A 178306-nucleotide genomic window follows, 5' to 3' on the forward strand; every position below is an offset into this window, starting at 1 on the left:
GGTCCGTCCAGGCTGCTACCGGACCTGTGGTCTACTACGACATGCCAATGCGCCGCTTTGGACTGAAGGCAGACGACAAAATGCGCCAGCTGATGCTGCGTCTGGCCAAGCACCAATACCACTTCCTGTTCGGTTCAAACATGGCCCTCCGGCGCACTGCCTGGGAGACCATCCGGGACGAAACATGCCTCGATGAGAAGGATGAGATGCACGAGGACATCGACCTCTCACTGCACCTCGCCGAGCACGATCTCCACGTCCGGTATTGCCCGCAAATGGTGTCCGGCATGTCCGCCCGACGCCTTGAGGACTCTCCGCGGGACTACCGCTATTACGTCACGCGCTTCGACCGGACGTACAAAGCGCACAACGTTAAGAAGATGGCCCTGAAGGCGCCCATGGTGGTTTTCTTCTCGGTCTATTTCCCTGCCAAGCTCCTGCGGGCCATTCATACGGCCAACACGGCGCAGGGCATTCGGCGCAGCAGCCTGTAAGCCCCCGGCAGTAGAAGCCCGACGGCGGAAGCTCAGTCAGTTCCCAGCTCGGCCTCCCGCTGGTCTGCTTCGCCCTTGCCACGCCGTTGCCCGGAGACCACCACCGCGAGTCCAATGAGAATGAGCGCAAGGCCGGCGTATGTCCCAGCGGGGAGTGTCTCGTTGAGGAAAATGGCCGCCAGGATCGCTGCCCCCGGAATTTCCAGCAGGATGATCATGGAAACGAGCAAGGGGCTCATTGTGGCCAGCAGGTGGTTGAAGGCGGTGTGCCCTACCAACTGTGCACACACGGTGATGGCGAGAATCCCAAGCCAGCCTCCGGCGTCGAACCCTGCCAACGGTTGGCCACTGAGCAAAGCCAACACGGCAACAATCGCAGCACACATTCCATAGCAGAGCGTGGTGTACGTGCCCGTTCCCATGGACTGGCGGGCCTTGCCGCCAGCCAAAGTGTACAAGCCGGCCAGGGCTCCACCAGCCAACGCGAGGACGTCGCCCAGCAGGGCTTGCGGTGAGGAGCCCATATCGAATCCTGTAATGGCTACGACTCCGCCAAAGGCTATCCCCAGGCCCAACAGAACCGGCCAGCGATGGCGGGCGCCCCTGAACAACTGGAAGACCGCGATCCATGCCGACTGAAGGCAGACCAAGGCAGTGGCTGCAGCTACCGAGGTCAGCTGCAGCGCCGTGATGAAGCAAGCGAAGTGAAAGGCCAGAGCGACGGCGGCAACCGTGGACCAGCCAAACTCGCGCCGGTTGATCTTCCCAAACTGTTTGGGCTCCCGGATGGCCACCGGTGCGGCCATCACGACTGCGCCGATCGCGTTCCGCCAGAAGGCGATCGCCAACGCCGTCACGGACGTGGCACCCAAGGTGCCGGCGATCAGTGGTCCTGAGGAAGCCACGCCCAGGACTCCCAGCGCGGAAATGAGAAGGTTCACGGATCAACCCTAGTTTGGTGAGGCGCACGTCCCGCCCTCTATGTGCGGCGCGGACAGTGTGGTTGTCTTGAGTCAACATTCCAGACAGTCGGCGACGGCTTTCCCAAGGGGACATCTGATTGAACACAACGCCCGTCCGTGGAGCTAGACCGAGGCGATCAGTGCTGCTGCTGATCGCAGTTGCGGCTCTGGCTGTCGCTCTGGTTGTTACGGGCTGGTTGGTGGTTTCCCGGGAACGGTCCGGGGGCCACGGGACGGGCAAGATCGAAATCCCAAGCATCTTTCCGATCCCACAACATCTCCAGGCCGGAGTGGGGGACCCCGTCCCTCTGAACGGCCACGTTTACATCGTGGCTTCCCCAGGCACAGACCAGGCGTCCATCACCGCCCTCCAAGACCTGGTGACAGGAGCAGGGGGTACTGCAGAAGCGGTGACAGCCCTGAACAGCGCAGCGGCCGGCAGTTCGGCCGTCTTCCTTGGCACCGCATCGGATCCCACAGTAAGCCCGGTACTCAAAGAGCTGGGGAAGGAAAGTGCGGCGGACAACCAGAACGCAGTCAGCCGAGCCGAAGGCTACGCCATAGCCACCGGAAAAACTTCAGGGATTCCGACGGCGGTACTCGCCGGAACGGATGCCGACGGCGTTTTCCATGCCGTGCAGACCGCACGCCAATTGCTCAAGGATGGGGCAATGGCGGCCGCACGCGTCAGTGACTGGCCGTTGATGGAGACCCGTGGCGTCATCGAAGGTTTTTACGGGACGCCTTGGTCCCATCAGGCCCGTTTGGATGTCCTCAAATTCGCAGGACGCCAAAAAATGAATACCTACATCTATTCCCCAAAGGATGATCCACAGTTGCGGGAGAAGTGGCGGGAACTGTACTCGAACGAGGACCTCAAAGAACTGCAGGAGCTGGTGGATACCGCCACGGCCAACCACATCCGCTTTACTTACGCGCTGTCCCCGGGCATCGATAGTTGCTACTCCAGCGAGGCAGACCTCAACTTTGCAGTGGCCAAGCTCGAATCCCTGTATTCGATCGGTGTCCGTTCGTTCGTGATTCCCCTCGATGACATTGCCACGAAGGTCCAATGCGCCGAAGACCTCAAGGAGTTTGGCGCAGGCCAAGCCAATCTGGCCAAGGCACAGGCTTCGTTCCTGAATGACGTCAATGACCGGTTCATTTCTGCGAAGGCGGACATCCAACCCCTCCAGACGGTTCCTACGTTCTACAACGGTTCCGCCAGCAATGCGTACAAGAAGGAGCTTGGCCGGGCCCTGAACCCCGGGATCGTGGTCCAGTGGACCGGTGAAGACGTGGTCTCCCACAGGATCAGCGCCGACTCAGCCGAGACCGCCCGGCGGACATACGGGAGTCCGGGTTCTCCACGCGACTTGGTCATTTGGGACAACTACCCCGTGAACGACTTTTCGCAGGACCACCTGTTCATGGCACCGGTGATCGGACGCGACTCGGAGCTGTACAAATCTGTCCGTGGACTAGTCACCAATCCGATGATCGAGCCCTACCTGTCTTTCCCCGCCATCTTCAACTACGCCGATCTCTCATGGAATGGACCGGCGTACGATCCCGGCAAGTCCATGGATGCAGCCCTGAAACAGGTTTCGGGGCCAGATCCGGAGGTCCTCGCGGCCGTGAAGGCCTTCGTGGACCTCAACCAAGACTGGCAGGACGATGAGCTCACTCCGTCCGCTCCTGAGCTCCGGCGGGATATGGAGCAGTTCTGGTCCGATTACGACGCCGGAAGGTCCCCTTCAGGCGGCTTGAAGGCCCGAGCTGAGCTGCTGCAGAGGCTGCCGGAACTGTTACCCAAGATGGCAGTGCCGGGGTTCGCAGCGGACGCCACCCATTGGGCAACTGCGGCAGCCAATTACGGACGAGGCGTGGAAGAAGCCCTGATCATGCTCGACGCTGCCAAGCGCGGGAATTCCCCGGCCGTGGCCGAAGCCCGCCGGAATCTCCAGGCAGCGTTGGCGGCCGCCGGCGCCAAGACGCAACCGACGCTGGAGCTCGGGGTGGTGACTCCTGTGCTGGGGGATAGTGAACTGAAGACATTTCTGGAGCGGGCGCTGAACACCGTGGCTCAATCCAAACTCAGTTGAGGCCAGCTGAGTTAAAAGCAAAAGTCCCGGTCATTTCTGACCGGGACTTTTCTTATGGTGGAGGCACGGGGACTCGAACCCCGAACCCCCTGCTTGCAAAGCAGGTGCGCTACCAATTGCGCCATGCCCCCATAAGAAGCAACCCGTCAATCATACCCCATGTCAGGACCGGCTTTTACCAGTCCCGGACCTGGCTCCGGGCTAGTCGACCTTGTCGGTTGACTTGCTCCAGAGATCTTTCCGGGCTTCGGATTCCTGCGCCTTTTTATAGACCAGGACGCCTGCGACCGCCGCTGCGACTACTACCAGCAACTTCTTCACAAGCACCTCATTCCGATTCAGTGTTACCTGAACCTGTTAGGTTCCGTGGGCGTACCAGGACTTGAACCTGGGACCTCTTCGTTATCAGCGAAGCGCTCTAACCGCCTGAGCTATACGCCCCGATGCCTCATCGGGCCGAGATATGACTGTACAGCACATCCCGACCCGATCTCAAATCGAGGCATTCTGACCGCTGAATCTCACCGTTTTCGGCGTGAATCCGCGGTTTTTTGCTAGTCGTCCGTCAGCGTGACGCCAATGCCGCCAACCAACGTTGCCGAAATGTTATAAAGCACGGCAGAGAGCATCGACAGGGCGGTCAGCAGAACTACGTTCACCACGGCAATAATCGTCGCGAAGGAAGCCACCTGACCGAGCGAAGCAATCTTCTTCAACTCGAAACCACTGCCTTCAGAACCTGCCAAAGTCCCCAGCAGGCTGTCCACCTGGTTGAAGATACCTGTGAGATCCAACACGGTCCACAGCACGATGGCGGCGACAACGGTGACGATGCCCAGCGCCACAGACAGCAGGAACGCCATCTTCAGTACTGACCAGGGGTCGACCTTGCTTACCAGGAGGCGCGCACGGCGCACCTTCGCCTTGGGGGCCGGCTTTACAAGTCCCGGGCTTCCCTGGGTGGGGCGTTGACCGGGCGCACCAGTTGGACGCTGCCCGGGTTGTGCGGGCCGCTGGCCAGGCGCTCCGGCGGGGCGTTGCCCGGCAGAGGCCGGGCGTTGTCCAGGAGCTCCTGCTGGCCGCTGGGCCGAATTGGTGGTCGTTGCCGGCCGGGCCCCGGTAGCTCCGGCGCCGGCGGAACCGGCTCCAGGGCGTTGCTGGGGCCTTGCAGGCGCTCCTGCCTGCGGGCTGCCCGAGGGCTGCCGGAGTCCGCCGGGGACACCTGTGCTCGGCTTGGGATATGAGTCGGAATTACTCACTCGTTACCTCCGGTGTTGTCTTCGTTCAGCTCCGCGCCCGATTCTGTATCCGGGTCCGCGTCGTTTTCCGTTTCTGACGTGACGGTCGCCTCAGTGGCTCCGTCTTCTGCAGCCAACGTTACGTCATCGTCCTGTCCGTCCCCGGACTCTTCGCCTTCCAAACCGCGTTCGCTGTTGCGGGCGACCTCAATAATGCGGTCATTCTTGTCCGGCTTGGCAAAGATGACGCCCATGGTGTCACGGCCCTTTGCGGGGACGCCACTCACGGCAGAGCGGACCACCTTGCCGCCCTCCATGACCACGAGGACTTCGTCTTCTTCCTGCACAATCAAGGCGCCTACAAGGTCACCGCGATCCTCCGCGAGCTTCGCCACCTTGATGCCAAGGCCGCCACGGCCCTGCAGGCGGTACTCATCCACGGCTGTCCGCTTGGCGTAGCCACCCTCAGTCACGATGAACACGAAGGAGCCGTCCTGGACCACATCTGCGGCCAGCAGTTCGTCATCTTCACGGAACTTCATACCCGTCACACCGGACGTTGCCCGGCCCATCGGACGAAGTGCATCATCCGTGGCGGTGAAACGGATCGACTGGCCCTTGCGTGACACCAGCAGGAGGTCATCGGTCTCACTGACCAATTGTGCAGAGACCAGCTCGTCACCGTCGCGCAGGTTGATGGCGATAACACCAGCCGTGCGGTTGGTGTCATAGTCCTCAAGCCTGGTCTTCTTGACCAAACCGTTCTTTGTTGCGAGAACCAAGTAGGGGGCTTGCTGGTAATCGCGGAGATCCAGGACCTGTGCGATGTGCTCGTCGGGCTGGAATGCCAACAGATTTGCAACGTGCTGTCCCTTGGCGTCACGTCCCGCTTCTGCCAGTTCGTATGCCTTGGCACGGTACACACGGCCGAGGTTGGTGAAGAACAACAGCCAGTGGTGCGTGGTAGTCACAAAGAAGTGCTCAACGACGTCGTCGCCGCGCAATTGGGCACCCTTGATACCCTTCCCGCCGCGTTGCTGGGAGCGGTAGTTGTCACTTCGGGTGCGCTTGACGTAACCACCACGGGTAATGGTGACAACCATTTCCTCTTCGGGGATCAGGTCCTCCATGGACATGTCGCCGTCGAAGCCCATGAGGATGTGCGTACGGCGGTCATCGCCATGCTTGGCCACAATCTCTGCGAGTTCCTCGCTGATGATCTGGCGCTGGCGCTCTTCCGAGGCCAGAATCGCGTTGTACTCCGCGATCATGGCTTCGAGTTCGGCGTGGCGGTCCTGGATCTTTTGGCGTTCCAGGGCGGCCAAACGGCGAAGCTGCATGTCCAGGATGGCTCGGGCCTGGAGTTCATCGATCTCCAAGAGCTCCATGAGTCCCTCGCGGGCTGCCTCGGTGGTGTTCGATGCGCGGATGAGGGCGATGACCTCATCCAGCATGTCCAGCGCCTTGAGGAGTGCACGCAGGATGTGCGCTTCTTCCTCAGCCTTGCGCAAGCGGTAACGCGTCCGGCGGGCGATGACGTCCATCTGGTGGGTCACCCAGTGCCGGATAAAGGCGTCCAGGCTCAAGGTGCGGGGAACGCCGTCGACGATTGCCAGCATGTTCGCTGAGAAGTTGTCCTGAAGCTGGGTGTGCTTGTACAGGTTGTTCAGGACAACCTTGGCCACAGCATCGCGCTTCAGCACGATCACGAGTCGCTGGCCGGTACGGCCCGAAGTTTCATCGCGGAGGTCCGCGATGCCTTGGATCTTGCCGTCCTTGACCAGTTCGGCGATCTTGATGGCCAGGTTGTCCGGGTTGGCCTGGTAAGGCAGTTCGGTGACCACCAGGCAGGTGCGGCCCTGGAGTTCTTCCACGTTGACCACGGCGCGCATGGTGATGGAGCCACGACCGGTACGGTAGGCGTCCTCGATGCCCTTGTGGCCAAGGATGGTTGCACCTGTGGGGAAGTCCGGTCCCTTGATCCGCTGGAGAAGCGCCTCAAGGAGTTCCTCACGTGAGGCGGTGGGGTTGTCGAGGGCCCACTGCACGCCCTCGGCAACCTCGCGCAGGTTGTGCGGCGGAATGTTGGTAGCCATGCCCACCGCGATACCAGAGGAACCATTCACCAGCAGGTTCGGAAAACGCGCCGGCAGGATGGTGGGTTCCTGGTTCTTGCCGTCGTAGTTGTCCTGGAAGTCGACGGTTTCTTCGTCGATGTCTCGGACCATTTCCATGGCCAGTTGGGCCATCTTGGTTTCGGTATAACGGGGAGCAGCAGCGCCATCGTTGCCGGGGGAACCGAAGTTGCCTTGGCCCAGGGCCAGCGGGTAACGCATGGTCCAGTCCTGGATCAGGCGGACCAGGGCGTCGTAGATCGCCATGTCACCGTGGGGGTGATAGGTACCCATGACGTCACCCACAACACGGGCGCACTTGTTGAAAGAGCGGTCAGGACGGTAGCCGCCGTCGAACATCGCGTACAAAACGCGGCGGTGCACCGGCTTGAGGCCGTCGCGGACGTCCGGGAGGGCGCGTCCTACGATAACGGCCATGGCGTAGTCCAGGTAGGAGCGCTGCATTTCAGTCTGCAGGTCCACCTGCTCCACGCGGTCAGTCAGCACATCGCCTTCAAGGATGACGTCATCGACAGTGGGTTCCGCCGGGACTTCGGGAGTTTCGTCACTCATAATCTAAGTTTTCCGTTTCAGGTATATGTCAGCTCTGGAATATCTATCGCCTTGTAAGGCACTAGATATCCAGGAACCTGACGTCCTTGGCGTTCTGCTGGATGAAGTTACGGCGCGATTCCACGTCTTCGCCCATCAGTACCGAGAAGGTCTGATCGGCAGCCAGGGCATCGTCCATGGTGACCTGCAAAAGAGTGCGGCGGTCCGGATCCATGGTGGTGTCCCACAACTCGGTGTAGTCCATTTCTCCGAGACCTTTGTAGCGCTGGATGCCGTTGTCCTTGGGAAGGCGCTTGTTCATGGCCGCACCCTTACGGATGGTGTCGTCCCGTTCGCGATCGCTAAAGACATAATCGTGGGCGGCATTTGACCACTTGATGCGGTACAGCGGCGGCTGCGCAAGGTAGACGTACCCGTTCTCGATCAGCGGGCGCATGTAGCGGAACAGCAGCGTCATCAACAGCGTGGTGATGTGCTGGCCGTCGACATCTGCATCCGCCATCAAGACGATCTTGTGATAGCGCAGCTTGGCGATATCGAAATCTTCGCCAATGCCGGTGCCGAAGGCCGTAATCATGGACTGGACTTCGGTATTACCGAGTGCCTTGTCCAGGCGCGCACGTTCCACGTTAAGGATCTTGCCTCGCAGGGGCAGGATGGCTTGAGTTTCCGGGTTGCGTCCCCGCTTGGCCGAGCCACCTGCGGAGTCACCCTCCACCAGGTAGACCTCGCAGCGCGAAGGATCCTTGGAAGAGCAGTCGGACAACTTGCCGGGCATGCCGAAGGATTCCAGCGGACTCTTGCGTCGGGCATTATCGCGCGCTTTGCGGGCAGCCATACGTGCCTGCGCAGCGGAAATGGCCTTTCGGATGACGTCCCGGGCGGGACCCGGGTTGCGCTCCAGCCAGTCGCCCAATTGGTCCGTGACAACGCGCTGGACGAAGCCCTTGACCTCTGAGTTGCCCAGTTTGGTCTTGGTCTGGCCTTCAAACTGGGGCTCGGACAGCTTGACCGAGATGACGGCCGTCAGACCTTCACGGATGTCATCACCGGTCAGGTTGTCTTCTTTTTCCTTGATGATGCTTTTCTCCCGTGCGTAGCGGTTGATCAGCGAGGTCATCGCGGCACGGAAACCTTCTTCGTGGGTTCCACCCTCGTGGGTGTTGATGGTGTTCGCGTATGTGTGGACGCTTTCGGAGTACGCGGTTGTCCACTGCATGGCGACCTCCACGGCGATGTGCCGCTCCGTGTCTTCAGTTTCGAACGCGATGACGTCCTCGTGGACGATCTCCACCTTCTTGCTCGAGTTCAGGTGCTTGACGTAGTCCAACAAGCCGTCCGGGTACTCGTAGACCACCGTGCGGTGCTCGGCAGCGACTTCGCCTTCGGTAGCGACGGCGTCGAGATCCAGATCGTCCTCGCCTTCCCGGGCGGCGGGACGTTCGTCAGTCAGGGTGATCCGCAAGCCCTTGTTGAGGAAGGCCATCTGCTGGAAGCGCGCACGAAGCGTCTCGAAGTCGAATTCGGTGCTCTCGAAGATGGTGCCATCAGGGTAGAACGTCTGTGACGTCCCTGTTTGGTCCGTCTCTTCTCCCTTGACGAGTCCGCCTTGGGGCTTGCCGCCGTCGGCGAATGACATACGCCATACGTGGCCCTGGCGCCGGACTTCCGTGTTCACCCGGCGGGACAGTGCGTTCACCACGGAGATACCCACGCCGTGGAGACCACCGGAAACCGCGTAACCGCCGCCGCCAAACTTACCGCCGGCGTGCAAGATGGTCATCACGACTTCGACGGTGGGCTTGCCCTCGGTGGGGTGGATGTCAACAGGGATGCCACGGCCGTCGTCAACAACCTGGACACCTCCGTCTGCGCGGAGCGTGACTTCAATGTGGCTGCAGAAGCCGGCCAGAGCTTCATCTACAGAGTTGTCCACCACTTCATAAACCAAGTGGTGCAAACCGCGGGGACCGGTAGAACCGATGTACATGCCGGGGCGCTTGCGTACTGCTTCGAGGCCTTCAAGAACGGTGATATCGCTGGCACCGTACTCCCTGGGGGTTTCCGCGGGCGTGTCAGGCTTAGGAACAGTGTCCTCTTCGGGCTCTACTGCCAAGGTCTCTGCATTGTCGTTAGCCACAGGCGCTTTCGACTCCTCTGTATTCGATGACGGCCGTTCCCGTTGAAGGCCGCGGCAAACCGAGTCCTTCAACGAACACGTGACTGATTGCGCCGTTTACTCCGACGAAGAGGGTCCTGGAAACCATGAAAGTGCTTCCAGGACCCCGACGACGTTTCACCGGCGCTCAGTGATCTACGCCAATTCTATCGTGGAAATGCGGGAATCCTTGCAAATACGGGGGCAGCCGAGAGCTGAATATGCCTATGGGAGGCCACTGGCCCTATCTGAAATGGCCCTACGGTGGTCCTGATGGGGGCCTATACGACTCGGGGGCGTTGAATCGCCCTGCACGCCGTTCAGCCGTACGTGTCCCGGGGTCCCCGACCGTTGACGCTGCGCCCACCTTTCCGCCAACTTGGCGCAGACGGACCCAGCACGTGGATGCTGGTCACCACGCCTTCCCCCAGTTCATTCCGGAACATCTCCAGCAGGCTCGTACTCAGTAACCGCAGTTGGGTTGCCCATGCCGTGGAGTCGCAACGGACATGAAGTGTGGTGTCAGTAAAGCTTTCCGGCGTGCAGTGTGCAGAAATGTCCGCGCCTACCAACGTTTCCCACTCGGCCATGACCGAGCCAACGGCCACGGGAGACGTCCAACCACGTTCTGCCACCAACCGGCCAACGACTTTCCCCAAGCCCAGCGGGTCACGTCCGGTCCCATGAAACTGGGTAAAACCCCTGGTGTCGCGAAGGCCCTTGCGTTTTGCCGCGGATCCGGGCCGGGGCGCCCGCTGCCGGACTTCGCCTCGAGCCGCTGCGGCCTCCCGCATCCGATTCAGCGCGGCTTGGGCAGCATCGATTTCGTCCGGATCGCGGCCGGGTTGAAGTCCGTCGTGGCTATCCTTCACCATCGATGCCTCCCGGAACAACGGTTATGCGCCGCCCGGCCAGCTCCTCGGGAATATCGGCGATGACGGCGGCCGTGACCAGTACCTGTTCGGCGCCGGCCACTATTGCTGCCAGTTTACGCCGGCGCTGGACATCGAGTTCTGCAAAGACATCGTCAAGTATGAGGATCGGCGCGGTACCGCCGGTGCGGGCATCATCCAGCATGACGTAGTAGGAAGCGAGGCGCAGTGACAAGCACATGGACCACGTTTCACCGTGCGAAGCGTAGCCCTTGGCCGGTGCTTGACCGAGCACGAGCTCCAATTCGTCCCGGTGCGGGCCCACCAGGGAGATGCCCCGCTCCAGTTCCTTCTTGCGGGATGCGGCGAAAGCCTGGACGTAGCGGTCGGTGAGTTGATCCACCGACAACAGCCTGAGGTCCTCGCCCGACGCCGAAGGTTCCGTTGGGCGATCGGCCGGCCCGCCGTCGTCGTCGAGTACGCCCTGGATGGTTGAGCGGTACACCGCGCCGGCATCTTTTGAACCGTCAGTGAGCTGCGCGTAGGCACTGTTCAGATGAGGGCGGAGCCGTTCCACAAGTTCGAGCCGCGCATGCAGGAGTTCGGCACCGGCGCGGGCCATATGCTGGTCCCAAACATCCAGCGTGGCCTCGTGGCCTGCGGTAAATTTGCCCGTTCGCGCGGATTTCAGCAGGGCGTTGCGTTGCTTCAACACTCTGTCGTAGTCGCTGCGGGTGGCAGCATGGCGCGGAATCAGGCTGACCAGGAGCTCGTCAAGGAAGCGTCTGCGGTTGGAAGGATCGCCCTTTACCAAGGCCAAATCCTCCGGCGCGAAGAGGACCGTCTGGCAAATGCCCAAGATGTCCCTGGCACGAACTGGGTTTCCGCGATTAATCCGGCCACGGTTCGCACGACCCGCGTTGATTTCCAACTCGATAACAGTGGACTGCTCGCCACGGACCAACTTGGCCCTGATCATTGCACGTTCCGCGCCGAAGCGAAGAAGTGGAGCATCGGTGCTGACTCGGTGCGAGCTCAGGGTTGCCAAATATCCGATGGCTTCCATGAGGTTGGTTTTGCCGATCCCATTGGAACCCACCAGGACAGTAACCCCGGGACCAAGCTTCAAGTCAACTTGGGCGTAGCTCCGGAAATCGGTTAGCGAAAGATGTTCGAGGTACACGCCGTTTGCTGGACTCCTGCAGCCTAGTTGGAAGGACGGGTGGCGTGTCCGCCGAACTGGTGGCGCAGCGCGGAAACCATCCTCATAGCCGGCGAGTTGTCTTCGCGGGAAGCGAACCTGGCAAAGAGTGCTGCGGTGATGGCAGGCGCCGGCACAGCATTGGCGATCGCTTCCTCCACCGTCCAACGGCCCTCGCCGGAGTCCTCAACGTAGTCGTCGATCGAGGCCAGTCCCGGATCTTCGTCGAGTGCTTTGACCATGAGATCCAGGAGCCAGGAACGAACGACGGTTCCTTTTTGCCAGGCTCGGAAGGTTCCTGGAAGGTCCTTCACGATGTCCTTGGCTGCCAGCAATTCATAACCTTCGGCATATGCCTGCATCAGTCCATACTCGATACCGTTGTGCACCATTTTGGCGTAATGGCCTGCACCCACTCCGCCGACATGGACGAAGCTGTCTGCCCGTTCTCCCTCGGGACGCAGGGCATCGAAAACGGGCAACGCCAGTTCGATGTCTTCGTCAGCGCCCCCGGCCATCAGTCCGTAGCCGTTCTGCAATCCCCATACGCCACCGGATACACCGCAGTCGGCGAAGCGGATGCCCTTCTCTGCAAGTGCTGCAGCGTGCTTCTGGTCCTCGGTGAAACGTGAGTTCCCGCCATCGATCACTAAATCACCGGGGCTGAGCTTTTCGCTGAGTTCGGTGATGACAGCATCTGTGATCTCGCCGGATGGAACCATGACCCATACGAGCCTCGGAGAGGGCAGGGCAGCTATGAGTTCGTCGACGGAAGCGACGTCCGTAACGTCGGGATTCCGGTCAAATCCAGTTACCTCAATGCCGCCATTCCGCATGCGCTCCCGCATGTTGAAACCCATTTTTCCGAGGCCGATCAGTCCGATGTGCACGGGATGAACTCTTTTCTGCGCTAGTGGATATGTGGCGGATCGCTAGTTTGGCAGGCGAACCGGCATCACGAGGTAGCGGTAATCGTCCTGGTCATCGCCATCAGCTTCAGCCTGGGCCGTGATCATGGCCGGTTTGGGAGCAGTGGTGAAGGAGAACCGAACGTATTTGGTCTCGATGACGCTCAGGCCTTCAACGAGGTAGTGCGGATTGAATGCGACGGTGATGTCTTCGCCGGAAAGCTGGGCTTCCAGTTCCTCAGACGCCTGAGCATCTTCACCGGTACCGGCGTCGAGGTTCAGCAGACCCTGGCTGAAGGCCAGGCGGACCGGTGTGTTGCGCTCAGCCACAAGCGAGACACGACGCACTGCTTCAACGAGTTCCTGTGTTTGGACCGTTGCGTGGATGGGGGTGGAATCCGGGAAGAGCGAGCGGATTTTTGGGTAGTCGCCATCCACCAGCAGGGATGTGGTGGTACGGCCTCCGCTTTCGAAGCCGATCAGGCGGCTGTCGTCGTCAGCGAGGGCAAGGTTGATGTCGCCACTGCCACCGAGGGTCTTTGCCACCTCGTTCAGGGTCTTCGACTTGACCAGCGCGCTGGTGGAAATGCCCGGAGTGACAGGCTTCCACGGGACTTCGCGCATCGCGAGGCGGTAGCGGTCGGTGGCCAGGAGGGTGATCATGTCATCCTCGATTTCCATGCGCACGCCGGTGAGGATCGGCAGGGTGTCGTCCTTGCTGGCGGCGATGATCACCTGGGAAACAGCCTGCGCGAACGCGTCACCTGGCAAAGTGCCACTGATGGCCGGCAATGCCGGAAGAGCCGGGTACTCAGTTTCAGGCATCGTAGCCAGGTGGAAACTGCTTCGGCGGCAGGTGAGAGTGACTTTGCTGCCGTCGGTCTCAACTTCCACTGGAGCCGAAGGCAGGCTGCGGCAAATGTCTGCCAAGAGACGGCCGGACACCAAAATAGTGCCTTCCGTAGCGATATCCGCAGGGATCTCGAGGCGGGCGGAAGTCTCGTAGTCAAAGCTCGAGAGGCTTACGGTTCCAGCCTCGGCTTTGAGGAGGAGACCGGAAAGCACAGGTACGGGCGGCCGCGGAGACAACGACCGCGCGGTCCACGTAACGGCTTCTGCCAGGACGTCGCGGTCGACTCTGAACTTCACGGAAGGGTGCCGCCTTTCATTGCTGCTGCCAAGTAGTAGCTGCGAATTCCTGCTTGGAACCCGCCAAACCTTTGCTGTCCGATACCGGAACCTGCATGGTCCGCACTCAAGCGAACTACAAACAGACCCAAGGATGGGAGCGCTGCTGACAGCTTAGCCGGAAGATCCGCGATTAACCCATCCCCGGCAGCACTCACCTCTCGTATGTGGACAGCCGCAGGCTGGCCTTGGCCTGGCTGTTCGGCAGGCCTTGGTGTGGGGCAGAACGAGATTGTTATTTGAGGGATTTCAATTTTTTGGGATTCGTAGTGTTAATAACTGCTGTGGAAACTGTGGATAACCGGGTCTGGCCGCGCAGTTTCGGGGTTAAGCCCTGTTCATGGACTGTGCGTTAACTGGGTTTTAAACAGGGTGTGGATGGGGACAACTCCCAACCCGGTTTTTAACGATCCACAGATGCCTTAAGGGTTTTAAGCCCATTAACCGCGCTTGTCCCCTTAAGTATCCACAGGGTTATCCACACGCACCTGTTAATAAGGTATGTAGTGCGCGGAGGAATGTGGATTCAGGAGTCGCGCTGCTGCTGTTTGATGCGGTTAGTGAGTTCAGTGACCTGGTTGTAAATCACACGACGCTCGGCCATCAGCTCACGGATCTTGCGGTCGGCGTGGATCACAGTGGTGTGGTCGCGTCCGCCAAGTTCCTGCCCGATCTTCGGCAAGGACATGTCAGTGAGCTCGCGGCAGAGGTACATGGCGATCTGTCGCGCCGTGACGAGCGTGCGCGTACGGGACTTGCTGCAAAGCTCTTCCATGCTGAGCTTGAAGTAGTCAGCGGTCTGGTCCAGGATCTGCTTTGCGGTGATCTCCTGGGCGCCGTCGTCAGTGATGAGGTCCTTGAGGACCATCTCGGCCAGAGCCACGTCCACAGGCTGACGGTTCAGGCTGGCAAAGGCGGTGACGCGGATCAAGGCACCTTCAAGTTCCCGGATGTTGCTGGAGATCTTGGAAGCGATGTACTCCAGGGCGTCGTCCGGTGCAGACAATCCTTCGCTGAGGCCCTTCTTGCGGAGGATGGCAATGCGTGTTTCCAGTTCCGGCGGCTGGATGTCCGTCAGGAGGCCCCACTCGAAACGGGAGGTCATCCGGTCCTCGAAGCCCGCCAACATCTTGGGAGGCTGGTCGGAGGTAATGACCACCTGCTTGTTGGCGTTGTGCAGGGCGTTGAATGTGTGGAAGAACTCCTCCTGGGTCCGGTCTTTGCCCGCCAGGAACTGGATGTCGTCGATCAGCAGCACATCCACGTTTCGATAAGTGGTCTTGAAGCTGGTGCCTTCGTCATCGCGGATCGAGTTGATGAAGTCATTGGTGAACTCTTCGGAGTTGACGTAGCGTACGCGAATTCCGCTGTACAGGCGTCGGGCGTAGTGTCCGATCGCGTGAAGAAGGTGCGTCTTGCCGAGTCCGGAGTCGCCGTAGATGAACAACGGGTTGTAGGCCTTGGCAGGTGCTTCGGCTACTGCAACGGCGGCCGCGTGGGCAAAGCGGTTGGAGGAACCGATCACGAAGGTGTCGAAGATGTACTTCGGGTTCAGCCGGCCGAATTCATGTGAGGTGCTGGGCGGTGTCGGCTGAGGCTTCGGCTCTGCGGCCAGGTCCGGCATCGCGGAAAGCTCGACGGCGGGTTCCGGCTCTTCGTGGATGGGCACAAGATCGGTGTCAACGTCGATCGCGCAACGGATGTCATCGGAAAAAACGCCGCGCAGGGCATCGTCAAGTGCGTCCTTGACCTGGGTCTGCAGGACTTCGCGGGTGAGCTCGTTGGGAACGGCGACCAATAGCGTGGAGCCGATGAGGCCTTGGGCCTGGGCGAGGATGACGAAACCGCGCTGGCGGGGTGTGACCCGGTCGTCTTGTTCGAGAAGGCTCAGCACCCTGCGCCAGGAACTTCCGACAGTATTGGCGTGGTTGGCTTCGTCTACTGTCATCAATCAGTTCCTAAATACTTGCTTGCCGGCGTTGCTGGCAGCCGAAGTGTCTCCGACTGGCGATGTTTCCGGGGTTAATCCACAGAGTTATGCACAGCGGGTGGACAATGGGCTACTGAGCCACTCTAGGGGATGGAATCGCTAGAAGATAGCTGGGAAGTTGCTTGTGGATAATTACACCGTTGTGGTTCTGATTTGGGCCTTGTGAGCCACTTCATCCACAGGCTGTGCAGCGTTCCTTGACACAACTGTGGATAGCTGTGGGAATGGCTTCCGGTTTGACTGAGGGTGCCTTTTTGCCCTAACGTTGTGAAGTCCTCTGTGTCCGCTTTTGTGATCAGTTGCATCGACGTACGTTTATCGTGCGGCAGGCAACGGCGGCAGGCACATACAAAACTTAGCGTCGGCCAGTTCTTCCCCTTTTGATCGGGTGGGCGCACCTTTGATCCACTGGAGTAACTAACGTGAGCAAGCGGACTTTTCAGCCGAATAACCGCCGTCGGGCCAAGAAGCACGGCTTCCGCCTTCGTATGCGCACCCGTGCCGGCCGCGCCATCCTGGCTGCACGTCGCGGCAAGGGCCGCGTCGAACTGTCGGCGTAAATAACTGACTTGTCGGTCAGGGTCTTTTTGCGGGTTCGACGGTGCTAGCCACCCCAAACCGTCTGCGGACGTCTACCGACTTTTCAACAACTGTACGTTCCGGCGTCCGCAATGGACGCCGGAACTTAGTGTTATATACGGCCCCTATTGGGGCCGCGGAGCCGAGTCGAATCGGCTTCATTGTCTCCAAAGCCGTCGGGAACGCCGTGACCAGGAACCTCGTTAAGAGGAGACTGAGAGAAGCAGGCGCACTGTCCTTGCACACGCATGGAACGGGCCTGGCGGTCGTGGTCCGGGCACTGCCCTCAGCTGCATCTGCCAGCTGGGAGCAACTGCTTTCGGATTACAACGCCGCACTGGCAGTAACGACGAAGCGACTGGGTGGATCAGTTCCACGCAGCGCTTCGCCAGAACACAACGGCACCACAAGGGAAGGGACACCGCGTGCATGACATAAGCACCGCCGTCGTTCCTTCCTCAGGTGACCCCTCTGGTTTAAGCAACCCCACCGGCAAGGTTCCCCACGGGAACCCGTGGGCGGCGGTGGGCAAGTTCATCTGGGAGCTGCCTCGGAATATTCTCATTCTCCTGCTGAAGACGTACCGCAAGGTCGTTTCACCCCTGTACGGCCAGGTTTGCCGGTTCTTTCCGTCCTGCTCGGCGTATGCCCTGGAAGCAGTGACGGTGCACGGCGCCATGAAGGGTAGCTGGCTCGCAGCCAAGAGGCTCGCCAAATGCCATCCTTGGAATGCTGGCGGAGTGGACCATGTCCCCGCCGGCCATCGTCATTGGCCTGAAGGCCAGACGCCCACAATTGTTGTACTGAACAATCCGGACCAGTTCCTGGCTGCTCAGGCTGATGAAGAAGGCCGCACTGCGGCCTAACGAATAGGGATATCGTATGGACTTCTTTGGAACAATCATGTTTCCGTTCAAGTGGCTGGTGTCAATCATCATGGTTGGCTTCCACGACGGACTGAGCTTCATCGGGCTGCCCGCCGCCAACGGCTGGACCTGGACGCTGTCGATCATCGGCCTCGTGCTGGTGATCCGTGCCGCCCTGATTCCCGTCTTCGTCAAGCAGATCAAGGCCCAGCGCGGAATGCAGCTGCTGCAGCCTGACTTGAAGAAGCTGCAGACCAAATACAAGGGCAAGACTGATCAGCTCTCCCGCCAGGCAATGGCGCAGGAGCAGATGGCCTTGTACAAGAAGCACGGTACCAACCCGTTCTCCGCATGTTTGCCCATGCTGATCCAGATGCCGTTCTTCTTCGCGCTGTTCCAGGTGCTGTCTGGTATCTCGACCGCCAAGAACGCCGGCGAAGGCATCGGTGCGCTGAGCCACGATCAGGTCATCGAGTTCGATCAGTCGAGCATCTTTGGTGCGCCACTCTCCGCATCCTTGCTTCATGGCGGTGCGCCCGGCAGTGAAGTTGCCGTCTGGACCCTGTCCATCATCATGATTCTTGCCATGACTGCGTCGCAGTTCATTACGCAGAAGCAGATCATGGCCAAGAACATGTCCGAAGAAGCATTGGCCAGCCCGTTCATGCGCCAGCAGAAGATGATGCTCTACATCCTGCCGCTCGTGTTCGGTATCGGTGGTATCAACTTCCCCATCGGTGTCCTGATCTACTGGACCACCACCAACCTCTGGACCATGGGACAGCAATTCTTCGTTATTCGCCGCATGCCCACTCCGGGCTCGCCTGCCGCGAGGGCACTGGAAGAGCGCCGCGCCGCGAAGGGCCTGCCGCCGCTGCTGGGTGGCAAGAAGAAGGACGACGACGACGCCGAGGCTGCCGCCGCCGCTGCTGCGGCCGAGATCAGGGCCCAGCGCGTCCAGCCACAACGTAAGAACAGGAAGAAGAAGTAATGTCTGCTGAGAGCACTGAAGATGTAACTGCCGCCGCGACTGAGGAACAGGACGACACGCAGGAAGAGTCGCTGTCCAAGACGGCCAGCCGCCTCGAAGAGGAAGGCGACATTGCTGCCGACTACCTCGAGGAACTCCTTGATATCGCTGACATTGATGGCGACATTGACATTGAGGTCCGTAACGGTCGTACCTACATCTCCATCGGAACTGATGAGGAATCCGCCGCCTTGGATAGCCTCGTAGGTCGCGACGGCGAAGTCCTCGAAGCCTTGCAGGAGCTGACCCGACTGTCGGTCCTTTCCGCAACTGAAAGCCGGTCCCGTTTGGTGTTGGACATCAACGGATACCGCAAGGAACGTGCCGGCGTCCTTCAGCAGATCGCAGAAGACGCCGTTGCCAAGGTCAAGGAATCCGGTGGGACCGTTGCACTGGAGCCGATGAGCGCCTATGAGCGCAAGATCGTTCACGACGCCGTCGCTGATCTCGGATTCGTCTCCGAATCCGAGGGCGAGGGCGCTGGCCGCCACATCGTGGTCTCGGCTGACTAGCGGCTCATGGTTGAAGTTACCGCAACTGAACTGCAGGCGGCAGAGAAGATCTTTGGGGAGCGCCTGGATCTCGCCAAGCGCTATGTAGAACATCTGGCTACGTCCGGGACCGAGCGCGGGCTGATCGGTCCTCGTGAGATCCCCCGCTTGTGGAGCCGCCACGTTCTGAACTGTGCAGTCATCGAGTCAGCCATTGCCATGGACAGCCATGTGGCAGACGTTGGGTCCGGTGCCGGACTTCCTGGCCTGTGCCTTGCAATTGCCCGTCCAGACCTTGAGTTGACTTTGATTGAACCTCTTGAGCGTCGAGTCATCTGGCTTCAGGAAGTCGTGGACGACCTTGGCCTGGACAATGTGACCATCATGCGAACCCGCGCTGAACTGGCTGTGGGATTGGTGGACGCAGACGTCGTTACGGCACGCGCAGTTTCGGCTCTTTCCAACCTGGCTGGCCTGACCATCCCCCTGCTGAATGGCAAGGGGGAGGTTGTGGCGATCAAGGGTCGCAGCGCTGCCGAAGAAATTGAGAAGGCCAAGAAGGTCATCCGTAAACTTGGCGGCGTGGAAACGTCCGTTGTGGTTTGTGGACAGGAGCTTTTGGAGGAACCCACCACCGTGGTGAGGATCATCGTCAACAAGCCCGGAAAGACGGGCTAGTCTCCGCTCGGTTTCCCGCGTGTCGGCGGCTGAGCAGTTAGGCTAGAGAACGGCAGCAAGCGCCGAATGAGAGTGAGAGTGTGACCAGTGGGCAGTAGCGAAACCTCCACGCAACGGATCCCCCCCTTTATGTCCTTGGGGTCCGCGCGGGCCATGGCCACACCCTCGGCGTCACTGCAATCCGCCATTGTGCGAACGAATTCAGTTGAAAATGCTGCCGTTTCACGTGAAACGCTGACGGATGAGGTTCACAACGTGATGGACTCCATCGATGATTCGAGCCCCATCGCTCGCCAACTGGCCAACGAGACGCGCCGACGCGAGCGGCTGATCGGACGTGAACTCCCGAAACCTGATCGGACCCGGATTTTCACGGTCTCCAATCAGAAGGGTGGCGTTGGCAAGACGACCACCACCGTCAACATTGCGGCTGCCCTGGCGTCTGCCGGTCTCAACGTCCTGGTCATTGACATCGATCCCCAGGGAAATGCCTCTACGGCCTTGGGCATTGAGCATCACGCAGACGTGGACAGCATCTACGACGTCCTGATCAACGATCTTCCGTTGAAAGACGTAGTGGCTCCTTGCCCTGACATTCCCAACCTCATCTGCGCTCCTGCGACCATCCACTTGGCCGGCGCGGAAATCGAGTTGGTTTCATTGGTGGCCCGGGAACAGAGGCTTCGTCGCGCCATTGACGTCTACTCCAAAGAGCGGGAGAAGAACGGTGAGGGACGTTTGGACTTCATCTTTATCGACTGCCCGCCCAGCCTGGGTCTATTGACTGTCAATGCGTTCTGCGCCGCCAGCGAGGTCCTGATTCCCATCCAGTGCGAGTACTACGCCCTGGAAGGCTTGAGCCAGCTGCTGAAGAATATCGAGATGATCCAGAAGCACCTCAATGCTGACTTGGTGGTTTCGACCATTCTCCTGACGATGTATGACGGCCGGACCAACCTGGCCGCACAGGTAGCCTCCGAGGTTCGGCAGCATTTCCCTGAGCAGGTTCTGAGCGCTGTGGTTCCCCGTTCGGTACGCATCTCTGAAGCGCCGAGCTATCAGCAGACCGTCATGACCTATGATCCTTCTTCGAGCGGCGCGTTGTCCTACATGGAAGCCGCCGCCGAGATCGCTGAACGCTAGAATTCTTGAAACACTGCAACAGCCTGGGCCGGTCCGCGCTCGGCTATTCCATCGGAGGGATGAATCAATGAGCGAAAAGCGAAGGGGCCTCGGCAGGGGTCTTGGGGCTCTCATTCCTAGCTCGCCCGCGGCGGCCCAGGGGAACGGCGCTGCGCCCTCCCGCCCAGTGGATCTGTTTTTTCCGGAAGCCCGTAAGACAGCGGAACCGGTGGAAGCGGCCGATGCGACGACGCCCGCCACTACGGCCGACTCCGGGACTTCGAGTGGAGCTGGCGGTTCGCGTTCCGACGCTGCGAAGGAAGCATCCCAGTCCGCTTCCAAGGCACCTGCCGCAAGCAGGTCCAGTGAGGCAAAGGCCCCGGCGTCCAAGCCATCCACTAAGCGCTCTTCATCTCCCGCGGTGAAGTCCGCCGATGCAGAGACGAGTGCCACGGCGTCTTCTGCTCCTGCTGCAGCTACTTCACCCGAGGTGGAGTTGGTCGAAGTTCCGGGAGCGAGATTCGCTGAAATACCGGTCACGGACATTCACCCCAACCGCAAACAGCCTCGATCTGTCTTCGATGAAGACGACATGGCCGAGCTAGTGCACTCCGTCAAGGAAATCGGAGTCCTCCAGCCAATTGTTGTACGTACTTCAACCGAAAAGGGTGGAGAACCGTACGAGCTCGTAATGGGTGAGCGTCGTTGGCGTGCCGTTCAGGCCGCTGGTCTGGAAACGATCCCCGCGATCGTCCGTGACACCACTGACGACGACCTTCTGCGCGACGCGCTGCTGGAGAACCTGCACCGTAGCCAACTGAACCCCTTGGAAGAGGCAGCCGCATACCAGCAGCTCCTGGAGGACTTCGGCACCACGCATGAGCAGCTGGCCGATCGCATTGGTCGCTCCCGCCCTCAGGTGTCCAATACGCTGCGTTTGTTGAAGCTTCCTCCGTTGGTGCAGCGCCGCGTCGCAGCCAGTGTCTTGTCAGCCGGCCACGCGCGTGCTCTCTTGGCGTTGCCTGATGCGGCCGCCATGGAGCGACTGGCACAGAAGATCGTCGCTGAGGGGATGTCTGTACGAGCCACTGAGGAAGCCGTGGCTTTGTATCAGGACCCGACGACGCCAGCAAAGAGTGTTATTCCCAAGCCCAACGCCCGGCACGAGCGGCTGGACTATTTGGCGTCATCCCTTTCCGATCGTCTAGACACCAACGTGAAGATTACCCTGGGTGCCCGCAAGGGCCGCGTCAGCATCGAATTTGCCAGCGTGGAAGATCTCAACCGAATCATGGATGTTTTGGGACCGGGTTCCGAAGACTAGTTCTTCGGTCCAACTGAATGGGGTTTGCCTTGTGGCAGGCCCCATTTTTGTTCTGGAGTGACTTTTTGTTCACAGCGCGGATTGTTGGGCTTTCGGGGGTCGTGCAGCTCAGTGGTGTCTATGGTTTCACGTGAAACATGCCGGAGTTGCCGTCGAAACCGCTGAGGATACCTGTTTCGGGTCTAGCCGGCTTCTGCGTTGTGGATACATGTCGCTCGATGCTTCGTCCCGGAAAGCGCGTCCGGTGCTTCGCGTGGTCCCTTCGGGATGACAACTCAAAAGCCGATTCGTTCATTTCGCTGGCGCAGCCTATGTCCACGCATTCGTGCCCGCGCCAGCCTGGTCGGTCTTTGAGCTTGCTTTCCTGGGGAAGGATCCATCTGGTGCAGGTGCTGCTAATGGCACTGGAGGATTCTGGTCTATTGCTCTAGCGCTTCTCTATTGGGATGATCCTGGCTCCGCAGGGACCGGAACGGCTCATGAACGGCAGTCGTTTCACGTGAAACGCGCCCGCCGGTGAGGATGCCAATCTGCCCGCTTCCTTTCTCCCGCGCTCGGCACTGAGTTTGGGACTTGCAGGCGTAGATTTCTGCATCTGAAGTCGCCGGAGAGAGCTTCAATCCATTAGCTGCCTGACAATCGCAAATGAACCATTTGTCCTATCCCGATGATGCGGTGATGCGGTGAGGCGTTGCCTGCACGATCCCATCCGTAGCCCCGACACAGGCTCTACAAGCCGCTAATCTGACGTCCGCGGGGGTAAGACCCTCCTTTGAACCGGAGTGCTCCGAACTCTGATCTTGATGTGAGCTTGCGTGTCCCGGAGCGGAACCACTTTAGGGCTTCGGAGCTTGCGCCCGTGCTCGTGCTTTGCTCTATCGCGGACGTCATGAGGTCTTGCCCCTCGTGGATTGTTTCACGTGAAACGGAACCTCCCCCTGTGAACTCAGCGGACGGACTATCCTCGTCTAGGCAGGGAACAGAGTGAATCCGACAGCGGCACACTAGAAATGCTGACTACGATCCGCGCCGTCTTATAGTGTGGGTCTTCGTAGGGAGGCACTGGAGTGTTTCACGTGAAACACGCAGATCTTTAGCCGGGCTGAAGTAGATGGCGGGTGGGAACCCAGGAGCGTCGGGACAGAACGAAGAATCGAACTACAAGCCTGCTATTCGTGTTCGTTGGGAGGGCCGAAACACCGTATCGCGGTAGGCGTCGACCATGACTGCCAATTCCAAGACCCTCCATGGCCGGACAGTTCTACGTAGGGTCAGGGAATGTCTCCGCTCGTTAGATGCTTACTGAGAGACGACTCCCTGTTGAGACGGTTCATGCTTTCAGTGCCTGCCATTTCTGAAATGGTTCGTGCTCTCGTGATCCAACTGCGCCTGCGTGTTCATGTAGTTCAGAGGCGTAGGGGGCGGAAGCACAACGGCCGACTGGCGGTTTAGTAAGCTAGTCGGCCTTGGATTTTCCTGTAGGTAGCCGGCGGGCTGCAGCACCGCAACCACACTTCCTCGCCGAAGGCAGTGGCGGTTTTCAAGCCGGTACTTCAGTCCATGTCGATCTAGGATGTTCTGCTCACGGCACGGGCGGCTCCTGAACTGTCGTCCTGTGCTGCCGACTGAGTGGTTGTATGACCTGGCAGGCCCTGTTGCCGGCGGCGACCAAAGGCCTCGAGCGTACTATGCAGGTGGACCGTCGAGTCGGCAGAGTCAGAGAGGACGAAGGTGTCCCTCCCCATGTCCTGAGACCAGACGAACGATTGAGGCAGGGAGAGGCTCGGGGCTCCGTCCAGGAGACGTCTCCCCTGTTGCGTCTCCCACAGGGGCGACAGTCATTCCTCCGTGACTTCTGGGCGGCACGGCCTGGAGGTACTGGCGGTCGAAGCCGTGCCCTTGGTTCATCTAAGCCCTTCGTGCAAAGTAGCAATTCCAATGGTGATCTCTCTGGCTATTCCAGGTAGATGGCTTGCTCCACGGCTTGACCTGGGCTGCCACACAGCTAGACCTGGCCCGGAGACGCCGTCTAACGCTGGGGGTCCTTCATGCGGTCCACGTAGACCACGGTCCCACGGCTATGGACACTGAGTGATTTGGGGAGTGATGCCGCAACATCAGGCCTAGCGCTGGTTGAATGGGACGGCAGGGCTGTGGATAGATCTGATGTTGTACGTCTCTCTGAAAGGGCCGTGTACTGCTTCTGGTCTCAGCTATAGTTCGAGTTGTGCAAGTCGAGCATCACCCCGTCTTTGAGAACATCCTTAAGGGACAATACTGAGTCGTCGCTGAGCTTCGTCGCCGAAGAGTATTTGTTTCACGTGAAACACGGTCCCACCCTCTACTGCGCGACGGAGCGGCGTGTGAGGCACGGAGAAAGCACATGTTTGGGCGGTGGATAAGCCTGTGGATAACTGTGGGGATAAGCCTGTGGATGGTTCGTGGGTACACGCCCCTTGGCGAGAGCAGTTTCGTTGCGAGCGAGGAACACCTTGACCACGCTCGACCCTGAGTAGACGGCCGTATGTTCCACGTGAAACGCTCCACCGCCGCAAGGGGTGTAGTTCATGTCACATGACCCCAAAACACTTTGATTTGCGGGGAATTTGGCGCACTTCCTAGCAGCGGCGAGACTCAGTATGCCGCTGCTTTCGAGAACGCACCACGAAGGCGAAATTTAGCGACCAGAATGAGCCGAGCGCCGAGCTTTCCAAAAGATGCCTGAATGCTCTTGTGGGCAGTGGAAAAGCCTGTGGATAACATTGTGAATAACGCGACCCGTTCTTCCAGCCTTTCTCTCGCTGCTGCCTTCACGCGACATGGGTGTTTAGGGCCTCCTCACAATTAGACGGAAGCTAGACTCCATCTCCGAAGCGACTGCCGTGGAGGCGGTCCAGCCCGATCACCACCCAGGGCCCTTCCGTCACCCTTTACATCGGTCCATCAGCTTTCCTAGAGAGTCACGCTCCATGAGGGGCTGGTTCTACAGAGCTGCCAGATTCGGGTGTCGACAGTCAGCAGGGGCATCTTTGATCCGATGTCTCCGGGCAGGACATGACTGACGGGTTACGCAGACTGCGCTGAGCTGGACAGCCGCCCCAGGGGCTGGCACTGATCCAGAGAACACTGGGTCCTGCCCAGGAGTCGCTGTATGGCGGCTCGCCAATAGTTCAGGCAAGGAGCACAGTCTCGACGACTATGCGAGTTCGTGATGTTCGTTCGGGCATCGCAGGAACCCACACGGCGTTTGTTATGGGCGTGGTTGGATGCAGTCGTCCTCTAGATTTGCGTGCTATTGGACCAGGCCACCCTCGGCCCATGCACGGCCAAAGGCTGTCGGATGTTAGTCCCGCTGACAGTATCTAGCAAGACAGTCAGGTTCCTGACTATGCCCCCCGACTCCGTTCGTGTTTCACGTGAAACAGCACTGCCTCTAGGTGCCCGTCGCGGCCGTGAGATGAAGTGAAAGGCCTGGTTCCCGAGAGTGAGTCCGCAGGGTCGTGGCGTACTGAACGGCGCGGGTAGCTCTCTGGTTGAGACAATGCACTAGGCAGTTCAGACTCATGTCTCTATTTGAAGGTATCGAGCCTTATCCCTTCCTGGGTTTCGTCTAAGCTGAGCGGGAGCCGTGGCTGAATCACCCAACAGTAGGCTGGCCAGCCCCTAGGCTCCGCAAGAGGTGACATGCCAATAGGGAGTCCGCCTATCGATAGGTGAGAAAACATCGAAAACATCGATGATCCCGCCTGGAGGGACCGATAAGACATCGGGGTACCTTTCCAAGGCGTCTGTTCGACCCTCGAAGAGCCCCCATGGCCCTGTGAGCGGCCCCGTTGTAGTGCAGGCCTCTAGCCCCACCTGTCGTGCCTCCGTTCTTGTGGGGCGATATTAGGTCTTGGAAGCGCCGAAGGTACTGGGAGGCAAGGGCGACAACGAACGAGGCGTAGGTGCAAAACCAGAAGCTGCCGGGCACCGGTCCTTATGTTTCACGTGAAACGGATGTCCGTGTCAGGTGATCCATTGTTCCGAACGAACTAGGACGAAGCAGTGCTGATCCACATGGACAGATTATGCAGTTGGCCTTGTCAGCGGAGTGGCATTAGGCGCGGGACAGTGCGAAGAGTCCGTAAGTCACCATCGACGGTCTGAGATCGAACGCCCATGACGGATTGAAGTTCGACGACCCTCCAACGATGGGACATGAAGCTTAAGTATTGCCTCACTAGGGCCTCGAATATCCACGCACATCCAGGGTCTAGTCCCCAAGTAGAGGAGGGACAATTTGTTGCTCGCTGAGGCTGCAAGAACGTGTAAGGCTCGAGAGTCACTGCCTCCGGAGTGGTTCACATAAGGCTCGGATTGGCCGACTGGAGTGAACGACGTGGCTGTTTGACTGTGGGACGGAGCGGATTTGAAGCGTGGCGGCCGCTCTCAGGCGTATGTCCATAACCTTCGGGCTATCTCTGGCTGGGTGGAGGGCAGTCGGCTACTCCCCCCCGGGGAGGCCTATTCGCAGAGAGAACAGTAGATACGATGCTTCCCGGATGTTTGTACTACATTCGGTGGGCATTATTTCTGAGACCGTCAGGGACGGCGGTTCGTTCGGGTGTCAGTTTTCGCACTCCGATAGCCCATCAAGTAGGTGAGCGTTCGTCTGAGACGGTCAGACAAGAGCGGGGTGCGAACCAAGGCTACCTAGATCCCTGAGTCGCCCGCCGTTGCGTTCGGACAACTTGTCGTGCTGCGAAGTATCAGGGCCTATTTTTACTAGGACCGGCCCCTTCAAAGCCACTCCTATCCTGAGTTGGATCCCTAGAATTCGCAATTCCGGTCAGGGTGCATGGGTGCGTTTCACGTGAAACATAGTGGAGACCGCCTGCCTCTACGATGAACCCACCGCGCCTAACGCAGCATCTATCCTAGGTGAGGAAGGTATGGAACCCAGGCAATACCGAACCTCGGCCGTTTCACGTGAAACATCTACACCGACGCCTCCCTGGTGACAACAGAGGCATCGACTATAGAGAGACGCCAACTCGCGTCCGGGATGCTTCTCAAAGCGCGAGCAGCATGAATTCACTGCTGTTGATTTCGAAATTCTCTTGTATGGGGGCTTAGCGATGCAAACAGGAGCCGCGGAGGGAACTGAAGGACCCCCATTAGGGCACTTGAGACTCGTGGGTGTTGTTTGACATGACCGTACGTTCCCGCGAGGGCGTTGAGTCCAGAGGCGAGGTTCGATGTTGTCACAATGAGGACCGTTGCGGAATCGCAGATTCAAACGAACGCAGCTGATCAACGGAAGGTCTTGTCAGGGTGTCCTTGACATGTTGCTATCCGAAAGACCGTCGGTCGTGACGCAAAATCCGAAGTCCACAGGCATTGAAGCACCATGGGAAGTCGTCCAGGCGCGACTGATGGATTGCATCAGTGGTAGTTTCCCCGTCGATCTAGGTGCGAGCTGAGGCTTGCCGCCCGAGTTGGAGTTAGCTCTGTCCGATTGAACATGACTCCGACAGAACGTCCAGCCGGGGATCATCACTGGACACCGACGACATTCTTCATGGCCCGTGGGGATGTGAGAGAGGATCGGCTGGGAGGGGGTGGGGATGTGAGCGAGGATTGGCTGGGTGGGGTGGGGATGTGAGAGAAGATCCGAGTTTGCCTACCCCAGGTAAGGGGAACCCGGAACCCTGTGCCTGGAGAGCGGGCAAGGCGTCTGGCGCAATCCGACGCTAAAAAACAAACTGTATTGGGTTCAAATTGGCTAAATGCAAGAAGCCGGCGGCTCCCACTCCTTCAGGAGCGACAGCCGCCGGCTTTTCACTGACTAACTAAGGGAACCTAGGACAAGACGTCCGCAAATTCCTTCTCGAAGAACTGCTTCGGCTTGGCGCCGATGACCGTGCTCTTCACTTCTCCCCCGCTGAAGAGGTAGACAGCCGGGATGGACGTGATGCCGTACTCGGCGGCGATGGCCGGGTTGTCGTCGACGTTGAGTTTCACGACGTCAACCTTCTCGCCGTACTCAACGGAGATCTCGTCGAGGATCGGGCCGAGTTTGCGGCAGGGTCCGCACCACTCTGCCCAGAAGTCCACGATAACCGGCTTCTCGGAAGCCAGGACGTCCGTGCTGAAGCTTGCGTCAGTTACGTCTTTAGCGTTGCTCATAACTTTTCCCTTCGTATGGTTGCTGGTCTGGTGAAGCTCAGGATTGCAGGTCTGCGAGGTAGTGCTCGACATCGAGCGCAGCCACACAACCGGAGCCCGAGGCCGTGATGGCCTGGCGGTACGTGGGGTCGATGACGTCGCCTGCGGCGAACACACCCTTGATGTTGGTACGGGAAGTCCGGCCCTCTACGGCGATGGTTCCTTCGGGGGTCAGATCAACTTTGCCCTTCACAAGTTCCGTGCGGGGATCGTTGCCGATGGCGACGAAGACGCCGGTAACGTCGAGTTCAGACTCCGTGCCGTCCACCAGGTTCTTGAGCTTGAGGCCTGTGACCTTGTCACCGCCGAGGACATCCTCTACGGCCGTGTTCCAAATGAAGTTGATCTTCTCGTGTGCTTGGGCACGGTCACCCATAATCTTGGAAGCCTTGAGCGTGTCGCGTCGGTGGACCACTGTAACGGACTTGGCGAACTTGGTAAGGAAGAGCGCTTCTTCCATGGCGGAGTCGCCGCCACCGATGACTGCGATGTCCTGATCCTTGAAGAAGAAACCGTCGCAGGTTGCACACCAGCTAACGCCGTGACCCGACAAGCGCTTCTCGTTCTCAAGTCCGAGCTCGCGGTAGGCGGAACCGGTGGACAGGATGATGGCCCTCGCCTGGAAGGTCTCCCCCGTGCCGATGGTGACCGACTTGATGTCGCCGTCGAGGTCCAATTCCGTGACATCCTCGAAGAGAATCTCGGTACCGAAACGGGCCGCCTGCTTTTCGAAGTTTTCCATGAGATCCGGACCCATGATGCCCTCGGGGAAGCCTGGGTAGTTTTCAACGTCCGTGGTGTTCATCAGTTCGCCACCAGCAGTGACGGAGCCGGCAATGAGCAGAGGCTTCATGTTGGCGCGGGCGGTGTAAACAGCGGCTGTGTAGCCGGCAGGGCCTGAACCTACGATGATGACGTCACGCACCTGAGATGCGTTGTTTTCTGCAATGCTCACTTGGCGTGAACCTCTTCCTTAGTCGATGCTGCGTCTTTCGGGGCAGCCATCTGACTCAACCCCTGTTGCGTTCCAAATATTCCGTTGGAATTGGGGACCCTCAAAGCCACCATCATTCAGGGTACCGTCTGGAGTGGTGGCGAATCGAAGCGGGGACGCCGGATGACTGGTGGCCACATCGGTCACAAGGCCTCGCGGACATGCAAGAAGTAGGTAACAGCACATGCCGTTCTGAAGGCTCAAAACGCGCTCTACTGCGACCTAGTTGGGTAAGGGGAGCGAAAACGGAACTACTGGACCCTGACCTCGGCCAACCGCAGACCAAATCCGAACTGTGTCTTGGGGGCAGCAAGTTTAGGCAGCGTCTTGATGACCACTATGACGTACTGGGTCTGCGTGGGCGCGGCCAGCGGCATCGTCAGTTCCGGGGACGTGAAGCTGTTGGTGCCCACGAGCTTGGCGCCGTCCATTGCGGGACGATCGTTGGTGTAAACGCTGATGCTTCCACCTGATCCGCCCAACTGGTTCAGCACCACTGACTTGACCTCTGTGGGCTCCTTGAGCTTCACCACCAAGGGCATCTCACCTGAGAGTCCACCCCAGTTGGCGGAAGCGAACTCCATGTCGGACCAGTAACTGGCCGGGTTCCCATCAAATGCTTTGGGAAGGTCTTTGTCGAACGATGCAGCGAACGGGAAATCGCCGAGGCGGGTAATGCCATCGATGGCCGGAGGCCTTGCGGGAGCAGCGGTCTCGCTGGGCGTCGGTTGTTCCGATTCGGTGCCCGCTGATGGCGATGACGCTGTTGTTTTGTCTGAGGCCGCGGGAGCGCCGCTCGGCAGGAGGCTGCCCAGATTGGTGACCGCCAGGACAAGGCCCACGATCAATACGGCAGCAAGCAGACCGCCTACGAGCCAACGCATGGACCGCGGCTCGCGTTCCGGGGTTTCGTCCTCGTAGACCTCTTCATCTTCGTAATCTTCAGTGGCAGCAGCCGACGCTGGGAAGCTGGTAGGAGCACGATCGTAACCAGGGTCCGAGCTTCCTCCAGCGGCTTGAGCCGCGCCACCGGCAGCGAGGCCGTAGTCCTCTTCAGACCAGAGGGAAACCTTTGGTTCCCCGGCAGGCTCGCGAGTCGGTGCGGGCTGCGGGTTCACAGGTTGTGAAGCGACAGGCTGCGAAGTGACGGCTTGGGTAGGCGGCTGAACCGGTGCAACGGGCGTGGTAGCAGGCGAAGCTCCGGACGACGGCGACTGTACAGCCTGCGTCGCAGGCTGGGTTCCCGTAGTAGCAGCGGCACCAGAAGCCCCAGCACCGGCAGCCCCATTCGCGGCAGCCCCGGCGTCGTGGTTCTTGGATCCGGCGTTCTTCAGCGCGGCAGCGGCGGCAACTCCTGCTGCCCCGGCGCCAGCCGCAGCAGCAGCGATCTTCCCCGCGAGACCGCCCCTGGCCGATGACGGGCTGGAAGAAGGCATAGGCGGAAGGTTGCTGGCCTGCGTGGCCGGCGCTTCGTGGTCAGCATCCGATTCCGATTGGACCGGGTAGCCATTTTCGTCGTACTGAATGTACTCGGCTTCGTGCTCATCGTCTTCGTAGAGGCCGTCATAGGTTTCGGGCTCGTACGTGCGGGCCTGGCCAAAGATCTCGCTGCCGAGGGTTTCCGTGAAGAACGGTTCCACGTACGGCGGGTGGGTTGCGACCACCAGGTCCAGGAGGTCCGGCGCAGTGCTGTGGTTGGTAATCAGGTACGTGGTGTTGTCGCTGACTCCGAGGTCCAGGATCTGGACATGGCCAGGACGCTCCCCCGTGGCGACTTCGCGGGCGCTCTGAGCTACCTGCTCGGCATTTCCGGGACCGGCAACGAGGATGCTGACGGGGCGGTTGAGGACCTGGTCCACGCCGTCGAGCACCAGATCTTGGTCATGCGAGGTCAATACGGTGGCCGTGACCTTATAGCGGCCGCCAAGCACTGATCCGACGTCGATCGGGTGGGACACGTGTTCCTCCTAGGCTGTCCGGGAGCTGCGGGGCCCTGCACGCGGTCCGCCCGGCGAGCCGGTTGTACCGCTTTTGCAACTACCTGTATTCATTTCTAGCCTAGCCGATTGGCGCCCGCCGCCCATGTTGGCGGCACCGGTTCACTTCTTCCGCTTCTGCCTGGCGTGCTGTCCAACGTCCCCGTCGGCGGGAAAGTAGGGATTTTGGCCAGGTTCGCCTTGGTAGGTTCGCCTGCCTGGCAACGGGACCTGCGGGTGGAACCTTCCTCCTCTGGCCGTGCCCGGTACGTCCTCATCCGGCAGATACTTCGCGTGGGGTTCTTCAGAGCGGGATGTGTCAGCAAAGTCTGGAGTTTTGGCTGGAGCCTCGACGGCGGGCTCCGGTTCGAGTGCCGGGCCGGCCCTGAAGGAGGCAGCGTCGAACTCGCCCGAGATGCGCGGAATCAAACCGGTATCGTCCGAGACCGTGGCGCGTGCCGCCGTCGTGGGTTCAACAGCGGCCCCCGCAACGGCAGGTGCGCCGCGGCCAAAGCGGCCCATCAGCGGGCGCATCAGATCGCGCAGCTCGGTGACATGGAAAACGCGAAGCAGGAGCAGGTAGGCCACCAGCATGACGGGCCCGACGACGACCACGGTCACCAGGGCCGCTGGCCTGCTGCTCCACGCGAAACCATCGGCACGGTAGCTGCCCAGAAGCCACAGCGCCAGAGCACCCGCAATCGCAGAGCCCAGGCCCGCGTAGCCCATGCGGATGTAGGAGTTAGCGATCCGGGGACCATCGAGATGGCCCAGCATGCGGCGCAAGAACCACACGCTGATCACCACGGAAAGAATGTTCCCCAAGGTGTAGAGGACAGCGATCGCATAGATGATCTGGCCCACCGGCAGGAACTGGATGATGAACGCGCCAACAACATAAACGACGGCAAGCAACAGCTGCACATAGAGGGGCGTGCGCGCGTCCTCGTTGGCGTAAAACACGCGCGACATCATGAAGTTTGCGCTCATGAACGGCGTGCTCAACGCCAGGATGGTGAGCGTCTGGGCAAGCATGACGCCGTCCTGGGGCTTCCCGCCGGAGAAGAACATGCCCAGCGGGCCAGCAAGCGCGAACAGCGCCAGTGCTCCAAAAACTGTTGCCACAGCCATGGTTCGCAGCCCATGCGAGAGCGCGTCACGCAGTTCGGCCTTGTTGCCATCCTGTGACGCCCGCGTCATTCGGTTAAAGAGGACAGTGGCCAGCGACAGGGCAATGATCGAGTGCGGCAACAGGTAGAGCTGGCTCGCAACTTCAAGGACGGCGTTACCTGGGAGAGTGGAGGGCGCTGTGGTCTGGCCTGAATTGTCCAGCCGGAGCCGCTCGGCGCCGGGAATTGTGGCAATTTTCATGACGTACAGGAACGCCAACTGCCCGACGGCGGCAGTCAGCAGCGTCCACACGCTCAGCTTGGCTGCCTGGCCCAGTCCGACGCCGCACCATCCGAAACGGGGCCGCAGACCCAGCTTCAGCCTCATGACGGGAATAAGAAGGATGGCGGTTTGGGCGATGACTCCGAAGGTGGAGAACCCGGCAATCAGGAATGTCTGGGTTGGTCCCCAATTATCGAGTGTGTGCGGATTGGTGTAGTTGGCACCCAGGATCCAGATGAACATACCCAGGCCGGCAATGGCCACGACGTTGTTCAGGATGGGGGCCCACATGGCGGGGCCAAATGCGCCGTGCGCGTTCAGGACCTGTGTCAGCAGGGCATAAAGGCCGTAGAAGAAGATCTGTGGAAGGCACCAGAATGCGAAAGTGACTGCCAGAGCCTTCTGCTGTTCCGAGTAGCCCTGGGTCGTTAGGTCGATAACGATGGGCGCGGCCAGGGTCACGAGGGCCGTCAGCGCCAGCAGTACCAGAACAGCGAGGGTCAGGAGTCGGCTGATGTAATCAGCGCCGCTGTCCGCACCCTTGCTGGCCTTGATGATCTGCGGGACCAGGACGGCGTTGAACACTCCGCCAGCCACCAACAGGAAGATCAGGTTGGGAAGGTTGTTCGCGTTGATGAACGTGTCATTGACCGTTGAACCCAGGCCGAGTGCAGCGCCGAGCATCCACGTTTTGGCGAAGCCAAGGAACCGGGAAACCAACGTTCCCGCAGCCATGATGGCGCTGGAACGTGCTTCTCCGGATTGAACGGACTGGGTAGTTTTGGCTTCAGACATCGCCTTTATCGTCCCATGTAGCCGGGTCAGAGGTGTTCGGGGAGCACTTCCCGTGCCAAGTCGGCGATGCGGCGTTCATTTGGGAAGGACAATTTGCGCGCCAATTCCTGGATGGGGACCCATGCGGCGTCCACTGCCTCCTGGTCCGGGTCGTTCTCGATGGTGAGCTCGCCGCCAGTGGCCCGGAGCAGGAAATGGTGAACGGTTTTGTGGACCCGGTGGCCGCTCACGGTGAACCAGTAGTCAATGCTGCCCAGGGGCGCCAGGATGTTGCCCTCGATGCCGGTTTCCTCGGCGATCTCGCGGACGGCAGCTTCCTCGTTGTTCTCCCGGCCTTCCGGATGGCCCTTGGGCAGGCACCATTCAAGCCGGCCACCCCTATTAAGGCGGGCGATAATCGCGACCCGGAGCTCGCCGTCGGACGTGTCTACTACGACACCGCCCGCAGACACTTCCTCCACAGTGGGAAGGGAGGCCTGGACCGGGTGCTGCGGGGCAGGCGCGACGTGCGCGCCGATTGCCGACGGCAACGGTGCGTTCGTCCTCCTGCCAGGAGCGCTCGGGATCGGATTGGCCATGAAGTCCACTCTAACGACTCTTGCCCTCGAGTGATGACCGGGACATGGCCGCAAGATGGACTGCAGGAGACACGCGTTACGGGTCCGCTGGTTTTCGGATGTAACTCTGGCCCAATGCTGCGGAAAAATCTGCCAAGCTTAAGGAACTATGGCGCACGTATTGGACAGTTCTTCAGTTAACTTCACCATCGATCCGGTGGTGCTCGATCTCGGGCAGCGCTTTGTCGACGCCGGCTTCGAGCTGTCCTTGGTTGGTGGACCTGTGCGCGACCTTTTCCTGGGGAGGACGTCCCCGGACCTGGACTTCACCACAGACGCGACGCCCGACCAGACGATCTCCGTCATCAAGAAGTGGGCTGACAACTTTTGGGAAATCGGACGCGCTTTCGGCACGATCGGGATGAAGAAGAACGGCTTCCAGATCGAAGTCACCACGTACCGCGCCGAAGCGTACGATCCTGACTCGCGTAAGCCCGTAGTCGCCTTTGGCAACTCCCTGACCGAGGACTTGCTGCGCCGCGACTTCACCATCAATGCCATGGCCTTGCGGCTGCCGAGCCTGGAGCTGGTGGACCCTTTCGGTGGCGTCCGGGACCTCCACGCCTCCGAACTCGCCACTCCCGGCGCCCCTGAGGCGTCCTTCTCGGATGACCCGCTGCGCATGATGCGGGCGGCTCGTTTCGCGTCCCAGCTTGGCGTGTCGGTTCACGACGACGTCCGTCTCGCCATGTCCCAGATGGCGGACCGCATCAAGATCATCTCCGCCGAGCGGGTCCGGGATGAACTGGTCAAGCTGATTAACGGCGCGCACCCGCGCGTCGGCATCGACCTCCTTGTGGATACGGGGCTGGCCGAGTTTGTCCTTCCCGAGGTATCCGCGCTTCGCCTGGAAGCCGATGAACACCACCGCCACAAGGACGTTTATCAGCACTCCCTGCAGGTCCTTGAACAGGCCGCGGCGTTGGAAACCGGTGTGGACGGTCCCGTACCGGGCCCGGACTTTGTGCTTCGGTTCGCCGCGTTGATGCACGACGTCGGCAAGCCGGCTACGCGCCGGTTCGAACCGGGCGGCGCGGTGAGCTTCAGGCATCACGACGTTGTGGGTGCCAAGCTGACGGCCAAGCGAATGAAGGCGTTCCGCTTCGACAACGAGTCGATCAAAGCGGTGTCCCGACTGGTCGAATTGCACATGCGGTTCTATGGGTACGGAGACGCCGGCTGGACGGATTCTGCGGTTCGCCGCTACGTGACCGATGCCGGTCCGCTGCTGGAACGCCTACATCGGCTCACGCGATCCGATGTCACCACGCGTAACCAGCGCAAGGCCGACCGCCTGTCCTTCGCCTACGATGACCTTGAGCATCGAATCTCCGCGCTCTTGGAGCAGGAATCGTTGGCGGCTGTCCGGCCTGACCTCGATGGAGCGCAGATCATGGCGCTTCTGGGGCTAAAGCCAGGTCCTGTCGTCGGCAAAGCCTACAAGTTCCTTCTGGAAGAACGGATGGAACACGGCCCGCTGTCCCCGGAGGAAGCCGAGAAGAAGCTCTTGGCGTGGTGGGAAGCGCAACCCGAGTCCGCCGTCGTCGAACTTTCAACCGAAACCGCCGCAGAAACCAAGGAGTCCTCATGAACGCCGCGATCTCCCCGCGTCCGCAACTTTGGATCCTTCGCCACGGCGAGACGGAATGGTCCAAGAGCGGCCAGTACACAGGCTTGACCGACCTTCCCTTGACGGTCGAAGGTGAGCAGCAGGCTGTCGAAGCGCGCAAAGTCCTTGAGGGCATCGACTTCGACCTCGTTCTGACCTCTCCACTGCGTCGCGCCCGCCGCACGGCTGAACTTGCAGGCTTTCCCGATGCTGTCCACGAGCCGCTGGCGGTGGAATGGAACTACGGAGACTATGAGGGCGTCAGCTCCGACCTCATCCGCAAGGACAATCCGGACTACCTCATTTGGACGGACGGCGTGCCCAACGGCGAAACGCTGGACGAAGTGGCCGCCCGCGCTGACAAGATCATTGGACGCGTCCTGGAATCGGGCATGGACAATGTCCTGGTAGTGGCACACGGGCATTTCTCCCGGATTCTCACAGCGCGTTGGCTGGAAATGGACGCCAAGGAAGGCCGCCACTTCATTCTTGGAACAGCCAAAGTATGCACGCTTGGCTGGGATAAGCGGACGCCGGCGATTGTCCGCTGGGGCCTCTAAAACGCGAATTTAGAAAAACTTTTGGCTAAATAGCGAATTGTGCTGGTCAAGACTCCTATTCATGGGGTAGCTTGTATCTTGTTCCCAGAGCGACCCGCCGGGAACAAGGCGCGCATTACCCCGGTTAATCAGCCGGACGTAATGCCACAGCGGAAAAGGAGGTTGGGAAAAATGATTACTTTGACTAGCGGATGGAATGTGACCGTCACTGCTACCCCGGCCTCTTGCGCTGATCGACGCCCTTTTTCGAAGTATTTTTCGAAGCACTGACCACTCCCTGAACCACCGGACCGGCTCCAACGCCGGCGGTCTTCATGGCCAACCGTCAAGGGTGGCATTCTGAGCAGTCAGTTGTAGGCGCAGACCCACGCAACAAGCCGCGGGTGCGCAGTTTCCCCAAAGTTCGGAACCAGCTTCTTGTTGGGGACGACTGCAGGAAGCGCACGCAATTGTGCACGATCATTCGCCGCTCGCGCACAGGTCTCCCCACTCCCCCTATTATCGTCGGGCTATTTGTGCGCTCTTTTATGCCTTGATTTCTCCTGAATTCAATTGGCTTTATTTGTTGTGCCCAATTCCGGCAATTTCCTGCATGAAAGGAGGTGAACCACATGCCAAAACGCACTAAGGACCTACGCTTCTACAAGAGCAGCGATGCTCCCAAGGAACGCACGCTGTTCAACGACCAGTTGCTCAGGCAGGGTCGTGAAGACGTCTTCGTCGTCCTGCACCAGATGGGACTCATCCGTTGATGCCCTTCATCCCTTCCGAAGGAGTTTCCGGTGCCGCAGATGCATGCTGAACCGCAGGAAGCCCACGCGGCTACGCGTGGGCTTCCCCCCTTTTAACTGGTCGGTCAGAGCTGCTCCGGTGGCGTTACCCAAGCTGCCTGACTGTAAGCTCGATTTATGCAGGAGACGAAGCCGCACCGGCAGCGAAAACGTGCCCGCTTTGTGGTTCCAAGCCGCAGCGACTCCCTGCTTCGTAACTTCACGGAGGTTGTCGGTGGGCCCTTGGGCCGCCACTCGGCCCCAGGACAGATCTCCCCCGCGCCGTTTACGGTTGAACGCGTCCTCGTTATCCTCACCGTGATCGCTGCCCTGCTGGCCGTGCTGGCGAAGGACTATTGCCGCGTCAATGGCTGGGAAACGCCCACGCAGTTTTACGCCACGTGCTACTCCGACTTCCCGGAGCTCTTCCGCAACCGCGGCTTGGGCGATGGAGTGTTCCCCTTCTTTACACAAGGCAGCTTGTTTGAGTACCCGGTCATCATGGGGATCATCGCAGGCTTGACGGCGCTGCTCGTACCAGGACAAGGGGTGGGCCCCGAACGCATTCTGGGTTACTTCGACGTCAACGCAACGCTGATTGTTGCCGTGTGGATGATTACCGTCCTCCTGACAGCTCGAATGAACAAGCGTCGCCCTTGGGATGCCGCCATGGTGGCCCTGGCCCCGGGAATCGTCCTTGCGGGGTTCATCAACTGGGACATGTGGGCGGTGGCCCTGCTCGCGTTGGCCATGTACTTCTTCTCCCGCGACAAGTTGATCCTGGCGGGAATCTGCATCGGGTTGGGAACGGCCACCAAGCTGTACCCCGTCCTCATCCTGGGTGCCATTTTGGTGTTGGCGCTGCGCAGTGGTCGTCTGCGGACCTTCTTGGTGACTGCCGCTGCGGCTGCCGCGGCATGGCTGGCCGTCAACTTGCCCATCGCTGCAATGAACCCTTCGGGCTGGCGCTACTTCTTTGAATTCACCCAGGAACGACCCGCCGGATACAGCTCGCCCTGGTTCGCGTTCAACCTCGTGGCTGATCGGCTTCAATGGACCCAACTTAACGCTGCCACTATCAACTCGCTTGCGCTGAACCTCTTTGTCATTGCTTGCGTGTTGATCGGTGCCCTGGCTTTGACGGCGCCCAGGCGCCCCCGCCTTGCCCAGCTGGCCTTCCTGATTGTGGCCGCGTTCATCCTCACAAACAAGGTGTACTCTCCCCAGTTCGTCATCTGGCTCATTCCGCTCCTTGCCCTTGCGAGGCCACGCTGGCGGGACTTCCTCGTTTGGCAGGCCGCCGAAGGCCTCCACTGGGCTGCAATATGGATGTACTTGGGCATGGCCACCAGCGGTGGGCCCGTGCAGCACAACATAGATATGTCCTACTACGTCCTGGCTGTGGCCTTGCACATGGTTGCAACGGCGTACCTGATGGCAAGGGTAGTGATGGATATCTTGGATCCATCGCAGGATCCCCTACGCGCATTGGGCGAAGACGATCCCCATGGTTCGCCTTTCGAAGGCACCAAGGATTGGCTCAGGATCGACCTTCTCCATCCGTCCATGTCAGTTCTCCCCTGGCGTTCTGGGATTGAGCCCGCCGAGCCGAAAGCTCCCCGGCAGTTGGAGGTGGGTAGCGATGGCTGATGTCGCCGTCGTCGGTTCTGGTCCCAACGGTCTGGCCGCAGCAGTGACCATGGCCCGCGCAGGGCTGGAGGTACATCTGTACGAGGCCGCCGATGCCATCGGGGGCGGGACCCGGACAAGCGAGCTGATCGAGCCGGGATACCTTTACGATGTATGCTCCGCGGTGCATCCAATGGCACTGGCGTCTCCTTTCTTCAAGGAATTCAACCTTGCGCAGCGCATTGAGCTGCGCTTGCCTGAAGTCCAGCACGGCACGCCGTTGGACGTGGGCGGAGCCGCCCTCGCTTACCAGTCCTTGGAACGGACCGCCATGGAACTGGGGGCGGACGGCCCAGCGTACCGCCACCTGATTGCGCCCCTCCTTGCGCGCGTCAACGGCGTAGTGGACTTTACGTCGAACCAGTTGCTCCGCGTGCCCAAGGATCCCCTTGCTGCTGTGCTGTTTGGCCTCGCGACCCTTGACCAAGGAACACCGTTCTGGGGACGGCGCTTCCGTGAAGAGGCTGCTCCCGCTTTGTTGACCGGCGTGATGTCCCACGCGTTGGGCTCCCAGCCATCGCTTAGTTCCACGGGTGCCGGGCTCTTGCTCGCCGTCCTGGCCCACGCAGGCGGATGGGTGGTGCCCGTGGGCGGATCCGCAGCTATCGCAGGTGCCATGGCGGAGGACCTCATTGCCCACGGCGGGACCATCCACACCGGTGTGCGCGTGGATTCTTTCGATCAGGTCAGGCCAGCAAAGGCCATCCTGTTGGATGTTGCACCTCCGACGCTTGCACGTCTGGGTGGCGCTGAGATACCCGACAATTATCGTCGGGCACTGGATGCATTCCGCTTCGGGAATGCAGCGTGCAAAGTGGACTACATTCTGTCCGAACCTGTTCCTTGGCTTGCCCCTGGCCTGAGGCAGGCGGGGACGGTTCATGTGGGTGGTTCGCGGTTGGCCATGGCCGAATCCGAGAACCTCGTGGACATGGGCAAACACCCAGCGGAGCCCTACGTGCTGGTATCCCAACCGTCCCTGGTGGACTCGTCGCGGGCACCGGTGGGGCGACACATCCTGTGGACGTACTGCCATGTGCCGGCTGGCTCTGATGTGGACATGGCGGAGGCTGTCACTGCACGGATTGAACGGTACGCACCAGGCTTCAGGGACGTGGTGGTTGCCTCGAAGACCACGACGGCGGCTGAACTGGCCGCTTACAACGAAAACTACGTGGGTGGCGACTTCAGTGCAGGTCTGCTGGATATGCGGGGCTTGGTACAAAGGCCGGTAGTGTCCAACGTTCCGTGGCGTACACCCGTGCCGGGCGTCTACTTGTGTTCTTCATCCACCCCGCCCGGGCCTGGTGTTACAGGGATGCCCGGGTACCATGCGGCGAAGTATGCCCTCAAGGACATATTCCAGATGCCGGTACCCGGGCTCGGCCTGGCTGTCGGTTAGCCCCGACTTAGGCCAGGCTGCTATTTAGTTTGCAGCCGTGAATCGTGCGCGGCGGTGAGCAGGGCTTTCGATTTCATCCAGCATGGCCACGGCGTAGTCCTGCGAGGAGATGCTGTTACCGGCCGGGGTATCCTTGGCCACGTTGTATTCACCGGTACGCTCGCCGGGTTGGATAACGGGAGCGGGGGCAAGTACCGTCCAGTCGACGGTCTCGGGAGTCTGCTTGACGACTTCCAGTGCCTTCGCGGCGGTGGTGGCTTCCGCCTTGTATGCCTCGGGGAAGTCGGGGGAATCGAGGAGCCGGACGCCGTCTACCTCGAGGGTTCCTGCGCCGCCAACGATCATGAGGCGGGTTCCTTCGGCGTTGCTGTAAGCAGCGGTCATGGCATCGAGCCACTCTCCATGGTCCCCGCCGGTGCGGCTGGGACCGGTAGCCAGCACAACGACGTCGTGGTCCTTTGCAATGGAGGCAAAGACCTCCGCGTCGGCCAAATCGGCTACCTGGGCAGTTGCGCCGGCGACCTCGGTGCCCTTGCGGGAGATAGCCGTGACTTCATGGCCGCGGGTGAGGGATTCATTGACGATTTCACTGCCGACCATGCCCGTTGCGCCGTAGACTGCGATTTTCATGACTCTCCTTGGGGTTGCTATCCTTCCGATAACACGAAGGTATCTATTTGATACTGATAGCTTCAAAGGAACTGAGTTACCTTATGGATACTAATGGCCTGCCAGGGAACGTCCTGGATCCCAATTGCCCATCCCGCGTGATCTTCCAGAGAATCGGGGACAAGTGGGCGTCATTGGTGATCCAAGTCCTCGGTGACGGGCCCGTGCGGTTCTCGGAGCTGCGAAAGATGGTCCACGTCGTCACGCCGAAGGTCCTGACGCAGACGCTGCGCGCCTTGGAACGTGATGGGCTTATTACGCGTACCGTCCACGCACAGGTGCCGCCGCGAGTGGATTACGAACTCACACCGATGGGTGAATCACTCCTGCAACCCCTCACCCTTTTACGTCAGTGGGCGGAGAGCCACGTCCCCACGATTCTCGAAGCCCGCGACACCTACGACGAAGCGCAGGATGACCTCTTGCTCGGCTCATCCAACTAAGTAGCAGTTAAGCGCGTTCTGGACGCTCAAAACGCGCTCTACTGCAACCTAGTTGGGCAGGGCGGACGGGAGTGCGGCGGGGCTGATTCGTCCGTCCCGCATGGTTGTGACGGAGTCCGTCAGGGGAAGGAACTCCGTATCATGCGTGACCATCACGGTGGCGGTGGAGAACTCGTCCGTAATCCGACGCAACAACCTGACGATCGATTCGCTGCGTTCGTGGTCCAGGGCTGCGGTAGGTTCGTCCACCAGCAATACGGTGGGGCTGCCCATGAGCGCCCGGGCGATGTTCACCCGTTGACGCTGCCCACCGGATAGCTGGTGAGGCCTCTTGTTTGCCAATGCAGCCAAGCCCACGATCTCCAAGAGTTCATGCGCTTTGCCAAGGGCCTCACGGACAGCCTTGCCGCGCAGGTGGTCCCGGATCAGCAGCTGCTCGACGGCGGTCAGCGACGGAAGAAGGTTGGGCTGCTGGAAGATGATGCCCACCTTGTCTCGCCGCAAGGCAGTGCGCTCGGCGTCCTTGAGCGCTGAAACGTCCTGGCCGTCGATGACGACGAGTCCCGAGGTGGGCTTCACGAGCGTGGCCGCAACAGCCAAGAGCGAGGATTTGCCGGAACCGGACGGACCCACCAAGGAGAGGAACTCTCCGCGTCCGACTACAAGGTCGACGGCGTCCAAAGCTTTGAGGCTTGACTCGCCGTCGGGATACTCAAGGGAGATGTCGATGAGATTCAGTGCATGGGTCACAATGTATGCCTCTCTGGGAATGTTCAAAAACTTAGTTGCCACCGAGGGCAAACAGCGGATCTACTTTGGTGACATTGCGGACCGCGAGGACAGCGCCGCCGAGGCCCAGGACGACGACGCCGACAACCGGCACCAACGTAGTCAAAGGCGTGATGAGGAAGGGCGCTGCGCTGGCCGCGAGAAGTCCGCCCGCGAGGCCCAGCAAACCGCCACCTGCGGCTCCGGCCAGCAGCACTATCGCCGCCTGACCCAAGGCGTCACGCAGGACGTATCCCGCAGAACCGCCGAGTGCTTTGAGGACCGCGATGTCACGCGTCCGCTGCACTGTCCACACAGTAAGGAAGGCAACGATCACCAAGGCCGAGATTCCATAAAGAAATGCCTGCATGAGCATGAGAGAACCGTTCTCACTCTTGTACGAGGCGAGGGCCTGGAACGAGCCGATGGGATCCATGCTCACCGTGCCAGCCGCAGCGTTGGCGGCATCAACGCTGACGGAGGTACCGGCGTCGTACTTTATGGCCAGGACCGTGGCGGTGCCCTGGGGCGCGTGGGCGATCTTTCGCCAGGTGTCTAGCGTCGTCCAGACCACGCCAGTGTGCGAGTACCACTGGTCCTCCACAACTTCTGAAACAGTCAGCTCCGTTCCTCCGACCCGGACTCGACTGGCGGCTTGGAGCCCCAAATCCTTGGCCACGGTTTTGCCGACCACGACGGTCCCGTCCTCAACAGGGGTAGAACCCAAAGAACCGCCAAAAACTGCCACATTTGCAGTGCCGTTCGGAGTGCCACCTTCAGCCAAGGATTGGAGGCGGGTTTGGCTGATGCCCACCGCGTGTGCCGATGAAACGCCGGGTTGTTCCCGCCAGGCTTCGAGCTGCGCATTGGAAACCTCAGACTCGGTGTAGGAGGCCTTCGGCTCCCCGCCCGCCGGTGCACCGAAGACGATCTGCTGTGCAGGCATTGATTCAATGGCCGATGTCGACTGGTTTCCGAGGCCGGCAGTAAGCCCCGAAAGCATGACCAGAAGCAGGGTAATAAGGGCCACAACACTTCCCATGAGCGCGAACCGGCCCCTGGCGAAGCGGATGTCGCGGATGGCTAGAAACATCAGAATCCTTTGCTTGGATGCGGGCTTGGTCCCGACTGAATCCACTCTTCCGCCCAATGGATCCGGGCACATCGGGAGCCCGATGGATTGGCGCACATCAAGGGGTTGAACCCGCCATCATCCGATTGGTTGATTCCTGCTTCGGGACGCGGAATTCCGAGGGAGTGGCGCGTCGGGCGGGGATAGGCTGGGACGCATGCAGGAGACTCCTACCGGCACCGCCACCATCCTCCGTGTGCTGCGGATAAGTCTCCATGTCGGCTTCGCGGTGCTGCTGCTCGTGGCAGTGGTGCGGCTGGTGGCAGGCACTGCGGGCAGTCCGTCGCCGGTGGCTGTTATTGCTGGACTGGCATTGTCAGCCGCCTTGGCCCTTGTGTACCTCGTGGGAACCATCCTCGAAAAACGCCACGCGGGCAATGCCTCCCGGTTCGATCCCACACCTTACTCAGGCTGGTGGCTTGGTGCCGTGATGGCCTTGTGGCTGTTGCTTCTCCTGGTCAGCGGCGATTTCGCATGGGTTGCCTTCCCACTCTTCTTCCTCCAATTGCACGTACTCCCCCGGCGCCTCGCGTTGCCGGCAATCGTGGTGAGCACCGCTTTGCTCATCGGTGCCCTCTGGTTCCACAGCAGGGCTTCGGCCGACGGCGGTCTGCAGCTCGCGATGGTCATGGGACCCATGTTCGGGGCTGGTTTTGCTGTGGTCACCGGACTGGCATACCGTGCCTTGTTCCTGGAGGCCGAGAATCAACGCATTGTTGCCGACGACCTCCGACGAACACGGGCAGAATTGGCCAAAACCCAGCACGACGCCGGGGTCCTGACAGAGCGCGAACGGCTGGCCCGGGAAATTCACGACACCTTGGCACAGGGATTCTCCAGCATTGTCCTGATGGGCAGGTCTGCGGGGAAAGCCTTGGAGGAGGGAGACGTGGAGGCCGCGAATGAACGGTTGAGGATCGTACAGGAGACCGCGTCAGCCAACCTTGCAGAGGCACGCAGTTTTGTCCGTGATCTTCGGCCGCCCGCTTTGGAGGAGTCCGATCTGGTGGACACGTTGCGGAGGCTTTGCGAGAAGACTGAGACCGAAGCAGCCGCCCGGGGAACCGCACTGCGCTGCCGCTTCGAGCTTGTGGGCACCCCCTTGGACTTGCCCACTACTTACCAGACCACCCTGCTTCGGGCCGCCCAGGCTTCCCTTGCGAACGTGTGGGCGCACGCCCGCGCAAGTGCCGTCGTCGTGACTTTGTCCTTCCTCGGCTCGGAGGTAACCTTGGATGTTTTTGACGACGGCGTGGGTTTTGAACCGTCGACGGCGACCGTCAATGCCCGCGGGGACGGCACCGGCGTGGGACTCCAGAGCCTGCGCGAGCGGCTGGCAGCACTCGAAGGCAGCCTGGATATCGAATCGGCGCCCGGCGAGGGAACAGTGGTTGCCCTTCGGGTGCCGCTGCCAGCCCGGGATGGTGGGGCATGAGTGATATCCGCATCCTCCTGGTGGACGACCATCCGGTTGTCCGGGCTGGCCTCCGGGCGATGCTCGCTGATTTTCCTGGTGTCAGTGTTGTGGCCGAGGCTGCGGACGGTGAAGCGGCGCTGGCCGAACTGGGCAGGTTGAACACTCTGGGTGAGCCCGTGGACCTGGTGCTGATGGACCTTCAAATGGGTAACGGTATGGACGGAGTGACGGCCACAGGCAGGATCAAAGCTGGCCAGGGTGGGACTCCCCCGCCGCCTGTCCTTATCCTCACCACCTACGACACGGACGCTGACATCCTCGCCGCTGTTGAGGCTGGTGCCAGCGGCTACATGCTGAAGGACGCCCCGCCTGAGCAGATCCAGCAAGCTGTCTTATCCGCTGCCGCTGGCCAAACCGCGCTGGCACCGGAGGTGGCGGCCCGACTCATGGGCAGGATCCGGAATCCGTCGCCTGCATTGAGCCCCAGGGAAGTCCAGTTACTGGAACTTCTGGCCACCGGAATGGGCAACCGCGCCATGGCGAAGCAGTTGTTCATTTCCGAGGCAACAGTGAAGACGCACCTTGTTCATATCTATTCCAAGCTGGGCGTGGACAACCGAACGGCGGCGATAGCAGTGGCCGCGCAGCGCAGGATCATTCGGCAGCGGTAAGTCATTTTCGATTGGCACGCCAGCAAGTCGTTCCGGAGGACCTGGCGTGGGGCGGGTCCGCGTTGTGGTCGCGACGAGAAACTGTCAGGGGAACGGGGCATAATGTCGCAAATGGGGAAAATGAAAACACGGAATCTTGTCCTTGGCTTGGTATCGCTGGTGATGGCTGGCTCGCTGACCGCCTGCGATGACGGCCGCGCCGGTGCCGAGGGTGCAGCGAAGCAGCTGGCCTCCTCACTTGCCGCGCTCGACGTCGGTTCACTCGCCGTGGCGGGCAAGGACGCTTCCGCGGCCAACGATGAACTCAACGCGGTGTTTGAGGGACTCGGCGCCAAGCCATCGGTTCAGTCAGGTGACGTGAAGCTCGACGGCGAGACCGCCACCTTCCCTTTGAACTACAGCTGGAACATCGGCTCAGCAAAATGGGAGTACAGCTCCGAGGCTACGTTGAAAAAGTCCGGTGACAAGTGGGCTGTTCAATGGAACCCCCAGCTCCTTGCCCCGGAACTTTCGGATGGCCAGACGCTCTCCGTTAAGACCGTTCCTGCCCAGCGCGGACAGATCCTCGGCGCAGGGGATGCCCCCATTGTGGAAGACCGGCCTGTTTTCCGCGTTGGTATCGACAAGACCAAGCTTGCCGCTGATCAGGCGGATGCCTCCGCGCGGGCAATGGCTGCCCTGCTCGGCCTTGACGTCGAAGACTACGCCAAGCAGGTGGCAGCCTCGGGTCCGCAGGCTTTCGTGGAGGGCATCGTCCTCCGCGCCTATACCCCCGAAATTACCGAAGCAAAGATCACTGCGATTCCGGGTGGCGCGAGCATCCTGGACTCCATGGCGTTGGCACCGACACGCACTTTCGCCCGGGCGCTCCTGGGAAGTGTGGGGCAGGCCAGTGCAGAGCAGATCGAGAAGTCCAATGGTGCCCTGCGGGCCGGGGACACCACAGGAACCGGCGGCCTTCAACAGAAATACGATTCGCTGCTCCGCGGTAAGGATGGCGTGGAAGTGGTAGCCAAGCAGGCAGCGAAGTCGGAAGGCGAAACCCCTGCAACCAAAGTATTCTTCTCGTCCCTTCCTGTGCCTGGAACAACCCTCAAGACCACGCTTGACCTGAAGCTCCAGCAACTGGCCGAAGAAACCCTTGCCGGAGTAGGGCCAGCGTCCGCCATTGTGGCTCTGAAGCCTTCTACCGGAGCTGTCCTCGCGGCCGCATCCGGTCCAGGCAGCAACGGCTACAACACGGCGATGCTTGGCCAGTACGCGCCGGGCTCCACGTTCAAGATCGTCGATTCCCTGGCGCTCTTCCGTGACGGCGCCACACCTGATTCAAAGGTCGAATGCACCCCTACTCTGACAGTTGACGGCAGGACCTTCAAGAACTCCGAGGGCTATCCGGAGAGCTCCTTGGGCTCCGTTACGCTGCGGGACGCGTTTGCCCATTCCTGCAACACCGCCTTCATCAATGCCCGTGACACCGTCAGCCAGGACCAGCTCGAGTCCGCCGCCATGGCATTGGGCGTGGCCGTGGAAGCGCCCAAGCTGGGAGCTGACGCCTTCCTCGGTTCAGTCCCTGGCGCCGCAGAGGGAACCGAGCACGCGGCATCCATGATCGGCCAAGGTAAGGTGCTCTTCTCCCCACTGTCTGCTGCGATCATGGCAGCCTCTGTTGGCAACGGCGCTCCGGTGTCGCCTCAACTGGTGCTGAACCCAGAAGCCCAGAACTCCAGTCCGACAGCGACGCCCACGGAAAGCGGCAGCGCGCCGTCGTCCTCTTCGTCTGGTGCGCCGTCCCCTTCCGCTAGCGCGCCGCCCGCTTCGCCGCCCTCAACCAAGCCGATCACCAAGGAAGAAGCCGCAGCGCTATCAGACATGATGCGGGCGGTGGTGACCTCCGGGCACGCAGGATTCCTCGCCCAGGTGCCGGGAGCGCCCGTCGGGGCAAAAACGGGTACTGCTGAGTTCGGCAATGACGACCCGCCCAAGACTCACGCGTGGATCGTTGCGGTCCACGGAGACCTGGCGGTTGCCGTGTTCGTGGAAGACGGCGGGCTGGGTGCGACCACCAGCGGGCCGTTGTTGAAGTCGTTCCTCACCGCCGCCGGCTAACTCGGGAGAAGCTATGGAAAGCAGCACGCAGTGCGTTGTGGTTGGCGGAGGTCCGGCTGGGATCGTGCTGGGCCTGCTCCTTGCCCGGGCCGGAGTTGAAGTCACTGTGTTGGAGAAGCACGCCGACTTCCTGCGGGACTTCCGCGGCGATACCGTGCACGCCTCCACCGTCCGCCTCCTCGACGAGTTGGGGTTGGGTGAAGGGTTCCGGCAGCTGCCGCAGAGCAAGCTTGGTAATTTCCAGCTCCCTGCCGGGACCGGGGATTCTGTGATCCTCGCTGATTTCGGGCTCCTCAAGGAGCCGTATAACTATGTGGCCATGGTGCCCCAGTGGGACTTGCTGAACTTTCTGGTGGAGGCAGCCAAGCAGGAACCTACCTTCACGTTGCGGATGAACACTGAGGTCACAGAGCTGCTCCGCGACGGGGCCGGTGCAGTATCGGGTGTGGCGTACAGAACCCGGGACCCCCTAACCGGCGAAACCGTAGGGACGGGCGAACTGAGCGCAGCATTGACCGTGGCCTGTGACGGCCGTAGTTCGGTGCTTCGTGCACGGGCGGGTTTGGTGCCACGCGAATTTCCGGTGCCGTTCGATACGTGGTGGTTCCGGCTTCCGCGGTACTCCGATGAGAGGGATCCCGTGGCGTCGATTGCGCCCAGTTTCGGGACTTCGGATGTTCTGCTGAGTTTGACCCGCAAGGACTTTTATCAGATCGCCTACCTCGCGGCGAAGGGACTGGACCCGAAGTTGCGGGCTGAAGGCGTGGAGGCGTTTCGTGCACGCATCGCCAGGTTGCGGCCAGACCTTTCAGACCGTGTGGACAACATTCGCTCCGTGGATGATCTTCACCTGTTGGACGTGAAGCTCAACCGTTTGTCCGAGTGGCACAAGCCGGGCCTCCTGCTTATTGGTGATGCTGCCCATGCGATGTCCCCCGCCGGTGGCGTGGGGATCAACCTGGCGGTGCAGGACGCCGTCGCGGCCGCCCGGATCATTGCGTCCCCGCTGCTGAGCAACACGCTCGACGACGGTCACCTCGCCGCCGTCCAGAAGCGGCGCTGGCCACCAACCGTGATTGTGCAGACGTTTCAGCGGGTGCTGCATCGCGTGATCTTCGCGCAGGTCATGGCAGGCAAGCAGCCAAAACCGCCCAAATTGTTGCTCTTCGTGCTCCGGAACTTTCCCGGCGTCCGGAAGGTGCCTGCACGGATGATTGCCTTCGGCCCACGACCCGAGCGTGCACCGCAGTTCGCCCGGCGAAAGCCTGACGCTTAGCCCGCTTGGGCACCGAGGCCAAGTTCCGCCGTCGAGCCTTAATACCTGGCCGTGGGAAGATTGGGCGGTGGCCCATATTGACGTTTCCGGCATCGACTACTTCCTCTCCGACGGCACCCAGCTGCTCAACGGCGTGACCTTCAAGGTGCCGGACGGCACCAAGACCGCGCTGATTGGACCCAACGGAACCGGCAAAACGACGCTGTTCAAGATCATTTCCGGCGACCTCACACCCGACGAAGGCGTCGTAGGCAAATCCGGGAACATGGGCATCATGCGCCAGTTCGTGGGGCAAGTCCGGGACGAATCAACTGTCCGGGACCTGCTGGTTTCCACGGCCCAAGCCGGGCTGGCGGCAGCTGCCAAGGCGGTAGAAGACGCCGAGCTCGCCATGATGGAACACGACGATGAACCCACCCAGATGAAGTACGCCCAGGCGATCGTGGATTGGGGAGACGCCGGCGGTTACGACGTCGAGACGGTCTGGGACGAAGTCTGCATGGCGGCTTTGGGAATTTCCTTCGACAAAGCACAGTTCCGACGTGCCTCCACGCTGTCCGGTGGCGAGCAGAAGCGGCTCGTGTTGGAAGCCCTGTTTGCGGGTCCGGATGAACTTCTGCTCCTGGACGAACCGGATAACTACCTTGACGTCCCCGGTAAGCGCTGGCTGGAGTCAAAGCTCAACGAATCCAAGAAGACCGTGCTGTTCATTAGCCACGACCGCGAGCTGCTCAACAACGCCGCCGGACGAATAGTGACGCTTGAACCAGGCATCAACGGAGCCGGAGCCTGGATCCACGGAGGCGGTTTCGGCTCCTACGTGGAGGCGCGTGCCGACAGGAACGCCCGGTTCGAGGAACTCCGCAAGCGCTGGGACGAGGAGCATGTGAAGCTCAAGGAACTCGTCAACATGTACAAGAACAAGGCTGCGTTCCGGTCCGACATGGCCAACAGGTACCAGGCAGCACAGACCCGTCTTGCCAAGTTCCTGGAGGCGGGGCCGCCCGAGGCCCTGCCCATTGAGCAGAACGTGAAGATGCGCCTCAAGGGTGGGCGAACAGCCAAACGCGCCGTCGTGGCGGAGAAGCTTGAACTGACTGGGCTCATGAAGCCGTTCTCCACCGAAATCTGGTTCGGCGACCGTGTGGGCGTTCTCGGTTCCAACGGTTCCGGAAAGAGCCACTTCCTGCGCTTGCTCGCAACGGGAGGCACCGACCCTGAGCGGGAGCACTTGCCGGTGTCGGACGTTGTCATTGCCGAAGTGCCGCACGAAGGAACTGTGAAGTTGGGCGCGCGTATCCGCCCCGGATTCTTCGCGCAGACGCACGTTCGCCCGGATCTGCTGGGCCGGACCTTGTTGGAGATCCTCCACCGCGGCGATGAACACCGCTCCGGCCTGCCCCGCGAAGCTGCCGCAGGTGCTCTGGACTCTTACGGTTTGGCCGGCCAGTCGGAGCAAAAGTATGAGTCCCTGTCCGGTGGCCAGCAGGCGCGGTTCCAGATCCTCCTGCTGCAGCTGTCCGGAGCCACCCTCTTGCTCCTGGACGAGCCCACCGACAACCTGGACTTGCACTCCGGCGAGGCCCTGGAGCGCGCTATCGATGCTTTCGAGGGAACGGTCCTGGCTGTCACCCATGACCGCTGGTTCGCCAAGTCCTTTGACCGCTTCCTGATTTTTGGCTCGGATGGAAAGGTCTACGAGTCGGAGGAACCCGTGTGGGATGAGAAACGCGTGGAGCGCGCCCGCTAATCCACACGTTCTCTCACATCGTTGCCCTTTTCGCCCGATGCTCTCTCGGTTGATGAGAGAGCATCGCGGGTTTAAGGGGTGGGATGTGAGAGAGCATCGTGGGTTTAAGGGGTGGGATGTGAGCGAGCATCGGGTGATCAAATGATCACACTGCATGATTAAGTGAGCGTCAGCCTGATACCGTTGAACTATGGGAACTCCTGACCGCCACCGACTCATAGGCGAGTTGCTGCGCAAACGCGAAGAAGTATCGGTGGACGAGCTTGTGGCGGCAACCGGTGCCTCGGGAGCCACTGTCCGCCGTGACCTCGAGATCCTCGCTGCCAATGGAGTACTGAAGCGGATCCACGGCGGGGCCCGCAGTCTGCTGGCGCGGGGCGACAACCCCGGCTACGGGCAGCGCGAACTGGAAGACCATGAGGCCAAGCTCAAAATCGCAGCAGCCGTTGACACGCTCCTGAAGGACCGCGAGCACGTGTGGTTGGACAGCGGATCCACCGCCACGGAGATCGCGCGGCGGCTGAGTCAGCGTGACCTCACAGTGATGCCGATGTCCTTGCACGGCGTTGAGGCGCTGACCCACGCCAAGGAGGGCCGCCGGCCGCAGCTCATACTCCCCGGAGGAAGCCTCATTCCCGGCGAACGGTCTTTCCGCGGACCCATGACCGAGGCGAACATTCGCTCGTTGCGGTTCGACACCGCTGTGGTCACACCCTGCGCCCTCAACCTCAAGGATGGACTGCTGGCCCATGACATTGACGACGCCGCGGTGAAGCGCGCCGGCCTGGAATCGGCGTCGCGGGTCATCGTTGCTTCCTCCGGCAGTAAGTGGAATGCCAGCGCGGTAGCCCTGGTTGCCGCTATGGAGACTGTGGACGTCATCGTGACGGACCTGAAGCCTTCTTCCGAAGATCTTGCCCGGCTCGACAAACTCTCTGTGGAAGTTGTGATTGCATGACCACAAGCACAAGAAGCGACACCAACGTCAACGCGGCGGCGGTGGCGACGTTCCTGATCTTCGCCATGAACGGCTTGGTGTTTGCCAGCTGGGCGGCACGCATCCCCGCTGTCACCGAGGCTCTTAGCCTGACCTCCGGCCAAATGGGCACCCTGCTGCTTTGCACCGCCGTCGGCTCCCTGATGGCTTTGCCATCCGCAGGTTGGGTGGTGGGCCGAATCGGTACAGCTGGCACGGTTCGCCTCGCCGGCATCGTGGCAGGTGCCGCAGGTGCTGCGATCGCTTTCTCCCTCATGGCTGCATCGGTCCCGGGCACAGCCATCGCGCTCTTCTTCTTCGGCATCGGCATTGGCCTGTGGGACGTAGCCCAAAACATCGAAGGGGCCGACGTCGAACATCGGCTGAAGCGGACCATCATGCCGCAGTTTCACGCAGCGTTCAGTGGCGGGGCGTTTGTAGGCGCTTTGATCGGCGCGGGGCTCTCTCAACTCGGTGTTGGCCTCCCTGAGCACCTGCTCGTGATCGCCGGACTTGCTGTCCTCCTAGCGCTGACCGTGCCGCGGTACTTCCTGCCACACGAAGCGTCAGTGGCTGAAGCGCTCGACGACGGCGCGCCGGCTCCCAAGGGACCCACGGCTTGGCGGGACGGCCGGACCCTGCTCATCGGTGTGGTGGTTTTGGGGGCGACCCTCACCGAAGGGGCCGGCAACGACTGGATTGCCAAGGCAGCCGTTGATGGACTCGGTACCTCCGAAGCGACGGGGGCCCTGCTGTTTGCGCTCTTCGTTGCTGCAATGACCGGGATGCGGTTCCTCGGCGGCAAGGTCATCGACAGGTTCGGCCGCGTCGCTGTTCTCCGCGCCAGCATGGCAGCGGCCGCGCTGGGCCTTGCGTTGTTCGTCTTTGCCGGCAACGTGGTGCTGGCTGGCCTTGGTGCTGCACTCTGGGGCGTTGGTGCGGCGTTGGCCTTCCCGATGGGCATGTCCGCAGCGGCCGACGATCCCAAGCACGCAGCGGCCCGGGTTTCCGTGGTCTCCACGATTGGCTACGTCGCGTTCCTCGCTGGCCCGCCGCTTCTGGGCTACCTTGGGGACCAAACCGGGATTCACATGGCACTGCTGGCCATCGGATTGCCTATTCTTGTTGCCCTGCTTCTTGCTGGCGTTGCAAAGCCCTTGCGCGCCAAATAGTCGTCCGACCAGCGATTTCATTCTCCTGGATGCATATGTCGCAGAACGGCCACCACAACAGCAGGACCACGCCGGCGGCAAGGCAAGCACCGCCGAGGACATCACTTAACCAGTGAGCGGACAGGTAGGTTCTGCTAACCATCATCGCGAGTATGCCAAGAACGGCCACCACTTTCGCCCACTGCTGACCGATCAGCAACGCCATGACGACGAGGAAAGCGGTAGTCGCAGAAACATGCCCCGAAGGGTATGAGCCTGTATCCGAGAGGACCTTGGCGCCTTGGGGCCGATCACGCCCAACCAGCGCTTTGGCCAGTTGAGTGAGGCCCAGTGCGGACAGACCGGCGAGTGCAGAGAAGGCGGCCGCGCGGGGACGCTGCCAAATGAGTAGCGCGGCTGCCAGCACCAGGTGCGACACCAAGGCGCCTGTATACCCAGCCCAGTTGAGCACCACGTTTACTGCGTCCCAGAACGGGGCGTGCAGGCTGAAGGAATAGGCCTGCCATGTTGTATCAATTCTGTTGAAGGCGGGCTCCCCTTGGCCGGCCATAATCAGCCCTCCCGGTACCGCGAACGCGCAGAGCAATAGCAAGGCAGGCGCGACAATCTGCCAGGTGGGCCGTTGGCGCGGACGCAGGACGCGAATCATGCACTCATCGTAGCCACGCCGGTTGGACAGGGTTGCCGGAGTTTTGGAATGCCGTCGGGTCCTGCCGCTGGGCTCGCGCTACTGTGGTGGAATGCGAGGTTTCCTGGGCAAAGGCCCCAAGCACGTGGCAAGGTTCGATCATTTCCTTGTCAGGGCAGTTTCGCGCCAGCCTCACGGAGAGCATGATGATCTCTTCCGACGGCTTTCAGCAGCCGCCACCAAAGGGAAGCTCTGGTTCGGCATCGCGGGAATCATGGCCTCGGTTCCAGGAAAGCCGCGCAGAGCAGCATTGCATGGACTCCTTGCCCTGGGCGTGGCCTCCGGGGTCACCAACGTCATCTTCAAGACGGCACTCCCCAGGACACGACCCCTGCCCGAGCATTTGCCGGTCTTCAGGTTCGTGCATCCGCAGCCAGTTAGTTCCTCAATGCCGTCGGGTCACTCAGCTTCCGCCGTAGCCTTTGCCGTGGGTGCGGGGATGGTCTCTCCCGTCCTGGGTGCCGTACTCGCGCCTATCGCCGCAGGCGTTGCCTATTCCCGCGTGCACACAGGGGCCCACTGGCCGTCGGATGTGGTGTTTGGTTCAGCACTTGGTGCGGGTGCTGCCCTGCTGACGCGCACGTGGTGGCCAGCCAAGCCTCCCGAGCCCAAGCCGCGCAGGACAGCGGCTGAGGCTCCAGCGATTCCCGACGGCGAAGGGCTCAGTATTGCGGTCAACGTCCTGGGTGGTTCCTACTCCCCCGAAACCGGCGAACTACTGAAAGATGTATTCCCCAAAGCGCATATTCATGAAATCGCGGAGGGCGAGGATGTGGCCGCTGAGATTGAAGCAGCAGCTGCCCGGTCAGGCACCGTAGCGCTTGGCGTTTGGGGTGGTGACGGGACGGTTGGCACCGCGGCGGCTATCGCCGTCGAGCATTCCCTGCCTCTGCTGGTATTACCGGGTGGCACCCTCAACCACTTTGCCCGTGACCTTGGGACCAGTTCGATTGACGACGCACTCGACGCAGTGACAAACGGGCACGCCGCTTATGTGGACTTCGGGCATGTTGCCGTCCATCGTGGTTTGCCTGAGAACCCTGAGACCAGTGAGATCGCCATGCTGAATACGGCCAGCGTGGGTGTTTATCCGAACCTAGTACGCCGCCGGGAGCGGCTGCAGCCTGCCATGGGCAAACCCCTGGCCAGTCTGGTGGCATCGCTGCGGACTTTCGGCGTGAACTCGCCCACGACGCTCACCGTCAACGGCGTGAAGCACAAGCTGTGGATTCTGTACCTGGGACGCGGGCGGTACTACCCCAGCGACCATGCCCCACTTCGACGCCCTGTGTTGGACGACGGTGTCTTCGATCTCCGCATGATCACCGCGGATGAACCATTTGCCCGTGCCCGACTGCTTTGGGCCGTCATTACGGGCACCGTTGCTGCTTCCAAAGTCACGCATCTGACCGAGGCGACAACCGTCACCATTGAAGCGATCGGAGAACCGTTGGTCCTTGCCGTGGATGGTGAGCCTAAGCCCGGTGTGCGCAGTGCCGTGTTCAACGTCAAGAGACGCGAGCTGCGCGTGTACTGTCCCTTGCCGGAAGATCCAGGTTCATAGCGTCATCCGGGAGGACTACCCTGACTGGACCCTGAATCATCCCTGAGACAGGCGATTTCCGTGCCCTCCGTGAGTAGCGTTGTCAGTACAGTCAACAACTCACCTGCACGTACACGTGCTCCGAGGAGGGAACGCTTCCATGATCGAAGCAAAAGGCCTGACGAAGGTCTACGGCGAGAAAACCGCCGTCGGCGGTGTCAGTTTCACCGTCCAGGCCGGACGGGTGACCGGCTTCCTGGGCCCGAACGGCGCCGGCAAGTCCACCACGATGCGCATGATCATGGGGCTGGACACTCCCACCGCGGGTTCGGTGACCGTGAACGGGGAGCCGTTCGCCAAGCATGTTGCGCCACTGCGTGAAATCGGCGCGCTGTTGGACGCCAAGGCTGTCCATACGAGTCGCACGGCGTACAACCACCTGCTGGCCATGGCCGCAACACACAGCATCCCCAAGAGCCGGGTGCGGGAGGTCATTGAGATGACCGGGCTGGGAGAAGTCGCCAAGAAAAAGGTGAAGGGTTTCTCCCTTGGAATGGGCCAGCGCCTCGGTATTGCCGCAGCGTTGCTGGGCGATCCGCAGACCATCATCCTGGACGAGCCCGTCAACGGCCTGGATCCGGAAGGCGTGGTGTGGGTCCGCAACCTCGTCAAGTACCTCGCTTCCGAGGGCCGCACCGTGTTCCTGTCCAGCCACCTTATGAGCGAGATGGCATTGACGGCAGACCATCTGATCGTGATCGGCCGCGGCAAGATCATTGCGGATGCACCCATCGCAGAGATCATCACCGGTAAGGGCCAGGCCCGCACCCGCGTCCGCACGGACCAGCCCGAGCGGCTCATGCAACTACTCGCCGGCACGGGTGTCTCCGTGGAGGTCCAGGAACGTGAACTGCTGGAAGTTTCAGGCTTGGATCCGCGCGGAATCGCCCGGACTGCCCTAGACAACCAGGTCATGGTCTACGAGCTGACCCCGCTCCAGGCAAGTCTCGAAGAGGCGTACATGGAGTTGACCAAGGACGAGGTGGAATACCACTCGCACATCACCACCGGGGCCTCTGTTCCCGTTCAGGCCGGAGGGAAATAGACATGAGCACCACCACTTTGGACCGCAAGTCCATGCGTAACTCAGTCGGTCCAGGACCGGCCTTCCATCGCGTGCTGAACTCCGAGTTCATCAAGTTCCGCACGTTGTTGTCCACGCTGATTCTCCTGGCTTCCACAGCGTTGGTCATGGTTGGCTTCGCAGCACTTTCGGCTTGGGGTACAGGGCAGTTCGCCGAACAAGCTGCGAGGGATCCCGAAGCCGCCGCAGCCATTGCCGCACAGGGCGGCGACATCGCAGTTACCATCCCCACCTCCGGCATCGCATTCGCCCAGCTGATCCTCGGTTCGTTGGGCGTCCTGCTCATGAGCTCCGAATTCACCACGGGAATGGCGCGCTCCACTTTCGCCGCGGTCCCGAAGAGGCTCTCGCCGTTCCTGGCCAAGCTTATAGTCGTGATGGTCAGTGCCTTCCTGTTGACGGCGGTGTCCACCTTCATAGCTGGCCTCGTATCACTCCCGATCGTGGACAACTACGATCTCAAGCTGGATCTCAGTAGCTCGCAGTCGGTCAAGCTTTTGCTTGTCAACAGCATCTACGTGGCAGCCGTAGCAGCGATTGGTATGGCACTGGGAACCATAGTCCGTAACTCGGCAGGAGGCATCATGAGCCTCGTGGGCCTGTTCTTTGTGGCCCCGATTGCGTTTCAGCTGATTCCTGGCGATTTCTTCGTGGAAGCCCGCAAGTACCTTCCTGGCAACACCATCAACCCGATGACCGCCGTCGAGCATGTTCCGGACACCCTGGAAGTCTGGCAGGCCGCCCTGGTTCTCGGCGCTTGGGTTGTGGTACCCGTTGCCTTGGCAATGGTCCTGTTGAAGAAGCGGGATGTCTAGGCCCCCTAGGCTCAATCCATGACTGAAGCTCCACAAGCGAAGGACGCGCCGGCTGTAACAGCTGACGCGTCCTTCGCTGAAATCGCCCACCGCCGCAGGGGCCGTATCCGTCGCTATTTTTTCGAGCGTCCCCGTGCGATGGATGCGGTGGTCGTCCTTTGCTACGTCCTTTTGGCCTTGCCCACCATCATCGCCTCGATCATCGAGGGCAAGTGGCTCGTGGTCGGGCTTTTGCTGCTGATCGCGACGGTTCTGATATTCCGGCGGCGGTACCCGCTTCGGGTGGTTGCCGCCGTCGCGGTTCTGGAAGTCTTGGCCACGGTGCTGAACCCGTGGGGCTCAAACGTTTCCGCGGGTCTGTGGTTCGCCCTCTACGCTGTAGCGACTACCCGTAAGCGGGCAATTTCACTGGTTGTGTTTGGCGCTGCCAGCCTGCCGCTTAGCCTGCTGTACCTTTTCATGTGGACAAGTCCCAGCAGTATGAACACCCTGCAGGACGTCCCGGAGAACTTCCACCTCATCAACAACATCGCCACTGCTGTGACCATCATGTTGTCCAACCTCCTGGCTACGGGCATTGGTATCTCGGTCCGCCAGCGGCGGGAGCATGAGGCCGAGATCGCCGCATGGGCAGCGCGGACAACGCAGTTGGGCAAGGTTACTGAGCGCAACAGGATTGCGCGGGAAATGCACGACGTCGTGGCTCACTCCCTGACGGTAATGATCAGTTTGTCGGACGGTGCGGCAGTCGTGGTCAAGAAGGACCCCGACCGCGCCGGCGACGTCCTGGGTGAGCTGTCCCGAACGGGCAGAGCGGCGCTTGCGGATATGCGCCGTGTGCTTGGAGTCCTGCGCGACGATTCCGGCCGCCCGGCGCCACTGACGCCGCTCGAGTCGGGGCTTAACCTGGCCAAGCTGCTGGATGGATTCCGTACGGCGGGCCTGCCGCTGCACTATGCGCACACAGGGCCCGCGCTTCCGGCCGATCCTGCTTTCGAGCTCACCGTTTACCGGATTGTGCAGGAATCGTTGACCAATGTTCTCCGCTATGGGCGCTCTCTTAGCCGCGTCGACGTGCAAGTAGCCCGCGACGGCGACCTGGTCACCATTGACGTGCTCGACGACGGCCGGGGAACCCGGGAGGGTGGCGACTCAATGGACAGCCTGGGAACACGGCAAGGCATTGCGGGAATGCGTGAACGGGCGGGAATCTATGCTGGAATCGTTAGTGCCGGTCCGGGCAAAAGGGGAGGCTGGGCGGTCCACGCCGAGCTGCACTGGAACGGCGACAAGGGGGAATAGTGGTAGATCACGGCGTCATCAAGATCCTGCTGGTGGATGACCAGCCACTGCTGCGGATGGGCTTTCGACTCATCCTTGAAGGTGAAGAGGACTTCCATGTGGTGGGCGAGGCATCAGACGGGAACGAGGCTGTCCGGCAGGTTGGGGAGCTGCAGCCGGATGTGGTGCTCATGGACGTCCGAATGCCCACCATGGATGGCGTAGAAGCTACGCGCCGCATTTCGGACGCCGGTTCCGAAGCCCGGGTCATCATCCTCACCACATTTGACCTGGACGAATACGCTTTCTCGGGACTGCAGGCTGGTGCTTCTGCATTTCTGCTTAAGGATGTTGCCCCGGTTGAACTCGTGCACGCTGTACGGCTTGTGGCCAGTGGCGACGCCGTTGTGGCCCCCCGCGTAACGCAGAGGCTGTTGGAGACGTACGTACGCGGCGGCAGCGTGCCCGGCCAATGGTCCAACCCACATCGAGATCCCTTACTGGACGATCTCACACCACGCGAGACCGAGATCCTCACCACCATCGCCGAGGGGCTGTCCAACGCGGAGATAGCCCATAAGTTCTTCCTGTCCGAGGCCACTGTTAAGACCCATGTCCGCCGCATCCTCAGCAAGCTGCAACTGAGGGATCGCGTGCAAGTGGTTGTGTATGCGTACGAGACCGGACTTGTTGTGCCGAGTAACCCGGACTACTAACCCGGCAGCACTTAACGTGCAACATATGCATTAACAAATGTTTTTAATGACCACATGCGGCGAAACTGTGTTACCTTCGTCACTACAGACGCCCTCCTTGGCACCCTCAGTCCGGATGTCCTCAGGCGTACCGTTCGCATCTGTCATTAACCGGAGACACCACATGGAACCTTCAGCACCCCTGCAATTGGACCATCTACCTGATGCTCCCGCTTCCCCCACCGCTCCTGCCGAAACCGGCCTCCGCCGAACGATGGGTCCGCGCCACCTCATCATGATCGCGATGGGAGGTGTTATCGGATCGGGCCTGTTCCTCAGTTCCGGATACACGATTTCCCAGGCGGGTCCCCTCGGCGCTGTCCTTGCGTACTTGGTGGGGGCCTTCGTCGTCTACCTTGTGATGGCCTGCTTGGGTGAACTCGCCATCGCCTATCCGGTGTCAGGCGCCTTCCACATTTACGCGGCACGGTCCATCGGTCCGGCTACCGGCTTCACGACGGCCTGGCTCTATTGGCTTTGCTGGGCAGTTGCGATCGGGTCCGAATTCACGGCCTCGGGCCTGCTCATGCAGCGGTGGTTCCCTGGCGTCGAAGTGTGGGTCTGGTGCGTGGTGTTCGCAGCGATCCTCTTCGGATTAAATGCTGTTTCCTCCAGGTTCTTCGGAGAGTCCGAGTTCTGGTTCTCCATCGTTAAAGTGGGTGCGATCATTGCGTTGATCGTGCTTGGTGGGGCCGCACTCCTCGGGTTCCAGCCGCTCTCGGAATCCGCTAATCACCCGTTCCTCTTTGAGAACTTCAACACCTCAGGCGGCCTCTTTCCCAACGGTTTCTCAGGAGTCCTTGTTACTGCCCTGGCAGTCTTCTATGCCTTCTCCGGATCCGAACTCATCGGCGTCGCTGCCGGAGAAACCACCGATCCCGCGCGGAATATCCCCAAAGCCATGCGCAGCACTGTAGTCCGCCTCCTGATCTTCTTCGTCGGTGCCATTGCCGTCATCGCAGCAACTGTTCCTTTCGATCAGGTGGGCTTGGACGAGAGCCCGTTCGTTACAGTGTTCTCCTCGGTGGGCATCCCCTACGCGGCCGACATCATGAACTTCGTCATCATCACGGCACTGTTGTCCGCCGGAAACAGTGGACTGTTCTCCTGTGCACGCATGCTGTACTCGCTGTCTGATGAAGGGCACGCGCCAAAGGCCCTGAAGCGACTGACGCGGCGCGGCATTCCCCTCGTTGCCCTTTCTGTCAGCATGCTTGGCGGGCTGGCATCGCTGATCAGCAGTGTGGTTGCCCCCGAAACCGTGTACCTCGCCCTTGTTTCCGTGGCAGGATTCGCGGTGGTAGGGGTATGGATGTCAATCACGGCCTCACATTTCTTCCATCGCCGGGCATTCATCCGAAATGGTGGCCAGGTGGCCGACCTTGCTTACAAGGCCCCCTTCTTCCCGCTGGTTCCCATCCTGGCATTCACGCTTTGCTTGGTCTCACTGGTAGGCATTGCCTTCGATCCCAACCAGGTTGCTGCCTTGTACTTCGGTATTCCGTTCGTGGCCGCCTGCTACATCTACTTCCACTTCAGGCACGGGCGGCGGGCGATTAAGCAGAACGCCTGATCAATCCAGCACAGGGCTTCACGGCCGGGCTCCCGAGAGAGTCCGGCCGTGCAGCCTTTTCATCGTCCTGCCCATGAGGTCCTGATTCTTGCCGCTGACACGGGCGTGTGAGAATGGCGTGAACGCTTGGCGGAAGGAGCGGGATTCTTGGAGGTTTCACCGGAGGCGTCGTCGTTGGCGCAGGGGCTTCGTCTCGTTCGGTTGGTTACTGACCGCGAAAAGCAGGGCCGTCAGCTACTTGGCGTATCCCAACTCGCGGCCGAGCTGGACATGGAGCAGAGCCGGGTTTCGCGCCTGGCCCAGGAACTGTGCGATTTGGGGTTACTCGAGCGCCTGGAGCGCGGACCTTTCCGTGCGGGACCTCGGTTCTTCAGCCTGGCAGCCTCCCTCAACGTTGGCTGGGTCCATGATTCGCGTGCAGAACTGGAAGAGTTGGTCTCGTCCCTGGGATTTAGGTCCCGACTGTCAGTGCGCGACGGTGTCAGGGTTCTATTGCTGCGTTCCTCTACTAACAACTCAGTCCTGGGCGGGTTCGCAAAGCCGGGAATGGTCACGCCTGTGTGGTGTACGGGTTCCGGGCGGGCATTGCTGTGGGACCACTCCCGAAACGAACTGGAAGCCCTGCTCAAAGACGTCAACTTCATTGGCGTCGGCGGGCCTGCTGCAGCGCATTCCCAGGCGGAAGTCCACGCCCTCATGGAGCGCGACAGGCCCCAGGGTTTTGTTTTGGCGGCTGAGGAGTTCGAGCACGGTGTATGGGAACTGGCCGTACCTGTTCGGGATCCCTCGGGCGGCATCATTTCTGCCCTCAGTGTCCTGGGCACCCGTTCCGATCTTGAGAGGGCCGCACCGGAGCTTGCCCCGCTGCTGCATTCGGCAGCGCAGAGGCTCGGTTCCGCATCCGGCGCCTAAGGCCAGGGCAGCTACTGAAGCCGTCCACCAACCATAGACTCAAGCCACTCCTGCCAAGAGTGGAGTGCGACTGCGTAAGTTTCGCGGTGGGGCTCAATGCGTGACTTTGGGCCCACAATCTGAAGGGCCGCTGCAACCTCCCCCTTGAAGTCGCGTATGGGGGCAGCCAACGAGTAAAGTCCTGGTTCAGCTTCTTCGTCCACGATTGAGTAGCCGCGTACGCGAGCATCATTGAGGCGCGCCAGGAAGTCCTCCACAGAGGAAGGCGTATTGGGTCCATGCTTCACGAACTCAACAGACTCGAAGATCTTGCGGACTTCTTCGTCGGGAGCGTCCCACAGGAGTGCTTGGCCCGCGTCACTGCAATATGCAGGATAGGGACGTCCAAGCCACGATCCCACGAGGTTGGCGCTGGCAGGCACTTGTTCACCGATGGTGACCGTACTGTTGCCGCTGAGCACGCCAAGAAAGCATGCCTCGTTGGTTTCAGAAGCGAGACCCTCAAGGGCGGTTAGCCCGTCTGTTTTCAGCCGTTGTTCAGCGACCAGTTGGGCGTCCGTCAGGATAGTCCAGCCCAAGCTGTACTTCCTCTGATCCCTGCGGGCCAGGAAGCCCTCCTGCAAGGCGCCCTTGAGACTCCGGGACACTTGGCTGCGGTCCTTGTCCAGGTCGGCAGCGACGTCGGCGACCGTCCCGCCGTCGTATCCTTGCGCGTGACGGGCACCGACCGCAAGGATGGCCATCATGCCGCGGCCCATGCTTGAGGTCTTTGACATGGATTGATTCTAGCTATTGGCCGCAGGCGCGGCGGACCAGGGCGGGGGACAGGCGCGGGCCTTAGTGGATTGCGAAAACCCTGGCCGGAAATCCACTGCCTTCCAGGGGTTTGGCCCAGGAAGCAACCAGGACGCCCCCGGCCTCGGGCACGTTGTCCAGGTTGGCAAGAAGTTCAATCTGCCACTTGTCCCGGGCCAGGACATAAGTTTCCAGGCTGAAGTCCTGCTGGGAAGTTGCGACGCCGGGATCAGTGTCCGTTTGTTCGTGGCCCACGGCAGCCACAGCACGGTTCTCGATCAGGAATTCCAGAACCTCCCTCGACCAGCCGGGAGTGTGGCTGATGCCGGCTTGGTCCTTGTTCGCCATGGCCTGGGCATCGGGCCACCGCCTGCTCCAACCAGTGCGGAGCGCCACGAATGAACCCGCCAAAATGTGCCCGTTCCTCTCCTCCCAAGCCTGGACATCGGCGAGTGTTGGGGTGGCATCTTCATCCTTGCTGACACGGTCACTGATATCCAGGACAACCAAGGGCAAGAGCATTTGTTCCACGGGTATCTGGTCCAGCGTTCGGCCTCCCCGCACAAAGTGCGACGGCGGATCCACGTGGGTTCCCCACTGGCCCACGATCGAGTACCGGTGGGCAGTAAAGCCGTCCCCTTTTTCCATGTCAAAGAGGGCTTCGCGGGACTCATCCGGAAAGGCCGCGAAGCGCGGCTGACCTGGATGGAAAGCATGCGTCAGATCGGTGTACGTCCTGCCTTCGAGCAGGGGCGCGAGCTGCTGCCATAGCGGGTAATTCATCAGGCCACCCGGCTTTCAGTGACAGGAGCGTGGGCACTGCTGGAGACACTCAGTGGCGCGGAGACTTCAATGACGGGAACTTCCCACGGGTGGATATCGACGATCCGCTGGACGAGCTCATGAACGGCCTGCTCAGAGAGCGAATCATCGAAGTATGTGGTGAAGACAAAGGTCGGCGAGATGGTCCTCTTCCCCACGCTTCCCAGCGTGGGATTGGCACCTTCGGCGACGGTAAAGCCCTCGAACCCTGCCGAGGACTCAAAGACGTGGTGGTAATTACCGAAGCCACCCAGCTCCGGCGTTGCGGTGAGCGTTTGCAGCAGCGAGGCGATGCCGGCGTCGGACTCCAGAGCGCCCAGATCGCCACTGGCCAGTTGGGTCATGGTGTCCAGCGGAATGGGCCAGTGGATGCGCAGCTTTCGCACGGCTTTCAATTCAATGTTCATGGGGCAATGCCTTCCGAGGTGTGCTTACTGGGAGCAATGGTGGCACAACGTGACGAGCATTACAAGCATATAGAAATGTTTATATTGCACACACGGTGCGAGAGCTCTTAGTCTGCGGCTTTCACAGCGCCACCATGGGTTCGGCATGTACAAGTCACAGCCCCCGTGGGTTTGATGGACGCATGACCTCCCCACAGCCCCATCCAGACCACGATCGCGGCCTCGAATTCGATCTCTCCACTCTCCTGAGCCGTCGGCGATCATTCGGCCTCCTGTTCGGCGCCGGGACGGCAGCAGCCCTGGCTGCCTGCACGCCGGGTTCCGGAGGTGGCGGCGCGTCGCCGTCGTCGTCCTCCGGCGCTGCCGCTACCGCAACAGAAAGTACGACGGCGGCCGTAACACCTTCCGCTACGAGTACCGTGACGCGCGCCCTCGCCGAATGCGGGGTCGAGATCCCCGAGGAAACAGTCGGCCCATATCCCGGCGACGGTTCCAACGGGCCGAATGTGCTCGAAGCATCGGGAGTGGTTCGAAAGGACATCAGTTCAAGCTTCAGTAGCTCCACCACGAAGGCCACGGGTGTCCCACTGTCTTTCACCCTGACGCTCCTGGATAACGCCAACGGTTGCTCGCCGCTGGCGGGCGCAGCTGTCTATGTATGGCACTGTGACCAGAATGGAAAGTATTCCCTGTACGACTCGGGGCTGAAGAACGAGAACTACCTCCGTGGCGTCCAGGAAACCGACAGCAACGGCCAGGTAACTTTCACCTCCATCTATCCCGGCGCCTACAGTGGCCGGTGGCCTCATATTCACTTTGAGGTATTTGAATCCATGAGCAACACTTCTGCGGCCGGGCAGGTGCTGGCAGTGTCCCAGATCGCCCTGACCGAGGCAGCGTGCAAGGACGTCTACGCGTTGGAGGGATACGAGTCGAGTGCCCGAAACTTCGCAAAGAGCACCCTGGCAGATGACAACGTCTTTGGTGACGATGGGGGCATATATCAGCTGGCCACTATGTCGGGCTCCGTCCAGGGAGGCTACACAGCCGCGCTGAACGTCACGGTCTGACGCGAAGCGGTCGACGAGCGCGGCTAGACTCGGGGCATGCCTTCGAATGCCTCCGCAGCAACTGACCACATCCAGGACCTCGGCGCATATGTTTCGGCTTCGCCATCCAGCTTCCATGCAGCGCACGAGGCCGGTCGGCGGCTCAATAGCGCTGGCTTCACCTCACTGGATGAACTGCAGCCGTGGGAACGTGGCGCGGGTAAGTTCTACGTCATCCGCGATGGCGCCCTGATCGCGTGGGTAACTCCGGAGAATGCCGGTCCAACCACGGGCTTCAATATTCTGGGCGCCCACACAGACTCCCCCTCCTTCAAACTCAAGCCGAAGCCCACCACCGGGAAGTTCGGCTGGCTGCAGGCCGGCGTCGAGGTGTACGGAGGGCCACTCCTGAACTCCTGGCTGGACCGTGAGCTGCAACTGGCCGGTCGCCTGGTGTTACGCGACGGCACGCAGCACCTGACTGCAACCGGCCCGCTCCTGCGCTTCCCGCAACTGGCCATTCACTTGGATCGTGGGGTTAATGACAACGGCCTCCTGCTTTCCAAGCAGCAGCACATGAACCCGATTTTCGGGCAGGGCGATCCAGCCAATGAAGATCTTTTGGGCCTGCTTGCCGAGCGAACCGAGGGCACCGCCGTTGATCCGGCGGACATCGGGGGTTACGACGTCGTGGTGGCGGATACGCAGGCGCCCGCGGTTTTCGGCGCTAAGGGTGAGTTCTTCGCCTCCGGCCGCTTGGACAACCTTTCTTCGACCCACGCTGGTTTGGTGGCATTGATTGGACATGCGAAGGCAGGCCCGGAAGACGGCCCCATCGCTGTCCTCGCTGCTTTTGACCATGAAGAGATCGGTTCCAACTCGCGCTCCGGGGCCTGCGGGCCCATCCTCGAGGACATCCTGACTCGAATCTCTGACGGTCTTGGCGCTTCGGTGAGCCAGCGGCGGCAGTCCTTGGCGGCGTCGTTCTGTGTCTCTGCGGATGCCGGCCACGCCGTCCACCCGAACTACGCCGAGAGGCATGATCCGGTAAACCGTCCCGTACTCAACGGTGGGCCGCTGTTGAAGATCAATGCCAACCAGCGCTACGCCACCGATGCGGCGGGGGCTGCGCTGTGGGCGCGGATGTGCGCGGAAGCAAATGTGCCGTACCAGGAATATGTCTCCAACAATGACCTTCCATGCGGTTCCACCATCGGTCCACTGACCGCGACGCGCTTGGGCATCAGGACAGTTGATGTGGGCATCCCTCTGCTGTCCATGCATTCGGCACGGGAGTTGTGCGGCGTTGAGGACGCCTTCCGTTTGGCTTCTGTGGCTGAACTGTTCTACCGAACTGCCGTCTGAGGTCCTCCAAGGAAACCAAAAGCCTCAAGGACTCATTTCAAGAGCGTTTCCAATGTTTCGCAGGGGAAACTTTGGATGCTTATTATCATACTTTTTGTGCGTGCTTCCGTTTTGAAGAACGTCAAAATGTACATCTGCACAAGAAGATGCCCTGTCCGGATGGCTACTCTGGGAAAGCCATGTGGCCCACTGCACATCAACTGGGCCCCTTCTCCAAACAGACTAAGGACGGCGCCGACCCATGCACGCTGACCAACAGCTTTCAAAGTCCCTGAAGCCACGACACCTCTCCATGATCGCCATCGCCGGCGTGATTGGTGCTGGGCTCTTTGTGGGATCCGGCGCCGCCATCCAACAGGCTGGTCCGGGCATCCTTGTCGCCTATCTGGCCGCTGGCCTGGTGGTCATCCTCGTCATGCGGATGCTTGGCGAGATGGCTGCGGCCAACCCGGAGACAGGCTCCTTCTCCACCTACGCGGACAAGGCGTTGGGCCGTTGGGCTGGCTTCAGCATTGGCTGGCTCTACGCGTGGTTCTGGATCATCGTGCTGGGCATCGAGGCCACCGCAGGTGCTGCCATCATGCATCGCTGGGTTCCAGGCGTCGACCAATGGGTTTGGGCGCTGGTACTCATGGTCCTCCTGACATTGACCAACCTGGGCTCCGTGAAGTCCTACGGCGAGTTTGAATTCTGGTTCGCGTCGATCAAGGTGGCTGCCATCGTCATCTTCCTACTCGCAGGCATTGCCGCCATCCTTGGCTTGATCCCGGGTGTTTCCGCGCCGGGCGTCGCCAACCTTCTGGACCAGGGCGGCTTTATGCCCAACGGTCCCGGGGCGGTCTTGGCTGGCATCCTCGTGGTGGTCTTCTCGTTCTTTGGTGCCGAGATTGCCACGATCGCCGCGGGCGAGTCCGAAAACCCAGTAGATGCCGTAAAGAAGGCTGTGAAGTCCACTGTGTGGCGCATCTTGATCTTCTACATCGGCTCCATTGCCATTGTGGTCACGCTCCTGCCGTGGAACAGCGCCTCAGTTGCCAAGAGCCCGTATGTTGCCGTGATTGAGCTTTACGGAATCCCGGGTGCCGGCACCATCATGGACATCGTGGTGCTCACGTCGGTTCTCTCCTGCCTGAACTCGGGCCTGTACACGGCAAGCCGCATGCTTTTCTCGCTCTCGCAGCGTGGCGACGCTCCCAAATCCTGGATGAAGATTTCCAAGCGCGGCGTTCCTGCGGCAGCAGTGCTGGCCTCCACCGTGGTGGGGTTCATCACTGTTGGCCTGAACTACGTCGCTCCGGATACCGTGTTCCTGTTCCTCGTCAACACGTCCGGCGCTATCGCCTTGTTTGTGTGGCTGGTTATCGCCAGCTCACAGCTCATCCTCCGCCGCCGGATGGGCGCGGCCGCCAAGGACCTGAACCTCAAGATGTGGATGTTCCCGTACCTCACGTGGATCGCAATCGGAAGCATCGTTGCGCTCATCATCGGCATGGTGATCCTTGAATCCACGCGAGAATCGCTCTTCCTCTCGCTGGCCTTGGCCGCTGTTGTCGTCGCCATCGGCGTATTCCGATACCGCAAGCGCGGGACGCCGTCCGCTCCGGCGGGTGACGCGGATGCCGAGCGTGTGACGTTGGGTTCCGGTCCGGCGTCGTAGGCGTCCTTTTCGTCCGGGGCAGCCGCCGTCAGTGTTCGACGGCGGCTGCCCCGTTTGTGGTTTAAGGCACCTCAACGGGGAGGTACTGGATGGGTCCTGGGCACTGTGCGCCGGTGGTGTCCGGAACACCAGGTATGGCAGGGATGTCGAAGACGGAGTCCCGCTGGCGTTTGCCTGCCTCCTTGACCACCACACGGACCTTGGCCACAACGCTGGGCGGGGAGGCTGATTGCCCGGCAGGTAGATACGGGGGCTCCTGGGGGATGAGCCAGCGGCCATCCGTCTGCTGCTGGACGGGCCGCGGTGTGCAGCCGTCTCCGAAACATGCCTGGACGCGGCTTGGCGTTGAGGCTATCTTCAGCTCGATCGGAGCGGCGTTCCCAATTGCAGGGCACACGCGTGACTTGTCCACGGCGAACCACACCAGTCCGCCGATCGCGGCCACCAGAATAATCGCCGCAACCCAGATCAGCCGGGGCTTCATGGCAAGTAGCCTACGCCTGGGCGCGCCGCCGGGAACTGAGCTACGGGCGGTTAATGGGCTACTGGGCCAAGCCAATGACGAGGTTGATTGTGGCGGCCAGGATGACGGTGCCGAACAAGTAGGACAGCAGACTGTGTTTCAAGGCCTCAAGCCGGATCCTATGGTTGCTCAGGTTGGTGTCTGAGACCTGATACGTCATGCCCAGGCTGGTGGCCAGATAGGCGAAATCCGTATATTGCGGTGGGCGGTCCTGGTTGAAGCTGATGCCACCAACTCCACCACCGGCCTCGGCTTCAGGGCTGTAATAGAGCTCGGCGTAGCGCAGGGTGAAGAGCGTTTGGACCAGCATCCAGGACAGGGCCACGCACGCCAGCGAGAGTGCGGCGGAATAAAAGCGCGTGTCCGTTCCTTCAGTGTGCGAGTTGACGATCACCGCCGCAGCAGCGGCGATGCTGGCCAGGTTTGCGATAAGGATCAGAACGTCGGTGACTCCACGGGACGGGTCCTCGGATGTCGCGTGTTGCCGGGTCTCGGCGGGGTCCATTCGCGCTATCACCAGCCACACCCAGACAACATAGATCAGCGCTGCCGTTGCCCAGCCCACGGCCGGCGCATCAACCCAGCTGCCTGCGGCTCCGGTGACCATGAAGGCTAGGGCGCCGGCTGCCACCATGACAACGAAACGCAGGCGGCTACGCCGAACTCTGTTCAGTGCATCCATGCCCCCACCCTAGTCCGGGTTCTCCTTTTGATCCGGGGCATTGGGACACAGGAATCCACTAAATGGGCATCCTCGTGTTAGTGTCTTTGTCGCTGTTACGGAGAAAAACGAAACACTGTTTCTCCGAATCACCCTGCGCGGGTGGCGGAATGGCAGACGCGCTAGCTTGAGGTGCTAGTCCTCGAAAGGGGGTGGGGGTTCAAGTCCCCCTCCGCGCACAGGAAACCCCTGGAAGATCGCTGATCTTCCAGGGGTTTTGTCGTTTCCATCGCACGCCAGCTTCCTCTGGGGCCAAGGTTATCCACATACGGCGACTGGCGGGTTTCGGTCCAGGATCCCACCGAATAGCTTTGGGTGCAGGAGATGCACTAAGATATTGAAGTCTGTGTTGCGCCCTCCTTCCGAATCTTCGGCGGGGGAGCGAGCCACAGCATCGCAAATGAACCTCCTGTTACGGAAATACCGTAACCGCTTAGCCCAAAGGAGGTGGGTTCACATATGCGTCCTTACGAATTGATGGTAATCATCGACCCCGAGGTCGAAGAGCGTACCGTAGAGCCGTCGCTTCAGAAGTTCCTTAATGTCATCACCACCGATGGTGGAACCATCGAAAAGGTTGACATCTGGGGCCGTCGCCGTCTGGCATACGACATCAAGAAGAAGTCCGAAGGTATCTACGCAGTGGTGAACTTCACCGCTGAGCCGGCTACCGCCAAGGAACTTGACCGCCAGCTGTCTCTTAACGAGACGATCATGCGCACCAAGATCATCCGCCCCGAAGACCAGAAGGTCGTTGCTGAGTAATCAGCCCCTTCCAGATCTTTACACCGCAGGAACGAACAAGGAGGCAGTAGATGGCAGGCGAAACCACTATTACGGTCATCGGTAATCTCACCAATGACCCGGAGCTGCGGTTCACCCCGTCTGGCTCAGCAGTAGCGAACTTCACCATCGCTTCTACTCCCCGGACCTTTGATCGTCAGTCGAATGAGTGGAAGGACGGGGAAACCCTGTTCCTCCGCGCTTCCGTCTGGCGCGAAGCAGCCGAGAACGTGGCCGAGTCCCTTACCAAGGGCATGCGCGTCATTGTTTCCGGCCGTTTGAAGAGCCGTTCTTACGAAACCAAGGAAGGCGAGAAGCGCACCGTTATCGAGCTTGAGGTCGATGAAATCGGCCCGAGCCTGCGTTACGCAAACGCCAAAGTCAACCGTACCCAGCGCTCCGGTGGCCAGTTCGGCGCCGGAAACGGTGGCCAGGGTGGCTTCGGTGGCGGTAACGCCGGTGGCTTTGGCGGAGGTGCAGCAGCTGGTGCAAGCCAGGGCGGCAACTCCGGTGGAAACTGGGGCGGCAACCAGCCCGCGCAGCAGGATGACCCTTGGGCTACGCCCGGAGTCAGCAATGCAGGCGGCTGGGGCAACGGCCCGGATTCCGAACCTCCCTTCTAAACACCAAGAAAAAGTCCGACGCCGGAACCCGCCGGGACTGCTGCAAGGCATCCGGGCGACTACCGCCGTCGAACACCACCATCCCGTGGATCAATATCCACGGGCTCCATAGAAAAGGAGCTCCACGATGGCTAAGGCTGAACTCCGTAAGCCCAAACCAAAGTCCAACCCCTTGAAGGCCGCTGACATCACTGTCATCGACTACAAGGACGTAGCACTGCTGCGCAAGTTCATCTCCGACCGCGGAAAGATCCGCGCTCGTCGCGTTACTGGCGTTACCGTTCAGGAACAGCGCAAGATCGCCCAGGCAATCAAGAACGCCCGCGAAGTTGCTCTGCTGCCTTACTCCGGCGCTGGCCGCGGCTAAGGGAAGGGATTAACTAACATGGCAAAGCTCATTCTGACCCACGAAGTAACCGGTCTCGGTGCTGCTGGCGACGTTGTCGAGGTCAAGGACGGTTACGCACGTAACTTCCTGCTGCCCCGCGGCTTCGCTCTGACCTGGACCAAGGGTGGCGAGAAGCAGGTTGAGACCATCAAGGCTGCCCGCGCTGCTCGTGCCCACGCTTCTGTTGAAGCTGCACAGGCACAGGCTCAGGCTCTGTCCTCCAAGAAGGTCAAGCTCGAGGTGAAGGCCGGCGAGTCCGGTCGTCTCTTCGGCACCGTCAAGCCTGCTGATGTCGCTGCTGCTGTTGAGGCCGCTGGCCTCGGCGCCATCGACAAGCGCAACGTTGAACTGCCGAACCACATCAAGTCTGTCGGTTCGTACCAGGCCAACGTTCGCCTGCACGAGGATGTTTCCGCTGTTATCGACCTTGAGGTCGTTGCAGGGAAGTAGTCTCTGACCGCTACGAAGGACCCCCGCCGCCGGTTTCCGGTGGTGGGGGTCCTTTTGCTTATGAGGACGGTGTGTGGAGCTCAGACATGACGTGTTGGTAGCCCGTCCGGATCATCTCTGCGAGGATTTCCCGGTCCACGTCGTCCAGCCTATTGATGTATAAACATGCCGCTCCGGTCTTGTGCTTGCCCAACTCCGCAAGCAGACGCTCGGCATCGGGCCCGTATGTGAGGCCATAGAGTGCCAGGTTCGTCTTGCGCGGTGAGAAACCGACGGCGGCAGAGTCACCTTCCCGCCCGCTCTCGTATTTGTAGTGGTAGCTACCGAAGCCCACGATTGTAGGCCCCCACATAACCCCATCCTCGCCGGTAATCTCCTGCATCATCCTCCGCAGTTCCAGCCCATCGGCGCGCCGGCCAGGGTGCTCCACGGAGGAAAGGAATTCATCCACGGACATGCTTGTGGGCTGGGTCTTGTTCTCTGCCATGTTCGTAGTTTTCCAGACTCACGATTGGCCGGCTACCCAGTGATAACCTGCAGCGGTGACTTCAGAATCCTTGCGTATCCGCCCCTTCCACCAGGTCGACGTCTTCTCGGCCCAGCCATATCGCGGTAACCCGCTGGCAGTAGTAATGGACGCAGAGGGACTAAGCAGCGAGGCAATGCAGCACTTCGCCAACTGGACCAACCTCTCCGAGACCACCTTCCTTCTACCTCCAACAGATCCGCGTGCCGATTACCGAGTGCGCATCTTCACGGGCAGCGAGGAGTTCCCTTTCGCTGGGCACCCAACCCTCGGTTCCGCCCACACTTGGCTGCAGGCCGGGGGAGAGCCCAAGACTGACGGCGTGTTGGTGCAGGAATGCGGCGCAGGTTTGGTCCGGGTGAAGCACGACGCCGGCCGGCTGGCCTTCGCTGCACCACCACTGACCCGCTTCGAGGCGGTGGATGCCGCCGTTCGTTCCCAGCTGGCAGCCGGCCTTAGGCTCCCGGAGGCCTCCTTACTGGACGCATCATGGCTGGTGAACGGCCCGGAATGGGTTGGCGTCCTGCTTGAGTCTGCGGAACAAGTCCTGGCAATCGAACCGGATCTGGTGGCGATGGGTGACCTCAAGGTCGGGGTGATCGGCCCCCACAAGCCTGGCTCCGACGTCGACTTTGAAGTGCGCACGTTCATTCCCGGCGACGCCATGGTGGAAGATCCCGTGACCGGCAGTTTCAACGCCGGTGCAGCGCAGTGGCTGATCGGTTCGGGGCGGGCGCCTGAAGAATACGTGGCGGCGCAGGGCACTGCCTTGGGCAGGGCGGGTCGCATCCATGTGAAGGCTGAGAACGGTGACATTTGGGTCGGAGGGGCATCGGCCACGTGTATCCAGGGCACTGTCCTGTTGTAGCTCCAACCGGAGCGGAATTGGCGTCCCCTCCGGCGAGCGTTTAGCGTGAGACTTATGTCAGCATCCGATGCTTCCGCCAAGGCCAACGGCAACCCTTTGCTTGTCCTTGGCAAGATCACGTCTATATTGGACGCCTTTTCCCTATCGAAGCCGGTGCTGCAGCTGAGCGACATTCGCGAGTACACCGGGATGCCGACTTCCACAGTGCAGCGTCTCGTCACCAACCTGACGTCCCAAGGATTCCTGGACCGCGAAGGCGACGCCTACCGCATTGGCATGCGGATGGCCTATTGGGCGGCTCCGGCGACCCGTGGCATGGACGTGGTGGACATCCTAAGTCCACTGTTGAAGACGTTGCGCGATACTACCGGTGAGACTGCGTGCTTCTTCAAAGCAGAACAGCACTACCGCGTGTGCGTCGCCATGGCGGATACCCGTCACGCGCTCCGCCGCGAGATGCATCTTGGCAAGATCATTCCGCTTCACGCGGGTTCGGCGGGCAGGGTCCTGCTTGCGTGGTCTCCTGAATTGATGGAGGCTGTCCTTCGCGATCCGTTGGAGCCCATTACCGACTACACGATCACCAGCTCAGAGGAATTGGAGGTCGCGGTCAAGAAGACGCGGGCTGATGGCTTTGCGATCACTGTAGGGGAACGGGAAGACGGTGCCTCAGGGCTCTCGGCGCCAGTGTTCGATTCAGCTGCTGCCCTTGTGGGTGCAGTCACCATCAGCGGACCTACATTGCGGATGCCACTGGAAACGTGCCAAGCGTGGGTGGAACCTTTGCTCGCGACCGCGGAACATATGACCAGACTCATTGGTGGGCGGTTCCCGGGGGAGTCGTAGGGGTATTAAGGGCTAACAGGCAGTAACCAAACGCGCGTACACCCAAGGAGCACATTATGCATTCGGCACGGAACTTTGAATCGATCGCCATTATTTTCAATCCCAACAGCACAGGCAATGCGCCCGAACTGGCTGAGCAATTACAGGTCAAGCTGAAGGACACGCTCCCCTACGCCCCAGAGATTACCCTGCAGCCCACTGAACACGCTGGACATGCCGTTGAGTTGGCCAGGACGGCGGCGGCAGGGGGAGGCGACGTCCTTGTTGTCTCCGTGAGTGGTGACGGTGGCTACAACGAGGTTGTCAACGGAGTGATGCAGGCCGGGAACCCGCAAGCAGTGTGTGCGGTCATGGCCGCGGGCAACGCCAACGATCACCGCCGAATCACGGGAACCAAGCCCCTGGAAGAAGCTATTGCTGAGGGCCACGTCCGGAAAATTGACCTCCTGAGCATTCACACGGGCCAACAAGAAGGCGAGCCTTTGGAATACGCGCATTCCTACATCGGATTTGGTCTCACACCTGTTGTGGCCACCGAACTCGAAAAGGGCAGCAAGGGAGCGCTGACTGAGATGGTCTCTGTCATCAAGACTTTTTCGAAGTTCGAGCCATTTGGCATCCGCACGTCCGATGGCAAACGCAGGAAATTCGACAGCTTGGTTTTCGCCAACATCCCAGAAATGGCCAAGTACGCAACGCTTAGTGAGGCCGAAGACCACCCCTCTGATGGGAAATTCGAGGTCATCATATTTCCGCACATGCCCAAATGGCGGGTGCTGCTGACTGCCCTCCGAGCGACAACGCAAGGCTTGGGCGATCAGCCGAGCGTGAGCAGCTATGAATTCACTACGCTCAAACCCTTGCCATACCAGATGGACGGTGAAGTGAAGACGGTGGAAGCCAATGTCAAAGTCAGGGTGGAATGCGCTCCGGCGGCTCTGGCTACTGTGGGCTAAGTCCAGCCGGTCCGCGGTCAGACTAACGGCGGAGAGATTGACGAATGAAATGGCCTAATGAGCGGCTCCACCACAGGCCGCCGTCACGAAGTCGTAGATACGCCCACGCAACTCATTAGGTGCTGCAACTTTCAGTACGCCCTCCCGCGTGCCCACCGAAATCCTTAGTGGCAACAGCGTTCCCACCTTGTCCTCGGCCACCGCATGCGGGTCGCAACGCGCCGGACGGATCGTCAAGGGCAGCTCTTTCGGAGGCGTGCCGGACGATATCGCGATGTCCCGCGGCCAGGGGTCCGTGGACGATTCGGCCAGCAGCGTGGTTCCGTCGATGGACTTAATAGTGAGCTTTTGCGGTGACTCACCAGGAGTGCTCGCAGGGGTAATGACAAGACGCACGACGGCGGTTCGACCATCCGGGGCCACCTCAAGATCGGAGTTCAAGACGATGGTAGCTACGGCGGCGGCGTCCGCTGCCAAGCACAGCTCGTCGGCGTTCCGGGGCAGGACGTTGAACGGATCCTGCGCCTCAACCGAGATTTCTGCGGGTACCTTAGCTGGCTCCGAATATTCAACGATGGCCTTGATAGGTCCATTAGGCGACTGGCTGCAATGCGGCGCAGGCAAATTGGCGGGAAGGCTCTTGGGCTGCCGGGGTGGTAGCTCCAGGACGCCGCCTGTTGGCTCCCATACGATGTCTTTCTCAAATAAAGGGGAGTTCAGCCGCGCACCGGTAACGGTAACGGGAGCATCCGCGGAGTTGGTGAGCTGTATGAGGATGGCTTGCTTGCCGTATTGGTCCCGGGATTGATTAACCTCTACGGAGATGGGTTGTGGCCCTGGGCTGGTCGGCGGTTCCTTGCTGGGGGAGCGGTCACATGCCGCCAGCGGCAAGGTGGACATCAGGGCTACGCATGCCGCCCAATAACGCCACTCCCCGCTCTCCATGCCAACAGTGTAGGCGGCCGGTAGCGGACAATTGATAAGCATGCTTAGCTTAGTCTCACCACAGATGCCGAAGGCACGCAGAAGGGAACTCCATGTCCACTGTTACTCAGCTGTTCAGGTCCTCTGCCGCGGACGTCTGGAACGTCATGGCCGACGGCTGGCTGTACTCCGGGTGGGTGGTTGGCGCCTCAAGGATCCGCGCGGTGGATGACCAGTGGCCACAAGTCGGTTCCAAACTCCATCACTCCGTGGGGGCATGGCCGCTCCTCCTCAACGACAGCACCAGCGTCACCGGCGTGGAACCTGGCCGTAGCCTGGAACTTTTAGCCCGCGGCTGGCCCGTAGGTGAAGCAAAGGTGCGCATTACCTTGGAGGAGCTGGGTGGCAACCAGTGCCGCGTCTCTATGGCTGAGGACGCGATTCGGGGCCCGGGAAAGGTGGTGCCAAAGGCACTCAGGGATCCCATGATCACCGTCCGCAACCGCGAAACCCTGCGTCGCCTGGAGTTGATGGCGGCAGGCGGGGCGGGGAAGCCAAGCTAGAGCCCTGCCACAGCGCGGCCGGCAGCCCGCATCGCCTCAGTCTCAGTTGCCCTGTGCCGTCGTTGGCGTGGCAGCCGGCATGACCCAGTCGAAGGCGTCTGCCCGGGAGCGGGCGCCTTGGGCAGCCTTCGAACGGTTGGGTTCCCCGAGTTCCGCGAGTAGCTTCTCGGACAGAGCCACGAGGCCGCCGAAAGTCCCGGGCGTGAGCCACTCGGGTCGGGTGGCGAAGAGTATGTCTTCGCTGGAAGTGTTGCCGCTGGCGCCGGGGGCGAAGGGACAGCCGCCCAGGCCGCCCAAAGCGCCGTCGACCATTGCTGCGCCCGCCTGGATTGCGGCGAGCGTGTTGGCAACGCCCAAGCCCCAGGTGTCGTGACCGTGGTAGACGATCCGCCGGGCAGGGGATTCATCCCGCACACGGGTGATCAGGCGTGAAACCTGTGCGGGGACGGCTTGCCCCAGCGTGTCGCAGATGACGATGTCCGTGGTGCCCTCGGCCCGGGGGTCATTGGCGATCGCGAGGATGCGTTCCTCTGGAACGTACCCTTCAAAGGGGCAGGTGAAGGACGTCGCGATGCACAGCTGGATCAGGCCATTCACTGCGCGGGCGTATTCAACGGCCTCAGGCAACGCGGCAAGGCTCTGGTCCGTGGTGCGGCCGATATTGGCCTTGTTATGCGAATCCGAGGCCGACAGGCAGTACTGAAAATTCCGTGCTCCAGCAGCGGCGGCCTTGGCGACGTGGCCCGGTGTGGCCACCCATATCCAACATTTCTCGAGTTCCTCGGGCGTGAGGGCCTGGACCACTTCGAGTGTGTTGGCCATGGTGGGGACCAAGTCCGCGCGGGCCATGGAACCGAGCTCGATTGCTGGCACACCCAACCGCAGCAGCTTACGCACCGTTTCGATCTTCTGCTCTGTTGGCAGGAGTTTCCCGGTCAGTTGCAATCCATCCCTCAGCGTGACATCCCGCAGGATGGCGTCACCCAGGGTTGTGGCCAAAGGCCCTTCAAAGCGGTTCATGGTCGGACGGCCTCCTCGCGGCCGGACGCCGCATCGATTTGCGCAGCATCCAGGTGAAGGAGGCCGCCAAGGATTTCTTCAGTGTTTTCGCCGAGGTCCGGTCCGAGGTTGCGGATGGGCAGGGACTGCTCCCCGATCACGGGAACGATGCCCGGGAAACCTACTCCCGGGAGGATCTCCTCGCCGGTGGAAACGTCGAACTTCTGGATCATATTGCGGGCCGCGTATTGGCTGTCCGTACTGATGTCCGCAGCTGTATAGATGGGACCAGCAGGAACTCCGGCGTCCTCCAAGGCCGCCAATGCTTCAGGCGCGGTCAGCTGGCCGGTCCACTCGCCGATTGCCTGGTCCAGTTCCTCGCGGCTAGCCCAGCGCCCGGCATTTGTTTGCAGCGCCGGGTCCTCGGCCAGGTCCGGCCGGCCGATAGTCTGCATGTATCGCTGGAAAATCGAGTCGCCATTTCCGGCCACGACAATGCTGGCGCCGTCCTTGCAAACGTACGCATTCGAGGGCGCAATGCCTTCCATCCGGCCACCAACGCGCTGCCGATCCACGCCATACGCCTGATAGTCAGGGATAAGCGATTCCATCATGGAGAACATTGCTTCGTTCAGCGCGACGTCGATGATGCGTTCGGCGAGGGGAACAGCGCCGGCCGCGCTCCGGCGTCGTGCTTCACGCTGGTAAAGACTCATCATGGAGCCAAAGGCGGCGTAAAGGCCCGCGATCGAGTCTCCGATGGAAACGCCCACACGCACCGGAGCGCGGTCCGGGTCACCCACCAGGTTGCGGAACCCGCTATAGGCCTCGGCGACGGCGGCAAACCCCGGCCGCTCGGACAATGGCCCTGTCTGTCCAAAGGCAGAGATGCGGGTGACGATGAGGTCCGGATTGGCTTGGTTGAGGACTTCGGGCCCTAGACCCCACTTCTCCAGCGTTCCGGGGCGGAAGTTCTCAAGCAGGATGTCCGACTTGGCAACCAAGGCCAGGACAGCCTGCTTCCCTGCCTCGGTGCGGAGATCCAGGACCACGGACTTCTTGTTGCGGTTCAGCGTGCGGTAGAGCATGGAAGTGTTGCCCTTGTGGAGGCGCCAATTGCGGAGCTCGTCGCCGCTGCCTGGACGCTCGACCTTGATGACTTCAGCGCCGAAATCGGCTAGCAGCCTGCCAGCCGTGGGAGCGGCAATGTAATTGCCGAGTTCGAGGACTCGGACGCCGTCCAACGGGGCGATTGTTTCGTGTGTCATGGTCTTCTCTCGTGCGTGCTTTTGTGATGGGACGGTCGGCGGGCGGTCAGAACAGCAGGCTCATGGGCAGGATCAGCAGGATCGCGACCACGGAGGCTACCGAAACTCCCACCGTGACCGATTTCAATGCACCCCTCACACTCTGGCCCAAAAGAGACTGCAAGAGCCAGAACGTGTTGCTGGTGACGTGAACCATGAAGAGCGAGCCGGCGCCAGCGGCGAGGGCCAGCAGCACGGGATCAAGTCCAATAGCTGGGGCGATGGGTGCCAGCAGCCCGGCGGCCGTAATGGCGGACAGGGTGACGGAGCCGACGGCGATGTGCAGCGCTGCGGCGATGGCCCACACCACCAGCAACGGGGCCACGGTGCTCGCTGAGAAGAAGCCACCAAGGATGTCGCCGAGCCCGGCGGCTTTGACGGTGGCTGCCAGGGATCCGCCCACGCCGGTCAGGATCAGGATCTGTCCGCTTTCCTTGAAGCCCACAGCAATGGCCTCTTCAACCTTTTTCTGGCCAATCGACGCCCGGGTTACAAGGCAGGTGCCGATCAGCCCAATGAGAAGAGCGATGACGGGTTCGCCAAGCAGCTGGAGCCAGGGGAGATCGATCTTGAAAATCTGGAGGATAGCGCCCGCACCGATGAGGATCAGGGAAGTCAGGAGGGGGGCAAAGAGCATGATCAGCGGTTTCTCATTGCTCTCGCGTTCGGCAACAACCACCGCGCCCTTGGTTGGCTGGGTGCTGGAGCTGGCGCCAGAGTTGCTGGCGGTCTCTGTTCCGGGGAGTGAGCCGCTGGTGGGTTCCTCGCCCTCGCTGTCTTCCTCGGCCACGAATGTGTGGTCCTCGTCCTTGGCTTCATTCCAGAAACCGCGGCGGAAGAGGAACGTCATGATGGCAATGGAAATGATGATGGTGGGAACCACCAGCAGCAGGCCGAAGAGAAGCATCTTGCCGAGTGGGACGTTGAGGAGACCGGCCAGTGCCAGGGAAGCCACACCGGGCACCGTGAAGACGATGCCGCATTCCAGTGCGATAGCCATGGCGGTTGCCATCCGTGCCGTTCCCAGTTTTCCGATTTTGGGAGCCAGCTTGCGGGCAAGCGGGGCTGAGATAACCAGGAGGACATCCAGGAAGATGGACTGGAGGAGCGTGCCTATCGCCAGCCCCATGGTGTACGGAAGGCGTTTGGGGCCGAAGGTCTTGAGGAGATGCTCCACCAGGCGCCGGATAGCTCCGCTCTGATTGAGGATGGAGCCCATCAAAACGCCGAAGGCGATGAGCAGGCCTACATCGACCATGATCTCGCCGAAGCCGGACGTGATGGTCTTGACGGTCTCTTCGACCCCGAGGCCGACTGCCAGGCCCAAATACACGGAAGCGATGACCAGGGAAATGACGGGGTTGACTCTGAAGCGGACGATCAGCACAACCGCGGCCAGGACCGCTACAGCTGTGTTGATCAGAACAGCAATGTCTGACATGGGAAATCCGATCGTTGGGCCTTCCACTCTGAAGGCTGGGAACTGATGCACGCCGTGAGATAGGCCACATCACTGATCCCATATTATGAGTTTGAACTCATATTGCAAGCTTTTTCGAGAAATCGGACGGGATTTCCCTTCATGATCCAGCCCCGGAGACTTAGCATGGTCCACAGGTACACCAACTGGGGGAGTGTGTAATGGGGCCACTGGAATCGACTCAAGCCAACGTGACTGGCGCGGCAAAAGCCCGGACGGATGCGGGAGGCGGTTCCCCTTTAGGTCCCGGTTCCAGGGCAGCTTCGCAGACCAAGCGACGGCGTCCTTCCCGAGTGAGGAAACTCGACCTCGCCATCATTCTGATCCTGGTCATTCTTCTGGCCCTGTCGGCGACTCCTTGGCCCTCGGCTATGTTGATCCGCAGCGTTTTTGAGCGCGGAGCGCAGTCGACTATTGATGAGATGGAGCCGTACGTCCCGGACACTCCCTTGCAGGAGCACGCCGGTGTTGTTTACAAGCCCGGTTCCGCGTTCGATGTTTTCAGCCCTTCGGGGACCACCGCTGCGCTCCCTACGATCGTCTGGATCCACGGCGGTGCGTGGATTTCAGGGGCTCAACGCGATGTGGAACCCTATCTTCGAATTCTTGCGGCTGAGGGATACACGACCATTGGTGTGAGCTACCCGATCGCGCCGGAGGCCGTCTATCCCACCGCCGTACGGGACATCAACGATGCCCTTGGCTATATCAAGGCGCACGCCACAGAACTGAACGTGGATACCACTCGGATTGTCCTGGCCGGCGATTCTGCTGGAGCGCAGTTGGCCAGCCAAATGACCACTCTCACTGTTAACCCTGAGTATGCCAACCTGATGGGGATCGAACCCGCGCTCCAGAAATCGGACCTGGCCGCGACCATCCTGCACTGCGGTGTGTATGACCTCCGGGCCATGGCCGACCTCAATGGCCTGGTTGCGTGGGGCTTCAAAACCTCACTGTGGGCATATACGGGAACGAAGGACTGGTCCTCCACATATGCGGGCAGTACCATGTCCACCATTGATTTTGTGACCAAGGATTTCCCGCCGACCTTCATCAGCGGCGGCAATGGTGATGGTCTGACGTGGCTTCAGTCGGTTCCCTACAGCAATCGCCTGAAGGAAGCCGGTGTTCCGGTGACAGAATTGTTTTGGGCCGCGGACCACGACCCCGAACTGCCGCATGAGTACCAATTCCACCTGAACTTCGCCGAGGCCCGCGATGCCAGGGATAAGACCTTGGACTTCCTGTCCATGCATGCCTCCAGAACGAATTGAGGGAAAGACTGTGGACCGCTCGGAAGGGCATGTCGAGGCCGGAGCATTCTCGCTGCCAGAAGCCATGACTGGCAGGGCAAGTCCCGCGAAGGCCGCAGTTGGGGACAAGCCCGTCTTCGCCTACATCGCCAGCCTTCCGCAGCCACAGCGTGGCATCGCCGAAGCCATCGATGCGCTGGCGGCCAAGACACTGCCGGGACTTGAGCGCTCGGTGAAATGGGGCATGGCGTATTACGGCGTCGGCGACGGTTGGTGCTTCAGCTGCGGCGGCTTCGCTGGCCACGTCAAGCTCATGTTTATCAATGGCGTGACGCTTCAACCCGTGCCGCCAGTGACGCCCGTGGGAATGGGCAAATCGACGCGGGGTCTGGAGCTCGAATCCGTGGAGGACATCGACGAAGACCATATAGCGACGTGGATGAAACAGGTCACGTCCGTCCCGGGCATTGGAGGAAGGAAGCGTTGATGGATGCCCTGCGGGAATAGTTTGTGATGCTCGCTCGTTCAGTGATTTAGATGCATATGCATGTATGCTGGGAATGAACGAGCAACAGGAGAATGCCATGGAAACCCGCCGCATCACAGTCCTTTCCGCCGGACTCGGCGTCCCGTCGTCGAGCCGTCTGCTGGCGGACCAGCTGGCCGCATCCGCCGAGCGGCAGCTGCGGGCGGCAGGCTACGAAGCGAGGATCGACGTCGTCGAACTTCGAGACCTGGCCGTGGACATCGCCAATAACTTCGTCACCGGTTACGCCGCTCCGCGGCTCGCAGAGGTGATTGCCGGCGTCGAGGATTCGGACGGCATCATCGCCGTCAGCCCTGTTTTCAGCGCGTCCTACAGCGGCCTCTTCAAGTCCTTTATCGACGTCCTGGACCCCAAGTCCCTCGACGGCAAAGCCGTGCTGCTTGGCGCAACCGGCGGCACCGACCGCCACCAGATGGTCCTGGACTACGCCATGCGTCCGCTGTTCAGTTACTTGCGGACCCGGGTTGCGTCCACCGGCGTCTTCGCGGGGCCCCAGGACTGGGGAAACGACGACGGCGGCTCGCCCCTCTCGGCCCGCGTAGACCGGGCAGCCGGTGAACTCGTGCAACTGCTCAGCGGTCCCCAGCCCGGGCGCAAGACCCCAGCCCTGGAGTCGCTGCCATTCGAACAACTGCTGGCCGGTATCTCAGGGGGCAGGTAAGAGACCCACCTCCATTGGCGTGAGCTTGCCGACCCGGAAATGAATCGAGAGGTTCCAGCTCTTCGAATTTCACTTCTCCGTCAGACCGAACTTTTCCCCGGGTCCGGTCGTTGGGGCAAGCATGAAGTGTCCTGTGGATTCCATTGATCTGGTGATGAGCGAACGAAGCGGAGTGGAGATTGACTACTGCCCGCAGTGCAGGGGTGTATGGCTCGATCGCGGTGAGCTGGACAAGATTATTGACCGGGTCGCTGTCGAAACCATGCCGGCTCCTGCCAGGCAAGCCCCGGCACCCCAGCAGCCTCCGATCGCTCCGCCGCCCATCTACAACCCCTTTGAATCGCGTCCGCAACAGCCCCGATACGACGATCGCGGCGATCGCCGTGACTATGACCGCAGGGGTGACTATGACCGACGCGACGAGTATGGCCGTAAACGGAAGAAGAAGGAAGGATTCCTGGGAGAACTGTTCGACTTTTAGTCGCGCCTAATCCTCCAGGAGTTCGATGAATTCGCGCGCTTGTTTAATGGTGATGTCCGAGTGGCGTGTCAGGGCCAGGGCTGCGCCCTCCACATCACCGCTTTTTGCCAAAGTCCGGATTCGTCCGTAGATCTCATCGTTGAGCATGTTGCTGCTCACCTCGCGCGTCACGTCACCCTTGCTGACGATGGCCCGGTACCGGTACGGGAAGCGCTCGGGCTCGTCGTCGTCCTCCGACAAGAGATCCTTGGGCTGCGCCTCTGGCGTGAAGGGCTGCGGGTGGGCGGCCAGAGCGCCCACGGCGTCCCGTGACGCCCGTAGCCCCTCCCCGGTGGCTTGCAGATACAGTTTGATGGCTGCCATGCCCTGGCCCTGGGCAATAAGCGAGTAGAGCCGCCTATGTTGTTCCTCATTCAGCTTCGCAGCCGATTCTTTGGCCAGCTGAACCGGATCTTTGGGGGAGTTGGCGGCAGCTACACCAGCCTTTGTCTCGGCCGAACGCTTGCTAAAGGAACGCATCAGCAGCAATACGCCCGCAATGACCGCGATCAAAATCACGAGCGGGACAAACAAGGAATCCATGGCGTTGTCAGAGCCGATCTACATAGTTCTTAGCGGTGAGTAAGTCTGAATGCGTGGCCTGGCGGAAGACTTTTATGGCTTCTATCTTGCGTCCGCCGCGAACAAGGTTCTGCAACTCAAAGGCGAGTTGAGGATTGAGCTGTCCATTGGGAAGCACCGCAGGCTGGTGCCCCGTTTGCGTGCCTGCCGTCCTGGCGGCTTGGGCCTGATGAGCGGCCCGGGTTTGTTCTGTCTGCTGGGTGTGCTGGGCCTCGTTCTGGCTTGGCTTGGTGGAAGCCTCGATCTTGGCCCGGGCAGCAAGCGCAGCCTGAACTTGTGAAGCTTGATGCGCTGCGGAACGGGCCGCAAGTTCGTGTTGATACCGCTCGGCATCGGAAAGGCCAGTGTCGCGCGGTTTAAAGGCCGCTGAAAGCGCCCACAGCAGGCCCAGGAGGACAATTAGCGGAAGGGCCATCATCAGCACGTCACCAAAGTTCATCCCCATGCTTAGAGCTTATGCCAGAACTTGGTTATCCACAGCACATTCCAGTCTCGGCATAGACTTCTGAGAGGACAGTGTCAAATTAAGGCCCTCTTTGTAAGATGCATCACATTTGCGGCATGTTTAGCATGGATTTAAGGCTCTAGTGACCAACTGGACCAGCTCGGTCTGTGGATGATTTTCCACCAAAACTTTCTTTGCTCCACAGGCTGTGATGAACGTTTCCGCAGGTCAGGCCATAGTTACTGCAAAAAGAATTTCTCTATCCACAGGGTAACGCACAGACTGTGCACAACGTGGGGGTGGTATTCCACAGGTTATCCACATGTGCACTTGACAGTGGACTTTGCGCCCGGACTTAGCACCGCTAACGTGGCTCGGGTACCTGTTTCAGTATGGAATTTGCCCTCTCAGTGACCTTCAAGCAGCCGCGCGCAAACATGCTTGGGGAGACTTCTGTGGATAAGTTGTGGAAATTGGGGAAAGTCGAAAATTGTCGGACCCCCATGGATATAACAGGAGCACTCGGCTGGTCCGGAGGCTCGGGCAATCCATCCCAGGTCCACCTGCGCTTTACGCACCACTGAGGGACTAACTCTCTGCAGCGGTACACAAATGGAGGACGGCTTTGTCAGTTACGCACTTGGACTCAATCGAGGGCACACGCGCTTCGGACTCGAGCCGGAAACCTCCCCAGGACATCCCCGCTGAGCAGTCAGTCCTGGGCGGCATGATGTTGTCCAAGGACGCCATCGCCGACGTCGTCGAGATCGTCCGTGGCCACGACTTCTACCGTCCGGCGCACGAGACGATTTACGAGTCCATCATTGACCTCTATGGCCGTGGCGAGCCCGCCGACGCCGTAACGGTCTCCGACGAACTGACCAAGCGCGGTGAGATCAACAGGATCGGCGGACCAGCCTATCTGCACGAGCTCATCCAAACTGTACCTACGGCCGCCAACGCCGGTTACTACGCCGAGATCGTGGCAGAGCGCGCAGTGCTGCGCCGCCTCGTGAACGCCGGCACCAAGATTGTCCAGATGGGCTACGGCCAGGACGGCGAAGTGGAAGACCTCGTCAACCAGGCACAGGCAGAGGTTTACGCGGTTGCTGAAAAGCGCACTGCCGAAGATTACGTGGCGTTGAAGGACGTCATGGAGTCCACCGTGGACGAGATCGAAGCTTCCGGGCATCGCGGCGAAGGCATGGTGGGCGTTCCCACCGGATTCTACGAGCTTGACGAACTGACCCACGGCCTCCACCCGGGCCAGATGATTGTTATCGCTGCCCGTCCTGCTGTCGGTAAATCCACGTTTGCGCTGGACTTCGCGCGCTCCGCCGCCATCAAGAACAATCTGGCTACGGTCATGTTCTCCCTCGAAATGGGCCGGAACGAGATCGCGATGCGTCTGCTCTCTGCCGAGGCCACCATCGGACTTCAAGATCTCCGTAAGGGCACCATCAAGGACGAGCAGTGGTCCAAGATCGCCACCACCATGGGCCGCATGAACGACGCCCCGCTGTTCATTGACGACAGCCCCAACATGTCACTCATGGAAATCCGGGCAAAGTGCCGTCGGCTGAAGCAGCAACATGACCTCAAGCTCGTTATCCTGGACTACCTCCAGCTGATGAGCTCCGGTAAAAAGGTTGAATCCCGCCAGCAGGAAGTCTCCGAGTTCTCGCGTGCCCTCAAGCTGCTCGCCAAGGAACTTCAGGTTCCCGTCATTGCGCTGTCACAGCTGAACCGTGGTTCCGAGCAGCGCCAGGACAAGCGCCCCATGGTGTCTGACCTTCGTGAATCAGGTTCTATCGAGCAGGACGCCGACATGGTCATCCTGCTCCACCGTGAGGATGTGTATGACAAAGAATCGCCGCGAGCCGGCGAGGCCGACATCCTCATCGCCAAGCACCGTAACGGCCCTACCAAGGACATTGTTGTCGCGTTCCAGGGTCACTACTCGCGCTTCGCAAACATGGCCGGCGATGCTGGTGGTGGGGGCGGCTTCTAGGTTCCCGAGCCGGAGGCTCCTTAGGCAACGGGCAGTACCAGCAGGTACCCAGTCGGCAGCGAACCGCTCCAGCGTCGCGGTTCCCGGACAACGAACTGCGTCGCCAACTGTTCAGGGGTCAGAAGGCTGTTGGGGGCAGGCGAAGGGCCCCACTGTCCGCTGCCGTAGGGGTAGAGCGGGTCCTGTACCCGTATTCCCGTGACGGAGAAGTCCGGGAACTGGGAGGGATCTCCGAGTGACTCGAATCCGCTCATCACCCAGGCATGGCGGCCACTCCACATGACCAAGCCAACGGGGCGGCCCGTAGTGGCCATGGCTCGTGCAGCAGTTCGTACGGCTTCCCCATAGTTGGCGATGCTGACGACTTCGTACGGTCCCATCCCGACGGCGGTCAGAACCGCTGCCCAGCCGAAGGGGTTTGCGCCGTTGAAGGAGTCGGAGGACCGCATTCGCGCCATTTCCCACAGCTCGGACTGCTGGGCGCGGCCGGCCCATGTGCCGCCTCCGGTATCGTCGATCAGGTTGTGCGCGATCTGGATGCTCGCTGCGACACACCAATCAAACGTGTACTGCGGTACGAAGTCGCCTTCTTGGTACAAGTTCAGGGAGTACGCCTGAGGCACCGCCACAGGCGTTGGGACTGGGGCCGGCGTCGAAATCGGAGCAGGGGCCGTTTGAGTCGTTCCCTGAGCTGGACCGGCGACACCGCCAGCCACTGGCTGGGCCGTGGAAGATGAAGGCGGTTGATTCGGGGCGGCCTCGTCCACGCCGGTCGCGGACGAACAGGCCGACAGAAGGGTGGCAGAGGCGACGAACCAAGCCAGGAGACGGGCGCGGGCACCGGTCATGATCCAGTTTAGCGCGGGGCTGGCTAACCCCTGAAGGCAGCCTTTTCCGCAATTGGGCCGGATGCTACAAACGTTAAATGCGTCGGAGCGTGGAGTAGGGGCGACTTGGGAGGGTTCCTGCCACCCATGGTTGAACTGAGGGTTCAACCGGAATCTGCCCGCGGCCGTCGCGGATCACCAACACCACGGCCCCTATGGCGGCGGCAAGGGAAGCCAGACCCAACAGGATGAGGACAACAGCAAAAGCCAGAGACATCTCCATGCACCTCTAGGCCTAATTTTACCGGTCTTCGTGCTTCTTGGAGCTCCGTTGACGTCCTGCATCGCATTGTTGGAGCGTTGCACGACACAGAGTCCTACAAGGCGGGGAGCTAGTTGCCAGCAGCCTTAAGCAAATGATCCGGCAGTCGATTCCCGGGCGCCCGTCCTCGGATTTCCAACAATTCCCGGGCATGGGCATGCAACTTTTTGTCCTCTTCCGATACAGGAACCCATTCTGGAATCGGCACCGCCGTTCCCGATTCATCCCGGGCCACCATCACAGTGAGGCAGTACGTTGTCAGGTTCATCTCGCGGGTTTTGGGATCACCGGAGCGGACGTGGACAGCGATGTGCATTCCCTTTGCCCCCGTGTAAACGAGACGGGCTTCTACTTCCACCACGTGGCCGATCAACAACGGCCGATAGAAGCGGACGCCGCCTGAGAAGACTGCCACGGTGTCCTTGCCGCAGTATCGCGAGGCGCACACGTATGCGGCTTCGTCGATCCATTTCATGACAATGCCGCCGTGGACCTTGCCGCCCCAGTTCACATCAGTGGGGGCCGCCATAAACCGCAGTACGACGCGTTCGGCGGTACCGGCGTCGGTATATTCCTGGGAGTTCATCGCATTGACGATCTGTTCACGCACTTCAATGCGCGCAAGCGCGTGATCCCTTTGCTCGATTTCTTCCGGGGTGGAGGGTTCGAATTGCGGCACGGGAATCGGCTTGCCGTCAGGTCCTACGGCCACGAATATCACCATGCACTGGCTGTGCATCGTCTCCGGTCCGCCCTTGGGGTCGCGGGAACTGACCACCGTGTGGATGTGCATGGAGGAGCGGCCCGTGTACACGATGGTGGAAGTTACCTCCACCATGTCGCCGCTGTTCACCGGATCGGTGAAGTGAATGTTGCCCACGTAGGCGGTGACGCAGTACGACTTCGCCCAGCCCACCGCTGCGGCATACGCGGCCTTGTCCACCCACTCAAGGACTGTGCCCGCGTCGACCGAGCCGCTGTGTCCAATGTCCATTGGAGCCGCAAGGAAGCGGAGGGTCACGGAGTTGCCGGCTGTCTCACTCATGCTGGAAGTTTACTGTCGGCATGTTTCTGTTACGTGAGTAAGTCTGGATCCGCTGTCCGAGTGGCCGGACGTCCGCTGCCTACCCGCGCTGGATTCCCAGGGTTGCGATGAGATCCTCGTGCAGTTCGAACCATGCCCGGTGGAAGGAATCACGGTCGGTGGCGGTGAACCAGGCACTGTCCCTGCGCGCCTGCTCGAGCGCGTCCATCAGCCGCCGGGAGTAGCCCGCGAACCGTGGCAATGATTCCGCCAGGCGTTCTTCCAGCGGACTCCACGAAGCTAACACCTCCTCCAAGATCCCGGAGGCAGCCATGCCCCTTACTTGCTGGAGTTGGATGGCGCTGCAGGCACTGACAACCGTCGGATTTAGGTCCACGAACTCGTTGTGCACGCCCATCACCAAGGAGCGGGCGTCTTCACGGTCCAATTCAGCTGCGAGGAGGCGCTCATTCTCGACACGACCAGCACTGGAGAGGGACCACCCGCTGCTGCCAGCAAAGGAAGTGTGGGAAACGAAACCGAGCACGCCGGCGTCGATGAGTTCGGACTCGACCAAGCTGTGATCCCGACTGAATCGATCCGCAATGGCGTGGGCGTCGGCGAACCCGAGGAGTCGGACGGCGTGAAGTGTAAGTAACAAGTCGCCAGTCATTCGGCTGATTCCGCAACGGCAGCGACGGTAACTGTGCCCAAGGATCCGTTGATCGTCACGGAAGTTCCGTCCGCGAGCAACGTCATGGCGTCCCGGACACCTACGACGGCCGGTATTCCGAATTCACGGGCGACGATGGCGGCGTGGGACAACATTCCGCCACTCTCAGTGACAACTGCCGCAGCCATCCCAAAAAGTGGCGTCCATACGGGGTCGGTGGTGCGGCACACCAACACATCGCCAAGCTGGAACCGACCGAAGTCATCGGGCCCGTTGATGATTCGCGCGGTCCCATGGGCCGTTCCTGCGCTTGCCGCGGTTCCGTTGAGTGTGACTGCCATCGTCAGCGCCCACCGAGGTTCGGATTGGGTCGATCGGTAAGCCGATCGAGTCTTTGTTGTGCGGCCTGGGCGGAGCGGAGCCCGAGGCTCTCCGCGATCTGCGGCCACGTGAGGCCTTCTGCCCGCGCAAGAAACAGAAGCGCGGTTTCGACGGCGTCCATCTCACCACGAGCGGCGGCAACCAATGCGAGGGCGGCACGTAGATCCGCGGCCTCGACGGGGGCGGGATTTGGGTCTGTGCCCTGACTGGAACCCCTGGACCGCCAAAGTACGTGCTGGATCAGGTCCGTGGCCGAGGGGGGTTGACCAGCCGCGAGCCAGGGCCGGTGACTGAGGTCCGAACCACCCCTGTCCATGAGTAACCGGACAGCCCTGGTTTCCCGCTCCGCTTGGTCAGCGTCCTGGGACCCTGCGTCGTTTTCCATGTGCTGCTCCTTGATTGACCATTTCTAGCGCAAGCATGGGATATCAACATTATGTTGTCAACATGCTGTTGATGGGTTCGGCGTGGAGCCCGACACATTCGCTCTGCGAGTTGATACACAAATGAGAATCAATATCATTTAACCCATGCCTCATCATTCCACCCTTATTTCCCCTGCCTCAGCCACCCCCAAACGCCGCTTCCCCGCAAAGCCGCTTGCCGCCGTCGGGCTTTCCGCCCTTCTACTCTCCGCCTGCGGAGCCCCTGGAGGCTCAGCTGGCAACGCCGCGGAGCCTGCCGCCTCCAGTAGTGGGAAGTCGAGCCCGAAAGAGGGCGGCGCCCCCAGTCCGCGTCTGGTTTACACGCACGACGCCGGTATTGGAGTCATGGACGCCACCACCCTCAAGCCTGTGGGAGGGGCGGAATTGTCAGGTTTCAATCGGCTGAATCCCGCTGGTGACGGTCGCCATGTGTTTGTATCCACGGGAGACTCGTTCCGCCTGTTCGACGCAGGCGCCTGGACCGAGCCGCACGGCGACCATAGCCATCACTACGTTGCCGAACCCAAGCTGACCGAGCTGGCGTTTGAAGCAGACAAGTCCGGTCACGTGGTTCGTCATGCGGGCAAGACAGTCCTGTTCAATGATGGATCGGGCAAGGTTGAGAGCTTCAAGTCGTCCTCCTTGGGTGCTTCCATCGAGGATGGCGCCCTGCCTGCCACCGACGTCTACACGACGCCGGAACCGCATCACGGTGTGGCAGTGGAGCTGGAAGACGGCAAGTTGCTGGTGACCCTGGGGAATGAGGAAAGCCGCTCAGGAATCGCTATCCTCTCCGCAGGCAAGGGCCAAGAGCGTAAGGAAATCGTCCGCAACGAGGACTGCCCGGGCGTCCACGGCGAGGCTGTTGCTGCCGGAGAAGCTGTGGTGGTCGGCTGCGAGAACGGCATGCTGATCTATAAGGATGGCGTGATTACCAAAGTCGCCAGCCCGGATGCCTACGGACGTCTGGGCAATCAGGCGGGTTCCGGGAAATCGCCGGTGATCCTGGGGGACTACAAAGTGGACAAGGCCGCTGAGCTGGAACGGCCAACCCGCATTTCGCTGGTGAACACTGAAACCGCAACCCTTCAACTTGTGGATATTGGAACCAGCTACTCGTTCCGTTCCCTCGGTCGCGGACCTGCCGGTGAAGCGCTGGTCCTCGGAACTGACGGTTCCCTGCGTGTCATTGACCCGATTTCAGGCTCAGTGACCTCGACGATCCCCGTAGTGGCCGCGTGGGAAGAGTCCACCACCTGGCAGGATCCGCGTCCCACGCTGTTTGTCCAGGGCGCGACGGCGTTCGTCACCGAACCTGCGACGAGCACCATCCACGCGGTGGATTTGAAGACGGGAAAAGTGAAGAAATCGGCTGAGCTGGAGCACGTCCCGAATGAGCTAACCGGGGTAGAAGGCTAAACGCTCTCTCACTTCCCGCGGGCTTTTCACCGATCTTCTTTCACTTCCAGAGGCCTAAAGCCGGATGTTCTCTCACTTTCTTGACGAAAGTGAGAGAACATCCGGCTCAAAAGGCTATTAGGTGAGAGAGGGTATGGGAGCGCTTACGCGAGGACGCGGAGTTTGGATCCCTGCCGTCCGAAGAGCGCGTTGTCGGCGGAAAGCTTGCCTGCACCAGCGAGGGCGAGAGCCAAGGCGGCGCCTGCAAAGATCAGGACAAGCTCGTAACCGCCATTGGCGACGAAAACGCCGGCCGGTGCGTGAACCAGGAACAGTGCGCCCAGCATATCGACGGCCAGGAGGGCTGCGAACACCCGGGTCAGGAGGCCAATGATCAATGCGATGCCGCCCACAAGTTCAAGGGTTGCAATTACCGGGGCCACGGCTGAAGCGCCGGGCACGCCCATCTGCGCGAAGGAGGCCTGTGTTCCCGCAATGGTGAATTCGTTGAACTTCTGCCAACCGTGCGCGGCGAAGAGAAAACCTGCAATAACGCGCAGGACGGTCAGGGCTGTGGTGCTCAGGCTGGACTTGTTCATATCTTCAACTTTTCCCGAGATAAGTTGAAGAGTCAACTAATTAAGAAGTTCCGTGACTTTTCCCACGCGGCGTTGCTTGTAGCCATGGCTGCAGAAGACGCGTCGTGATCGGCAGGAAGATGTACGTCATCAACGGCGTCAGGATGACGATGTTAAGGAGAACCTGGAACACCAGTGGCCAGCCTTGCGTCAAAGGGTGCAGCAGGAAATTAGCCAACAAACTGAGCGGAAAGAACGGCAGGAAGATGCTAATGGCTTGCTTCCAACGAGGCGGCACAACGGTTTCCGGGACGACCACAGAGGAGTCGCCAGGCTGTGAAAACCAGCCCTCGATTCCAGTGCGCCGTTCAACGCGAGTGGTCTCCATCATTTCCCGGGCACTATCAATCCACCAGCGACGTTCCTCGGACTGCTCCCATCCGTGCAGCGTTTCAGCATCGGCGAAGCGGTACAGCATGTGCCATTCGTTTGAACCAGCGCCATTCCGGACCCACCCCGACCCCAGGTAACCGGGCCATTCGCGTGCCAGTTCCTGGCCGGCGTGTGCCCAGGCGTTTGCTTGCCGGGTATACCCCGGAAGAATGGTGCGGGCGACGGAAACTGTAACGGGATGCTTGTGTGACACGGCCCCAAATTTACCCGCCCCCAAGCGGACTAGGCTTGTTTAGTGCCTCAAACCACAACCATCACCACACGTTCCAATGCCCGCGAGATCTTGCGCCTGGCAGTACCCGCGTTCGGCGCGCTCATAGCCGAGCCGCTGTTCCTGCTCGCCGACTCCGCCATCGTTGGCCACCTTGGCGTAGATCAGCTTGCCGGTGTTGGCCTGGCATCCACCGTTATGCATACCGCTGTGGGACTTATGGTCTTCCTGGCATATTCGACGACGCCTGCAGTCGCCCGCGCGATCGGTGACGGAAAGTTGGCGAAAGCTTTGGCAGCAGGGCGCGACGGCGTCTGGCTGGCTTTGGTGCTGGGCATTTCGCTCGCTGTGGTTGGCTTTGTCGCTGCCGAACCCCTCGTGGGCCTAATGGGCGCCACTGGCGACGTGCGTGGGTTCGCCGTGGATTATCTGCGCTGGTCGATGCCCGGCCTCGCCGCGATGCTCCTGATCTTCGCAGGTACTGGCGTGCTCCGCGGCCTTCAGGACACCCGGACGCCTCTGGTGGTTGCCACTGCAGGTTTTGCACTGAACATCGCGCTGAACTGGTTCCTCGTGTACGGCCTGCATCTCTCCGTTACTGGTTCGGCAATCGGCACCAGCATTGCCCAATGGGCCATGGCCACCGTGTATCTGGTGATGGTCGGGCGAAATGCACGGCAACACGACGTGTCCTTCAAGCCCGATTGGCACGGCATTCGGGCCATGACCAAGGTGGGCTCGTGGCTGATGCTCCGCACGCTCAGCCTCCGTCTCGCCATCCTCGCCACGGTCCTCGTGGTCACAGCCCAGGGTGCGGTGAACCTCGCGGCGCACCAGTTGGCGATGACCATTTTCTCCTTCCTCGCCTTCGCTTTGGACGCTCTCGCCATCGCAGCGCAAGCCTTGATCGGCAAGGAACTGGGTGCGCGAAATGCTGGCCGCGTCCGTGAACTCACGCGGACCATGATCCGATGGGGTCTCGGTTTTGGGGTGGTCACCGGGTTGCTGCTGGCGTTGGTTGCTCCTTGGGCCGGCTACCTCTTCACCTCTGATGCCGGTGTCCGGGAGGCTCTGACGCTGGCGCTCTGGGTCCTCGCCGTCGGACAGCCATTGGCCGGCTACGTGTTTGTCCTCGATGGAGTTCTCATCGGTGCTGGCGACGCGCGTTATCTGGCGATTGCCGGCGTCGTAAATCTTGCGGTCTATGGGCCGTTGCTGGCGGCCGTCCATGTCATCAGGCCCGACGGCGCGGCGGGGCTGGTGTGGTTGTGGGTGGTCTTTGCGCTTGGCTACATGCTCGCCCGTGGAGTGACCTTAGGGTTGCGCGCGCGGACCGATAAATGGATGGTGCTGGGTTCACACTAAACTGGACGGGTGACTCTCCCAGCGAATTCTGCCCAGACACCGTCTGCCTCCGTGGCCGAGCTCTGGAAACCCGTGCTGGTCCGCGCTGCGGTTGCACTGGTGTTTGGCCTGGTTACGATCTTCTGGGGATCGCCTTCTGTGCAGGTCCTCGCGTGGGCTATCGGCCTATACCTGCTGGGGACAGCTGCCGCTCTGTGGATGTCCCGCGTTCTGCCTAAGGCCGTTTCCGTAGTCGTCGCAGTGGGCGGTGTGGCGGCTTTGGTCACTCAGTCCGATGCCGGCGTCGCACTCTCCGCCGCCGCCGCACTGCTCGTGCTTGGCGTTTTTGAACTGATCCACGGCCTGCGGAATCGCGACTCGTTGACCCGTGATTGGCTTGTTTCCGGCGTTATCGCTGTGGGTACCGCTCTGGCGTTGCCGTTCTTCATTTCGCTCGGGGCGCACGCGCTTTTGGGGGTCGCTGGCGGCGGTGCGATCCTTTCCGGAGTGTTGTGGATGCTTTCCGGACTCACCCTCCGGCATGACGCTCAGTCGGGGACCCAGGCCACTGCGCCGGGTGCTTCCCCTGAGGCCGTAAACTAGTAGCTGGACGTTCTACTCTCTGTAGAACTTTTGCAACCGGCGGGCGCCGAACAGGCCCGCCATCATTGGAGGAATGACCGTGGCAGACCAGACACCAGGAGAGCCGCGCAAGATGCGGACCTCGGTCAAGGGACCCCTCATGTTCTCCGCGTTTTTCGCTGCACTGGCATTCGTCGCCGTGCTGATCTTCGCTTCAGGCGGCAGTGCCCACACTCCGCGGTTCGATCTCGCATTCACCGGCGCAGGTATCGCGTTCATCGTGAGCCTCGTGGTGGCGGCCATGCTTTCCATGAGCCACAAGGAAAACGCCGAGCACCTGGGCAAGGGCTCCGGCGTCAATCTCAGTTCCAAGCGCCCCGGGCACGGCGGTTCTGCAGCTCCCGGTTCGGCTGCTGATGAGACAGAAACGCCCGACGCCGGCCACTAGGCTCCCGGCCTTAGTCGCCCTCGGCAGACTTCCTCGCCCGATACGCCGCGACGTGGGCCCTGTTGGCGCAGTTGCCTGTGTCGCAATAGAGCTTTGAGCGGTTGCGGCTGAGGTCCAAAACCACGGCGTCGCAATCGTCCGCGGCGCAGACACGCATGCGGTCCATCTCCTGGCTGCGGATTACGTCAACGATTGCCATGGCAGCTTCTGTGCCCATGCGGTCGGCCAGGGGTGCTTCCGGGGTGGTGGCGTGGAGATGCCAGTCCCAGTGATCGTGCTTGACGAGTTGCGGGAGTGCCTGCGCGTCTATGAGCAGTTTGTTCACGGTCTTAGCGGCGGTGTCCTCATCGGCAGCCCAGAGTGATGCCAGCTCGCTACGCAGCCGCTTGACGCTGCGCAATTCTGCTTCATCGTGGGTCCTCGAACCCGAGAATTCTTCGGCCTCCAGGAACTCGTCGAGGTCCTCTACTGATGCCAGCGAATCCTCGCCGTTGGCTGCTGTGTTGATGAGATTGACGACGGTGCGAAGTGCAATCTCGGTGTCAGGCGCAAAATGCACTTTGACTCCTTACATGTTTCGGGAGTACTGTCATGACCATAAGCCCACTTTACTCCTGACAGGAGGCTGCTGTGTCAGCTACAAAGACGAAGGCTGATGCAAAAGGTTTCCTGGCCTCGGGAGTCGGCATCGCCCTGTTTTCCTCCGCGGTTTTCGGAACCTCCGGCTCATTTGCCAAGTCCATGCTGGAAACCGGCTGGTCACCCGGCGCTGCCGTTGCCGTGCGACTGACAGGTGCCGCGCTGATCCTGGCGATTCCCGGCGTCGTGGTTCTTCGCGGCCGCTGGCACCAGCTCAAGGACAACTGGCTGACTATCCTGCTGTTCGGCCTCATCGGAGTCGCTGGCTGCCAACTGTTCTACTTCAATGCAGTGGCCCGCTTGTCCGTGGGTGTCGCGCTCCTGCTCGAGTACCTCGCTCCGGTAATGATCGTGCTCTGGCTCTGGATCGCCAGCCGCCGCAGGCCTCGGGCCCTTACGGCCGCCGGCGCACTGCTTTCATTGGGTGGGTTAGTCCTTGTCTTGGACCTGACCGGTGCTGTGAAGGTGGACTTCATCGGCGTCCTCTGGGGCATGGCTGCGGCAGTGTGCCTGGTGATCTACTTCTTCATCACGGCCAAGGAAAACGACACCCTTCCCCCTCTGGTCCTCGCCTCGGGCGGGCTTCTGGTGGGCGCACTGGTCATGTGGCTGGTGGGCGCCTTGGGATTGATTCCCATGACTTTTAGCACCGCTGATACGAGCCTCGGCCCATGGACGATACCGTGGTGGGTCTCAGCCGCGGGACTCGTTATTCTCGCGACCGTCCTGGCCTACGTCTCCGGCATCATGGCCGCGCGCAGCCTGGGCTCGAAAGTGGCGTCTTTCGTTTCCCTGACGGAGGTGCTGTTCGCCGTGATCTGGGCTTGGCTGCTGCTGGGCGAACTGCCGGGTCCCATCCAGTTGGTGGGCGGACTTCTGATTGTGGGCGGTGTGGTCCTGGTCCGCGTGGACGAGCTCCGGGGTGACCGGCGCGTCGCCCGCCCGGAAGCGGAAGCTGCCGCGGCACGGGTATTGGATCACGCGAACGACGTCGAGCCCGTCCCGTCGAGGCCGGCCGCCAAGGTGCCGCGCGACTAGACCACGAGGAACTCCCGGGCTTGTTCGCACAACCTGCCCTTGAGCGTCAGGATCAACGAACAACCTCGGGATTCGGCTTAGTTGGGTTCCGACTTAAAAGGCGAATGGCCCGGGCGCTGTGTGCGTCCGGGCCATTCCCAACTGTCTTAGTTGGAAGCCTGCTGCTGCTGCTCAGCGTTCTTCTGAGCGCGGTCGCCAGCTTCGCGGAGGGCGTCGGCAACCTTCTTCAGGTTGGAAGCGTGCTGGCTGTCCCACTCGCTGCGGAACTTGTCAGCGTCCGGGCCCTTCCAGTCGGTGCCGTCAAGGGCACCCTTCAACTGTGAACGCTGCTGCTCGATGTTCTCGGCGCCAGCCTTCAGCTTGTTACCGAGCTGACGAAGCTGATCAACATCTGCACCCCAAATAGCCATGAGATTCTCCTTCATTTGTTCGGACCCGAGCTCTTCGGCATCCCCAGCGGCCTCCGGCTCATCCGGAAGATCCAATAGCTAAAACCTATCGTGGGTTTCCAAAAGGCGTCGATGGGCACCCCTCCCCATGCAGCGCTGCCCATAGTTAGCATGGGGTTATGTGCCGGAATATCAGGACTCTTCATAACTTCGAACCACACGCTACGACGGCTGAAGTGGAGGCCGCCGCGCTGCAATATGTGCGCAAGATCAGCGGTTCTACCAAACCTTCCAAGGCCAACGAGGAAGCCTTCGCTGAGGCCGTCCACGAGATCGCCCACATCACGCAGCATTTGCTGGATTCGCTGGTGAGTCATGCCCCCGCGAAGAACCGTGACGAGGAAGCGGCCAAGGCAAAGGCCCGGGCCGCGGTCCGTTTCGGAACCGCTTAGCCCGGACCCTGGTTATTTTCCGAACGAGCGCAGCCGTAGGGAGTTTGCAACAACAAGCACGGAGCTCGCTGCCATCGCCGCGCCCGCGATCATGGGATTCAGCAGTCCAAGAGCTGCCACTGGGATACCGATCGCGTTGTAGAAGAATGCCCAGAACAAGTTGGTCTTAATGGTGGAGAGCGTCTTGCGGGAGAGCTCAATAGCCTGGACGAGCTGACCCAGATCGCTGCCCATGACCGTAAGATCCGAGGCTTCGATCGCGACATCCGTGCCCGATCCCATGGCAATGCCCAGATCGGACTGTGCCAACGCAGCGGCGTCATTCACGCCGTCGCCCGCCATGGCCACAGTTGCGCCGGAGGCCTGGAGCTTCCGAACTGCGTCGACTTTGCCTTCGGGCAAGACCCCAGCGAACACATCGTCAGGAGAAATCCCGACGGCGGCAGCTACTTGGGCGGCCACGGCAGCGTTATCACCTGTCAGGAGCATCGGACGGATACCCAGGTCCTTCAGTCGCTGGATGGCAGCCGCCGAGCCGGGCTTGATGGTATCGCTCAGGCTGACGATTCCGGCAGCTCGACCGTCCACAGCCACCCAGATAGCGGTGGCGCCGCCATTCTCCTGGGCTGCGAGTTCGTCCCGGTGGCTGGAATCGAGGGCAATGCCGTTCTGCTCAAGCCAACCCGATCGGCCCACGACAACCGTTTTTCTGGTGCCATCCAAAGCCACGGTTCCCCGGACTCCGCCGCCAGGAGCGGAACTGAATTCATCCACGGCCGGAAGAGTACCGGCGTCGGGCGTTGCTTCCCTGGCCGCCGCTGCAATCGCATGGGCGATCGGGTGCTCCGATGCCGACTCAACCGCACCGGCAAGCGTGAGGACCGCGGCCGGAGAATGCCCGTTGAGGGCGACCGTATGGTCCACGGCTAGCTTGCCGCTGGTCACGGTACCTGTCTTGTCCAGCAGGATGGTGTCCACGTGGCGGGTGTCCTCGAGCACCTGCGGACCTTTGATGAGGATGCCCAACTGGGCGCCACGGCCCGTTCCTGTCAGCAGGCCTACAGGAGTAGCAAGGCCCAAGGCGCACGGGCAGGCGATCACGAGGACAGCAACGGCAGCGGTAAACGACGCGTTCAGGTCGCCCGAGAAGAACAGCCACAACAGGAACGTCACCAACGCAAGCACCAGCACGATCGGCACGAACACCGCGCTGATCCTGTCCGCCAGACGTGCGATCGGTGCCTTTCCAGTCTGCGCCTGGCTGACTAAACGGCCCATCTGCGCCAAGGTGGTATCGGATCCAACCCGTGTGGCGCGTACCAACAGGCGGCCAGACGTATTGATGGTGGCGCCTGTCACCTGACTGCCCGGACCGACCTCGACCGGAACGGATTCGCCGGTAACCAGAGAGGCGTCGACGGCGGACGCGCCGTCAATGACCACACCGTCCGTGGCGATCTTCTCACCTGGGCGGACCACGATGACGTCATCAACCAGGAGTTCTTCAGCAGGTATTTTCTGCTCCCGGCCGTCCACCAAAATCGTGGCATCCTTGGCGCCAAGGTTCAGCAGGGCCTTCAAAGCGTCGCCGGCCTTGGCCTTCGCATTCGCTTCCAAGTACCGGCCCAAAAGCAGGAACGTGGTGACAACCGCGGCGACCTCGAAATACAGACCACCACCGGACATGCTCTCCATGCCGGGATGCTCAGTCATTCGAGGATCCGCGAACAACTGCCACGCGGAGTAGAGGTAGGCCGCGATCACCCCGATGGAAACGAGCGTGTCCATGGTGGATGCGAAATGCCGGGCGTTGATAGCGGCGGCCCTATGGAACGGCCACGCAGCCCAACTGACTACCGGCAGCGCCAGGGCACCGACAATCCAGCCCCAATTGGTGAACTGCAGGGCGGGCACCATCGAGATTGCGAAGACAGGGACGGTCAGTATCGCCGCCGTGATCAGGCGTGGGCGGAGTGTTGACGCCGCTGGGCCGTGCGACATGTGATCTGCGTGGTCGGCTGGCTCCGTGGGTGCGGAACCGTCGGCGCCGTGCTCTGCATGCTCGCTCGTGCCTCGCTTAGACGCATGCTGCCGCACGCCTCCGGCGGTTCCGCTGTGGTCGTGGCCGGTTCCGCCCGGCACAACCAGCGTTGTCTGATCCGGCGCCATTGTGCCGTGGCTGGTTGGCGAATAGTGGTTGCCGTTGAGATCCGAGGGGTCATTCGTGAGCTCGGTGGCGGTGTTTGGGTGATGACCGTGCGCGCCAGGGACCGTGTATTCGCGTCCGTCGGAGTGGGCGCCGTGATCCTGGCGCTCGCGGGTGTGGGGGGCCGGGGGTTGGCGGACTTTGGCTTTATAGCCTGTGGCGTTGACGGTGTCCACGATTTGCTGATCCGTTACCGTGGCCGGAACCGTAACGTGGGCTGATTCCAAGGGGAGATTGACGCTGGCTTCAACGCCTTCAAGCTTGCCGAGCTTCCGCTCAACTCGATTGACGCACGAGGCGCAGGTCATGCCCTCTATGTCCAGTTCGATGACCCGGGTTTCGGGCTGATTGAAGGTCTCCTGGCTACTCAAGAGGACTCCTAGGCTTCGTTGGCTACCACCAAGTAGCCGGCTTCTGCAACGGCTTCGCCTATTTCTGACGGCGAGAGCTCGCTGGTGGAGGTGATGGTCACGGTGGACAGGCCGCCGGGGTTGAGGTCAACGGAGACGTCTTCCACGCCGTTAAGAGCTTCGAGTTCCTCGCTCACGCTTGAAACACAGTGGCCGCAGGTCATGCCGGAAACGTTGACGTTTGTCTGGATGGTCTGGCTCATGATGCGCTCCCTTGTAGTGAGTTGAATGGTGTGGTGTGTGCTGGCGGAGTTACCGCAACAGGCGCCCGATGGCATCGGTGGCCTCCTTGACTTTGGCGTCGATTTGTTCGGCCCGGGCTTCTGGATTGGGTTCGGAGGCGGCGCCCACCACGCAGTGGCCGATGTGCTCCTCAACGAGCCCAAGGCTGACGGCGTGCAGGGCTTTGGTGGCAGCAGCTACCTGCGTGAGGATGTCGATGCAGTACTTGTCCTCTTCCACCATGCGCGCGATACCGCGGACCTGCCCCTCGATGCGTTTCAGGCGGCGTAGGTATGCATCCTTGTTGCTGGTGTAACCGTGCGGCGCGGCGTGCTCCAGGTCGACTTCGATGGTGGGGAAGTCGCCGCCCGGTTGACTGATACTCAGGTCTGCATGGCTCATGCATCGAATGTATACCCCTTGGGGGTATCAAATCAAGTACCCCCTGGGGGTATCACAAAATGGCGGTCATGCTGTTCCAGCCCTGCCCAATTCGTACAGTGGGCAGCCACGCTCCGCCACTCGCACTGGGATACAGGAAGAGTGCGCCGCTGCTGTCGCGGGCCATAATGTCCGGACGCCCGTCGCCGTTGAAGTCTCCCGGGGCGACGATCGCGGTCATCGGGTTCCATCCCTGTCCCACCTGCTTGCGGTTCCCCCACCAGCCTCCCGTCCCATCGCCGCTATAGAGCCACAGGAGCCCGGAGCCGTCGCGGGCGAGGACATCGGGCGTACCGTTGCTATCGAAATCACCAGTGCCAACGATCGCGGTCAGGGCGTTCCATCCGGCCCCCAGATTGGTTCGGGGAAGCCAATCCCCGCGGCCGTCACCCGGGTACAACCAGAGGATTCCCGACGTGTCCCGGGCCAAAATGTCCGACGTGCCGTCTCCGTTGAAGTCGCCCGGTGTCACGATGGCGGATATGGCGTTCCAGCCTGAGCCGACGTGTACACGGGGCAACCAGCCGCCCGACCCGTTTCCGGGATACATCCACAAATGGCCAGCGCCGTCGCGGGCCAGGACGTCCGGTTTCGTGTCGCCGCTGAAATCGCCAGGACTTACGACGGCGGTCATGGAGTTCCAAGCCGACCCCACCTGTGTGCGGGGTTGCCATCCAGCCGCGCCGTTTCCTGGGTAGAGCCACAGTAGACCTGAAGTGTCACGGGCGAGGACGTCCGTTTTCCAATCGCCACTAAAGTCGTTCTTCAGCTGGGACGGAATGCTCCCGTCAATGACAGCCACGGTTCCGGCCCATTTGGCGACGTAGATTCTGTTAGTGGTCTCGTTAACCGCAATAGCTGTTCCGGACTTCACAAACAGCGTCGACAAAGCAAAAGTTGTGCCATCGATGACTTTGACACCGAGGTAGTTTCCACCGAGGTACACCTTGTTGGTCTTGCCATTGACCGCGATTTTCTCTGGCGTTTCCCCTGTCCTGATATCAATGGGACCGCCGCCCTCACCACCGAAAACGGACAGGACCCCAGTCAGCGATGACAGCGTTCCGTCCCCGAGCAAGATGCGGCCCAGGTAGACCCTGTTGTTCGTTTCATCGACAGCGAGTCCAGCCGGGCTTGAGTTCAGATCCGAGTAGATCGGCTGCACTTGGTTGGAAGCCCCGTCCAAGACTTCGAGTTCCATATAATTGCGGACACGCGAAGCAATGTAGACCTTGTTGGTGACCTGATTGACAGCCAAGTTGGTGGGCCAAGCAACGCTGGAGCCCATGTCGATCTGAGTCACGCTGTTAGTGGCACCATTAATCACTTTCACGCCGTTGGCCAAGACATAAACGCGGTTCGTAGCCTGGTTGATCGCTACTTGTGTTACCCAGTCAGTGTTGATGGTTGTGCTGGCGTTCGTTTTTCCATCGATCACAGACAGGCCCGCCCGGCCACCGACGTAGATTTTGTTCGTGGTTTGGTTGACGGCGATGGCATATGGATCGGGACCAACGGAGACTTGGGTCACGGCATGCGTACTGCCATCAATAACTGCAACCGTTCCGCTCGCTTCGCCGCCTTTGTTACTCACATAGATCTTGTTCGTGGCGATATTAAGGGCCAGATCCGCCGGGACCCCACCTGTTTTCACCTTGGCAGTGGCTTGCGTCCTCGCATTGATGATGGTTAGCCCGTCGTTCGTCGTGACGTACACGGTGTTGGTGACAGGGTTGACGACAATGTTGCTGGCTCCCTCGCCCACGCTAATGTTGTTCACCACGACGTCGGCCCGCGCCGGATTACCCGGCATCGCGCTAAGTACCAGGGACAGCAAGGCGGCGGCCGAAAGCACAGCTGCCAACCGCCGTCGAGGTTCCTCCGAAGTGCGATGAAAAAGCAGAGCTGAATTACCGGCAAAAATTCCCATTGAAATCCCCCAAAATGCCACAGACTTCCCCGCGTCGTGGGCTGGAGTCTACCCCGGCGGCATCGGGAAGGGGAGGCTCAGCGTACTGTTTGCTTTGGCGGAACGAGGATCTCCGCTGAATCCGCTCTTCATAAAGGAGGACACGTGAAAACCTCACCGGCCACCAAAGAACTCGATCCTGCCGCCTATTTTCGCGCCAAGTTGCAGTGTGAGATCGACGTCATGGAAGTGGCGGAGTCGGAGCAGGGCTCCCTCGTGGTGGTGGACACGCGGCGGCAGTCCTCATGGGACCACGGGCATATTCCCGGTGCGGTACATATTCCGACCGCGCAGATTCCGGCGTTGGCTTCAAACCTGATCCCGGCGGCCTCAAAAGTGGTGGTCTATTCGTGGGGTCCGGGTTGCAACGGCAGCACCTTCGCGGCGCTCGCATTCGCCGAACTGGGATATTCCGTGAAGGAAATGATAGGCGGAATCGAGTACTGGATCCGGAACGGCCTACCACTTGAGACTGCTTCCGGCGTCAGCTCGCAGAAGCCCGATCCGCTGGTAACAGCTCACGCGTGATGTCCTTGGAAAGCGGGGTGGGAATGTGGCCGTTTTCGTACTGATCCACGGTGGCGGTTCCTCGGCATGGGACTGGCATCTGGTCAGGCCACTGCTTGAGGCATCCGGGCACGGCGTCGTCGCGGTTGACTTGCCCATCGAGGACGAGGCTGCAGGGCTTGGGGATTACAGCCAAGCAGTGACTGCAGCGGTGGGCGATGCTCAGAACACGATCGTGGTGGGCCACTCGCTGGGAGGCTTTACGGCACCCTTGGTTTGCGAGCAGCTCCACTCGGAAGGCCTTGTGTATTTGGCAGGAATGATCCCACTGCCAGGCGAGACATTCGGCGACTGGTGGATCAACACCCGACACAACCGGGAGACCATTGACCCGGACCCTCAGGAAGCCTTCTTCAACGAGGTCCCTGAAGACCTCGCGGATCAGGCCCGCGACAGGGAGCGCGATCAGCGAGGTGCTTGGATGGCAGGGCCCTGGCCTGGTCGGCATCCAGCCGTCCCCACCATGGCAATACTGTGCCGTGACGACCGGTTCTTTCCGGCTTCATTCATGAGACGCCAAGTACATCAGCGGCTTGGAATCGAACCGGTGGAAATCCCAGGGGGGCACTACGCAGCCTTGAGCCATCCGGAAGCTGTGGCTGCAGTATTGAACGATTTTGCCCAGAAAATCGCCCGAGAGCCGGGCCACTAATGCTCGGCTGTCAGGCCTTCTTCAATTCCTCGGCGAGCATGACGAGAATTCCGCTGGGGCCGCGAAGGTATGTGAGCTTGTAGACGTCGCCATAGGTCGCCACGCCGCGAAGGGGGTGGAATCCGTGCTTTGCAGCTATTTCAAGGGCCTTATCGATATCGTCAACCGAAAAGGCCACGCGGTGCATGCCAATGTCGTTGGGGCGAGTGGGGTCCGACTCGATCGCATCCGGGTGGATGTATTCGAAGAGTTCAAGGCGACCCTGCCCGTCCGGAGTTTGTAGCATCGCGATCTTGGCATGGTTTCCATCAAGTCCTACGGCAATGTCCGCCCACTCGCCGCTGATCGTGTCACGGCCGATGACGGTAAGACCAAGATCGGTGAAAAAGGCGATTGCTTCTTCGATGTCGCGAACAGCGATTCCCACATTCTCAAATTTGATGGCCATGCGTTGAAAGCTACCAAGGTGCAGCGCTTGGCTCCAGCTACTTTGACCACGGATATAGTCGTCCACATATTCAAACTCGTTGCACCGGATGCTTCCTATTACCACTCGTTTGCCGAGTCCGCGAGTGGAATGGGGCCCATCAGGACGGTGCGGGGTTGTTGGCGGACGACGACATCACAAGCCTGGAAGGCTTCGCGGCCTGGGCTCTGCAGGAAGTTTGCGCCCGTTTGGCTGCGGCGGGAGAGCCCGACCGCGTTCTTTTGACTTGTGATGATGCCAATGCGGCGTCCGCCAAGACCATTGAACGTTGTGGCGGCCAGCTTGAGGATCTGCGGGAGGCTGAGAGCGGGCGGTATTTTCGGCGTTACTGGATTGACGTCTCGGCCAAGCCACGTCTAACAAACCAGCCATAAACCCCCGACGCCGGCACTCAGGTTCCGATTGCAACCGTCATGGTTTTTGAAATCTGCGAACCGGCGCTTGCAGCGCCGTAGGAACTGTGAATAGAATCACTGGCACAGGGTAAGAATTGAGACTTCCTGTTGGAGGTCTCAATCTGCCCATTTTTTGTTTTACAGGCGACGACCTCTGACGAAACGGTTTCACGACAGAGAGGTCGAACGAATGTCTAGCTTGGTCCTTCGCGGTGTGCACGATGTCGTGTCCTACATCGATGCCCGCCCCAGAATTTCCGGTCGAGCAGGCCTTATCTGGTGGCTGGCTTTGGGTGGCCTGTTCCTGGATGCCTTTTCCAACTCGGCATTGAGTGCCGGGCTCGGTCCGATGACCAGAGACCTGCACCTGAGCCCAACACAGATAGCGATCCTGACGTCCTTGGCCTCCTGGGTAGCCATTGCGTTCAATCCAATCGGCGGCTGGATGGCGGACAGGTGGGGGAGGATCCCACCGCTCATCTTTGCCAAGTTCCTTGCTTTCGCCGGCGCTGGCTTCGCGGCCTTCGCACCGACTTTTGAGCTTGTTCTGGTGGGCAGGTTCTTCGTAGGTGCTGCTTATGGCATTGATTTTGCGATTGCGATGGCCGTTTTGGCGGAATTCACGCCGGCGCGCTTGAAGAGCCGCCTGAATACGTGGCAGGGAATCTGGTACACGGCTGTCAGCAGCAATCTGATTCTGGCGATTGCTTTCTACAATTTGGGGGTCGGCGACTCGATTTGGCGGTTTGCGGTTGGCTCTGCCGGGGTGGTGGCACTGGCGCTGTTCCTGGCACAGATCATCTTCATGGTTGAAAGCCCCACCTGGGCGGCCCGAAAAGGGCTCTTGGACCGCGCCGCTGCTTCCATGAGCAAAATCTACGGGCAGGACTTCACTCCCGCTCCGCTGGCGGACCGCACCCCGATCCTGAACATGGCTAACAGGGGCGCTGCCAATATCGCCCTCATCTTCCGGGGTACCTATCTGCCACGAACGATCCTGGCGGCCACCGTGCAGATTGGCCAGTCCATCCAATACTTCGCGGTCGGCTGGTACTTACCCATCATCAGCCTCACCCTTTTCGGGTCAGACTTCGTAGTGGCAACCTTAGGGGCCTTGGTCTTCAACGTATTTGGCATTATCGGCGGCTTCATGTCGCCAAGGATCGGCAAGGTACTTGGCCTTCGTCGGGCCTCAGCAATCGGATTTGGGGCAGTGTTCGTGATGCTCCTGATCCTGGGCTTCTTCTACGAGACCCTGCCGATTTTCCTTGCCTTCCTGGTGCCGTCCTTGTTCATCCTGTTCCACTCCGGTGGTCCAGGCGCTAACGGCAAGAGCATCTCCACGCTCTCCTTCCGGAGCGAACTCCGGGCGGGCGCCAACGGTGTGATCGGAGCATTGGGCAGTACTGGCGCGGCATTGGGATTGTTGATCTTCCCGCTTTTGAAAGCAGAACTGGGACTGGGGCCAACGTTCCTTATCCTGTCCGCGGTTCCCCTGGCTGCCTGCATCATTTGCTCCATCATCAAGTGGGATCCAACCCGCGCACCCGTCAGCCCCGACGAGGAGACCGACGCGCCTCAATTCAGGAACGACGCCGCCCAAGTCGCCGTCCCCACCCGCTGACACGGAAAAGAGGAAGCTTTATGGGAAATTCGGCCGTTCTGGCAATAGACGAAGGCACCACAGGGACACGGGCGGCGTGGGTTACCTCCGACGGCGGAGTCCATGGCTTGGAGTATCGACGGTTGTCTGTCTCAAGCCCCCGCCCTGGTGTGGTGGAGCAGGACGCCAACGAAATTCTGGACAAGACGCTGGACGCGTGCCGTGCAGTCCTCAATCGCGCCGCTGATGAGGGTGTCGACATTCAAGGGATCGCGCTTGCCACGCAACGCTCGACTGCCGTCCTTTGGGACACCGTTACAGGGCAGGCACTGGTGCCGGCCATGGTTTGGCAGGACAGCCGATACGCTACTGAACTTGCCATCTTGGGAGAGGAATGGAACGAACGGCTTGTCGCATCAGTTGGGCGCCCTGCGGGAGTACGTTCCCCCTATCTCTGGGCCGCCCATCATCTGAGGGAAACCCGCGAAGTGGAAGTCGCGTTTCGGGAACGCCGCTTAGGCTTTGGCACCGTTGAGACCTGGCTGTTGTGGAGTCTCACCGCCGAACGCTCATACGTTGCTACAACGACGAATGCGACGTCGGCCGGCGGTTACATTCTGAGCGACCATGCTTATGAGCGGGGCTGGATCGAGGCCCTGGGTTTTCCCTCGGACTTACTGCCCGAGCTGCGTCAGGATGCCGATCACCTTGGTCACAGCGACAGTTCCAAATTGGGCATTTCAGTGCCAGTGCTGTCCGCCATGGGTGATCAGCATGCCGGTACCGTGGGTTTGGGATGCTTGCGTCCCGGACAAGCAATGTGCGTTCACGGCACGGGCAGCTTTGTCGATCTTGTGACGGGCAGCAACATGCCGGCGCGGCCGGGGCTGTACGAAGGGACGGTAAGCCTGGCTGCATGGCGCCGGCACCACGAAACCACCTATGCGGTGGAAACATTTACCGCGACAACGGGTTCGGCGCTGGACTGGGTATGCAGCACTCTTGGCTGGTTCGACTCTCCGCAGAGAATCAGTGAATTGGCTGCCACGGTGGACGGCTCCAACGGCGTTATGTTCATTCCCGCTCTGACCGGTCTCCGCATGCCGGTTGTAGAACCGAACGCCCGTGCATCGCTGACTGGATTCTCGATGTCCAGTACTTTGCCGGAAATCGCCTACGCAATCCTGGAAGGCGTTGCCCATTCTGTGGCCAGCAGTGTGGAGGCCAACGAGGCAGTGTCCGGCATTTCCGTAACCGAGATCGCAGTGGGCGGCGGAATGTCGGCCAGTGATCCCCTGATCCAGATGCAGGCTGACCTGACAGGCATCCCCATGCGTCGCTTGAATTCCTGTGACACGGCAAGCCTGCGTGGCGCCGCATTCATGGGTGCCGCGGACGGTTTGCTCTGGAGTTCCCTTACCGAAGCCGTCGAATGCCTGGGTCCAGGAGACCTCTTCGAACCACGACTAACCGCCGCTGAGCAACTCGGCCGCCGCGATGCATGGAATTCGCGTATCGCCAGTGAGTTGGCGCTTGTCCGTGACTCCTGACACCGACTACCAGCCACGACCCAAGACAATTGAGAGAGACATACCTTCATGATTTCCATGCCCTCACGCAAACCGAAAGCCGGGCGTGCCCGGATGGTTACGGACAGCCCCCTGAAATTGGACAGGGCTGAGCAGATCAACCGCCTGGATGGCGGAGAATTCGACATCATTATTGTCGGTGGCGGTGTCACAGGAGCCTATGCGGCCATGGACGCGGCACTACGCGGCTACCAGGTGGCATTGCTGGAAAAGGATGACTTCGCCTCGGGCACCTCTTCCAAATCGTCCAAGATGATCCATGGCGGGCTTCGGTATATCGAACAGGGCAACCTACCGCTGGTGCGACACTCGCTCCTGGAACGCCATCGACTGCGTAAAAACGCTCAACACCTGGTCCAACGGTTGCCGTTCCTGTTTCCGGTGCTCTCGCATGCGGGTGTCTTTGACCGCCGCCTTGCAGCAGGATTTGAAAGTCTTCTCTGGACCTACGATCTGGCGGGCGGGTGGCGCGAGGGCATACTCCATCAGAAGTTGACCAAAAATGAAGTCCTTTCCCACTGCCCTACGTTCAAAGCTGAAAACCTTGAGAGCGGCTTCCTGTATTACGACGCACGCGCCGACGACGCGAGGCTGACGCTGACCTTGGCCCGCACCGCAGCATTCCACGGAGCAACCGTGCTTAACGGTGCAAAAGTCACTGAGGTGACCCGCCAGGGCGGCCAAGTAAACGGAGTAGTTATCGAAACCGGAACCCGGGAGCTTCGCGCCAGCGCCAGCGCTGTCATCATCGCCACTGGTGTTTGGCTTCGGGACTGGACCGGTGCCGGCAAAGAAGTTGACGCGCCCAATATCCGGCCAGCCAAGGGCGTTCACATTGCAGTCCCATGGACCAAAATCCGCAACGACTGCACGGTAACCATCCCGGTTCCAGGACGCAACCGGCGCGCCACTATCACCCGCTGGGGCAATACGTCCTACCTGGGCACCACTGACGAGGACTACAACGGCAACCTCGACGATGTGAACTGTACTCGCGAGGAGATGGACTTCCTCCTGGAAGGCGCCCGGTCCGCACTCAACATCGATGTAGAGCCGGAGGACGTGCTTGGCAGCATAGGCGGTTGCCGGCCCCTGGTTGCACCTCCGGGAGGGAAAACCCTGGAAGTTAAACGCAACCACGAGATCCGTACCGACCCGGATGGGCTGGTGACCGTCGTCGGAGGCAAGCTCACCACTTCCAGGCACATGGCCGAACAGACCATTGACGCAGCGCAGAAAGTGTTGGGAGAAAACCGCCGCTGCCGAACCAAGAACGCCTACCTGCTAGGTGCTGCTGGTTACGACGCTGAGGCGATTGTTGCCTCAGGTGGCCTTGCTTCGCATTTGGGGGAGCGGTACGGGACAGAAGCCCGATTCGTCACGGACATTCTGGCGGAGGACCCAGGGCTGAACAAGCCGATCATTGACGGCTTGCCCTACTTGGAAGCGGAGGTCATTTATTCCGCACGCCATGAGATGGCCCGCAATGTCGATGACATCATGTCCCGCCGGACCCGGGCCCGGCTTGTCGCCCGGGACGCCTCTGCGGAAGCTGCAGAGCGGGTGGGCCAGCTGCTCATGAAAGAACTCGACCTGCCCGCAACGGAAATTGATGCCCAGGTTGCCAGCTACAAGAACCAAACCGCGCATGAACGCGCCATCCTGATGGGAGAGAACTAGACAATGATCAGCAAGGAAGCAGTAAAACGCGGCTACAACCGAGGCAATTACACTGTAGGTGCGCCGACTCAGCCGCACTTCGCCCAGACCTTGGGGTCCCTTGACGGGAAGGCTGCCTACTCCACAAACCCAGCCACGATCAACACGGACATTTTGGATAAGTTGGCTTCAGTCGCGGACAGGATTGTCACTGAACCCCAAGAAGTGCTGGACGGTACCCGCGACTGGTGGGCCGGCACAATGATTGCAGAAACGGGCGGGCAGCCAGCCACTTCGGACGCCGTGATTGTCCACGTCTCCAGCGTTGAGCAGGTGCAGGACATCATGCGGATAGCCTCGGCATCTGGCATCCCGGTAACGGTCTCGGCAGGACGCAGCAACGTCACCGGTGCGGCGCTGCCCATTGCCGGTGGCCTCGTGTTGGACGTCTGTGGCTTGGACAAAGTCACCAGCTTCGATGAGGAGAGTCAGATCGTTGAAGTGGAGGCCGGCGTCTTTGGAGACATTTTCGAGCAGACAATCCAGGCCAACTACGGCATGACCATGGGCCATTGGCCCTCCTCTTATGCCATCAGCACTGTGGGTGGGTGGGTCGCCTGCCGCGGGGCCGGCCAACTTTCCACCCGTTACGGCAAGATCGAGGACATGGTCCACGGACTCGATGTGGTTCTGGCCAACGGGGAAGTGATCAGTGTAGGCAATGGTGCCCGGGCCGCCGTCGGTCCCGATCTGCTCCAGCTCTTTATCGGGTCGGAAGGAACTTTGGGCATTATCACCAAAGTCCGTCTCAAACTGCATCGGCTGCCTGATTACGGCCGTGCGGTTGCCTATGGGTTCGCGACCTTCGCCGAAGGGCTGGAAGCATGTCGGCAAATAATGCAGCAGGGGGCAACGCCAGCCGCGCTCCGCCTATACGACAACCTTGAAAGCGGCGTGCAATTTGACCTTCCGGATACCAACGTCCTGTTGGTGGCAGATGAGGGTACCCAGGAACTAGTGGATGCAGGGATGGTAATCAGTGAACGCGTCTGCGCCGCAACGGGTAGCGAGCTCAACGGAGAAATGATCTTCGAGCGATGGCTCGATACCAGGTACCTCACGGGTAAGAGTGCCGAGGGTTTCAAACGAGGACCCGGTTTTGTGGCCGACACCCTGGAGATGATCGGCAATTGGAAGGAATTGCCCGCCATCTACACCGAAGTCGTTGACGCACTCAACGCCATACCCGGTACTCTCGCAGGCTCCGCGCATCAATCACACGCGTACATTGATGGAGCATGTTTGTACTTCTCCGTGCGCGGCGATGTTGAAGTGGATGAACGTGCCAAGTGGTACAGGTCCGCGTGGGACGCCGCCAACAAAGTCATCATCCGGCATGGGGCGACGCTGAGCCATCATCACGGCGTTGGCTTGTTGCGCGCACCCTACATGGAGGCGTCCTTGGGCGGCGGGCTCGAAGTACTCCGGGCGGTTAAAGGTGCGCTGGATCCCAAAAACCTTCTGAACCCGGGCAAACTGGGTCTTTAGCGTGCGCCTGTGCAGGTGACCCGCATACAACGACGAGGATCCAAAGATGATTGAATTTCCACAGGAACTGGACCTTCGGCTCAGCCGCAATCCTGTGATCGGCTCCGTATTCGGCGTCGACGCGGTGCCAGGCTTTCTCGGCTCAGGATGTCAGGTGTGCATCCTTGCCCATGTGGCATTGCATGAGCTTGAAGGACTGCTTCACTCTCTGACGGCTGCCGGCAAGTTCACTTTTGTGAACATCGATGCCTGCTCCGGGCTGGGGCAGGACCGGGGCGCCGTGGAATATCTAAAGAAGATCGGCACTGAGGGATTGGTCAGCACCAAGACGGCTTTGATCCAGCGCGCCAACACCATGGAAATGGTGACAATGCAGAAGGTCTTCGTGACGGACCGGTCCAACCTGCCGCGCAGCACCGGGGCTGTTGAACAGAGCAAACCCCACTTGGTCCAGGTGATGCCGTGGCCCGTTATCGCCCACCTTTCACCGGCAGAACTCAGCAGCCTCACCCCCTTCGTTGCTGCCGGCTTCATCCGTACGGGCGGCGATGTGGCGAGGGCCCTGAGGGAAGGTGCCAAAGCGGTTTCCACTAGCGCTGCCGAGCTATGGGATCTGGCCGGACGAGACAGCGTCGAAACGTCAACAAACTGATACTCAACTCATAAGACAAGGAACGGAATGTCAGAGACGCACTTCCAAGTAATTGCCCATTATCACGCCATCACCCAAGAAGTAGAGGAAGTCGCCGGGTTGCTCGGCAAGCTGGCGGAGGCCAGCCGTCAGGAGGAGGCGAATCTGGCCTACGACTATTTTCAATCCGTGAACGATCCAGGACACTTCGTGATCCTGGAGAAGTACACCGATGCAGCTGGTTTCGCCGCCCACCGAACGTACGAACATTTCAAGACCTTGGCCATTGGCGAGATCCTTCCGCGCCTGAATAGCCGAACCATTGAAACGTATGAAGGCCGTGGCGATGCGTAGCGCCGTGCTCCGCCGCGCTGGCGCCCCGTACCCATACGCGGACAGCAGTCCCCTCAAACTCGAAGAGCTTGAACGTCCAAAACCGCGCGCGGGGGAGGTGCAGGTGAGAATCGAGCGTGCGAGCCTGTGCCACTCGGACCTTTCCGTTGTCAACGGAAGCCGACCCCGACCCCTTCCAATGGTTCTGGGCCACGAAGCTGCGGGTACGGTTACCGAAGTCGGCTCAGGCGTAATGGATATTAAGCGCGGAGACCACGTCGTGATCGTTTTCGTGCCCAGCTGCGGTAACTGTTCGGCGTGCAACGCTGGTCGCCCAGCGTTATGTCGCCGGGGTGCCGAAGCAAATACCAGCGGCGACCTGCTCCACGGGGATGCCCTGCTCATTGGCGGCTCAGGTGAACGCATTAACCATCACCTGGGTGTTTCCGCTTTCGCCGAATATGCCGTCGTTGCCCGCGAATCCCTCGTGGTGATCGATGAGGACGTGCCCATGGATGTCGCCGCCATGTTTGGCTGCGCCGCACTCACTGGTGTCGGCGCAGTACTTAACACGGCCCAAGTAATGGAAGGCCAGTCAGTCATTGTGTTCGGTCTCGGGGCGGTGGGGCTAATGGCCGTGATGGCAGCAGCGCAAATTCCCGGAACAACAGTCATTGCCATTGACCCGCTGGCAGAGAAACAGCAACTCGCATTGTGCTGCGGCGCCGACTACGCGGCAGGGCCCGACGAGGCGGCTGACTTGGTCGCCGCCCACACGGAAGAGGGCGTTGACGTATCAATCGAGGCAGTGGGGCACGCCAAGGTTATGGAAGCATGTCTCTCACTGCTGGCGCGCGGCGGAGTCCTGGTATCGGTGGGCCTACCTGACCCGAAGCAAACCCTGACCGTCCAGGCCCTCCAATTCGCCGGCATGGGCAAACGTCTGCTGGGGTCCTACATGGGGGATTCGGTGCCCAGCCGGGACATTCCCCTTTACATCCAGATGTGGCGGGAAGGGCGACTCCCCGTGGAGCTGCTGCATACGGACACCAAACCGCTGTCCGAGATCAATGAAGCCTTGGACGCGCTCGCAAATGGAAGCATCGTCCGGCGCCTTTTCACCACTGCCGAGCCATAGCGCTGGCAAACCGCCCACACCAAACCCCGACGTCGGCACTCACGCGGGTGCCGACGTCGGGGGCTTCTATTCGGTCTCGGCTTCCTTCAGAACCAGCGCGGTCCCCTGGAACGCCCGCAGCTCGAGGAAGAAGCTGCCAAGATCATCCACTTGCCCCACGTTTTCGCCGCTGAAAAGATCGTGGACGCTGGCTCCAGGGACAAGATGGGAGGACTGTATGCTGCCTGCGATGTCCTGGTCGGAGAAGTTCAGGACCGTGACTTCAAGCTCGCCGTTGCCGAGTTGGTTGACCAGGACTAGCAGCCCGCGGTTGGAAACATCGGGCACGTCCAGCAAAGTGCTCGTTGCGATCCCTGACTCTTCCCTTACTTTCAGGATCTGCTGGAGGCGTCGGGCGTAGGAGGCTGGATCCTTGAGCTGTTCAGGCAGCGGACCGTAGAGGCTCCGGGCACGCGCCATGCCCGCGAGGGAGGTCTTGGCGTCGGGGCTCGTCCCCATGAGGTCGTGTGCCCCGCGGTTGATCCACCGGGTGTCGCCCTGCGAGGTGAGCTCCCGGACCGTTTCGCGATCCAAGGCGGTGATGCCGGTGAGGTCCCAGCCGGAAAGCGCGAAAACGCCAGGCTGCAGCGCGTTGTACATTGACAGGAGCACGTGGGCATCCAGGACCTGGGACTCTTGCTCCGGCGTTATCGAGTCCGGGTCTTTGATTCCCAGCGCCGCCATGAGGAAGCTGACGGTGGTGCAGGCGATGCCGTTGGTGGTGAAGACCGCGTTGTAGGGCCCGTTCTCACCGGTGAGGCGTTCCCGCAGGGTGCTTTGAACCTTCTCGGCAACCTCGGCGCCCGTTAATTCTTCGCCCCCAAGCTCGAAGATGTCTTCCCTGTGGCCAGCGGCAAAGTGAAGCAGCTCGTAGGTCAGTTCGTCGTGGTTCTGCAGTGCGTGCACCAGCGAGGCCTGGTCCACACCGATCTCCATGGCCAACCGAAGCGTCAGCCGTAGGAACTCGGTATCACCGGTGACCAGCGCGTAGTGGTAGGCCGGCCGGGTGATGAAGTCGTACGAGAGATCCGGGCCAGACTCGGACTGCGCCTTGATGTCATCAATGGTGAGGTTGAGTTCCTGGAAGGAGAACCCACCCACTTTGCGGATCATCGAGCCAATGAGCTGATTCGCTGCCTCGGACAGGGGGTGGCCTTCTGACCAACCCGGCTGCTCCTCCGCGCTCTTCTCCACGCCGAGGAACCCGTTGGCATCCAGCCGCAGGGCGCCGGTGCCCAGGTCCAGGAGGGAGTGCAGCGCATCGCCCACCACCAACCGCATCCCGGCGAATGTGGGGTCAAGCCAGTTAATGGATGGTTGACCGGCCTTGAAGTAGTGGAGGTACACCCAGCGGCGGGTTTTGCCGGTGGTATCCACAATCGGCCTGGTGGCGCTCCAGTTGGTCTCCTTGACCCCGGGTTCGTAGAAGATCACGCGTTGGAGCCTGCCGATGATGTACCCGGCTTTTTGCAGGGCCTGCTCGGCGTCTGGACTGATATTCACTGAATCTTCGCCCTCGGGAACATCGGGCAGCAGGTGCCAGTCTTCCTCAGGGATATCCACCATGTGATAGATGCCCGGGTAGTCCCGGAAGTTCATCTCGGCAAGACGGAAGTCGGCGCCTTTGCCTGTATGGCCGGGCACGATGTCGTCGATGACCGTCCCGTCGTGATCTGCGGCGACTTCGCACATCCGGCGGAATTCTTCTTCGGTGCCGAATGCCGGATCGATCGCCATGCTGATGCGGTCAAAGTGACCATCTACGCTGGGCGTTTGGGACCAACCGCTGATGCCTCCGGCCAGCTTGACGGGACCGGTGTGGAGACCACGGATGCCGATCTCCCGAAATGCTTTCCAGAGCCCGGGCTCTCCCAACGCCGACAGGAATGACTGACCTTCGCGGGTGATGAAGGAGAGAGGGTAGGCCGTGAACCAAACGGGTGCGCGCTCCACAGCAGCCCTGGGGTTTGGCCGGGCGTAGGCGTTCTGCCACATGCTTGCTTGGCCTGAGAGTTGCCGGGCCATGGTGTTGGCGTCGCCGAGCATCGACTGGTTGCGAAGCCAGTCCACATACGTGGGATTGCGCCCATCGAATTCCAAGGAAGGCCTGGCAGCAAAGAATTGCCGGCGCCGTGCGATCGGCCGTAGCGCCTTTGGGCGAGCGGGATAGAACTGTTCGTCGAAGGTGATCTCGGGTGACTCTGTGGCGGTTTCGTCGGCTTGCGTTTCCTGCGGATCCTCCGTTGTTTCGTCTGGATTCCCGTTGGTTTCTGACACGCTCTCGCTGACTACAGGCTCCCGCACAGCTTTCTCCTTTACGTGGTCGCCGCGTCAACGCCGACCGTCCGAGGGGGTCGTTCAAGAGGTCACGTACCCGGGCTTGCCCGGAGTATTCATGCTAGTCACGACGGCATGGGGTTTGTCGAGCTTGGGAGAAGTGAGTCGTCAGGTTGCTGGCCAATGACGTGATTCCAGGGCGCCCGAACGTCTGAGCTCAGAAGTCAAGCAGCTGGATTTCACTGGAACCATCGCTGTACGTCACGTGAACGGGCACTCCTCGGTCAGTCGCGTTCTGCAACTCATTTCCGGGAAGCCAAAAGGCGAATTGGCCTTTCGCTACGGTTGCGAGCACTTCTTCCTTGTCAGCGTTGGTGTAGGAAACACCTGTGACATCGGCACCCACGCGGCCTGACGCAATCGAGATGGGCTTGTCTGCGATTACTCCCGTTCCCAGTTGAGTAGCAGCGATGCCTCGGGCGGGGAGGGCGGTGACATTAGCCGGTTTACCGATGGAACCTATGATCCCTTTGCGGAACCAGGCTGCCGTGGCATCGGTAGTGCATGTTGCTTCAAAGCCGTCAGCTCCAGTGAGAACGACCGTGACCCAGGCACCGCGCCGCTCGGCGATGGCTACTTCCGCAGCCGAAAGTTCGGTCGAGTACATGCCACCGCCTACGTTCTGTTTCGAGTTACGGCAGTCTGAGACGGCGTTGTCACGGTCTGAGCCAGTGAGTGTCCCGGGGGCTGCCGTCCAGGTCGCGAAGGCCGGGTCGCCTCCCGAGAGTGCCGGCATGATGACAAATCCGGCTGTAACTGCTGCCGCCAGGCCTGCAAGAGTGAGCGCGCGTCGGCGCTGGCGGATCTTGGGTTTATTGGACTCGTGGCTATCTGGCAATGTGCTGCTGGAGGCAATTGCTGCTTGAGAACTGAGTATGCGGTTCAGGTCCGCGTGCGCCCGGATAGGATCCGGCGGTGAACTTTGTTCTGCTGCGTCCATGGAGCGCAGAAGTGTGTCGAGTCTCTGATCACTTTTCATAGCGTTGCTGCCTTTTCAGGTGATGCCGCCGAAGTATCGGAAGCATGATGAGGGAGGTGGTCAAGGAGGAGCCGCAAGGCCCGTCTGGCGCGAGTCAATCTCAGACGGAAAGCCACCGGTGAGATTCCCAGGACCTTGGCAGCTTGCGGCGCGGCAAGGTTTTCAAACACGGCGAGTCCCAGGGCTTCCTGATGAGCTTCAGACAGAAGCTGCCAAGCACGGCTCAGATCAATGAGGTGATCGACCAGTTCGGCGTGCGAGGCGTTGAAAGCATCCGTTGTTGTTTCAGCCAGCCGAACACCTAACGCTTGACGTCGCCGTTCTCCACGGTGAGCGTTCAGGAGGAGATTCCGTGCGATTCCGAAAAGCCAGGCCCGGGCGTCACTTTCATTCGCTGGAGCTTCAGAGAAGCGTTTCCAGACGATGAGAAACGCCTCTGCGACCACGTCCTCAGCACTTGCTGGTTCCGTCCGCCGCTGAACGAACCGCAAAAGGTCGGTATATGCAGCTTCGTATAACGACCGGAAGGCGTCCGCCCTATCAGGGGCTCTCGATAGATGACTCATACCTTATACCTGTCCGCCACCTGCCTAAATGTGTCGCCGATGATCGAACAATTCTGGCAGCTACTCTGGAACTCCAACCCACGCAGGCCCAAAGGCGAAGAGTACCCATGAAAATAGTTGTCATCGGCGGCAGTGGCCACATTGGTTCGTTCCTCGTGCCCAGGCTCGTCAACGCGGGCCATGAGGTGGCCAACATCAGCCGCGGAATCCGCCAGGCCTACACCGACACACCCGAGTGGCAGCAGGTCCGCCAGGTCACAGCGGACCGGGAGCAGGAGGACCGGGACGGCACCTTCGGTGACCGGATCGTGGAACTGGGTGCCGACGTCGTGATTGACCTGGTCTGCTTTACGCTCGACTCCGCCACCGCGCTGGTGAACCGACTCCGCGGCGAGGTGGGCCACCTCCTTCACTGCGGTTCTATTTGGCGGTATGGCGCCAGCATGAAGCTGCCCATCGCGGAGGGCTCGGATTCTGCTGCGGCCCCAACCGATGAGTATGGCATCCAGAAGCGCGCAATAGCCCGCATGTTGAAGGAAGAGACGGCTTCAGGCGGGCTGGCCACAACGTCGTTGCACCCCGGTCACATCGTCGGACCTGGATGGCAGCCGATCGGGCCACTTGGAAACCTGGACCCATCCGTGTGGGAGACGATCTCCGCCGGGCGGCCGCTAAAGGTTCCCGGAAGTGGCACTGAGCTGATGCATCACGTGCACGCCGACGACGTCGCGCAAGCCTTCGAGAAAGCCGTCCAGCGACGTGAAGCGGCGGCCGGGGAGGACTTCAACATCGTTGCTCCCACCGCCCTAACGGTTCGCGGATACGTCGGGATCGCCGCGTCCTGGTTCGGGAAAGAACCTCGCCTCGAGCCAGTCAGCTGGGAGGAGTTCCGCAGGGTCTCCGCGCCTGGGCACGCGGATACGAGCTGGAGCCACCTGTCACGCAACCATTGCTTCAGCATCGAGAAAGCCAAGTCCCTGCTGGGTTACGCGCCCCGGTATGAGCCGGAACAGGCGGTGCGAGAGTCCATCGAGTGGCTCATCGACCACAAACAACTCAGCGTCGGCAACCTCGCCACCAGTTAAAGCTCGACGTCGGCACTCACCTGAGTACCGACGTCGAGATTTAACTACGGGGTCAGGCTTGGTGCAGTGCTTCCTGCCGGCGCCGCTCCAACGTGTCACGGACACGCTCCACGTCCCGCGGGTAGCAGAAGTAGAGGGCGGTGAGGACGGCCGCGTTGACCAGCATGAGGATCACCAGCGTCCAGAGGAACACGGCTTGGATTCCGAGGCTTGAGGCCAGGGCGCCCGCTCCGAGGGAGAAGACGGCCCACCCGATCGTCTCGAAAACGGTCAGGAAGATAGCGAAGGCCTGGCCGCGAAGTTCCGGCAGGACGACGGCTGCGACGATTGGACGGTTGGCGGGTGGGTTGGCTCCTTGGGCAAAGCCGATCAGGGCCCAGAATGCGCTGTAGATGCCGATGTTGTGGTAGTCGAACTGGGTGGCGAAGAATGCGACGGCGGCGAAGAGAACCTGGGCGCCCTGCAGGTAGGCAACCCGGCCACGGTCGGGAAGGATCCGGTCCAGGAGGGCAACTAGCCAGCCACCCCCGGCGGTCCCGGCGAAGTAGCCGAGCCCAAAGGGCACCAGGACAATGGCGGCCACGGCATTGGTGAAGCCCCGTTCCACCACGAGGAACTGGATGCCGAAGATCGTGATGAGGAGATGCCCGGAGAGCAGGCGGGAAAGCATCATGATGGAGAAGCTTGGAATCCGGAACAGCGAGGCCACCGAGCGGACCGTGACTTTCGGGGCGAGGCGCTCGCGGGCGCTGAGGTCTGCGAGCTGCTTCTCGGAAGCGCCCACACCAGGATCTTTCAGGAGCAACGCCACCAAGAGGCCAGCCAGGATGCAGATGCCACCGATGGTCCACATGCCGAACCGCCAGCCGTCAGTGATGCCTGTGAACAAGGCGATGAGCGGGGCAATGAAGGAGCTGATGAGGCTCATGAATCCGTAGAAGTAACCCGCAGCCTTGCCGCGCTGGCTGTCATCGAAGGAGTCCGCGATGATCGCGTTGGCGATCGGGCTTCCGCCGATGATCGACGCCGACATCAGGGTGTTGAGGATCAACAGTTGAACGAAGTCCTGCGAGAAACCTGCCGCTATACCGAAGACGCCACCTGCCAGGGTTGTGGCGATCAGAGCTTTCCGTCGGCCGATCTTCCCGGCAAGCCATGCCCACGCCGGACCGGCAGGGACAGCGATGATTTTGCCGAGTGCGGCGAGCAGGCCAAGGTGGCTGCTCTGCAGTTTCAGGGCTGCCGCAATGGTCGGGAAGAGCGTGGCACTGAGGCCGGCTTCCGTATTGTCCACCACGGTAACGCCGGTGAGGACAGCGAGGTTTCGCCAGCGGTGGGGAACTTTGCTGGCTTGGGCTGCTCCTTCAGCTGGAGCTTCCGTGGAGAGGGCAGGGCTGGGTTGGGTGGTCATGGGCTGTAGGTCCTGTCTACATTGTCAGGCTGGGTTGGGGATGTGTCACTGGCTTGGAGTTACGCCGTGGGGACGGCAGCCAGTTCCTCGGCAATGGACCCGAGGGCGCTCGAGGAAACCGGGATGACGGCTGCGAGCTGGTAGAGGCTGAGCTGGGCGGGGATGTTAACCAGTTCAGTGCTGATGAGGCCGGGGAGGTGCTTCTCCACGGCTTCGCGGCCGCGGACGTCCTGGAGCAGTTCCAGAAGGGGCAGTGTTAAGGCCGCTCCGCCGTCGGCGAAGCTGTCCATCGGAGGCAGGGGTTCCAAGGCGAGCCGCGCCCTGTCCGCTTGCCGGGCGGCGAGGAGGTGCTGGGCTGTGGGTTCGGCATCGAAAGGGATTCCGAGCCGCTGGAACTGGCTCTCGGGTGCATCGTTGGCATGCATGAGGTTGGCCAGTGTTTTCAGGAGCCGCAATTCCAGCTCGTCATCGAGGATTGGGTTTGTTTGGCCGGGATCGGTTTCCAGGTCAAACAGGAGCGTTCCGTGGACCCATGAGTTCATCATGGAGGTGGTCTGGAGCTGCATTGTCCGCAGTCCCTTGGTGAAACTGAACGCTTCCGCAGGTGCCCACTGCGCGAGTTCGGCCGTAGAGAACCGAGACCGCATGTGGGTGGGCATCAGCGTGTAATCTTCCAGCGGTGCATTGGAAGGATCGACGGCGGCACGCATGTAAACGTATCGGCCGTCAGTGATGTTGACGTGGCCACCGTGGATACCAAAGAGGGCTGCCTCACGCACTTCGCTGTCGTCCTGCAGCACTGCGGCCAGATCCTGGCCTTGCATGTCTTTCGTAGGTTCGACGCCGAAGAAGCGCAGCATGGTGGGTGCGATGTCGATGGTCTGAGCGAGGGCTCCACGCCGGGTGTCCTTGCCGCCGGTGCGCGGGTCCCACAGGAACATGGGCAGGTGCACGAGTTCGTTGAACCATGGTTGAACAGACTTGGCCCACCAGCCATGTTCACCCAGCAGGAAGCCGTGGTCCGTGTTCACCAGGAGGAGGGTGTCTTCCCAAAGGTTGTACTGATCCATGGCATCCAGGACCCGGCCCAGCGACTTGTCGCACATCGAGACCAAAGCGGCATATTCGTAGCGGGCGTGCTCCACCTGATCCTGGGGCTCGGTGACCTTCTGGTATCCAGGCCAGTCGAATTCGGGACCTTCGTAGTCATGCTCGTACAAAGCCTTGTATTTGCTGTGGGTGAAGAAGGGCTCGTGCGGATCGAAAAGCTCGATTTGGAGCATCCACTTGTCTGCCTCATGGTTCGTATCGATGAAGTGCAGGCCGGCGTCCACGGTTTTGGTCTGCGAGTGGTCTGCCTCGGTGGGCATGTAACTGCGGTTGATGAGGTCCTGCCGCTTCATCCCGGCACGCCAGTCCTGGCTTCCGCCGGAAGGATTTACTACACCCTTCCACGGGTCGCCCTCCTGGCCACGGAAGAACTCCCAGGTGCTGTACCGGGGATGATAGGTAGCGCCTCCGTCCTCCCAATAGTGCGGGTGGTCTGATACGAGATGCGTGTGCACTCCTGCTTTTCCCAGCATCTCCGGCATGGAATCGTCGAATGGTTCCAGCGGCCCCCAGCTGCGGTGCAGGAAATTGTGGCGCCCGGTGTGCATTTCGCGGCGGGCCGGCATGCAGGGCATCGAACCGGCGTAGAAATTGTCGAACGTGGCCGTCTTTGCTGCCAGGCGGGCGAAGTTGGGCGCATCTACGAACGTGTCCGCCGCGTAGGGGGACAGCATGTGTCTGTTGAGGCTATCGAACATGAGAATGATGGCCTTCATGGTCGCAGCTCCGCCGGTACTGCGGTGAGCGAGCGGGACGACAACTGTCCATCCAGGAGCTCCTTGCGCAGGCTGATCAGTCCAGCGACGTGGGCATCAATGGCGCTCGCGCCCATCAGGTGCAGGCGCTCGCCCACAGATTCGGCCAGCTCGGTGTCAAAGGCGATCGTGGGAGCCCATTGTTCCCTGCGGTCGCGGTTGCGGTACCTGGCGATTTCGTCCTGGCGGGTCTGGATTTCGACGTCGAGAATCCGGAGGAGTTGCTCGGCGCTCATGAAGCCGGAAAAGGACAACCGTGCACCGAGTTCCGGGTCCTGGAAACGGCTGGCCGGGTGATACGGGCCGGTGAGCCAATCGAGGAACACGGTGGCTCCTTCATCAGTGACGCGGTAGGTCTTTGCGTCCTGTGCGCCGGGCCGCGGGTCCACGCTGTGGGTCACCCAACCTTGGCTCTCCATGCTCCCGAGCGAGCGGTACACCTGGCTCATCTGCGTATTGGAGCGCAGGAACCGGCCATGGGTGTCCAGGTACTTCTTGATCTCGTAGCCCGTGCTCGGGTGCTCCAGCAGGACTCCAAGAAGGATGTGTTCGAGCTTCATTGTTCTCTCCATTGGAAGGTCATTGCGTGATGCGGGTCACGCTTTCTAAAGAAAAGAATGACACAAGTGGAATGGTGAGTCAATGACACAAGTGGAATGCTTTAGTGTTCGACGGCGGCAGCTGGCTAAGTTCCGGCGTCGAACCTTAACGCCCGAGCCTGTGTACACGAGGAGGGCGAAAGGCGAAGCTTAAGGAGCACAGGGGGGAACGATGTACAAAGCGCCGAACAAGGGAGTCACGGACAGCAGGCTCGACCACGCTTTCTTCGTCCTTGGTGGGGCCGCTGCGGTGTGGCTGGCATTCCTGTTGGTGGGGGAGAGCTTTCATCTGGGGTGGGGCCAGCTGTGGTTCTCCTTCGTGTTCTGGGCATTCTTGGCCTACCTGCTGCTGCCTCGCCTCCACCGGATCCTGACGACGATTTACGTCCCCGGCTACTTCATCGGCCGCGCCCGGACCAGCGACGGACTGCTCGGTGACCCCGTCAACGTGGCCCTCATGGGCACCGAGCCGCAGATCCAAGCGATCATGAGGGCTGCTGGGTGGACCATTGCGGACGACGTGACTTTTGCCAGTAGTCGCCGCATCATCAGTTCAACGATCCTGCGGCAGAGCTACACGCAGGCACCGGTCAGTCCCTTGTACCTCTTTGACCGCCAGCAGGACTTCGCCTACCAGCAGGAAGTGGACAGCAACCCTGGCAAACGCCACCACGTCCGCTTTTGGCGCTGCCCTGAGGGCTGGATGCTGCCCGGCGGGCACAAGGTCGACTGGCTCGCCGCCGGCACCTACGATCGCAGCGTTGGTTTCTCGCTGTTTACCCTCCAGATCACGCACAAGATTGAGCAGAATACCGACGTGGAGCGGGACCACATCGTACGGACGGTCGCCGAGGCTGAGCCTGCCGTGACCGTCCGTGTCATCAAGGACTTTTCCACCGGATATCACTCGCGCAATGGCGGAGGGGACTCGATCTCCACGGACGGCGATCTGCCCATCATCGACGCCCGCCGAGTGCCCGTCCCCGTCGACCAGCCAGCCAGTCAGACGGACAGCCGCGACCGCCGCCCCGCACCCACCATGACGGGCGCATTCCTCGTGGTCGTCCGGGCCCTGGCGGCGCTGGCTTTGGCTGTCACGTTGCTGACCTCGGGCGGCGACATCACCATCGAGGACGCCAGCCTTGACCCACAAAGCACGACGGCGGCAATCGTCACCATAGCTGCGATCGTCCTGGTCTTCGGGTTCGGCGAGGTATTCCTTGCCTGGCGGATATTCCTGGGCAGCAACGGCGCCCGTGTGATTGCGATGGGACTCAGCTCCATCTCGATCGTGGTTCAGGCAATCGACGCCTCCACGGGGACCACCAATCTCACGCTTGAGGCAGGCCTGTCCGGCTTGGCCACGGACATCCTGGTGCTCCTGGCCCTGTCCAGCCAACGGGCCCGGATCTATGCCAAGCGCCAGCGGGTTCCGGCCGTCCCGCCGTCGGTGGTTCGCCGCGTGGCTTCCTGACCTTCTTTCACGCCGCGGGTCCCGCGACGCGCCGGGAAATGCGGCGTGTCGGCACGCTCTGAGAGGCAAAGTGGGTCAGGAAGCCACACGCCACAGCTGCCACTGAGGAAACGCCCGACGGCGGAGCGCGGGGAGCGCTGACGACGCGCACATTCACTGGGGACACAGAAACGGGCTGGCGACACCCGGATGTGGGTGTCGCCAGCCCGTTAGCGTGGCGCAAACGAATGCGAGTGGCGCTACTAAGCAGTCACGGCCAAGGCGTCGATCTCCACCAGCATGACCTCGTGCGGGAGATCCACAAACACGGTGGTGCGGCTCGGCAGCAAACCGCTGGGCACGTTCTCGCGGATGAATTCGCCGTAAACCTCGTTCATGGCGGCGAAGTCATCGCGGGTGGTGAGGTAGACGCGGAACATGATGACGTCTTCAACGGAGGACCCGCCCGCTTCGAGGATGGCCTTCACGTTCTCCAGTGTGCGACGTGTCTGGACGCGGACGTCGCCCTCGCCGATGTACTGGTTGGTGGCGGGATCCATGGGGCCCTGGCCGGAAACCTGGAACATCCCGCCCTTTTTGATGCCCTGGGAGAATACGTGCGCCGGGGCGGGGGCGTTTTCGGTCAGTACTACGTTCTTTTCACTCATGCTGAGTTCCTTTCGTGGCTGATCCAGCCGAGGTCATTCGAGATGGCCTCGGTGCTGGCTTTGAGATCGGGCAGCAGCTCCAGCAAGCCTTCATAGCTGAGCATCACTACCGGTACCGAACAAGAGGCTGCGGCAACAACGGCGCCGCTGGCATCACGGATGGGGGCCGCGATGCAGTGCACGAATGCCTCGTGCTCAGCGTTGTCGTGGGCCCAGCCTTGGATCCTGACCTGCTCCAGTTCGGCCAGCAGGGCTTCCGGTGAGGTCAGGGTGTTCTCGGTAACTTTGACGTAGTCCAGCCCCGCCGCGATTTTTTCCTGCCGGCTGCGCGGCATGTCGGCGAGGAGGACCTTGGACACAGCGGCCGAATGCAGCGATGCAGTGAGGCCGATGCGCGAGTACATACGGACGGGGTGGTGCGACTCGAACTTATCGATGTACACCACCTCGTTCCCTTCAAACGCGGCCAAGTGAACGGTGTGCCCGGTCCGACCGTTCAACTCGGCGAGGTGCGGGTGCGCTACCTTGCGGATATCCCGCTGTTCCAAGGCCAGCGAGGACAGTTCGAACAGTTTGGAACCGAGCATGAACCGCTGGTCTTCGTCCCGGACCACGAAGCGTTTCTCCTCCATGGCGTGGAGGAGCCGCATCACGGTGGTCTTGTGTACGGCAGCCTTGGACGCGAGCTCGTCCAAGGTTGCTGGCTTTGCAGCGAGTTCGCCGAGCAGGTCGATAGCTCGCATGAGGCTCTGACTCAAAATGTCACGCTCCGGTTCTGGTGTTGAAATGTCCCTCTTCAACATGGATAGCAGCCCAGTCGTCATCCGAAGAATCGAGAATGGCTGCCAGTTCCCCCGCGGAAGGCAGCGGACCACGATCGCCGTGGACGGTCAAGGTGCAGGCGGCCGCAACGTGGCCGCGGCGCAGGCTCGCCTTCTGGCCAAGCCCAAACAGCATTCCGCTGAGGTAACCGGCGGCGAACGAGTCACCCGCGCCAACAGGCTCGACGACGGCGACGGACAGTGCGGGCACCTCTTCCCGGGTGCCACTCCGATCCAAAGAAATGGCGCTGATCGCCTCGTTCTTGATGACCAGCACTTGGGGGTCCGGCATCAGGCGGCGAAGTTCGGCCTCATCGGTGGTGCCGAAGGCGTGCTCGGCTTCGTCTTTACCAACAAGCACGACGTCGGCCAGGTTCGCCAAGCGCTGCAGGATCGAACGATCCTGGCCTGCCCACAGGGCCTCCCGCCAATTGACGTCGAAGCTGACGATGTGCCCATTCCGCGGTTCGGCCAGCAGGGCTTCCAAGAGAGACAGGCAGTCCGGAGACAAGGCAGCGGTGATCCCACTCAGGTGGATGAGGGCCGCGTTTTCCAGCAGTGATGAAACAGCGGGATTGGAAAGCAAGGGGCGTCCCATGGCCGACGCCGCAGAACCTTGCCGATAGTACAAAACTGAACTGCCGCCGTCGGGGTCTGATTCCTGGGCGGGGACCTTCACGTAGAGGCCCGTGGGCCGCTCGGGATCAACTTCGACGCCGGAGACTCCCACCCCGTGCGCTTGAAGCTCGTCAAGGATGCGCGTGCCGAAGCCGTCGTGGCCCACGCGGCTGACCCAGTGAGTGTCCAGGCCCATGGCCGCAAGTCCCATGGCGACATTGGACTCAGCGCCACCAATCCCGCAGTGGAGTTCGGTGGCGAGGTGAAGGGGAACGGCCTGGACAGGGGTAAGCATGGCCATTGTTTCGCCAACGCATACAGCTGAAAGCATCGTTCTCCCATTAGTTCGTGCGCTTCTCAGCGGCCTTGACTCTCGATCCGCCACCATGTTAGACATATCACCAGCAGGTTTGCAACCAGCGTTGCAAAATACGCAACGCAAATGAGAATCTCATACTGAACAGCCCCACACCGCAGCTTCAAAAACGCAGCCCCGCGAAGGGAATGAAACCGTGAACACTTCCGAAGCCATCTCGGCGCACGCCGTGGCCGGCCTTGCAGAGCGCCAGCTCGATTGGCGGCACAAGGCCATCCCGGCCACCGCCAACGGGAGTACGCATGCCCAATTCCTCGCGGCCAATCACACTCTGGCCGATCTGCAGACGCCACTGCTCACGCTTGATAGCGCGGCCCTCCAGGCCAACGCTGACCACCTGGCCGATTGGTGCAAGGAACACGGCGTGTTGTTGGCGCCGCACGGCAAGACCACCATGTCCCCCCAGCTCTGGACCGAGCAGCTCAACCGCGGAGCCTGGGGCATCACGTTGGCGAACTTCGCTCAGCTTCGGGTAGCCCGCGAGTTCGGGGTCCGGAACCTTCAGCTCGCGAACAGCCTGACGGACCCGCACGCCATCCAATGGGTTGCCGGAGCGTCAACTGCCGATGCGCCGATCCTGTCCTGGGTGGACTCTGTGGGAACCGTGGAGGTCATCAACCGCGTGCTCGCCGGGAGCGACGCCGTGCTGGATGTGCTCGTGGAGCTCGGCGCCCATGGAGGCCGGACCGGAGCCCGGGGTGTTGATGCCGCCATGGAGGTGGCCCGTGCGGTTGCTGCCTCACCGAATCTGCGGCTGGTAGGTGTCAGCGGCTATGAAGGCTCGCTCGCGCACACAGCCGACGACGCCGGACTGGGTGCCGTCCGCGGCTACCTCGCGCAGATGCGGCTTCTCCATGAGGAATTGCTCGCCGCCGGGCTGTACGGATCCGGTTCGGTGATCATCACGGCGGGTGGCAGCGCGTACTTCGACGACGTCGTCTCTCTCCTGTCGCCCTGCATCAGCACTGGCGCCGAAATGGGGGATCCGAGCGTGGACCTCATGATCCGCAGCGGCGCCTACATCATCCACGACGACGGCTTCTACCGCGGAATCTCGCCCTTCTCCCGCCAAGGCAACCAGCCGTTCCGCGCGGCAATGCACGGTTGGGCGAGGGTGGTCTCACAAACGGAACCGGGACTGGCCATCCTCGACGCCGGCAAGCGCGACCTCCCGTTCGATGAAGGACTGCCGGAACCGCAGCTCATCGGTCCTGTCCTTGGCGGCGCGATGGAACCACTGCAGGGAGCCGAAATCACGTCGGTCAACGATCAGCACTCCTTCATGACCTTCGACCCCGAAACCACCAGTGTCCAACCCGGCGATGTGATCCGGCTGGGCCTCTCCCATCCCTGCACAGCCTTCGACAAGTGGACCGTCATCCCGGTCCTTGCCGAAAGCGCAGGCGACCAGACCGTCGTCGACCTCATCCACACCTTCTTCTAGGACCCCTGCCATGAAGACCCTTATCAGCAACGCCACCCTGGTGGATGGAACCGGAGCGGACCGCCGCCCCGCGGACGTCCTGCTGGACGGTGCCGTGATTGCCGCCGTCGTCGACGCCGGTTCCCTCACCGCCGCGGAAACGGGCGCGGACCGCGTCATCGATGCCTCCGGCCTGGTCCTGAGCCCCGGCTTCATTGACATGCACGCGCATTCGGACTTGCAACTGCTCGTTAATAGGGAGCATTACGCCAAGCTCAGCCAGGGCGTTACCACGGAACTGTTGGGCCAGGACGGCCTCTCTTACGCACCAGTGGATGATGCCACGCTCGCCGGTGTGCGGGAGAAGATCGCTGGTTGGAACGATAACCCAGCGGACTTCGACTGGAATTGGCGGACCGTGGGGGAGTACCTGGACCGCCTGGATACCGAAGTCACCGATGCCGACGGCACTACAGGCCGCATCGCCACCAACGCTGCGTACCTCGTTCCGCAAGGCACTGTCCGGGCTATGGTGATGGGCTTCGCAGAAGGTGATCCCACCCCGCAGCAACAGCAGCAGATGCAAGACGTGATCCGCTCCGCGATGGAGGAGGGCGCCGTTGGAATGTCCTCCGGCCTGACCTACACGCCGGGCATGTACGCGCAGACCGAAGAACTCGCTGGCCTCTGCAGTACTGTCGGCGAGCTGGGTGGCTTCTATGCACCGCACCACCGTTCTTACGGCAAGGGCGCATTGGATGCCTATGCGGAGATGATTGGCCTGAGCCGGGACACAGGCTGCGCCCTTCATTTGTCCCATGCCACCATGAACTTCGCGGAGAACAAGGGCCGTGCAGGCGAACTCCTGGAGCTCATCGATAACGCGCTTGATAACGGCGTGGACATCACCCTGGACACCTACCCCTACCTCCCCGGAGCCACCACGCTCTCCGCGATCCTCCCCAGCTGGGCATCGTCCGGAGGCACGGAAGCGACGCTTGCCCGCCTCCAAGACCCCGAACCCCGCGCACGTATCAGAGAGGCCGTGGAGATCTATGGTTCGGACGGCTGCCACGGAGTGGTTGCCGAGTGGGACACCCTGGAAATCAGCGGCGTCCAGAACCCGGCGCTCGCGGCCTACGTGGGCAGGACCATCAAGGACATCGCCGCCGAGACCAACGAGGAGCCGTTCGATGTCTTCGTCCGCATCCTCGTCGAAGACCGCCTCGGCACCGGAATCCTGCAGCACGTGGGACACGAGGAAAACGTCCAGGCCATCATGAAACACCGCACGCACACCGGCGGCAGCGACGGCCTCCTGGTTGGCGCCAAGCCACACCCCCGGGCCTGGGGAACATTCCCGCGCTACCTCGGCCACTACTCCCGCGATCTCGGATTGCTCAGCCTTGAGGAAACGGTCCATCACCTGAGTGGGCGTCCGGCCGCACGACTCAAGCTCCACAAAAGGGGACTGGTCCGCGAAGGCTATGCGGCCGACGTCGTGCTGTTCGACCCGGAGACCATTCGCGACGAAGCCACTTTTGAGAATCCCCGCCAAGCCGCCAGCGGCATTTATTACGTCTTCGTCAACGGCGCAGCAGCGATCGACGGCGGCCGGCCCACCGGTGCCCGCGCCGGCCGTGCCCTGCGCCGACAGCCAGACGGACTCACCCGAGAAGGAAAGTCATGACCCCCGAACAATTCATCCAGCAGCTTGAGGCCGACCGCACCCTTGCCGTGGTCCGCGCTCCCTCCATTACGGACGCCGCGGATCTCTGCCGGGCACTGGCCGACGGCGGCATCCGCAGCGTCGAACTGACGTTCACCACGCCTGATGCGCTCAAGCACGTACAGCGTGCAGCCGAGACCGCCGCGGACCACGGCGCCGCCGTCGGAATCGGTACGGTCCTGACCGCAGACCAAGCCCGCGCAGCCATCGACGCCGGGGCAAAGTTCCTGGTCACGCCGGGCATCCGGCCCGAGGTTGCAGCAGTGGCTGTGGCCGCCGGCATTCCCTTCAGCCTTGGCGCCATGACACCCACCGAAGTGGCGCAGGCGCTTGACCTTGGGTCCGGCGTCGTCAAGATTTTCCCTGCCCGCCAGCTTGGGCCGGCGTATCTGAAGGACCTGCAGGGCCCCTACCCGGGCATTCGCTTTTTGCCTTCGGGAGGCATCGACGCTTCCAACGCCAAGAGCTACCTCGACGCCGGTGCTGCCGCAGTCTGCTGCGGCACCAGCGTGGTCCCGCCCGCAGCAGTCGCTGCAGGCAACTGGGCAGACATCGCGGCCCGTGCCGCCGCGTTTACCGGCACCCTCAAGTAGGACTCACCCAGAAAGAAACCCCCCATGAATGAATTTCTCGAATGGCTGCGGCACGACACCGCCGGCCTGCTCCTCCTGGCAGGCGCGGGCATCGCCCTCCTGCTGTTCCTGATCATCAAGGTCAAGCTCGAACCCTTCATCGCCCTGGTGGGAACCGGCGTGATCGTGGCCTTGGTGGGTGGGGTCTCAGTGGAAGCGTTGGTCGGTTCGGCCACCAAGAGCAGTGACGCCCTGATTGAGAAGGGCTTCGCTGGAATCCTTGGCCACATCACCGTGATCATCGGCCTCGGTACAGTGCTCGGTGCGATCCTCGAACGGTCTGGTGGCGCGGAAGTGCTGCTCGGCCGGCTCGTGAAGATCTTCGGAGAAAAGGGCACCCCGCTCGCCATGGGCATCACCGGTTTTGTGCTGGGTATTCCCGTGTTCTTCGATATCGGCATCTTCGTCCTGGCGCCGCTGGTTTACGTCGCTGCAATTCGCGGTGGCAAGTCGCTGGCACTGTACGCACTTCCGTTGCTTGCCGGCCTCTCCGTGACGCACGCCTTCCTGCCACCGCACCCCGGGCCCGTTGCTGCCGCCGGCCTGTTCCATGTTGACCTTGGCTGGATCATTCTCATGGGCCTCATCTGCGGTATCCCGGCCTGGTTCGCTTCCGGTATTTTGTGGGGCACGTGGATCGGCAAGCGGGTGATGGTTTCCGTGCCCGAGGACCGGATCGTTCCCGAGGCCGAGGAAGCCCGCGGCCACGAGCCGTCCATCGGACTGGTGCTGTTGGCCATCGGCCTGCCCATGATCCTCATCCTCGGCGGCACGTTCGGCAACATCTTCGCTCCTCCCGGTGTTTTCCGGGATGTGCTCCAGTTCTTCGGCAACCCGGCCATCGCGCTGACGGTCGCCGTGCTGCTGGCCATGTGGCTCCTGGGTATCCGACGCGGCATGACCTCCGCCGAGCTCAGCGAAATCACGGGTTCATCGCTTCGTCCCGTGGGCATGATCCTGCTGGTTGTTGGCGCCGGTGCCTTCTTCGGCGCGGTTCTCTCGGCTACCGGTGTAGGAAAGGCCGTGGCGGACTCGCTGGCCCAGGCCGGCCTGCCGATCATCCTCTCCGCCTTCGTGATCAGTGCGGGTATGCGCATTGCCCAGGGCTCGGCCACCGTGGCGATCGTAACCACCGGTGGCATCCTGGCCCCGAGCCTTGCGACCGGTTACTCCCAGCCGCAGCTCGCCCTGATCGTGGTGGCCATCTCCTCCGGCTCCATCATTGCCAGCCACGTCAACGACGGCGGCTTCTGGATCATCTCCAAGTACTTCAACATGTCCGTCAAGGACACCCTGAAGACGTGGACCGTTCTGGAAACGGTGTTGTCCATCGTGGGCTTCGCAATGGCGGCGCTGCTGTACACGTTCGTGCGGTAGCTGAGGGTGTAGCTTCACGACTTACTTTGAAAGCAAAGCGGTCCCGACATGCCGAGAGAGACGGCGTGTCGGGACTGTTTGCGTGCCAAAGAGGGTCGGGAAGCTACAGTGCTGCGGAGTCCAGCGCCGGTTAAACAAAGAGCTCCGGAGTGCGTTATTGGGGGATACGCACTCCGGAGCGGTCTTTGAGCAGGTGCTTTCGCCGTCCTGCAGTAATCACTCTACGTTGGGCGGGACGGCATTGCCACCACCTCGAATAAGTACTTTCGCTTTAGTTTTTACGGGCAGCTTCCTGCGGCTTTTTCTGCGGCACGATCAGCACGGGCCGGCGTTGGTGGTGGCTCAGCCACGCCGCCACGGAGCCGTTCAAAGCCTCGGAAATGCGATGTCCTAGGCCAGGCTCCGGCGTGCCGACAATGATCATCGAGGCATGGATGTCCTCGGCGAGTCGGCCCAAGGCGCGCGCGGGATCTCCAGCCAGCAACCGCAGAGTCCAATCCGCCGAGCCACCATCCATGGCGTCGCCAATGAGCTTGCCCAGATCACTTCGAACAGCTGCGACATCCTCGTCATCCTTCTCCGGATGAAGCGACATCCGGTGTGTCTCGCGCGCCGGGTCCCATTCCACGAGGTAGCTGGCCTCGTCCACGTACGCGCAAACCAGGGGCACCCCGAGTTGCTCCGCCAGCGTCCGGGCCGTTTGCAGCACCTCCACATGCTGGTCGGGCAAGACGCCGACAACCAAAGGAATCCGTCCGCTGAAATTCTCCGCAGCCATACCCTATTGTTGCGCCGCGAGGTGTCCTTGAACAGGCTGTTTGGCGCCCTTCAGGGCTCGCTCGGTTTGTTCCAGGTCAGCCGCACCTTGAAGTTGGACGCAGTGCTGGCCGATGCAATGAAAGCCCCGGCCTCGGCATGCAGGTCTATGCCGAATTCCACGCTGACCTCGTCGGGCCGGTTCTCAAGGCTCAACAGCTCATCGATCACGCCCTGGACTGCGGGCCGGACATGCTCCAAGGCCCGCTGGAAAGTCTGCTGGGCCCTCGCGAAGACGCCGGAATAATCCCCTGCGTGATCGCCACCCCGGGTCACGATACTCCCGGCTGTGCTCGCGACCTCCACAACCACAGTGCCGCCGTCGTCGGTGGTGAACTCAACCAGCCGGCTCATGGCGAGGTTCCCGCGTTAGCAGCAGGCCCCGCTTCAGGTCCCGCTGCAGGGACGGTGCGGAGCCGCCGTGCCATCACGACGAACACCACGCCCACCGCGCAAAGAAGCATCAGATGCAGCAGCAACGGCAGCGCCTGCGACATGTACCAGCTCTCCATGAACACGCCTTTCCCTTGGATCCAGATGATCGGTTGCAACACCGTGGGCAGCAGGAGGAGCCACGCAAACGTTCGCCTCGCCGGGTCCTTCAGAGCCAGGATGCCCGCCCAAAGTCCGAAGGCGGCAAGGATAAAACTGGCTACGACGGCGGTCACTTCCACCGTGTAGTTCAAGCCCGCGAGCCCAAAGATCGCGGCGGAAAGCACGACGCCGGTCATCGCAAGACGCGCTTGTAGGGTCCGCTCCGGCAGCCCGGCGACCATAAGCAGCAGATAACCGAGGGGTGCCAGCAGGCCGTACAGGATCCGGAGCACGATGTCACCGCCGTTGTCCTGCCAATAGTTCTCGTCGAACCACATGAAGAACACCACAATGAACGTGCCCAGCAGCCCCGCCAGTGCCAGCGCGGCGCCACCCCACGCGAGCGGTGTCCAGGCAAGTGCTGGTTGCGGCGGTTTCGCGGATGGAGTGCCCGACGCAGGAACCTGGGTGGCTGCCGGTCTCTGCGCTGCGGGGGTTGCCGTTGCCCGCCGGGGCTCCGGATGCAGGTCCGCTGTGGTGGACGAGCCCTGTGGCTCCCTGTCGGGGGAAGGCTGCTTTGCAGGCTCCGGTTCTGGTTGTTTCGCCTTCTCGATCTCAGCCCTTGCAGCGCTCGCAAGTCCGTCTGGGTCGGCCGCGTTCGGGTCTAGCGTCGCAAGTTCGGCTGAAACATCAACCACGGCTCCCCATGAGCCCAGAGACGAGTGGTAGCGGAGTTCGCCCTGGAGGTCGGAGATACGTTGACGGCGCTCGCAGTCCTGACGGCGGCTTGCTGCCTCGGGGAACTCCCGATCTTCCTGAACCAGGGCAAAGCCGTCCGCCGCTGCCAGCCAATCTCCGGCCTCTTCAGCGGCGAGTGCCTCACGGTATGTGCGGGACATGTCCAGCCGGTGCTGTGCGCTCTCCCTTAGCGCCGTGGCGTCGCGGTAGCCGGGCTCCAACGTCAGGAGGTCATCGAACAATTCAACGGCTTGCTCGAAACGCCGTGCCCTTAACTCCGCGGACGCCTGGACATAAAGAGCACGCAATTGGGCTCGCTTCATGGCCTGGTCGGCGTTGGTTTGTGCCGACTTCGCGGTAGCGTCGTCTTTCGTACCGGAGCTCCCTGTGCCGGAGCTTGCCGGGGCCTGCAGCGGGACTGACGCTTGCCAGCCGGGGGTGGGCGCCGGCGTCTGGACAGCGGCTTGGCCGGCTTGCCCGCTCGAGGTGGGCGCCGACGTCGAACGTGCTTCCGAAGCCGCTGCTCGTGGCGTGCCGCGCAGCGTAAAGAGTTGAGTGGAGCCGCCCCGGACGTAGAGGGCGGGGGTGACCCATTCGAGTGTGCCGTCCGGGCTGGCCATGACCGAGATCCGGCCGACACGTGCTGCCTCGTCCACCGTTCGACCGTTGGCGATCGCGGCGTAGAAGCCGTGGGCGAAGGCGATGGCAGCGGAGTCACTGATGGCGAATTGCATTGCGGCGACAGCGCCAATCCCGCTCCTGACCAGGGAGGACGCGGTGCCGGAGAAGAGGTCGGATTGGCTCATCTCCCCGGAGGAACACGAGTTCAGCACAACCAGCCGCGGACGTGGAGCGGCAACACTCAGCAATGCCATGAGCCGCACGGCGCGGACCATTGCCGCCCTGCCGTCTGGCCCGACGAGGGCGATCCTGCCTTCGTCTGTGCGGGAATCGTAGTCGCCGTGGCCCACAAAGTGGACTACGTGCCAAGGACCGGCAAGCAACATGGATTGCACGTCATCCCAGGTTCCGCTCCTGGACCAGACAAGTTCCACGCGTCCCTCGGCAACGGGTCCCGCTAGCGCCCTACTTAGGTGGTCCTTTTCGGCGTCGACGTCCAGCGTGGGGAGGTCCCGAGGTGAGGCAACAATGCCGAGGATGCGCAGGGGAGGAGACACGTCCAGCGGGTTCTGGTTGTAGTCGGGGGCAGGGATGTGCCGCAACAGGGGTTCTGTTTGGCAGAGGTACGTCTCGGTTTCGCGGTCGAAGAGGGTCTCCCACGGCATGGTAGCCAATTCCGGGGCGGCAAGCCGCAAGACCACCCGCAGTTGCTGGCCTGCGTGTTGGGCCGCGCCCAGGCTGGCCCGGTACGTGCCGTAGACCTCGCGGGTGAACAAGGCCTGGAACAACTGCTGGCCAACTTCGCGGACTGCCATCTCGGCCACGGGCATGGTGCGGCGGGCCGCCACCGCGGAGGCAAGAACGGTCGCTTCAAGTTGGGGCAGCCGGTCCAGGATGCCGTCAACGTCCAAGGTGAACATCCCTGAAGCGTGGCCTCCCGCCGGAGCACGGACCACGTGCACCGTGTATTCGCCGCGCGCAGAGCCGGTATCGATCTCCAGCTCGATGTCACAGTCCATCGCGGATCCCTTGTGCGAGGGACATCCGGACTCTGGGTCAAGAGCACGCCGGATATCCCTACGTACAGATTGGCCCTCAGCCCGGCTCCCCACAAGACCCTGATAGCCCTGCGCTCGTGGAGCCACATCTGCAGAGGGGCAGCCCTTGTAGACGACCCGGCCCCGGCCTACGGTTAATCCGAGGAGAGGTGGTCTGCGATGGAAATCTTCATGTGGTGGCTGGACTTGCACATGGACAGCAAGGAGTGGCTACGCGAAAACCTGCGTGCCGAGGAACTTCCGTTACAGGTCCTGCAGCACATTGCCGAGGCTGGGGGCCCTCATCCAGACAAAGTCAGTGGAGTGCTGACGGTGCAGGATTGGGACTTCATTGAGACGCAGTCGGAGTTCGTGGACTAAGGCAGGGCCCGAGCCAGCCTCGCGGAAAGCCGATTTACGTCTGCTGTGGGCTTTTCTGCTGTAAAGGTTCTTCGTGGAGAGCATTCTGGAATTGACTGACCATTTCCTGGCGGAAGGCATCGAAGTCTCCGGCCAGAGCTAGCTCAGCCAATTTCTCGTGCTCAACAGCGATCTCGTGCAGGTCGCTATAGGTACGGTGATCGACCGCCAGGTAGAGACGCAACTTGTTCTCCCACCCGTTCCACATGTTGTGCAGGGCGGTGTTCCCCGAAAATTCGTAGAAGAGCCTGTGGAAACGAAGGTGGGCGTCAATGCTGGCTGGGATGTCATTGGTGTCAGTGGCCCGGTACAGTTCCTCGATGGTCTGCTTGAGCCGGAGCCGCTCGGGACCCCGCAGGGTGGGGGCTGAGAGCTCAGCAGCATAGGGCTCGACGAGTACCCGGACCGACGCGATTTCTGCGACGTCACGGGCGCTGACTTCTACGACGAAGGATCCCCGGAAAGGGACCTTTACCACTAGCCCTTCTTCCTCGAGCTTTGTCAGCGCCTCACGTAGCGGGGATCGGCTGATACCGAGGTCGGCGGCGATATGTGTCTCGCGCAGTTGTTCCCCGGGAGGCACAGTTCCGTTAAGGATGGCGGTGCGGAGTACGCGGTAGACACCATCCGGCGTCGTCATCCGCTGTTCCTGCCATGTGAACTTGCGGTCCATGTTCCGCCTCCCTTGTCGATTGTCGATTATACCGGGCTAGCTCGTCCTGAACCGTTCGGGGCGAACGAATTCCAGCCCGTCGAGCGACTGTTTGCCGAGCGCCTCGTACGCGGCGATGTGACCAAAGCCAGTGGCATTTTTGAACCCGCCTCCGGAGAAGCCTGTGGCGCAGTAGATCCTGCTGGACTCGCCGAACCAGCCCAACAGCGGATTGCGGTCCTCGGTGTAGAGATCCGGGAAGGCGTCCGAGCGGACGATGCTGGGAACCAGGCCGGGCAGGAATTCGGTGACGGTTCCCAAAGTGTCGGCAATTTCGGCTGCTGAGAGTTCCCTGGGGAAAGCATCGGGGTCCGTTGTCACGGTGCCCCGGCCGTCCAGGGTGGCTTTGACTGTAACGCCGTCCACGGCGGGTGCCCCGTACATGGAGCGGTCCTCGTACATCCGGTTGAATGTGGGGAACTTCTCCGGGGTGAACTGCGCTGCGTCGCGGGCAACGAACCAGCTCAGGAAAACCCTGCGCGTTTCGGTGTGTGGCTTCAGGTAATCAGGCATGAGACGCCGGGACCAACCCCCTGAGGCGACGATGACGTTCTCGAAGGTCCAGGAGGTGTCTCCGGAGGTGAGGACAACGCCGTCGTTGGTTTCCCGGATGCTGGTAACAGGAGTGTTGCCAAGGACTGTTGCCCCGTTCGCTTGTGCAGCGGCAACGGCTGCCGTTACTGCCCGGTCAGTCCGCAGGACACCGGCGTTGGGGTCGAACACCGCGGAGTCGTCAGCACGGAGGTTGTGTTGAGGGTAACGTTCGGCCATTTCCTCACGGCTCAGGATCTGGTGGGCAGCCCCATTGATCCGGGCAGTCTCCAGAATGCTGCGGAGGTATGGCCCATCGGTGGTGCCCATGGAGAGTCCGCCACAGCGGGTGAGGATGTCCTGTCCCGTTTCTGCCTCGAGTTCCGCCCAGAGATCCCGTGAGCGCTCCAGGATGGGATATTGCGCGGGGCTGCCGCGGTAGATCATGCGGAACAGCCGGGTGTCCCCGCCTACGGCGCTGCGTCCATGGGCCGGGGTGTGTGCTTCGAAACCGACCACGGATTCGGAAAGACGCGAGGCCTGCCAGAGTGCCATGCTTCCGATGCTGCCCAGGCCGATGACGGCCAGTTTTCCGTCCATGGCTCAGAGCACCTCGGAATCTGCATTCATGAACAGCAGGCTGTCGGCTGTTTCGCGGACAAAGCCCATGCTTCTGTGGTTAAGGGTTTGCATGAGGGGAGAACGTCTCCTAGTTGAGCTTGGCATCGGTGATGGCACCGGATTCGAGGCCCCAATTCGAGAGGGACTTCTTGTACTCCGGGCTGTTCAGGACGGACTGGGTGGCGGCCTGGAGAGCGGGGGTCAGGGGAGAGCCCTTCTTCAGGCCGATAGCGGTGAGGTCGCTGGAGCCAACGTTGACCTGCGGAGTCAGGATGGTGAACGATTTGGGCTGCTGCTTCTCGGCCCAGGCGAGGGAGGTTGTGTCATAGAGGATGCCGTCGACCCGCTTGGACGCCAACTGTGTCAGGGCCTCCTGGACGTTGGGCAGGGTCACGGCATTGATCGCGGGCTGTCCCTTGGAGGTGCAGGTCTGCTCCGAAAGGGCAGGGAGGCGCTTGAGTTGACCTGTGGAGCCGGCTGTGACGGCAATGTTCTTGCCGCACAGGGTTTCGTTGGTGAGCTTCAAAGGATTACCCGCGGCCACGGCCACTGAGTTGCCGGCCTTGAAGTAATCGATCATGTCCAGGACCTTCAGCCGCTCCGGCGTCGGTGCCATGGTGGTGACCGTAAAGTCGTAGCGGCCCCCGTCAATGCCAGGAATGATCGTGTCGAAGACGGTGTTTTCGAACTTCAGCTTCAGGCCGAGCTTCTTTGCCACGAGGCGGGCGATGTCCGGGTTCAGGCCGATCGGCGTCGAGTTGTCTTCAGCGAGGAACGTCGTCGGCGGGTAGTGCAGGTCCATCGCGACTGTCAGTTCGCCCTTGTCCTTGTAGGAAGCTGGCAACAGGCTCACGGCCTTTTCGTCAGGCTGGACGCCCTCGGAGATGTCGGCCGTTTTCGGATCTGTTGGGGCGGTGCTTGTTGTCCCGCCACAGCCGGTGAGGGCCAGCAGCATTGCAAACCCAGCGGCTACAGCCTGGATCTTGTTTTTGGTCTTCATGGTGTACCTCCGCGGGCGATTCAAATGAAGGTTTTTGCATGGTGCCCTATTCGTGCAGTCCGGCGAGCCTGCTGCCGAATCTGGCCAGGAGGGACGTCTTGGTTGAATCCTTGCGCTCTTCCCATTGATCAGCAAGACCGAAAAGCCGGTACATGCCGTGAACACCCAACCAGCGAATGGGTTCCGGTTCCCATTTCCGTGCACGGTAGCCAACCCAGGGGAGCGTGGTCCGTTCCGTTTCCCGTTCGAAGGCCAGTTCCGCGAGCGTTCGCCCGCCCACGTACGCGGCTGTAACACCGTGTCCGGCATAGCCGGTGGACGATCCGATTCCGGATGCCTGGTCCCAATTGACGCCCCCGTTCCAGTCACGGGTGACGCCCAGGACTCCGGACCAGGCGTGGTCCACTTCGAACTGGATCCCAGGGAAGAAGGAACGGAGTTTGGTAGAGATCAGATCGATCGTTGACTGGGCAGTAGCGCCGGCGCCTCCGGTGCCGGAGCCGTAGCGGTAGGGCCGTCCCCGACCACCAATGGCGATGCGGCCATCAGCTGTGCGTTGGGAGTAGATGAACGTGTGCGCGGAGTCATTGAGGCACTCCAGCCCGTTCCATCCAATCTGTTGCCATGCGTCGTCAGAGAGCGGTTTGGTGACAATCATCGAGGAGTTGATCGGTATCAGCGTTCGTTTGCCAAGCAGCTGTCCCGAATACCCTTCGGTGCAGATGAAGGTCTTGCTTGCGGTCACCCGCCCATGGTCGAGTGCGAGGGTGGAGCCATCGATGCTGCCTACCCGGCTGCGTTCGTAGATGTTCACCCCCATGGCCGTCAGGGTGTCCGCGAGGCCGTGGACAAGTTTGGCCGGCTGGATCCGGGCACAGTGCTTGTAGAAGAGCCCTCCGTGGACGGTGGAGATGTTGACGCGGCTTTGGAACTCGTCCCGGTCCAGCAGATGGACCTCGTGTTCAGTCACGCCATACTTCAGGTCGGCGTCACGCCTGGTGACCAGTCTTCCCAGCCCCGCCTTGGTATGGGCGGCGACCAGCGCGCCGCCCTTGTGCTGGTCCGCATCGATGCCCTCGGCCTGGAGAATGCCAAGGACAGAGTCGACGCCGGCAATGAACTCCTGCTGGAAGGCCCTGCTTGCGTCCAGCCCGCCTTCGGATACGCGGGCAAATGTTGCCCGGTTGCCGGGAACCATGGCGGACAGCCAGCCGCCGTTTCGCCCGGAGGCTCCGTAGCCGATCTGTTCTGCCTCAAAAACCGCCACCGACAGTGAGGGCTCGAGCTTCTTGGCGAAGTAGGCAGCCCAGAGGCCTGTGTACCCACCGCCAATGATTGCCAGGTCCACGGTCCCTTCGCCTGCGAAACGCGGGTACGTTGGCCGGTTTTCCGCGAGTCCGGCCATCCAGAAGCCGAGGTCTCCGTTTCGGGGTGTTGCTGTGAGGGCTTTCATCTTTGTCCTACTTTGTGGGGAGTTTGGTGAGCCAGTGGAAGGCGGTGTGCTGTTTAGAAAGCGGTGTAGCCGCCGTCGACGGGCAGTACGGCGCCTGTGATGTAGGACGATTCCGGGGACGCCATGAAAAGTATGGCGTCGGCAATTTCTTCGGGAGTTGCCAGGCGCCGGAGTGGGATCTGGCCCTCGCGTTCTGCCCGGTACGCCTGGGGATCGGGCCGGCGCTGGAACGATGCCTCTATGACCGGGGTGACGGTCAGACCTGGTGCGACGACGTTGACGCGGATGTTGCGTGAGGCCCACTCGATTGCGGCTCCTTTGGCGAGCATGATGAGGCCGCCCTTGGCCGCGGAGTAAAGGACTTCATCGGGCTTGCCAACCATGCCCAGCCGTGAACCGACCAAGACGAACGAGCCGCCCGTAGCAGGCATCAACGGTGCAAAATGCTTCATCATCAGGAAAGCGCTGAGGAGGTTGCTGTGGAGCACGTTTTTGGCATCTTCATACGCCATCTCCGTCAGCGGGCCGCTTACCTGCAGGCCATGGTTAAGGACGACGACGTCCACGGTGCCGAACGCTTCGGCAGCCTGACGGGCGAGGCTTTCGACGAATGCCTCGTCATTTAGATCTCCGGGGACGTACACGTCGTCAGTTTGGGCGCTATCGAGCTGCTCCCTGCGCCCGGTGAGCAGCAGCCGGGCGCCTTCGCGGCGGAAGTGGGAACTCACTGCTTCCCCGATTCCGCTGCTGGCGCCGGTTATGACAGCAGTGGTCTTATCAAGTCTCATGGTGGTCAGTCCTTCTACGGTAAGTTGCTTGGTTGCGGGCTGGGGGTCGGCGGGTACGGCCCCCACGAATCAGCTGAGGAATCCGCGGGCATCCACCCGCCACCGTTCCAGCGATGTTCCCGTGCTGTCAGTGACGATGTACTCCTCGAAATTGACCACCACCGGGCAGACGTGATTCGGCACGATCGGGAGCACCGTGCCAACGCCCGGCTGGAAATCGCCGGCCGGGAGGGGAAGGAACCCGTGGTATTCGTTGAGCTTGGACAGAACCGCCGACGTGCCGGGGACGGCGCCATAGCCGATCTGTGGGTTGCCCTCCCGGCTGAGAGCTTTGGTGCCCACATCGAGAATGACCTGATCGGGAACCCAGTCGCTGACCACCGTGCCGGCGACGAACAGGGCAATCTGATCTTCCGTGCATGCCCCGAGCCGCGCGTTGTTCAAGTCATTGAACACGTATTCGCCTGGCCTGATTTCGGTGATCACGTTGCTCGTGGAGTACTCAACGGTGGGTGTTGAGCCCGCGCTGACGACGTCTGCGCTGATGCCCGCCGCGCTGAAGCTCCGCACCGCTGTGGTGAGGGCGGCTTCCTGGTCCATCGCGGCTCGCTGGCGGGAGTCCGGGCTGGCGCTTCCATGACCTGGATAGGTGAAGACACCCACCGGCACCAGCCCCCGCCGGCGGGCGGCCGCGGCGAGTTCGCCGGCGAACTCTGGTGGTGCGCCGGAACGGCGCGCACCGCAGTCCACCTCGATGACAACCTGCAGCCGTTCGGCCTCAGATCCCATCGCATCAGCGAGGGCATCGATCGCCGCGAAATTGTCGACGCCGACTCGTAGCCGCGTGGTTACGGCAAGTTTGCGGATGCGCAGGCCTTTCGTCCCCGAAGGCCAGATTGGGTAGGCGATGAAGATATCGTCGAAGCCCGCTGCGGCGAAGACTTCGGCCTCACCAACATTGCCGGCCGTGATTCCCACAGCTCCAGCCTTGACCTGTCGACGGCCGATTTCGACGCATTTGTGCGTTTTTACATGCGGTCTGACATTGAGTCCCTGCCGGTCGGCGAAGCCCTGCATGCGATCGATGTTGTCCTGCATAACGTCTGCCAGCACGATCGGCGCCGGGGTGTCGACCCGCTCGACCAGAGCGTTGAGTGCTCCTTGGATACGGTTCACGCTGTTCTCCTCATGAATTTTGCCGCCAACATGTCCGCGGCTAAGCGGCTGTGCAGATCATCTGGATCTCTACAGGAGTGTTGGCCGGCAGCCCGGCGACGCCGATTGCGGTGCGGGCGTGCCGTCCGTTCTCCCCCAACACCTCGATGAGCAATTCGCTGGCCGCGTTGGCGACCCGAGATTGCAGACCGAAATCCGGTGTACTGGCCACGAACACCAGCATCTGCACGATCCGGACCCGGTCCAGGTCTCCCACCGCCTGCACAGCCGCGGCGAGGCAGTTGAGCGCGGCATGGCGGGCCAGCTCCCGCGCTGTCTCCAGCCCCACGTCCCGCCCCACGATGCCTTGGCCCAGCAGCACACCGTCCTTGTAAGGTAGTTGGCCGGCGATGTGGATACTGGAACCCACCTCGCGGTGGTCCACGTAATAAGGGCTGTCAGCGAGGGTTGGAAGCTCCAGGCCAAGGGCCCGGAGCCGATCCAAAGCCGAGCCCGCCATAGTGACGCTCATCTGTAATCGGGTCTTTCTTAGGAAGCAGCGGGACGGGGCAGGCCGAAGAGTACGGGGAGCTCGGCGATGTCGGTGATCCGCTCGTAGCCGAGCCAGTGCTCGTCATGCTCGAAGCCACGGTCCACATACACCTTGTTCTTGATGCCCATGGTGGCTGCGGACCGGTGGTCGTACATCGGGCTTGCAGAGACGTGCACAACCTCGTCGGGCGTGACGCCAAGTTTGTCGAACATGTACTCAAAGGCTCCGAGCCGGGGCTTGTACATGCCCATCTGCTCGGCGCTGATGACGGTTGCAAACGGAGCTTGGAGGTTTTCCGAAAGTCGCTCAGCGTGCACCGTGTCGCTGTTGGTAATGATGACCAGGGGGACTGCCTCGGCGAGGCGGTTCAGGGCCTCGGTCACACCTGGGTAGGGACCCCACGTGGGGACAATTTCGTAAACCGCCCTTGCGTCGGCCTCGCGGTACTCAAGGCCGAGCCTGCGTGAGGCGCGTTCCATGGAGTTGGCGATGATTTGGTGGAAGGGCTTGTAATCGCCCATGCACTCATCGATCCGGTATGCCTTGGTGGCCTGCAGGTATTCATCGGCGAGCTCCGCCGGCAGGCGTTCGCCCAGGACCGCACGGGTCGCGTCGGCGATAGCGAACTTGATGAGTGTTCCGTTCATGTCGAATGTTGCGAACTTCGGCTTGATGTCGAATGCCATCTTTTCCTCCAGTTTTGATTTTGATTGCTCTCGTCGATTGTCGACGAGCGCGACTTGTGAAGTACCGTCGATTGTCGACAATACTCGTCTCGGTTGTAGATTGTCAACGGTTTTGTTGCCCCGAAGCAAAAAGCTATCCAGGACAGCCCGGGTTCATTACATGGTTGCTACTGCGCTTCAAGCATGGAGTCCCGCAGCCGGGACTGGACCAACGCCAGTCCTGCATATGCCGCCCCTTGGGCCACCGAGAGTCCGACGACTTGCGGCACCACGGTGATCCCGGGGACTACCGGAAGGCTTTGTGCCAGCCGCCTGCGTGCCTCGGGAAGGACTTCGTCCACGAGCGGACTCAGGCGGCCCACGAAATATACAGATTCGGGGTCAAGCGTCACGGCAACGGCGCCGACGGCGGCGACCACCGCCGTCGTAAATGCCTCCATCACTTCCGCGCGGGACGCCGCATCCTTCGGTTGGGACCAGAGCGCCTGGATGTCGTCCAGGTCCAGTCCCCGTCTCCTGGCGAATTGGACGAATCCCTTGGTACTTAACAGTCCCTCGAGTGTCTCGTTGCCAACACCGGAGAACAGAACCTCACCAAGGTGGCCAAAAGCCGAAGTTCGGCCCTTTGCGATTTCATGATCAGTGCAACTGGCGAAGCTCAGCTCCGTACTCAGCATGAAGAGAACAGCATTTCCTATGGTCGCGTCTTCCTCCAGAATCCCCCGGAGCGACGCACTGGCATCGCTCTCCAGCAGCAGGGGAGCATTCAATCGATCTTCGATCGTCTTTTGAAGAAGGGCCGTTTCCGTCCGGACGCGTCCAGGGAGGGCGGCGACGATTTGGCGAAGTGGCCCCTCGGCGGACTTGCTGGTGTCCACTACCAAGTCCAGCAGCCACTCGGAAGTGGCTTCCATATCGCCGCCCTCCCGGCTGGGAACGATCACGTGCCTGACCTCGCGGCCCCGCAGGTCCGTCACCAGGACGCATGTGGTCCGCGCCCCGAACGAGATGCCCACAACATGCCCCGCCGTACCGGGCACATCCAGATAGGTGGAGGGCCGGCCGCGGCGTGCGACCGCATTGACTCCCTGTTCGACGACGAAACCGTCGTAACGAAGCTCATCCACCTTCCGGGATACCGTGGCCTGGCTCAATCGCGTCAATTCGATGAGCCTGGTACGGGTCAAGGGTGCCTCTGAAAGGAGAGCATCAAGAACCGAAGCCTTGGTGTAGTCGCGTGCGGTGGGGTTGGTACGCATAGCACAACCTTAATGAGGTATCAGAGCGAGGCCAGGACGTGACCGGGCGGCTTCTAGCGGATCTTGGCGTCAGTAATAGCTGATTCTCCCAGGCCCCAGTAGTCCAGGGACTTCTTGTATTCCGGGGATTCCAGAACCGACTGGGTTGCTTTCTGGAGTGCCGGGGTCAGGGGTGACCCCTTCTTCAGGCCCATGGCGACATTGGTGTCAGTGCGGGTATCCATGCGCGGCTGCAAGGTGGTGAAGTGGTTGGGCTGCTGGTCGTTGGCCCAGGCCAGGGCACTGGCATCGTAAAAGACAGCGTCGATCCGCTTGGAGTCCAGTTGTGTCAGGGCTTCCTGGACGTTGGGCAGGGTGATGGCGTTGATGGCCGGCTTGCCCTGGGATGTGCAGGTCCACTCCGAGACATTGGGCAGGTGCTTCAGTTGCTGTGTTGAGCCCTTTGTCACACCAACGTTCTTGCCGCAGAGCGTGTCATTGGTCAGGTTGAGCGGGTTGCCATTCGCTACGGCTACGGCCGAGCCTCCCTTGAGGTAGTTGATCATGTCCAACACCTTCAGCCGCTCGGCTGTAGCGGACATGGTGGTGGCGGTGAAGTCGTAGCGGCCGCCGTCGATGCCGGGAATGATTGTGTCGAACGCCGTGTTCTCGAACTTCAGCTTCAGGCCCAGCTTCTTTGCTACCAAACGGGCAAGGTCCGGGTTTACGCCAATGGGCGTTGTGTTGTCCTCGGCGAGGAACGTCATCGGCGGGGAGCTGAGGTCCATCGCGACCGTCAGCTCGCCCTTGTCCTTGATGGCCTTCGGCAGCAACGCCACCGCCGCGGCGTCCGGTTGGACACCCTCTGATATGTCACGGGTGTTCTGTGTCTTCGGAATCTCCGTCGCTTCAGTCCCTGTTGCGGCACCACCGCATGCAGTCAGGGCCAACAGTACAGCGAGCCCCGCAGCGGCTGTTTGGATCTTGTGTGTCGTCTTCATGGTGCAACCCTTCAAGTGATTTCGGCTGGTGTAATGCACAGAGTGCTTTCACAGTGGAAGGCACAATCCCCAAGCATTTGGTGCCGGCGCCAGGCCGGCCTGTTTGTTGTTGCGCCTTAGCGCAGTGCCTTGAGGGCACGGCCCATTCCTTCAAGCAGGCGATCGGCGTCGTCACTGGAAAAGGGCATTGGCGGACGGATTTTCAGGACGTTGCCCTGCGCGCCGCAAGCCGAGATCAGGATCCGGTCCTGCCGGAGGGCATTGACTATGCTGGCGGCGGCGTCCCCGTTTGGAGTGAGGGTGGACCGATCGGTCACGAGGTCGACGCCGATGAACAAGCCGCTACCGCGTACTTCTGCCACCTGGTCGAGATTCCGGGTGAGGTCCTTCAGGCCGGTGAGGATCTTTCCGCCAACTTTCAAAGCGTTCTCTATGAGTGATTCCTCCCGGATGACGTCCAGAACGGCCTGGGCTGCCGCTATGGCTACTGAATTTCCGCCGAAGGTGTTGAAGTAGCGGATGTTCTTCCCGAACTCCTGCAGCAATTCGGGCTTGAAGATTGCTGCCGCTACGGGAATGCCGTTACCCATGGGCTTGCCGATGGTCACGATGTCGGGGACGATTCCGTGGCGCTGGAAGCCCCACCATTCCTCACCCGTCCGGCCGAATCCCGGCTGTACTTCGTCTGCGATGTACAGGCCACCCACGGCATGGATCTCTTCGATGATGGGGCGGAGGAAGCCTGACGGGCCAGCGAAGACACCGTCGGAGGAGAAGATGCTGTCGGCGATGAAAGCGGCCACTCCGATACCGTGCCGGTGCAGGTCAGCGATGGCTGCCCGCACCTGGGCCCGCAGGTGATCCTGCAGCGAGGCTTGATCTGATGAATAGCGCAGGGCGTCAGGGGCGTCGATAACCCGCACGTTCGCACCCAGCGGCACACCCTTGCCCAAGGAAGGTGAGAACGACGAGACCTCGGCAGTAAGGCCGTGGTACGCGCCGGCCGTGACGATGATGCCCTGCTGTCCGGTCACATATTTTGCGACGCGCATCGCGAGGTCATTGGCTTCTGAACCGGTGCACGTGAACATGACATGGCCGAGTTCGGCGGGGAACGTTGAAAGGAGCTGCTCCGAGTAATCCAGGATGGACTCCTGGACGTAGCGGGTGTTCGTGTTCAGCGTCTGCATCTGCTGGTGTACAGCTTCAATGACACGCGGGTGGCCGTGACCGACAGAGGGAACGTTGTTGTAGACGTCGAGATATTCATTGCCGTCCCGGTCAAACAACGTGACGCCCTTGCCGCGAACGATTTCCAGCGGCTCGTCGTAAAAGAGCCTGTAACTGGGCCCCAGGCTCTTGTCCCGGCGTCGAATGCTCTTTTGCATCTGGTCCGGGAGCTCGTCCAAGCGGCTGGGATCGAAGCCGTTAACCATGGCCTTGGACGGTTTGCGGATTATTTGGGAAGAGAGGTCCATGGTTTCTCCTGGGGGCTCGGCGGTGGGTTCATGGTGTGAAAGAAAGTTCTGGTGCCGGCGCCGCGGCGGTGGAGGCGAGCCGGTCCCAATCGGGTTTTGAGTGGGAGAGGAGATAGTCGCGCCTTTGCGGCAGCTGGCTTGCGCGCCACTGGGTTATCAGGGCCCGCAGCAGCAGGCGAGCCTGGGCAGAGACGGTCAGGGCCTCCAACTCCTGCCCCGGCAAGGGGTGGATGCTTCGATAACCGTTCATGACGTGGAGTGCGTGCTCCCAGGGGCTGGCCGGGTCGGCCCCCAGCAGGTTGGCCATGGTGACGCTGATGTCGAAGATTACGGGGGTTCGCACGACGTCCCCGAAGTCGATAATCCCGGTCACGTAATCGGGCCTGCTGGGGTTGACCAGGACATTGAACGGACTGAAATCCCCGTGGACAACCTGGGAGGTCAGGGTGCCGAGGAGCGGAACGACTTTTTCGTCGAACTGATCGAAAATGTCCTCCGCGAGGGATCGTTTTTCCTGGTCCTCCACGTAGTCAAGCAAGGGCCGCATCCGGTGGAAGTGCTTAAGGTCCCAGAGGAGCAAACGGTTGGCGCGAGGATGATCGAAATCCTGCAAAGCAATCCCCAGGCGGGCCAGGCTTGAGCCCACCAATCGAAGCTGGCCGGCCGACGCGTCTTGATTGGCCAGCAAGTCGCCAGGCAGGAACCGCATCACCCGCAGTACCCGATCAAAGGCTCCCGCAGGGGCCGGAATGAGGACTTGCGGCTCTCCGCCAAGACTCCTGACAAGACGCTGGACTGGAAGATCAGGGGCAGTCCGTTCCAAATGCTCCATGCAAGCCGTTTGAAGGTGGACGATCACTGGATCCTCATCCGGGGCTGAAATCTTCACCAGATACGTTTCGTCCCCATCCCGGAGCCGGAAAGTCTCGTCCTTCTCGGTGGGAATCCTGACCAGCATTCCCTTTAGGCCGTAGAACTGTTCAAGCAGCTCCAAAACGGCGGGGTCAGCGAGCTGCGGATGCTCCGCCAGGAGTCCACTCTCTGATGCCACTGCTTGGATAAAAGCAGAATCGCTCATTTCAGCCTTTCATCGACGGAGAGCCAGCAACCGATTTAGAGACCGAGGTGCTTGTTGATCTCGTCCAGCGACTTAACGCTGTTGTAGTCGTAGCCGCCGGTGATGGGGTCGTAGCCGCGGTCCAGAACCCAGAGGTTACGGAAGCCCATGTCGTGCATCGGGTGCATGTCGTACCGGGTGTGCGAGGCGATGTGCAGGAAGTCTTCCGGCTTGGCGTTCAGGGTGTCGAGCATGTACTCGAAGGCTTGGTAGCGGGGCTTGTAGGCCTGTGCCTGTTCGGCGGTCAACACGGCGTGGAAGTCAGCACCGAGTTTGGGGATGCTGATCTCCAGGAAGCTGTCGTCGGCGTTGGACAGGGCCACCAGCTTGTAGTTGTCGCCCATGAGTTTCAGCGGCGCCGGCACGTCGTCGTGGGCACCAAAGCCGCGGACAGCGTCAGCGAACTCTGCCCCTGCGCCAGGGGTTGGCCCAATGCCAAAGAACTTGCATACCCGGTCAAAGGAATTCTGCAGGATTTGCTCGTACGGCTTGTAGTCGCCAAGGACTTCGTCGAAGCGGTATCCGCGGAACACCTTCTTGAACGCGGGCCACTGCTCTTCAGGCAAACGGCCCGCGAGCAAGCGCCGGGTAGTGGAGTCAGTATCCCAGTTGATCAGTGTGCCGTAGATGTCAAAGGAGATGTACTTCGGGCGGGAGTCGGTAGTAGCCATGATGGGTCCCTTCAGTGGAGGTGTTAGGAGAGGGGGCCTCGCTCGTTTTTTCACGGTAGGCGTCCCGATGCGAGCGAGTGGGGTATTTGATTCACTATGAATCTAAATCGCTTACTGTCAATTGTCAACAATCTTTCAGAGATTTGTTGGGCGACCAACGGCAAGCATCGCCACCGAACGTCACACAACCCGCCACATCCAAATCCAGCCAAGCGACGTCCTACCCTTGGAGCGTGACTTTTTCCAAGATCCGCACCGCCGCCGCAAGCTCCCTCGCCGCCGCTGGGCTCCTGTTTGCCCTGGCCGCTTGTTCGGCGCCAGCGGCCCCCCAGCCAAGTACCTCCGCCCCCGATTCCTCCGCAGCGCCTTCATCCAGCGCTGCTTCCGGACCCTGCACGGGCGTAAAGGTCATCGTCGATTCCGGCGCCCTGAAGCCCTCCGCGGCTGACACATCCGTATGCGTGTCCGTGGACGCCCCGACCACCGCCGCCAAGGTGCTGGACGAAGCAAAGGTGAAGACTGAGGGAACCACCCAGTACCCCACCGAGCTGGTCTGCCGTGTCAACGGAGTGCCCGCTGCCGACGTCGACATCACCTACAAGGGCGGCACGTACCGCGAAGAGTGCGGCAAGATGCCTGCGGCCTTCGCCTACTGGTCCATTTGGGTCAAGCCAGCCACGGGCGACTGGGCCTACGCCCAGGAAGGCCTCGCCACCCAGCAGGTGAAGCCCGGCGAGAGCCTGGAGCTGCTGTTCACCGTCGACGGCGCACCGGCCGCACCCACGGCATGACCTTCCGATCCGCGCCGCTACGCGCAGGGGCGGCTCTCGCCGTCGTGTTCGTCGCGGCGCGGGTCATTTACCGCGTTCTTTTCAACGGTGCGGGCGCCGTTGGGCCGGTTCTGCTCAACCTGCCGTCTGTGCGGCTGCCCGCCCCGTACGCCCATGTGGTCTTCCTTGGTCCGGTAACGGCGCCGGGCCTGTGGGAGGCGGTCCTGTCCGCGCTTCCGATTGCCGGCTTGATCCTCGTTTTTGGCGTACTCAACGCGTTCGTTGACGTGGCAAGGGGCTTCATACGGCTGGCCTGCGGCGGTCCATTCCAGGGCATAGCCCGCACACTCGTGGTGGCTTGGGCGGCGCTCCCCGCGCTCGCCGACGCCGTCGCCTCCGTCCGCTTGGCCTTCCGGTTGCGGGGCGAGCGCTTCGGGCCCCGCGCCCTAGTGCCCGTGCTTGAGCGAACCCTTGAGCACGCCAGCCGGGTAGCGGCGGCCTTGGAACTGCGCGGCTTCGGGAGCAAGGCGGCGCACCAACCCGGCCGCGATCCGGGGTTGCCCCTTGAGATCCGGGATGCCCAATTCCACATCGGCGACACGCGACTGAAGGTCGAAAACTTCAAGCCAGACCCCGGGACAATAACGGTCGTTACCGGGCCCACCGGCTCAGGCAAGTCCACCATCCTGCGGGGTGTAGCGGGCCTCCTTTCACATGTCGACGGCGGAGAAGTCACCGGCACGGTTCGTGTAGCCGGAGTGGACCGTGCGGGAGCACCGCCTCGCGATACTGCGGGCGTCGTCGGCGTCGTCCTGCAAAACCCGCGCGCCGCGTTTGCCAGCACCCGCGTCCGGGACGAAATCTCACTTTCGCTTGAACTGCGCGGCGTTGCGCCCGGCGTCGCCAGGGTCCGCACGGTGGAGGTCGCGGAGTGGATTGGCGTGTCGGAGCTCCTGGACCGGAACCTGAACTCCCTCTCCGCTGGCGAGGCGACGCTCGTGGCGATCGCCGCCGCCGTGGTGGAGCACCCGGCCCTGCTTTTGGTTGACGAGCCGCTTGCTGACCTCGACACCACGGCCCGGGCCCGCGTTATCGCCGTACTCGACGCCCTCGCCCGTAGATCGGGCATTTGCATCATTGTGGCCGAGCATCGGGCGGAGCAGCTGTTACCCGTCGCCGACTCATGGTGGAAAATTCACGACGGCGGCTTGGTAGAGGGCGTTTCGCCAGCACCTTCGCGTCGGGGTGGGATCCGCCCGACGTCGGCCGTGTCAGCGGGATTGGGACAGTCACCGGCATTGGGGTCACCGGAAGACGCACCCGTACTGACCGCGACTAAGCTCGCGGTGCACCGCGACGGCAAGGCGCTCGTCCGCGACGCCTCCCTTACCCTGCACCTTGGTGAAGTGGTTGCCTTGGTCGGCCCTAACGGGGCCGGCAAGTCCACGCTCCTGGTGGCCCTCGCACTCGGAGAAGGAACCAGCGGCACGGTGGACGGCGGCCGCGTCGCCTTGGTTCCAGACGCCTCTGACGACCTTTTCACGAGGGATACGGTGGCTGCTGAGCTCCGGGCGGCAGATCGACGCGAAGCGCGGGCCCGCCGTAAATCAGACCGGAATGGCTCGGACAGGACCGCCTCACAACCGGCAGCATCACGCCTGGCCCGATTGCGTGGCGACGTTCGGATTCCGATTGGAAACGAGCACCCGCGAGACCTGTCTGCTGGAGAGCGCCGTATCCTCGCCATCGCCCTCCAGACCTCGGACGATCCCCAAGTCCTCCTTATTGATGAGCCCACCCGCGGGCTCGATCCGGAGGCCCGCGCAGGAGTCTCAGCCGCTTTGCTCGCATTGGCGGACACCGGCGCAGCAGTCCTGATCGCTACGCATGACCTCGATTTTGCGCACGGTCTGGGGGCCCGGATCGTGCAGATGGACCACGGCGTGGCGCCTGCAGCCCAAGCCGAAGCCGTACTCCTATCCAACGGCGACGCCGTCTCCGCGAGCTCCACAGCCAGGGCAGCAGAGCAGCCCGGAGAAATCCGGCAGGTTGCGGCCCCGCGGTTCATCGACGGGGCAAAAGAGACCGGGCCGACAATTGGTCCGACCGCAAAGCGGGCCTACCACCTCCGCTTGCCACGGGCCTTGGAGGTCGCAATTCTCGCCATAGCCAACGTTTTGGCCCTGGGCGCGTTCTGCTGGCCATTGCTCGCTGCGGCCCTACCCGAGGATGCCGCGGCCGCTGTTCCCTACGCGGCGTTGGCCATCGCGCCGCTGGCGGTCGTCGCCGTCGTGGTTTCCCTCGACGGTTCCGTCCGTTCCGCTCACACCGTGGCCCTGCTGGGCGTCCTGGCCGCCGTCGGTTCGGCAGTTCGTGTGGCCAGCACCGGCGTCGGGGGAGTTGAAGCAGTGTTCATCCTGCTGATCCTGGCCGGCCGCGCCTTCGGTGCCAGATTCGGAATGCTCCTTGGCGCGGCTACGATCGCAGTCTCCAGCGCCCTCTGGAGCGGCATCGGCCCGTGGTCGCCGTTCCAGATCTTCGCCTGCGCCTGGGTGGGGGCGGGGGCGGGCCTGTTGCCGCGCCGGGTTCGCGGACGTGCTGAACTATGGATGCTTTGCGGCTATGGCGTCGTGGCGTCCTACGTTTTCGGCCTGCTCACCAATTTGTGGTTCTGGCCGTTCGCTGTGGGTGCCGGAACCGGCATTTCCTACACGCCCGGCGCCCCACTGGCCACCAACCTCAGCAGCTTCCTGCTCTATTCGCTTTTGACCTCGACGGCGGGATGGGACACCCTGCGTGCCATCACTACCATCATCGGAATCTCTGCCGTGGGACGGGCTATCCTCGCCGCCTTCCGGCGGGCGAAGCCGGTCTCCAGCCCGGGCGTTCAAACCACCCGGGCTGAGGACCCCGGATCCAGGAAGGCGGGCACAAAGTATGCCCGCCGCCCCAAAGCCAAGGACCCGCACCAACTCACACCTTGAAGTACTTGGCCTCCGGGTGGTGGAACACGAAAGCATCCGTTGACTGCTCCGGGTGCAGCATCAGCTCATCGCTAAGGATGACGCCCATCCGTTCCGGTTTCAGCAGCTCCGTGACCTTGCGGCGGTCTTCCATGTCCGGGCAGGCCGGATATCCCAGGGAGAAGCGGGCACCGCGGTAGTCGAGCTTGAAGTAACCGGCTTTGTCCTTCGGCTCTTCGGCGGCGAAACCCAGTTCGGAACGGATCCGCGCGTGCCAGAATTCAGCCAGTGCCTCGGTGAGCTGCATGACCAGGCCATTGAGCTCGTAATAGTCGCGGTATTGGTTGGCTGCGAACATCTTGGACGTGAATTCCTCGATTTTCGCACCAGCGGTGACCAGTTGCACCGGCAGGACGTCGATCTGGCCCGATTCCCGGGACCGCACGAAGTCAGCGAGGCACAAGTGCCGGTCCCGCCGCTGGCGTGGGAAGTCGAAGCGCAGGCGCTCGGTGCCGATTGGTCCGTCTGAGCCACCATCGGGGGCGAGCAGGCCGGGGATGCCGAGGACGCCGTCGTGGTCCTCTCCGTGGTGCAGCACCACCACCTGTTCGCCCTCGGACACAACGGGGAAATAGCCGTAGGCGACCGATGCATCGAGCATTCCCTCGGCGAGGATACGGTCCAGCCAGTACCGCAGGCGAGGCCGGCCTTCAAGTTCCACCAGTTCGTCGTAGGAGGCGCCGTCGTCGCCCCGCCCGGGCTTGAGCCCCCACTGGCCCATGAACGTTGCTCGCTCATCGAGCAAAGCAGCGTAGTCGTGCAATGCGACGCCGCGCACAATTCGCGTGCCCCAGAACGGTGGAGCGGGGACAGGGTTTTCGGCGGTGACGTCGGACCGGCCGGGCATTGCCTCAGGTTCGGTCACGGTGAACTTCGGGCCACTCTTGTGGATCCGCTTCTTCAGCGGCGGGAGGCCGACCGCGTCAGGGTCAGCGCCGCGGGCCACCTGCACCAACGGCTCCATGAGAGCGAGGCCTTCGAAGGCGTCTTTGGCGTACCTGACGGTTCCCTCAAACTGCTCCGCGAGGTCCTGCTCCACGTAGGCGCGGGTCAGGGCTGCACCACCCAAGATGATGGGCCACTTCTTCGCCAGGCCCCGGGACTGGAGCTCGGCAAGGTTTTCCTTCATCACCACAGTGGACTTCACCAGCAGGCCCGACATGCCGATCACATCGGCGTCGTGCTCCTCCGCTGCGGCCATGATCTCGGCGATTCCCTGCTTGATGCCGATGTTGACCACTTTGTAGCCGTTGTTGGTGAGGATGATGTCCACGAGGTTCTTGCCAATATCGTGCACGTCGCCGCGAACGGTGGCGATCACCATGGTGCCCTTGCCGGAAGAATCCGACTTCTCCATGTGCGGCTCGAGCAGTGCGACCGCGTTCTTCATCACCTCAGCGGATTGCAGCACGAACGGAAGCTGCATCTCGCCGGCGCCGAAGCGCTCACCAACAACCTTCATACCCTCCAGCAGTTGGTCGTTGATGATGCCGAGCGGGGTCATGCCTTCACTGCGTGCGAGGTCGAGGTCCTCTTCGAGGCCCTTGCCTTCACCGTCGATGATGCGCCGCTGCAGGCGTTCGCCGGTGGGCAGCGCAGCGAGTTCCGCGGCGCGCTGGTCCTTGAGCGCAGCGGTGTCGACGCCGGCGAAGAGGTCCAGCATGATGGCCAAGGGGTCATAGGTGACGTTGCCCTCGGCGTCGTACTCGCGGCGGTCCCACACGAGGTCCAGGGCCACCTTGCGCTGATCATCCGGCAGCGATGCCAGCGGCACGATCTTTGCGGCGTCGATGATTCCGCTGGTCAAGCCCGCCTGCACTGCCTCGTGCAGGAACACCGAGTTCAGCACCATGCGGGCAGCCGGGTTCAGGCCGAAGGACACGTTGGACACACCAAGGGTGGTCTGGATGCCGGGGTACTTCGTGGTGATCTGGCGGATAGCCTCGATGGTTTCGATGCCGTCCCGGCGGGTTTCCTCCTGACCGGTGGCGATGGGGAAGGTCAGGGCGTCCACAATGATGTCCTCTACGCGCATCCCCCAATCGCCCACCAGGGCGTCGACGAGGCGGGAAGCGATGGCCACCTTGCCTTCGGTGGTGCGCGCCTGGCCCTGCTCGTCGATGGTCAAAGCAATCACGGCGGTGCCATGTTCCTTCACCAGCGGCATGATCCGCGCAAAGCGGCTGTCCGGGCCATCCCCGTCCTCGTAATTGACGGAGTTGACCACCGGACGACCACCGATGAGTTCCAGCCCGGCCTTCAGGACGGGCGGTTCGGTGGAGTCGATGACGAGCGGGAGGGTGGAGGCCGACGCGAAGCGCGAAACGATTTCCTTGATGTCCGCCACGCCGTCGCGGCCCACATAGTCGATGCAAACGTCGAGCAGGTGTGCGCCGACGCGGACCTGCTCGCGGGCAATATCCACGCAGTCGTCCCAGCGCTCTTCCAGCATTGCCTGGCGGAACGCCTTGGAACCGTTGGCGTTGGTGCGCTCACCAATGGCGAGATACGCGGACTCCTGGTCGAACGGCACGTGATGGTAGAGGGATGCGACGCCGGCCTCGCGTTCAGTGGGAACCCGGCCGCCGGCGCTTTTCGCGCCGTTGGCGACGGTCCCGGCGTCGAGCGTGTTGCCGTTGGTGCGGAAGGGCTCAAGACGTTCGACGACGGCGGCCATGTGCTCCGGCGTCGTACCGCAACAGCCGCCCACCAGGCCCAAGCCGAATTCACGCACAAACTGCTCGTGCGCGGTGGCGAGTTCCGTGGGGGAGAGCGGATAGTGCGCGCCGTTCGCGCCGAGGATCGGCAGCCCAGCGTTGGGCATGCAGGCGATAGCGACCGAGGACTGCTTGGACAGGTGCCGGAGGTGCTCGCTCATCTCATCCGGCCCGGTGGCGCAGTTCAGGCCGATGGCATCGACGCCGAGCGGCTCAAGAGCGGTGAGCGCAGCGCCGATTTCGGAACCCATCAACATGGTTCCGGTGGTCTCGACCGTCACCTCGACGAAGATGGGGAGCCGGACACCGCTGGCAACGATCGCCTGCTTGCAACCGTTCACCGCAGCCTTTGTCTGAAGGAGGTCCTGGCTGGTTTCGATGAGGAACGCATCCGCTCCGCCGGCGATGAGGCCCTCGGCCTGCAGTGCGAAGGTCTGCTTGAGGGAGTCGTAGCTGGTGTGCCCGAGGCTGGGGAGTTTGGTGCCCGGGCCCATGGAACCCAGAACCCACCGCATCCGTCCGTCTTTCGCTTCTGCAGCCTCCGCGCGCTCGCGGGCAATCTGCGCCCCCTTGCGGGCGAGCTCCTCAATGCGGTCGTCGATGCCGTAGTCGGAGAGGTTGGACCAGTTCGCGCCGAACGTGTTGGTTTCTACTGCGTCGATTCCCACCGCGAAGTACGCGTCATGGATGTCCCCGATGACATCAGGGCGCGTGTCGTTGAGGATCTCATTGCAGCCTTCCAGTCCCTGGAAATCCGTGTCCAGGGAGAGTTCCCGGCCCTGCAACATGGTGCCCATGGCGCCATCGGCAATGACGACGCGCTGGTTGACCGCATCCAAGAGCGATTGGGAGCGGACAGTGCGGGAGACAGAATCGATGTCAAGGGCAAAACGAGGCATATAAACAGGGTACGGGTGAGGTCCGACACAGCACTTCCTATGTCCGTGTACTACGACGGCGGGTGGTTGTCTTTCGCGGCGGGCCGGTCCTCTGATCCGAAAGGGGTTTTCCACATAGCCTCAAAAATTCATTGCCCTCCCCTGACCACAATGGTTCGATGGGGTTCATGGCTACCGAAGAAAGTTATGTCCTAGCGATCGGGACCAAGAAGGGTTTGTGGCTCGCAAGCAGCCCGGACCGCAAACAATGGTCCCTCTCCGGCCCGCATTTCCTGATGAGTGAGATCCCGAGCATCGGGATAGACACCCGGGACGGCAAGACCAGGATCATGGTGGGGGTGCGTTCGGAGCACTGGGGACCCACCGTGGCCCACTCAGATGACCTCGGCGCCACCTGGACCGAACCCGAGCAAGGCGCCATCAAATTTCCGGACGGCACCGACGCCGCCTTGGAACGCATCTGGCAGATCTACCCCGACGCCGAGTCCCGGCCTGGCGTGGTTTGGGCCGGGTGCGAGCCGATTTCAGTGTGGAAATCCACCGACGGCGGCGAGCACTTTGAGCTGAACCGCGGACTCTGGGACCACCCCCATCGCAGTGAGTGGGGCGCTGGCTATGGCGGCGCGGCAGCCCACTCGATCGTGGTGGATCCTTCCGGTGAGAACGTCCATATTGCCATGAGCACGGGCGGCGTTTACAGATCGCTCGACGGCGGTACCTCCTGGGAGCCCCGCAACAAGGGAATCTCGGCCTACTTCATGCCTGATCCCAATCCCGAGTTCGGTCAGTGCGTTCACAAGATCGCCGCGGACGCCGCCGTCGAGGGCCGTTTGTACGCACAGAACCACCACGGCGTATATCGCACGGACGATAACGGCGAGAACTGGAACTCCATCGCGGAGGGGCTGCCCGCGGACTTTGGTTTCGTGATGCTGACCCACCCCCGCCGCGAGGGAACTGCTTGGGTCATCCCGCTCAAGGCTGACGGCGAACGCATCCCACCGGACGGCAAGCTCAGTGTGCACCGCACGGAGGATGCCGGCGGAACGTGGAGAGAGCTCCACACCGGTCTGCCGGACCACGAATACAACGCTGTGCTTCGCGACGCCGCATCCGTGGACACTGCCGAACCGACTGGCGTGTACTTCGGAACGCGCGGTGGAGCTGTCTATGCCAGCGCCGACGAGGGCGAGACCTTTACTGAAGTGGCCTCGCACTTGCCGGACGTACTGTGCGTGCGTGCCGCCGTCGTGGTTGGAAACCGCAGCGGCCGGGCGCGGGAAGCATCAGCCAGCGCCCCGGTACCTGGTTAGGCCCGTTGTGGCTGACTTTACGGTCGTGTTGCCAGGTGTCCTGCAGCCACTCGTCGGCGGACAGTCCTATCTGACTGCGTCCGCCGACGGGGCTGTGACCGTTGGACAGTTGCTGGACTCGGTAACCGGAGAATATCCGGTGCTGGCCAGGCGTTTGCGGGATGAAACCGGTGCGCTCCGCCGTTTCGTGAATATTTACGTGAACGGCGATGAGGTCCGGCGTCTGAAGGGTCTTGATACGGAGGTTGCGGCCGGCCAGGAGGTCTTGATTATCCAGTCCGTGGCCGGCGGCTAAGCGGGTATTTGGGGTCAAGCCTGGGTTCAGGCGACGCGCCAAACACTGCATTCGTCGGTATTGATGGCTTTCCTCATACCGGAGACGTGGTCCATGATCCAGACGACGCCGATTCCAGGCGCTGTTTCCTGGACCCGTCCGCGGCGGATGACCACGTCATCGTAGGCGGGACCAACGGACATGCGGGCCTCGATCTCGTCTCCGCGGTGGAGCTGGCTGATCGCGCGTATACGTGTTGTGTGAGTGGTGACTTCCTTCAGCATGGTGTCCTCCTGAACTGGAGCTGGTGCCTGCACTTGCCGGCTATTCCAGTGTGGCGGGGCATTGTTGCCAAAGTATTTCGGCGTGGTTAGGGTCCGGTTAGCATTCCGGGATGCTTGCGTTTCCGCTATGGCCCGACGCCGATTCGTGCAATCGGTGGCAGGACTCGCCTTCGCTTTGTGGCTGCTTCCGCGGACCCGCGCGGGCGCGACGGTAACCTGATCTCGGTTCTTGAGACTCACAGGAACCACAGACTCCGTCCCCGGGAGATTTAATGGGCTTTTTGCGACGTGCAATCGCGGTGTCCACAGGCTTGGTGGTTTTCGCCACAGGCCTGTTTTTCGTCCAGGCCCCTGCCTCGGCGGTGCCGGAACCCACACCCGATAATCCGAACGTACGGTTCTTCGAGGGGACACCGCATTCGGAGCACGTCTTTGAGGCGCCACCCGGACAGGCGCCATCCAGCAGTGGCGAGATCACTGACGTCGAATCCCTTCTCGGCGAGGGCGCAGCAGCAACCGGCCCCAATGGCGATATCCGGGTTCGACTCGTCACGGCCAAGCTTGCCGACAACACCAATCCGGTCTCCATGTCAGCGGCCGAGCAGACGGTAGCGGCCACCAGCAGCTACTGGAAAGCCATGACGGACAACAAGCTGTCCATGACTGTGGACAGCAAGGTTTCCGGGTTCCAATCCAAAGCCAAGTCGACAGACAGCTACAGCACCATCATGTCCACCATCACGAGCGAGTTGAAATGGACGGCAAGCCCCTACACGGCGCTGGTGATCTTTATTCCGACGTCCACACTTTCCGGAAATGCGCTGGGCGTCGGCTACAGCAGCGGCAGCTACAGCGGGCGGGTGCTGATGCCGCAAATCAGCAACTTCTCCAACAACGTCATGAGCCATGAATTCGGGCACGTGATCGGACTGATGCACGCCGATGCGTTGCAGTGCTACAGCGGCGCATCCGACGTCGGCGTGGACAGCACCGGGCGGTTCACGGACAGCTCCTGCTACATCCGTGAATACGGAGACACCACGGACCTCATGGGCGCTGCGCAGTACGCCCAGCCGGTGGTGAGCTCCAGCTTCTGGGACTACGCAGGGCTGGGCCGCGGCGATGAAATCCGCGATGTCGGGGTGGCTGCAGGCGTCAAAAGCTACACGTTGAAGCCTTGGGGAGGCACCGACGCGCAGAGAGCCATTAAGTTCACGGACCCGGTCAGCAAAGAGGTCTACTACCTGGAACTTAGGCAGCCGGTGGGGTACGACAGCTACTTAGGCCAACCGGATAAGTACGGTAACCCCCCGCCGCCGGGCAACAGGGGCGTCAAGATCGTCCAACGAGGCGGCGCCACAATCGCGTCATCCCTGATTCTCATGCCATCGACCATCCCCTTCACGGAGACCTGGTACGCCAAGAACCACGCCTGGCAAGCCGGCAGCACCTTCACCACCTACACCGGCACCCAGGTCACCATCAACTCCGTCTCCACCACCTCGGCGACTGTCACCATCAACGCCGATCCCAAACTCAAGGCACGCATGCGTTTCTCCGCGGGCGACTTCGACGGCGACAAACTGGCCGACGTCATCTCCCGGGAAGCTGACGGTTCGCTGCTGCTCTTCAGCGGCCTCCCCGGAAACCGCCTGGAAGATCCGGTGCAGATCGGCTCGGGCTGGAGCATCTTCAATGCCGTTTTGGGAACGTCGGACTTCAACGGCGACGGCTTCGCGGACGTCCTAGCCCGCACCAGCGACGGCGCATTGTGGCTTTATCCCGGCAACGGCAAGGGTGGATTCCTGGCCCGGAGCCAGATCGGTTTTGGTTGGCAGGGCTTCACGCAGTTGGTCGCGGCCGGGGACTTCAATGCGGATGGCCGGAGCGACCTGATCGCCGCCGGTGCGGATGGCCGCCTGTGGTTGTATCCCGGCAATGGCACAGGTGGTTTCCTAGCCCAAACGCAGATCGGCCAAGGCTGGGATTCCTTCAACAGCCTCGCAGCGTCAGGTTCGTTCGGGGGCGGTGCTCCGGGTCTGCTCGCCCGGGCCGGCGACGGCACGCTCTTCGTCTACCCCGGGGATGGCAGGGGCGGCTTCCTGCCGCGTGCCGCCGTCGGAACTGGTTGGAACGGGGTAGGTGACATTGTTGGCGGCCGGGACTTCACAGGTGACAAGCGGGTGGACGTCCTGACCGCAGCAGCGGGCGGGGGCATGACCCTCTATCCAGGGGACGGCATTGGCTTCGCGGATCGGCTTGCGATCGGGACCGGATGGAACCAGTTCCGTCAGGTGTGGGAAGCAGGCGATTTCGACGGCGACGCTGCCGCCGACATCCTGGCGCGCGGGACCGACGGCGCGCTCTGGCTTTACCCGGGCAACGGATCGGGCAGCTTCCTTCCGCGTGTTCAAGTCGGGTGGGGCTGGGGCCAGTTCACGTCGGTGCTCAGCGCGGGAGATTTCGACGGCGATTCGCACCCTGATCTTGTGGCCCGGGCTTCCGATGGGACACTGTGGCTCTACCCGACGGACGGCACGGGACAGTTCCTTGCACGTAAACAGATCGGCACCGGATGGCAAGGTTTCGAGCAACTGCTGGCCCCGGGCGATTTCACGGGCGACGGAAAGCCGGACATCGTTGCGCAGGGCTCCGATGGCGTGCTGTGGGTCTATCCCGGCAACGGCTCCGGGGGCTTCCTGGCCCGCAAGCAGATCGGCACCGGGTGGGACATGTTCAACCTGGTCCTGCAGGCCGGTGACTTCAACGGCGACGGAAGGGAAGACCTGGTTGGCCGTACAGGTGATGGCGGACTCTGGCTCTACCCGGGGAACGGGGCTGGCGGCTTCCTTTCCCGCTCCTACCTCGGCTCAGGGTGGAACATGTTCTCCAGCATCGCTGCCCTCGGTAACGGATTTACCGGTACTGGCGACCCCTCCGTGGTGGGAGTTGCCGGGGACGGCACGTTGCTGATGTACTCCGGAACGGGTGCTGGGAAGTTCATGCCAGTGGCCCTGAATCCGCGATAGGCCCTGCTGGCCTTGGTGTCACGAGGTCCCCGGAAACGTGCGAAATCGCCGGGAAACTTCCAGCGAACTGGACGTTTTCCGGCGATTTCGGCGACGGCGGGCCTCCGGCGAAGGGGAGCGGCCCCTACTTGTGCAAGCCGAGTTCCGTCGTCGGGACCTTTACTGACTCGCGGGCCGTCATGGCCGAGACCGCTGCGATCACGCAGATGACTGCCGTGAAGATTGAGATCTGGACCCAGCCGCCGGGCTTGGTTCCGCCGAGGGCGGTGACGATGGTCGGAGCAAAGCCTGCCATGAGGAAGCCGAGCTGCGTGCCAATGGCCAGACCGGAGAAGCGGACCTTGGTGCTGAACATTTCACCGTAGAACGACGGCCACACAGCGTTGGCGGCAGCGTAGCCGAAGGAGAAGAACACAACGGATACCAGGAACATCAGCGGGACGTTGCCGGATTCGAGGGTCAGCAGGAACACCGGGGTCATGATGGCGCTGGCCACAGCACCGTAGATAAAGACGGGCTTCCGGCCGATCTTGTCGGCGAGCATGCCGAAGAGCGGTTGGGTACCGAGGGCCACAATGTTGGCCACTACAACGAGCCACAAGGTGATGGTGCCGCTGACGTGGGCCACGTCCTGGGCGTACTTGATGGCCAGGGTTCCAAAGACCGTGCTCACGGCGGCGATGAACGCACAGCACACAACCCGAAGGACGTCGCGCCAGTGCAGCTTGAGGAGGTCGGCGACGGGCAGCTTGGCGATCTGGTTGTTCTTCTTGGCCTCGGCGAATGCCGGCGGCTCGTGAAGCGTGCGTCGGATGAAGTAGGCCACGATGACCACCACTGCACTGAGCCAGAACGGGATGCGCCAGCCGATGCCGTACTTGACCTCGTCCGGGAGCGCGAGAACTGGAATGAACACCAAGGCTGCAAGGATCTGGCCACCCTGGGTGCCGGTCAACGTCCACGAGGTGAAGAACGAGCGGCGGTTGTCCGGAGCGTGCTCCAGCGTCATCGAGGAGGCACCGGCCTGCTCGCCGGCAGCCGAGAGACCCTGGGCGAGGCGGGCGAGTACCAGCAGGACGGGAGCCCACCAGCCAATGGTCTTGAAGTCCGGGAGGCAGCCGATCACGAAGGTGGCGGCGCCCATCAGGACCAGGGTGAACATGAGGACCTTCTGCCGGCCGATCCTGTCGCCGAAGTGCCCCAGGATGATGGCGCCTACAGGACGGGCAACATAGGCGAAGCCAAAGGTCGCGAAGGACATGATGGCTGCGTTGGTGTCCGCGTCCGGGAAGAACACGTGCGGAAAGATCAAGGCGGCGGCGGAGCCGAAGATGAAGAAGTCGTAGTACTCCACTGCGCTTCCCAGGAAGCTGGCGAGTGCCGCTTTCTTGGGAGTTCCTGCTGGGGTAACTGTGCCTGGCGTCGCTGACGGCATTGTGTGGCTCATGGGTGTTCCTTCTGTGACGACGATGTCGCGGATCTAGCTTCTGCGGGAAGACCAGAGCGAGGTGCGGCCGGATCAATCCCAAAGTAACCACATGGTGAGAGCTACTTGTGCAATACAGCAATACTGGCCGTGACTGGGCTCACTTGTCAAGACTTGTGCTCACTATCTAGAAATAGCTCTCACGATGTGAGAGCATCTAAACATGAGTGTGAAAGAGGACACAAAGACCGACATGGTCGGCAAGGCCCTGGGCCTGTTGGTATTGCTGGGAAATGAGCCCAAGGGCGCGAGTGCCGCGGATCTGGCCAGGAGCGCGGGGCTTCCGTTCAGTACGACGTACCGGCTGCTCGGTTCGCTGACGCGCGACGGATTCGTGGATTACGAGCCCGACGGCCGTCGGTACCATCTGGGTTTGCGGGTCTTCCAGCTGGGTCAGCGGGTTTCCAACCACCACGGTTTTGCGGCAACGGCTCTTCCCGTACTCCAGCGCGTTACGGAGCGGACCGAGGAAGCAACTATCCTCTCGGTGCGCGACGGAAACCATCATCTGACCGTCAATAAGGTGGACGGTCCCAAGACCTTCCGCGTCACCAGCGACCCCGGCCATCTGGGCGCGCTGCACACCACGTCCGTGGGTAAGGCAATTGTCGCGTTTGAGAACGACGCCGAACGTGAACGGCTGCTCGAAGAGTTGCCTTTGGAGCCCCTCACTGAGCGCTCCATTACCGATCGGGCTGCATTCCGGGCGGAGATTGAGCAGGTGCGCCGACAGGGCTACGCGGTCATGGATGAAGAAAACGAGATCGGCATGCGCGCGGTCGCAGTGCCGGTCCTCAATTCCCAGGGCCACGCTTTTGCGTCTGTCGCCACGGCTGTTCCGGTATTTCGTCTCACCATGGATGAACTCATCGCCCACGTCCCCACTTTGCAGGAGGCCGCGGCGGAACTCGCGGCCCGCCTGCCCCAGCGCTAGCCCAACTAGGTCGCAATAGTGCGCGTTTTCACCGCTCAAAACGCGCTTATGTGCGACTCAGTTGGGTGCGTACGCCGGAAATGTTCGCTATAAGAACAAGCGTGCGGAATATGAACACTTGTAGTAATCTGAATACACCCGGACCGGCGGCGCCCGAAAAGCGCCATCAGCCCGCGGTGCTGAAGTCAAAGGAGCTTTAGGATGAGCAACCGAGCCGAGTCCGTTCTGGTGGGCCTCATAGGCGAAGGCGTCATGCCCTCGCTCACGCCGCCCATGCACGAACGCGAAGCCGACGTGCAGGGCCTTCGCTTGCTGTACCGCCCCATTGACCTGCTGGACCTGGCTTTGCCCGCCGCCGCCGTCGGGGACCTCCTCACCGCAGCCCAGCGCATGGGCTTCAATGGCCTGAACATCACCCACCCGTGCAAGCAGCTGGTACTGGAGCACCTTGACGAAATTTCCGACGACGCCCGTCGCTTGGGTGCCGTCAATACGGTCTTGATTCAGGATGGTCGGTTCATAGGCCACAACACGGACTTCTCCGGCTTCGGGGCGGCCCTCACCTCCGGGTTGCCGGACGCGAAGCTGAACCGCGTGGTCCAGCTTGGTGCGGGCGGTGCGGGATCCGCGGTCGCCTATGCCCTGCTCAAAGCCGGCGTAAAGCAGCTGGACCTCGTGGACATGGACCCCACCCGTGCAGCCGAACGAGCGACGGAACTCGGCGAACTTTTCCCGGTCGCCACGATCACGCCGCGCACTCCCACCGATTTGCCGGAGATCATGCCGCTCGCCGACGGCCTGGTGCATTGCACGCCTATTGGCATGGCCGCCCACCCGGGACTGCCGCTGGACATCGACCTCCTGGAACCGCGCCACTGGGTTGCCGACATCGTCTACCGACCTATCGACACACGCCTGGTCCGCGAGGCGCGCGCCAAGGGTTGCGACGTCCTCGACGGCGGCAGGATGGCGGTCGGTCAGGCGGCCGACGCTTTCCAGCTCTTCACCGGACGCGACGCCGATCGTGACCGCATGCGGGCACACTTCCTGGAATTGATCGCCGTGGAAGATGCTGCAACCGAACTCTCCGCCACAGCACTGGCGAAGGCGGCCCACTGATGCGCACCGGAATCGCCACGGTCTGCCTCTCCGGCACCCTGAAAGAGAAAATGCAGGCCTGCGCAATAGCGGGCTTCGACGGCATCGAAATCTTCGAACAGGACCTCGTCACCTCGCCGCTCAGCCCCGAGGAAGTACGGAAAATGGCCGCAGATCTCGGCCTGGGTCTGGACCTCTATCAGCCGTTCCGCGATTTCGACGGCGTCACCCCGGACCTGCTCAAGGCCAACCTTCGCCGGGCGGAGGCCAAGTTCAAGCTCATGTCCCGCCTGGGCATGGACACCCTCCTGGTCTGTTCCAACGTGGCCACGGCAACAATCGACGACGACGAACTTCGCGCCTCCCAACTCGGCGAGCTTGCTGAACTTGCCGGGGACCACGGCGTCAAGGTTGCCTACGAAGCCTTGGCCTGGGGCAAGTACGTCAACGATTACGAGCACGCATATCGCTTGGTCGAAATGGTGGACCACCCCAACCTCGGCACCTGCCTGGACTCGTTCCACATCCTCTCCCGCGACTGGGACACCGCTCCGATCGAGAAGATCAACGCGGACAAGATCTTCTTCGTCCAGGTGGCCGACGCCCCCAAGCTCTCCATGGACGTCCTCTCCTGGAGCCGCCACTACCGGGTGTTCCCGGGCGAGGGCCAGTTTGAGCTCGCCAAGTTCATGGGCCACGTGGTCCGGGCCGGCTATACAGGTCCGGTTTCGCTGGAAGTTTTCAACGATGTCTTCCGCCAGTCTGACGTCGAACGGACAGCTGTGGACGCCATGCGCTCCCTGATCTGGCTGGAAGAGCAGAGCGCCAAGTGGCTCGAAAGCAACGCCACGGCCGCGGCATCCGAACAAAAAGCCGCCAGCCGCCGTCGTTATCCCATGGAACTGGCCACGCTGCCCAAGGTGAACGAACCCGCCGGCTTCAACTTCGCCGAGGTCAAGGCCGACGACACCGCCCAGCTTGAGAAGCTCCTTGGCCAGCTTGGCTTCGAGTTCGAGGGCCGCCACCGCACCAAGGACGTACAGCTTTGGACCATGGGCCAGGCGCGCGTGATCATCAACGAGCAAGCGGCACAGCACGCCGAACCGGCTATAGCCGCTTTGGGGTTCGACGTCGACTCCCCAGTGATTGCCTCCGCTCGCGCCCAGCAACTCAAAGCGCCGGTGGTGGCACGCAAGGTCCAGGCTGATGAGGAAGTGTTCCAAGGCATCTCCGCCCCGGACTCCACCGAAATCTTCCTGTGCCAGGGCAGCCCGGACGGAACCGCCGCGTGGACGCACGAGTTTGGCGAGGGCCTGGAACACCCTGGCTCCGACGTCAGCGCGGTGATTGACCATGTTAATCTGGCCCAGCCGTGGCAGCACTTCGACGAAGCCGTCCTGTTCTACACCAGCGCCCTGGCCCTTGAACCGCAGCCGTTCGCCGAAGTCCCGAGCCCCAGCGGCCTGGTGCGCTCGCAGGTCATGGAGACCTCGGACGGCTCAGTCAGGCTGGTGCTGAACCTGGCACCGGCACAGCAGGCGCAGACTGCCCGCAAAACGTACCAGGAACACATCGCCTTCGCGGTGGATGACCTTGTGGCCACCGCTCGGTCCGCCCACACAAGGGGCCTCGAGTTCCTGGAGATCCCCGCCAACTATTACGAAGACCTGGACGCACGGTTCGAGTTGGAACCGGAATTCCTGGCGACCCTCAAGGAGCTCAACCTCCTGTACGACCGGGACGCCAACGGAGAATTCCTCCACTTCTACACGGCCACGGTTGGCAGCGTGTTCTTCGAAATGGTGGAACGCCGCGGCAACTACGACGGCTACGGAGCGCCCAACGCGCCGGTGCGCCACGCCGTCCAATACGACTCGCTGCACCGGTCATAAACCTCAAGCAATAATCCAACCCATCGAAAGGAGCCGACTGTGCCGCAAGAACAGACAGCACAAGTCAACTCTGCAGAAGCGCTCGAATCCGAGGAGCTCGTGCCACCTGCCGAGCCCCATGCAGCGCACGATTCCAAGAAAGTGGAAACCCAAGCGGATCTCAGCGCTGAGATGAAGGGCATCGGGGACCGCTATGCGGAGGCCCTTAAGAACGGCAGGGCGCCGGAGACCATGCCGCGCCTGGATTACGCCCCCTACCGCAGCAGCATCCTGCGCCACCCGACCAAGAGCCTGCACCATGCGGATCCGGAGACGATCGAGCTCTACTCGCCCGCGTTCGGCCACCAGGATGTGCACGCGCTGGAATCGGACCTGACCATTCAGCACAACGGTGAGCCGCAGGGTGAGCGCATCATCGTTGCCGGCCGGGTCCTTGATGGCGACGGTCGCCCGGTTGCCGGTCAGCTCGTGGAGATCTGGCAGGCCAACGCCGCCGGCCGCTACATCCACAAGCGCGATCAGCACCCTGCCCCGCTGGACCCGAACTTCACCGGCGTGGGCCGTTGCATCACCGGCGATGACGGCTCGTACAGCTTCACCACGATCAAACCCGGTGCGTACCCGTGGAAGAACCACCTGAACGCCTGGCGCCCGGCCCACATCCACTTCTCCATGTTCGGCTCGGAGTTCACGCAGCGCATCGTGACCCAGATGTACTTCCCGGGCGACCAGCTCTTCCCGTTGGACCCCATCTACCAGTCGATCGTGGACCAGGACGCCCGGGACCGCCTGGTAGCCACCTACGACCACGAACTGACCAGCCCGGAATGGGCACTCGGCTACAGGTGGGACATCATTCTGACCGGCTCCAAGCGGACCTGGACCGAAAACGAAGCATACGGCGACGCCGGGGACGAGGAGTAAGCACATGAGCAAGCTGACACCCACACCGGGCCAGACCGTCGGACCCTTCTACGGATATGCCCTCCCCTTTAATAAGGACAACGAACTCCTTGCACCGGGCAGCCCGGGCAGCATCCGGCTCCAAGGCACGGTCTACGACGGCGCGGGCAACACCATCCCGGATGCCATCCTCGAAATCTGGCAGCCGGACTCCGAGGGCAACATCGTCCAGCGCACCGGCTCTTTGGTCCGCGATGGCTACACTTTCACCGGGTGGGGCCGCGGCTCCGTGGGCAACTCCGGCGTGTACACCTTCACCACCGTCAATCCCGGACCAACCTCGCCGGGTTCGGCCCCGTTCATCTCCGTGGCTGTGTTTGCCCGCGGCCTCATGAACCGCCTTTTCACCCGCGTGTACCTTCCGGAAAACGAGGAAGCGCTGGCCAACGATCCGCTCCTGAGCTCCCTGGACCCCGAGCGTCGCAAGACCCTGATCGCCCGTCGCGACCCCGATGGCGGCCTCACCTGGGACATCCGGCTGCAGGGCGGCGACGAAACGGTCTTTTTGGATTTCCAGCAGGACGGTTCACTCGATACCAGCGTCAACGCGGACTCACAGCCATGATCGACGGCGACTTCGGCCTCCTTAGCCCCGTCTCGGCGTCGCCCTTTGTTGCGGCGCTGACGGGCGACCGTGCCCTGATCGCGGCGATCCTCGACGTCGAAGCCGCCTGGGCGGTTGTCCTCGAGGAAGCGGGGCTCGTTCCTGCAGGTTCCGCCGCAGTCGTGGCCGAAGCCGCCGATCCCGGTTCTTACGACGCCGCTTCGGTGGCGGAACGCGCCCAGGGCGGGGGCAACCCTGTGATTCCGTTGCTTGGTGACCTGCGCGCCCGGGTGAAATCCCTGGACGCGGGCGCGGCATCCGCTGTGCACACCTCCCTCACCAGCCAGGACGTCCTCGACTCCGCCCTCATGCTGCTCGCCAGCCGCGCCGTTTCTGCGCTGCTCGTTGACGTGAAACGCACGACGACGGCGCTCGCCACCTTGGCAGGGGAACACGCGGACACGCTGTGCGTGGGAAGGAGCCTGACGCAGCACGCGCTGCCGTACACGTTCGGGCTCAAGGCTGCGCAGTGGTTCCAGGGGGTGGCTGCTGCGGCTTCCCGGTTGTCTGCAGTGGAGTTGCCCGTTCAGTTCGGAGGTGCGGGCGGAACCCTGGCGTCGGCAACCAAGCTGACCGCTTCCTCGCAGACCACGCCTTTTGAACTGGCGGATTCTTTGGCCTCAAAGCTTGGCCTCGCAACGGCTCCTGCTCCTTGGCACACCAACCGCCTGGCCATCACGTCCCTGGGCGATGGACTTGCCGCACTGATTGATTCCTTCGGAAAGATCGCCGCGGACCTGCTGTTCCTGAGCCGTCCGGAAGTCGCCGAGCTCGGCGAACCGCTGGCCGCCGGACGCGGGGTCTCCTCGGCCATGCCGCAGAAGCAGAACCCCGTACTGTCCGTACTCGTCCGCAGTGCGGCGCTGCAGGCACCCGGCCTCGCATCGCAGCTGCACCTCGCGGCGGCCACTTTCAACGATGAGCGCCCCGACGGTGCCTGGCACAGCGAATGGCCGGCCCTGCGTCAGCTGCTCGCGTTGGCCTTGGGGTCCGCAGGTCACGTCAGCGAACTCACGGCAGGCCTTCGTGTCTTCCCGCAAGCGATGCGTCGGAACCTCGAAATTTCGGGGCCTCTGCTCCTCAGCGAAGGTGTGATGGCCGCCGTCGCGCCTCTCCTGGGTCCGGACGGAAAACAAAAGCTGCAGAACGTCGTCGATGAAACGCTCAGGGCGCCCGCGGCCGAGCAGACGCGGATCTACACCAAGCTGCTGCGTGAGGCTGTCCCTGCGGACAAGCTCAGTGACGCCGAACTCGAGGCACTCCTGGATCCCGCGAGCTACCTCGGTGAAGCCGCCGAAATCGCGCGCCGGATCTTTGCTGCCTATCCCGGATTCACGGGTTCTGCCGCCTCCGACTCACCGACAACGAAGGGAGCCACCCGTGGCTAAGCCAACCGTCAAGGCCGTTCTGCTGTCCCCGCAGCGATCACTCGGGGAGAAGCCTCTCCTCGTGGTGGGGCCGTCGCTGGGCACCTCCACCGTGCTTTGGACTGAAACGGCAGCGCTGCTTGGCGATGAGTACGACGTCATCGGCTGGGATCTCCCCGGCCATGGCATCTCGCCAGCCGCCACCGAAGGTTTCGATATCGCGGAACTGGCGGACGCCGTCGTCGATCTTGTTGATCTTGTGAGCCCGGGCGCGAACTTTCACTACGCCGGCGTCTCGCTGGGCGGCGCCATCGGCCTACAACTTGGCATCAAGCATGGTGACCGCCTCCGCAGCCTGTCGGTGCAGTGCAGCGGCGCCAAGATCGGCACGCCTGAAGGCTGGCTGGAGCGCGCGGAAACCGTGCGCAAATTGGGGACGCCTGTGATGATCCAAGGCTCCGCCGGGCGTTGGTTCGGTCCCGGCTTCATGGACCGCCAGCCGGAAATCAGCAGCCGCCTCCTGCACTCACTTCGCGATGCCGACCGCTTCAGCTACTCGTTCTGCTGCGAAGCCCTCGCCGGATTCGACGTCCGCGAGCAACTCGGCAGCATCACCGTTCCCACCCAGGCGATTGCCGGCGTCGAGGACTCTGTGGCGCCGCCATCGTTGGCCGAAGCTGTTGTTTCCGGTGTCACCGCGGGCGGCGGTTCCGCCCAGGCGGTGGCGCTCGACGGCGTCGGGCACCTTGCGCCAGCGGAGGCGCCTGCAATTGTGGCCGGGTTGATGCGGACCTTTATGAAGGAGAACGGACGATGACCTCTTTATCTCCCGAGCGGAATGGTGCCGTGCAGGCGGATGCCACCGCGCAGGACATTTACGACGCCGGTATGGCCGTACGGCGCGAAGTGCTCGGCAATGAGCACGTGGACCGTGCGAACGCCAATATGGACTCCTTTACCGAGGACTATCAGGACATGATCACCAGGATCGCCTGGGGTGGCATCTGGACGCGGCCCGGTCTTAGCCGGCAAATGCGCTCCGCCGTCACCCTCACGGCACTGGTGGCGCACGGTCACTGGGAGGAGCTCGCGATGCACGTTCGGGCGGCCCTCAACAACGGCCTGAGCAGGGACGAGATCAAGGAAATCCTGCTGCAGACCGCAATTTATTGCAGTGTTCCCTCGGCCAATTCGGCCTTCAAGACGGCGCAGAAAGTATTCGCCGAGATCGACGCAAACGAACCCAACTAGGTCGCATTAGTGCGCGTTTAGACCCCTCAAAACGCGCACAACTGCGACTCAGTTGGGCAAGCAGAAAGAGAAACCCATGAACCAGGCTTTTGTGTACGACGCCGTGCGCACGCCCTTTGGCAAGTTCGGCTCCGGACTTGCTGCTGTCCGTCCCGATGACCTGGCCGCCCATGTGGTGCGTGAGTCGGTTCGACGGGCTCCGGGGCTGGATGTTGAGCGGATCGACGAGGTGGTGTTTGGCAACGCCAACGGCGCCGGCGAGGAAAACCGCAACGTTGCCCGGATGGCTACCCTGCTGGCTGGGCTGCCGGTTTCGATTCCGGGGACCACGGTCAACCGTCTCTGTGGTTCGTCGTTGGACGCGGCAATTATCGCATCCCGCCAGATCAATGCCGGCGATGCTGAGCTCATGCTGGTGGGCGGGGCAGAGTCGATGTCGCGTGCGCCGTGGGTGCTGCCGAAGACTTCCAAGCCGTACCCGGCCGGGGACATGACGCTGGCCTCCACCACGCTCGGCTGGCGTCTGGTGAACCCGGCCATGAACAAGGACTGGACCATCTCCCTGGGCGAAGCCACGGAACGGCTGCGCGAGAAGTACGGGATCACGCGGGAACGCCAGGACCAGTTCGCTGCGGACTCCCACAACCTCGCGGATGCTGCATGGAACGACGGGTTCTACGACAATCTGGTCACCGCGGTTCCGGGGACGGACCTGGTGCGGGACGAAGGAATCCGGGCTGGTTCTTCGGCGGAGAAGCTGGCGGGGTTGAAGACGGTGTTCCGTCCCGAAGGTTCAGGGCCCGACGGCGGCACGGTCACCGCCGGGAATGCGTCGCCTTTGTCTGATGGTGCTTCTGCGGCGTGGATCGGGTCGGAGGCTGCTTCGTCGATTCTTGGCATGGAGCCGTTGGCGCGTATCGCCGGGCGTGGTGCTCATGGCAACGATCCGCAGTTCTTTGGGTTCGCTCCGGTGGAGGCCGCTAACAAGGCCCTCGCGAAAGCGGGCATCGGCTGGGACCAGGTTGGCGCCGTCGAACTTAACGAAGCGTTCGCCGCGCAATCGCTGGCGTGCGTTGACGCGTGGGGAATTGACCCCTCGATCGTGAACCGCCACGGCGGGGCCATTGCGATGGGCCACCCGCTGGGTGCTTCCGGTACCCGCATCTTGGGCACGTTGGCGCGGTCGTTGCAGGCCTCCGGTCAGCGGTGGGGTGTCGCGGCGATCTGCATTGGGGTTGGGCAGGGCTTGGCTGTGGTGCTGGAAAACGTAACTTCATCGGTGAAGGGCTAAGGGCGATGCTGCAATTTATTGACACTGTTGGCGAGGCCGTGGCCGGGATCAAGGACGGGTCTACCGTGATGATCGGCGGGTTCGGCAACGCGGGGCAGCCGTTCGAACTCATCGACGCACTCATGGACTGCGGCGCGAAGGACCTGACCGTGGTGAACAACAATGCCGGCCAGGGCGACCAAGGCCTGGCGTTGCTGATCAAGGAAGGCCGGGTCCGCAAAATGATCTGTTCCTTCCCGCGGCAGTCCGATTCCTGGCACTTCGATGCCAAGTTCCATGCCGGTGAGATCGAACTGGAACTCGTTCCGCAGGGAAACCTGGCTGAGCGTATCCGTGCCGCCGGTGCCGGGATTGGCGGGTTCTTCACTCCAACCGGGTACGGCACCACCTTGGCCGAGGGCAAGGAAACCCGGATCATCGACGGCCGCGGCCAGGTGTTCGAGACGCCCATCCACGCCGACGTCGCGCTGATCAAGGCGCTCAAGGCGGACGGCAAGGGCAACCTCGTGTACCGCAAGACCGCCAGGAACTTCGGCCCGATCATGGCCGCTGCTGCCAAGCACACCATTGTGCAGGTCTCGGAGATCGTGCCCACCGGGTCGCTGGATCCGGAGAGCGTGGTGACGCCGGGTATTTACGTCAACAGCGTGGTCCGCGTGGACTCCGCCGCTTCTGAAACGCTTAGTTCGAACGGAAAGGTGGCTTGAGCATGGGCACCCAGACAAGTATCCAGACGTCCGAAAAGCCCCTGGGCCGCGACGAACTCGCCCAGTTGGTGGCCCGAGATATCGCGCCGGGTTCGTTCGTGAACCTGGGCATCGGTCAGCCGACCCTCGTCTCGAACTACCTCACCGAGGAACAGAACATCACACTCCACACCGAGAACGGGATGCTCGGGATGGGCCCCGCCGCCGTTGGGGACGAGGTCGATGGTGACTTGATCAACGCCGGAAAGATCCCCGTCACCGAGCTGCCCGGAGCGTCATACTTCCACCACGCCGACTCGTTCGCGATCATGCGCGGCGGCCACCTGGACATCTGCGTGCTCGGGGCGTTCCAGGTCTCCGCCACCGGCGACCTCGCCAACTGGCACACCGGCGCCCCGGACGCGATCCCCGCCGTCGGCGGCGCCATGGACCTGGCCACGGGCGCCAAGGACGTCTTCGTCATGATGACCTTGCTGACGCGCGAGGGCGTGTCCAAACTTGTGGAGCAGTGCACCTACCCCTTGACCGGCGTGGGATGCGTGACCCGCGTCTACACCGACAAGGCCGTCTTCCTCACAGGTCCCGATGGTGTGACAGTCCGCGAGACGTTCGGCTGCACCTTCGAGGAAATCCAGGAGCTCGTACCCCTGCCCCTGAAAAAGGCATAGCAGGCCTCGCAAGTTGGGGTCGTCGCGTTGTGGGGCCCGCTCTGCGCCCTAACCCCACGAAATAGCGTGCAGAGCAGGCCCCGCAACGCACCCTAGGATTGGTAACCATGAGCGAATCGGCAGTAACTCCGCAGGCCAGCGACCAGTACGTCCAGTCGCTGGCCCGGGGACTCGCCGTAATCCGGGCCTTCGATGCGAACAACCCCGTGATGACCCTCAGTGAGGTCGCAGCCCGCACTGACCTGACTCGCGCCACGGCCCGCCGTTTTCTGCACACCCTCGTGGAGCTCGGCTACGTTCGCACGGACGGCAAAACCTTCGCGCTCACGGCCAAGGTGCTGCAGCTCGGGTATTCGTATCTTTCGGCGCTATCCTTGCCCCAGTTGGCCCAGCCGCACTTGGAGGAACTGTCCTTGAAGCTGGGGGAGTCCACCTCGGCAGCCGTGCTGGACGGGCAGGACATCTTTTATGTGGCTCGCGTAGCCACAAAACGCATCATGAACGTCGGCATCACCGTAGGCACGCGCTTCCCCGCGTACGCAACGTCAATGGGTCGGGTCCTGCTCGCCGGCTTGCCGCAGGCGAAACTTGAGGCTTATCTTTCGACGGCGGAACTCACCCCGCTCACGCCGCGAACCGTCGCCAACGCCCCAGACTTGAGGGCCGCCGTCGAACGTGTCCGTACGCAAGGCTGGTGTCTTCTGGACCAAGAGCTGGAGATCGGGCTAATGTCCATCGCGGCCCCGGTGTGGAACCACAACAATGGCGACAACGTAGCGGCGATCAATGTGTCCCTCCAGGCGCAGGCCGTGGCAGCTAAGCCTGACCCGGAGAAATATCTCGAGTCCGTGCGGCAGGAAGTCGTCGCAACGGCCAACGCGATCTCACAGGACGTCTCCGCCAAGCACTAACGGAACTGACTGGCATTAGTGGTTACTCTGAGCCTTCATAACATCTGGCGGTGGGGACTAGTTGGGCCGGGGCGGCTGCTTCCGGATTGCAGCCAGCCGCGTCTCAAGAATCCGCCGAACCATGGAATCCGGAACAGGATTGTTAGCCGAGAACCGCAATGTCCCCGGTGACCACGAGTAACCGCCAAGCTCCTCCGACATCTCCGGCAGGATCTGGCCGCTAAACGGGTACAGGGCCAAGTGCTTCTTTGTTTCGAGTACGCTCACGAAGCCCTTGCCGTCCACAAGCAAGGCAGGCATGCCGTAGCTGGTGCCTTCCTCGGCCTCGGGCGCGAGTTCCCGGGCGATGTCAACGATCCGCTCCAGCATCTGCCGGTTGTTTTCGCTGACGCTGGCCAAGTATTCGGTGACGGTTCCCATGGGGACATCCTCCGGCACCGCAAGCGGAAGAGCCAGAGACTTAGCGCTCAGGAATCACCGCGATGCCCTGGATTTCGATCATGGCCTCTTTCTGCCACAGCCGGGTGACACCGATGCCGGCCATCGCCGGGTACTGCGAGCCAGCCATTTCACGCCAGATGCGTCCGATCTCGCGGCCGTTCGCCATGTAGTCATCTACGTCCGTGAGGTAGATAGTGACGTTGACGAGGTCCTCCGGCTGCCCGCCCGCTTCCCGGAGCGTGGTCAGCACGTTGGAAAACGCCTGCGTGAACTGCTCCACGATGCCGCCGGGAACGATGTTCATGTTCTTGTCCAAGGCAGTCTGTCCACCCAGGAACACCGTGTTGCCGGCGAGCATGCCGTGCGCAAAACCGGATGGCTTGGGGAGTGACTCCGGGTTGATTGTTTTGTGGCTCATGCTGTTCCTCCTTGTTGTGGCAACTGCAAAAACTTTTGAAATGCCTCTGTGCAGATCATTTCTGCCGTGCTACGTTGAGCATATGTGACGATCGTAAAAAAGTCGACACATTGAATCTCGAAGGAGCAGAACCCATGAAACTTGCCACCTTGCGCACCTCCAGCGGAAGTACGACGGCGGCACTCGCCACGGGCGCCGACACGTACCTTGCGCTGCCGGCCACGGACGTCGGCGCGCTCCTGGCCCAGCCGGAATGGCGCTCCATCACCAAGAAGGCAGCGGAAGCAGCGGCGGAGGGCGGGCAGCCCGTCATCGCAGCAACTGAAGCTGACTTTGCCCCGCTCCTGCCCCGCGCCGGAAAAGTCATCTGTTGCGGACTGAACTACGGGGATCACATCCAGGAAATGGGCCGCGAACTTCCTGAGTTTCCGACGCTGTTCGCCAAATACGCTGACACCCTGATCGGAGCCGCGGACGTCGTAGAAGTCCATGGCAGCGGTCGCGTGGACTGGGAAGCCGAGTTGGCCGTCGTCGTGGGTTCTGAACTGTTTCGTGCCGACGAAGACCAGGCCCGGGCGGCGATCGCCGGGTACACCGTTGCCAATGACGTCTCCATGCGTGACTGGCAGAACCGCACCCTGCAGTGGTTCCAGGGCAAGGCTTTCGACGCAACCACACCAGTGGGCCCCGTGATGTTGACTGCGGACGAGGCAAGCGAAAGCTTCGAAGTCCGTGGCTACGTCAATGGGGAGCTCGTGCAGCAGGGCAATACCAGCACACTGGTGTTCGGCCCCGCACAACTCCTGTCCTACATTTCCCAGTTCACAGTCCTGCGCCCCGGCGACCTCGTCCTCACGGGCACGCCAGGGGGAGTAGGTATGGGGATGACCCCGCCGCGTTTCCTGAACGACGGCGACATCCTCACCACCGAAATCGACGGCATCGGCCGCTTGGAAAACCAGTTCCGAATCCACGCGCCAGTCCCTGCCAACGCCTAAACCCCGCCCACGCCCAAACCCCACAGCCAAACAGCCAAAAGGAGAACCCCATGAGCCAGACCACTACCGACTACCGCCTCGAAGGCGACAACTCCATCTACGCCGGCCCTGACGGCAAGGTGGTTCCCGTTGTGACCCGGGCCGGTGAAGAAGACACCAATACTGCCCAGTCCGGCGACGCCATCCGCGTCTCCGGTGTGAGCATCCAGCACACGCCGGCAACCAAGATCTGGTTCGGCCAGGTTTCCAACACGCCCGGGTACCGTTCCCTGCCCCACCACCACGGCGAAGCCGAAACGGGTGGCTATGTACTTCGTGGGCACGGCCGCATCTACTTCGGCGAAAACTACTCAGAATTCATCGACATGAAGGCCGGTGACTGGGTATTCGTTCCACCGTTCATGCCGCACGTCGAAGCAAACATGTCCGTCACCGAAGAACTCGTGTGGCTCACGGCCCGCACCCCGGAGAACCTCGTCGTCAACCTCGAGGACGTTCCGGACGAAACCCTCGCCGACTACCGTCGGGCATAACCACCATGATCACTGGAACCTTGACCTCGGAGACCTTCCTCAGGGCTGTGGACCTCACCCCAACAGAGGCCCAGGTTTTCGACGAAGCGTATGAGGCCACCACCCAGTACGTACCGTGGCCCAAGGCCTACGGCGGAGACATGGTGGCCCAGGCTGCAGCCGCAATGATGCGTTCGGTGGACGCCGACAGGCAACTCCACTCCATGCACAGCTACTTCATGCGGCCCGTGGACATCGGTGCCCATGTTCGTTACGAAGTGGAGCGTTTGCGCGACGGTCGCGGCTATTCCACCCGTAATGTCCGTGGTTTCCAGAATGGCAAGCCTGTATATGCCGCGATGGGTTCGTTCCAGGTTCCCGAAGATGGTCCGGACTTCCAGCCGGAGGCTCCTGCCGCCGTCGAGCCTGAGTCCCTGCGCTCCGCAGCGGAAGCACTGGACGGGGCAGAAGGCCCAGCCGCAGACTATTGGTCTACGGGCCGTAGTTTCGATATGCGACATATTCCGGGACCGGTATACATCGAGCTTGAGGGTGGATCCATGCCGCAGCAGGCAATTTGGGTCAAGGCTTTCGACAGCCTCCCCGACGACGCCAACCTCCACCGTGCTGCCCTTGCCTACGTTTGCGACTACACGATCCTGGAGCCGCTACTCCGGGTCAACGGACTCAACTGGTCCAGTCCCCGGCTCGCCACCGCCAGCCTTGACCACTCCATGTGGTTCCACCGCGATGGCCGCGCCGACGACTGGGTCCTCTATGCACAAGAGGCCATATCCGGCCAGAGCAACAGGGGCCTGGCCATGGGCCGCTTCTTCGATCGGCAAGGAAGGCTCCTCGCCACAGTCGCCCAAGAAGGCATGATCCGCGCCTGAACAGCTTTACCCCCAACACATCCCAAGCTTCACTGATGCACCACTGAAAGGAACGGCCATGAGCATGACGCCATCGGCCCACGTGGACACGTTCACCCGCGACCACCTGCCGCCCGCCGACACTTGGCCGGCGCTCGAATTTACCCTGCCGGAACTCCACTACCCGGAGCGGCTGAACGCAGCCGCCGTGCTGATCGACAACGCCGTCGAGACGTACGGCCCGGACCGGCCAGCGCTCCGTACTCCGGATGGCACCGTCTGGTCTTATGGACAGTTGCAGCTGCACTCCAACCAGGTTGCCCAGGTCCTTACCGAAGACCTCGGGGTAGAACCCGGAAACCGCGTGCTGCTCCGTGGCCCCAACAATCCATGGCTGGTTGCCGCTTGGCTTGGCGTGCTTAAGGCGGGCGCCGTGGTGGTCACCACGATGCCCATGCTGCGTTCCAGCGAGGTCGCCACGTTGATCCAGCTCACCAAGCCCGTGGTCGCGATTTCCGATCACCGCTTCGTGGATGAGCTCGCGACGGCGGCAGGCGAGGACGTCGCCGTCCTGAGCTATGGAGGGCCCGACGACGGCGACCTCACCGCGCGTTGCGAAGGCAAGAGTGGGGAGTTCACGGCTGTGGACACGTCTGCGGACGACGTAGCCCTGCTGGGTCCAACATCCGGAACTACGGGTGTGCCCAAGGTGACCATGCATTTCCACCGGGACGTCCTGGCGAATGCGGATACTTTTGCCCGCCACATCCTGCAGCCCACAGCTGATGATGTCTTCGCCGGTTCCCCTCCGCTTGCTTTCACGTTCGGGCTCGGCGGATTGGTGATCTTCCCGCTGCGGTTTGGCGCGTCGTCGCTTCTGACCGAGAAGGCCGGCCCTGTGGAACTGGCCGAGCATGCTTCGGCTGCCGGGGCCACCATCCTTTTCACGGCTCCTACTGCCTACCGGGCGATCCTGAAGGAAAAGCGCGGGGACTTGCTTCGTGGCCTTCGCGTTGCTGTTTCGGCGGGGGAGCACCTGTCCAAGGAGACGTGGGAAGCCGTCCGTGAGGCGACGGGCCTGAAGCTGGTCAATGGTATCGGCGCCACAGAGTTGCTTCACGTGTTCATTTCCGCTGCCGGGGATGACATCCGTCCGGGTACTACCGGCAAGGCCGTGCCGGGCTTCAGGGCAACCATTCTTGATCAGGACGGCAACGAGCTTGGCCCTGGCCACTCCGGCCGGCTGGCCGTGATTGGGCCCACGGGTTGCCGCTACCTCGACGACGCACGCCAAGCGAATTACGTGGTGAATGGCTGGAATGTCACGGGCGATACGTTCTCCATGGATGGGGACGGGTACTTCACGTACCAGGCCCGGTCCGACAACATGATCGTTTCTTCCGGCTACAACATCGGCGCGCCCGAGGTGGAAACCGCCATCGACCAGCACCCGGACGTCGTGGAGAACGCGGTGATCGGCCGGCCTGATCCTGAGCGCGGAAGCATCGTGTGTGCGTTTATCGTCCTACGCGAGGGTGTCATTGGCGACGCCGCGAAGCGTAAGGAAATCCAGGACTTCGTGAAGCAGACCATCGCCCCGTACAAGTACCCGCGCGATGTCCGCTTCGTCACCGAGCTGCCGAGGAACCCCAGCGGCAAACTCCAGCACTTCAAGCTCCGCGATGGCCTCCTCAAGGAGAGCACCACAGGCGAAGCGGAAACCCAAGAACTTACCCCTGCTGGCCAGAGCCAGGCTTGAGAAGGAGCATGAGCATGAAGATCGCTATTGTTGGAGGCGGCCCGGGCGGGTTGTATTTCGCGGCTTTGATGAAGCAGTTGGATCCGTCGCACGAGATCACGTTGTGGGAGCGCAATGCTGCCAGTGACACGTTTGGGTTTGGTGTGGTGTTTTCCGATGAGACCCTGGGCGGGATTGGTAACGCTGATCCGGTGGTCGCGGAGTACATGAGCCGCCGGTTCGCGCGGTGGTCCGATATTGATATCCATTTCCGTGGCGAAATGATGACGGTAGGCGGGCAGGGGTTCGCGGCGATGAGCCGCAAGGAGTTGCTGGAGTTGCTGCAGCGCCGTTGCCTGGAGTTGGGCGTGGATGTCCGGTTCTCCACCGTGGCTCCGCCGGTGGAGGACCTCGAAGCCAACTATGATCTGGTGCTCGCCGCTGATGGGGTGAATTCGCAGATCCGCGCCCAGTACGCGGACGCGTTCGGCCCGGACCTGGACCCGCGGTCCAATAAGTTCATGTGGCTGGGCACGGACCAGGTGTTCGAGGCTTTCAAGTTCTTCGTCAAGGACACCGAGTTCGGTGTGAT

Annotated in this window: 166 protein-coding genes, 3 tRNA genes and 1 pseudogene (1 of these 170 running past the window's edge); 92 read left to right on the forward strand and 78 right to left on the reverse strand. The window is 61.6% G+C overall.

Annotated features, from left to right (window positions below; all coding sequences use genetic code 11):
• Window positions 1–494 carry the 3' portion of a glycosyltransferase gene (locus tag ACFX4T_RS05550; RefSeq protein WP_377651067.1) on the forward strand. It extends 382 nt beyond the left edge of the window, so 494 of the gene's 876 nt are visible here — the last part of the coding sequence; its start codon lies beyond the left edge, outside the window; it ends in the stop codon at window positions 492–494.
• A 32-nt stretch (window positions 495–526) separates the two neighbouring features.
• On the opposite strand, the gene ACFX4T_RS05555 is transcribed toward ACFX4T_RS05550, so the two are convergent.
• The gene (locus ACFX4T_RS05555; RefSeq protein WP_216924374.1) at window positions 527–1435 is read right to left on the reverse strand and encodes a DMT family transporter; all 909 of its coding nucleotides are present in this window, start codon (window positions 1433–1435) and stop codon (window positions 527–529) included.
• 161 nt (window positions 1436–1596) lie between these two features.
• On the opposite strand from ACFX4T_RS05555, the gene ACFX4T_RS05560 reads away from it, so the two are divergent.
• Complete coding sequence (locus ACFX4T_RS05560; protein WP_377651068.1) at window positions 1597–3561, forward strand: beta-N-acetylglucosaminidase domain-containing protein; 1965 nt, start codon at window positions 1597–1599, stop codon at window positions 3559–3561.
• Window positions 3562–3616: 55 nt separating this feature from the next.
• Here the strand turns inward: ACFX4T_RS05560 and ACFX4T_RS05565 are convergent.
• From ACFX4T_RS05565 to dnaA, 11 genes and pseudogenes are all read right to left on the reverse strand, one after another.
• Window positions 3617–3692, reverse strand: a tRNA-Ala gene (locus tag ACFX4T_RS05565).
• A 70-nt stretch (window positions 3693–3762) separates the two neighbouring features.
• Complete coding sequence (locus ACFX4T_RS05570) at window positions 3763–3882, reverse strand: DLW-39 family protein (protein ID WP_216924378.1); 120 nt, start codon at window positions 3880–3882, stop codon at window positions 3763–3765.
• Window positions 3883–3928: 46 nt separating this feature from the next.
• Window positions 3929–4002, reverse strand: a tRNA-Ile gene (locus tag ACFX4T_RS05575).
• 113 nt (window positions 4003–4115) lie between these two features.
• Window positions 4116–4820 carry a DUF3566 domain-containing protein gene (locus tag ACFX4T_RS05580; RefSeq protein ID WP_216924384.1) on the reverse strand — a complete coding sequence of 235 codons (705 nt, stop codon included), beginning with the start codon at window positions 4818–4820 and terminating at the stop codon, window positions 4116–4118.
• Window positions 4817–7486, reverse strand: a complete 2670-nt coding sequence (gene gyrA / locus ACFX4T_RS05585) for a DNA gyrase subunit A (protein ID WP_377651069.1) — start codon at window positions 7484–7486, stop codon at window positions 4817–4819. The genes ACFX4T_RS05580 and gyrA overlap by 4 nt, the downstream gene beginning before the upstream one ends.
• A gap of 61 nt (window positions 7487–7547) precedes the next feature.
• Window positions 7548–9626 carry a DNA topoisomerase (ATP-hydrolyzing) subunit B gene (gyrB, locus tag ACFX4T_RS05590; RefSeq protein WP_216924388.1) on the reverse strand — a complete coding sequence of 693 codons (2079 nt, stop codon included), beginning with the start codon at window positions 9624–9626 and terminating at the stop codon, window positions 7548–7550.
• A gap of 338 nt (window positions 9627–9964) precedes the next feature.
• Entirely contained in the window at window positions 9965–10519 is a 555-nt protein-coding gene (locus tag ACFX4T_RS05595; RefSeq protein ID WP_377651070.1) for a DUF721 domain-containing protein, read from the reverse strand.
• Window positions 10506–11699, reverse strand: a complete 1194-nt coding sequence (recF, locus tag ACFX4T_RS05600) for a DNA replication/repair protein RecF (RefSeq protein ID WP_216924391.1) — start codon at window positions 11697–11699, stop codon at window positions 10506–10508. The genes ACFX4T_RS05595 and recF overlap by 14 nt, the downstream gene beginning before the upstream one ends.
• Before the next feature lie 23 nt (window positions 11700–11722).
• Window positions 11723–12634 (reverse strand): annotated as a pseudogene (gnd, locus tag ACFX4T_RS05605) (phosphogluconate dehydrogenase (NAD(+)-dependent, decarboxylating)); the annotation flags it as partial.
• 15 nt (window positions 12635–12649) lie between these two features.
• Window positions 12650–13774 carry a DNA polymerase III subunit beta gene (dnaN, locus tag ACFX4T_RS05610; RefSeq protein ID WP_216924394.1) on the reverse strand — a complete coding sequence of 375 codons (1125 nt, stop codon included), beginning with the start codon at window positions 13772–13774 and terminating at the stop codon, window positions 12650–12652.
• A gap of 565 nt (window positions 13775–14339) precedes the next feature.
• Entirely contained in the window at window positions 14340–15761 is a 1422-nt protein-coding gene (gene dnaA, locus ACFX4T_RS05615; protein WP_216924396.1) for a chromosomal replication initiator protein DnaA, read from the reverse strand.
• 464 nt (window positions 15762–16225) lie between these two features.
• On the opposite strand from dnaA, the gene rpmH reads away from it, so the two are divergent.
• The 8 genes from rpmH (at window position 16226) to ACFX4T_RS05655 (ending at window position 21893) form a co-directional block, all read left to right on the forward strand.
• Window positions 16226–16363 carry a 50S ribosomal protein L34 gene (gene rpmH / locus ACFX4T_RS05620; protein WP_011776797.1) on the forward strand — a complete coding sequence of 46 codons (138 nt, stop codon included), beginning with the start codon at window positions 16226–16228 and terminating at the stop codon, window positions 16361–16363.
• Between the two features lie 41 nt (window positions 16364–16404).
• Window positions 16405–16815: a ribonuclease P protein component gene (gene rnpA, locus ACFX4T_RS05625; RefSeq protein WP_377651071.1), complete on the forward strand. Its 411-nt coding sequence runs from the start codon at window positions 16405–16407 to the stop codon at window positions 16813–16815.
• Window positions 16816–16906: 91 nt separating this feature from the next.
• Window positions 16907–17248, forward strand: a complete 342-nt coding sequence (yidD, locus tag ACFX4T_RS05630) for a membrane protein insertion efficiency factor YidD (protein ID WP_377651168.1) — start codon at window positions 16907–16909, stop codon at window positions 17246–17248.
• 16 nt (window positions 17249–17264) lie between these two features.
• Window positions 17265–18239 (forward strand): membrane protein insertase YidC, encoded by a 975-nt coding sequence (yidC, locus tag ACFX4T_RS05635; RefSeq protein ID WP_377651072.1) that lies wholly within the window; start codon window positions 17265–17267, stop codon window positions 18237–18239.
• Complete coding sequence (locus tag ACFX4T_RS05640; protein ID WP_216924404.1) at window positions 18239–18790, forward strand: R3H domain-containing nucleic acid-binding protein; 552 nt, start codon at window positions 18239–18241, stop codon at window positions 18788–18790. The genes yidC and ACFX4T_RS05640 overlap by 1 nt, the downstream gene beginning before the upstream one ends.
• A 6-nt stretch (window positions 18791–18796) precedes the next feature.
• Window positions 18797–19447, forward strand: coding sequence for a 16S rRNA (guanine(527)-N(7))-methyltransferase RsmG (gene rsmG / locus ACFX4T_RS05645; protein WP_377651073.1), 651 nt, complete (start codon window positions 18797–18799; stop codon window positions 19445–19447).
• 129 nt (window positions 19448–19576) lie between these two features.
• Window positions 19577–20590, forward strand: coding sequence for a ParA family protein (locus ACFX4T_RS05650; RefSeq protein WP_254186270.1), 1014 nt, complete (start codon window positions 19577–19579; stop codon window positions 20588–20590).
• A gap of 67 nt (window positions 20591–20657) precedes the next feature.
• Window positions 20658–21893, forward strand: coding sequence for a ParB/RepB/Spo0J family partition protein (locus ACFX4T_RS05655; RefSeq protein WP_377651074.1), 1236 nt, complete (start codon window positions 20658–20660; stop codon window positions 21891–21893).
• Window positions 21894–27737: 5844 nt separating this feature from the next.
• On the opposite strand, the gene trxA is transcribed toward ACFX4T_RS05655, so the two are convergent.
• From trxA to ACFX4T_RS05680, 5 genes are all read right to left on the reverse strand, one after another.
• Window positions 27738–28064 carry a thioredoxin gene (gene trxA / locus ACFX4T_RS05660; protein ID WP_216924410.1) on the reverse strand — a complete coding sequence of 109 codons (327 nt, stop codon included), beginning with the start codon at window positions 28062–28064 and terminating at the stop codon, window positions 27738–27740.
• 37 nt (window positions 28065–28101) lie between these two features.
• Entirely contained in the window at window positions 28102–29058 is a 957-nt protein-coding gene (gene trxB / locus ACFX4T_RS05665; RefSeq protein WP_377651075.1) for a thioredoxin-disulfide reductase, read from the reverse strand.
• Window positions 29059–29348: 290 nt separating this feature from the next.
• On the reverse strand, window positions 29349–31055 hold the full coding sequence (locus tag ACFX4T_RS05670; RefSeq protein WP_377651076.1) for an ABC transporter substrate-binding protein: 1707 nt from the start codon (window positions 31053–31055) through the stop codon (window positions 29349–29351).
• Between the two features lie 141 nt (window positions 31056–31196).
• Entirely contained in the window at window positions 31197–33260 is a 2064-nt protein-coding gene (gene murJ / locus ACFX4T_RS05675; protein WP_377651077.1) for a murein biosynthesis integral membrane protein MurJ, read from the reverse strand.
• Between the two features lie 26 nt (window positions 33261–33286).
• Window positions 33287–33790, reverse strand: a complete 504-nt coding sequence (locus ACFX4T_RS05680) for an NUDIX hydrolase (protein WP_216924651.1) — start codon at window positions 33788–33790, stop codon at window positions 33287–33289.
• A 196-nt stretch (window positions 33791–33986) separates the two neighbouring features.
• Here ACFX4T_RS05680 and ACFX4T_RS05685 point away from each other — a divergent pair, with 196 nt between their 5' ends.
• The 5 genes from ACFX4T_RS05685 to ACFX4T_RS05705 all read left to right on the forward strand — a co-directional run bounded on the left by ACFX4T_RS05685 (window position 33987) and on the right by ACFX4T_RS05705 (window position 39907).
• Complete coding sequence (locus ACFX4T_RS05685; RefSeq protein ID WP_377651078.1) at window positions 33987–35468, forward strand: CCA tRNA nucleotidyltransferase; 1482 nt, start codon at window positions 33987–33989, stop codon at window positions 35466–35468.
• The gene (locus ACFX4T_RS05690) at window positions 35465–36046 is read left to right on the forward strand and encodes a histidine phosphatase family protein (RefSeq protein WP_216924419.1); all 582 of its coding nucleotides are present in this window, start codon (window positions 35465–35467) and stop codon (window positions 36044–36046) included. The genes ACFX4T_RS05685 and ACFX4T_RS05690 overlap by 4 nt, the downstream gene beginning before the upstream one ends.
• 611 nt (window positions 36047–36657) lie before the next feature.
• Complete coding sequence (locus ACFX4T_RS05695) at window positions 36658–36798, forward strand: hypothetical protein (protein ID WP_216924421.1); 141 nt, start codon at window positions 36658–36660, stop codon at window positions 36796–36798.
• 156 nt (window positions 36799–36954) lie between these two features.
• Window positions 36955–38466, forward strand: coding sequence for a glycosyltransferase family 87 protein (locus tag ACFX4T_RS05700; RefSeq protein ID WP_377651079.1), 1512 nt, complete (start codon window positions 36955–36957; stop codon window positions 38464–38466).
• On the forward strand, window positions 38459–39907 hold the full coding sequence (locus ACFX4T_RS05705) for a phytoene desaturase family protein (protein ID WP_377651080.1): 1449 nt from the start codon (window positions 38459–38461) through the stop codon (window positions 39905–39907). The genes ACFX4T_RS05700 and ACFX4T_RS05705 overlap by 8 nt, the downstream gene beginning before the upstream one ends.
• Window positions 39908–39931: 24 nt before the next feature.
• Here ACFX4T_RS05705 and ACFX4T_RS05710 read toward each other — a convergent pair whose 3' ends face one another.
• On the reverse strand, window positions 39932–40537 hold the full coding sequence (locus ACFX4T_RS05710; RefSeq protein ID WP_377651081.1) for an NAD(P)-dependent oxidoreductase: 606 nt from the start codon (window positions 40535–40537) through the stop codon (window positions 39932–39934).
• A gap of 83 nt (window positions 40538–40620) precedes the next feature.
• On the opposite strand from ACFX4T_RS05710, the gene ACFX4T_RS05715 reads away from it, so the two are divergent.
• Window positions 40621–41019: a winged helix-turn-helix transcriptional regulator gene (locus ACFX4T_RS05715; protein WP_377651082.1), complete on the forward strand. Its 399-nt coding sequence runs from the start codon at window positions 40621–40623 to the stop codon at window positions 41017–41019.
• A 48-nt stretch (window positions 41020–41067) separates the two neighbouring features.
• Here the strand turns inward: ACFX4T_RS05715 and ACFX4T_RS05720 are convergent, their stop codons facing one another.
• Together ACFX4T_RS05720 and ACFX4T_RS05725 are read right to left on the reverse strand one after the other, a co-directional pair.
• Complete coding sequence (locus ACFX4T_RS05720; RefSeq protein WP_377651083.1) at window positions 41068–41769, reverse strand: ABC transporter ATP-binding protein; 702 nt, start codon at window positions 41767–41769, stop codon at window positions 41068–41070.
• A gap of 31 nt (window positions 41770–41800) precedes the next feature.
• The gene (locus ACFX4T_RS05725; protein ID WP_377651084.1) at window positions 41801–42880 is read right to left on the reverse strand and encodes an ABC transporter permease; all 1080 of its coding nucleotides are present in this window, start codon (window positions 42878–42880) and stop codon (window positions 41801–41803) included.
• A 196-nt stretch (window positions 42881–43076) separates the two neighbouring features.
• On the opposite strand from ACFX4T_RS05725, the gene ACFX4T_RS05730 reads away from it, so the two are divergent.
• The 7 genes from ACFX4T_RS05730 (at window position 43077) to ACFX4T_RS05760 (ending at window position 52287) form a co-directional block, all read left to right on the forward strand.
• The gene (locus ACFX4T_RS05730; protein ID WP_377651085.1) at window positions 43077–44354 is read left to right on the forward strand and encodes a sensor histidine kinase; all 1278 of its coding nucleotides are present in this window, start codon (window positions 43077–43079) and stop codon (window positions 44352–44354) included.
• Complete coding sequence (locus ACFX4T_RS05735) at window positions 44351–45007, forward strand: response regulator transcription factor (protein ID WP_216924436.1); 657 nt, start codon at window positions 44351–44353, stop codon at window positions 45005–45007. Before ACFX4T_RS05730 ends, ACFX4T_RS05735 begins: the two co-directional genes overlap by 4 nt.
• Before the next feature lie 111 nt (window positions 45008–45118).
• Complete coding sequence (locus tag ACFX4T_RS05740; protein WP_377651086.1) at window positions 45119–47113, forward strand: penicillin-binding transpeptidase domain-containing protein; 1995 nt, start codon at window positions 45119–45121, stop codon at window positions 47111–47113.
• A gap of 13 nt (window positions 47114–47126) precedes the next feature.
• The gene (locus tag ACFX4T_RS05745) at window positions 47127–48389 is read left to right on the forward strand and encodes an FAD-dependent oxidoreductase (RefSeq protein ID WP_223947424.1); all 1263 of its coding nucleotides are present in this window, start codon (window positions 47127–47129) and stop codon (window positions 48387–48389) included.
• Window positions 48390–48456: 67 nt separating this feature from the next.
• A complete protein-coding gene (locus tag ACFX4T_RS05750) occupies window positions 48457–50139 on the forward strand; it encodes an ABC-F family ATP-binding cassette domain-containing protein (protein WP_216924442.1) in 1683 nt (560 codons plus the stop codon).
• 190 nt (window positions 50140–50329) lie between these two features.
• Window positions 50330–51097, forward strand: a complete 768-nt coding sequence (locus ACFX4T_RS05755; RefSeq protein ID WP_377651087.1) for a DeoR/GlpR family DNA-binding transcription regulator — start codon at window positions 50330–50332, stop codon at window positions 51095–51097.
• Window positions 51094–52287 (forward strand): MFS transporter, encoded by a 1194-nt coding sequence (locus tag ACFX4T_RS05760; RefSeq protein WP_377651088.1) that lies wholly within the window; start codon window positions 51094–51096, stop codon window positions 52285–52287. The genes ACFX4T_RS05755 and ACFX4T_RS05760 overlap by 4 nt, the downstream gene beginning before the upstream one ends.
• Here ACFX4T_RS05760 and ACFX4T_RS05765 read toward each other — a convergent pair.
• Complete coding sequence (locus ACFX4T_RS05765; protein WP_377651089.1) at window positions 52232–52936, reverse strand: phosphatase PAP2 family protein; 705 nt, start codon at window positions 52934–52936, stop codon at window positions 52232–52234. The two genes, ACFX4T_RS05760 and ACFX4T_RS05765, sit on opposite strands and share 56 nt — an antisense overlap.
• Window positions 52937–53027: 91 nt before the next feature.
• Here ACFX4T_RS05765 and ACFX4T_RS05770 point away from each other — a divergent pair, with 91 nt between their 5' ends.
• From ACFX4T_RS05770 to ACFX4T_RS05800, 7 genes are all read left to right on the forward strand, one after another.
• Window positions 53028–54539, forward strand: coding sequence for a bifunctional phosphatase PAP2/diacylglycerol kinase family protein (locus tag ACFX4T_RS05770; RefSeq protein WP_377651090.1), 1512 nt, complete (start codon window positions 53028–53030; stop codon window positions 54537–54539).
• Window positions 54540–54678: 139 nt separating this feature from the next.
• Window positions 54679–55623, forward strand: a complete 945-nt coding sequence (locus tag ACFX4T_RS05775) for an ABC transporter ATP-binding protein (protein WP_223947420.1) — start codon at window positions 54679–54681, stop codon at window positions 55621–55623.
• A 2-nt stretch (window positions 55624–55625) separates the two neighbouring features.
• Window positions 55626–56477, forward strand: a complete 852-nt coding sequence (locus ACFX4T_RS05780) for an ABC transporter permease (protein WP_216924452.1) — start codon at window positions 55626–55628, stop codon at window positions 56475–56477.
• Window positions 56478–56495: 18 nt separating this feature from the next.
• Entirely contained in the window at window positions 56496–57779 is a 1284-nt protein-coding gene (locus ACFX4T_RS05785; RefSeq protein ID WP_377651091.1) for a sensor histidine kinase, read from the forward strand.
• A 56-nt stretch (window positions 57780–57835) separates the two neighbouring features.
• Window positions 57836–58474, forward strand: a complete 639-nt coding sequence (locus ACFX4T_RS05790) for a response regulator (protein WP_377651169.1) — start codon at window positions 57836–57838, stop codon at window positions 58472–58474.
• Window positions 58475–58637: 163 nt separating this feature from the next.
• Window positions 58638–60086, forward strand: coding sequence for an amino acid permease (locus tag ACFX4T_RS05795; protein ID WP_377651092.1), 1449 nt, complete (start codon window positions 58638–58640; stop codon window positions 60084–60086).
• 147 nt (window positions 60087–60233) lie between these two features.
• Complete coding sequence (locus ACFX4T_RS05800) at window positions 60234–60998, forward strand: IclR family transcriptional regulator (RefSeq protein WP_216924460.1); 765 nt, start codon at window positions 60234–60236, stop codon at window positions 60996–60998.
• 11 nt (window positions 60999–61009) lie between these two features.
• Here ACFX4T_RS05800 and ACFX4T_RS05805 read toward each other — a convergent pair whose 3' ends face one another.
• From ACFX4T_RS05805 to ACFX4T_RS05815, 3 genes are all read right to left on the reverse strand, one after another.
• Window positions 61010–61774, reverse strand: a complete 765-nt coding sequence (locus ACFX4T_RS05805; protein WP_216924462.1) for an IclR family transcriptional regulator — start codon at window positions 61772–61774, stop codon at window positions 61010–61012.
• A 61-nt stretch (window positions 61775–61835) separates the two neighbouring features.
• Window positions 61836–62576, reverse strand: coding sequence for a cyclase family protein (locus tag ACFX4T_RS05810; protein ID WP_216924463.1), 741 nt, complete (start codon window positions 62574–62576; stop codon window positions 61836–61838).
• Window positions 62576–63022, reverse strand: a complete 447-nt coding sequence (locus ACFX4T_RS05815) for a hypothetical protein (RefSeq protein WP_377651093.1) — start codon at window positions 63020–63022, stop codon at window positions 62576–62578. Before ACFX4T_RS05815 ends, ACFX4T_RS05810 begins: the two co-directional genes overlap by 1 nt.
• A 182-nt stretch (window positions 63023–63204) precedes the next feature.
• Here ACFX4T_RS05815 and ACFX4T_RS05820 point away from each other — a divergent pair, with 182 nt between their 5' ends.
• The 3 genes from ACFX4T_RS05820 to ACFX4T_RS05830 all read left to right on the forward strand — a co-directional run bounded on the left by ACFX4T_RS05820 (window position 63205) and on the right by ACFX4T_RS05830 (window position 67093).
• On the forward strand, window positions 63205–64092 hold the full coding sequence (locus ACFX4T_RS05820) for an intradiol ring-cleavage dioxygenase (RefSeq protein ID WP_377651094.1): 888 nt from the start codon (window positions 63205–63207) through the stop codon (window positions 64090–64092).
• Window positions 64093–64128: 36 nt separating this feature from the next.
• Window positions 64129–65436 carry a M18 family aminopeptidase gene (locus ACFX4T_RS05825; RefSeq protein WP_377651095.1) on the forward strand — a complete coding sequence of 436 codons (1308 nt, stop codon included), beginning with the start codon at window positions 64129–64131 and terminating at the stop codon, window positions 65434–65436.
• Window positions 65437–65677: 241 nt separating this feature from the next.
• Window positions 65678–67093, forward strand: coding sequence for an amino acid permease (locus ACFX4T_RS05830; RefSeq protein WP_377651096.1), 1416 nt, complete (start codon window positions 65678–65680; stop codon window positions 67091–67093).
• Window positions 67094–67154: 61 nt separating this feature from the next.
• Here ACFX4T_RS05830 and ACFX4T_RS05835 read toward each other — a convergent pair whose 3' ends face one another.
• Together ACFX4T_RS05835 and ACFX4T_RS05840 are read right to left on the reverse strand one after the other, a co-directional pair.
• The gene (locus ACFX4T_RS05835) at window positions 67155–67577 is read right to left on the reverse strand and encodes a hypothetical protein (RefSeq protein WP_377651097.1); all 423 of its coding nucleotides are present in this window, start codon (window positions 67575–67577) and stop codon (window positions 67155–67157) included.
• A gap of 58 nt (window positions 67578–67635) precedes the next feature.
• The gene (locus ACFX4T_RS05840) at window positions 67636–68298 is read right to left on the reverse strand and encodes a DUF1345 domain-containing protein (protein ID WP_223947409.1); all 663 of its coding nucleotides are present in this window, start codon (window positions 68296–68298) and stop codon (window positions 67636–67638) included.
• A 135-nt stretch (window positions 68299–68433) separates the two neighbouring features.
• Here ACFX4T_RS05840 and ACFX4T_RS05845 point away from each other — a divergent pair.
• The 5 genes from ACFX4T_RS05845 to rplI all read left to right on the forward strand — a co-directional run bounded on the left by ACFX4T_RS05845 (window position 68434) and on the right by rplI (window position 70581).
• A tRNA-Leu gene (locus ACFX4T_RS05845) sits at window positions 68434–68516 on the forward strand.
• 280 nt (window positions 68517–68796) lie between these two features.
• Window positions 68797–69102: a 30S ribosomal protein S6 gene (gene rpsF, locus ACFX4T_RS05850; protein ID WP_021473324.1), complete on the forward strand. Its 306-nt coding sequence runs from the start codon at window positions 68797–68799 to the stop codon at window positions 69100–69102.
• A 50-nt stretch (window positions 69103–69152) separates the two neighbouring features.
• Entirely contained in the window at window positions 69153–69743 is a 591-nt protein-coding gene (locus tag ACFX4T_RS05855) for a single-stranded DNA-binding protein (RefSeq protein ID WP_216924481.1), read from the forward strand.
• Window positions 69744–69870: 127 nt separating this feature from the next.
• Window positions 69871–70110: a 30S ribosomal protein S18 gene (gene rpsR / locus ACFX4T_RS05860; protein WP_003800144.1), complete on the forward strand. Its 240-nt coding sequence runs from the start codon at window positions 69871–69873 to the stop codon at window positions 70108–70110.
• 18 nt (window positions 70111–70128) lie between these two features.
• Window positions 70129–70581 (forward strand): 50S ribosomal protein L9, encoded by a 453-nt coding sequence (gene rplI, locus ACFX4T_RS05865; protein WP_216924483.1) that lies wholly within the window; start codon window positions 70129–70131, stop codon window positions 70579–70581.
• A 58-nt stretch (window positions 70582–70639) separates the two neighbouring features.
• Here rplI and ACFX4T_RS05870 read toward each other — a convergent pair whose 3' ends face one another.
• Complete coding sequence (locus ACFX4T_RS05870) at window positions 70640–71068, reverse strand: DUF1801 domain-containing protein (protein ID WP_377651099.1); 429 nt, start codon at window positions 71066–71068, stop codon at window positions 70640–70642.
• Between the two features lie 55 nt (window positions 71069–71123).
• Between ACFX4T_RS05870 and ACFX4T_RS05875 the strand changes: the two genes are divergently transcribed.
• Genes ACFX4T_RS05875 through ACFX4T_RS05885 form a run of 3 tightly spaced genes read left to right on the forward strand, consistent with a single transcriptional unit; the run spans window position 71124 to window position 73777 of the window.
• Window positions 71124–71975, forward strand: coding sequence for a PhzF family phenazine biosynthesis protein (locus ACFX4T_RS05875; protein WP_377651100.1), 852 nt, complete (start codon window positions 71124–71126; stop codon window positions 71973–71975).
• A 54-nt stretch (window positions 71976–72029) separates the two neighbouring features.
• Window positions 72030–72821, forward strand: a complete 792-nt coding sequence (locus ACFX4T_RS05880) for an IclR family transcriptional regulator (protein ID WP_377651101.1) — start codon at window positions 72030–72032, stop codon at window positions 72819–72821.
• Between the two features lie 56 nt (window positions 72822–72877).
• A complete protein-coding gene (locus tag ACFX4T_RS05885) occupies window positions 72878–73777 on the forward strand; it encodes a diacylglycerol/lipid kinase family protein (protein WP_377651102.1) in 900 nt (299 codons plus the stop codon).
• A gap of 54 nt (window positions 73778–73831) precedes the next feature.
• Here the strand turns inward: ACFX4T_RS05885 and ACFX4T_RS05890 are convergent, their stop codons facing one another.
• Window positions 73832–74722, reverse strand: coding sequence for a hypothetical protein (locus ACFX4T_RS05890; protein WP_377651103.1), 891 nt, complete (start codon window positions 74720–74722; stop codon window positions 73832–73834).
• A gap of 92 nt (window positions 74723–74814) precedes the next feature.
• Between ACFX4T_RS05890 and ACFX4T_RS05895 the strand changes: the two genes are divergently transcribed.
• Window positions 74815–75264: an SRPBCC family protein gene (locus tag ACFX4T_RS05895; RefSeq protein ID WP_377651104.1), complete on the forward strand. Its 450-nt coding sequence runs from the start codon at window positions 74815–74817 to the stop codon at window positions 75262–75264.
• Between the two features lie 42 nt (window positions 75265–75306).
• On the opposite strand, the gene ACFX4T_RS05900 is transcribed toward ACFX4T_RS05895, so the two are convergent.
• The 3 genes from ACFX4T_RS05900 to ACFX4T_RS05910 are packed head-to-tail and all read right to left on the reverse strand — an operon-like array spanning window position 75307 to window position 79011.
• The gene (locus tag ACFX4T_RS05900) at window positions 75307–76284 is read right to left on the reverse strand and encodes a hydroxymethylglutaryl-CoA lyase (RefSeq protein WP_377651105.1); all 978 of its coding nucleotides are present in this window, start codon (window positions 76282–76284) and stop codon (window positions 75307–75309) included.
• On the reverse strand, window positions 76281–77531 hold the full coding sequence (locus ACFX4T_RS05905; RefSeq protein WP_377651106.1) for a CaiB/BaiF CoA transferase family protein: 1251 nt from the start codon (window positions 77529–77531) through the stop codon (window positions 76281–76283). Before ACFX4T_RS05905 ends, ACFX4T_RS05900 begins: the two co-directional genes overlap by 4 nt.
• Window positions 77532–77577: 46 nt before the next feature.
• Entirely contained in the window at window positions 77578–79011 is a 1434-nt protein-coding gene (locus ACFX4T_RS05910) for a GntP family permease (protein ID WP_377651107.1), read from the reverse strand.
• A gap of 332 nt (window positions 79012–79343) precedes the next feature.
• Between ACFX4T_RS05910 and ACFX4T_RS05915 the strand changes: the two genes are divergently transcribed.
• From ACFX4T_RS05915 to ACFX4T_RS05930, 4 genes are all read left to right on the forward strand, one after another.
• Window positions 79344–80327, forward strand: a complete 984-nt coding sequence (locus tag ACFX4T_RS05915) for an alpha/beta hydrolase (protein WP_377651108.1) — start codon at window positions 79344–79346, stop codon at window positions 80325–80327.
• A complete protein-coding gene (locus ACFX4T_RS05920) occupies window positions 80308–80793 on the forward strand; it encodes a DUF1801 domain-containing protein (protein WP_377651109.1) in 486 nt (161 codons plus the stop codon). The genes ACFX4T_RS05915 and ACFX4T_RS05920 overlap by 20 nt, the downstream gene beginning before the upstream one ends.
• 97 nt (window positions 80794–80890) lie before the next feature.
• Complete coding sequence (locus ACFX4T_RS05925) at window positions 80891–81514, forward strand: FMN reductase (RefSeq protein ID WP_216924659.1); 624 nt, start codon at window positions 80891–80893, stop codon at window positions 81512–81514.
• A gap of 133 nt (window positions 81515–81647) precedes the next feature.
• The gene (locus ACFX4T_RS05930) at window positions 81648–81995 is read left to right on the forward strand and encodes a zf-TFIIB domain-containing protein (RefSeq protein ID WP_308169314.1); all 348 of its coding nucleotides are present in this window, start codon (window positions 81648–81650) and stop codon (window positions 81993–81995) included.
• 6 nt (window positions 81996–82001) lie between these two features.
• Here ACFX4T_RS05930 and ACFX4T_RS05935 read toward each other — a convergent pair whose 3' ends face one another.
• Complete coding sequence (locus ACFX4T_RS05935; RefSeq protein ID WP_223947398.1) at window positions 82002–82577, reverse strand: hypothetical protein; 576 nt, start codon at window positions 82575–82577, stop codon at window positions 82002–82004.
• Window positions 82578–82584: 7 nt separating this feature from the next.
• Window positions 82585–83055: a hypothetical protein gene (locus ACFX4T_RS05940; protein ID WP_377651170.1), complete on the reverse strand. Its 471-nt coding sequence runs from the start codon at window positions 83053–83055 to the stop codon at window positions 82585–82587.
• A gap of 631 nt (window positions 83056–83686) precedes the next feature.
• On the opposite strand from ACFX4T_RS05940, the gene dnaB reads away from it, so the two are divergent.
• Window positions 83687–85072 carry a replicative DNA helicase gene (dnaB, locus tag ACFX4T_RS05945; protein ID WP_216924509.1) on the forward strand — a complete coding sequence of 462 codons (1386 nt, stop codon included), beginning with the start codon at window positions 83687–83689 and terminating at the stop codon, window positions 85070–85072.
• 20 nt (window positions 85073–85092) lie between these two features.
• On the opposite strand, the gene ACFX4T_RS05950 is transcribed toward dnaB, so the two are convergent.
• The 6 genes from ACFX4T_RS05950 to ACFX4T_RS05975 all read right to left on the reverse strand — a co-directional run bounded on the left by ACFX4T_RS05950 (window position 85093) and on the right by ACFX4T_RS05975 (window position 88684).
• Window positions 85093–85920, reverse strand: a complete 828-nt coding sequence (locus tag ACFX4T_RS05950; protein WP_223947397.1) for a hypothetical protein — start codon at window positions 85918–85920, stop codon at window positions 85093–85095.
• A 73-nt stretch (window positions 85921–85993) separates the two neighbouring features.
• A complete protein-coding gene (locus tag ACFX4T_RS05955; RefSeq protein ID WP_223947396.1) occupies window positions 85994–86176 on the reverse strand; it encodes a hypothetical protein in 183 nt (60 codons plus the stop codon).
• Window positions 86177–86291: 115 nt separating this feature from the next.
• Window positions 86292–87266 (reverse strand): acyl-CoA thioesterase, encoded by a 975-nt coding sequence (locus tag ACFX4T_RS05960; protein WP_377651110.1) that lies wholly within the window; start codon window positions 87264–87266, stop codon window positions 86292–86294.
• A 79-nt stretch (window positions 87267–87345) separates the two neighbouring features.
• Window positions 87346–87918: a hypothetical protein gene (locus ACFX4T_RS05965; protein ID WP_377651111.1), complete on the reverse strand. Its 573-nt coding sequence runs from the start codon at window positions 87916–87918 to the stop codon at window positions 87346–87348.
• On the reverse strand, window positions 87915–88259 hold the full coding sequence (locus ACFX4T_RS05970) for a PEP-utilizing enzyme (protein WP_377651112.1): 345 nt from the start codon (window positions 88257–88259) through the stop codon (window positions 87915–87917). The genes ACFX4T_RS05965 and ACFX4T_RS05970 overlap by 4 nt, the downstream gene beginning before the upstream one ends.
• A gap of 2 nt (window positions 88260–88261) precedes the next feature.
• Complete coding sequence (locus ACFX4T_RS05975) at window positions 88262–88684, reverse strand: hypothetical protein (RefSeq protein WP_216924522.1); 423 nt, start codon at window positions 88682–88684, stop codon at window positions 88262–88264.
• A gap of 145 nt (window positions 88685–88829) precedes the next feature.
• On the opposite strand from ACFX4T_RS05975, the gene aztD reads away from it, so the two are divergent.
• Window positions 88830–90143 carry a zinc metallochaperone AztD gene (gene aztD / locus ACFX4T_RS05980; RefSeq protein WP_377651113.1) on the forward strand — a complete coding sequence of 438 codons (1314 nt, stop codon included), beginning with the start codon at window positions 88830–88832 and terminating at the stop codon, window positions 90141–90143.
• 143 nt (window positions 90144–90286) lie between these two features.
• Here aztD and ACFX4T_RS05985 read toward each other — a convergent pair whose 3' ends face one another.
• The gene (locus ACFX4T_RS05985) at window positions 90287–90721 is read right to left on the reverse strand and encodes a DoxX family protein (RefSeq protein ID WP_216924526.1); all 435 of its coding nucleotides are present in this window, start codon (window positions 90719–90721) and stop codon (window positions 90287–90289) included.
• A gap of 40 nt (window positions 90722–90761) precedes the next feature.
• A complete protein-coding gene (locus ACFX4T_RS05990) occupies window positions 90762–91346 on the reverse strand; it encodes an antibiotic biosynthesis monooxygenase (RefSeq protein WP_216924527.1) in 585 nt (194 codons plus the stop codon).
• 42 nt (window positions 91347–91388) lie between these two features.
• Between ACFX4T_RS05990 and ACFX4T_RS05995 the strand changes: the two genes are divergently transcribed.
• The 3 genes from ACFX4T_RS05995 to ACFX4T_RS06005 all read left to right on the forward strand — a co-directional run bounded on the left by ACFX4T_RS05995 (window position 91389) and on the right by ACFX4T_RS06005 (window position 93738).
• Window positions 91389–92729, forward strand: coding sequence for an MATE family efflux transporter (locus tag ACFX4T_RS05995; RefSeq protein WP_216924530.1), 1341 nt, complete (start codon window positions 91389–91391; stop codon window positions 92727–92729).
• 9 nt (window positions 92730–92738) lie between these two features.
• Window positions 92739–93311, forward strand: a complete 573-nt coding sequence (locus ACFX4T_RS06000) for a DUF308 domain-containing protein (protein ID WP_308169317.1) — start codon at window positions 92739–92741, stop codon at window positions 93309–93311.
• Between the two features lie 73 nt (window positions 93312–93384).
• Entirely contained in the window at window positions 93385–93738 is a 354-nt protein-coding gene (locus tag ACFX4T_RS06005; protein ID WP_223947390.1) for a hypothetical protein, read from the forward strand.
• Window positions 93739–93748: 10 nt separating this feature from the next.
• Here ACFX4T_RS06005 and ACFX4T_RS06010 read toward each other — a convergent pair whose 3' ends face one another.
• Window positions 93749–94297, reverse strand: a complete 549-nt coding sequence (locus ACFX4T_RS06010) for a CGNR zinc finger domain-containing protein (RefSeq protein ID WP_377651114.1) — start codon at window positions 94295–94297, stop codon at window positions 93749–93751.
• Window positions 94298–94368: 71 nt separating this feature from the next.
• Here ACFX4T_RS06010 and ACFX4T_RS06015 point away from each other — a divergent pair, with 71 nt between their 5' ends.
• A complete protein-coding gene (locus ACFX4T_RS06015; protein ID WP_216924536.1) occupies window positions 94369–95415 on the forward strand; it encodes a DMT family transporter in 1047 nt (348 codons plus the stop codon).
• 146 nt (window positions 95416–95561) lie between these two features.
• On the opposite strand, the gene ACFX4T_RS06020 is transcribed toward ACFX4T_RS06015, so the two are convergent.
• Window positions 95562–95825, reverse strand: coding sequence for a WXG100 family type VII secretion target (locus tag ACFX4T_RS06020; protein ID WP_216924666.1), 264 nt, complete (start codon window positions 95823–95825; stop codon window positions 95562–95564).
• Between the two features lie 158 nt (window positions 95826–95983).
• Here ACFX4T_RS06020 and ACFX4T_RS06025 point away from each other — a divergent pair, with 158 nt between their 5' ends.
• Window positions 95984–96256 (forward strand): DUF2277 domain-containing protein, encoded by a 273-nt coding sequence (locus ACFX4T_RS06025; RefSeq protein ID WP_377651115.1) that lies wholly within the window; start codon window positions 95984–95986, stop codon window positions 96254–96256.
• Between the two features lie 12 nt (window positions 96257–96268).
• Here the strand turns inward: ACFX4T_RS06025 and ACFX4T_RS06030 are convergent, their stop codons facing one another.
• From ACFX4T_RS06030 to ACFX4T_RS06045, 4 genes are read right to left on the reverse strand one after another with little or no spacing between them, the layout of a single operon-like run.
• Window positions 96269–98833 (reverse strand): heavy metal translocating P-type ATPase, encoded by a 2565-nt coding sequence (locus ACFX4T_RS06030; RefSeq protein WP_377651116.1) that lies wholly within the window; start codon window positions 98831–98833, stop codon window positions 96269–96271.
• A gap of 8 nt (window positions 98834–98841) precedes the next feature.
• Window positions 98842–99075 (reverse strand): heavy-metal-associated domain-containing protein, encoded by a 234-nt coding sequence (locus ACFX4T_RS06035; RefSeq protein WP_223935099.1) that lies wholly within the window; start codon window positions 99073–99075, stop codon window positions 98842–98844.
• Between the two features lie 49 nt (window positions 99076–99124).
• Complete coding sequence (locus tag ACFX4T_RS06040) at window positions 99125–99496, reverse strand: metal-sensitive transcriptional regulator (protein ID WP_223947386.1); 372 nt, start codon at window positions 99494–99496, stop codon at window positions 99125–99127.
• Between the two features lie 52 nt (window positions 99497–99548).
• A complete protein-coding gene (locus tag ACFX4T_RS06045; protein WP_377651171.1) occupies window positions 99549–101390 on the reverse strand; it encodes an FG-GAP-like repeat-containing protein in 1842 nt (613 codons plus the stop codon).
• 297 nt (window positions 101391–101687) lie between these two features.
• Between ACFX4T_RS06045 and ACFX4T_RS06050 the strand changes: the two genes are divergently transcribed.
• On the forward strand, window positions 101688–102032 hold the full coding sequence (locus ACFX4T_RS06050; RefSeq protein WP_377651172.1) for a rhodanese-like domain-containing protein: 345 nt from the start codon (window positions 101688–101690) through the stop codon (window positions 102030–102032).
• A 25-nt stretch (window positions 102033–102057) separates the two neighbouring features.
• A complete protein-coding gene (locus tag ACFX4T_RS06055; RefSeq protein ID WP_377651117.1) occupies window positions 102058–102723 on the forward strand; it encodes an alpha/beta fold hydrolase in 666 nt (221 codons plus the stop codon).
• Window positions 102724–102733: 10 nt separating this feature from the next.
• On the opposite strand, the gene ACFX4T_RS06060 is transcribed toward ACFX4T_RS06055, so the two are convergent.
• Window positions 102734–103171, reverse strand: a complete 438-nt coding sequence (locus tag ACFX4T_RS06060; RefSeq protein WP_377651118.1) for a VOC family protein — start codon at window positions 103169–103171, stop codon at window positions 102734–102736.
• A 158-nt stretch (window positions 103172–103329) separates the two neighbouring features.
• Here ACFX4T_RS06060 and ACFX4T_RS06065 point away from each other — a divergent pair, with 158 nt between their 5' ends.
• The 8 genes from ACFX4T_RS06065 (at window position 103330) to ACFX4T_RS06100 (ending at window position 112106) form a co-directional block, all read left to right on the forward strand.
• Entirely contained in the window at window positions 103330–103584 is a 255-nt protein-coding gene (locus tag ACFX4T_RS06065) for a GNAT family N-acetyltransferase (protein WP_377651119.1), read from the forward strand.
• Between the two features lie 211 nt (window positions 103585–103795).
• Window positions 103796–105229: a nitrate/nitrite transporter gene (locus ACFX4T_RS06070; RefSeq protein WP_377651120.1), complete on the forward strand. Its 1434-nt coding sequence runs from the start codon at window positions 103796–103798 to the stop codon at window positions 105227–105229.
• A gap of 20 nt (window positions 105230–105249) precedes the next feature.
• Entirely contained in the window at window positions 105250–106758 is a 1509-nt protein-coding gene (locus ACFX4T_RS06075) for an FGGY family carbohydrate kinase (RefSeq protein ID WP_377651121.1), read from the forward strand.
• 48 nt (window positions 106759–106806) lie between these two features.
• A complete protein-coding gene (locus tag ACFX4T_RS06080; protein ID WP_377651122.1) occupies window positions 106807–108477 on the forward strand; it encodes an FAD-dependent oxidoreductase in 1671 nt (556 codons plus the stop codon).
• Window positions 108478–108480: 3 nt separating this feature from the next.
• A complete protein-coding gene (locus ACFX4T_RS06085) occupies window positions 108481–110004 on the forward strand; it encodes an FAD-binding oxidoreductase (protein WP_377651123.1) in 1524 nt (507 codons plus the stop codon).
• A 46-nt stretch (window positions 110005–110050) separates the two neighbouring features.
• Complete coding sequence (locus tag ACFX4T_RS06090; protein WP_377651124.1) at window positions 110051–110656, forward strand: glycerol-3-phosphate responsive antiterminator; 606 nt, start codon at window positions 110051–110053, stop codon at window positions 110654–110656.
• 27 nt (window positions 110657–110683) lie between these two features.
• A complete protein-coding gene (locus ACFX4T_RS06095; protein ID WP_216924558.1) occupies window positions 110684–110989 on the forward strand; it encodes a putative quinol monooxygenase in 306 nt (101 codons plus the stop codon).
• Complete coding sequence (locus tag ACFX4T_RS06100) at window positions 110982–112106, forward strand: alcohol dehydrogenase catalytic domain-containing protein (protein WP_377651125.1); 1125 nt, start codon at window positions 110982–110984, stop codon at window positions 112104–112106. The genes ACFX4T_RS06095 and ACFX4T_RS06100 overlap by 8 nt, the downstream gene beginning before the upstream one ends.
• Before the next feature lie 66 nt (window positions 112107–112172).
• Here ACFX4T_RS06100 and treS read toward each other — a convergent pair whose 3' ends face one another.
• The 3 genes from treS to ACFX4T_RS06115 all read right to left on the reverse strand — a co-directional run bounded on the left by treS (window position 112173) and on the right by ACFX4T_RS06115 (window position 116027).
• Window positions 112173–114449: a maltose alpha-D-glucosyltransferase gene (treS, locus tag ACFX4T_RS06105; protein WP_377651126.1), complete on the reverse strand. Its 2277-nt coding sequence runs from the start codon at window positions 114447–114449 to the stop codon at window positions 112173–112175.
• Between the two features lie 190 nt (window positions 114450–114639).
• Complete coding sequence (locus ACFX4T_RS06110; RefSeq protein ID WP_377651127.1) at window positions 114640–115461, reverse strand: hypothetical protein; 822 nt, start codon at window positions 115459–115461, stop codon at window positions 114640–114642.
• Window positions 115458–116027, reverse strand: coding sequence for an RNA polymerase sigma factor (locus ACFX4T_RS06115; RefSeq protein WP_377651128.1), 570 nt, complete (start codon window positions 116025–116027; stop codon window positions 115458–115460). The genes ACFX4T_RS06110 and ACFX4T_RS06115 overlap by 4 nt, the downstream gene beginning before the upstream one ends.
• Window positions 116028–116134: 107 nt before the next feature.
• Between ACFX4T_RS06115 and ACFX4T_RS06120 the strand changes: the two genes are divergently transcribed.
• Entirely contained in the window at window positions 116135–117112 is a 978-nt protein-coding gene (locus tag ACFX4T_RS06120) for an NAD-dependent epimerase/dehydratase family protein (protein WP_377651129.1), read from the forward strand.
• 52 nt (window positions 117113–117164) lie between these two features.
• On the opposite strand, the gene ACFX4T_RS06125 is transcribed toward ACFX4T_RS06120, so the two are convergent.
• Genes ACFX4T_RS06125 through ACFX4T_RS06135 form a run of 3 tightly spaced genes read right to left on the reverse strand, consistent with a single transcriptional unit; the run spans window position 117165 to window position 120948 of the window.
• Window positions 117165–118523, reverse strand: coding sequence for an MFS transporter (locus ACFX4T_RS06125; protein WP_377651130.1), 1359 nt, complete (start codon window positions 118521–118523; stop codon window positions 117165–117167).
• A gap of 59 nt (window positions 118524–118582) precedes the next feature.
• Window positions 118583–120349 (reverse strand): sulfatase, encoded by a 1767-nt coding sequence (locus tag ACFX4T_RS06130; RefSeq protein WP_377651131.1) that lies wholly within the window; start codon window positions 120347–120349, stop codon window positions 118583–118585.
• Entirely contained in the window at window positions 120346–120948 is a 603-nt protein-coding gene (locus ACFX4T_RS06135; protein ID WP_216924574.1) for a PadR family transcriptional regulator, read from the reverse strand. Before ACFX4T_RS06135 ends, ACFX4T_RS06130 begins: the two co-directional genes overlap by 4 nt.
• Window positions 120949–121159: 211 nt before the next feature.
• Here ACFX4T_RS06135 and ACFX4T_RS06140 point away from each other — a divergent pair, with 211 nt between their 5' ends.
• Window positions 121160–122461, forward strand: a complete 1302-nt coding sequence (locus ACFX4T_RS06140) for an LssY C-terminal domain-containing protein (RefSeq protein WP_377651132.1) — start codon at window positions 121160–121162, stop codon at window positions 122459–122461.
• 242 nt (window positions 122462–122703) lie between these two features.
• Here the strand turns inward: ACFX4T_RS06140 and ACFX4T_RS06145 are convergent, their stop codons facing one another.
• Genes ACFX4T_RS06145 through ACFX4T_RS06155 form a run of 3 tightly spaced genes read right to left on the reverse strand, consistent with a single transcriptional unit; the run spans window position 122704 to window position 124935 of the window.
• Window positions 122704–123108 carry a RidA family protein gene (locus tag ACFX4T_RS06145; RefSeq protein WP_216924578.1) on the reverse strand — a complete coding sequence of 135 codons (405 nt, stop codon included), beginning with the start codon at window positions 123106–123108 and terminating at the stop codon, window positions 122704–122706.
• Window positions 123105–123911 (reverse strand): IclR family transcriptional regulator, encoded by an 807-nt coding sequence (locus tag ACFX4T_RS06150; RefSeq protein ID WP_216924580.1) that lies wholly within the window; start codon window positions 123909–123911, stop codon window positions 123105–123107. Before ACFX4T_RS06150 ends, ACFX4T_RS06145 begins: the two co-directional genes overlap by 4 nt.
• Window positions 123871–124935 (reverse strand): sugar kinase, encoded by a 1065-nt coding sequence (locus ACFX4T_RS06155; protein ID WP_377651133.1) that lies wholly within the window; start codon window positions 124933–124935, stop codon window positions 123871–123873. The genes ACFX4T_RS06150 and ACFX4T_RS06155 overlap by 41 nt, the downstream gene beginning before the upstream one ends.
• Window positions 124936–125059: 124 nt before the next feature.
• Between ACFX4T_RS06155 and ACFX4T_RS06160 the strand changes: the two genes are divergently transcribed.
• Genes ACFX4T_RS06160 through ACFX4T_RS06175 form a run of 4 tightly spaced genes read left to right on the forward strand, consistent with a single transcriptional unit; the run spans window position 125060 to window position 130084 of the window.
• Window positions 125060–126367 (forward strand): amino acid deaminase, encoded by a 1308-nt coding sequence (locus ACFX4T_RS06160; protein ID WP_377651134.1) that lies wholly within the window; start codon window positions 125060–125062, stop codon window positions 126365–126367.
• 10 nt (window positions 126368–126377) lie between these two features.
• Entirely contained in the window at window positions 126378–128036 is a 1659-nt protein-coding gene (locus tag ACFX4T_RS06165) for an amidohydrolase family protein (protein ID WP_377651135.1), read from the forward strand.
• On the forward strand, window positions 128033–128668 hold the full coding sequence (locus ACFX4T_RS06170; protein WP_216924588.1) for a bifunctional 4-hydroxy-2-oxoglutarate aldolase/2-dehydro-3-deoxy-phosphogluconate aldolase: 636 nt from the start codon (window positions 128033–128035) through the stop codon (window positions 128666–128668). Before ACFX4T_RS06165 ends, ACFX4T_RS06170 begins: the two co-directional genes overlap by 4 nt.
• Before the next feature lie 24 nt (window positions 128669–128692).
• Complete coding sequence (locus ACFX4T_RS06175; protein WP_216924590.1) at window positions 128693–130084, forward strand: GntP family permease; 1392 nt, start codon at window positions 128693–128695, stop codon at window positions 130082–130084.
• 271 nt (window positions 130085–130355) lie between these two features.
• On the opposite strand, the gene ACFX4T_RS06180 is transcribed toward ACFX4T_RS06175, so the two are convergent.
• From ACFX4T_RS06180 to ACFX4T_RS06190, 3 genes are read right to left on the reverse strand one after another with little or no spacing between them, the layout of a single operon-like run.
• Window positions 130356–130862, reverse strand: coding sequence for a universal stress protein (locus ACFX4T_RS06180; protein ID WP_216924592.1), 507 nt, complete (start codon window positions 130860–130862; stop codon window positions 130356–130358).
• A gap of 50 nt (window positions 130863–130912) precedes the next feature.
• Window positions 130913–131254, reverse strand: coding sequence for a CU044_2847 family protein (locus ACFX4T_RS06185; RefSeq protein WP_216924593.1), 342 nt, complete (start codon window positions 131252–131254; stop codon window positions 130913–130915).
• Window positions 131251–133812: a CHAT domain-containing protein gene (locus ACFX4T_RS06190; protein ID WP_377651136.1), complete on the reverse strand. Its 2562-nt coding sequence runs from the start codon at window positions 133810–133812 to the stop codon at window positions 131251–131253. Before ACFX4T_RS06190 ends, ACFX4T_RS06185 begins: the two co-directional genes overlap by 4 nt.
• 198 nt (window positions 133813–134010) lie before the next feature.
• Between ACFX4T_RS06190 and ACFX4T_RS06195 the strand changes: the two genes are divergently transcribed.
• Window positions 134011–134211 carry a hypothetical protein gene (locus ACFX4T_RS06195; protein ID WP_223947361.1) on the forward strand — a complete coding sequence of 67 codons (201 nt, stop codon included), beginning with the start codon at window positions 134011–134013 and terminating at the stop codon, window positions 134209–134211.
• Window positions 134212–134245: 34 nt separating this feature from the next.
• Here the strand turns inward: ACFX4T_RS06195 and ACFX4T_RS06200 are convergent, their stop codons facing one another.
• The 13 genes from ACFX4T_RS06200 to ACFX4T_RS06260 all read right to left on the reverse strand — a co-directional run bounded on the left by ACFX4T_RS06200 (window position 134246) and on the right by ACFX4T_RS06260 (window position 147254).
• Window positions 134246–134923, reverse strand: coding sequence for a GntR family transcriptional regulator (locus ACFX4T_RS06200; RefSeq protein ID WP_216924599.1), 678 nt, complete (start codon window positions 134921–134923; stop codon window positions 134246–134248).
• A gap of 36 nt (window positions 134924–134959) precedes the next feature.
• Entirely contained in the window at window positions 134960–136093 is a 1134-nt protein-coding gene (locus tag ACFX4T_RS06205) for an FAD-dependent oxidoreductase (RefSeq protein ID WP_377651137.1), read from the reverse strand.
• A 109-nt stretch (window positions 136094–136202) separates the two neighbouring features.
• Window positions 136203–137114: an ABC transporter substrate-binding protein gene (locus tag ACFX4T_RS06210; RefSeq protein WP_223947358.1), complete on the reverse strand. Its 912-nt coding sequence runs from the start codon at window positions 137112–137114 to the stop codon at window positions 136203–136205.
• Window positions 137115–137160: 46 nt separating this feature from the next.
• On the reverse strand, window positions 137161–138567 hold the full coding sequence (locus ACFX4T_RS06215; protein ID WP_377651138.1) for an NAD(P)/FAD-dependent oxidoreductase: 1407 nt from the start codon (window positions 138565–138567) through the stop codon (window positions 137161–137163).
• A gap of 53 nt (window positions 138568–138620) precedes the next feature.
• A complete protein-coding gene (locus ACFX4T_RS06220; protein ID WP_223947356.1) occupies window positions 138621–139355 on the reverse strand; it encodes an SDR family NAD(P)-dependent oxidoreductase in 735 nt (244 codons plus the stop codon).
• A 69-nt stretch (window positions 139356–139424) separates the two neighbouring features.
• Window positions 139425–140531 (reverse strand): alanine racemase, encoded by a 1107-nt coding sequence (locus tag ACFX4T_RS06225; protein WP_223947355.1) that lies wholly within the window; start codon window positions 140529–140531, stop codon window positions 139425–139427.
• 40 nt (window positions 140532–140571) lie between these two features.
• Entirely contained in the window at window positions 140572–141042 is a 471-nt protein-coding gene (locus ACFX4T_RS06230; protein ID WP_216924609.1) for a RidA family protein, read from the reverse strand.
• Window positions 141043–141059: 17 nt separating this feature from the next.
• Entirely contained in the window at window positions 141060–141749 is a 690-nt protein-coding gene (locus tag ACFX4T_RS06235; protein ID WP_216924611.1) for a haloacid dehalogenase type II, read from the reverse strand.
• Window positions 141750–141916: 167 nt separating this feature from the next.
• Window positions 141917–143008, reverse strand: coding sequence for an ROK family protein (locus ACFX4T_RS06240; protein WP_377651139.1), 1092 nt, complete (start codon window positions 143006–143008; stop codon window positions 141917–141919).
• Between the two features lie 53 nt (window positions 143009–143061).
• The gene (locus ACFX4T_RS06245) at window positions 143062–143988 is read right to left on the reverse strand and encodes an ABC transporter substrate-binding protein (RefSeq protein ID WP_377651140.1); all 927 of its coding nucleotides are present in this window, start codon (window positions 143986–143988) and stop codon (window positions 143062–143064) included.
• Window positions 143989–144104: 116 nt separating this feature from the next.
• Window positions 144105–145466 carry an aspartate aminotransferase family protein gene (locus ACFX4T_RS06250; protein ID WP_377651141.1) on the reverse strand — a complete coding sequence of 454 codons (1362 nt, stop codon included), beginning with the start codon at window positions 145464–145466 and terminating at the stop codon, window positions 144105–144107.
• A gap of 28 nt (window positions 145467–145494) precedes the next feature.
• A complete protein-coding gene (locus ACFX4T_RS06255) occupies window positions 145495–146544 on the reverse strand; it encodes a phosphotransferase (protein ID WP_377651142.1) in 1050 nt (349 codons plus the stop codon).
• Between the two features lie 35 nt (window positions 146545–146579).
• Window positions 146580–147254: a haloacid dehalogenase type II gene (locus ACFX4T_RS06260; protein WP_216924619.1), complete on the reverse strand. Its 675-nt coding sequence runs from the start codon at window positions 147252–147254 to the stop codon at window positions 146580–146582.
• Between the two features lie 233 nt (window positions 147255–147487).
• Here ACFX4T_RS06260 and ACFX4T_RS06265 point away from each other — a divergent pair, with 233 nt between their 5' ends.
• On the forward strand, window positions 147488–148045 hold the full coding sequence (locus ACFX4T_RS06265; protein ID WP_377651143.1) for a hypothetical protein: 558 nt from the start codon (window positions 147488–147490) through the stop codon (window positions 148043–148045).
• Window positions 148042–151008, forward strand: coding sequence for an ATP-binding cassette domain-containing protein (locus ACFX4T_RS06270; protein WP_377651144.1), 2967 nt, complete (start codon window positions 148042–148044; stop codon window positions 151006–151008). The genes ACFX4T_RS06265 and ACFX4T_RS06270 overlap by 4 nt, the downstream gene beginning before the upstream one ends.
• Here ACFX4T_RS06270 and metH read toward each other — a convergent pair.
• Entirely contained in the window at window positions 150998–154663 is a 3666-nt protein-coding gene (gene metH / locus ACFX4T_RS06275; protein WP_377651145.1) for a methionine synthase, read from the reverse strand. The two genes, ACFX4T_RS06270 and metH, sit on opposite strands and share 11 nt — an antisense overlap.
• A 158-nt stretch (window positions 154664–154821) precedes the next feature.
• On the opposite strand from metH, the gene ACFX4T_RS06280 reads away from it, so the two are divergent.
• Together ACFX4T_RS06280 and ACFX4T_RS06285 are read left to right on the forward strand one after the other, a co-directional pair.
• Complete coding sequence (locus ACFX4T_RS06280) at window positions 154822–155976, forward strand: sialidase family protein (protein ID WP_223947346.1); 1155 nt, start codon at window positions 154822–154824, stop codon at window positions 155974–155976.
• Window positions 155977–155983: 7 nt separating this feature from the next.
• Window positions 155984–156271: a MoaD/ThiS family protein gene (locus ACFX4T_RS06285; RefSeq protein ID WP_216924633.1), complete on the forward strand. Its 288-nt coding sequence runs from the start codon at window positions 155984–155986 to the stop codon at window positions 156269–156271.
• Window positions 156272–156297: 26 nt separating this feature from the next.
• Here ACFX4T_RS06285 and ACFX4T_RS06290 read toward each other — a convergent pair whose 3' ends face one another.
• The gene (locus ACFX4T_RS06290) at window positions 156298–156534 is read right to left on the reverse strand and encodes a hypothetical protein (protein WP_216924635.1); all 237 of its coding nucleotides are present in this window, start codon (window positions 156532–156534) and stop codon (window positions 156298–156300) included.
• Window positions 156535–156806: 272 nt separating this feature from the next.
• Here ACFX4T_RS06290 and ACFX4T_RS06295 point away from each other — a divergent pair, with 272 nt between their 5' ends.
• Window positions 156807–159563, forward strand: a complete 2757-nt coding sequence (locus tag ACFX4T_RS06295) for an FG-GAP repeat domain-containing protein (protein WP_377651146.1) — start codon at window positions 156807–156809, stop codon at window positions 159561–159563.
• A gap of 124 nt (window positions 159564–159687) precedes the next feature.
• On the opposite strand, the gene ACFX4T_RS06300 is transcribed toward ACFX4T_RS06295, so the two are convergent.
• Window positions 159688–161010, reverse strand: coding sequence for an MFS transporter (locus tag ACFX4T_RS06300; protein ID WP_377651147.1), 1323 nt, complete (start codon window positions 161008–161010; stop codon window positions 159688–159690).
• A gap of 202 nt (window positions 161011–161212) precedes the next feature.
• Here ACFX4T_RS06300 and ACFX4T_RS06305 point away from each other — a divergent pair, with 202 nt between their 5' ends.
• The 12 genes from ACFX4T_RS06305 (at window position 161213) to ACFX4T_RS06360 (ending at window position 172735) form a co-directional block, all read left to right on the forward strand.
• Entirely contained in the window at window positions 161213–161983 is a 771-nt protein-coding gene (locus ACFX4T_RS06305) for an IclR family transcriptional regulator (RefSeq protein ID WP_223947342.1), read from the forward strand.
• A gap of 201 nt (window positions 161984–162184) precedes the next feature.
• Window positions 162185–163102, forward strand: a complete 918-nt coding sequence (locus ACFX4T_RS06310) for a shikimate dehydrogenase (protein WP_223947341.1) — start codon at window positions 162185–162187, stop codon at window positions 163100–163102.
• Window positions 163102–164973 (forward strand): bifunctional sugar phosphate isomerase/epimerase/4-hydroxyphenylpyruvate dioxygenase family protein, encoded by a 1872-nt coding sequence (locus ACFX4T_RS06315; RefSeq protein WP_377651148.1) that lies wholly within the window; start codon window positions 163102–163104, stop codon window positions 164971–164973. The genes ACFX4T_RS06310 and ACFX4T_RS06315 overlap by 1 nt, the downstream gene beginning before the upstream one ends.
• Before the next feature lie 39 nt (window positions 164974–165012).
• Window positions 165013–165897 (forward strand): protocatechuate 3,4-dioxygenase subunit beta, encoded by an 885-nt coding sequence (pcaH, locus tag ACFX4T_RS06320; protein ID WP_377651149.1) that lies wholly within the window; start codon window positions 165013–165015, stop codon window positions 165895–165897.
• 4 nt (window positions 165898–165901) lie between these two features.
• Window positions 165902–166501, forward strand: a complete 600-nt coding sequence (pcaG, locus tag ACFX4T_RS06325) for a protocatechuate 3,4-dioxygenase subunit alpha (RefSeq protein ID WP_223947339.1) — start codon at window positions 165902–165904, stop codon at window positions 166499–166501.
• Window positions 166498–167928, forward strand: a complete 1431-nt coding sequence (locus ACFX4T_RS06330; protein WP_377651150.1) for an adenylosuccinate lyase family protein — start codon at window positions 166498–166500, stop codon at window positions 167926–167928. The genes pcaG and ACFX4T_RS06330 overlap by 4 nt, the downstream gene beginning before the upstream one ends.
• Entirely contained in the window at window positions 167921–168724 is an 804-nt protein-coding gene (locus tag ACFX4T_RS06335) for an alpha/beta fold hydrolase (protein WP_377651151.1), read from the forward strand. Before ACFX4T_RS06330 ends, ACFX4T_RS06335 begins: the two co-directional genes overlap by 8 nt.
• On the forward strand, window positions 168721–169158 hold the full coding sequence (gene pcaC, locus ACFX4T_RS06340) for a 4-carboxymuconolactone decarboxylase (protein WP_377651152.1): 438 nt from the start codon (window positions 168721–168723) through the stop codon (window positions 169156–169158). The genes ACFX4T_RS06335 and pcaC overlap by 4 nt, the downstream gene beginning before the upstream one ends.
• A 76-nt stretch (window positions 169159–169234) precedes the next feature.
• Complete coding sequence (locus tag ACFX4T_RS06345) at window positions 169235–170449, forward strand: thiolase family protein (RefSeq protein WP_377651153.1); 1215 nt, start codon at window positions 169235–169237, stop codon at window positions 170447–170449.
• A gap of 5 nt (window positions 170450–170454) precedes the next feature.
• Window positions 170455–171156, forward strand: a complete 702-nt coding sequence (locus ACFX4T_RS06350) for a 3-oxoacid CoA-transferase subunit A (protein WP_377651154.1) — start codon at window positions 170455–170457, stop codon at window positions 171154–171156.
• Window positions 171157–171158: 2 nt separating this feature from the next.
• Window positions 171159–171824 carry a 3-oxoacid CoA-transferase subunit B gene (locus ACFX4T_RS06355; protein ID WP_377651155.1) on the forward strand — a complete coding sequence of 222 codons (666 nt, stop codon included), beginning with the start codon at window positions 171159–171161 and terminating at the stop codon, window positions 171822–171824.
• Window positions 171825–171931: 107 nt separating this feature from the next.
• Window positions 171932–172735 carry an IclR family transcriptional regulator C-terminal domain-containing protein gene (locus ACFX4T_RS06360; RefSeq protein WP_377651156.1) on the forward strand — a complete coding sequence of 268 codons (804 nt, stop codon included), beginning with the start codon at window positions 171932–171934 and terminating at the stop codon, window positions 172733–172735.
• A 57-nt stretch (window positions 172736–172792) separates the two neighbouring features.
• Here ACFX4T_RS06360 and ACFX4T_RS06365 read toward each other — a convergent pair whose 3' ends face one another.
• Together ACFX4T_RS06365 and ACFX4T_RS06370 are read right to left on the reverse strand one after the other, a co-directional pair.
• Entirely contained in the window at window positions 172793–173155 is a 363-nt protein-coding gene (locus ACFX4T_RS06365; protein ID WP_377651157.1) for an iron chaperone, read from the reverse strand.
• A gap of 40 nt (window positions 173156–173195) precedes the next feature.
• The gene (locus ACFX4T_RS06370) at window positions 173196–173594 is read right to left on the reverse strand and encodes a RidA family protein (RefSeq protein ID WP_216927234.1); all 399 of its coding nucleotides are present in this window, start codon (window positions 173592–173594) and stop codon (window positions 173196–173198) included.
• Between the two features lie 134 nt (window positions 173595–173728).
• Between ACFX4T_RS06370 and ACFX4T_RS06375 the strand changes: the two genes are divergently transcribed.
• The 5 genes from ACFX4T_RS06375 to ACFX4T_RS06395 all read left to right on the forward strand — a co-directional run.
• Window positions 173729–174592 carry a fumarylacetoacetate hydrolase family protein gene (locus ACFX4T_RS06375; protein ID WP_377651158.1) on the forward strand — a complete coding sequence of 288 codons (864 nt, stop codon included), beginning with the start codon at window positions 173729–173731 and terminating at the stop codon, window positions 174590–174592.
• A gap of 50 nt (window positions 174593–174642) precedes the next feature.
• Window positions 174643–175125 carry a cupin domain-containing protein gene (locus ACFX4T_RS06380; RefSeq protein WP_223947329.1) on the forward strand — a complete coding sequence of 161 codons (483 nt, stop codon included), beginning with the start codon at window positions 174643–174645 and terminating at the stop codon, window positions 175123–175125.
• 5 nt (window positions 175126–175130) lie between these two features.
• Window positions 175131–175997 (forward strand): acyl-CoA thioesterase, encoded by an 867-nt coding sequence (locus ACFX4T_RS06385; protein WP_377651159.1) that lies wholly within the window; start codon window positions 175131–175133, stop codon window positions 175995–175997.
• 58 nt (window positions 175998–176055) lie between these two features.
• On the forward strand, window positions 176056–177735 hold the full coding sequence (locus ACFX4T_RS06390) for an AMP-binding protein (RefSeq protein ID WP_377651160.1): 1680 nt from the start codon (window positions 176056–176058) through the stop codon (window positions 177733–177735).
• 14 nt (window positions 177736–177749) lie between these two features.
• Window positions 177750–178306, forward strand: a 557-nt coding sequence (locus tag ACFX4T_RS06395) for a lycopene cyclase family protein (protein WP_377651161.1), incomplete at its 3' end; no start/stop codon positions are given.

Origin of the sequence: Paenarthrobacter sp. YIM B13468, from assembly GCF_042788025.1 — a bacterium.
In the GTDB taxonomy this organism is placed as follows: domain Bacteria; phylum Actinomycetota; class Actinomycetes; order Actinomycetales; family Micrococcaceae; genus Arthrobacter; species Arthrobacter aromaticivorans.

Coding starts and splice junctions, on each gene's coding strand:
- gyrA (WP_377651069.1), bottom strand. CDS start 7,486: ATGAGTGACGAAACTCCCGAAGTCCCGGCGGAACCCACTGTCGATGAC.
- ACFX4T_RS05595 (WP_377651070.1), bottom strand. CDS start 10,519: ATGGTGAAGGATAGCCACGACGGACTTCAACCCGGCCGCGATCCGGAC.
- dnaA (WP_216924396.1), bottom strand. CDS start 15,761: ATGACAGTAGACGAAGCCAACCACGCCAATACTGTCGGAAGTTCCTGG.
- yidC (WP_377651072.1), top strand. CDS start 17,265: ATGGACTTCTTTGGAACAATCATGTTTCCGTTCAAGTGGCTGGTGTCA.
- ACFX4T_RS05640 (WP_216924404.1), top strand. CDS start 18,239: ATGTCTGCTGAGAGCACTGAAGATGTAACTGCCGCCGCGACTGAGGAA.
- rsmG (WP_377651073.1), top strand. CDS start 18,797: ATGGTTGAAGTTACCGCAACTGAACTGCAGGCGGCAGAGAAGATCTTT.
- ACFX4T_RS05650 (WP_254186270.1), top strand. CDS start 19,577: ATGTCCTTGGGGTCCGCGCGGGCCATGGCCACACCCTCGGCGTCACTG.
- ACFX4T_RS05655 (WP_377651074.1), top strand. CDS start 20,658: ATGAGCGAAAAGCGAAGGGGCCTCGGCAGGGGTCTTGGGGCTCTCATT.
- trxA (WP_216924410.1), bottom strand. CDS start 28,064: ATGAGCAACGCTAAAGACGTAACTGACGCAAGCTTCAGCACGGACGTC.
- murJ (WP_377651077.1), bottom strand. CDS start 33,260: ATGTCTGAAGCCAAAACTACCCAGTCCGTTCAATCCGGAGAAGCACGT.
- ACFX4T_RS05685 (WP_377651078.1), top strand. CDS start 33,987: ATGGCGCACGTATTGGACAGTTCTTCAGTTAACTTCACCATCGATCCG.
- ACFX4T_RS05690 (WP_216924419.1), top strand. CDS start 35,465: ATGAACGCCGCGATCTCCCCGCGTCCGCAACTTTGGATCCTTCGCCAC.
- ACFX4T_RS05695 (WP_216924421.1), top strand. CDS start 36,658: ATGCCAAAACGCACTAAGGACCTACGCTTCTACAAGAGCAGCGATGCT.
- ACFX4T_RS05700 (WP_377651079.1), top strand. CDS start 36,955: ATGCAGGAGACGAAGCCGCACCGGCAGCGAAAACGTGCCCGCTTTGTG.
- ACFX4T_RS05705 (WP_377651080.1), top strand. CDS start 38,459: ATGGCTGATGTCGCCGTCGTCGGTTCTGGTCCCAACGGTCTGGCCGCA.
- ACFX4T_RS05710 (WP_377651081.1), bottom strand. CDS start 40,537: ATGAAAATCGCAGTCTACGGCGCAACGGGCATGGTCGGCAGTGAAATC.
- ACFX4T_RS05715 (WP_377651082.1), top strand. CDS start 40,621: ATGGATACTAATGGCCTGCCAGGGAACGTCCTGGATCCCAATTGCCCA.
- ACFX4T_RS05725 (WP_377651084.1), bottom strand. CDS start 42,880: ATGTTTCTAGCCATCCGCGACATCCGCTTCGCCAGGGGCCGGTTCGCG.
- ACFX4T_RS05730 (WP_377651085.1), top strand. CDS start 43,077: ATGCAGGAGACTCCTACCGGCACCGCCACCATCCTCCGTGTGCTGCGG.
- ACFX4T_RS05735 (WP_216924436.1), top strand. CDS start 44,351: ATGAGTGATATCCGCATCCTCCTGGTGGACGACCATCCGGTTGTCCGG.
- ACFX4T_RS05740 (WP_377651086.1), top strand. CDS start 45,119: ATGGGGAAAATGAAAACACGGAATCTTGTCCTTGGCTTGGTATCGCTG.
- ACFX4T_RS05745 (WP_223947424.1), top strand. CDS start 47,127: ATGGAAAGCAGCACGCAGTGCGTTGTGGTTGGCGGAGGTCCGGCTGGG.
- ACFX4T_RS05755 (WP_377651087.1), top strand. CDS start 50,330: ATGGGAACTCCTGACCGCCACCGACTCATAGGCGAGTTGCTGCGCAAA.
- ACFX4T_RS05760 (WP_377651088.1), top strand. CDS start 51,094: ATGACCACAAGCACAAGAAGCGACACCAACGTCAACGCGGCGGCGGTG.
- ACFX4T_RS05765 (WP_377651089.1), bottom strand. CDS start 52,936: ATGATTCGCGTCCTGCGTCCGCGCCAACGGCCCACCTGGCAGATTGTC.
- ACFX4T_RS05770 (WP_377651090.1), top strand. CDS start 53,028: ATGCGAGGTTTCCTGGGCAAAGGCCCCAAGCACGTGGCAAGGTTCGAT.
- ACFX4T_RS05775 (WP_223947420.1), top strand. CDS start 54,679: ATGATCGAAGCAAAAGGCCTGACGAAGGTCTACGGCGAGAAAACCGCC.
- ACFX4T_RS05780 (WP_216924452.1), top strand. CDS start 55,626: ATGAGCACCACCACTTTGGACCGCAAGTCCATGCGTAACTCAGTCGGT.
- ACFX4T_RS05785 (WP_377651091.1), top strand. CDS start 56,496: ATGACTGAAGCTCCACAAGCGAAGGACGCGCCGGCTGTAACAGCTGAC.
- ACFX4T_RS05790 (WP_377651169.1), top strand. CDS start 57,836: ATGGGCTTTCGACTCATCCTTGAAGGTGAAGAGGACTTCCATGTGGTG.
- ACFX4T_RS05795 (WP_377651092.1), top strand. CDS start 58,638: ATGGAACCTTCAGCACCCCTGCAATTGGACCATCTACCTGATGCTCCC.
- ACFX4T_RS05805 (WP_216924462.1), bottom strand. CDS start 61,774: ATGTCAAAGACCTCAAGCATGGGCCGCGGCATGATGGCCATCCTTGCG.
- ACFX4T_RS05810 (WP_216924463.1), bottom strand. CDS start 62,576: ATGAATTACCCGCTATGGCAGCAGCTCGCGCCCCTGCTCGAAGGCAGG.
- ACFX4T_RS05815 (WP_377651093.1), bottom strand. CDS start 63,022: ATGAACATTGAATTGAAAGCCGTGCGAAAGCTGCGCATCCACTGGCCC.
- ACFX4T_RS05820 (WP_377651094.1), top strand. CDS start 63,205: ATGACCTCCCCACAGCCCCATCCAGACCACGATCGCGGCCTCGAATTC.
- ACFX4T_RS05825 (WP_377651095.1), top strand. CDS start 64,129: ATGCCTTCGAATGCCTCCGCAGCAACTGACCACATCCAGGACCTCGGC.
- ACFX4T_RS05830 (WP_377651096.1), top strand. CDS start 65,678: ATGCACGCTGACCAACAGCTTTCAAAGTCCCTGAAGCCACGACACCTC.
- ACFX4T_RS05835 (WP_377651097.1), bottom strand. CDS start 67,577: ATGAAGCCCCGGCTGATCTGGGTTGCGGCGATTATTCTGGTGGCCGCG.
- ACFX4T_RS05840 (WP_223947409.1), bottom strand. CDS start 68,298: ATGGATGCACTGAACAGAGTTCGGCGTAGCCGCCTGCGTTTCGTTGTC.
- rpsF (WP_021473324.1), top strand. CDS start 68,797: ATGCGTCCTTACGAATTGATGGTAATCATCGACCCCGAGGTCGAAGAG.
- ACFX4T_RS05855 (WP_216924481.1), top strand. CDS start 69,153: ATGGCAGGCGAAACCACTATTACGGTCATCGGTAATCTCACCAATGAC.
- rpsR (WP_003800144.1), top strand. CDS start 69,871: ATGGCTAAGGCTGAACTCCGTAAGCCCAAACCAAAGTCCAACCCCTTG.
- rplI (WP_216924483.1), top strand. CDS start 70,129: ATGGCAAAGCTCATTCTGACCCACGAAGTAACCGGTCTCGGTGCTGCT.
- ACFX4T_RS05870 (WP_377651099.1), bottom strand. CDS start 71,068: ATGGCAGAGAACAAGACCCAGCCCACAAGCATGTCCGTGGATGAATTC.
- ACFX4T_RS05880 (WP_377651101.1), top strand. CDS start 72,030: ATGTCAGCATCCGATGCTTCCGCCAAGGCCAACGGCAACCCTTTGCTT.
- ACFX4T_RS05885 (WP_377651102.1), top strand. CDS start 72,878: ATGCATTCGGCACGGAACTTTGAATCGATCGCCATTATTTTCAATCCC.
- ACFX4T_RS05890 (WP_377651103.1), bottom strand. CDS start 74,722: ATGGAGAGCGGGGAGTGGCGTTATTGGGCGGCATGCGTAGCCCTGATG.
- ACFX4T_RS05895 (WP_377651104.1), top strand. CDS start 74,815: ATGTCCACTGTTACTCAGCTGTTCAGGTCCTCTGCCGCGGACGTCTGG.
- ACFX4T_RS05900 (WP_377651105.1), bottom strand. CDS start 76,284: ATGAACCGCTTTGAAGGGCCTTTGGCCACAACCCTGGGTGACGCCATC.
- ACFX4T_RS05905 (WP_377651106.1), bottom strand. CDS start 77,531: ATGACACACGAAACAATCGCCCCGTTGGACGGCGTCCGAGTCCTCGAA.
- ACFX4T_RS05910 (WP_377651107.1), bottom strand. CDS start 79,011: ATGTCAGACATTGCTGTTCTGATCAACACAGCTGTAGCGGTCCTGGCC.
- ACFX4T_RS05920 (WP_377651109.1), top strand. CDS start 80,308: ATGCCTCCAGAACGAATTGAGGGAAAGACTGTGGACCGCTCGGAAGGG.
- ACFX4T_RS05925 (WP_216924659.1), top strand. CDS start 80,891: ATGGAAACCCGCCGCATCACAGTCCTTTCCGCCGGACTCGGCGTCCCG.
- ACFX4T_RS05935 (WP_223947398.1), bottom strand. CDS start 82,577: ATGGATTCCTTGTTTGTCCCGCTCGTGATTTTGATCGCGGTCATTGCG.
- ACFX4T_RS05940 (WP_377651170.1), bottom strand. CDS start 83,055: ATGAACTTTGGTGACGTGCTGATGATGGCCCTTCCGCTAATTGTCCTC.
- ACFX4T_RS05950 (WP_223947397.1), bottom strand. CDS start 85,920: ATGACCGGTGCCCGCGCCCGTCTCCTGGCTTGGTTCGTCGCCTCTGCC.
- ACFX4T_RS05955 (WP_223947396.1), bottom strand. CDS start 86,176: ATGTCTCTGGCTTTTGCTGTTGTCCTCATCCTGTTGGGTCTGGCTTCC.
- ACFX4T_RS05960 (WP_377651110.1), bottom strand. CDS start 87,266: ATGAGTGAGACAGCCGGCAACTCCGTGACCCTCCGCTTCCTTGCGGCT.
- ACFX4T_RS05965 (WP_377651111.1), bottom strand. CDS start 87,918: ATGACTGGCGACTTGTTACTTACACTTCACGCCGTCCGACTCCTCGGG.
- ACFX4T_RS05970 (WP_377651112.1), bottom strand. CDS start 88,259: ATGGCAGTCACACTCAACGGAACCGCGGCAAGCGCAGGAACGGCCCAT.
- ACFX4T_RS05975 (WP_216924522.1), bottom strand. CDS start 88,684: ATGGAAAACGACGCAGGGTCCCAGGACGCTGACCAAGCGGAGCGGGAA.
- aztD (WP_377651113.1), top strand. CDS start 88,830: ATGCCTCATCATTCCACCCTTATTTCCCCTGCCTCAGCCACCCCCAAA.
- ACFX4T_RS05985 (WP_216924526.1), bottom strand. CDS start 90,721: ATGAACAAGTCCAGCCTGAGCACCACAGCCCTGACCGTCCTGCGCGTT.
- ACFX4T_RS06005 (WP_223947390.1), top strand. CDS start 93,385: ATGACCGTGGCAGACCAGACACCAGGAGAGCCGCGCAAGATGCGGACC.
- ACFX4T_RS06020 (WP_216924666.1), bottom strand. CDS start 95,825: ATGGCTATTTGGGGTGCAGATGTTGATCAGCTTCGTCAGCTCGGTAAC.
- ACFX4T_RS06025 (WP_377651115.1), top strand. CDS start 95,984: ATGTGCCGGAATATCAGGACTCTTCATAACTTCGAACCACACGCTACG.
- ACFX4T_RS06035 (WP_223935099.1), bottom strand. CDS start 99,075: ATGAGCCAGACCATCCAGACAAACGTCAACGTTTCCGGCATGACCTGC.
- ACFX4T_RS06040 (WP_223947386.1), bottom strand. CDS start 99,496: ATGAGCCATGCAGACCTGAGTATCAGTCAACCGGGCGGCGACTTCCCC.
- ACFX4T_RS06050 (WP_377651172.1), top strand. CDS start 101,688: ATGGAAGTGGCGGAGTCGGAGCAGGGCTCCCTCGTGGTGGTGGACACG.
- ACFX4T_RS06060 (WP_377651118.1), bottom strand. CDS start 103,171: ATGGCCATCAAATTTGAGAATGTGGGAATCGCTGTTCGCGACATCGAA.
- ACFX4T_RS06070 (WP_377651120.1), top strand. CDS start 103,796: ATGTCTAGCTTGGTCCTTCGCGGTGTGCACGATGTCGTGTCCTACATC.
- ACFX4T_RS06075 (WP_377651121.1), top strand. CDS start 105,250: ATGGGAAATTCGGCCGTTCTGGCAATAGACGAAGGCACCACAGGGACA.
- ACFX4T_RS06080 (WP_377651122.1), top strand. CDS start 106,807: ATGATTTCCATGCCCTCACGCAAACCGAAAGCCGGGCGTGCCCGGATG.
- ACFX4T_RS06085 (WP_377651123.1), top strand. CDS start 108,481: ATGATCAGCAAGGAAGCAGTAAAACGCGGCTACAACCGAGGCAATTAC.
- ACFX4T_RS06090 (WP_377651124.1), top strand. CDS start 110,051: ATGATTGAATTTCCACAGGAACTGGACCTTCGGCTCAGCCGCAATCCT.
- ACFX4T_RS06095 (WP_216924558.1), top strand. CDS start 110,684: ATGTCAGAGACGCACTTCCAAGTAATTGCCCATTATCACGCCATCACC.
- ACFX4T_RS06100 (WP_377651125.1), top strand. CDS start 110,982: ATGCGTAGCGCCGTGCTCCGCCGCGCTGGCGCCCCGTACCCATACGCG.
- ACFX4T_RS06110 (WP_377651127.1), bottom strand. CDS start 115,461: ATGAAAAGTGATCAGAGACTCGACACACTTCTGCGCTCCATGGACGCA.
- ACFX4T_RS06115 (WP_377651128.1), bottom strand. CDS start 116,027: ATGAGTCATCTATCGAGAGCCCCTGATAGGGCGGACGCCTTCCGGTCG.
- ACFX4T_RS06120 (WP_377651129.1), top strand. CDS start 116,135: ATGAAAATAGTTGTCATCGGCGGCAGTGGCCACATTGGTTCGTTCCTC.
- ACFX4T_RS06125 (WP_377651130.1), bottom strand. CDS start 118,523: ATGACCACCCAACCCAGCCCTGCCCTCTCCACGGAAGCTCCAGCTGAA.
- ACFX4T_RS06130 (WP_377651131.1), bottom strand. CDS start 120,349: ATGAAGGCCATCATTCTCATGTTCGATAGCCTCAACAGACACATGCTG.
- ACFX4T_RS06135 (WP_216924574.1), bottom strand. CDS start 120,948: ATGAAGCTCGAACACATCCTTCTTGGAGTCCTGCTGGAGCACCCGAGC.
- ACFX4T_RS06140 (WP_377651132.1), top strand. CDS start 121,160: ATGTACAAAGCGCCGAACAAGGGAGTCACGGACAGCAGGCTCGACCAC.
- ACFX4T_RS06145 (WP_216924578.1), bottom strand. CDS start 123,108: ATGAGTGAAAAGAACGTAGTACTGACCGAAAACGCCCCCGCCCCGGCG.
- ACFX4T_RS06150 (WP_216924580.1), bottom strand. CDS start 123,911: ATGTTGAAGAGGGACATTTCAACACCAGAACCGGAGCGTGACATTTTG.
- ACFX4T_RS06155 (WP_377651133.1), bottom strand. CDS start 124,935: ATGGTGGCGGATCGAGAGTCAAGGCCGCTGAGAAGCGCACGAACTAAT.
- ACFX4T_RS06165 (WP_377651135.1), top strand. CDS start 126,378: ATGAAGACCCTTATCAGCAACGCCACCCTGGTGGATGGAACCGGAGCG.
- ACFX4T_RS06170 (WP_216924588.1), top strand. CDS start 128,033: ATGACCCCCGAACAATTCATCCAGCAGCTTGAGGCCGACCGCACCCTT.
- ACFX4T_RS06175 (WP_216924590.1), top strand. CDS start 128,693: ATGAATGAATTTCTCGAATGGCTGCGGCACGACACCGCCGGCCTGCTC.
- ACFX4T_RS06180 (WP_216924592.1), bottom strand. CDS start 130,862: ATGGCTGCGGAGAATTTCAGCGGACGGATTCCTTTGGTTGTCGGCGTC.
- ACFX4T_RS06185 (WP_216924593.1), bottom strand. CDS start 131,254: ATGAGCCGGCTGGTTGAGTTCACCACCGACGACGGCGGCACTGTGGTT.
- ACFX4T_RS06190 (WP_377651136.1), bottom strand. CDS start 133,812: ATGGACTGTGACATCGAGCTGGAGATCGATACCGGCTCTGCGCGCGGC.
- ACFX4T_RS06195 (WP_223947361.1), top strand. CDS start 134,011: ATGGAAATCTTCATGTGGTGGCTGGACTTGCACATGGACAGCAAGGAG.
- ACFX4T_RS06200 (WP_216924599.1), bottom strand. CDS start 134,923: ATGGACCGCAAGTTCACATGGCAGGAACAGCGGATGACGACGCCGGAT.
- ACFX4T_RS06205 (WP_377651137.1), bottom strand. CDS start 136,093: ATGGACGGAAAACTGGCCGTCATCGGCCTGGGCAGCATCGGAAGCATG.
- ACFX4T_RS06210 (WP_223947358.1), bottom strand. CDS start 137,114: ATGAAGACCAAAAACAAGATCCAGGCTGTAGCCGCTGGGTTTGCAATG.
- ACFX4T_RS06215 (WP_377651138.1), bottom strand. CDS start 138,567: ATGAAAGCCCTCACAGCAACACCCCGAAACGGAGACCTCGGCTTCTGG.
- ACFX4T_RS06220 (WP_223947356.1), bottom strand. CDS start 139,355: ATGAGACTTGATAAGACCACTGCTGTCATAACCGGCGCCAGCAGCGGA.
- ACFX4T_RS06230 (WP_216924609.1), bottom strand. CDS start 141,042: ATGAGCGTCACTATGGCGGGCTCGGCTTTGGATCGGCTCCGGGCCCTT.
- ACFX4T_RS06235 (WP_216924611.1), bottom strand. CDS start 141,749: ATGGCATTCGACATCAAGCCGAAGTTCGCAACATTCGACATGAACGGA.
- ACFX4T_RS06240 (WP_377651139.1), bottom strand. CDS start 143,008: ATGCGTACCAACCCCACCGCACGCGACTACACCAAGGCTTCGGTTCTT.
- ACFX4T_RS06245 (WP_377651140.1), bottom strand. CDS start 143,988: ATGAAGACGACACACAAGATCCAAACAGCCGCTGCGGGGCTCGCTGTA.
- ACFX4T_RS06250 (WP_377651141.1), bottom strand. CDS start 145,466: ATGGACCTCTCTTCCCAAATAATCCGCAAACCGTCCAAGGCCATGGTT.
- ACFX4T_RS06255 (WP_377651142.1), bottom strand. CDS start 146,544: ATGAGCGATTCTGCTTTTATCCAAGCAGTGGCATCAGAGAGTGGACTC.
- ACFX4T_RS06260 (WP_216924619.1), bottom strand. CDS start 147,254: ATGGCTACTACCGACTCCCGCCCGAAGTACATCTCCTTTGACATCTAC.
- ACFX4T_RS06270 (WP_377651144.1), top strand. CDS start 148,042: ATGACCTTCCGATCCGCGCCGCTACGCGCAGGGGCGGCTCTCGCCGTC.
- metH (WP_377651145.1), bottom strand. CDS start 154,663: ATGCCTCGTTTTGCCCTTGACATCGATTCTGTCTCCCGCACTGTCCGC.
- ACFX4T_RS06280 (WP_223947346.1), top strand. CDS start 154,822: ATGGGGTTCATGGCTACCGAAGAAAGTTATGTCCTAGCGATCGGGACC.
- ACFX4T_RS06290 (WP_216924635.1), bottom strand. CDS start 156,534: ATGCTGAAGGAAGTCACCACTCACACAACACGTATACGCGCGATCAGC.
- ACFX4T_RS06295 (WP_377651146.1), top strand. CDS start 156,807: ATGGGCTTTTTGCGACGTGCAATCGCGGTGTCCACAGGCTTGGTGGTT.
- ACFX4T_RS06300 (WP_377651147.1), bottom strand. CDS start 161,010: ATGAGCCACACAATGCCGTCAGCGACGCCAGGCACAGTTACCCCAGCA.
- ACFX4T_RS06305 (WP_223947342.1), top strand. CDS start 161,213: ATGAGTGTGAAAGAGGACACAAAGACCGACATGGTCGGCAAGGCCCTG.
- ACFX4T_RS06310 (WP_223947341.1), top strand. CDS start 162,185: ATGAGCAACCGAGCCGAGTCCGTTCTGGTGGGCCTCATAGGCGAAGGC.
- ACFX4T_RS06315 (WP_377651148.1), top strand. CDS start 163,102: ATGCGCACCGGAATCGCCACGGTCTGCCTCTCCGGCACCCTGAAAGAG.
- pcaG (WP_223947339.1), top strand. CDS start 165,902: ATGAGCAAGCTGACACCCACACCGGGCCAGACCGTCGGACCCTTCTAC.
- ACFX4T_RS06330 (WP_377651150.1), top strand. CDS start 166,498: ATGATCGACGGCGACTTCGGCCTCCTTAGCCCCGTCTCGGCGTCGCCC.
- pcaC (WP_377651152.1), top strand. CDS start 168,721: ATGACCTCTTTATCTCCCGAGCGGAATGGTGCCGTGCAGGCGGATGCC.
- ACFX4T_RS06345 (WP_377651153.1), top strand. CDS start 169,235: ATGAACCAGGCTTTTGTGTACGACGCCGTGCGCACGCCCTTTGGCAAG.
- ACFX4T_RS06350 (WP_377651154.1), top strand. CDS start 170,455: ATGCTGCAATTTATTGACACTGTTGGCGAGGCCGTGGCCGGGATCAAG.
- ACFX4T_RS06355 (WP_377651155.1), top strand. CDS start 171,159: ATGGGCACCCAGACAAGTATCCAGACGTCCGAAAAGCCCCTGGGCCGC.
- ACFX4T_RS06360 (WP_377651156.1), top strand. CDS start 171,932: ATGAGCGAATCGGCAGTAACTCCGCAGGCCAGCGACCAGTACGTCCAG.
- ACFX4T_RS06365 (WP_377651157.1), bottom strand. CDS start 173,155: ATGGGAACCGTCACCGAATACTTGGCCAGCGTCAGCGAAAACAACCGG.
- ACFX4T_RS06370 (WP_216927234.1), bottom strand. CDS start 173,594: ATGAGCCACAAAACAATCAACCCGGAGTCACTCCCCAAGCCATCCGGT.
- ACFX4T_RS06375 (WP_377651158.1), top strand. CDS start 173,729: ATGAAACTTGCCACCTTGCGCACCTCCAGCGGAAGTACGACGGCGGCA.
- ACFX4T_RS06380 (WP_223947329.1), top strand. CDS start 174,643: ATGAGCCAGACCACTACCGACTACCGCCTCGAAGGCGACAACTCCATC.
- ACFX4T_RS06385 (WP_377651159.1), top strand. CDS start 175,131: ATGATCACTGGAACCTTGACCTCGGAGACCTTCCTCAGGGCTGTGGAC.
- ACFX4T_RS06390 (WP_377651160.1), top strand. CDS start 176,056: ATGAGCATGACGCCATCGGCCCACGTGGACACGTTCACCCGCGACCAC.